This window comes from Pseudomonas trutticola BRTCR10 (genome assembly GCF_056155105.1).
Map to the genome: position 1 here is coordinate 4,793,748 of NZ_CM149552.1, position 227,875 is coordinate 5,021,622.

Consider the following 227,875-nt stretch of genomic DNA (forward strand, 5'->3'; position numbering starts at 1 on the left):
CCAGCGTGCCATCCCAATCGAAAATCAGCAGTTTGTAATCAGATGGGCGCACTCAATCGCTCCACTGTCTTGGCCCACATTTCATCGACCGGCGCCTGCAAGGTCAGCTTGCCGCCATCGGGCAGCGGCACGGTCAGCATGTAGGCGTGCAGGAACAGGCGCTTGCCACCCAGATCACGGATTTCCTTGGTGAAATCGTCGTCGCCGTACTTGCTGTCACCGGCGATGCAATGTCCGGCGTGCAGGGTGTGCACACGAATCTGGTGGGTCCGGCCGGTGACAGGCTTGGCCTCGACCATAGTCGCGAAGTCGCCGAAGCGGCGCAGCACCTTGAACACGGTCAGGGCTTCTTTGCCTTCATCGTTGACTTCGACCATGCGTTCGCCGGAACGCAGATTGCTCTTGAGCAACGGCGCACTGACCTGCTTGATCGAGGTCGCCCAGTTACCGCGAACCAGCGCCATGTAGCGCTTGTCGACGCCGTCGCCACGCAGCTTTTCGTGCAAGTGACGCAGCATGCTGCGTTTCTTGGCGATCATCAGCAGGCCGGAGGTGTCGCGGTCGAGGCGATGAACGAGTTCCAGTTCCTTGGCATCGGGACGCAACTGACGAAAGGCTTCGATCACACCGAAATTCAGGCCACTGCCACCGTGAACAGCAATGCCGGCGGGCTTGTTGATCACGATCAGGGCTTTGTCTTCGTAGACAATCGAGGCTTCCAGGCGTTGCAACAGACCTTGCGCCAAAGGCACCGGCTCGTCGCGCTCAGGCACGCGGACCGGCGGCACGCGCACGATATCGCCGGCCTGCAGCTTGTATTCGGGCTTGATCCGACCTTTGTTCACACGCACTTCGCCTTTACGCAAAATGCGGTAAATCAAGGTCTTGGGCACGCCTTTGAGCCGGGCGAGGAGGAAATTGTCGATTCGTTGGCCGGCATACTCCGGCGAGACTTCAAGCAATTGAACGCCTGGAGTCGAAGGGGCAGTAGTTGTCATGCCGCGGATGATAACAATTTTTATGGAATTGAAGCACTTAATCATTGCTGCTATAGTCGCGAACGCCGCCAAAAGCGGCCTGGACAGCGGCACCACGGTCAAAAACCGGCCCTGACCAACGCAATTCACCAGGACGCGAGGCCGTCCTACGGGGCTTTCGCTACGTAACGGTGGAGTTTGCGGTTGTAACAAGCGCAGGTGACATGAGGCCTGAATCACACCGCCGAGCAGAGTTTCTACTCGCCCGGCAGGCAAATATTCGAGGCCAGTTCACAAAGTGCAGTCAGCTGCAGATGACCCCGAGCGAACGCTTCGGAAACACCGCCTGAATTAGCCATGATGCGTGACCTCCCCTTTCGGAGCTCACGGTAAATGCCAACCCGCTGCGGATTCTGCGCGCGGCAGCACCCGAATTATCAGGGATACGTGTAGGGTGGAGATGCACAACCGCTGGACTGTGTAGCAATAGGCTTTATCAAGACGCTTCATCTCGTCCACAGCCACGGTTGATTCCTCCTCCTGACTGAGTGCTTAAGTAGCCACAGCAAGCAGGACGCGTACGTCGCGGTATCGGCCCAATTGGTCGTACATCGCTGGACACGGGAATGGCCAACCACTCCCGACGCACCTGACACCGACCGTGAGAAGTCGTGTGTGCCGAACGCCGTTTCCGGCAGCCCGGAAACCGACGGTACTACATGAAAAGAATGCTGATTAACGCAACTCAACCCGAAGAGTTGCGTGTTGCACTGGTAGATGGCCAACGCCTCTACGACCTGGACATCGAATCCGGTGCACGCGAGCAGAAAAAGGCCAACATCTATAAAGGCCGTATCACTCGCATCGAACCAAGCCTTGAGGCTGCCTTTGTCGATTTCGGCTCCGAGCGCCACGGCTTCCTGCCCCTCAAAGAAATCTCGCGCGAATACTTCAAGAAAGCCCCTGAAGGCCGCGTCAACATCAAGGACGTCCTGAGCGAAGGCCAGGAAGTTATCGTTCAGGTCGAAAAAGAAGAACGTGGCAACAAGGGCGCCGCCCTGACCACCTTCATCAGCCTGGCCGGTCGTTACCTCGTGCTGATGCCGAACAACCCGCGAGCCGGCGGCATTTCCCGCCGCATCGAAGGCGAAGAGCGCAATGAACTGCGTGAAGCGCTGAACGGCCTGGTTGCACCGGCCGACATGGGTCTGATCGTGCGCACTGCCGGCCTGGGCCGCAGCAGCGAAGAAATGCAGTGGGACCTCGACTACCTGCTGCAACTGTGGACCGCCATCAAAGAAGCCTCGCTGGATCGCTCCGCGCCATTCCTGATCTACCAGGAAAGCAACGTGATCATCCGCGCCATTCGCGATTACCTGCGCCAGGACATCGGCGAAGTGCTGATCGACAGCGTTGAAGCTCAGGACGAAGCCCTGACCTTCATCCGCCAGGTGATGCCGCAGTACGCCAGCAAGATCAAGCTGTACGAAGACAGCGTTCCGCTGTTCAACCGTTTCCAGATCGAAAGCCAGATCGAGACCGCTTTCCAGCGCGTCGTTGAACTGCCTTCCGGCGGCTCCATCGTCATCGACCCGACCGAAGCCCTGGTGTCCATCGACATCAACTCGGCGCGCGCCACCAAAGGCAGCGACATCGAAGAAACCGCCCTGCAGACCAACCTTGAAGCGGCTGAAGAAATCGCTCGCCAGTTGCGCCTGCGCGACATCGGCGGCCTGATCGTCATCGACTTCATCGACATGACCCCTGCCAAGAACCAGCGCGCCGTGGAAGAGAAAGTCCGCGAATGCCTGGAAGCCGACCGCGCTCGCGTGCAGATCGGCCGCATCTCGCGCTTCGGCCTGCTGGAAATGTCCCGTCAGCGCCTGCGTCCATCGCTGGGCGAAAGCAGTGGCATCGTCTGCCCGCGTTGCAACGGCACCGGCATCATCCGTGACGTTGAATCGCTGTCGCTGGCGATCCTGCGTCTGATCGAAGAAGAAGCCCTGAAAGACCGCACTGCCGAAGTTCGCGCTCAAGTGCCGATCCCGGTGGCGGCGTTCCTGCTCAACGAAAAACGTAACTCGATCACCAAGATCGAACTGCGCACCCGTGCTCGCATCGTCATTCTGCCGAACGATCACCTGGAAACCCCGCACTTCGAAGTTCAGCGTCTGCGTGACGACAGCCCGGAAGCCGCGACGAACCAGTCCAGCTACGAAATCGCAGCCGCCGCTGCCGAAGTCGAAGAAGTCCAGCCAGCCGCTGCGACCCGTACCCTGGTTCGTCAGGAAGCCGCGGTCAAGACCGCTCCGGCCCGTGCCAACGCTCCGGTTCCGACCGAAGCTGCCGCACCTGTTGCCCCAGCGCCTGCTCCGGTTGCCGCGCCAGAACCAAGCCTGTTCAAAGGTCTGGTGAAATCGCTGGTCAGCCTGTTCGCGACCAAAGAAGAACCAGCCGCTCCGGTTGTGGTTGAAAAACCAGCCGCCGAACGTCCGGCCCGCAACGAAGAGCGTCGCAACGGTCGTCAACAGAGCCGCAACCGTAACGGTCGTCGCGATGAAGAACGCAAGCCGCGCGAAGAGCGCGCTCCACGTGAAGAACGCGCCCCACGCGAGCCGCGTGAAGAGCGTGCGCCACGCGAAGCCCGTGAAGTCCGCGAGCCTCGTGAAGCCCGCACCGAAGCGCCAGTAGCCCGCGAAGAACGCGCGCCACGTGCTCCGCGTGAAGAACGTGCACCGCGCGCTCCGCGCGAAGATCGCAAGCCTCGTGGCGAGCGTGAAGAACGTGTACGTGAACTGCGCGAACCTCTGGACGCTGCTCCAGTTGCTGCCACCGCTGCAGCCGTGACCGCTGAAGAGCGTCCGGCCCGTCAGCCACGTGAAGAACGCGCACCGCGTCCGCCGCGTGAAGAGCGTCAACCGCGTCCTGAGCAAGCCGCTGCTGTCGTTGCTGAAGAAGAAGTCATCAGCAATGAAGAGCAACTGCCGGAAGACGGTTCGGAGAACGCCGAAGGCGATCGTCCACGTCGTCGCTCCCGCGGCCAGCGTCGTCGCAGCAACCGTCGTGAGCGTCAGCGTGATGCCAACGGCAACGTGATCGAAGGTTCGGAAGAGTCCGAATCCGAAACCGGCGAAAACGCTGAAGCGCCAAGCACTGCCGATCTGGCTGCTGGCCTCGCTGTTACCGCTGCTGTTGCCAGCACCGTGATCAGCGCTCCGGCAGAAGCCCAAGCTCACGAGCAAGCTGAACGCGCTACTGCTGCGACGCTGGAAACCGCTCCAGTTGAAGCACCGGTTGTTGAAGCTCCCGCTGTTGAAGCAACCACTCCAGTAGAAGTGACTGCTGCTCCAGAGGTTGAAGTGGCTCCGGTTCGCGAAGCCCAGTCGCAGTTTGAAGCGTTCGCTCAACCTGCTGCTGAAGTCGCCGGGGCACCAGTCGTTGTTGCAGAGCCGGTTGTCGAAACCGTCGCTGAAACCGTGACCGAAACCGTGCGTGAAGTTCGCGAAGAGCAAACCGCATTCAACTGGGTTGCCGAGCCTGCCGTCGCTGAAACACCAGCGCCTGCATTCGAAGCGCCAGTGGTTGAAGAAGCCAAGGTTGCCGAACCTGCTCCAGCGCCAGTCGTTGAAGCACCGGTGGTCGAAGCGCCAGTGGCTGCCGAAGCTCCAGCCCCGGTGGCTGAGCCAGCTCCAGCCAGCGCCCTGACGCCAAATGGTCGCGCGCCAAACGATCCACGTGAAGTGCGTCGTCGCAAGCGTGAAGAAGAGCGTCTGGCGAAAGAAGCCGAACTGGCGGCCGCTGCTGCTCCGGTTGCTGCCGAGCCAGCCGTTGTTGCTGAAGTGGTCGAGGCAGCGCCTGCCCCGGTTGCTGAAGAAGCCGTTGTTGAATCGGTCATCGCTGAAGCTCCACGCTCCGTTCAGGACGCGGTAGAGCAACACGAAGAGGCCCAGGAAAAAGAACACGAGCCTAAACCTCTCGTCTGATTCCAAAAGCCAATAAAAAGCCCCGCCTGATAATTCAGGCGGGGCTTTTTTATACCTCAGCTTTTGGAGCGTATTGCAGATCTATCCCCCTCACCCCAACCCTCTCCCAGAGGGAGAGGGGGAAAGGGAGCCGATTTTCGTGCTGTTCAAAACCTGAGTTCGACTTGATGTTTAGTCGGTATCTCTCCAAAGAACACCTCGGTCAGTCCCCTTACCCTCCGGGAGAGGGTTAGGGTGAGGGCTATCGAGCGAACACCAGCGCTTCAGGCACATCGATATCCCACAACACTCCGGGATCATCCACTGCAACCTCAACCACCCGCCCCTGCTTGAACAACGGCCTGGCCCCGCGATCACCGTTCAACGCAAGCAAGCCCGGACCAAACGAACGCCCAAACCCCACCGGATGCCCAAACTCGCCAGCCTGCACCGGCACGCTCACCGCATCGTCAGCCATTGCCGCCGCCACCCGCTCGATACTCGACGGCAGGATAAACGGCATATCCCCCAGCACGATCAACCAGCCATCCACTTCCGGGCACGCCGCCACACCGGCTGCAATGCTGTCGCCCATCCCGGTAGACTCGATCGAAACCACCTCACACCCATACGCCTGAGCCATGCGCATTGCCTGCGGCCGCGCTTCAGTGGTCACCAGCACGCGCTTGTCGAGACTGGCCGGCAGATTCACCAACACCTGCTCGATCACCGAACGCACGGCGCCATCGCGGCCGGTGCAATCGGCCAGCAACTTGTCCTTGTCTGCACCGGCAACCTGGCGGAAGCGGCTGCCCTCGCCCGCTGCCAGCACCACCACGCCGATCGATCGACTCATGCGCCCTCCACTGTTTTCTTCTGTTTCAACTCGACCCCGTTCTTGATCGCGACGATTTCCGCCAGCAAGGACAAAGCGATTTCTGCCGGCGAGTGACTGCCGATGTGCAAGCCGATCGGCCCGTGCAAACGAGCGATGGCTTGTTCCGACAAGCCTAGCTGAGCCAGATTCTCCCGGCGTTTTTGACTGTTGACCCGCGAGCCCAGCGCTCCAACATAAAAGGCCGGCGAATCCAGCGCTGTGAGTAACGCCATGTCATCCAGCCGTGGGTCGTGAGTCAGCGCGACAATCGCCGTGCGCTCATCGGTCTGGATACTCAGCACCGCATCATCCGGCATGCCGGGGACGAAACGACCGTGGTGCGCTTCCCAACCGTAGACGAATTCGGTGCGTGGATCGCAGATCAGCACCTCGAAATCCAGCAACCGCGCCATGTCCGCCACGTACCGCGACAACTGACCGGCACCGATCAACAGCAGCCGCCAGCGCGGGCCATAAATCGCGCGCAGGGTCTTGCCGTCGAATTCCAGCGAGTCGGATTTGCTCGCGGCAGTCAGAACCACTTCACCGGTTTCGATATTCAGCTCACGGGCGACGATCTCATGGGCTTCGCAACGCGCCAACAGCTCGGCGACCCAGGCCGGATCACCGACCCGCTCCTCAGTCAGACGCAACGTACCGCCGCACGGCAAGCCGAAGCGCGCCGCCTCTTCCCGCGTGACGCCATAGGTGATCAATTGCACCGGCGGCCCGTCAGCGGCAATCCGTCCGTCGTGCAGGCGGGCAATCAAGTCATCCTCGACACACCCGCCCGACACCGAGCCGATCACCACGCCGTCCTCGCGCAACGCCAGCATGGCGCCGGGAGCCCGGGGCGCGGTGCCCCAGGTCTGCACCACACTGAACAACACCACCCGCTGACCGGCGCGGCGCCATTCGAGCACGCTGCGCAGAACATTGAGATCAGCGCTGTCCATCAGGCTTTGGCCTTCTGCCAGCCCTGCAACTGATAACGCACCGGCAGATTGCGAATACGCTGACCGGTGGCCGCGAAGATCGCATTGCACAGCGCCGGCGCAATCGGCGGCACACCCGGCTCACCGACACCGCCCAACGGCACATCGCCCGGCGGCGTCACCAGATGCACCGCAACCTCTTTCGGCGCGAGCGACATGCGCGCGACTTCGTACATATGGAAGTTATCCTGCTGCACCTTGCCGTCCTTGAAGCTGATCTCACCCAGCACCGCATTCCCGAGCCCCATGACACAGGCCCCCTCGAACTGCGAACGGATGCGCTCAGGGTTGATCTGCGGCCCGCAATCCACGGCGATGTCCGCCTTGTGCACGATCAGCGTGCCATCGTCTTTGACCTCGACTTCAATGACCGCCGCCACATAGGTGACGAAACTGTAATGCACCGCCAGACCGAGGCCGCGCCCCTTGGGCAATTGACGTCCCCAACCGGCTGCCTTGGCCGCGGTTTCCAGCACGGTGCGCATACGCCCGGTGTCGATCGGATAACGCTCGGGGGATTCGCCGTAGTTCCACTCTTCGCTCAGGGTGCGCGGATCGATCTGTCGATCCGGGCCGAGCAGTTTGATCTGGTACTTCAACGGATCAACACCGGCCTTGTGCGCCAGTTCATCGACAAAACTCTGGATCGCAAAACCGTGGGGGATGTTCGACACCGAGCGATACCAGCCGACCCGCGTGTGTACAGTGGCTTCGGGATTTTCCAGACGCACGTTGGGGATGGCATAAGCCATGTTGGTGAAACCCATGCCCAGCTCGAACGCTGCCTCATGGTTCATGCCCGGGGCAAACAGTGCGGTAATGCTTGGCGCGACGGTGCGATGCAGCCAACCGGACGGCATGCCGTCCTTGCCGATCCCGGCCTTCAGGTATTCGGCGGACACGGTGTGGAAATACGAATTGTGGATGTCATCTTCGCGCGTCCACTGCACCCGCAGCGCTTTGCCGGGAAATTCCTTGGCGAGGATCGCGGCTTCAACGACGAAGTCAGGCTTCGACTTGCGCCCGAAACCGCCACCCAGCAGCGTGACATTGAAGGTGACGTTATCGAACGGCAGACCGAGACGTTCGGCGATGCGCTCACGGGTCACCTGTGGCGCCTGACTCGGCGCCCAGGCTTCGCAAACCCCGTTGTTATAACGGGCAATGGCAACCATCGGCTCCATCGGTGCCTGCGCCAGATGCGGCAGGTAATAAGAAGCCTCAAGGCTGCTGGCAGCACCGCTCAAGGCCTTGTCGATATCGCCGGTGTTGCGTACCACTTTGCCGGGCTTCAGCGATGCGGCTTCCAACTCCTTGCGGTAGGCAATCGAGTCGTAACTGGCGTTCGGGCCATCGTCCCACTCGATCTTCAGCGCCTCGCGGCCCTTGATCGCCGCCCAGGTGTTGCTCGCAACGACCGCCACGCCGCCCAATGGCTGGAACTCCGAAGGCAACGGACGGTTTTCGATCTGGATCACTTTAAGCACACCGGGCACTTTCAGCGCGGCGCTGTCGTCCAGCGATTTGACCTTGCCGCCGTACACCGCCGGACGAGCGATGGTCGCGTAGAGCATGCCGTCGAAATGCACATCGGCACCGTACACCGCACGGCCGTTGACGATGTCGTCACCGTCGATGGCTTTGTTGCCTTCTTTGCCGATGTAGCGAAATTCCGACGGCTGCTTGAGCCGCAGGCTGTCACGCGCCGGCACCGTCAACGCACTGGCCGCGGCGGCGAGTTCGCCATAACCCAGCTCGCGACCGGACGGTTTATGAACGACTTTGTGCAACTGCGCGTGACACTCGCCGACTGGCACTTTCCATTGGTCGGCGGCGGCTTGCTCAAGCATGGTCCGGGCAGCGGCGCCGCAGCGACGCATCGGCTCGTACCAGTGGCGCATGCTGCGTGAACCGTCGGTGTCCTGGTTGCCGAAACGTACTTCATCGCCCGGGGCCTGCTGCACTTTGACGTGAGCCCAGTCAGCCTCAAGTTCGTCGGCAACCACCATGGTCAGACTGGTGCGCACGCCCTGGCCCATTTCCGAACGGTTGCACACCACCGTCACCGTACCGTCGGCCGCAATGCTGACGTAGACCTTCGGATCATCGATCCAGCCGTTGGGCATGCCATCGGCGCCGAATTTCTTTTCCTTCTCGTCGGCCAGCGCATCCTGCCAGCCCCAACTGGCGGCCAGCACCAGCGCACCGGTTGCGCCGACACCTTTGAGAAAGCCTCGGCGACTGAGATTGCTCAGGGCGAAATCGTTCGGAAGACGGCTCATGCCTTGACCTCCTTCAGATGAGTGGAGGCCTGACGGATCGCGGTTTTGATCCGGTTGTAGGTGCCGCAACGGCAAATATTGCCGACCATCGCTTCTTCGATCTGCTCGTCGCTCGGGTTGGGGTTGGTCTTGAGCAGCGCCGTGGCGGACATGATCTGCCCGCCCTGACAGAAACCGCATTGCGCGACAGCCGTGTCGAGCCAGGCTTGCTGAACGATTTGCCCGACCGGGTCAGCGTGAAGATTGTCGATGGTGGTGACGTTTTGCCCGACCACTGAGCCAATCGGCGTGATGCAACTGCGTGCAGGCAACCCATCGATATGAATGGTGCAGGCGCCGCACAGGCCCATGCCGCAGCCGAATTTGGTGCCGTTGTAACCGGCGACATCACGAATCGCCCACAACAGTGGCATGTCTTCGGTGACATCGAGGGGATGGTCTTGACCGTTGAGTTTCAGGGTAATCATGGGCACGCCCGCATATTTCTAGTGGTTATGGGGTCGAGCAATCTGCCGCCGGAAATCAGCGGTGTGGTTCGCGCAGATCGACTCAGGCTAATCGGCCGATACACATCAGTGAAGCTGAACACTGATCCTGTGGCGAGGGAGCTTGCTCCCTCGCCACAGGGGTCATCGCTGACTGATATGTGGTTGGCACAGGCTCTCTCGTGCTGACGGCGACGTCTGCACCGGGCCTTTGATGGAGCAAATGACGGTTATCGTTAGCTGGCTACGTTAACCCGCGATTAACAAAAAAGCCCTGCACTTTTTTATCAGTGCAGGGCTTTGGATACCGACCTGAAGCGTAGTCTCAATAACGATTGGGCTCCATCTCCAGCTCGACATTGAAACGTTCGGCAATATCTTTCTGGATGCGTTGCGCCAGATCCAGCAGTTGCAGGCCGGTGGCTGCGCCGTAGTTGACCAGCACCAGCGCCTGCAATTTATGCACGCCGGCATCGGCCTCACGGAAACCTTTCCAGCCAGCACGCTCGATCAGCCAACCCGCCGCCAGTTTCATCTGCCCATCCGGTTGCGCGTAGGCGACCAGATCCGGATGCTGCTCCTTGATCTGCGCGACCAGTGCCGCCGACACCAACGGATTCTTGAAGAAGCTGCCGGCATTGCCGAGCACCGCCGGGTCCGGCAGTTTTTCACTGCGGATGCTGCAGATGGCGCGGCTGACGTCGGTGGGTGTTGGCTGTTCAATGCCTTGCTCGGTCAGGCGCTGACGCACCGGGCCATATTCCAGATGCAAATGAGCGACGCGGTCGAGCGCAAACCGCACCCGCAGAATCAACCAGCGTCCCGGCTGCTGCTTGAACAGGCTGTCGCGGTAGGCGAAGTTGCATTCTTCCAGGCTGAAATCACGCAGCTCGCCAGTCTGGCGATCCAGCGCGGTAAGCCCGGCGAACACATCCTTGATCTCGACCCCGTAGGCACCGATGTTCTGCATCGGCGCGGCGCCGACGGTGCCGGGAATCAAACTGAGGTTTTCCAGACCGGAAAAACCCGACGCCAAGGTGTGCTGCACAAAGGCATGCCAAGGTTCACCGGCCTCGGCTTCGATCACCACGCGACTGCCGTCATCACTGATCACGCGGATTCCGCGAGTGGCCATGCGCAGCACCAGCGCGGGAATATCTGCGGTCAGCAGCAAGTTGCTGCCACCGCCGATCACCAGCAATGGCACGTCGTGCGCTGTGGCATAAGCCAGCGCTTCACGTACATCTGCGTCGCTGTGGGCCTCGGCGAACAGTTGTGCGTTAACGTCGACGCCAAAACTGTTGAACGGTTTCAGCGAAACCTGCGCTTGTACCTGCAAACTCATAACCGGCCCTTCACTTCGATCAGCAATTGGTCACACGCTGCTTCAATCAGGTCCAGCACCTGCTCAAAGCCCTGATCACCGTCGTAGTACGGATCCGGCACTTCATCGACCAGCCCGGCATAGCGTCGCAGGAACAGGTCCAGCTCGGCTTTGCCGGTGGACGGTTGCAACGCCTTGAGATTGCGCAGGTTGCTGTTGTCCATGGCCAGAATCAGGTCGTAGCTGGCGAAGTCGGCGCGGCTGACCTGCTGGGCGCGCTGCGCCGACAAATCATAACCGCGCAGTTTGGCCGCAGCCTGACTGCGTTTGTCCGGTGGATTGCCGACGTGCCAGTCGCCGGTGCCAGCAGAGGCCACTTCGACCTGATCCGCCAGCCCTGCTTCCCGCAGTTTGTGGCGCAATACGCCTTCGGCGGTGGGCGAACGGCAAATGTTGCCCAGGCACACGAACAGAACGCGCATCAGGCCTCCAGCAGGCGTCGAACGCGCTCAAGGTCTTCGACGGTGTCGACGCCGGTTGGCGGCGCGATCAAGGCATCAGCCACATGAATGCGCACGCCATGCCACAGGGCACGCAGCTGCTCGAGGGATTCGGTGTTTTCCAGCCAGCACGGACCCCAGTTGACGAAGTCCTGAAGGAAACCGGCGCGGTAGGCATAAATGCCGATGTGACGACGGTACGGCACGCCTTCGGGCAATTGCTCTTGGCTCTTGGCGAACGCGTCGCGAGCCCACGGCAAGGTGGCTCGGCTGAAAGTCAGCGCCAGCCCATTGATGTCGCTGACGACCTTGACCACGTTCGGGTTGAACAGGGTTTCCACATCTTCGATCGGCTCGGCCAGGGTGGCCATGCGCGCTTCGATGTGGACAGCCAGGTTGGCGGCGACCTGATCGATCACGCTTGGCGGAATCAGCGGCTCGTCGCCCTGCACGTTGACCACGATTGCGTCGGGTTCAAGGCCCAGTTTCGCCGCAACTTCAGCCAGACGATCGGTGCCGGAGTTGTGATCTTCACGGGTCAGCACCACTTCGGCGCCAAAGGCCTTGCAGGCCTCGACAATGCGCGCATCGTCAGTCGCAACCACCACGCGGGCGGCGCTGCTTTTGCTCGCCTGTTCCCAGACGTGCTGGATCATCGGTTTGCCGGCGATGTCCAGCAGCGGCTTGCCCGGCAGGCGGGTCGAGGCGAAACGCGACGGAATGACAACGGTGAAGGCAGTGGTCATTTATCCAGACGCTCGTCAGTGGTCAGGGTACGGGCCTCGCTTTCGAGCATCACCGGGATGCCGTCACGGATCGGATAGGCCAGGCCGGCGCCTTTGCTGATCAGCTCGGTCTTGTCGGCGCTGAGCTTGAGCGGGCCTTTGCAGATCGGGCACGCGAGGATGTCGAGCAATTTGGTGTCCATGAACATTCCCTGGATAGAAGAGTTAAGGCAAAAGACGATCCGGCAACAGGCGCATCAGCTGCGTGTCGAACCAGACCACGAAGGCCGGCGACGGCACGGCATCGACCGCCAGATACCACCAGTCGGCAGCAGCAAAGGCACGGCACTTCACCGCGTCCTTTTCGGTCATCACCACTGGCAATGACGGTGTGAAATTCAAGGCCTGAACGCTGTATTCGGCGTGGTCGGCAAACGCATGCGGGATTGCTCGCCAGTCTAGCGCTTCGAGGGTATTGAAGAAACGTTGCGGATTGCCGATCCCGGCCACCGCGTGCACGCTCTGCCCCGGCGCAAAATGCTTGAGCGACTGGCGCTCGCCGCTGCGCAGATTGACCAGCGCCGTGGGTTGCAGACGAAAGGCGAAACCGTCTTCACGATCAGCCGTCGCGCCATTGAACAGCACGCCGTCGACACTTTGCAGGCGCTCGATCGGCTCGCGCAACGGCCCAGCCGGCAGGCAACGTTTATTACCGAGGCCACGGGCGGCATCGATCAGCACCAGCTCCAGATCCCGTGCGAGGCGGTAATGCTGCATGCCGTCGTCGGAAAGAATCAGATCCAGCGGTTCGCTGGCGAGCAAGGCTTTGACCGCTGCGCTGCGATCGGGGTCGATCATCAGCGGCACGCCGGTGCGCTGGACGATCAACAGGGGTTCGTCGCCGGCAATATCAGCGCTCTGCTCGGCCTCCACTCGCCAAGGCAACTGCGGCGGTTTGGCACCGTAGCCACGACTGACCACGCCGACACGCAAACCGCTGCGGCGGCAATGCTCGATCAGCCAGAGGATCATCGGCGTCTTGCCAGTACCGCCGACAGTGATGTTACCGACCACAATGAGCGGCACTGGCGGCTGATAGATCTCGCCCTGGCCATCAAGAAAGCGCTGGCGTTTGCCCACCACGACGCGGCGATAGAGCATTTCCAGCGGCCGCAGCAGCGTCAGGGCCGGGTGCCCCTGATACCACGCGGCGAGCAAACGATCGGACAGGCTCATCAGGACTTGGGCGCCGCCTCGACCGTGGTCATGCGCAAATGGCTGAAACCGAGCTTGCCGGCCGCGTCCATGGCGGTGATCACCGATTGATGCTGAGTCTTGCCGTCGGCACTGATCGACAACGGCATGTTGGTATCACCGTTGGATTCTTTCTGCATGGCGTCCATCAGAGTCGCCAGATCGTTTTTCGGCAGAACCTTGTTGTTCACCGAAAACACCCCTTCGGCGCTGATGGCCACGTCGATCTGCTTGAGCTGCTGATCTTCGGCCGGCGAGCCGCTGACGGCTTCCGGCAGATCAACGCGCAACTGGGTTTCGCGGGTAAACGTAGTGGTCACGACGAAAAACAGCAGCAGGATGAACACCACATCGATCAGCGACGCGAGGTTGATGTCGATCGTTTCCCGAGGCTTGCGACGGAATTTCACGCGCGGCCCTCAGCCAGATCGACGTCACGGTCGCCCTGCACCACTTCAACCAGTTTGATCGCTTCCTGCTCCATGCCCACCACCAACTCGTCGATGCGGCGTTGCAGGAAACGGTGGAAGAACACCGCCGGAATACCGACCATCAGGCCTGCGGCTGTGGTGATCAACGCCTTGGAGATACCACCGGCCAGGACCGAAGCATTGGTGGTCATGCCGGAACCGGTGAAGGCGCTGAAAATATCGATCATGCCCAGCACCGTACCCAGCAGACCGAGCAACGGTGACATCGCGGCGATGGTGCCCAGAGCATTGACGTAGCGCTCGAGCTCGTGAATGACCCGAGCGGCGGCCTCTTCGATGCACTCTTTCATGATCTCGCGACCATGCTTGGAGTTGGCCAGACCGGCAGCGAGGATTTCCCCCAGCGGCGAATTGGCGCGCAATTCCTTGAGCTTCTCTTTATTGAGCTGTTTGTCCTTGATCCAGACCCAGACCTGGCCCAGCAGATGCTCGGGGGTGACGCGACTGGCGCGCAGGGTCCACAGACGCTCGGCGACAATCGCCATGGCAGCGATGGAACTCAGAATGATCGGCAACATCATCCAGCCGCCGGATTTGACCAATTCCCACACAGTGACAGTCCCCTCGAAAAAGTGCGCCACTTTACCATACCGGTTCGCGATCAGGACCCGCCGCCCCGACGACCGTGATGTCGCAGTCGCGTGCGCCCGATCAACGGGCCAGTGCGGGCGGATCGCGCCAGAAACGCGGCTGCTGGCGCATCGCCCATGGCGCTTTGAAGGTACCCAATTGCAGATGAATGGCACCCTGCTCGGCACTGTCGTAAATGCGCAGGCCTTGTTTGCGATACCGCGCCAGAACCGTCGGGTGCGGATGGCCGAACGAGTTGCCGTGACCGCGAGAAATCAGCACTGCCTGAGGTTTCAATGTCTTGAGCAGGGCCATGGATGAGGAACTGCGGCTGCCATGGTGCGGTGCTTGCAGCCATTGCGTTTCAACAGCCAGAGGGCTTTGCAGAAAAACACGTTCGGCGCGAGTGTCGATATCGCCCGTCAGCAACAGGCGCTCGCCATTGGCTTCGATCTGCAACACGCAGGAACGCTGGTTGCTGTCATGGGCATCTGTCCATTGCCAGAGTTGAAAACTGACACCGTCCCACTGCCATTGCTGGCCACTTTCACACGTTTCGGCGTTCAGTTCAGCAGACAGTCCCGGTGGATCGCCGCTGATGACTCTATTCACTTTCAAACCACGCGCCACGGCCAATGCGCCGCCGGCGTGATCGGCATCCGCGTGACTGAGCAGCATAAGGTCAAGTTTCTCGACATTCAGCTTGCGCAAGGCTGGCAGCACCATGCGCTCACCGAGATCGAAATCCCCGAAACGCGGCCCGGCGTCATAGAGCAAAACGTGATGCCGGGTACGGACCACAATCGCCAGGCCCTGGCCGACATCGAGTTGCCAGATGTCGGCCAATCCTTCGCCCGGTTTCTCGCGTGGCGGCGCTACCAGCACCAGCAGCAGGGGCCAGCCCAACGGACGCATCGGCACACCACGCGGCAATAGCAACAGCACGGCGCCGAGGCTGCCCATCAGCAACGCCCACTCGGGAATTGACGGTGCAATCCACGCGGGCCATTGCCCGGCGATCACGGCCAAACCCTGAAACAGCCAATCGATCAAACCACCCGCCAGCCACAGCAGCCATTCGCCGACATACGGCACCGGTAACAGCAAAGTCCCGAGCAATGCCGGCGGCAGCACCAGCAGACTGATCCAGGGCACCGCCAACAAATTCGCCAACGGCCCGCTCAGGCTGATTGGCAAGTGAAGCGCCAACAACACAGGACAGAGACCGATCGCAATCAGCCACTGCGCTCGTGTCCATGTCTGCCACCAGCGCCATGCCCCGAGGCGCCCGCCAAAGGTGAAAATCAGCACCGCCACCGCGGCGAAGGACAACCAGAAACCAGGACGTAGACTGGCCAGCGGCTCAAGCAACAGCACGCCGTCGAATGCCAATAACAGCGGCCACCACGCACCGAGATGGCGAAAGCGCAGGCGCCACAACAGTACCAGGCCGACCATCACGCAGGCGCGTCGCACCGGCACATCGAACCCGGCGAGCAGTCCGTAACCGAGAGCCGCCGCGAATGCCAGACCACAAGCCCACGGCAGCCACGGCCAGCGCAGCGGCCACAGCCCATAACGGGCAAGACCTGCGACCAGCAAGTACATCACCGCCGCGAGCATCCCGATGTGCTGACCGGAAATGACCAGCAAATGCACGGTGCCGGTGTCTTGCAGAATCTGCCAGTCCTCGCGACTGAGTCCTGAGCCATCACCCAGCACTAACGCGGCCAGCGCCCCGGCCCGGCCTTGCGCGTCCGCCGTCAACAAGCGCTGGCGAATGCCATCGCGCCAGGCCCCGCGCGCGGCTGTCAGACGTTCGCCATCCTTGATCGTGCCGGTTGCGCCGATGCGTTGCGCGAGCAGCCAGGCTTCGTAGTCGAACGCATCAGGATTGAGCAAACCCACCGGGCGTTTGAGTTTGACGGCCAGACGCCAGCGCTCGCCGCTGTTGACCGGCGGCCCGGCGTACCAGGCCAGGCGCATCAATGTCGGCAGTTTTTCGTGACGCGAGCGTGCATCTGCCAATTCGAATCGCACCACGCCATCGCTGTGCTGCGGCAGACCGATCACCCGCCCTTCGACCCAGCGGGTTTCTCCATCCAGCTCAACGGACAACCGGTCATTCAAGGCCCATTGCGCGCTGATACAGGCCCAAGTAAAGCCGAACAGCAAAAACGCCAGTGGGTAGCTGCGAAACGGCAACAACATCAAACCCACGATCGGCAGCAACACCATCAACCAGACCGGCGGTAACGCCGACATAAAAACCGGAGCCAGCAGACCGACCGCCAGCGCCATCATCCCTGTGCGCATAAGCCCGTCCTTGAGAGTCCCTGCATTAGGCATAGCGGGTGTCGGGCACGAGCGTCGTCAACAATTGTCACAAAGTCTGAATGGGCGGTTCATAGAATCCAGACATACTTGCCGCCTTAACCGACCGAGAAGCCTTATGCCCCGGCGCTTATTCAAACGTTACATGCCCGACCCGACGAGCATCAGGGAACACAAATCCTTACGCTTTCTCGGCAAGTTGCTGCATGACCCGAACCTCTGGCACCTCAATCGCCACTCGGTTGCCCGTGCGATGGCGGTCGGTTTGTTTGCGGCATTCCTGCCGATTCCGGCGCAGATGCTGGTGGCGGCCGCATTGGCCATCATCGTTCGGGGCAATATGCCGATCGCTGTCAGCCTGGTGTGGCTGACCAATCCGATCACCATGCCGGCGGTATTTTTCTGTACGTATCAGGCCGGAGCGTGGTTGATGGATGTGCCAGCGCGACATCTGCCGGATGAACTGACGTGGGAATGGATCAGCGGCGAACTGTCGACGTTGTGGCAACCGTTCTTGTTGGGTTCCGTAGTCGTCGGGCTGGTGCTTGGCGCCCTCGCCTACTTCGTGGTGATGATGTACTGGCGCTGGTGGGTGGCGCGGCAGTGGGCGCGGCGCAAGAAGAAACGAATGTCTTGAATGCAAAACGGCCTCCGCAATGGGAGGCCGTTTTACTGTGTGGCGTCTGGTAAGACGCCATCGCGGGCAAGCCCGCTCCCACATGATCCGGGTTGCTCGATTTTTTGTGACCGACACTAAACCCTGTGGGAGCGGACTTGCCCGCGATAGCAGCGCCGCGGTTTGGGTATCAGGTACGCATCCCGCGCCCGCTCACCAGCAAGCGCGCGCAGCCGAAATACAACACCACCGTCGCCACCAGCATGAAGGTGATCGCAATACCGATGCGAATATCCGACACGCCCAGAATGCCGTAACGGAAGGCATTGACCATATGCAGCACCGGGTTGGCCAGCGACACGGTCTGCCAGAACGGTGGCAGCAACGTGATCGAATAGAACACGCCACCCAGATAGGTCAGCGGCGTCAGCACGAAGGTCGGGATGATCGAGATGTCATCGAAGTTGCGTGCAAACACAGCATTGATGAAGCCCAGCAGCGAGAAGATCGTCGCTGTCAGCACCACCACCAGAATGGTCACGCCAAGGTGATGCACCTGCAAATGGGTGAAGAACAGCGACAGAATCGTCACGATCACGCCGACCATCAAACCACGCAGCACGCCACCACAGACGTAGCCGATCAATATCGTATGCGGCGACACCGGTGAAACCATCAACTCTTCAATCGAGCGCTGGAACTTGCTGCCGAAGAAACTCGACACCACGTTGCCATAGGAGTTGGTGATCACCGACATCATGATCAGCCCCGGCACGATGTACTCCATGTAAGTGAAGCCACCCATGTCGCCGATCTGTCGGCCAATCAGGTTGCCGAAGATCACGAAGTACAGAACCATGGTGATCGCAGGTGGCAGCAGGGTCTGCGGCCAGATCCGCGTGAAGCGTTTGACCTCGCGGTAAACGATGGTCTGGAGCGCGACGAGATTGGGACGGAATTCGGAACTCATACCGCCACCTTCGACAGATTTTTCTCCACCAGGGACACGAATAGCTCCTCGAGGCGATTGGTTTTGTTGCGCAGGCTCAGCACTTCGATGTTCTGCAACGCCAACTGACCGAACAGTGCGGTGATGCCCATCGACTTGTCGACCTGCACTTCCAGCGTGTGCGCATCCACCAGGCGCGACGGATAGCCGACCAGTTGCGGCGCGGTAGCCAGATCACCTTTCAGGTCGAGCAGGAAAGTTTCCACATGCAACTGACCAAGCAGCTGACGCATGCTGGTGTTTTCGACAATCGTGCCGTGGTCGATGATGCCGATGTTGCGGCACAGCTGCTCAGCCTCTTCCAGATAGTGCGTGGTGAGAATGATGGTGATGCCTTTCTGGTTCAGCTCGGTGAGGAATGTCCACATCGAACGGCGCAATTCGATGTCCACCCCGGCAGTCGGTTCGTCGAGGATCAGCAGGCGCGGTTCATGCACCAGTGCACGGGCGATCATCAGCCGCCGCTTCATGCCGCCGGACAGCGACCGTGACGGCACATCACGCTTGTCCCACAGGCCCAACTGAGTCAGGTACTGCTCGGCGCGTTCCTTGGCGATCTTCGCCGGAATGCCGTAGTAACCGGCCTGGGTCACGACGATGTCGAAGGTCTTTTCGAACTGATTGAAGTTGAATTCCTGGGGCACCACGCCGATCGAGCGCTTGAGCGCTGCCGGACTCTTGTCCAGGTCGTTGCCGAAGATATTCACCGTGCCGCTGGTCTTGTTGACCAGGGTGGAGAGAATGCCGATGGTCGTGGATTTGCCGGCACCGTTGGGGCCGAGCAAGGCGAAAAAGTCACCTTCGGCGACGTCCAGATCGATACCACTCAAGGCCTGGAACCCGTTGCCGTAGGTTTTGGTTAGCTGCCGGATGGACAGAGCGGAACTCATATCTGATTTACGCACCATGAAGGAAAGGAAGGGATAAACAAGGGCGGGCGGCGAGGGATGCAACCGCGGCGCATGAACGCAATGGTGCTTGGCCTCGCCACACAAGTACAGTCAAGTGTGTCGATAGTTATTATCAAGTCAACGCGGTCATGACCGCTTTTTGATACGCCGCACGCCGCTTCAGCCGCTCGTACCAGGCGTGTAAGTGCGGTTGCGGGGCGCGCTCGATGGGCATCTCGAACCAGGCATAAATGAAACTGCCGAGGGGAATGTCGCCCATGCCGATTTCGCTGCCGGACAAGTATGGCTGACTGGCCAGAGCCTGATCGGCCATGTTCAGCAACTCATTGCATTCTTTGATGGCGGCGTTGATTGCCGGCCAGTCCTGCTTGTCGGCCGGGGTGCGCAGAACGCCCCAGAACACGGTGCGAAAAGGCCCTGCAAAACTTGAGGTGGTCCAGTCCATCCACTTGTCAGCGATGGCCCGCGCTTGCGGATCGGCGGGATACCACGCCGTGTTCGGCGCATGCCTGGCCAGCAGATAGCGGACGATGGCGTTGGATTCCCAGAGCACGAAACCGTCATCTTCGATGACCGGCACCCGCCCGTTCGGGTTCATCGCCCGATACTCGGGCGTGTCGACCACACCGAACGCACCACCGGCATCGATCGCCTCGTAGGCCAGGCCAAGCTCCTCGGCAGCCCACAGTGGTTTCCTGACATTCGATGAGTTTTTACGTCCCCAGATTTTCAGCATGACCGCCTCTTTTCAAATCAAGTGGCCAAGCAGCATACGCCGGATCAGCGACCGCCGAAATCACTGCGCATTTCACCCGACAGCGGCGTCTGCTGGTCGTTGAACAGGTGCGGATAGCATTTTTGCAGATGCTCGAAGAACAAGGTTTCCGGTACATCGGCGAACTGGCCGTGATCGACCAGGTACTCCATCAGCAACGCGCCATCGCTGTTGTACGGGTGGAAAACGCTGTCGTGGATGCCGTCGAATTCCAGCGGCGCAACGTTGAACATTTCGCAGAGTTTCTGGTTGAACGCGGGTGTGGCTTTTACCCAGCGATCATTCAGAAACAGCTCGGTGTAACCGTGCATGGCGAACACTTCGCTTCTCAGCAGCTCCAGCAGGCGCGGCGTCGACAGATGGTTTTTCACGTCCGCCAGACCGATGCGCGCCGGGATCCCGCAATGCCGCGCACAACCGGCCAGCAGCGTGGCTTTGGGCACGCAATAACTCTCACCGGCTGCCAGCGCGTAGCTGCCGCGCAAGGTCTGCGGGTCGCGGCTGAAGGTGTACATGTTGTATCGCACCGCCTCGCGCACGGCGTAATACAGATTGATCGCCTGCTCGAGCGGATCGCGGCTGGCACCACGATGTTGTTCGGCGAACTCCACCACCGCCGGGTGGTCACTATCGATGAAGCGGCCGGGACTCAGATACTCGCGCATGACGACAGATCTCCTGGGTGAGTCCCGAGTCTAGCGACAGCTCAAGCACAGAGATAACGACGTTTCGGCCAAACTTGGACGCAAAGACGCGGGATCGGCGAACGATTTCCCACACGTGTTGCCCACTGAACCTACGAAAACCATCCGGGGTTTCCCACGATTTCAATCACCTTGCTCTGACCACCCGGTTTTGCAGATGCCGTCTAAGCTCTGGAGGGTCGATTTGCCTTGGTTCACGGAGGACTGAATATGCTGTTGTTGTGGATACTGGTTTTGATCATTGGTGTGGCGTACCTCGCCCACCGGCGTATCGCCCCGCTGCCCGCGCTGGGCATCGTTGCCGTTTACCTGCTGGCGATGGGTATATTCAGTCACGCACCGGGCTGGCTGCTGCTGATTTTCTGGATTGTGCTGGCGGTGGTCGCAGCACCGTTGCTGCTGCCTGACCTGCGCCGCAAACATTTCACCGCCCCGCTGTTCAACTGGTTCCAGAAAACCCTGCCGCCGATGTCGCAGACCGAACGCGACGCGATCGATGCCGGCACGGTGTGGTGGGACGGAGAACTGTTCAGCGGCCGGCCGGACTGGGACAAGCTGCTCGCCTATCCCAAGGTGCAATTGAGCGAAGAGGAGCAGGCGTTCATTGATGGCCCGACCGAAGAACTCTGCGCGATGGTCACTGACTGGCAGATTGGCCAGTCGATGGATTTGCCGCCCGAAGCGTGGACCCATATCAAGGAACACGGCTTCTTCGCCCTGATCATTCCCAAGGAGTTCGGCGGCAAAGGTTTCTCGGCCTACGCTCACTCGCAAGTAGCGATGAAACTCGCGACCCGCAGTGGCGATCTCGCCTCCACTGTCATGGTGCCCAACTCTCTGGGCCCGGCTGAGTTGCTGCTGCACTACGGCACCGACGAACAACGCAATCACTACCTGCCGCGTCTGGCCCGCGGCGATGATATTCCCTGCTTCGCCCTCACCGGCCCGCTCGCCGGTTCCGATGCCGGCGCGATGCCCGACACCGGGATCATCTGCAAAGGCCAGTGGGAGGGACAGGAAGTCATTGGTCTGCGTCTGAACTGGGAAAAGCGTTACATCACCCTTGGCCCGGTAGCCACCCTTCTCGGCTTGGCCTTCAAGGCCTATGACCCGGATCACCTGTTGGGCGACAAGGAAGACCTCGGCATCAGCCTCGCGCTGATCCCGACCGATACCGCAGGCGTGGAAATCGGCCGTCGGCATTTGCCATTGGGCGCAGCCTTCATGAACGGCCCGAACTCCGGCAAGGATGTGTTCATCCCGCTGGACTTCCTCATCGGCGGTCAGGAAATGCTCGGCAAAGGCTGGATGATGCTGATGAACTGCCTGTCGGTCGGGCGTTCGATTTCGCTCCCGGCCGTTGGCACGGGTGCCGCCAAGTTCACCAGCCTGGTCACCGGACAGTACGCGCAGATTCGTGAGCAGTTCAACGTACCGTTGTCGGCCTTCGAAGGGATTCAGGAAGCGATGGCGCGCATCGGCGGCAACGCCTGGATGATGGACGCCGCGCGCATGCTGACCGCCAATGCGGTGGATCTGGGCGAGAAACCGTCGGTGTTGTCGGCGATCCTCAAGTACCACCTCACCGAACGCGGTCGCGAGTGCATCAGCCACGCCATGGATGTACACGGTGGCAAGGCGATCATCATGGGTCCGAATAACTACCTGGGACGCAGCTGGAACGGTGCGCCGATCTTCATCACCGTGGAAGGCGCGAACATTCTCTCGCGCAACCTGATGATCTTCGGTCAGGGCGCGATTCGTTGCCATCCGTTCGTGCTCAAGGAAATGGCCTTGGCCGGTCGGGAAGACAAGGATCAGGCGCTGAAAGAATTCGATGGCCTGCTACTCAAACACATTGGTTTTGCCGTCAGTAACGCGGCCAGCACGCTGGTGCTGAACCTTGGTTTCGGCCACTTCGAACATGCGCCGGGGGACAAGATCAGCCAGGGCTACTTCCGCGCACTCAATCGCCAGGCTGCGGCTTTCGCGATGCTGGCCGACTTCAGCATGATGCTGCTGGGTGGCGAACTGAAACGTCGCGAACGTCTGTCAGCCCGCCTGGGCGATGTGTTGAGCAACCTGTATCTGGCCTCTGCCGCGCTCAAGCGCTACCACGACCTGGATTCGCCGGCGTACATGGAGCCGTTGTTCCGCTGGGCCATGGAGGAAAGCCTCGGCCAGTCGGAGCGCGCGCTGGATGAACTGCTGAGCAACTTCCCGAACAAGGTGTTCGGCTGTCTGCTACGGGTGATCGTGTTCCCGTTCGGCCGTCGTCACAAAGGACCATCGGACAAACTCGGTGCCGAAGTGGCCGGCGTTATCGGCCGGGCCAAAGGTGATCCGGCGCTGGAAGAACTGCTCGCTGGCTGCTATCGCCCGCAATCGCCAGACGATGCGGTGGGTGCGCTGCAACACGCCAGCGATCTGCTGAACGCTGCGCAACCGCTGCATAAAAAGCTGCACACCTCGCTGAAAAGCGGTCAGGTCAAACCGGTCGCAGGCGAGCATGCCATCGACGCGGCGCTGGAAGCCGGGGTGTTGCAACCCGGAGAAGCGCAGAACCTGCGCGAAGCCGAAGCGGCGCGACGCAAGGTGATCGATGTCGATGACTTCGACAAGGAAGAGCTGAAACAGGCGGAGGGTAAAGTCCGCTGATCCCGACAGCCACGTAGCTGTTATTTGTGAAAAATGGGCGCGGGAGCTTTATACTCCTGCGCCCGTTTTGCTCTTGAGGACTTATCTCGTGTCCAACGTCGTTGCCGATCATCTGGTTTTGCTCGACCATCTGCGCAGTATCCTGGTCGCCGTAGGTGAGGCCGAACAGGTTCCCGAAGAAAGCCATGCCTTGTTCCTCGAGCGCTTCGATGAACTGCTGGCGTCCCTGCCGATCGACCCGATCGAAAGCCAATACCTGGGCCAGGACATCCTGACTCAAGTGATTACCCGTTACCCGCAAATTGCTCACCTGATCCCGCGGGATCTGCTGTGGTTCTTCGCTGGCGACTGCCTGCACTACCTGTCCGATGAAGAGATCGACATGTATCAGGCACTGGAAGAACGCCGCTACGAAGCCGAACAGAACGATGAGCCGTTCGACTGGAATCAGGAAAAACAGTTGATGGCCATGTCCGCTCAGGACAGCAAGCACTGATTTTCAACTGCTCATGAAAAGGCCCGCATAGTTGTCCATGCGGGCCTTTTTTATCTGCGCGGTTAAAGCAGCCCCTCACTCTCCGGCAACTCATAAGCCATCGCGGCGTTGATCACGCCACCCGACTTGCCTGGCTTGCTCAGGGTCGGTTCTTTCTCCAGGCACTCCACCAGATAATCGATAAATACCCGCAGCTTCGGCGGCAGGTAACGCGTCGGCGAATGCAGCAACCAGAGCCCTCCGTGGTAGGACGCCAGAAACGTCCAGTCCGGCAGCACCTGCACCACCAACTTCTGCTCCAGCGCATAGCGCGCGGTGAAATACGGCAGACTGCCAATACCGATGTGCTGCAGCACCGCGCCCAGACGCACGCCCGTGTGGTTGGCCGCATACCGCCCGCGCACCCCAACCGTCACCACTTTGCTGCCCTTTTTGAATTTCCAGCGCGCATCGCTCGGGGTTTCGCCCAGATAGATGCAGCTGTGATTGAGCAAATCATGTGGATGCGTCGGCGTGCCGTGTTCGGCGAGGTATTGCGGGGTGGCGCAGAGCAAATGATCGATGGTCAGCAGTTGCCGCCCGACCAGCCCGGCCGGAGGGCGATCAGTAATACGGATCGCCAGATCGACATGATCGTCGATCAGATCGACCTGCCGATCTTCCAGCAGCAGCTCGACATCGACCTTTGGATAACGGCGCAAAAATTCAGGCATATGCGGATGAATGACAAATCGTCCCACCGCCTTCGGCACACTGACCCGCACCAGTCCTTCGGCTTCATGGGTGAATTGGCCACTGATCTCCATCACTGACTTGGCCGCACTGACCATCTCCTGACAGCGCTTGAACACCTCTTCACCGCCATCACTCAGGCGCAGCTTGCGCGTGGTGCGCTGCAGCAAGCGCGTGGCCAAGGCCTTTTCCAATCGCGAAATGCTGCGACTCACCGCCGACGGTGAAGATCCGAGCTGCCGTGCCGCTTCAGAGAAGCTGCCGGTCTCCACGACCTTGACGAATATCGCCATCTCGCCGAGCAGGGGTAACGGGAGATTTATGCTCACAGCGCACAAGTCCTTTGATGTTTGAACGGATTATCACGTTATTACACGATTCATATAATAAAAATAGAAACTTTAATAAGGGCATGGAATATGACGCTTCGCCTCTTTTTCCATAGTGATGACCTCAAGGCCAATGTGGAAGTCCTCGACTGCACGCCCCAGGAGAACGAATTTGCCGTAGTGCTGCGCGCCACGCTGTTTCATCCGCAAGGTGGCGGCCAACCCTGCGATACCGGCTGGATCGGCGAAAGCCAGGTACTGCGCGTCGTCCAGGAACCCGATCGGATCATTCATTACGTTGATCGTCCGGTGAAACTCGGCATGACCATGATCCGCATCGATGAACAGCGTCGCTGCTTCAACACGCGCATGCACTCGGCCGGGCACCTGATCGGGCATTTCGTGCAAGCGCTGGGCTGGACGCCGATCAAGGCACACCACTGGCCGGACGAGGGCCGGGTGCAATTCAAACCGGGTGACGCCGCTCAGGAAGTTGACGCAGACAGCGTTCAACACGGCATCGGCCAGTGGATTGAGCACGATCTGCCGCGCCTGACTTCGCTGCGCGAAGGCGCGCGGGAAATCGGCTTTGGTGATCTGCCTGCATACGGCTGCGGTGGCACCCATGTACGTAGCCTGAAGGATCTGGGCACAGTCACGATCGCGTCCCTTTCGCAGAAGAAAGGCACGTTGTCCGTCCACTACAGCGTGGATTGAGCATTTCGGACGCTGCCCGCGCAGCGTCCGGCGCCGGGGAACCGCGCTCGCCGGTTCCGTTGACTATCGATAGATGGACCTAAATAACATGATGCTAGACGTCGAGCGTCTCGATGAGACGTGCATAAAAAAACTGGCCAACGAAGAAGTCCTCGCCATCCGCGTCAAAGGCTTTTTGCCCGAACCGCTGGCGATCCAGATTGGCGACAAGATTCTCGCTCCAGGCTTTGAGGGCTACATCAACGCACCGAGTATCGGCCGTATCGGCATGGCGTTTTATGAGGCGGAAAACCAGCCGCTGTTGATCGAGGATTACTTCGAACGCGCTACCAGCAACATCGCCGAACTGCGCAATCGCTGTGCGCCCTACTCCTCGCCGGTCGACACGCTGCGCTGCATGCTCGACGAATCCTGGCCGGCCGGTGCGCATCTGGAAAACCTCTACGGGCGCAAAATGTATGTCGGCCTGTCTCGCGTGGTGAAACCCGGCGTGTGCTTCCTCGCCCATCACGACATTTTCGCCAAGGACGCGCCGGAGAGCTTTCAGGCGCGCAGCCTCGAAGCGCAGTTCGCCTGCAACGTCTATCTGAACATGCCGACCGAGGGCGGTGCGTTGCAAATGTGGGACGACGACATTACCCCGGATCAGTTTGACGAAATGCGTGGCGACAGTTACGGCATCGACCCGGCGCTGCTCGGCCCGCCCACCCTTGAGGTGCGCCCCGAACCCGGCGATTTCATCATGTTCAATTCGCGCTGCATGCACTCGGTGACGCCGGGTGTGGCGGATCCGCGCCTGAGCCTGTCCTTCTTTGTCGGCTATCGCGGCAATGCTTCACCCCTGACTTTCTGGAGCTGAGATGTTATCGAATTACCTGGGCGAGTTTCTGGCGCTGGCCACCATTCATTTCCTCGCTGTGGTCGCTCCCGGCCCGGACTTCGCCGTGACCATTCGCCAGAGCGTGCGCTTTGGCCGACTGGTGGGAATCTGCACGGCGCTGGGCATCGGTGCGGGAATTTCCGTACACGTTCTCTATACGTTGCTCGGCGTTGGCGCATTGATGCATACCACCCCGTGGTTGCTGACGGTCGCCAAAGTGATTGGCGGTGCCTACATCCTGTATCTGGGTGTCAGCCTGTTGCGCAGCAAACCGAAATCGACACTTGAAGGTGACAAAGGCACCGATGAGCCGGTCGCTGAACAAACCTTGTTCAAAGCCTTCAGCACCGGTTTTCTGACCAATGCCACCAACCCCAAAGCCACGCTGTTTTTTCTGGCGATCTTCACCACGATCATCAGCGCCAGTACGCCGCTGCAGATCCAGGCGTTTTATGGCTTGTGGATGTGCTTTGTGAACGCGTTGTGGTTCGTGATCGTCGCGCTGTTTTTCTCCAGCAACAAAGTGCGCTTGCTGTTCATGCGCATGGGCCACTGGTTCGAACGCACGATGGGCGTGGTGCTGATTCTGTTTGCCGGTCGACTGATGCTGTCCTGGTAATTTGCCCTGCAACGCAAAAGGCCCGCCGACTTTCATCGGCGGGCCTTTTTCATTTCAACTGCCGGGCGCTAACCTGACTCGACTGCTATGAATAAACCGCGAGCCCATCAACACTGTTGCCAGCGTCAACGCGGTAATCAGACCTGACCAGATGCCTTGCGGACCCCACTCCAGGCCAAAGGCCAATCCGACACCCAGCGGTACGCCCACTCCCCAATAGCAAAAGATCGCGATCCACATGGGTATGCGAGTGTCCTGCAAACCGCGCAACGCGCCGGCGGACAACATCTGCAAACCGTCGGGAAATTGCAGTGCTGCGGCGTATAACAACAGCGTCGAGGCCAACGCGGTCACGGCGATGTCCGAACTGTACAAACTGGCGATCGCTTCATTGCCCAACAGCAGTATCAGCACCGACACACTTTGGGCCGCGAGGACGATGACACACCCCGCCCATGCGGCCTGCCTGACACCCTTGAAATCACCGCGCCCCAATGCATGCCCGACGCGTACTGTCGTCGCCTCGGCCACGGCGACCGGGATCATGAAACACAACTGAGCCAGGTTCACCGCAATCTGATGAGCTGCAAGAAAAGTCGATCCCAGCCGCCCGATCAACAACGACGTGACAATAAACAGACTGCCCTGCATCAGGATGGCAATGCCAATCGGCATGCCCGTCCTCAACAAATCGGCGATTGCCGCACGGCATGGCGGATCGAAACGGGCGAACAGCTGCAAATGCGCAAGACGTTTGCCGTACCAAAGATACCCGGCAAACAGCAGTGCCTGAAGCCACATCATGATCGCCGACGCGATGCCCAGACCTTGCGCGCCCAACTCGGGAAACCCGAGCTTGCCGTTGGTCAGCACATACCCCAGAGGTGCCAGGACCAACAGCCCGCCGAAGCTGAAAATCATCGTCGGGCGCATCCAGTGCATCCCTTCGCATAAATAGCGCATGCAGAAAAACAACGTCAGCGCCGGACTCCCCCAACGCACCGCGTGCAAAAAGGCCTGCGCCCCGGGAATCATCTCCTCGGCGATGCCGGCAGGCTCCAGCAGCACCGGCGCGATACTCAGGAAGACAAACATCAGCAGGCCCATCGACAACGCCAGCCACAAAGCCTGGCGAAAAATCGGGCCAATCTCGGACAGGCGATCAGCGCCAGACAAGCGCGCCACCGACGCCGTCAGCGCGATCAACGTGCCAATCGGCACCAGCATCGGCAGCCACAGCAGCGCGGTGCCAAGCGTCACGGCGGCCAAGGTGTCTGTGCCGTGATTGCCGGCAATGAGATTGTCAACGAAGGCAATCAATCCGGCACACACGTGCCCCACGACCAACGGCAGCGCCAGAAGCGCCGTTGCACGAACCTCGGGCAGAGCGCCACGAGATGCAGATATCAATGACATTAAGAGAAGATCCTGAGAGGCGATAAACGGGATCGGCCACGGGAGCCGACGACGGGATCGTTATCCCAGAATCAACCTTGCGCTGGCTGTCGGACGCTTCCGGATTTTTCGTTTTCGCTGTAGGAGATTTGTAACAGAGGGCAGAAATACAAAAAACGCACAAACAAAAACGCCGCTCATCACTAAGCGGCGTTTTTGTGAATTTGGAGCGGGAAACGAGACTCGAACTCGCGACCCCGACCTTGGCAAGGTCGTGCTCTACCAACTGAGCTATTCCCGCAATGGCGTCCCCTAGGGGACTCGAACCCCTGTTACCGCCGTGAAAGGGCGGTGTCCTAGGCCACTAGACGAAGGGGACACGCTACCCGGAACACATGGTGTGTGTTTCGGTGTCCAGATCCGTATCCGAAGACTTGGTTCTGGTTTCACTCAGCACCGCCCGAAAGCACTGCTGTTTAAAATTGGAGCGGGAAACGAGACTCGAACTCGCGACCCCGACCTTGGCAAGGTCGTGCTCTACCAACTGAGCTATTCCCGCATTGGCGTCCCCTAGGGGACTCGAACCCCTGTTACCGCCGTGAAAGGGCGGTGTCCTAGGCCACTAGACGAAGGGGACACACTACAACATTCACTCCCTGCTGCGCTTCGCTGTGTGCTTTACGCTGCAAGTGGCGCGCATTCTATGGATGGATTGGGAGGTCGTCAACCCCCAGATATAAATTTATTTAAATCAATGACTTCGACCTGCTTTACGGGGCCAGGCAGGCTTTTCCGTCGACCGACGATTGACGCCTATATTCCGGCAGTCGCCAAGACGTTATAGTCCGCGCACAGTGATGGCAATCTGCATATCAAGCGCCAGCATTCATATAAGCAGCACGCGGCCGATACAGATTGACCAGCCGATCCAACTCGTCGAGCGGTGCTAGGCGCCTAAATGCCCAGCCACTACACTCGCATGCGAACCCTATAAAGAGGTCTTACCGGTGACACCACTCATGATCACCCTGCTAGTCATAGCCGGGATCGCAATTCTGATCGCCATTGGCTACATGAACCATGTGGTGGAAAACAACAAACTGGAGAAGGCCCGCACCAAAGTCGAACTCAACGACCGCTTGCGCCGCTGCGGCGAACTGACCGAAACCTTTCCCGGCCAGTTCATGACCCCGGCACTCAAGCTGCTGCTGACCCGCCTGGAACTCAACGTCTGCCAGCGCCTGCTGAACCTTGAGAAAACCAGCGCAACCACCAAGGCACGCATCGGCGAACTCAGCGCACTGGTCGCCCAGGGTGAATCGATCCCCGTGAACAACCCGCCCGCGCCGATCCTGACCGAAGCCAAAGCCAAAGACGTACGCTTCCTCCTCGAAGCCCTGCACGGCCAGATCACCCGCGCCGCCCATGACGGCTTCCTGCCACCGAACGAAGCCAAACACTGGGTGCGCGAAGTCCGCCACATTCTGGTCCTGCTGCACATCGAGTTCTTCAACAACCTCGGCCAACAGTCCCTGCAACAAAACCAGCCCGGCCAGGCCCGCCTCGCCTTCGAACGCGGCGTGCAGTACCTGCGCAAACAGCAGAACCCGCAGATCTACTCCGAACAACTGCAATACCTGGAAAAACTCCTCGCCCGCGCCAACGCCCAAGTGATGGACAAAATTGCACCGGTAGAAGGTGAAGAGAACCAACTGACAGCCGGCCTCAAAGATGTTGAGGCGGATGCAGACTGGAAAAAGAAAGTGATCTACGACTGATTACAGATGCTGAAGAGAAGCCACCGAAAGGTGGCTTTTTTGTGCACTGAAAGTTCCGACCGCCAGACCCTCGCTGACCAAACCGCCGTCTTCGGAAGCAAGCCCCCTCCCACAATTTGAAGCCAGCTCACCCGCCAGAGCTTGGTCGGCTATCAGGCCGCCATCGCTGGCAAGCCAGCTCCCACAATGAAATGAGTACACCCCAAACGCGGCGCATGCCACCCCACCCAACACAATGAGCGTTAGCTCGAGTACCGCTTTTGACCTTCACCACCCAACACAATGAGCGTTAGCTCGAGTACCGCTTTTGACCTTCACCACTCAACACAATGAGCGTTAGCTCGAGTACCGCTCTTGATCTCAACGCCCGTCGGCAGGCTGAGTGGAGGGATTGATCCGGGGGTGGGAGCGCAGCGACCGTTCGACGAAGTCGAACACATCGAGAGGAGGTGCAGCGAAGCAAACCGGAGGCGATGCGCCCGGAACAATCCCGGAGCGAAGGAACCCGAGCCACAGCGAGGGCCGAACGTCAGGGCAAAGCCTTTTGGGTTACCTTTTCGGCGTTTGGAAAAGGTGACCCGCCGTAAGGGCGGAACCCTAAGCCGCCATCACCCAAAAAACGGATATCCCCCCCAAACCCCAAGAACATGGTCGGCCCAAAGGCCGCCAAGTCAAAGCCGAAAATGCCCAACCATCCCGCGCAACTCACTCCCCAACTGCGCCAGCTCAATACTCGAAGCCGCATTCCCGCGCATCGCCAACGAAGACTGATCAGCACTCGCGCGAATACTCGTCACACTGCGATTGATCTCCTCAGCCACCGAACTCTGCTCCTCGGCCGCCGCCGCAATCTGCTGATTCATCTGCTGAATCAACGACACCGCCGCCGCAATACTCCCCAAAGCGCTTTCCGTCTGCAGCGCATCACTCACCGCCAGCTTCACCAACTCACCACTGCTCTGAATCTGCTGCACCGACGAATGCGCCGCCGCACGCAAGGCACTGACCAACCGCTCGATCTCCTCGGTCGATTGCTGCGTACGCCGCGCCAACGCACGCACCTCATCGGCCACCACCGCAAACCCCCTGCCCTGCTCCCCGGCCCGCGCAGCCTCGATCGCCGCATTCAACGCCAGCAAGTTGGTCTGCTCGGCCACGCTTTTGATCACCTCCAGCACCGTACCGATATTCTGGATTTCGGCACTGAGGCTTTCGATGCTGGAACTGGCCGACGTCGCCGAATCCGCCAATTGCTCGATCCGCGCCATGCTCTGGCGCACCACCTGCTGACCACTCTCGACCTTGCCGTCCGCCGTCTGCGCCGCCAACGCCGCTTCTTCAGCATTGCGCGCAACATCGTGGACGGTAGCGGTCATCTGGTTCATGGCCGTGGCCACCTGCTCGGTTTCTTCCTTCTGACTGCTGACCTCAAGATTGGTCTGCTCGGTCACCGCCGATAACGATTGCGCGGAACTGGCCAGTTGTTCAATGCCGGCCTGCAACCCGCTGACAATCGTGCTCAACCCCGCCCCCATCTGCTGCATCGCCAACATCAACTGGCCAATTTCGTCACGTCGGCTGACGTCTACTGTGGCACTCAAATCACCCGCAGCAATCCGTTGCGCGACTTCGATCACGCTGCGCAACGGCGCGACGATCAAACGCGTGATCACCCACGCGGCCAGCAGCCCGACCAGCAGCGCCAGCGCCGAAGAACCGAGAATCAGCACCGAGTTCTTTTTCAGCTCTGCCTGCATGGCCCCGTCTTCGGCGACGTAAGCCTGATCCACCCGGTCCATCACTTGTGCAGCGCGCTGATGCAGCTGTTCGTAAACAGTCTTTTCCTGAGCCAGCAGTCCGGTGTACTCGGCCAGTTTGTCGTTGAACCCGGCGATGTGCCCGGAGACTTCATTGAGCACCGTTAGATAACCCTCGTCCTTGACCGTGGATTTCAGCGCCTCGGCCTGGGCCTGGGCCTGCGCGGCCTGTTCGATATTGCCCTTACCGGCACTGTCGGCATCGCCCTTGCGGCTTTGATCGAGACGGATCCGCGCTTCATTCATCGCTTGCAGCATCAGCCTCGACACCTGACTGACCTGACTGGCCTGTTCGATGAACTGCGCGCCGTCCTTGCCCTCAGTGTCCTTCAAGGTATACGCACCGTCATCGGCCAGCCCGGCCTGCAACACGTCGAGGTTGTTGGCTACGCTGGATACCGACCAACTGGCCATTTCCAGCGCCAGATCCTTGGCCTGGGTCAAGGAGACGAACTCATCGAACGCCTTGCGATAGGCACCCAGGGACTGTTCGACATCGGTCATGACCGGCACATTGGCCGGCGACTGCGCTTTGAGTTCGTTGGCCTTGGCGATGAGCCCATCGACCCCTTCGCGCAAGGCATCCGCGGTTTTCGGGTTACCGCGCAAGGCGTATTCCTGTTCGAGCAGGCGCACCTTGAGCAGACCGCTATTGAGCGATGACATCTGCTTGAGCCCGTCGAAGCGCTGACTGATGGTCTGCAGGGACCAGACGCCAATGGCGGCGACCAGCGCGGTCAACAGCAGCACCAGTACAAACCCGATACCCAGTTTTTTCGCCATACCGAGGTTGGCAAAACGTCCTTGCACGGCCGAAATCATTGCGCGTAGTCCCCTGCCATAGTCAGTTGACGAAGAGTCGCAATGGCCATGAACCAGCACAAGTCTCTGGCGTCGGAATAATGGCAAAAAGCTACGCCCGCGTCGTTTTCAGAACACTTGAGGTCGATCCACACCGGTATTGCGAAAAAACAGTCGAGCCCGCGGATCACAGGCGTAAGCCACGTTGATACGGCACCACTCGCCGGCCTCGCCACTGGGACTGAACGCATCCGGGGCCGATAGCTGTACGCCGCAGCGTTGAGCCTGTCTGCGCACCCCGGCCTGATCGGCCATCCGCGAACGCGCCCAGATAAACAAGCCACCGCAGGGTTTGCCGAATATCTCCCAATCGGCATCCTCCAGTGCCTGCAACGCCGCAGCGCGATCGGCATTCAGGCGCTGGCGCTGGCGCTGCACCAGTTTGCGGTAGGCACCCGTCGCCATCAGGCTGGCCAGCACGGCCTCGGCAAACCTTGAGCCACCCAGACCACTGACCATCTTGACCTGAGCCAGTCGCGCAACCAACTCGCTGTCGGCGTACACGAACCCGACTCGCAACGAGCTGCTCAACGTCTTGGAAAAGCTGCCCACGTAAATCACCCGCCCCTCATCATCCAGCGCGGCCAGACGCGTGCCATTGCCCGTGTGCAAGTCCGCGTAGACGTCGTCTTCAATCAGGCGCAAATCGTAGGTCTTGCTCAATTGCACGATGCGCTGGGCCACCGCCGGTGTCAGGCAACTGCCAGTGGGATTGTGATGGTGGCTGTTGATGAACAACGCGACGGGCCGAAATTGCCGCAGCAGCGCTTCAAGCGCCTCGATATCCGGCCCGCTCGGTGTGCGACGCACTTCAAGCATGCGGATGCCATGCAGGCGCAACAGGTCGAACAGTGGCGCATAACCCGGGGATTCAACGACCACACAGTCGCCGGCCTTGAACAGGGTGCGAACGATCAGATCCAGCGCGTGACTGGCGCCGCCGGTGCTGAGCAACTGCGTGCTGCGCGCTTCGATGCCGAATAGCTTCAAGCGTTTGACAATCTGCTCGCGCAAGGCCGGCAGGCCCAGGGGCGTGCTGTAGTTGAACAGACTGGCCATGTCGGTGCGCGCCACTTCACGCAACGCGTAACTGAGATCGTCGGGCTCGCGCCAGCTCTCCGGTAAGCCGCCAGCACCCAGTTTCAAGCCGCCGGCAGCGCCGCACACCACATCGCACCAGGCATGGCGTCCCTCGAACGGCAACGATTCTTCCTCTTCGCTCTGCTTCGATGGCGATGCTGCGACGATAAAACCTGCGCCTTGGCGCGTGGTCAGAACGCCCTGCGATACCAACCGCTCGCAGGCCTCGACGACACATGACTGACTGAGCAGATTACCCTTGGCAATTTGCCGAACGGAGGGCAAGCGAGTGGCCGGCGGTACCCCGCTTTGCAAGATCCATTCAGTCAATCCGTCAACAATCTGCTGCACGACCGGCACCATTGCCTGTCGATCAATTCTCAATTCCATGAGCAAGCAAACTCCTGTCCGTTTTGCTGGCGGCAGTTAATCACAGCCGCGCCGCACAGGCTGTGCGACAACGCCGCCAAAAGCGACCGATCTAATCATTTGATTCACATTGTTTAGGCGTTTAAGGGAACTGAACGCGGCCCATAAAAAAGCCCGCACGAATGCGGGCTTCTTCCAGCGACAGGGTTCAGAACGCGGTAACGCCGCCGTCCACCGCCAGCGAATGACCGGTGGTGAATGCCGCACCGTCGCTGCACAGGTACAGCACGGCGCTGGCGATCTCCTCGACCTTGCCGATACGCCCGACCGGGTGCATGGCGTTGGCGAACTCGCCCTTCTTCGGATCGGCCTCGTAGGCCCTGCGGAACATGTCCGTGTCGATCACCGCCGGACACACTGCGTTGACACGGATTTTCTTCTTCGCGTATTCAATGGCCGCCGATTTGGTCAGGCCGATCACCGCGTGCTTCGATGCCGCGTAAATACTCATTTTCGGCGCCGCACCGAGCCCGGCCACCGAGGCGGTGTTGACGATCGCCCCGCCGCCCTGCGCCAGCAACAGTGGCAGCTGGTATTTCATGCACAGCCAGACGCCTTTGACATTGACGCCCATGATCGCGTCGAACTCGTCCATCGAGCCTTCGGCCAATTTGCCTTTCTCGATTTCGATCCCGGCATTGTTGAAGGCATAGTCGAGACGGCCGTAGGTATTGATTACCTCGTCCATCAGATTTTTCACCTCGCTTTCGACGGTGACGTTGCAACGCACGAAGGTCGCTTCGCCACCGGCTGTACGAATCAGCGCCACCGTACCTTCGCCCCCGGCAGCGTCCAGATCCGCCACCACGACTTTCAAGCCTTCGGCGGCAAATGCCTGGGCGGTCGCCCGGCCAATGCCGTTGGCGGCGCCGGTGACTACGGCAACCTGACCGGAAAACGTCATGCTCATTGTTATGTCCTCGAACGGATAGATGCAGGGGAGCTTTTATGCAACACAGCATAGCCACAGGGGTCCGTAGGGCGTCAGCACTATCAGAGGGCTGTCTAGGCGCCCATGCGCCGCAGTGATAAACCCATGCCGGTGACTATCACTGCACTGGATCGACGTGCATTCGCCGCATCAGCCAACCTTGCGGCATCGTCAATGAAGGTCTATCAACAAGGCTTCATTCAATTCGAGTGCCTGCCATGACCAACCAGACCAATCGCCAGTTCCTGCTCGCCAAGCGCCCGGTGGGCGCTGCGACCCGCGAGACCTTCACTTATCAGGAAGTACCGGTGGGCGAGCCAACGGCGGGACAGATTCTGGTCAAGAACGAATATCTGTCCCTCGATCCGGCCATGCGCGGCTGGATGAACGAGGGAAAATCCTACATCCCGCCGGTCGGCATCGGCGAAGTCATGCGCGCCCTGGGCGTAGGCAAAGTCGTCGCGTCGAACAATCCGGGGTTTGCGGTCGGGGACTACGTCAACGGTGCCATTGGCGTGCAGGATTATTTCCTCGGTGAGCCCAGAGGTTTCTACAAAGTCGATCCGAAACTGGCGCCGCTGCCGGTCTATTTGTCCGCGCTGGGCATGACCGGCATGACCGCCTACTTCGCTTTGCTCGATGTCGGCGCACCGAAGGCGGGTGACACCGTGGTGCTCTCCGGTGCAGCCGGTGCGGTGGGCAGCATTGCCGGGCAGATCGCCAAGATCAAAGGCTGCCGCGTGGTCGGCATCGCCGGCGGCGCTGACAAGTGCAAATACCTGATTGATGAACTGGGCTTCGACGGCGCCATCGATTACAAAAACGAAGACCTGTTGGCCGGGCTCAAGCGTGAATGCCCGAAAGGCGTGGACGTGTATTTCGATAACGTGGGCGGTGAGATTCTCGACGCCGTGCTGAGTCGCCTGGCGCCGAAAGCGCGGGTGGTGATCTGCGGTGCCATCAGCCAGTACAACAACAAGGAAGCGGTCAAAGGCCCGGCCAACTATCTGTCGCTACTGGTCAATCGCGCGCGAATGGAAGGTTTTGTGGTGATGGACTATGCGGCGCAGTACGCAAGTGCCGCGCAGGAGATGGCCGGGTGGATGGCCAAGGGGCAACTCAAGAGCAAGGAAGACATCGTCGAAGGACTGGAGACCTTCCCGGAGACGCTGATGAAATTGTTCAGCGGCGAGAACTTTGGCAAGTTGGTGCTCAAAGTTTAAGGCCACCACAAAACAAATGTAGGAGTGAGCCTGCTCGCGATAGCGATCTGTCAAACAACGGTAATGTTGACCGACAGACCGCTATCGCGAGCAGGCTCACTCCTACAGGGTGTTGCGGTGTTTGCTTAGGCGATTTCGGCGACTACCGAAGCCAATGCCTTGGCCGGGTCAGCGGCCTGGCTGATCGGACGGCCGATCACCAGATAGTCGGAACCTGCATCCAGCGCCTGACGCGGGGTCAGGATGCGGCGTTGATCGTCCTGCGCGCTGCCCGCCGGACGAATCCCCGGGGTCACCAATTGCAACGACGGGTGGGCGGTTTTCAGGGCCTGGGCTTCCAGCGCGGAGCACACCAGACCGTCCATCCCGGCTTTCTCGGCCAGTGCCGCCAGACGCAGCACCTGCTCTTGCGGCTCGATATCCAGGCCGATACCCGCCAGATCCTCACGCTCCATGCTGGTCAGCACGGTCACGCCGATCAGCAGCGGTTGCGGGCCGGTGCGCTTGTCCAGCTCTTCACGGCAGGCCGCCATCATGCGCATGCCGCCGGAGCAGTGCACGTTGACCATCCACACGCCCATTTCAGCGGCAGCTTTCACAGCCATCGCGGTGGTGTTGGGAATGTCGTGGAATTTCAGGTCGAGGAACACTTCAAAACCCTTGTCACGCAGGGTGCCGACAATTTCGGCGGCGCAACTGGTGAACAATTCCTTGCCCACTTTGACCCGGCACAGTTTCGGGTCCAACTGGTCGGCCAGCTTCAGTGCGGCGTCACGGGTGGGAAAATCCAGGGCGACGATGATAGGAGTCTGGCAGGCGGACATGGATGGGCTCTCAGGCAAGTCGAAATCGGCGCGCATTGTAGCGGAACCGGCGGCGGCGCGGCACCCGATGATCGGTAAATCGTCGCCCCGGCCGTGATCAGCATAGCGCTCGCTGCTATTGTGTCGAACCCGATACACAACCGACACGCCGCCAACAAGCGCCCACGCTAGCCTCGCCAGCCGCAACACGTCCTTACATCAGCACTTCCCGCCCCTCGGCTGGACGCCTATGCTGAAACCACCACCTCGCAGCCCATCTTTGTGGTTGGCGGCCAACTGGCAGATGAACAACCCCATGCACAACACCCAAACGACCGCAACTGATGAGCCCAAAGATGACAAGCGCTGGAGCATCCGTGCCCTGATCGTCGACGATGACGTGCCGATCCGTGAGCTGATGATCGATTACCTCGCGCGTTTCAACATCCACGCCAGCGGCGTCACTGACGGCGCGGCGATGCGTCAGGCGATGCAGGCCGAGCACTTCGACGTCGTCGTGCTCGATCTGATGCTGCCCGGCGAAGACGGCTTGTCGCTGTGCCGCTGGCTGCGCGCCGAATCGGACATCCCGATCCTGATGCTGACTGCCCGTTGCGAACCCACCGACCGCATCATCGGTCTGGAACTGGGCGCCGATGATTACATGGCCAAACCGTTCGAACCCCGTGAACTGGTCGCTCGCATCCAGACCATCCTGCGTCGGGTACGCGACGATCGCACCGAGCAACGGGCCAACATTCGCTTCGATAACTGGCGCTTGAACAGCGTCCTTCGCCAGTTGATCGCTGACGATGGCCTCGTCGTGCCACTGTCCAACGCCGAATTCCGCCTGCTCTGGGTATTCATCGAACGCCCGCGCCGGGTGCTCAGCCGCGAACAGTTGCTCGACGCCGCCCGTGGCCGCTCGATCGAAGCCTTCGACCGCAGCATCGACCTGCTCGTCTCGCGACTGCGGCAAAAACTTGGCGACGATCCGAAGGCTCCGCAACTGATCAAAACCGTACGCGGTGAGGGTTACCTGTTCGACGCGCGGGACATCGGCTGATGCGGGCGCGCTTCGACACGCTGTTCGGCCGCCTGTTTGGCGTGCTGTTCGTGGCGATCGTCCTCGCGCACCTGCTGGCCTTCGCCTGGTTCCACCACTACGGCCCGCCTCCGCCACCACCTCCGCCGGAGTTTTCGCAAACCGCCGAGGGGCAGCGGCCGCCCCCGGATCCACGTTATCCACCACGCCCGCCGCGCCCCTGGTTTGGCGGGCCGATCGTGCCGCTGACCTTTCAATTTGTCTCGTTGATGATCGCTGCCTGGTACGGCGCCAAACTGCTCAGCCGACCGATCCAGCGCCTCAGCGACGCCGCCGAGCGCCTCAGCGAAGACCTCGACAGCCCCCCTCTCGACGAGTCCGGCCCAAGGGAAGCAAGGCGAGCCGCGCATACCTTCAACCTGATGCAACAACGCATTCAAGAACAGGTGCAGCAACGCGCGCGCATGCTCGGCGCGGTGTCCCACGATCTGCGCACACCGCTGTCGCGGCTGAAACTGCGTCTGGAAAATATCAGCGACGACAAGCTGCAAAGTCAGATGCGTCAGGACCTCAACGACATGATCGGCATGCTCGACGCCACCCTCACCTACCTGCACGAACAACGTACCAGCGAAGCGCTGCAACTGATGGACGTGCAGGCGCTGGTCGAATCGCTGTGCGAAAACGCCCAGGATCAAGGCGCAGACGTGCAAGTCAGCGGCCATTGCGCGCCACTGCCAGTGCAACCGATGGCACTGCGCTCGTGTATCAACAACCTGATGGACAACGCCCTGCGCTATGCCGGCCAGGCACGCATCGAACTGCAGGATCAGCGCGAGCAACTGCTGATCCGTGTGATCGATCATGGGCCAGGGATTGCCGAGGACAAACGTGAGGCGGTGTTTGAGCCGTTCTATCGCCTGGAAGGTTCGCGCAACCGCAATTCCGGCGGTGTGGGATTGGGCATGACCATCGCCCGGGAAGCGGCTCAGCGTCTGGGTGGGCAATTGAATCTGGAAGAAACCCCGGGCGGCGGCCTGACCGCCATCATCCGCCTGCCAAGAATCTAAAGATCTGTGTACCCACCGGTACAAACCCCACATACCCACGACAACTTGCCCCTTGAGGCTGCATAAGCCGGTACGCCCACCGGTTTACCGTCCAAGGAGTGAGCCCGATGATCGGTAGCGTCAGCAACTACACGAGCTATACCAGCACCAGCAGCACCACCACGCAAAACGCCCGCAGCCAGCAACTGCAAAAACAACTGTTCGCCAAGCTCGACAGCAACGGCGACGGCGCGGTGGATCAAGACGAACTCAACAGCGCCTTGTCGCAAAAGTCCGACGATGGTCTGCTGGTCAACCTGAGCAAACAATTCGGCGATCTGGACAGCGACGGCAGCGGCAACCTCAGCGCCGAAGAAATGACCGCCATGGCGCCGCCACCGCCACGAGATCAGGCCCCGAACACCGACCTCGCCGACGCCCTGATCAGCGCCCTCGACACCGATGGCGACGGCGCCATCAGCGGCGACGAACTGAGCAGCGGCCTCACCAGCGCCGGCAGCACCGCCGACAGCAACGAAATCTTCTCGGCGCTGGACAAAAACAAGGACGGCACCGTCAGTCAGGACGAACTCACCGCCAGCCTGACGCCACCGCCGCCTCCACCACAAGTCAACAGCGACGAACTGTTCAGCCAGCTTGATGCCGATGGTGATGGCAGCGTCACCGCCAGCGAATTGAGTAGCGCGTTGCAGGTTAGTGACAGCACCTCGACAACCAGCACTGATACCAGTGCGGCGCTGCTCAAGGTTTTGGATAGCGACAGTAGTGGTGGTGTGAGCAGTGATGAATTGAAGGCCGCGTTACAGGCGGGGCGTGAGCGTCCGTCGGATGAAGAGACGGCCAGTGCGCAGACCACGGCTGAAGCGCTGAACCGCATGATTGCTAATCTGAGTAGGCAGTATTCGCTTACCAGCGCCGCGCCGGTGGGCAAATATCTCAATGTTGCTACGTAAATGAACCTCGTGTAGGAGCCGCTGGAGGCTGCTCCTCATGGGAATTGGTATGCATCTGGGTTTGGGGAGCATATCCGTTGCTGCGGTGATGGCTGATTAGGGTTCCGCCCTTACGGCGGGTCACTTTTTGCAGACGACGAAAAATTTGGGTTTAGGGGGCATATCCGTTGCTGCGGTGATGGCTGCTTAGGGTTCCGCCCTTACGGCGGGTCACTTTTTTGCAGACACCGAAAACTTCAGGTTTGGGGGCATATCCGTTGCTGCGGTGATGGCTGCTTGGGGTTCCGCCCTTACGGCGGGTCACTTTTTCCAGACGCCGAAAAAGTAACCAAAAAGGCTGCTCCCGGACGTACGGCACTTCGCTGTGGCTCAGTGTTCCCTCGCTACGGTGTCCATCCGGGGGCATCGCCTCCGGTTTGCTTCGCTGCACCTCCTCTCGATGAATGCGGCTTCGCCGCACGGCGCTGCGCGCCTACCCCGGATGAACACCTCCGCTCGGCCTGCCGATGGGCCTGAAGATCAAGATCAAGATCAAGATCAAGATCAAGATCAAGATCAAGATCAAAAGCCAAAGCCAAAGCCAAAGCCAAAGCCAAAGCCAAAGCCAAAGCCAAAGCCAAAGCCAAAGCCAAAGCCAAAGCCAAAGCCAAAGCCAATCAAAAGATTGCAGCCTTCGGCAGTGCCTACAAGGCATAAGTACAACCGCCAGAGCTTGGTCGACTGTCAGGTCGCCATCGCTGGCAAGCCAGCTCCCACAGGGGTGGAGTACAACCGACAGAAACAGGTCGGCTGTCAGGCCGCCATCACTGGCAAGCCAGCTCCCACAAAAAAATGAGTACACCCCCGCACGCGGCGCATGCCGCCCCACTCAACACAATGAGCGTTAGCTCGAGTACCGCTCTTGATCTCAAGCGCCCGTCGGCAGGCTGAGCGGAGGGATTGATCCGGGGGTGGGAGCGCAGCGACCGTTTGGCGAAGCCAAACACATCGAGAGGAGGTGCAGCGAAGCAAACCGGAGGCGATGCCCCCCGGATCGATCCCGCAGCGAAGGAACCCGAGCCACAGCGAGGGCCGTACGTCAGGGTAAAGCCTTTTTGGTTACTTTTTCGGCGTCTGGAAAAAGTGACCCGCCGTAAGGGCGGAACCCTAATCAGCAACACCCGCAGCAACGGATATGCTCACAACCCCCCAAAAAAACCCCACCTAAACCCGAGCCTGACTCTTACTCCAATCCGTCAACAAACTATAAGCAACAGCCAAAAGCGTAGGCCCGATAAACAACCCGATAAACCCAAACGCAATCAACCCGCCAAACACCCCAAGCAACACAATCACCAACGGCAGATTCCCGCCCCGGCTGATCAGATACGGCTTCAGAACGTTATCCACGCCACTGATGATAAACGTCCCCCAAATCCCCAAAAACACCGCCATCCCATACTCACCCTTCCAGGCCAGCCAAGCCGTAGCCGGCACCCACACCAACGGTGGCCCCATCGGAATCAGACTCAGCAGAAACGTGACGATCCCCAACACCAGCGCCCCCGGCACCCCGGCAATCAAAAACCCGATCAACGCCAGAACCGCCTGCGCCGCCGCCGTACCGATCACCCCGTTCACCACCCGCTGCACCGTGCCAGCCACCAACTCGATGTAATACCCGGCGCGCTCGCCAATCAAACGCTCCAGCAACCGATGAGCAAACGCCGCCAGACGCGGCCCGTCGCGATAGAAAAAGAACACAAAGACAATGCTCAGCGTCAGCTCGAGAATCCCGCCGCCGATCTGCGCACTGCGCGCCAGCAACCAGTTACCGACCTGCCCCAGATAAGGCTTGATCGACACCATCAGTGCCGCGCCCTGCTGATCGATGCTGTTCCAGATCCCGACCAATCGCTCGCCCACCAACGGCAAGGTACCGAGCCAGGCCGGCGCTTCCGGCAATCCATCGACCTGCACGTCTTTGATGAAGGCGGTGGCATCGCGCACATGATCGGCGAGGTTGAACCCCAGCCAGACCAATGGCGCCGCCACCAACAACATCCAGCCCAGGGTCAGGATCGCCGCGGCCAGCGACTCTCGGCCATTGAGCAGCCGGGTCAGAAGCCGCATCAGCGGCCAACTGGCAAACGCCAGCACCGCGCCCCAGAACAGCGCCGACCAGAACGGCGCCATCACCCAAAGGCTGGCACCAAACAACACCAGCAGCAGGATCTGCACCAGCAGTCGATCGTTATTGAGCATGTAGAGTCTCGAAAAAATCAGTCAGGCCAAGAATAGGCGAACACAGCGCGCGTGTTCGCCCGATAGAGCTTATCGCAACAGATCGATGCGTAAGCCAGAGCCGTCGACACTGCCGGTTTCCATCCGCGCCGCGCGCACGCCCTGATTGATCAGGGCCTGTCGCCAGGCCTCGGCTTTCGGCCCGGACACCGTCACGCGCAACGTCGTATCGAGATTAAGGCCACGGGAAATCAGGCGTAGCCAGGTGTCATCCGGATCATTCACGCGATCAGGGAAATCCAGTTCACCGGTGCTTTTCAGTTGGCGCAACAAAGTCGCCGACGTCGGCAGCAACTCACCCAGCGGCGCAACGGCCTCGAACTGTTCGACATGCAGATAGGCTTTGCGATTGCCGCGGGTAATGCTGTAAAGCGCCACCAGCGTGTTGTCCTTCGGTGCCGCCAGCCTCAGCAACAGATAGGCCTGTTGCTCGTCAGCCCCGTACAACTTGGAATTACCGAACACCTCGTTGGCCCACAGGCTGCTTTCGCCGCAGTCCCGAGCCTGACACCAGAACAGCAACTCGGCGTCCTGCTTTTGCAGGGCTTCGCGGGCGGCGGTGAAGGCTTCGGTGGCGGAATGTTCGGGCGGCAACTCGTAGGTCACCGAAGTGGTCTGGCCACGGGCAGTCACCTGACCGTCGAAACGCAATTGGCCACTGATCTTGCGGATCGCGCCCAACGGGTAGATCCGCTCCAGTTCCACCGGCGGGCGATAGTCGACGATTTGCGCATCGGCCAGGCGCGGCACGATCTGCAGATCCTGACTGCCCGGCACATCGGCGGCGAACGAAACGGAACTGAAACAGCACAGTGCCAGCAGACTGAGTGATCGCTTGGTCAGGCTCATCGGATCGGCATGGCTTGGCGGTTCGGGGTCGTAGCGGTATAGAAATCCATCGTGGTTGTCTCCCATTTCAACCCGCCCAGCCTCGACAGTTGCCCGCGGCAAGTCAAGGAATGGCGAAGAAGCGATTGAAACAGTCTGCGACAAGATCCGCGCCGGCCTCATCGTTCAGGTGCAAATGGTGCCCACCTGCCAGCTGTTCCCGGCTAAAGGGTAGACGCTCCAGCAGTTCAGAGTGTTTGGCCAGCATGCCGTCGGCGGCGACGATCAATTGCGCCGGGCAAGTGATGCGCTGAACGAAGGCCATGGCCTGCTCCTGGGTCAGGCGCAGCGGTGATGGCAGGGTCAGGCGGTTGTCGGTCCGCCAGGTGTAACCCCCGGGCACCGGCATCAAGCCGCGCTGAGCCAACAACTCGGCGGCTTCACGACTGACCGCCACCAGGCCTTTCATCCGCGCTTCGATGGCGCGGTCGAGGGTGTTGTAGACCGGTTTGCGCTTCTCGCGCAGATCCAGCTGTGCCTGCAGAGCCATGCCCATGCGCTCGGCAGCGTTTTCGCCTTTATCTGTAGGAGGAATCACCCCATCGATCAACGCCAGATGCGTGATCCGCTCGGGCAACGATCCCGCCAGCACCAGCGAGACAATCGCACCCATCGAGTGCCCGAGCAGGCCGAAACGCGTCCAGCCCAGTTGCTCGGCGACTTGCAGCACATCATGCGCGTAGTCCCACAGCGCATAGCCAGCGCCATTGGGCCGATGCCCGGAGTGCCCGTGCCCGGCCATGTCCAGCGCAATGATGCGCAAGCCTTTGAGCTTCGGTGCCAGCCGCGCAAAGCTGTTGGCGTTGTCGAGCCAGCCATGCAGGGCGATCACCGGCAAGCCGTCCTCGGGTCCGAACAAATGCGCCGCCAGTTCGATATGCGGCAGGCTCAAGCGCACTTCTTCGAAAACAGGGCTCATGCGCAATCCTTGTGACGGTTTTCCCAGCGGGTGAACAGGTTTTTCAGCAACCGTGCGGTGTCTTGCGGGCGCTCAAGGGGAAACATGTGCCCGCCGGGCATGCTCAGCGCCTCACCTTGCGGCATGCGCGAAACGAAACGGGTGTGATGGCGCATGACCACGTTGCTTTTGTGCCCGCGCACCACCGCCAGCGGCACTTTCAATTGCCGGGTACGGCCGGGGCTGGTGTGCGGCACGCCGCGATAGATGCTGATCTCGGTGGCTGGGTCGAAACGCAGGCGCAGCTTGTCGCCCACCGGATGCAAACCATGTTGCAGGTAAGCGTCGAAGCATTCCGGATCGAAACCGCGAAAAAGCGACTTGCCGGCGAAGTAACTGCGCGCACTGTCGAGGTCGGCAAACTCCTCACGGCGCCCCAGCGTGCGCCCGGCCGGGGTCAGCCTGTCGATGAAACCAAAGCGTTTGGCGGCGCGAATGACCCACTGATCACTGCGGGTCAGTACAGGGGAATCGAGCATCACCACACCGCGATACAACTCAGGGCAACGCAGCGCCGCGTGCAGGTGCAGAACGCCGCCAAATGAATGACCGACACCCCACACCGGTTGATCCTGCTGCTGCAAATGGTGGATCAACTCGTCGACCAGGTTGTACCAGTTGTCATCCGCCGGGAAACGCGGGTCATGCGCATGCTGTTGCAGATGCGCAACCCGATACTCGGGCGCCAGCGCCGCGAACAACTTGCCATAGGTGCCCGAAGGGAACCCGTTGGCGTGGGCGAAAAAGATAGGTTGCGACATACAGGCAAATCCATGAACGGGAAACGTGGCGTTGATTGTCCGCAAGACCACGTTCTGCGGCAATGACCGTAACTGCCAGGAATGATGACAGTCAGGTCAACGCCATGGGCAAATCGACAATTACCGTGCCGGCGGCTGCTCACCCAGCGGTACCACCGCCATGGTCAGGCGTGACACACAGCTGGCCTTGCCTTCATCACTGGTCAAACGGATATCCCAGACGTGCGTCGTACGGCCGATATGAATCGGCTTGGCCACCGCTGTCACCCGGCCACTGCGCAAACCACGCAGATGGTTGGCGTTGATTTCCAGCCCCACGCAGTAAAACTTGCTGGCATCGATGCACAGATAACTGGCCATCGAACCGACGGTTTCCGCCAGCACCACCGACGCGCCGCCATGCAGCAAGCCGTAAGGCTGATGAGTGCGATGGTCGATGACCATGCTCGCGGTCAGCGACTCTTCGTCGAACGCTTCAAAGCGAATATCCAGCACTTCGCCGATGGTGTTTTTCTGGATTGCGTTCAACTGCTCGATGTCGGGAGTGGTACGCCACAGGCTCATCGCAGACTTCCTTTGTTGTTTTGGTCGACGCTCAATCCTGCCACAGCACCGCCTCGCTGCGCTCGCTCCATTCTTCGAAGCGCGCGCCGTAGGTGTCTTCGATAACGTTGCGCTTGATTTTCAGGGTCGGCGTGAGAAAGCCGTTTTCCACCGCCCAACTGTCCTTGACCACCACCAGTCGGCGCAGACGCTCGTGCTTGTCGAGCACGGCGTTGACCTCCTCCAGCAGTTTCTCCAGGCTCGAATGCAGACTCGCCCGGCCCTCCTCCTGATTGACCGTCGACAGCACACACAAACCCAACGGCGCACTCAAGCCATCACCGACCACACATACCTGCTCGATCCGCGAATGCACCGCCAGACGGTTTTCAATGGGTGCCGGAGCGACGTATTTGCCTTTGCTGGTCTTGAAGATTTCCTTGAGCCGACCGGTCAGGCGCAAACGTCCTTCGGCATCCTGTTCGCCCTTGTCGCCGGTACGCAGAAAGCCTTCCTCGGTCAGCGTCTCAGCGGTCTTCTGTGGTTCTTTGAAGTAGCCCAGCATGTTCGCCTGACTGCGCACCTGCACCTCGCCCGACGCGTCGATACGCACCTCGACATCCGGGCACGGTTTACCGATCCAGCCCTGTTTGTATTGGCCCGGCAGGCAGATATGCGAATAACCGCAACTCTCGGTCATACCGTAGACCTCCAGCACATCGAGGCCGAGTTTCTGATACCAGGTAAGCAAGGTCTGTGGCACCGGCGCCGCGCCGGACAAAGCGACGCGCAAGGCATCCAGACCCAACCCCGCCAGCACTTTGTGCCCTATCCGCTTGCCAATGAACGGCAGGCCAAGGAGAAAATCCAGACGCTTCGCCGGGATCTTGCTGTAGACGCCCATCTGAAATTTGGTCCAGATCCGTGGCACACCAAACATCGCGGTTGGCCGCGCGCGCTTGAGATCGGTGATGAAGGTGTCGAGGCTTTCGGCAAAGAACACTGTCTGCCCGGTGTAGATCGATGCCAGTTCAACGAACATGCGCTCGGCAACGTGGCACAGCGGCAGGTACGACAGCAGCCGGTCGTTCTCATTGAGCCCGAACAGTTGAGTGCCACGGGTCGTGGCGAAACCGAGATTGGCAAAGCTGTGCATTACGCCTTTGGGCAGGCCGGTGGTGCCGGAGGTATAGATGATCGTCGCCAGTTGTTCAGCGGCAGGACGCGGATCGTCCTGAATCGGCGAGCAACGCTGCAAGTCCGCCCAGTTGAAATCGAACTCGCTTGGTGGATGCAGCGGCAAGCTGATGGTCGGCAAATCGGCGGGCACGCCTTTCGCCATTCCGGGCCAGTCATCGAGTTTGCCGATAAACGCCAGCACGCTTTCCGAATGCTTGAGCACTTGGGCCACCGAGTCGGCGGTGAGATTGGGATACAGCGGCACCGAAACATGCCCGGCCATCCAGATGGCGAGGTCGGCGATGATCCAGTGTGCGCAGTTTTTCGAGATCAGAGCGATGTGGCTGCCGGGCGGCAACTCCCGCGCGCGCAGCCAGTGCGCGGCGCACCGGGCCTGATGGCCGACGTCGGCCCAGGTCAGGGTCTCGACCTGCCCGCCACCGATGGGCTGTACGAGAAAGCGTTGGCGCGGATGCCGGGCCTCGCGTTCGTAAAACACGTCCAGCGGCAAACGGAATGCGGCAGACATGCGACTCGCTCCTGTTTTTTGGGTCTGGAGCAAGCGTAGTCAACCAAGCAAGTGCTTGGTTGGAAAATTCAAACAAATAATTTCAACGGATTTGCAGGCCTCATCGCTGGCGAGCCAGCTCCCCCAGATTCAGTGTGATCTTTCAATTCAAGTTCACAAAAGATCCTGTGGAAGCTGGCTTGCCAGCGATGAAGGCGACTCGATCTCAGGGGTGCTTGAGGCTGTTGAGCTTCATCGAACCGATCAGCAACTCGCTGTGTTCCAGCTCAGCCAGGCCAGCGGTGCTGACCTTCTCCGGCGGATACCCGGCGCCATGCTGCAGATAGCTGAGCAGATTGCCCACCAAAGGGTTGTGGCTGACCAGTAGCACATTGCTCACCGACACCAGTTGTTCGGCCACCCGGTCCGGATCGACCTCCGGCGTCAGCCACTCGACCGTGCGGATCTCCGGGTCAAAACCCAGCGCCTCGCGAACAATCTGCGCGGTCTGTTGCGCGCGCAGATAGGGGCTGGCGTAGATCGCCGTCAGCGGCTGGCCGATCAGGTGAGCGGCGCTGCTCAAGGCTTCTTTGCGACCGTGATCAGTCAGTTCCCGCTCGGAGTCAGGACACGAGCCGTAAGGCACGGCCTCACCGTGACGCAACACCCAGAGTTTCATAGCTTGGGCTCCTCATCGCGGGCCGGATGCGGTGCTGGCGGCACGGCGTGTGGCGCCTCACCTTCGGGCGTACGCGGCGTTGGCCAGTCGGCGAACGGCCAGGGTTTCTGGTCGCTGTGGAAGCTGCCGAAGCGGCCGATCTGCGCCAGAAACTGGCTCAGGCTGTCGCCGAAATTCATCAGGCTGGCGCTCGGGGCGCCGTAGATCAGTCTATATACAAGCTGCACCAGCACCACCGCGCCGAGGATGAACTGCGCCACCTGCCAGACCAATATGTAGACGATCATCCACAACACCCGCAGCAGGATGGATTCGTACTTGGCTTCGGTTTTCGGATCGTTCATGGCTCACTCCCTGCTGAATCAGTTGAAACCACTGGTGGAAATAAAGTCGACGTCGGTTTTCGGCTCGGCCCGCATCAGCAGACCGATGACCTGTTCCAGCGTGCGCCCCTCAAACAGGATCGCGTGCAGCCCGGCGACCAGCGGCATGTACACGCCCACCTCCTGGGATTTGGCCTTGAGCACTTTCAGGGTGTTGACCCCTTCGGCGACTTCACCGAGGCGCGACACCGCGTCCTCAAGACTCAGGCCCTGGCCCAAGGCGAAGCCGACCTGATAGTTGCGGCTCTTCGGCGACGAGCACGTCACGATCAAGTCGCCAACACCGGCCAGACCGAGGAAGGTCATCGGGTTGGCGCCCTGATTCACCGCAAACCGGGTCATTTCGGCCAAGGCGCGAGTGATCAGCATGCTCTTGGTGTTTTCGCCCATCTCCAGCGCCACCGCCATGCCGGCAATGATCGCGTAAACGTTTTTCAGCGCCCCGCCCAGCTCGACACCGAAACGATCAGCACTGGCGTACACGCGGAAGGTGCGGCCATGCAATGCGGCCTGCACCTGTTTGCACAGTTCTTCGTCTTCACTGGCGACCACCGTGGCGGTCAGCGCATGCTCGGCGATTTCCCGCGCAAGATTCGGTCCGGACAACACGCCGATGCGCGCTTGCGGGGCAATCTCCTCGAGGATCTGGCTCATCAGTTTGAAGGTGTGGGCTTCAATGCCTTTGGTCAGGCTGACCAGCATCTTGCCGCGCAAGCGCTCGGCGTGAGCCGCCAGCACCGTGCGCAAGGCACTGGACGGCAGCGCGACAAAGCACAAGTCGCAGGCGTCGAGGGTTTCCTGCAGGTCAGTGACGGCGGTCACCCCCGGCAGAATCTTGATGCCTTTGAGGTAACGCGGGTTTTCGCGATTGACCCGGATGGCCTCGGCCTGCTCGGGGTCACGCATCCACTGCCGGACTTGATGGCCGTTCTCGGCCAAAAGATTGGCCACGGCGGTTCCAAAACTTCCGCCTCCCAGGACCGCAATCGGGCGCTGTTCAGTCATATGCAATCCGTTAATCCATACCAGTGGCGATGCCGGCATTATACGGGGCGACCCGGTCGCGGCCAGCCCCCGCGTCAATTACCGACACTTGTAGGAAGAAGACCAATAAAACCTAGGAAAATGCCTCTAACGTGACTGGAAAAGTCGCTGCCCTCGGTTAACATGCGCGCCAATTCTTCGCTCTATAGGCTGTGTCGTGTTTTTTGCCGCTCTCCCACCGCGTTCCTCCCTGCTGCTCGCGCTGTTGTTCAGCCCGGTGTTGCAGGCGGACGACCTGTTCATGGACAGCGAAGCGCTGCCGCAGGTGTTGACCGCCACGCGTCTGAAGCAGACGCCCGCAGAAGTGCCGGGGAGCATGACCGTACTCGACAGCGAATTGATCAACGCCAGCGGTGCCCGCGACATCAGTGAACTGCTGCGGCTGGTGCCGGGGATGATGGTCGGCAACATCAGCGGCAATCAGGCGGCGGTCAATTACCACGGCACCAACGCCACCGAAGCGCGGCGCATGCAGGTGTTGATCGATGGCCGCTCGGTTTATCGCGCAGGCCTGGCGACGGTGGACTGGAGCGACATTCCGGTGGCCATCGAGGATATCGAGCGCATCGAAGTCTTTCGCGGCCCGAACACCGTCAGCTACGGCGCCAACGCACTGATGGCGGTGGTCAACATCATCACCCGCAACCCGGCGGACAGCCACGGCACGCGCCTGAAGTACACCCGTGGCCAACGCGGCATCAATGACTTCTATGCCAGCCAGAGCAGCGGATGGAATGGCGGCGACCTGCGCCTGTCGCTGTCCGGCCAGGAAGACGATGGATTCGACCGCGACCGCAGCGGTGCCGATTACCGTGACAGCCGCCGCTTGAACCGCTTCAGCCTCGCCGTCAGCCAGACCCTCAGCGACAACCAAAGCCTCGACTGGCAGGTCAATGCCAAGGATGGCAGCAACCAGCGGCCCTACACCTACCGCCCTGTGTTCTCGGGGATTACCGCCGCCGGGAACAATTCCGACGTGGTGGCCAAGGACTACGCCGGCTCGGTGCGCTGGAATCTCGACATCAACCCGGAGCACAGCCTTTATATCCAAGGCTCGGCGCAACATTGGGATCGTCAGCAAACCTGGCGTGCCTGCGACGCCGAGGTGTCGTTCAGCCCTGAGTTGACGCAACTGTGGCAGCTCAACCCGAATTACACCGAACGTCTGGCACGCAACATCACCCGCTTCACCGGCCCGGGCGCCGCGCCCGGTACGCCACAGGAAATGGCGTTGGCCAACCGCGTACTCGATCAATGGCGCAACGGCGCCAGCCAGACTCTGTGCGGCGAGATCGACCAGAGCGCCCGCGAATCGCGCTACGACCTCGAACTGCAAGACACCCTCAGCCTGTCCGACAGCGTGCGTCTGGTCAGCGGCATGAACTATCGTTACGACCGGGCTGATTCCGAGACTTACTTCAACGGCACGCTGGACGACACCACCTGGCGCGCGTTCGGCCAACTGGAATGGCGCGCCAGTGAACACTGGCTGTTGCAGGGCGGTGCGATGTTCGAAGACACGCAACTGATCGGCAGTTCGCTGACGCCACGCTTCGCGGTCAATTACCTGATCAATCCGCGCCACGGCCTGCGCGCGGTGTATTCGGAGGCGATTCGCTCGCCCGACATGTTCGAGAACAACGTCAACTGGAGCTACCAGGTCAGCAAGCTGCGGCCCTCGGCCTACGGCCAGTCTTCGGCGCGTTACTTCGTCAAGACTCGCGGCCCGGGCGATCTCGATCAGGAACACATGCGCTCGCGGGAGCTGGGCTACAACGGCTATTTCGCCAATCTAGGTCTGGCGCTCGACGTGAAGCTGTTCTACGACGAGATCACCGGGATGATCAGCGAACCGCTGCGCAACAACCAATACATCGCCAGCAACGCCAACAGCTCACGCTTTCGCGGCACCGAAACCCAACTCGACTGGCGCCTGAGCACCGTCGACCGCCTGCGTTTGACCTACGCCTACGTCGATGCCGAGGCGAGCAATCCGCTGGATCAGCAATTCACCGCCAGCAACAGCGGTTCCGCCGGCTGGCTGCGCGACTGGGGCCATGGCTGGAACAGTGCCCTCTTCTATTACGGCGACAATGCGCTCAACGGCTACCGCTTCGAGCGGGTCGACACGCGGATCGCCAAGCGCATTGCGCTGGGCAAGGCTCAAGTGCAATTGGCCGGCGTGCTGCAACAACGTCTCGACCATGAGCCGACCACTTTCGTCGACAACAATTACGACGAGCGCCGCGTGCTGTACTTCAGCGCCGAGCTGGAATTCTAAGGTGCGCTACGGCATGCCGCGCAAGACGCCAACTCTGGCTCAATGGCTGGCCGGGTTGTGTCTGTTTCTGACTGCGTGGCTGCACGGTGTGGCGGTGCAGGCCGCCGACATTCTGTTGACCGGCGCCGAAGAAAGCCCCGGTGTGCAAGCTTTCGTGCAGGCGCTGAGTGAGCTGCGCCCGACCGACACCGTCCGCTTCCAGCCACTGGCCAGCCTGCCGGCGCCGGGTAAATTGCCGGCCAGCCTGCGCCTGATCCTGCTCGATCTGCCGAGCCTCGACTGGCGCCTGCAAGAATCCCAGGGCCCGGCGACGCTGGTGTTGCGCATCAGTCGCCTGCAAGCCCGTCAACGTTTCGGCTCGGCTCAGCCATCCCGCTTGAGCCTGTTGTGGAGCGATCCACCGCTGGGCCGACAACTGCAATTGATCCGGCGAATCCTGCCGCAGGCGCGTCGAGTTGGCGTTTTGTTCGACCAGCACAGCGAGTTTCTCCTTAAAGAGCTGCTTCTGGCGGCGCAGCCACTGAATCTGGAAATCGTCAGCCAGCGCTGGGACAACACCCACGACAGTCGCCCCTTGCAAACGGTGCTGAAAAACAGCGACGTGCTGCTGGGCCTTGACGATCCCGATCTGTACAACCCGAAAACCGCGAAAAACCTGCTGCTCAGCAGCTACTCGCGACAATTGGCGCTGATCGGCCCGAACGCCGCGTTTGTCCGAGCCGGCAGCCTGGCCAGCACTTACAGCGACCAGAACGATTGGCTGAGTGTGCTCGACCATTTGCTCGACCAGCCACCCGCCAACTGGCCGCGCACGCTTTATCCCGCATCTTTCAAAGTCTCAAGTAATGCCCAGGTGGCTCGTTCTCTTGGAATCGAACCACTGAATGAAGCGTCTGTTGCCAGCGCGTTGGCTGAAGGAGAAAGCCGCCCATGAGTTTCCGTCGTCGTTGGGACATCAACACCCGCACCCAGCTGATAAGCCTGGGCCCGGCGCTGTTGCTGACCTTGTTGTTGATCAGTTTCTTTACCTTTGTGCGCATTCAGGATTTGCGCCAGGAGCTGAATCACACCGGCCAACTGATCGCCAACCAACTGGCGCCCGCCACCGAGTACGGGGTGATTTCCGGTAACAACGAAGTCCTGGAAAGTCTGCTCAAGGCTACGTTGGCGACGCCCAATGTGCGTTTTCTGGAAGTGCAGGACAGCGCCAACCGCATTCTGGTGTATGTCGAACAACCCGCGAACGCCCACAGCCGACCGCATCAGGTTGAAGTGTTTCAAGCGCCGGTGCGCTTGCAACGGATTGCCTTGCAGAATGACTTCTTCCAGGACGCCAAAGTCAGCAATGGCGGGGCCAGCGAGGACTATCTGGGGCGGGTGATCGTCGGTCTGTCCAACGATGCGTTCAGTCAGCGTCAGCAGGAAATCCTGCTCAAGGCAGGGATTCTGGCGTTGTTCGCCCTGCTCTTCACCTTTGTGCTGGCGCGACGTCTGGCCGGCAGTCTCTCGCAGCCGATTCGCGATATCGGCAACGCGGTCAAGGCGATTCAGGACGGCGACTATAAAACCCCGCTGCCGATCGTCGATGACACCGAACTCGGTGCGCTGTCGCAGCACATCAACAACCTCGCCCAGGCGCTGGAACAGGCCAGCCGTGAACAGCAGCAGGCCATGGCGCAATTGATCCAGACCCGCGAAGAAGCAGAAAAGGCCAACAACGCCAAATCCGACTTTCTGGCGATGATGAGCCATGAATTGCGCACGCCCATGAACGGTGTGCTGGGCATGCTGCAATTACTCGAAACCACGGAGATGACCGAGGAGCAGATCGAATACGCCGCCCTCGCCTCCGAGTCCACCGAGCATCTGCTCAAGGTGATCAACGATATTCTCGACTTCTCGCGCATCGAGCGTTCGGAGCTGGAGCTTGAGCACATTCCGTTCAACCTCGCCGAACTGATCGGCGCCTGCGCGCAGTCGTTCCAGCACAGCGCAGTGCAACGTGGCCTGGCCCTCAATCTGCGGATTCCCGAGGACATGCGCGGTTTGCAGGTACAGGGCGATCCGACGCGGATCCGGCAGATTCTGGTCAACCTGGTCGGCAATGCTCTGAAGTTCACCGAACAGGGCCGGGTCAGCATCGAGGCGCAGTGGCAGTCACTGGATCACGAACTGCTGTGGTTCACCTGCTCGGTGCGCGACAGCGGCATCGGTATTTCGCCCGAGAGCCTGGAATCGATGTTCAACGCATTCCAGCAGGCCGACAGCTCGATTTCGCGGCGCTACGGCGGCACCGGGCTCGGCCTGCCGATCGCCCGCACCCTCGCCGAACGCATGGGCGGCACCTTGCGCGCCCAGAGCGAGGAAGGTCGCGGCTCGGTGTTCACCCTGGAAATTCCGTTGGCTCTTTATAAGCAGGCGTTGCCACAACTGGCCGCCCCCCGTGCGCTGAACGGCAATGGCCACGGCGAGGGGCGCAATGTGTTGCTGGTGGAAGACAACCCGGTCAACCAGACCGTGATTGAAGCAATGCTGCGCAGCCTGGGCTTTACTGTCAGTGTCGCCACCGACGGCGCGCAGGCAGTGCGCAGTGCCGAGGGCAATGATTTCGAAGTGATTTTGATGGACTGTCGTTTGCCGATCATCGATGGCTATGAGGCCACCCGGCAGATTCGCCAGCTGGCCGGGCGCAACGACGTGCCGATCATCGCGCTGACTGCCAATGCTTTGCAGGGAGACCGCGAAACCTGTCTGTCGGCAGGGATGAACGATTATCTGGCGAAGCCGTTCAAACGTAATGATCTGCAGCAGATTCTGCAGCGGTGGGTGTCGTAGTGATGGTCTTTCCACCATCTGCGACTGGCGTGAAAAGCGAAAGTGCGGCAGTCTTAGGCACCCGAATGAGCCTCAAAAGGGGCTTGAATAAAAATTTCAGTGCACAAGTGTACATTCATGTCCTTGGTGCTGTGACTTTCACCACAACGCAATAGTCTATGAGTAGGCTGCCGGTTCGAGGCATGAACGCTTCGAACGGTCGGGAAGATTTGCCCCACCTGCCGCATGGGATTATTGAGGAGCTCGCATGACCAAACAAAACGCCTTTACTCGGGAAGATCTGCTGCGCTGCAGTCGCGGTGAGCTGTTCGGCCCAGGTAACGCGCAACTGCCCGCCCCGAACATGCTGATGGTCGATCGCATCACTCTGATCAGCGAAGAAGGCGGCAAGTACGGCAAAGGTGAATTGGTCGCCGAGCTGGATATCAACCCTGATCTGTGGTTCTTCGCGTGCCACTTCGAGGGCGATCCGGTGATGCCGGGCTGCCTGGGCCTGGACGCCATGTGGCAACTGGTTGGCTTCTTCCTCGGCTGGCAAGGCTTGCCGGGCCGTGGCCGTGCGCTGGGTTCGGGCGAAGTGAAATTCTTCGGCCAGGTCCTGCCGACCGCCAAGAAAGTCACCTACAACATTCATATCAAACGCGTCCTCAAGGGCAAGCTGAACCTGGCCATCGCCGATGGTTCGGTGACTGTCGACGGTCGCGAAATCTACACCGCCGAAGGCCTTCGCGTCGGCGTGTTCACCTCCACTGACAACTTCTAAGGGTTATTCGCATGCGCCGCGTCGTTATCACTGGTCTGGGCATCGTTTCGTGCCTGGGCAATGACAAAGAGACCGTCTCCGCTAACCTGCGTGCAAGCCGCCCTGGCATCCGGTTCAACCCGGAATATGCTGAAATGGGTCTGCGTAGCCAGGTTTCCGGCTCCATCGACCTCAACCTTGAAGAACTGATCGATCGCAAGATCTATCGTTTCGTCGGCCACGCAGCGGCTTACGCCTACCTGGCCATGAAAGACGCCATCACTGACTCCGGCCTGACCGAAGAGCAAGTGTCCAACCCGCGTACCGGTCTGATTGCCGGCTCGGGTGGTGCGTCCACCTTGAACCAGATGGAAGCGCTGGACATCCTGCGCGAGAAAGGCGTGAAACGCGTCGGCCCATACCGCGTCACGCGGACCATGAGCAGCACCGTTTCCGCTTGCCTGGCCACGCCGTTCAAGATCAAGGGCCTGAACTACTCCATCGCTTCTGCCTGCGCCACCAGTGCTCACTGCATCGGTACCGCCATGGAACAGATCCAGATGGGCAAACAGGACATCGTCTTCGCCGGTGGCGGTGAAGAAGAGCACTGGAGCCAGTCGTTCCTGTTCGACGCGATGGGCGCCCTGTCCAGCAAGCGTAACGACACCCCGGAACAGGCTTCCCGCGCCTACGACGCTGACCGTGACGGTTTCGTCATTGCTGGCGGTGGCGGCATGGTCGTGGTTGAAGAGCTGGAACACGCTCTGGCCCGTGGTGCGAAGATCTATGCGGAAATCGTTGGCTACGGCGCGACCTCCGACGGCTACGACATGGTTGCCCCGAGTGGCGAAGGCGCGATCCGCTGCATGCAGATGGCGATGTCCACCGTTGATACCCCGATCGACTACCTGAACACCCACGGCACTTCGACTCCGGTCGGCGACGTTGCGGAAATGAAAGGTGTGCGTGAAGTGTTCGGCGACAAGGCTCCAGCGATCAGCTCGACCAAGAGCCTGTCCGGTCACTCCCTGGGCGCCGCCGGCGTTCACGAAGCGATCTACTGCATGCTGATGATGGAAGGCAACTTCATTGCCGGTTCCGCCAACATCGACGAGCTGGACCCTGAAGTGGCCGATCTGCCGGTGCTGACCAAGACCCGCGAGAACGCCACCATCAACACCGTGATGAGCAACAGCTTCGGCTTCGGCGGCACCAACGCCACGCTGGTACTGAAGCGCTGGGAAGGCAAGTAATTCCCCAGGCTTGAGCCACACATGAAAACGCCCCGACTGGTTCGGGGCGTTTTTTTTCGCCTGCAGAAAGTAGCGGGAACACCACCGATCCCTGTGGGAGCTGGCTTGCCAGCGATGGCGTCAGCACGGGCAATATCTATGTTGTCTGACACTCCGCTATCGCTGGCAAGCCAGCTCCCACAGGGTTCTCGGGGTGTTCTGAAAATGAAACTTCTGTCATGAAACTTACCGCCCTGCGACCGAATGTCGCGGATTACGCGGCCTGCAGCACTGTTGCGTTTTACGCAAGAATACGTTGCACGAATCAAGCGTTTACTTAGCAAGCTAACAAATCATATAAAAGAGTCCTGCACACGCCTTGCTGCAGATAACTTGAGATTTGGAGCTAGCAGATGACTGTAAAAGTAACTGAACGCGACGATTCACACATGTCCCACGAAGGCGTAGCCGCCGGTATCCGTATCTGGGATGTGCATCAACAAGACTTGCTGGTCGGGATGTTCCACAACGAAATCGACGCCCACAACTACAAGGCCGAACTGGAAGTGCAAGAGCAGCAACGGGATCTGAAATCCGCCTGATTCAACCACAGCATTGAAAACGAAAAACCCCGCCATGAGCGGGGTTTTTCGTTGTTACAGCTTTATCGATTTACCACATCAGATCGTCAGGGATCTGATAGGCCGCGTACGGATCGTCCTCGGTGCTGACCTCTTCGGTCTGCACATTGAGTTGCACGATGCGCTGTGGATCGCGTTCCTGAATCTTCAGGGCCGCTTCACGCGGGATCACTTCGTAACCACCGGCATGGTGGACGATCGCCAGCGAACCGCTGCTGAGCTTGTTGCGCATCAGCGTGTTGACCGAGATGCGCTTGACCTTCTTGTCGTCGACGAAGTTGTAGTAGTCCTCGGTGGTCAGCTTCGGCAGACGCGAGACTTCGATCAACTGCTTGACCTGCGCAGTCCGGGCCTTGGCCTCGGCTTTTTCTTTCTGCTGACGGTTCAGCTCCTGGTCGCGCTTGACCTTCTCGGCCATGGCTTCCTGCGCGGCGCGCTGCTGCGAGTCATCCAGTTCGATCTGGCCTTTGTGGGCCAGACGCTGCTGCTTCTGCTTGTCCTTGCTGACCTGCTTGGCCTGCTTTTGGTTGACCAGACCTGCTTTGAGCAACTGATCGCGAAGGGAAATACTCATGTGCTTACTCACTTGGGCAGTTGCTCAGCCGCAGCTAGGCAAATTCTTTTCCTGACGTTTGGCTTCACCCCACAGGGCGTCCAACTCTTCGAGGGTGCAATCTTCTATGGGACGGTGGGTGTCGCGCAATGCCTGTTCGATAAAACGGAAACGTCTTTCGAATTTGCCATTGGCGCCACGCAGGGCAGTTTCCGGATCGACCTTCAGATGCCGAGCCAGATTGACCACGGAAAACAGCAGGTCGCCGATCTCCTCCGCCACCGCTTGGGGATCGTTTTCGGACATGGCTTCGAGCACTTCATCGAGCTCTTCGCGGACTTTGTCGAGCACGGGCAAGGCATCCGGCCAGTCGAAACCGACCTGCCCGGCGCGCTTCTGCAATTTGGCTGAACGGGACAATGCCGGCAGCGTTGCGGGCACATCATCGAGCAACGACAGTTGCTCGGGCGCGGCGGATTTCTCGGCGCGTTCTTCGGCCTTGATCTCCTCCCAGCGCTGCTTGACCTGCTCCTCAGTCAATCGCGGCACATCCAGCGGCGCGTAGAGATCGCCGGTCGGGAACACATGCGGATGCCGACGAATCAGCTTGCGGGTGATGCTGTCGATCACCCCGGCAAATTCGAAACGCCCTTCTTCCCGGGCCAACTGACTGTAATAGACGACCTGAAACAGCAGGTCACCAAGCTCGCCCTGCAAGTGATCGAAATCACCACGCTCGATGGCATCGGCCACTTCGTAGGCTTCTTCGAGAGTGTGCGGGACGATGGTTGCGTAGGTTTGCTTGATGTCCCACGGGCAACCGTACTGCGGATCGCGCAGGCGGCTCATCAAGTGCAGCAGGTCTTCAAGGCTGTACATCATTTTTCTTTCTCACCACAAAACCCTGTGGGAGCTGGCTTGCCAGCGATAGCGTCAGCTCGGTTCTGCTGAAAGACCGAGTTGCCTGCATCGCTGGCAAGCCAGCTCCCACATTGGGTCGAAGCCATGTTCACGGGGTGCGGTTACGCCGCGTTTCGATGATGTTCGGCAACTGCGAAATCCGCCCCAGCAAGCGTCCCAGCGCGTCCAGCCCCGGGATCTCGATGGTCAGCGACATCAGCGCGGTGTTGTCTTCCTTGTTCGAGCGGGTGTTGACCGCCAGCACGTTGATCCGCTCGTTGAGCAGCACCTGCGAGACGTCGCGCAGCAGACCGGAACGGTCGTAGGCGCGGATGACGATGTCCACCGGATAGGTGAGCACCGGCACCGGGCCCCAGCTGACCTGAATGATCCGCTCCGGCTCACGCCCGCCCAGTTGCAGCACCGAGGCGCAGTCCTGACGGTGAATGCTCACGCCACGGCCCTGGGTGATGTAACCGACAATCGCGTCGCCCGGCAGCGGCTGGCAGCAACCCGCCATCTGGGTCATCAGGTTGCCGACGCCCTGGATCTGAATGTCGCCACGCTTGCCCGGTTTGTACCCGGTGGCTTTGCGCGGAATCAGTTCCAGCTGTTCGTTGCCGCGTTCCGGCTCGACCAGTTGCTGCGCCAGGTTGACCAGTTGCGCAAGACGCAGGTCGCCGGCACCGAGGGCGGCGAACATGTCCTCGGCGGTTTTCATGTTGGCCTTGTCGGCCAGCTTGTCGAAATCCACCGCAGGCAGACCGAGACGCGTCAGTTCGCGCTCGATCAGGGTTTTACCGGCGGCGACGTTCTGGTCGCGGGCCTGCAATTTGAACCAGTGAACGATCTTCGCCCGTGCCCGCGAGGTGGTGACGTAACCCAGGTTGGAGTTCAGCCAGTCACGGCTCGGTGTGCCGTGTTTGCTGGTGATGATCTCGACCTGCTCACCGGTCTGCAGGCTGTAGTTGAGCGGCACGATGCGCCCGTTGATCTTCGCGCCACGGCAGTTGTGGCCGATCTCGGTGTGCACGCGGTAGGCAAAGTCCAGCGGCGTCGCGCCTTTCGGCAAGTCGATGGCATGACCGTCGGGGGTAAAGATGTACACCCGATCCGGCTCGATATCGACCCGCAGCTGTTCAGCCAGACCGCCGATGTCGCCCAGCTCTTCGTGCCACTCGAGGACCTGACGCAGCCAGGAGATTTTCTCTTCGTAGTGGTTGGAACCGGATTTGACGTCGGTGCCCTTGTAGCGCCAGTGCGCGCAAACGCCAAGTTCGGCTTCTTCGTGCATGGAGTGGGTGCGGATCTGCACCTCCAGCACTTTGCCTTCCGGGCCGATCACCGCGGTGTGCAGCGAGCGGTAGCCGTTCTCTTTCGGGTTGGCGATGTAGTCGTCGAATTCTTTCGGGATGTGCCGCCACAACGTGTGGACGATGCCAAGCGCGGTGTAGCAGTCGCGCATTTCCGGCACCAGCACTCGCACGGCGCGAACGTCGTAGATCTGGCTGAATTCCAGACCCTTGCGCTGCATTTTGCGCCAGATCGAATAAATGTGTTTGGCCCGCCCGCTGATGTCGGCGTCGACACCGGTGGCCTGCAGTTCGTCCTTGAGCTGGGTCATCACGTCGGCGATGAAACGCTCACGATCCAGCCGTCGCTCGTGGAGCAACTTGGCGATCTGTTTGTATTGATCAGGCTCGAGATAACGGAAGGACAAGTCCTCCAGTTCCCATTTGATATGGCCGATGCCGAGGCGGTGCGCGAGCGGCGCATAGATGTCGAAGACTTCGCGGGCGACGCGGTTACGCTTTTCGTCGTCGGCAGTTTTCACCGCACGAATGGCGCAGGTACGTTCGGCCAGTTTGATCAGCGCGACACGCACGTCGTCGACCATCGCCACGAGCATCTTGCGCAGGTTTTCCACCTGCCCTTGCGTACCCATGACCATCGACTGGCGCGGGCTGAGGCTGGCACTGATCGCGGCCATGCGCTGCACGCCGTCGATCAGTTTGGCCACCACCGGGCCGAAGCGCTGGCCGACGGCCGCGAGTTCGATCTGGCCTTCACGGACACCGCGATAAAGAACGGCGGCGACCAGCGAATCCTGATCGAGCTTGAGGTCGGCGAGAATCTCGGCGATCTCGAGTCCCGTGCTGAAACTGCCGGAGCCTTCGGCCCACAGATTCTTCTTGGCATTGGACTGTTGTTCGGCCTCGCGAGCGAACTCGCAGGCTTCTTTCAAGGCTTCGCGATCCAGTGCCAGATCGACACTGACCGCGTGATCGAGCCAAGCCTCGAGATTGATACTGCCGTCAGTGTTGATCGGCTGGTGTGCTCTCACCTGTACCATCTTGCTTTACCTTCCCTACGACGCAGATTCAATGCGTCAAATCGCTGACCTTCGTTGCCCGTTTGCGCTCGCGGGGCTAAAGCGAGCGCTGCGCGGACAGATCAGACGGATTCAGACGAGCCATCCTGGCTCGCTTCAAATAACGCCATGGCCTCGACATGTGCCGTCTGAGGAAACATATCGAGAATCCCGGCACGTTTTAACCGGTAGCCCTGCTTGATCAATTCGACCGTATCGCGCGCCAGAGTTGCAGGGTTGCACGACACATACACCAACCGCTTGGCACCCAAGGTCGCAAGCTTGCGCACCACCTCGAAAGCACCGTCACGCGGTGGGTCCAAGAGTACCGCAGAAAAGCCGTTTCCGATCCACTGGGCATCGGTCAAAGGCTGGGATAAATCGGCTTGAAAAAACTTTGTGTTATGCAAATTGTTGCTAGCGGCGTTCGCGGCGGCGCGATCGACCATGGTCTGCACGCCCTCCACCGCCACCACTTCGCGCACGCTTTGGGCCAGCGGCAAGGCGAAGTTGCCCAAGCCGCAGAACAGGTCGAGTACACGCTCATCGCGGGTCGGCTTCAGCCAGTCCAGCGCTTGCGCGACCATCGCTTCGTTGACCCCGGCGTTGACCTGAATGAAATCTCCCGGCCGCCAGGCCAGATCCAGCCCCCACTGCTCCAGGCGATAGCCCAGCGACTGGGTGATGTCGACCGGTTGCGGTTCGCCTTCGCCATGCAGCCACAGTTGCGCTTCATGGAACTGGCAGAAGTCCTTGAGAATCGTCAGATCCGCTTCGGACAACGGCGCCATGTGCCGCAACAGCACCGCCAGCGATGAACCGCTGAACAACTCGACATGGCCCAGAGCCTGCGGTTTGCTCAGGCGACGAAGCATCTCCGGCAGACGGGTCATGATCGGTTGCAAGGGCTGTACCAGCACCGGGCATTCGCTGATGGCGACGATGTCCTGACTGCCGGCAGCGCGGAAACCGACATCGAGCTTTTTCGCCTTGATGTCCCAGCGCACCGCAATGCGGGCACGACGGCGATAGCCGAACTCAGGGCCGGTCAACGGCGCTGCCCACTCTTGCGGTTCGACACCGGCAACCTTCGCCAATTGCTCGGCGAGCATGCGCTGTTTCAGGGCAAGCTGTTCGCTGTGGGGCAAATGCTGAACACTGCAACCGCCACAGCGGCCGGCGTGCTGACACGGTGCCGGGCGGCGCAGCTCACTGGCCTTGAACACCCGTTCGGTGCGCGCCTCGACCACTTTGCCGTGGGCGCCGAGCACCCGCGCTTCGACCTCTTCACCGGCGAGGGCGCCGAGGACGAACCAGGTTTTCCCTTCGAAAAACGCGATACCGCGACCGTCATTGGCCAGACGCTCGATGGTCAAGCGCTGTTTTTTGCCGGTCGGGATTTGCGGGGCCTTGCTGCCGCCGGTGGGCTGGAAGCGCAGGCCTCTCTCGTGCTTGGCCATCAGTTGGGCGCGTCGAAAATGCCGGTCGACAGATAACGGTCGCCACGGTCGCAGATGATCGCAACGATCACCGCGTTTTCAACTTCTTTGGACAGGCGCAGCATCGCTGCCACCGCACCGCCCGAGGACACGCCACAGAAAATGCCTTCTTCGCGGGCCAGACGACGGGTGACGTCCTCGGCTTCGCTTTGCGCCATGTCGACGATGCGGTCGACGCGGTCGGCCTGGTAGATCTTCGGCAGGTATTCCTGCGGCCAGCGACGGATGCCGGGAATGGCCGAGCCTTCCATCGGTTGCAGACCGACGATCTGCACGTTGTCGCTCTGCTCTTTCAGGTAGCGCGACACGCCCATGATGGTGCCGGTAGTACCCATCGAGCTGACGAAATGAGTGATGGTGCCCTGGGTCTGACGCCAGATTTCCGGGCCGGTGGTGGTGTAGTGCGCTTCAGGGTTATCGCCATTGGCGAACTGATCGAGCACCTTGCCACGGCCTTCGGCTTCCATGCGCTGCGCGAGATCGCGCGCGCCTTCCATGCCCTCTTCCTGGCTGACCAGAATCAACTCGGCACCGTACGCGGTCATCGCCGCTTTACGCTCGGCGCTGGAGTTGTCCGGCATGATCAGGATCATCTTGTAACCCTTGATCGCGGCGGCCATGGCCAGGGCGATGCCGGTGTTGCCCGAGGTCGCTTCGATCAGCGTATCGCCCACGTGGATCTGCCCGCGCAGTTCGGCACGGGTGATCATCGACAGCGCCGGACGATCCTTGACCGAACCCGCCGGGTTGTTCCCTTCGAGCTTGAGCAATAGGGTGTTGCTGGTGGCACCGGGCAGGCGCTGCAAACGCACCAGCGGAGTGTTGCCGACGCAATCGGCGATGGTTGGGTACTGCAGGGTCATGGCGTATTCGCAATCCAGACGTGCGGGGGCGCCTATCATACCGGCAAACCCGCGCAGGCCATATCACGCAAAGTGCGGTGCTTATGGTTTATGGGAATAAGGAGAGGCTAGCCAACGTTTTCCGGGTGCGCGGTATCCAACGCGTAAAACTCATGTAGTTTGGCTTGAAGCAGTTGTTTATCCGGCAAGCAGGTTTGATATTGCGCGATCAATGCCGGGGAAAGACTGCGATTGAGAGAGTACTCGACGACCTCGTCCTCCTTGCTGGCGCACAGCAGTAAACCGATGGCCCGGTTTTCGTGGGGCTTGCGGACATTGCGATCCAGTGCCTCAAGATAGAAATCCATCTTGCCGAGGTACTCCGGTTCAAAGCGCCCGACCTTGAGTTCAATGGCCACCAGACAGTTAAGCCCCCGGTGGAAAAACAGAAGATCGAGAGAGAAATCCCGGCCACCGACTTGCAATGGATATTCGGAACCGACAAAGCAGAAGTCGCGACCAAGTTCGATCAAGAAGATCCTGAGGCGTGATAGCAGGCCTTGGTGCAAATTGGTTTCGGAATGAGCAGAGGGCAGATCGAGGAACTCGACCATGTAGGTATCACGGAAAATCTCGAGTGCTGCGGGATGGGCTTGTTTCAGTGCCGCGGAAGCTTTCGCCGGGTTGGTGACGCTTCGTTCGAACAGAGCCGTTTTGAATTGGCGCTCCAACTCTCTTGTAGACCACTTCTCCTGAATGGCCATCCGCAGATAAAACTCGCGCTCTTCAGAGAGCTTACTCTGAGTAAAAATGAGTAAATTATGAGTCCAAGGCAATTGTGTCAGCAGTGCTGACACTTTCTGATCGCCTCGATAAATCTCATAGAACTGGCGCATCCGAAACAAATTGCGCCGAGTGAACCCTCGCAACCCCGGTTGTGTCAGAGCCAGATGATCGGCCAATTGCCCCACCACCGAATCCCCCCACTCCGCCTGCTCAATCTTGCGACTGATGTGCGCCCCCACCTGCCAATAAAGCTCAATCAGCTGTGTATTGACCGCTTGCATGGCCTTATGCCTGGAACTGTGAATCAGCGCGAGCACTTCGTTGAAGCGTTCGCCATCCGGGCTGCCAGTAAGGCTGGATACAGTCATGCGCAATTCCTTGGAGATCAGCTGAGGCACGAGCCTAAACCGTTCAGGACGCTAAAAATGACCGCTGATACAGCTTGGGAAATGTCGTACAAAAGAAGGCGAGCGCTCCTGCATACTCGCAGGATTGGCCTCCGCCAACGGACTACATCGCGAGCAAGCTCGCTCTTACAGGGTGATAGGCATTCATGTAGGAACTGCGGACCGCTGCGATCTTTTGATCTTGCCCCTTAACAACATCAAAAGATCGCAAACTCGTTTCACTCGACAGCTCCTACAGAGTTTGGTGTTGGGCGAAGATTGGTGGCACGCTGCTGGAACCTGTGGGAGCTGGCTTGCCAGCGATGGCGTCGGGACTGACAGCGCCATCATCAGCCACCAACCGCAGATTCAGCCGCAACCCCGAACCGCTGTTCTGCGCCCAAAGACGCCCACCCTGGCGCTGCACCGCATTCCGCGCAATGCTCAAACCCAAGCCAAACCCGCCATCCCCCGGCCGCGAACCGTCGAGCCGGGTAAACGGCGAAAAGATCCGTTCAAGATCTGCTTCGGCCACGCCGCCGCCCTGATCCTCCAGCCACAGGTGCCAGTACTCGCCATCCCGTCGCCCATCGAGCCGTACGATCCCGCCTGCCGGCGAATGTCGAATGGCGTTGCGCAAAATGTTCTCCAACGCCTGCGCCAGCGTATTCAAGTTGCCCCGCACCCAGCACGACGCTTCCACCGCGCACTGCAATTGCAGACTCGGCCAGCCGCTTTCATAACAGGCGTTGTCGGTGAGCATCTCCCACAAGGCCTGGATCTGAATCGCTTCGTCTGGCAGTGGCGAACGGTCGGTATCGAGCCAGGCCAGTTGCAACGTGTCTTCGACCAACCGTTGCATGCCGTCGACTTCGCGGCCGATGCGTTCGCGCAATTGCGGCAAAGCCTGTTCACTTTCGCTGGCCACGCGCAGCCGGCTCAGCGGGGTTCGCAGTTCATGGGACAGGTCGCGCAGCAATTGCTGCTGCACGGCGACGGTGGTTTGCAGGCGTTCGGACATCGAGTCGAACGCCCGGGCCAGTTCGCCGAGTTCGTCCGGCCTCTGGGTGATGCCGCTCGACAGCCGTACATTCAATTGATCGGCGCGCCAGGCATTGGCCTGCTCCCGCAGGTTGTTCAGCGGCACCACCAGCAAGCGGTACAGCCCGACGCACAACAATAAAGTGAACAGCCCGGGAATCACGCCATTGGTGATGACCCGCCAGAACACCCGGTATTTACCCGGCACAAAGCGTTCGGGTAATTCGATCACCAGACTGCCGACGGACGGATCCTTGGGAAACGGGATACGCAACCACGGCCGGCCTTGCTTGTGGATCGGCCAGTCGAGGCCGCGCAAGAAGGTCAGGTGCTGTATTTCCTGTTCATTCAATGGGTCACTGCTAAGCGACTGCAAATTGCCGCCGATGACGCCGACCCAACTGGCCTCGCGCAACTCCATGCTCTGCAACCAGTCATCGACGCCGCTGCGCCCGCCTCGCTGCCACGCCTGCTCGGCTTGCGCGGCATAACGGGCCAGCGTGCCGCGCGCCTCGTCCGAGAGGAACTGGTTGCGCTGCTCCATGTACCGGCCCCACGACCAACTGAGCCAGATCATCAACAGGCAGAACGCGACCAGCAGACAGGCCAGTTTCCAGAACAACGAGTGCCGTCCCGGCAGCTCAGACATTTTCATCAGCAGCACTCAACACGTAACCCTTGCCCCACACCGTGCGCACTTCCCGCTCGGTGTAGCCGATGGCTTTGAGTTTGCGGCGGATCTGGCTGATGTGCATGTCGAGACTGCGGTCGTGCGCGGCGTAGCCGCGTTGCAGGACGTGCTGGTAAAGGAAAGCCTTGCTCAGCACTTCTTCATCATTACGGTTGAGGGTTTCCAACAGGCGGAATTCGCTGCGGGTCAGACCGGCCGCTTGCTCGCGGAAGAACACATCGCATTGCTCATCGTCAAAGTGCAGCGTGCCCGTAGCCACCGGCACAGCCAGCGCCGCGGGACGACGATCAAGGGCCACCCGCCGCAGGATCGCTTCGATGCGCACATGCAGTTCGGCCATGCTGAACGGCTTGGGCAGGTAATCGTCGGCGCCCAGACGGAAACCACTGATGCGATCGGCCTCGGCACCGAGGGCCGACATCAGCAGCACCGGCGTCGAGTGGCTCTGGCGCAGTTGAGTCAGCAGGTTCAGGCCATCCAGCCCCGGTAACAGAATGTCCATCAACACCACGTCGAATACCTGGCGCCTGGCGATGTTCAAGCCTTCCTGACCGTTCTGACACCAGGTCACCTGAAAGCCGCTGCGGCCCAGATGTTCGTGAACATAGGCACCCAGAACCGGATCGTCCTCGATGGAAAGTATGCGTGGTTGGCCAACGGAAACAGGAGTCATGAGTATCTGCAAGTAATTCTCAGTTGAGCGCGATTATTCAAGATTGCCGGGCAGCGGGCAACTCAAGGTTGCGCCGTCGGACGAACGCGCCTGCGCTGGCGGACAGCAGACGAGAGTATTTTTCCGGAGATTGCCCGCGAGCAAATCGCTACACTGCGCCAATGTCGCGTGCCGGATGCACGCATGAGTCAACGGATCAGCGGGATGCAGGAGATAGGCGTGCTCAAGAAACTGGGAATCAAAGGTCGCGTGTTGTTGCTGACCTTGTTGCCGACCAGCCTGATGGCGCTGGTGTTGGGTGGTTATTTCACCTGGACGCAGCAGTCCGACCTGCAGACCCAATTAATGCAGCGCGGCGAAATGATCGCCGAGCAACTCGCACCGTTAGTGGCACCCGCCATGGGTCATGGCAACAGCGACTTGCTGGAGCGCATCGCCACTCAGTCCCTCGAACAACCCGATGTGCGCGCAGTGACCTTCCTCGCACCGGACCGCTCGCCGCTGGCCCACGCCGGCCCGACCATGCTCAATCAGGCACCGAGCGGTGACAGCGCGCACTTGCAACGGCGCAGCGGCAATGACGCGACCCGCTACCTGATGCCGGTGTTCGGCAAGCACCGCAACCTCGCTGGCGAGTTGATCCCCGAAGAATCCGACCGTCTGCTCGGCTGGGTCGAACTGGAACTGTCACACAACGGCATGCTGCTGCGCGGTTATCGCAGCCTGTTCGCCAGCCTGTTGCTGATTGCCGCCGGGCTTGCCGGTGCTGCGCTGCTCGCCTTGCGCATGGGCCGCACCATCAATCGTCCGCTGAGCCAGATCAAACAGGCTGTCGCGCAACTCAAGGATGGCCACCTGGAAACCCGCCTGCCACCGCTCGGCAGTCAGGAGCTGGATGAACTGGCGTCGGGCATCAATCGCATGGCCGGCACCTTGCAGAACGCCCGCGAAGAACTGCAGCACAGCGTCGATCAGGCCACCGAAGACGTCCGGCAGAACCTGGAAACCATCGAGATCCAGAACATCGAACTGGATCTGGCCCGTAAAGAAGCGCTGGAAGCGAGCCGGATCAAATCCGAATTCCTGGCCAACATGAGTCACGAGATCCGCACGCCGCTCAATGGCATTCTCGGCTTCACGCATCTGCTGCAAAAAAGCGAGCTGACCCCGCGCCAGCTCGACTACCTGGGCACCATCGAAAAATCCGCCGACAGCCTGCTCGGGATCATCAACGAGATCCTCGACTTCTCGAAAATCGAGGCGGGCAAACTGGTACTCGACCACATTCCGTTCAACTTGCGCGATCTGTTGCAGGACACCCTGACCATCCTCGCCCCCGCCGCTCACGCCAAGCAGTTGGAGCTGGTCAGCCTGGTTTATCGCGATACGCCGCTGTCGCTGGTCGGTGATCCGTTACGCCTGAAGCAGATCCTCACCAACCTGGTGAGCAACGCGATCAAGTTCACCCGCGAAGGCACCATCGTCGCCCGGGCGATGCTCGAAGAAGAACACGAAGACAGCGTGCAACTGCGCATCAGTATTCAGGACACCGGCATCGGCCTGTCGAATCAGGACGTGCGCGCGTTGTTCCAGGCGTTCAGTCAGGCCGACAACTCGCTGTCGCGTCAGCCCGGCGGTACAGGGCTGGGGCTGGTGATTTCCAAGCGCCTGATCGAACAGATGGGCGGCGAGATCGGCGTCGACAGCACACCGGGCGAAGGCTCGGAATTCTGGATCAGCCTGAGCCTGCCGAAAACCCGTGACGACGCCGAAGACCTGCCCTCGGCGCCGTTGCTCGGACGCCGTGTAGCGGTGCTGGAAAACCACGAACTGGCGCGTCAGGCCTTGCAGCATCAACTGGAAGACTGCGGCCTCAATGTCACGCCGTTCAACACCCTGGAAAGCCTGACCAATGGCGTCACCGGCGCGCATCAGACCGATCAGGCTATTGATCTGGCGGTAATCGGCATCACCAGCAACGACATACTGCCGGAGCGCCTGAACCAGCACATCTGGGACCTCGAACACCTCGGCTGCAAAGTGCTGGTGCTGTGCCCGACCACCGAACAGACACTGTTCCATCTATCGGTGCCCAACCCGCACAGCCAGCTGCAAGCCAAACCGGCCTGTACGCGCAAATTGCGCCGCGCCCTGTCGGATCTGGCCAACCCGCGCCAACCACGCAACGAGCCGAACGAACCATTGTCGAGTCGCGCACCAAAGGTGCTGTGTGTCGATGACAACCCGGCCAATCTGTTGCTGGTGCAAACGCTGCTCGAAGACATGGGCGCCAAGGTTCTCGCGGTGGAAAGCGGTTATGCAGCGGTCAAAGCGGTGCAGACCGAATCCTTCGACCTGGTGTTGATGGACGTCCAGATGCCCGGCATGGACGGGCGTCAAAGCACCGAAACCATTCGCCAGTGGGAAAGCGAACGGCATTGCACACCCCTGCCGATCGTCGCGCTCACCGCGCATGCTATGGCCAACGAAAAACGTGCGTTGCTGCAAAGCGGCATGGACGACTACCTGACCAAACCGATCAGCGAGCGGCAACTGGCGCAGGTGGTGCTGAAATGGACCGGTCTGGCCCTGCGCAATCAGGCGCCGGAGCGGGTCAGTGACAGCGCGGCGGGCAATCACGAATTGCCGGTGCTCGATCACGAGGAAGGCTTGCGTCTGGCCGCTGGCAAGGCGGACCTCGCGGCGGACATGCTGGCGATGCTGCTGGCCTCGCTGGAAGCCGACCGCGAAGCCATTCGCACGGCACGCGACAGCCACGACCAGAATGCCCTGATTGAACGTGTACATCGCCTGCACGGCGCCACGCGTTATTGCGGCGTCCCGCAATTGCGCGCCGCCTGTCAGCGCAGCGAAACCCTGCTCAAACAGGACGACCCGAAAGCGTCGACGGCGCTGGATGAGCTGGAACGGGCGATCAACCGCCTCGCCGCGCAAGCGAAGATCAGCGCCTGACCCAGCGCAATACCGGCCAGCGCGAACACCGATAAAGTTGACTTGGTTTATGCCACCCGAGTCGATGCTCCAGGAGGATTTCATGCGCACGATCGTTTTCAGCAGCCAGACCTACGACCGCGACAGTTTCCTTGATGCCGATTGCCCGGCGGGCATCGAACTGCATTTTCAACCGGCGCGGCTGAGTCTCGACACTGCCGCACTGGCCGAACAGCACGAAGTGGTTTGCGCCTTTATCAACGACGACCTCAGCGCCGCCGTGCTGGAGCGTCTGGCGGCCGGCGGCACACGCCTGATCGCCCTGCGCTCGGCCGGTTACAACCATGTCGATCTGGCCGCGGCGAAACGCCTGGGCCTTGACGTCGTGCGTGTCCCGGCCTACTCGCCGCATGCGGTGGCCGAGCATGCCGTGGCCCTGATCCTCGCCCTCAACCGGCGCTTGCACCGCGCCTACAACCGCACCCGTGAAGGCGATTTCAGTCTGCATGGCCTGACCGGTTTCGATCTGGTCGGCAAGACGGTCGGCATCGTCGGCACCGGGCAGATCGGCGCCACCTTCGCGAAAATCATGCACGGTTTCGGTTGTGAATTGCTCGCGTACGACCCGTACCCGAATCCTCAGGTGCTGGCCTTGGGTGCCCGTTATCTGAGCCTGCCGGAGTTACTCGCGCAGTCGCGAATCATCAGCCTGCACTGCCCGCTCAACGAGCAGAGCAAACACCTGATCAACCGCGACTCACTGGCGCACATGCAGGCGGGGGCGATGCTCATCAACACCGGTCGCGGCGGTCTGGTGGACACCCCGGCGCTGATCGATGCCTTGAAGGACGGGCAACTGGGTTATCTGGGTCTGGATGTGTATGAGGAAGAGGCGCAGCTGTTTTTCGAGGACCGCTCCGACCTGCCGTTGCAGGACGACGTGCTGGCGCGCTTGCTGACCTTTCCGAATGTGATCATCACCGCGCATCAGGCGTTTCTGACACGCGAGGCGCTGGGCGCGATTGCCGCGACGACCCTGGACAATATCGCGACCTGGGTTGCGGGGTCACCGCAGAACCAGGTCGAGGGCTAGGCGCTTTAGCGCTTACTTAAGGGAGGACGCCAGAATCAGCAGCGCCAGCCAGCCAAAACCAAACAGGCGTTGTTTTGCCGAGTGGCCATTGCGCAGCAGGAACCAGACAAACACCATCGGCAACAGGAACACCATGATCTTCAGCCAGCCTTCCACCGGGCGGCTGCCATCCTCATTGATATGCGTCACCGCCGCTTGCGCGGCCGGTTGCTGACGCCGTTGCCCCGCCGCTGCCGGCATGATGTTCGGTAACGGCTCTGGACTTTCAGGCGCGATGACAGCAGCCTCGGCCACAGTCCTGTTGCGCGGCAGACTGCCGAAAGAAATCGTCGCAGGCTTAGCCGGTGCCCCGGCGCTCTGCGCGTCGGCCTGTTGTTGCGCCATCGGCGCCCCGCAATGAATGCACGCCGAGGCTTGCGAGCTGATGCTGCGCTTACATTCATAACATTCGATCAGCGCCATGTTCCGTTCCTTCAGAGTCGAGGGCGGCAGTTTGCCATGGGCCAAGGTCGATTTGAACCTGATCGAAGGTCGCAAGCGCACGTCAATTTGCAACGTGGCCCGTGCTAGCATGTCGCGCATATTTGGAGGACCCATGGTCGAACACGATTTCCGCTACAACCTGATGAACCCGCAACACACCCTCACCGAATGCCGCGCCCTTGTACCGGGCCGCTATCAGGTCACCGGCAACGGTGGCTCGATCCGTATCGGTGATGCCCTGTTGGTCACCCTCAAAGGCAGCAAGGACTTGTCCATGCGCCTGACCGTCGAAACCGTCCGCCACCTGATCAACCCGCCAGGCCAATGGACTGCGATGACCACGGGCCCGGTGTTCGGCGAACTGGCGATTCACACCTGGCAGGTCAACTGCGACAGCTGCGCCAAAGAGCTGAGCTTCGAGTTCGCAGTAGACGCCAAGCTGGGCAAAGCCGCAGAAAAACCGGCCGCCACGGCGCGCATTGCCGAGTTGGGCTGGAAAGCCGTTGGCGAGAAACATCTGTGCCCGAACTGCCAGGAGCCTGCGTGATGAAACGCCTTGCCCTGACCGCTCTGGTCGGTGTTGGTCTGGCGGGCTGCGCCGCGGAGCCTGTGCAACTGCAACAGAACCGCAGCTACATTCTGGAGTGGATCGGCGAACGGCCATTGATGGATTACAGCCATCTGACCGTGACCCTCGGCGATGATGGCCGCGCCTACGGCAACGGCGGCTGCAACCATTGGTTTGCGCCGTACACCCTCGATGGCGACAAGCTGAGCTTCGGCAAGATCGGCAAGACCCGCAAACTGTGCGCGCCGGCACTGATGGAGCAGGAACAACGCTTCCTTCAGGCACTGGAGCAGGTCGAGCGCTGGGATATTTCGCCGATCGAACAGATGCGCTTCTGGCCGGCGCAAGGCAAGCCGCTGCGCTGGTGGCTGGAAGAGGGTTGACCCTCAGACAGCCGAAGCCCTCATCGGAACGCCGCCCGCCTAGCCCTCTCCCAGAGGGAGAGGGGACTGATTGGGGAATATTGGAGAGGTACGCCGACCTGATCCTGTGTCGGTGAATCCATAATCGACTTGATGCAGCCTCACCGATGACCTGATCGACTGGGTCTTTCAGGTCGATGTAGGTCGCAAGACACCTCGGTCGGCCCCCTCTCCCTCCGGGTGTATGTACCGGAGACATGGTGGACACATGTTCGGAGACATGGTGGACGGTTTTAGATCTTCTTACCTGCCGTAACGATCTGCAAGTTCAAGTCGATTCGGGCAATACGATGTCTACTCCAGTAGACATCGTGGATGCCATCTTCCGTCGTTTCCCGGATAGCTACTGACCTCCCATAAAAAGCTTTTCCGACTGTGTATTCACGGTTCCGCCAGTAGATCTCGCCCTTCACCTGAACCTTCCTGACCACATCCCCATCGTCGTACTCCGGCGCCGCGGGCTGCTCCTGATATTCCCGTGGGCTGCTGCTGTAGCGAGTAGCAGGCACCTGCATGTCCAACGCTTGATGTGGACGCTTCTGGTTGTAGATATCACGCCAGATATCAAACGCCCGTTGTGCACCGTTGAGATCAATAAAATGTCGGTCTCGCAGGACTTCATTTTTCAGGCTGCGGTGGAAGCGTTCCAGCTTTCCTTGGGTTTGCGGATGATAAGGTCGAGAGTGCCCGACCTTGATGCCCTGACTCATCAGCCAGACCTCCAGCGCGGTATAAACGCCAGTCTGGTCACCCCAGGGTGAACCGTTGTCCATCGTCATGCGCAAAGGCAGACCATGACGCCGAAAGACCCGGATTAGATGCTCCTGAACGGTTTCACGTCGCTCATCGAGGCAGGCCGCGATACACAGCGAAAACCGCGAATGATCGTCCAGTATCGTCAACGGATGGCAACGTCCCTGAGCCAGGCTGATATGGCCCTTGAAGTCCATCTGCCAAAGATCGTTGGGCGCTTCATGCTCGAAGCGGATAAACGGTTTAATCTCAGCGGCCTTTGAATCAACGCGTGAATGACGCTGTAAAACCGCATGCACGGTACTGACCGAAGGCATTACTGCGCCGCTGTCTTCCAGCACACGTTTGAGCTTGCGAGCGCCCCAAGCCGCGTATTCCTCACTCACGGTCAGAATCTGCTGCTCAACCTCTTCAGCGCAGCGTTTGGGTGACGTCTTCGGTCGTCGAGACTGATCGATCAAGCCCTCTGCACCTGAAGTTTCAAACCTGTTGAGCCATTTGTAGGCAGTGCTTGGGCTGATATTGAATCGGCGGCAAAGCTGCCGGACATTGGCTCCTTCTTGCCGAGCCAAATGCACAAACTCTGAACGAAGCTGCACGGTGGACACCTCTTCCCAGGACACAGGTCATCTCCTTGGTGATGAGCAATGTGTCTATTAAAAAGTGTCCACCATGTCTCCGAACACCTGTCCACCATGTCTCCGGTACATACACCGGGAGAGGGCTGGGGTGAGGGGCTTTTGAAGGCTATTTGTTCGCCTGCAACGCCTCAAGCCTGGCCATCACCCCCGCCGCTGTCTGCTCCCCCAGCAACTGCTCCCGTACCTTGCCCTTGTTGTCGATGATGTACGTCACCGGCAAGGCCTCACTGCGCGGCAAGTCGAACAACTCCGCCGGATCCTGCGCCAGTACAGTGAACTTGATGCCGAGTTTTTCACTGGCGTCTTTCAGTTCTACACCCTGCACGTTGTCGAAGTTGACCCCGAATACACCGACATTCTTGCTCTTGAGTTCATCCGCCAAATGGTTGAGTTCAGGGATTTCCGTGCGGCACGGGCCACACCATTCAGCCCAGTAGTTGATCACCACCCATTGTTTGTCGAGGCGCTCGGACGCCACTTTCTGACCGTTCTGGTCGATACCATAGTCATTACCGCAGCCCCCCAGCATCAACGCCCCGATTATCGTCAATGCCGCTGCCAATCGCCGTGTCATGTCCTGTTCCTTGTGAAAATTTGAATACGCCTGCGACCCATCGCCTCCCGAGGTTCTGGATTGCGCGTTGCACAGTTAGAATAGCCGCCACTTTACGCCAGAAGCGACCCGCCATGACCGATCTGACGCTTTATCACAATCCGCGCTGCTCGAAATCCCGCGGCGCGCTGGAACTGCTTGAAGCCCGCGGCCTGACTCCAAACGTCGTGCGCTATCTCGAAACGCCGCTGGACGCCGCACAGATCAAGGCCCTGCTCGGCAAGCTCGGGATCAGCGCACGGCAACTGCTGCGCACCGGGGAAGATGAATACAAAACCCTGAACCTGGCCGACGCCAGTCTCACCGAGAAACAATTGATCGAAGCGATCGCGGCCCGTCCCAAGCTGATGGAACGACCGATTCTGGAAGTCGGCGACAAAGCCGTCATCGGCCGTCCACCGGAGCAGGTCCTGGAGTTGCTGCCGTGAGCGCGCCGTACATTCTGGTTCTGTATTACAGCCGCAGCGGCTCGACCAACGAGATGGCCCGGCAGATTGCCCGTGGTGTCGAGCAGGCCGGCCTCGAAGCGCGTTTGCGCACTGTGCCGGCGATCTCCACCGAGTGCGAAGCCGTGGCCCCGGACATCCCGGACGAAGGCGCGCTCTACGCGACCCTCGATGACCTGAAGAACTGCGCCGGTCTGGCCCTCGGCAGTCCGACCCGGTTCGGCAACATGGCTGCACCGCTCAAATACTTCCTCGACGGCACCAGCAACCTCTGGCTGACCGGCGCCCTCGTCGGCAAACCGGCCGGCGTGTTCACCTCCACCGCCAGCCTGCATGGCGGCCAGGAAACCACGCTGCTGTCGATGATGCTGCCGTTGCTGCACCACGGCATGCTGATCACCGGCCTGCCCTACAGCGAATCGGCGCTCCTGGAAACCCAGGGCGGCGGCACACCGTACGGCGCCAGCCATCACGCCGGGGCGGATGGTAAAAGTGGTCTTGATCAGCACGAAGTCGCACTGTGCCGGGCGCTGGGCCTGCGTCTGGCCAAGACCGCGCAGAAACTGGAGGACTGACGGTGGCGAAGAAGCCGAAAATCCTGCCCTCCGTCGAGTGGCTTGAGCCGCGAGTGAAGGCGATGCGGGTGATCAGCCTGCTGACCTTTTTTGCGTTGGCCGGGCTGCTCGCCGCCTACTATCTGGTATTCGCCGACCTGCATGGCGCCCGACCGTGGGTGATTCTGCTGGTCGAGCTGATCCCGTGGCTGGTCCTCGCACCGGCGATGATCATGGGCAGCGCCCGTGGGCATTCGTGGATGTGTTTTGTGGTGAATCTGTATTTCATCAAAGGCGCACTGGCGGCGTATGACCCGAACCGGCAGGTGTTTGGTGTGCTGGAGATGGTCGCGAGCCTGGCGGTGTTCTGCTCAGCGCTGCTGTATGTGCGGTGGCGGTATCAGTTGAATCGCAAACTGGCTGGCGAGGGAGAGATCAGCGTCGCCTAAGCCGACGCCATCGCTGGCAAGTCGAATCGTCGCACCGCAGCTCCCACAGGATCTGTGTTGAAACACAATAATGTGATCAATACAAAAACTGTGGGAGCTGGCTTGCCAGCGATTAGAGCGACGCGGTCTTAATGATTCACGGTGTACGCGAGCATCATCGAAATCTGGCTCATCGCCCGCCCGCCGCTCTGTTCATGCCACTGGTTGAATGCATCCTGCACAATCGCCAGATCGCGCAGACTGGTCGGCACCTTGTCGACGATCTTCTGCGCATTCAGCGCCGCGACCACGTCATAGCTCGGCACAAAGGTATCCTTGCCGACCATGCGCAAAAACCGTGGGGCCGATAGTCCGCCCAGTTGATGGCCGTGTTTTTTCAGGTAGGTCCACAGGCCGACAATGTCGGTCACCGGCCAGTCGGCGATCAGCGCGCCGAAGCTGCCCTTGTCTTTCTCGACATCCAGAATGAACTGCGCATTGCGCGGCACGCTCTTGAGCTTGCCCAGGTGACGGATGATCCGTGCGTCCTGCATCAGCCGTTCAAGATGTTCGGCACTCATCAGCACGACTTTTTCCGGATCGAACTTGAAGAACACTTCTTCGAAGGCCGGCCATTTGGCATCCACCAGACTGTGCTTGAGCCCGGCACGAAACACGCGCAGGGCCATGGTCGAGAGGTAACGATCGTCGCTGATTTTGCGCAATTGCGCCGGGGTCTTGGGAACGGGCAGATGGGCTTCCAGTTCAGCCGCCGAACCAAAGCGGTTCAGACAGTATTCGTGCAGCCACTTGTAATCGCGCATGCCCTCTCCTGGGAAATGAAACGAAAATCCAATGTAGGAGTGAGCCCTGTGGTGAGGGGATTTATCCCCGATGGGGCGCGAAGCGCCCCCAGAAGAGCTTGGGTCTGCTGCGCAGTCCATCGGGGCGGTGCGACGTTTCGCTAAATCCCCTCACCACAGGGCTCACTCCTACAGTTTGTGTTTAAAGGTTTACGACATTGACGAAGCGCGAAGCCGCCGTCTCATCGATCTTCAGGCTGGTGAAGTCGAACAGGTTGCGGTCGGCCAGTTGCGACGGCACCACATTCTGCAGACTGCGGAAGATGCTTTCAGTTCGCCCCGGGGTCTTGCGGTCCCAGTCCTGAAGCATTTCCTTGACCACCTGACGCTGCAGGTTTTCCTGCGAACCGCAGAGGTTGCACGGGATGATCGGGAATTCCTTGAGGTCCGAGTAGGCCTGGATGTCCTTCTCGTTGCAGTACGCCAGCGGACGGATCACCACGTTGCGGCCGTCATCGGCGCGCAACTTCGGCGGCATCGCCTTGAGGGTGCCGTTGAAGAACATGTTGAGGAAGAACGTCTCGACGATGTCGTCGCGATGATGACCGAGGGCCATTTTGGTCGCGCCGATTTCGTCGGCAAAGGTATACAGCGTGCCACGACGCAGGCGCGAGCACAGCGAACAGGTGGTCTTGCCTTCCGGGATCAGCTCTTTGACCACCGAGTAAGTGTCTTTCTCGACGATGTGGTACTCGATGCCCAGCTCTTTGAGGTAGGCCGGCAGCACGTGCTCGGGGAAGCCCGGCTGCTTCTGGTCCATGTTCACCGCGACGATCTCGAACTTGATCGGTGCAACCTTCTGCAGGTGCATCAGCACGTCGAGCATGGTGTAGCTGTCCTTGCCCCCGGACAGGCAGACCATGACCTTGTCGCCGTCTTCAATCATGTTGAAGTCGGCGACCGCTTCCCCGGCCAGGCGGCGCAGGCGCTTTTGCAGTTTGTTCTGGTTGACCGTAAGAGTGCCCATGACGCGAAATCCGTGAGGTGTGACGAAGGGCCGGCATTTTACGCAAAAACGTCGTGGGGGCGAAGGGCCGTGGGTCTGTCCCATTCTTCCGAGGTCTGCATTGCCCTCTGTGGCGAGGGGATTCATCCCCGATCGGCTGCGCAGCAGTCGTCAAGCCATCCACCGCGAAGTATCGGGAAAATAGAGTTCTGAGGTTTTGGGGCTGCTTCGCACCCCATCGGGGATGAATCCCCTCACAACAAATGTATTTCCAGGATAACCAAGAGTTGATACCAAGAGCCTGCGGCGATTAAGCCCCCTGTTTACAGCGCGATTTGCTCTAAGCCCCTAGTCCCTGTGCGGTTAAGTCCTTTCTATACTGCGACATAAGGTCGCACACATCTGAAGACCTGAATTTGCTCGGCCTCATTGGCCCGTAGGCGCTCCGTTGGGGGGCGATGGCAATAACAAGAGGAGTGACTGGCATGATCCATCACGTAGTGGGACTTTTTACCCACCCCGATCAGGAATGGAAGGAAATCCGTGGCGACCAAGAGGAAAGCATCAGCCACATGTACCTGACACACACGCTGATTCTGGCGGCGATCCCCGCTGTCTCGGCGTTCATCGGCACCACGCAGGTCGGTTGGGTGATCGGCAATCGCGCGCCGGTCATGCTCACGGTCGAAAGCGCCATCTGGATGACGGTCATGTCGTATCTGGCGATGCTCGGCGGGGTCGCGGTGATGGGCGCGTTTGTGCACTGGATGGCCCGCACCTACGACGCCAACCCGAGTCTGGCCCGTTGCGTGGCGTTTGCCACCTACACCGCGACACCGTTGTTTGTCGGCGGGCTGGCGGCGCTGTATCCGCATATGTGGCTGGGGATGATCGTCGGCACGGCGGCCATCTGCTACACGGTGTATCTGCTGTATGTGGGGCTGCCGACCTTCATGAATATTCCGTCGGACGAAGGTTTTCTGTTTTCCAGCTCGGTGCTGGCGGTGGGTCTGGTGGTGCTGGTGGCCATCATGGCGTTCACCGTGATCGTCTGGGGCCTGGGCGTGGGGCCCGTGTACACCAACTGACGCAATGACTCTCCGAGAAAAACAAGATCTGCCAATACAGGCCGCCGCAAGGCGGCCTTCTCGTATCGCTGATGACCATTCGGCAGTTCGGCGATTCGCAAGTCCACAGGGTTGCGGCATACTCGACGCCTCTGGAGATCCATCAAGCATGCCCGAGCAACTCAATACCCGCGTCGAAGACTGTTACCAACTCGCTGAATCCTTTTTCAAACGTCATTTCCAACGCCCCGTGGTGAGCCTCAAGCTGCGCGGGCAAAAAGCCGGGGTCGCGCATCTGCACGAGAACCTGCTGCGCTTCAACCCGCAGTTGTACCGGGAAAACACCGAACACTTCCTCAAACAGACCGTGGCCCACGAAGTCGCGCACCTGATCGCCCATCAACTGTTCGGCGACCGCATCCAGCCCCATGGTGAGGAGTGGCAACTGATCATGCGTGGCGTCTACGAACTGCCGCCGGATCGCTGCCACACGTATGCAATCAAACGCCGCAGCGTGACCCGCTATATCTATAAGTGCCCGTGTGCCGACAGTGATTTTCCGTTTTCGGCGCAGCGCCATAGCCTGGTGCGGCAGGGGCGGCGGTATTTGTGCCGGCGGTGTCGGAGCACTTTGGTGTTCAGTGGTGAGATGCGCGTGGAATAGTCAGTTTTGCAGTGACCTGACTGGCCCCATCGCTGACAGCCAGCTCCCACAGTGTCCGAGGTGGCCACATAAACCATGTCCGACACAAAACCTGTGGGAGCTGGCTTGCCAGCGATAGGGCCAACACAGACGCTAAAGAATCACCTTGGATGCACGCAGCTCGGCAATCCGCTCGGGACTGAACCCCAACTCCCCCAACACTTGATCCGTATGCTGCCCCAACCCCGCGCCAACATGCCGTGGCGCCGGCAACGCCTCGGAAAATTTCAACGGACACGCCATTTGCGCCTGGGTCGTGCCATCCCCGCGCGGCACCTGGGTCACCAGTTCCCGAGCCTGTAACTGTGGATGGCGCACCGCCTCCCCCAGACTCAACACTGGCTCGACACACGCATCGATCCCGGCAAACATCTCGCACAGTTCGGCAAAGTCATGCTTTTCGAATTCGACCGTCAGCGCGTATTTCAACGCCCGCTGCTGCTCAGGCTTGGGCGACAAGCCTTGCGCCGCCAACTCCGGGCGACCCAGCGCCGTGCACAATTGCTGCATGAACCCAGGCTCGAGACTGCCTACCGACATCCAGCGCCCGTCGCGAGAGCGGTAGTAGTCGTAAAAGCTGCCCCCGTTGAGCATCTGATCTTCCCGACCCGGCGACTCGCCGCAAGCCAGATACCCGGCACCGGCCATGGCGTTCAGGCTGAACGCGCAGTCGGTCATGCTCACGTCCAGGTGCGTGCCCTGCCCGGTGTGCTGGCGGGCAATCACCGCCGCCAGCAAACCGATCACCCCGTGCAGCGAACCACCGGCAATATCCGCCACCTGCATGCCCAGCGGCAACGGCCCGCTGTCGGCGCGGCCGGTGTAACTCGATAACCCCGCCAGCGCCAGATAATTGATGTCGTGCCCGGCGCGATCCTTGTACGGCCCGGTCTGGCCGTAGCCGGTGATCGACACGTAGATCAGCTTCGGGTTGATCGCCTTCAGCGCTTCATAACCCAGGCCCAGGCGCTCCATCACGCCGGGGCGAAACTGCTCGAGGACGATGTCGTAGTCGGCCAGCAGTTGCTTGACCACCTCCAGTGCCTCGGGCTGTTTCAGATCCAGTGCGAGGCTGCGTTTGTTGCGATTGAGATAGGCGTGGCTAGCCGACATACCCTGATCGTGAGGCGGCAACACCCGCAGCAGATCCAGACGGGTCGGCGACTCGATCCGCAACACTTCGGCGCCCATGTCGGCCAGCAACAGCGAGGCGAACGGCCCCGGTAGCAGCGTCGAGAAGTCGAGGATTTTCAGTGAGGCCAGCGGTGCAGACATGGGCGAACTCCTTGGGCGATGCACTCAGCCTAGGCAGCGATACCGCGTACGGCAATCACCGGAAATGTCAGCGAGTGTGACCGTTACGCTCAAACAGCAGGCAAGAAAAAACCCCTGTGCCGAGGGGATTCATCCCCGATGGACTGCGCAGTATTCCCTTCTTTTCAGTCAAAGAAGGGGCCGCTGCGCAATTCATCGGGGATAAATCCCCTCACCACAAGGGCTCTTCACAATCCGGCATCGCAGTGATGCCGGTTTTTTACTTACTTGACGTTGCTCGGCGTCGGGCCTTCAGCCACACCCAGGTCGTCTTCAGGACGGGTATCAGCGATACCGCGACCACCCGAAGCCAGCTCGGCTTGCAGGGTATCGGTGTCCAGCTCTTTCACCCACTTGGCAACCACGATGGTCGCAACAGCGTTACCCACCAGGTTGGTCAGTGCGCGCGCTTCGGACATGAAACGGTCGATACCGAGGATCAGCGCCAGACCGGCCACCGGCAGGTGACCCACCGCCGACAGCGTGGCCGCCAGCACGATGAAGCCCGAACCGGTCACACCGGCAGCGCCTTTGGAAGACAGCAGCAACACCACCAGCAGCGTGATCTGATGGGTGATGTCCATGTGCGTGTCAGTTGCCTGAGCAATGAACACCGCCGCCATGGTCAGGTAGATCGCAGTACCGTCGAGGTTGAACGAGTAGCCCGTCGGGATCACCAGACCCACGACCGATTTCTTCGCGCCCAGACGCTCCATCTTGATCAGCATGCGTGGCAGTACCGATTCCGACGACGAGGTGCCGAGTACGATCAGCAGCTCTTCACGGATGTAGCGGATCATCTTCAGCACGCTGAAACCGTGCATGCGCGCGATACCGCCGAGCACGATCAGAATGAACGCCAGGCAAGTGATGTAGAAGCAGATCATCAACTGACCCAACTGCACCAGCGAGCCGACACCGTAGGCACCGATGGTGAATGCCATCGCACCGAAGGCACCGATTGGCGCGAGCTTCATGATCATGTTGATGATGTTGAACATCACGTGAGCGAAGCGATCGATGAAGTCGAGGATCGGACGGCCATAGTCGCCCAGGCGATGCAGGGCGAAACCGAAGATCACCGAGAACATCAGCACTTGCAGGATGTCACCGGTAGCGAACGCGCCGACGATGGTGGTCGGGATCACGTTGAGCAGGAAGCCGACAACGCTTTGATCAGCGCCTTGTGCCACATAAGTCGCGACTTTCGAGGCGTCCAGGGTGCTCACGTCGATGTGCATGCCGGCGCCCGGCTGCACGATGTTGACCACGACCAGACCGACCAGCAGAGCGATGGTCGAAACAATTTCAAAGTACAGAAGTGCGTAACCACCGGTCTTGCCGACCGACTTCATGTTCTGCATGCCGGCGATGCCGCTGACCACGGTGCAGAAAATGATGGGGGCGATGATCATTTTGATCAGCTTGATGAACCCGTCACCCAGCGGCTTCACCGCCACGCCGAATTGCGGGTAGTAGTGGCCGAGCGCGATACCGATACAAATTGCGACGATCACCTGGAAATACAGGGATTTGTACAGTGGCTGACGAGTCGTCATTGCAAGATTCCTCAAGCGTCCCGCGTGGCAGCATCCATCTGCTGACCGCGAAACCTGAATTGCGAACCCTCCTGCACTGGAGGGATTTGTTGTGTCGAGCGACGCTTTTTCCTGCCGGATCAACGCACGCTTCTGTCGCTCTTATCGCAAACGTCGTGCCACTTTGGTGCGTTTCGTAGCAAGCCTTTTGATATCAGGGATTACAGGGTCGTTTTTGTCACCGTCTGGTTACTCCAGTGTGGCGGATTTCCGCCAACTCGCCCGATCTCGTCCTACAATTTGGCGGAAATCCGCCTTGTTGCCAGATTCACCCCCAGCTACCATCCGGCGCCAGAGGAAGGATTTGTCGCTTATGCGCGAACGCACCATCGCCAGTCATTTCGCCCGTGCCGCCCTCGGTGGTGCGCGCCGCCTCGGATTCGATTATTCGGGCCTGCTGCTGGAACTGGGGATCAGCCCTGAATTGCTCGACGAGCCCCGTGCGCGCATCGCCCCGGAGCAGTTCACCCAGTTGATCCAGAGCCTGTGGCTGGCACTGGACGACGAATACCTGGGCTTCGGCAAGGCACCGAGCAAACCCGGCAGCTTCGCCATGATGTGCCACGCCTCGATTCATTGCCGCAATCTGGAAAAAGCCCTGCAACGCGGCTTATTGTTTTATAGCCTATTCCCCGACGCCCCGCGTCTGACCCTGAGCCGCGAAGACGAATGGGTGCGCCTGAGCCTCGACGATTCACAGTTGTGGGACCCGGATCACTTCCTCACCGAAAGCCTGCTGGTGATCTGGCATCGCCTCGGCAGTTGGCTGATCGGCCAGCGCATCCGCCTGGAGCAGGCGACGTTCAGCTACGCGAAACCTGCGCACGGCGCTGAATACGACCTGCTGTTTCCCTGCCCGTTGGTGTTTTCAGCGGATCAAAGCAGTCTGCTGTTTCACAGCCGTTACCTGCACATGCCACTTTTGCAGGATGAACGCACCCTCAAACACTTCCTCGAACGCTCCCCCGCTGACTTGCTGTCTCGTCCGGATGATGGCGACAGTCTCAGCAGTCGCCTGCGCCGCTTGCTCAGCCGCGACAGTGCGCACTGGCCGGATCTGGAAGCGGTGGCGGCGCACTTGCACATCAGCCCGCAAACGCTGCGCCGGCATTTGCGTGAGGAAGGCACGAGTTTTCAGGAGTTGAAGGATCAGTTGCGGCGGGATATCGCCATTTATCATTTGGGGCGGGCGGATCTGTCGTTGCAACAGATTGCCGAGCAGCTGGGGTTTTCCGAGCCGTCGGCGTTTCATCGGGCTTTCAAGAAGTGGACGGGGGTGACGCCGGGGGCTTATCGGGCGCAGGAGCAGTGAGGTGTCTTCGAGATCTCGCCTTCTGAAATACCGTGGATTTCGGAGGTGGGTTTGTTTGTCTGGGATTTCTGGGGGTTTGGGGTTTGGGGTTTGGGGTTTGGGGTTTGGGATTTGGGAGCATATCCGTTGCTGCGGTAACGGCTGCTTAGGGTTCCGCCCTTACGGCGGGTCACTTTTGGCAAACGCCCCAAAAGTAACCAAAAGGGCTGCTCCCTGACGTACGGCACTTCGCTTAGGCTCAGTGTTCCCTCGCTACGGCGTCCATCCGGGGGCATCGCCTCCGGTTTGCTGCGCTGCACCTCCTCTCGATGTGTTTGGCTTCGCCAAACGGCGCTGCGCGCCTGCCCCGGATGAACACCTCCGCTCGGCCTGCCGATGGGGCTGAAGATCAAGAGCAGGATCAACAGCCAGATCAAAAGCCAGATCAACAGCCAAATCAAGAGCCCCTCACCCTAGCCCTCTCCCGGAGGGAGAGGGGACTGACCGAGGTGTTTGGGAGAGCTACGCCGACATGAAATACCGAGTCGAACTCGGATTCGAAAGGCTCACAAATCGGCGCCCTCTCCTTGGGGAGAGGGCTGGGGTGAGGGGCAAACCCAACACAAAACCAAAGCCGACCACACGCTTTTCACCACTCAACACAATGAGCGTCAGCTCAAGTACCGCTCTTGACCTTCACCAATCAACACAATGAGCGTCAGCTCAAGTACCGCTCTTGACCTTCACCAATCAACACAATGAGCGTCAGCTCAAGTACCGCTCTTGACCTTCACCAATCAACACAATGAGCGCTAGCTCAAGTACCGCTCTTGATCTTCACCAATCAACACAATGAGCGTTAGCTCGAGTACCGCTCTTGATCTTCACCAATCAACACAATGAGCGTTAGCTCGAGTACCGCTCTTGATCTCAACGCCCGTCGGAAGGCTGAGCGGAGGGATTGATCCGGGGTGGGAGCGCAGCGACCGTTTGGCGAAGCCAAACACATCGAGAGGAGGTGCAGCGCAGCAAACCGGAGGCGATGACCCCCGGATCGATCCCGCAGCGAAGGAACCCGAGCCACAGCGAGGGCCGTACGTCAGGGTAAAGCCTTTTTGGTTACTTTTTCGGCGTCTGGAAAAAGTGACCCGCCGTAAGGGCGGAACCATAGGAAGCCGTTACCGCAGCAACGGATATGCCCCCCAAAACCCAGCCCCCCCCCCCCTCAAACCGCAGGAAAATGAATCCGAAACGCCGCCCCCCCCATCGGCGAATTTCCCAACATCAACTTCGCGTTATAACTCTCGATAATATCCTTGACCACAGCCAACCCGATCCCCTGCCCCGGATGCTGCCGATCCAACCGCTCCCCACGCTCCAGAATCCGCGCCCGCTGATCCGGCGGCACCCCCGGCCCATCATCCTCGACACACAAATCAATCCCGGCCAGGCTCTCACGCACACTGATACGCACCTCACCCAGACACAGCCGATACGCGTTCTCCAGCAAATTCCCCATCATTTCCAACAAAGCGCCCTGCTCGATCGGCACATAACAATGCTCCGGCAAATCAAACGCCACCCGCACCTGCTTGTCGCGATACACCTTGTCCAACGTATCGCACAGACTTTTAAGCACCGGTTGCAAGCGCACCTGATGCCGCACCAGACCGCTTTTACGCAAACTCGCCCGCTGCAACTGATAACTGATCTGCTGACTCATACGCTCGATCTGGCTCTGCAGCACCCAGGCCTGATCCAGATCCTTGGGCCGTTGCGCCATGTCCTCACTGACCCCCTGCAACACCGCCAACGGCGTTTTCAGACTGTGCGCCAAATCATCCAGAGAATCGCGATAACGACTACGCTGCTGCCGCTCGCTCAGCAGCAATCGGTTCAGCGAGCCCGTCAGACGCAACAGCTCGCGCGGGTGTTGCTCAGTGAGACTTTCACGCGTGCCGCCCTCGATCTCATCCAGCTCCTGACTGAGTTGACGCAAGGCCTTGAGGCCCCAGGTCAAGCCGATCCACAACAGCGCCAGCAAAACGAGCAACGCTGCGCCGAAGCCCAGATAAAGATTTTCGCGCAAGCCTTCAAGGGTAGTTTCGTACTCACGCACTGGTTGCAGGGCGACGATGCTGAACGCCGCACTTTTACCGCCAAGCAGTTTCACTTCAACGTCGTAGACGAAGAACTCCTGACCGCTGGCCTCGCGAATTCGCGCGAATTCGTTACCGAGGCCGTCGTAACGCGGCTTGTAGTTGATCTGTTCCTCTTGAGTGGCTTTCGAGCGCCAGACCAGATGCCCCTCACGGTCGTAGATATAGCCGAGCAGCCGGAAGTCGGTGAGGTTGAAACGCTCATCCGGCAACTGCGAAGGCATGACCAGTTTGCCGTTTTCAATGCGCGCAGCCGAGATCAGCGTGGTGACGTCCGAAGCCAGGCGCTGCTCGATCGAGTCCTGCAACGCGAGGCTGAATGCGCCCTGCATGGCCGGCAGCAAGGCGAGCATGAACAACACCGCCAACGTGGTGGCGGCGAGCATCAACCGGACGCGAAGAGAACGAATCAAGTGCAGCGCTCATTGAACAGGTAGCCGAGGCCGCGCACGGTGTCGATCGGCTTGAACCCGGCCGGGCCTTCGAGTTTGCGGCGCAAGCGGCCGACCAGCACTTCGATGACGTTCGGATCGCGCTCGTCGTCGTCCGGATAGAGTTGCTCCATCAGGCGATCCTTGGGCACCACTTGCTGGTGATGGCGCATGAGGTATTCGAGGATGCGGTACTCGTACGCGGTCAGCGCCAGCGGTTGCTCGTCGAGGGTCGCCTGCTTGCGATTGAGGTCGAGCAACAGCGGGCCGGCGACGATGGTCGACTGGGTAAAACCGCTGGAGCGGCGCAGCAAGGCATTCAGGCGCGCGTCGAGTTCTTCGAACTGGAAGGGTTTGACCACGTAGTCGTCGGCGCCGGCAGCGAGGCCTTCGACCTTGTCCTGCCAGTTGCCACGTGCGGTGAGGATCAGGATCGGGAAGGTCTTGCCGCCCGAGCGCAACTGCCGGATCAGGTCGAGACCGCCCATGCCCGGCAGACCGAGATCGATCACCGCCAGGTCAAAGTTGAACTGTCCGGTCTGGTACAACGCCTCCTCGGCATTGGCCACGGACTCAACCACGTGGCCGCTCTCCGTCAGACGGGTTTGCAGGTGATGGCGCAACAGCGCTTCATCTTCGACGACCAACAGTTTCATATCGCTCTCCCGGGCAAATCAGAATCTCCAAAAACACACCTGTGGGAGCGAGCCTGCTCGCGAAATCGGTGGATCAGTCAATGAAGATGTCGACTGACACATCGCCTTCGCGAGCAGGCTCGCTCCCACATTTAGCCTGGCGGCAACACTTTAGAAAAAGTAGTTGGCTGACAGGTAAGTCTGCGCGCTACTGGTCAGGTCCAGCGAGCCTTGCTTGCTGCCACCGCGTTCGCTCATCTCGGTGCTGGCATTGCTGCGCAGGTAACGGTAACCGAGTTCCACCGAAGTGTTTTGCGAAACTTGCTGCATCACACCGAACTGGCCGCCGACCGCGTAACCGATGTCACTGTCGCGGCTATAGCCTGGCGACTCCTGGGTCAACTTGGTCAAACCCGCCGTCGCGCCGCCGAACAATTTGGTGGTGCTGCCCACCGGGTAGAACAGATCGTAGCTGCCCAGCAGGTTTTCCTGGCGCAGTTTAATGCCATTGTGCGAACCGGACACGTTGTCGTAAGTCGCGTAGTAGCGGCCCTGCGAGTTTTGCTGGCCGAGGCGTACGCCGTAAGTGTTGTTGCCGTCGATCGCGCCGGTGGCGTTAGGGTGATCGAGGTTGTTGTTCAGAGCATGGGATTTGTCGATCTTGTCACTGGTCTGGCCGAAGGTCAGACCGGCGAAGTTCGAAGTGGTGTCGGCCTGGGCCGCGACGCTGGCGCTCATTACGGTCAATGCCAGCAGCAGTTTATTAAAACGAGTCATGGGATTTCCTCTTTCACAGTGCTGTTTGGGTATGGCGCAAGGTTACTGACCCTCCCCTGTACCGCCCCTGAACACTCTCTGAACCTGACCTGAACCAAATCGACTAGGCTGTTCTGAGCACTTTTCGCCAAGGAGACCGATATGCGCCTGTTCCTCGCCCTCACGTTCCTCGCTGTCAGCAGCCTCACTCAGGCTGCGATCAAGACCGCAGAAATCCCCTATCAAAGTGCCGACGGCACACAGCTGATTGGCTACTACGCCTACGACGACGCCATCAAAGGCAAACGCCCGGGAATTGTCGTGGTACATGAGTGGTGGGGCTTGAACGAGTACGCCAAGCGCCGCGCACGGGACCTGGCTGAGCTGGGATATAGCGCGCTGGCGATTGATATGTACGGCGAGGGCAAGAACACCGAGCACCCGAAAGACGCCATGGCGTTCATGCAGGCGGCAACTCAGGATGCGGCGGCCTCCAGCAAACGTTTTGAGGCCGGGCTGAACCTGCTGAAGAAACAACCGCAGACCGACGCGAACAAACTCGCGGCCATTGGTTACTGCTTCGGCGGTGGCGTGGTGCTGAATGCGGCGCGCCAGGGTGAACCGCTAGCCGGTGTGGTGAGTTTCCACGGTGCACTGGCGACCAAGACCCCGGCCACACCCGGCAGTGTGAAGGCGAAGATTCTGGTGGAACATGGCGCCTTGGACAGCATGGTCACGCCGGACAACGTCAGCGCCTTCAAAGCGGAAATGGACAAGGCCGGTGCTGACTATAAATTCGTCAGTCTTGACGGTGCCAAGCATGGCTTTACCAATCCGGATGCCGATCGCTTGAGCCACGGCGAGCACGGTGGCCCGGATATCGGCTACAACAAGGCTGCCGATGAAAAATCCTGGGCGGACATGAAAGCGTTCTTCCAGAAAATCTTCAGCTGACCCGCCCGCACCTGATCGTTCCCACGCTCCGCGTGGGGATGCAGCCCGGGACGCTCTGGGTCCCAAAGCGGACGCAGAGCGTCCATTGAGGTGTTCCCACACAGAGCATCGGAACGATCAGTGCCTCTACCCAGTTTGACTGCCAAACGGCAAAATGCCTGCCATGAATCCTACCCCCGCCCTGCCCGCTTGCTGCACCCCGCTCGATACCCACTGGCCAATGCCGACGGTGTTGCCTGACACCGTGCTGCTCAGCACTCACTTCGATCCGTCACAACTGCTCGGCGATGATTTCCGGCGCAGCGCTATCGAGCCACCGCCAAGCATTCAACGCTCGGTGGCCAAGCGCCAGGCGGAGTTTCTCGCCGGGCGCATCTGTGCCCGCGCGGCGTTACAGCAATTGGAAGGCACTGCAGTGGTCCCGGCGATCGGCGAAGATCGCGCGCCGGTGTGGCCGGCACATATCTGCGGTTCGATCACCCACAGCACCGGTCGTGCGGCAGCGATTGTCGCCAACAAGCAGCATTGGCGCGGTCTGGGCATGGATCTGGAAAACCTGCTCAACACCGAACGCGCCGAGCGTCTCGCCGGGGAAATCCTCATACCGGCAGAAATGCGGCGCATGGCCGCCGGTGAGAGGGAGCAACTGGCACTGTGGGTGACGCTGACGTTTTCGGTGAAAGAAAGCCTGTTCAAGGCGCTTTACCCGATCGTGCAGAAGCGCTTTTACTTCGAGCACGCGGAAGTGCTGGAGTGGACGGAACAAGGCCACGTGCGCTTGCGCTTGTTGACGGACTTGTCGAACGAATGGCGCAACGGCACCGAGCTGGATGCGCAGTTCGGTGTGCAGGATGGGCAGTTGTTGAGTCTGGTCAGCATTGCGGCCTGAAATCTTTATCGTCTGTCGGGGCCTCATCGCTGGCAAGCCAACTCCCACAGTGCCGGTGATGGACACAGACTTGATGTACGCCCTGAAACCTGTGGGAGCTGGCTTGCCAGCGATGGGGCCAGCACTACTATCCACGATTCAGCGGCGCTCCTGATTCCTCGGCCAGCTCAGGCTGAAGCAAGCCCCACCCAGACTCTTGCTCTTGCCAATGATTGCGCGGCCGTCATGCCAGTGGATGATCCGCCGCACAATCGACAAGCCCAAGCCATGTCCGCCTGACGCCCGGGTACGGCTGTCATCCAGACGCAGGAACGGCGTGAAGATTCGCTCCCACGCCACCTCCGGCACACCCGGCCCGTCGTCCTCGACGTCCACCCGACAACGCAGCTGCCCGACCTGGTAACTCACCGTAACGTTGGAGCGCGCATGGCGCATGGCGTTGCTCACCAGATTCTGCAATGCCCGGTGCAGATAACGCGGCTCGGCCTCGACCCAGGCGTCGTCGTTATCGGCTGCAGACAGGCACAAGCCGCGCTGCACCGTGACCTCGGCGCGCAGCGGCGCCAGTTCTTCAATGACCTGATTGACCAGCGCGTCGAGATCAATGCGCTGGAACGTCAGCGCCGGCGAGCCCTGCTCCAGCCGGGCATAGGTGAGCATTTCATCGACCAGCTTATCGAGGTCTTCGATGTCGTGATCCATGCCCTCACGGTACTTTTCCAGCGCTTGCGGGGTGGTCGCCGAACCGATCATCTCCAGACCGAAACGCAAGCGCGCCACCGGCGTGCGCAACTCGTGGGATACCGCGCGCACCAGTTCGCGCTGGATCGCCAGCAACTGCTGCAAGTGCTCAGCCATTTTGTTGAACGCCGAGGCGAGGCGTCCGACCGAGTCGGCACCGCGCGCCGGCACACGGGTTTCCAGGCTGCCCTTGGCGATACGTGTGGCCGCCGCTTCAAGGCCGCGCAAACGCCGTTCGAGCTGGCGCACCAACAGATAAACGATAAGGCCGATCAAACTCAGGCCGAGCGCGGCGATCAACACCAGCCACTCCGGCGGATACGGATTCATCTGATACAGCGGGCCGATTTCCAGTACCCACGGCGTGCCGACCATGCCGGCAAACACGCGGATCGAATCGCCACCCTTGCCCAACGCCATCACCGTGTCGCCCTCAGCCACGCGACGACTCTGATCCTCATCCATGTCGGCGTCGTTCACCGTGACCAGGCGCAGATCGAATCCGAAGCCCTTCTCTTCCTTTATTTGCGCCAACCGCTTGGGCTGCTCGCCCACGGGCACGCGCACCAGCTCATCGGCCAACAGGTAAATCGTCGCGCGGGCCAGTTGCTCGCTGATCTGCTGCACCTCTCCTACCAGCACAAGTTGCTCCTTGTCGCTGACCAGCCGGTAAACCTTTGCCGCATGCGGGCCGGTCTGCTCTACCAGCGCCTGACCGCGCTGGACCCGGGTGCGCTGGGTCAGGTCGAGATCGGTCTCGGCAAACTTTTTCAGCGCCAGTGGAATCCCGAGCAAACGCTCCCACACCAGCAGCGCGCGATGGCGCTCGGTTTCGTTCATCGGTTGCAGATTGTCGGCCATCAGCGAGAACGTGCCATGGGCCAGGCGCTCGCGGTATTGCTCGCTGCGCACCTGGTTAAGCAGGTTCAGCGCGAGCACGCCGAGCACCGCCACCAGAATCAGCGCGGCGCACATGCCGCCGTAAATGCGCAGGAAGATCGAGTTCACAGCGGCAGGTCTACGCAGGCTTCGGGGACAAACAGATAGCCCTTGCTGCGGATGGTCTTGATCAGGCGCGGGTGATCGGGGTCATCGCCGATTTTCGGGCGGATGCGCGAGATGCGTACATCGATCGAGCGATCCTGGCCGTCATAGCCGATGCCACGCAGCGCGGTGAAGATTTCCTCCCGGGACAGAATTCGCCCGGCATTGGACACCAACAGCCAGAGCAGATCGAATTCGGCGCTGGTCAACTCGATGCCGTTGTCGCTCAACCAGGCTTCGCGCAAAGCGTCGTCCACCACCAGTGGGCCGAATTGCAGTCGACGGCTTTTTTCCGCGACGGGCTCCGGTGTGTCACTGCGTCGCAGCAGCGCCTGAATCCGCGCCAGCAACAGGCGTGGGCGCACCGGTTTGCAGACGTAATCGTCGGCACCAAGATCAAGCCCCTGAATCTGATCGGCATCGTCGGTACGCGCCGTGAGCATCAGGATCGGCCCGTCATAACGGTCGCGCACCTTGCGGCAGATACTCAGGCCATCTTCACCGGGCAGCATCAGATCGAGGATGACCAGATCCGGTTGCTCCTTGATGATCCGCGCCGCCGCCAGTGCACCGTTGCCTTCGATTTCGACGCGCAGTCCATTGGCTTGCAGGTAGTCGCGAGTGAGTTCGGCCAGACGCTGATCATCCTCGACTATCAATACCTGAAAGGCTTGTTGCTCCACCGGTGACCTCTGCTTGCTGTTTTTATTAATAGAAGGGATCGCTTGGATCAGCTCCTGCAAAAGCATGCGTGGTGCCAGATCATCCTGATCATTTGTCATGTTTCTGGAGGAAAAATATGCCTGCGCATGGCCCGATTGTATAAACGGCGTACAGCCAGAACACAAGTCGGTAAATGCGTTCGGACAAGGCGGTTTTTTGTGATAGGGTTCGCGCCCTTAAAAATCCGCTGAAGCGTTTTTCCCGGCGAAAAAACAGTGACAAACGGTCTAGCTCAGCAGGTTCGCGGCCTACACGCGACTTCGCCGTTTCGCACACAATTTACGCACAGGTTTATCCACAGGCTATACATTGCAATAGCCCCCCAAAACGCATTATCTTGTAGCCCGCGCTCAAAAAAACCCTACATGTAGGGGTTGAGACAAAAAACCAAACACAAACCGGACAGTGAATTCAAGGCTTTTTATTGCCATTGTCGGGTTGAACCAAACGTATTTTCACAAGCCCAAACCGCGCCTGCGGATGGCTACCGTTTTTCAGTCGGCAACGACGATAACGGTACGGGTGTTGCAGTCTGAAACTGCGCCCCGAAAGGAATGCGGTTTGACGCGGATCGCGCGAACCGAAGACTTCGGCATGGAAGCGGCGCCCACAAGGCCCCCTTCCTGAACTGTCCCGAAGTCGTTATGCCCGGCGCGTGCCGGTTGTAGTGCTTCAGGACGGAACGGTGGGCACCGTGATGGTGCCCAAACAAACATAGAGAACGTGGAGACACCCATGCAAACCGACACAACTCGCGAGAACCCGCAGGGCACCTTGCCGCAGGCCGCCGATTCGACTTCGGATCTGGCAGCCACCGCGCCTGGTCAACTGCGCGTGATCAAGCGTAATGGCACTGTCGTTCCTTACACCGATGACAAGATCACCGTCGCTATCACCAAAGCGTTTCTCGCAGTTGAGGGCGGCACCGCTGCCGCTTCGTCGCGAATCCACGACACCGTTGCCCGCCTGACCGAACAGGTCACCGCGACCTTCAAGCGTCGCATGCCATCGGGCGGCACCATCCACATCGAAGAAATCCAGGACCAGGTCGAACTGGCCCTGATGCGTGCCGGCGAGCAGAAAGTTGCTCGCGACTACGTGATCTATCGTGACGGTCGTTCGAAAGAACGCGCCGCCCACGCCCCGGCCGAAGAAGCGGTCAACGCGCATCCGTCGATCCGCATCACCCGCGCCGACGGCAGCCTGGCACCGCTCGACATGGGCCGCCTGAACACCATCGTCACCGAGGCCTGCGAAGGTCTGGAAGAAGTCGACGGCGACCTGATCCAGCGCGAAACCCTGAAAAACCTGTACGACGGCGTGGCCCTGACCGACGTCAACACCGCCCTGGTGATGACTGCCCGTACTTTGGTTGAGCGCGAGCCGAACTACTCGTTCGTGACCGCCCGCCTGCTGATGGACACCCTGCGTGCCGAAGGCCTGAACTTCCTCGAAGTCGCCGAAAGCGCCACCCATCACGAAATGGCCGACCTGTACGCCAAGGCGCTGCCGGCTTACATCGCCAAAGGTATCGAGTTCGAACTGCTGAACCCTGTGCTGGCCACCTTCGACCTGGAAAAACTGGGCAAGGCGATCAACCACGAGCGCGATCAGCAATTCACCTACCTGGGCCTGCAAACCCTGTACGACCGCTACTTCATCCACAAGGATGGCGTGCGTTTCGAGCTGCCACAGATCTTCTTCATGCGTGTGGCCATGGGCCTGGCGATCGAAGAGAAGCAGAAAGAAGATCGTGCGATCGAGTTCTATAACTTGTTGTCGTCGTTCGACTACATGGCTTCGACCCCGACACTGTTCAACGCCGGTACCCTGCGTCCACAGCTGTCGAGCTGCTACCTGACCACCGTTCCGGACGACCTGTCGGGCATCTACCACGCGATCCACGACAACGCCATGCTGTCGAAATTCGCTGGCGGCCTGGGCAACGACTGGACGCCGGTACGTGCACTGGGCTCGTACATCAAAGGCACCAACGGCAAGTCGCAAGGTGTGGTTCCGTTCCTCAAAGTCGTGAACGACACGGCCGTCGCCGTTAACCAGGGTGGCAAGCGCAAAGGCGCTGTCTGTGCCTACCTGGAAACCTGGCACATGGACATCGAAGAGTTCATCGAGCTGCGCAAGAACACCGGTGATGATCGTCGTCGTACCCACGACATGAACACTGCCAACTGGATCCCTGACCTGTTCATGAAGCGTGTCTTCGATGACGGCAAGTGGACCCTGTTCTCGCCATCCGAAGTTCCGGACCTGCACGACCTGACCGGTAAAGCCTTCGAAGAGCGCTACGAGTACTACGAAGCCCTGACCGAGTACCCGGGCAAGGTCAAGCTGTTCAAGACCATCCAGGCCAAAGACCTGTGGCGCAAAATGCTCTCCATGCTGTTCGAAACCGGCCACCCATGGCTGACTTTCAAAGACCCGTGCAACCTGCGTAGCCCGCAGCAGCACGTCGGCGTGGTTCACAGCTCGAACCTGTGCACCGAGATCACCTTGAACACCAACAAGGACGAGATCGCCGTTTGCAACCTGGGCTCGATCAACCTGCCAAACCACATCGTGGATGGCAAGCTGGACACCGCCAAGCTGCAACGCACCGTGAACACTGCCGTGCGCATGCTCGACAACGTGATCGACATCAACTACTACTCGGTGCCGCAAGCGAAGAACTCCAACTTCCGCCACCGTCCGGTGGGTCTGGGCATCATGGGCTTCCAGGACGCCTTGTACCTGCAACACATCGCCTACGGTTCCGACGCTGCCGTCGAGTTCGCCGACAAGTCGATGGAAGCGGTCAGCTACTTCGCGATCCAGGCGTCCTGCGACCTGGCTGACGAGCGTGGCGCGTACGAGACGTTCAACGGCTCGCTGTGGTCCAAAGGCATCCTGCCACTGGACTCGCAACAGATCCTGATCGAACAACGCGGCCAGAAGTACATCGACGTTGACCTGAACGAAACCCTCGACTGGGCACCGGTTCGCGCCCGTGTACAGAAAGGCATTCGTAACTCCAACATCATGGCCATCGCACCGACCGCGACCATCGCCAACATCACTGGCGTATCGCAGTCGATCGAACCGACCTACCAGAACCTGTATGTGAAATCGAACCTGTCGGGCGAATTCACCGTGATCAACCCGTACCTGGTTCGCGACCTCAAGGCTCGCGGTCTGTGGGACTCGGTCATGATCAACGACCTGAAGTACTACGACGGTTCGGTTCAGCAGATCGAGCGCATCCCGCAAGAACTCAAAGAGCTCTACGCGACTGCCTTCGAAGTGGACACCAAGTGGATCGTTGACGCCGCCAGCCGTCGTCAGAAGTGGATCGACCAGGCTCAATCGCTGAACCTGTACATCGCTGGCGCCTCGGGCAAGAAACTCGACGTGACCTACCGCATGGCTTGGTACCGTGGTCTGAAAACCACTTACTACCTCCGTGCCCTGGCCGCGACCAGCACCGAGAAGTCGACCATCAACACCGGCAAGCTGAACGCTGTTTCCAGCGGCGGCAACCACGGTGACGATTCGGTTCTGGCCGCTCCAGCCGGTCCGGCGCCAGTGCCAAAGGCTTGTGCGATTGACGAGCCGGATTGCGAAGCTTGCCAATAAGCTGAGCACGTTCAGGTGCCGAAAGACACCTGAATGAAAAAAGCCCCTGACAGACCTCTGGTTTGTCGGGGGCTTTTTTTTGCATCAGTGTTGAGCCAGATAGATCTGGGTTGGCTGACTGGCCGCCGTTGCTGGCAAGAGCAAAGCCCCCCCTTCTGCTGTCCACCACTCGACGGGATGAGCGTCGGCTCGACAGCAGCTCTTGATATTAGAGGCCGTTTAGGGGATTGGGGTTTGGGGGTTGTGAGCATATCCGTTGCTGCGGGTGTTGCTGATTAGGGTTCCGCCCTTACGGCGGGTCACTTTTGGCAAACGCCCCAAAAGTAACCAAAAGGGCTGCTCCCTGACGTACGGCACTTCGCCTAGGCTCAGTGTTCCCTCGCTACGGCGTCCATCCGGGGGCATCGCCTCCGGTTTGCTTCGCTGCACCTCCTCTCGATGAATGCGGCTTCGCCGCACGGCGCTGCGCGCCTACCCCGGATGAACACCTCCGCTCGGCCTGCCGATGGGCCTGAAGATCAAGATCAAGATCAAGATCAAGATCAAGATCAAGATCAAGATCAAAAGCCAAAGCCAAAGCCAAAGCCAAAGCCAAAGCCAAAGCCAAAGCCAAAGCCAAAGCCAAAGCCAAAGCCAAAGCCAAAGCCAAAGCCAATCAAAAGATTGCAGCCTTCGGCAGTGCCTACAAGGCATAAGTACAACCGCCAGAGCTTGGTCGACTGTCAGGTCGCCATCGCTGGCAAGCCAGCTCCCACAGGGGTGGAGTACAACCGACAGAAACAGGTCGGCTGTCAGGCCGCCATCACTGGCAAGCCAGCTCCCACAAAAAAATGAGTACACCCCCGCACGCGGCGCATGCCGCCCCACTCAACACAATGAGCGTTAGCTCGAGTACCGCTCTTGATCTCAAGCGCCCGTCGGCAGGCTGAGCGGAGGGATTGATCCGGGGGTGGGAGCGCAGCGACCGTTTGGCGAAGCCAAACACATCGAGAGGAGGTGCAGCGAAGCAAACCGGAGGCGATGCCCCCCGGATCGATCCCGCAGCGAAGGAACCCGAGCCACAGCGAGGGCCGTACGTCAGGGTAAAGCCTTTTTGGTTACTTTTTCGGCGTCTGGAAAAAGTGACCCGCCGTAAGGGCGGAACCCTAATCAGCAACACCCGCAGCAACGGATATACCCCCAAAACCCAAAACCCACCCCAAAAAAAAGCCCCTCAAAAAGAGGGGCTCCTTGAACAACCAAAAACCCGACTCAGGTCATCTGAATGATGGTCTGCATGATGGTGCTCTGAGTCGAAATAGTCTTCGCGTTCGCCTGATAGTTGCTCTGACCCTTGATCAGATCAACCAGCTCATTGGTCAGGTTAACGTTCGACTCTTCCAGCGAGTTAGACGCGATCGAACCCAAAGTACCGGTTTCCGGCGCATCGTAACCCGGGATACCCGAAGCGAAAGTCTCCTTCCAACTGGTACCGCCAATCGCCTGCAAGCCCTGTTCGTTGGTGAAGCTCGCCAACGCAACCTGGCCGATGGCCTTGCTCTGGTTGTTGCTGAAGTTGGCGAACAACGTACCGGTGCCGTCGATGGTCAGGTTGGTGATCTGGCCAGTGGCGTAACCATCCTGAGTCGGGATCGAACGCGCGGTGTCAGCGTTGTACTGAGTGGTCTTGGCCATCGAAATGGTCACGCCCTTCGTGTTCGCCGCTGCGCCGTTAGGCACAAAGGCGCCGTTGATCACGTTGCCCGGTACCCAGCCTTTGAGCGTCAGGTCGCTGCTGATGATCGGCTTCGTGGCATCCGCCGGATTTGGCGTGCTGACCTGAAGCAAGTTGCCGGACGAATCGAATGTCAGTGTCGAAGCAACCGGATCGACCTTGGTTGGATCGCTACCGGCTGCATCCGGGTTACGACCATCTACCAACGTGTAAACCTTCCAGGTGTTCTCGCCAGTCTTGACCATGTACTGATCCATGACGTGCGAGTTGCCCTGCGTGTCATAGATCGGGGTGCTGAAGCTCTTGGTGTATGTCTCAAGCTTGCTCGGATCAAACTTGACGGCGGTGGCGCCCGTATCAACGATCACCGGTGCCTTCGAGTTCAGGTTGATGCTCGAAGTCACCAGGGAAGTCGACTTCGGCGCCAGGTTCGAGGTATCGATCTTCAGGTCGGTCAATACGCCGTTGATGATCTTGCCGTTGGCATCCACACCGTAACCCTGCAGACGCGAGGTGTAGTCGGTGTTGGTGATGTAACCGGCGTTGTCGACCTTGAACGTACCGGCACGGGTATAGGAAATCGAACCGTTGTTGCTCATGGTGAAGAAGCCGGAACCGTTGATGCCCATGTCCAGCACGTTACCGGTGTTGTTGATGTCACCCTGGGTGAACTGCTGAGAAACGTTGGCCAGGCGCACGCCGTTACCGATCACTTTGCTGCCGCTACCCAGGCGAGTGGCCGAGTAAACGTCTTCGAATTCTGCACGGGACGATTTGAAACCGGCGGTCGCGACGTTGGCGATGTTGTTGCCGGTCACGTCCAGTTGCTTGTTGGCTGCATAGAGACCGCTAAGGCCGATATTGAAAGACATATTCCACTCCTTTGTGCCGGTTAATCGGCTCTATATACCAATGGTTTGTACTTTGGACAGGGCAACGGTGCCCTTGCCAGCGAGGTTGAGCATCAGCTCGCCACCGGTCTGGCTGATGGTCACGCTGCTGACCGTGGCTGGCAGATAGGTCGCCAGGTCCGTCGCGGTGCCATTGATCGGCGCACTGGCCTTGAAGGTGTAAGTTCCGGCAGGCACCAGCGCGCCGTCCTTGTCCTTGCCATCCCAGGTGAAGCTGGCGTTGCCGGCCGCGCGACTGCCCAGATCGATGACGCGTACGGCTTTGCCATCCTTGTCGGTAACGGTCACGGTGCCGCCAGCGATGGACGTCGACAGGTTCAACGAACCGGTAAGGCCTTTGCTCGGATCATCGAGTTGCGCGCTATTGGTCTGCACGATCACGTTGCGACCCACCAGCGAAGATGCCTGCAACGCTTGCGAAGAGTTGTAGTTGCCGGCCAGGCCACTCACGGTGGAGTTCAGCGTGGTGATGCCTTCCAGGCTGCTGAACTGCGCCAACTGCGCAACGAACGCGCTGTTGTCTTGCGGATCGAGCGGGTTCTGGTTTTTCAGCTGGGTAACCAGCAGTTGCAGGAACGCATCCTTGCCCAGCGCCTTGCCGCCAGTGGCGCTGTTGGTGGCCGAGGCGATGCCACCCGTGGTCGTACTGCTCGTTTTTTTCGAGGAGTTCGCCAGGATGTCCTTCAGGCTCAGGGAGCCGGTGGAATCGGTAACACTCATGACAGTCGCCCCTTATTACTGACCGAGGGTCAGCACCTTCTGCATCATGGTTTTGGCGGTGTTCATCATTTCGGCGTTGGTCTGGAACGACCGGCTCGCGGAAATCATGTCAGCCATTTCTTCCACCACGTTGACGTTCGGGTAGTAGACGTAGCCCTTGGCGTCGGCGGCCGGATGGTTCGGCTCGTAACGCGCTTCGAGATTGCTCTGGTCTTCGACCACGCCGAGCACCTGCACGCCTTGACCGGCGGCATCCTGGCTCTGGAACAGCGAGTTGCTGCCGCTGTTCTGGCCACCCTGGAACATGGTGGCGAACACCGGGTGACGGGCGCGATAGGTCTGGTCGATGCTCGACGAGACGGTCTCGGCGTTGGCGATGTTCGAGGCCACGGTGTTCAGACGCGTGGTCTGTGCGCTCATGCCGCTGCCGGCAATGTTGAAAACGCTGGACAGGGACATGGATTACTCTCCGCGCAGGGCTGACACCAGCCCTTTGAATTTGCTGTTGAGCAGGGTGAAGCTGGCCTGGAAGCCAACGGCGTTTTCCGCGTAGTTCGACTGTTCCAGTTGAGCGTCCACGGTGTTCTGGTCGATCGACGGTTGCATCGGCGTGCGATACAGCAGCGATTCGTCGCCATTGCCCAGACCTTCAGCCTCGATGTGACGGCTGTTGGTCATGTTCAGGGCGATGGTGCCGTTGGCGTTCTTCTGGGTCTGTGCTTCAAGCACTTTGGAGAAGTCCAGATCCCGAGCCTTGTAGTTCGGGGTATCGGCGTTGGCGATGTTGTTCGCCAGGACTTCGGCACGCTGGGCGCGGAAGCCAAGAGCCTTTTCGTGAATGCCGAGCGCTTTATCGAAGCTGATGCTCATGTCGGGAACCTTCGGGTGACCGGTTTTTCGTAACTGAGCTTTAGCAAGCGCCGTGCCAATGCGAGAAACGCCCGAAAACCGGGGGCTTGCGCCGTGCCGGCAAAGCGGCAATGCCAGAAAAGCGGCAACCGGTTTCCGCCGCATGCCGCTTTTCTGCCGCTTGCCTGCGTTCTATCAGCCAACACTGAACCCTGTGGGAGCGGGCTTGCCCGCGATGGCGGTATGTCTGGTTAATTTAAATCGACTGACATGGCGCTATCGCGGGCAAGCCCGCTCCCACAGGGTTTTGCGGTGATTCCAGCTTGAACGCCAGGCATAAAAAAAGGGAAGCCTTTAGAGCTTCCCGTTTTTTTGTGTTGCCGATGCAATCACTTCGCCTGGTAAATGATCCCCGGGCTGCACTGGACCATCTGGTAATGATCCGGCAAACCGTTCAGCGCTTCGGAAGCGCCAAGGAACAGATAACCGCCCGGCTTCAACGTACTGTGAATGCGCAACAGGATGTCTTTCTTCACCTCGGCGGAGAAGTAGATCAGCACGTTGCGGCAGAACACGATGTCGAACTTGCCCAGGCTTGCGTAGCTGTCGAGCAGGTTGAACGAGCGGAATTCCACCCGATTCTTGATCGGCGCCTTGATCACCCAGCGCCCCGGCCCTTTCGGGTCGAAGTAACGCTGCAGGCGTTCCGGCGACAAACCGCGACCGATCGCCAGGCTGTCGTACTCGCCAGTCTTGCAGTTGGTCAGCATGAGGCCGGACAGGTCAGTCGCAACAATCTGCACGCCCATCTTCAACTGACCGAGGTTGCTGCGCTCGAACTCGTCGATCGACATCGACAGCGAATACGGTTCCTGACCCGACGAGCACGCCGCCGACCAGATCCGCAGACGCTGGTTGGGACTGGCCTTGATCGCCTCGGGCAGCACCTTGTTCTTCAAGACTTCAAACGGATAGGTGTCACGAAACCACAGGGTTTCGTTGGTCGTCATGGCATCGACCACCTGCTCGCGCAAACCGCTGCGCGGCTGGGTCTGGATGCGCTGTACCAGCTCACCCAGGGATTTGATGCCTTGCTGCTCCATCAGTTTGTTGAGACGGCTCGAGACCAGGTACTGCTTGTTTTCACCGAGCAAAATGCCACAGGCTTTTTCCAGGAATACCCGGAACTGTTCGAAATCCAAATTACCCGTAGACAATGATGCCGCCTCTTAAATCGTGTTGACCGCCAGGGGCAAAAGGCCCCTAGCTGATATCTGCTGCTTTGATCCGGTCGACTACCCGGGATGCCAGGTCATCAGGACGGAATTTGGCCAGGAAGTCATCAGCACCGACTTTCTTGACCATCGCCTGATTGAATACCCCGGACAACGAAGTATGCAGGATGATATGAAGCTTTTGCATGCGCGCGTCGCCGCGGATCTCCGCCGTCAGGGTGTACCCGTCCATCTCCGGCATCTCGATGTCGGAGATCATCATCAGGAACTCTTCTTCCGGCTTCTTGCCCTCGTCGACCAGCTTGCGCAGGTAATCCAGCGCCTGCTTGCCGTCGTTCAACGCCACCACTTCGACGCCGATCGTCTGCAGGCAACGCGTGACCTGCTTGCGCGCCACCGACGAGTCATCGACCGTCAGCACCCGCAGCGACAACGCCTTGGTCTGGGTCTCGACATCGACCACGCCGACCGAAATCGCTTCCGGCGTCGGTGCGACTTCCGCCAGCACTTTCTCGACGTCGATGATTTCGACTAACTGATTGTCCACCCGAGTCACAGCGGTCAGGTAATGATCGCGACCGGTACCCTTGGGTGGTGGATGAATCTCTTCCCAGTTCATGTTGACGATGCGCTCCACCGAGCGGACCAGGAAACCCTGGGTCTTGGTGTTGTACTCCGTGATGATCACGAACGGGTTTTTCTTGTCTTTCAACGCACCCGAGCCGGTGGCCATTGCCAGATCAAGGATCGGAATGGTCGCCCCCCGGATATTCGCCACCCCGCACACGACAGGACTGGACTTGGGCATCAACGTCAGTGACGGGCATTGCAGCACTTCCCGCACCTTGAACACGTTGATGCCGTAGAGCTGCTGACCGTCGAGACGGAACAACAACAGCTCCAGGCGATTCTGCCCTACCAGTTGCGTGCGCTGGTTCACCGAATCCATTACACCAGCCATGCCCAGACTCCTACACCAACGCCAAGTGTTGTTGCGACGCACATTCATTGCTAAACGGCACGGCGCTTGCTTTTTAACTCGTATGAACGCTCAAACGACATTTTTTCGACGCCTGACATCTCCCCTTCGCAGAGGGCTTTGCGCGGTGTCCGCCGTTTGCTTCTTTTTCGCTGGCAGCCCTGCCATTGCTGATGCGGTTACCTTGCCTGACATGCTTATCGGCGTCACTCAGGGCTTTCTTGAGTTCACCGTAGAAGACTATCTGGCTACCAGTCAAACGGAAGGCCGTTACGAAATCGAAGTCAACCAGCTCGACCCCCGTATGCGCATGCCTATGTGCGACAAGGAATTGACAGCGTCGCTGGAGAGTCCGGCACGTCCGCTGGGCCGGGTAACCGTCAAGGTTCGCTGTGAAGGCAGCTCGCCCTGGACCGTGTTCGTGCCCGCTCAAGTCCGCCTGTTTCGCGAGATTGTGACCACCACCCGACCACTCAAACGCGCCGGGATTATCGAGCCGCAGGATGTGACCTTGCGTGAACGCGACATCAGCGTGATCAATCAAGGTTTTCTGACCTCGGTAGACGAAGCGATCGGGCAAAAATTAACCCGACCAACGGTCGCCGATCAGGTCATTACCCTGGTCCACCTCGAACAGGCAGAAGTCGTGCGCAAGGGCGATCAAGTGGTCATCACCGCCCGCAGCGGCACGCTTGCCGTGCGCATGCCCGGCGAAGCACTGGCCAATGGCGGTTTGAAAGAACAGATACGGGTGAAAAACCTCAACTCCCAACGCGTCATCAAGGCGCAAGTCACCGCGCCGGGCCAGGTGGAAGTCGCCATGTAAAACACTCATGAGAAAACTGGCGCGGACCCCGTCGCTTCCCTAAACTGTGCCGCAGCAGGACACGCGACGGCGCATGCAGACTCATTGGCAAATGAGCCTAAAGTTTTCCAGGGGATGGCCGAAAACATGGCAAGCGTCCAAATTCCCAGAGGTTTTTTATCATGGTCATCGATTTCAGCCGTTTGAACAGCTCCTCGTCCCTTACGGGCAGTACACGTACCAGCAACGCCAAGGAAACCGCCGAAACCGGCACTTCGGCGCCGCTGAATACCCCGGCCGAAACGGCCAGCACCGTAAAAAGCGGGGAATCGGTACACCTCAGTAATGAGGCTCAACAGTTGCAGAAGGTCACTGACAAGCTGCGCGATCAGCCTGCTGTCGACAAAGCCCGTGTGGCTGAGTTGAAAGCCGCGATTGCCGATGGCAGCTATAAAGTCGACAGCAACCGTGTAGCCAGCAAACTGCTCAACTTCGAAGCCCAGCGCTAGGCTTTCGCCGGCGCCAGGCTTTTGGACGCTTAAAACCCAAGGCCAGCCATGCACGACACTAACTTACTGCAACTGATCAACGACGACTTTGCTCCAGCTCAAGATTTGCTGGAGTTACTGCAAACCGAGTCCCTCGCCTTGCACGGTCGTGACATGCCACTGCTGGAAGAAATTCTGGCGCGCAAACAGGCGTTGATCATTCTGCTTGAACAGCATGGCCGCAAACGCAGCGAAATTCTCGCCAGCCTTGGCCTGTCGACGGATCGCCAAGGTCTCGAGCAACTGGCCAGCCAGTCGAGCATCGGCGCGCAGTTGCTGACGCAAGGTGACGCATTGACCGATCTTATCGCTCAGTGCCAGGCCGCCAACGTCAAGAATGGCCAATCGATCCAGATCCAGCAGGCCACCACGGCCAATCAGCTGAAAATCCTCACCGGCGGCGAACCGCCAGCGCTGTATGACGCCAGCGGCACTTTCGCCAAACCTGCCAAGCCACGTACGCTCAGCCAGGCGTGAGCCATTCGACGGGCCCGCACTACCAACCCGTGAAACATGCTGGCAAAATGCTGGCTAGCCATCGTCAAATTTTGTCTGGAGATTGAGAAAACGTGCCAAACGCCCTAAGCGCGGATGATGCTCCGCAGCCACCAAAGGTGCTCACCACGCCACTGGAAATCTCCAGCAACCTGCGCCAACTGCAAGATAGCCACGACCCGCTGATCATCACGTTCCACGAACGCAGCCAGCGCTTCCAGAGCTACCTGATCAAAGTCGACCGCGACAGCGCCTCGATTGCCCTCGACGAAATGATCCCGCGCGATGGCGAACGCTTCCTGCTCGCCGGCGAACCGTTCAGGGTCGAAGGTTTCCATGAAGGCGTACGCATTGCCTGGGAATGCACCGGCACGCTGAACATCGAAGAGTCCGACGGTGACCGCTTTTATACCGGCGAGCTACCGACCGAGGTGGTTTACCACCAGCGCCGTAACGCTTTCCGCGCCGCACTGAAACTGACCGATCTGGTCAGCGTCGAACTGGGCGGCGAGAAGCTCAAGGCGCCGATCAACGGCAAGTTGCTGGATATTTCCGCCACTGGCTGCAAGTTGCGTTTCGAAGGCGACATCACTGACCGCCTGCAACTGGGCCAGGTCTACGACCGCATGATCGCCCCGCCGCTGTTCGGCAACCAGCCGGCTTCGGTTGAACTGCGGTATCTGCACTTCGAAGAAAAACTCAACATCACCTTCGCCGGCCTGCGCTTCCACAACATCAGCGGCCAGGCTGCACGCAACGTTGAGCGTTTCGTTTATCAGTTGCAGCGTGAAGCCCGGCGCTTCGATAAAGACGATCTCTGAATCGAACGCATCGGCATAAATAGAAAGGGCAGTCCTTGGCGGGACAGCCCTTTTTATTTCCAACAAAATACCCGATTCCGAATGATTACTTGTGGCGAGGGGATTTATCCCCGATAGGGTGCGAAGCGCCCTCAAAACCATTCAATGCGCTGTATCAGTGAAATCCGGTAGCCCGGGTCGGGGCCACTTCGTGTCCCATCGGGGATAAATCCCCTCACCACAGGGGAATTCCGTCGGCGCTCGTTAAGGCCTGGCACCACTGATATCCGGCGCGGTTTTTTCGCTATCGTCATCCGGGCCTGCTACCACCTCAGACTCAGGTTCTTTCTCAGGTTCTGGCTCGGGCTCAGGTTCCGGCGTCACCGTATTCTGCATCTGCTCCTGCACCACCTGCTCATCAACACGCGGATCCAGCGCAGCCACCAGCGGCGAACTCGACATGCTGTCCGGCATCGCGACGTGATGCAGCGGTGCATCGTCGACCTGATGCAGGTTGGTAACGGCTTTCGGACGGATCCGCCACACCAGCACCAGCGCGAAGAAGCTGAAGAACGCGTACAGGCTCTGGCTGCCGAGAAACTTCATCAGCACACCCGCCAGTAGCGGACCGATACTGGCACCGACTCCGTACGTCACCAGCAGCATCGCCGTCAGCGACACTCGGCGATCCCCTTCGACGTGGTCGTTGGAAAATGCCACGGCCAGCGGATACAAACAGAACTGCACCAGCGAACAGAGGAAGCCGACCACAAACAGCACTTCCAGCGGCACCTGCGGCAGGATCGCCAATGGCAACGCCGCCACTGCGAGGAACCCGGCAAAGCAGCGGATCAGCAGCGCGCGGTCGTAACGGTCTGACAACCAGCCCAGAGGCCACTGCACCAGCAGTCCGGCAAAAATGCAGCTACCCATGAACAGACCGACCTGCTCGGTCGACAAACCTTGCTGCGAGGCATACAACGGTGCCAGACCATAAAACGAGCCAATGATCAGCCCCGCACCGAGCACCGTGCTCAACGATTGCGGCACGCGCTTGATAAAGAAGCGCGGCTCCATTGGCGCCGGATGCAACGGTGCCGGGTGAATACGCCGGGTCAGCGTCACCGGCACCAGACACAGCGCAAAGCACAGCGCGACCAGCATCAGCAGTTCCAGCCCTAGGCCGGGATGCATGACCAGAATCAACTGACCCAACACCAGCCCCAGATACGAAGCGATCATGTAGCCACTGAACACCAGGCCGCGCTGGTTGGCGTCAGCCTGCTCATTGAGCCAGCTCTCGATCACCATGTATTGGCACATCATGCCCAGACCGACAATGGTCCGCAGCACCAGCCACGCTGGCAACCAATCCACCAGACCATGGCCAAGCACCGCCGCGCCGACAATCCCGGCACACGCCGAATACGCGCGGATATGCCCGACCCGGGCGATCAACCGGTGGCCGATCTTGCCGCCCAGCACCAGACCGAAATAGTTGGCCGCCATCAGCGCACCGACCCACAGTCCGTCAACATGGTCAGCGGCCAGGCGCAACGCCAGGTAAGTAGATAGAAGGCCCGAGCCGATCAACATCATCAGCGAGGCGAAATACAGCGCTCGAAAGGATTTCCAGATTTGGCGCATCGGCGTTCCGAGCGGCTCCTTGCAGTAAATATCGGGCTACCAGAACGATAGCCCGATGGCGACGTTACGTCAGGCCTGGGCTGCTAGAACACGTCGTTCCCAGGGAGTGATTTCATCAAAGAAGCTGGTCAACTCCATGGTCTTCGAAGCGATGTAGCCTTCGATGAACTCCTGCCCGAACAGTTCCCTCGCCAATTGGCTACGTTTCAGACGCTCGAGCGCGGCATGCAAGGTACACGGCAGTGCAAGATTGTCCGGCACCTCGAATTCACCCTGAATCGCTTCGCTCGGCTCAAGCTCATGTTCGATGCCATGCAAACCGGCGGCCAGACTGGCGGCGATGGCCAGATACGGATTGGCATCGGCGCCCGGCAAACGGTTTTCGACCCGACGGGCAACCGGCGAACTCGCAGGAATCCGCAATCCCGCCGCACGGTTATCGTGGGACCAGCAAGCATTGTTCGGCGACGCATACGGATGGCACAGGCGCTGGTAGGAGTTCACATTCGGGGCGAACAGCGCGGTGAAATCCGCCATGCCGGCCTGCTGTCCGCCGATGAAGTGGCGGAACATTGCGGTCGGTTCGCCACGCTCATCGCTGAAGACATTCTTGCCGGTCGCGATGTCGACCAGGCTCTGGTGAATGTGCATCGAACTGCCCGGCGTGTGCGCCAGTGGCTTGGCCATGCACACCACGGTCAGGCCATGTTTGAGCGCAACTTCTTTGAGTAGGTGCTTGAACAAAAAAGTCTGGTCGGCCAGCAACAGGGGATCACCGTGCAACAGGTTGATCTCGAACTGGCTGACGCCCATTTCGTGCATGAAGGTATCGCGCGGCAGGCCGAGGGCCGCCATGCATTTATAGACTTCGTTGAAGAACGGCCGCAGTCCGTTGTTGGAACTGACACTGAAGGCCGACTGGCCATCCTCGCGACGACCATCGAGGCCCACTGGTGGACGGAACGGTTGAGTCGGATCGGTATTCGGCGCGAAGACAAAGAATTCCAGCTCGGTCGCCACCACCGGTGCCAGGCCTCGCTCGGCATAACGGGCGATGACTTTCTTGAGTTGACCACGGGTCGACAGATTGGAGCTTTCGCCAGTCAATTCATCGGCGTCGCAAATGGCCAGGGCACGCGGGTCATCACTCCACGGCAAACGATGGATCTGGGTCGGTTCGGCAATCAGAGCGAGATCGCCGTCATCGCTGCCGTAAAACCGCGCTGCCGGATAACCGCCCATGATGCATTGCAGCAGCACACCCCGCGCCAACTGCAAACGCCGCCCTTCGAGGAAACCCTCGGCGGTCATCACCTTGCCCCGTGGTACGCCGTTCAAATCCGGCGTAACACATTCAATCTCATCAATGCCGGTCAGTCGCTGTGCGAGTGAACGCTGGCCATCGGTTGTCATGACGCAATCCTTGTTATTGTGCGAGCCGCGAACGGCGACCCGTACAAAATAGGCTCCGGCTGTTCGGAATATCAAGCAGCGTCAAACAAAATCCCGCGTCACGGTAAATAAAGGCTAAACACCCCGCCGCCCAACGGGCCGCCATTGCTGATTTCGGTACGCCCTTCGACGCCATTGCGTTGATGCAGTGCGGCGATGCGGTGGGCGAAATACAAGCCCAGACCCGTGCTGCCACTGCTGTGATTGATGCCTTGCACGTAATCGGCCTGACGTTCGAGCATCTCGGGCGGATAACCGTCGCCATCATCATTGATGCTCAGCACAAGTTGCCCGGCTTCGTCGCTGACGGTAATCAGCAACGATTCGCGAGCATAACGAATCGCGTTGTTGATGCAGTTACCGAGCACCGAGGCGATCAGTTCGCGATCAAAGAATCCCAGCGGACTCAGCGGATCAACTTCATAAGTGGCAATGATCCCGCGACTGGCGAACACCTCTTGATGCGCCGCCAGTTGCGCTTCGATGAAATCATCCAGTTCGTGATACGCCGGCTGCAACGGCATCTGGTTGACGCCGAGCTTATACAGCCCGAGCAACTGCACCAGCATGCCGTTGAGGTGGGCAAATTCGAAGTCGATCACGCCCTGCTCCGCGCCATTGCGCTGCCCCTCGGGCAAACGCGCCAGCCATTGACTGTGGGCCTGCATCAGCATGGCCAGGGAGTTCTTCATGTCGTGGACGGTGGAGGCGATCACCGTGGAAAAATCCAGAGATTGCTCGTCTTGGTTCATTCGCCAAACGCCTTGCTTTTCAGCTTCTGATAACGCGCAAAACGCGCGTCGGTGTCGGGCATCAGGCCGACCATTTTCAGGCAGGCCCGACATTCTTCCAGCTCCGCCGACGGCACACTGGTGTCGGTGCCGTGCAGCAGCGACTGGGCCATGTTCAGCGCGATACTGATGTTCTTCGGTTGCATCTTCAGCGCCTTGCGGAACACCTCGCGGGCCTCCACCAGGTTGCCGGTCTTGTACACGCGCACGCCCTGACGGTTGAGGTCGGCGGCAGCGTTGCTGGAACTGAGGATAGTCGGGTCATCGGTGAGCTTGGCGATGTCTTTCATCACCGCCGGATCGTCGCCGTAAATTTCCGCGCAGCTCTTGAGCATCGAAGTGCCCGCCTCGGCCTGACCGAGCATCTGCAATTGCTTGGCGACCAACAGCGCCGCTTCCGGGCTCATGAACTGCTCCATGCCGTCGAGACGCATCAGCGCCTGCTCGGTGAGCTTGTCGGCGGTTTCGGCGTCGTTGAGCAACAGGCTGGTGGCCTTCATCAAACGCGCGCGAATCTGCAAACCAGGGTCGCTCGGGTTCTCTTTGGCCACCGCACTGAGGGTGGTGTTGATCTCCAGCCGCGTGCGCGTATCGAGACCGCGCTCGCTGCCCTTGCTGATCAGCGCATGGGCCAGGCCCAAGTTGCTTTCCGGGTCCTTGAAACGCGACTGAGCGCCCTGCGATACAGCCTGGCGGTAAGCCCGCGAAGCGGTGTCGAAATCTTCGTTGGCCATCGCCAGCTTACCGAGCAACGCCTGCCGGCGCACCGCCAGCGGCGACAACCGAATCGCCTCTTCCAGCACCCGTTGCGCGCCTTTGGTATCGCCCTCGGAAACCAGCACATCGGCCATGCCGTCGTACAGCGCCGGCATCATCGGGAACACCTTCAGCGCCTTCTCATAAACGCCCTTGGCCTGCGCCACTTGTCCGCGCTTGAACAGCAACTTGCCCAACCCGGCAAACGCCCACGGCAATGGCCGATCAGCAATGATGCTGTCGTAGAGGCGTTCCAGCGCTTCGTTCTGATTCAAATCGCGCAAGGCATCGGCGCGATAGCGCAGGCACAGCGGCGAATAGCGAATGTCCTGTTTGCACAGGGCGATGCAGGCGTTGAGCACCTCGACCGGTTTGCCACGGTCGAGGGCTTGCAGAATCGGTTTGAGCAACGTCTTGCGCTGCTCCAGACGCTCCAGCCGCTGAGCCAGGCCTGAGCGGTTGAACGGTTTGGTCAGGTAGGCATCCGGCTCGTGTTCCAGGGCACTGAGCACCATCGCCTGACTGGTTTCGGCGGTGACCATGACAAACACCGCTTCATGGCTGATGAGCTTTTCCAGCATCAGGTCTTCCAGCACCTGCTGACCGTTCTTCTTGCCGTCGCCGAGGTGGAAATCCTGCAGGATGAAATCGTAGGACTTCTGCGCGCACATCTTCAGCGCCTGCTCGCCGGTGTCGGCGGTGTCCACGTCCTTGACCCCAAGCTCACGCAGCATCGAGCGCACGGAACTGCGGAAATCCGAGAAATCATCGACGATCAGAAAACTCTTTTGGTGATACGACAGCATCGAGGATTTCCAGGCAATTGAAGTAGATGAACCGAGGCAACTTTCAGGCGCGCAGATGATAGCTGGAGGCCAAATGCTATCAAGCGATTTCACACGCGGCCGATGAGATTGCAAGAGCCGTTCGGGTTATCGGCCAGAAGTGCCGATCCCTGAAGCGCACGCTTCAAGATTCCTTGCGCAGCGATTACCCTGCGCGCCTGGCAACTTCCCACTACAAGGCTGACCTCGTGTACCTCAAAGGACGCTACATCGTGTCCGCTTGTGCGCTGCTGTTTATCCAGCACGCCATGGCGACCGGAATGGACTGCACAAAAGCGGCGAACGCCGTCGAAAAGACTATTTGTGCCAATACCGCTTTGTATGAACTGGATACGCAGATGGGCGAGGTTTATCGGGATCTGATGAAGGCTTCCGTCGAGACTCGAGCGCAACTGAAGAGCACGCAACGGCTTTGGTTGAAAACGCGAAATGAGTGCGCTGAGGATGTTTCGTGCCTGGATCAGCGTTATCGCGAACAGCTGAAAAGTTTGCAGGCGCAGTGGGCTGAAGTTGTCGCCCAGCAGCCGACCGGCGTCGACAAAGAGGTACTGGATGATCTGCAAAAGCGTATTCAGGCGGCCAGTCAAAATGATCCGGAGTTTGCTCTGGAACGGACGCTCGCTTCACTGACGATAAAAAGCCCTGAGACGCTGTTTTCCTCAGAGCCTGACGACGATCAGTTCTCTGATAAAACCCACATCCCTAAGCGCATCCCCAAGGGTGTTTCCCCCGACGAGTGGAAAGCTTTGAGCGCCACGGACTTCGAGGCTGAAACTGCTCAGGGCCCAACGTCGTTCACCCTGCTGGATCTGGACAATGACGGGCAACGCGACCTTATCGTTCAGACCTACACCGGTGGCACCGGCCTGTTCACGTTCGTGGAAATCTTTCACCGTGATGGCGACCGGTTCACCCGCAGAACCCAGGCGTCCGACGGCGAATCCATTGGCGGCTCCCTCTACTCCCTCAACGAGCGTGGCTCCAACCAGTCTGTGAACTGGATCAGCCTTCGCGGCAAGGTCTACGCCGCCTATCGTGACAGCTGGTACGGCGTCGATAACATCTACCTGCTCAGTCCGTGGCAACCGAATCACTTGGTGCCCAAGCTGACGGTTCGTTATCGCTATCAACTCAGCATCCCTCGCACTCAGCCTGATGATCAGCACAAAAGCACTTATAAACTGAAACCAGACCTACACCGGGCACTCACCCAAGGCTTGGCTACAGTCGAGGAAGAAACCTCCGACACCGGGCAAGAGCGAAAGCCCATGTGCCCGATTCCTCCGTCCGCCACCGACAGCGAGGAATATTACGGTTACGGCGCAGGCTATTACGCCATCGAGCAAGTCGCCGACTTCCCGGTGATCATCGGTAGCGAATGCTTTATTGCGCGACTGAATAACTGGTTCGGCACCTACAGCGCAAAGGATGGCCTGTATGCGCAAGTGACTCTGCGCAAGCCAGGCGCGATAGACCAGGAGCGCGATTACAAGGTCAATGGACGTCGGCGCATGACCACGATCAGCACGTCCATCAGCAAACCCGGAGGTGGTGCTGAGGAATAGCCCTGACGCCTGCCCCATGAAAAAGCCCCGACAGATGAATCCGTGCGGGGCTCTTTTCATCTGAACGTCATCGACTTTTTGCAATCACAGCCGTCATGTATTGATTCAGATCGCGAAAATCCTCAACCGTCCAAACGTGCGGCGGCACCTTCACAGCGTTCTCGCGCAATGTTCTGGGGATCAAGTCCCCGTTTGGGCGAAGAATGACGGATGACACGATAACGCCCGGATAACCCTTCAGGCGTTGTTTGAAAGCCGAGGTTGTCAGATCGGGCGTCGGTGGATTGCTTTTTTTCGCCAAGGGGCCTGATGCCTTGAGATCGCCGCCGTGGCACATGGCGCATCGCTGCGAATAAAGATTCTTTCCGTTGACGTTATCCGCGAAGGATAGCGGCGTCTGGCTCAGCGATAAAAACCCTAGCGACGCAACGAAGAATATTTTCAGGCCATCCATTGGCATCATCCTTAAGCCGCGAATACGAAAAAGCCCCTTCCGGATCATCCTGAAAGAGGCTTTATTTGTTCCTTCTGCAGCCACGCTGCTGTTGCAGATCAGTAGCCGTCAGAAGAATGGCCAGACAAGGCCGGAATAATATGGTGTCCCAGGGCAGGTTCGAACTGCCAACCTTCCCCTTAGGAGGGGGATGCTCTATCCAATTGAGCTACTGAGACACGGGGTTGTCGCGGCTGAACGCCACGCGACGGACGGCGTGCATGTTAACGGCAGGGCCCCGATTTGTCATGTCGTCCGTAGGGCTTTTTAAGTGTAGGCAGGCGCCCTGCAATGCTGCGGGAAGTTTTACCGTGCATTTTGCACTACCGCAAAACGCCATCATTGCAGAGTGCAACCTCGTCAATCCGAAAAACCCTGCCAAATGCTTGTTTTTAAAGGACTTAACAGCGGTTAGACTGTTGGCACGACGGCTGCTTTGTCTGTTCCATAGAAGAACAATCGGAGCACCGCGCCATGAACAGCACTCTCTTGCTTGCAAACGCAATCGCATTGACGGTTTTGGTCGGTACTCACTTTGTTCCAGAGCGCGCCGAGCCGGTCGCCCAACGCATGCCGCATTACTTGCAGGTACAACGAGCGCCGCAGTTGGCGGTGTTGAACGAGCGGAGCTTCGCGCCTCAAGCGGTCAGCGAGCCGCAGCAGGCAATGTCAGCACACGTTTCCGAACGTCTGGTTTTTTGAAATATTTTCAGGAGTACAGCATGTCCAAATCAGCAGCAGGATTTCTGATCCTCGCCTTATTGAGTGGCGTTGTGCATTTTTCGCTGTTCGAGGAAACCGAAATCACCCTGCCCCTGGTTGGTTGTGGCGTGTTTGCGGTGTTGTTCGTGCTGGCGCTGGTCGCCGGGCGCAAGATCAAATTTGATCCGGTGTTGCGTTGATTTTTATCCATTCCAGCAGTTGATTGACGGCGTCTGCCAGGGCGCCCGAGTTATCGATCAGGTGGACGGGCTCATCACTTGATCGTCTGTCCTTGAACAGCGTATTGCGGGCCAGTCTCGCGTCGATTTGCTCCAGCGTCTCGCGGCCCCGTCTGAGCAGTCGCTCACGCAAGACCTCATCCTTCACCGTCAATAAAACCGGCAGCAGTGTCGGATAGCGCTCAAGTGCCTGCCGCAGGTTGGCGCGAGAACCATTCACCAACACATGTCGCCCGGATTTCAACCACTCGTCCATTTGTGCGGGAATGCCATAGGCGAGGCCATTGGCCTGCCAGGCGAGGGAAAAATCGCCTGCCCGCTGGCACTGTTCGAACTCTTCTGGCGTCACGCCAATTGCGTCCTCGCCCACCGATTCCGCTGAGCGCGTGATCACTCGACGCATCACTTCGCAGTTCAACGCACGAAGTGGCTCACGGGCGGCCTCAATCAGGCTGTCCTTGCCTGAGCCGGACGGTCCCATCAGATAAATAAGCCTGCCATCCATCTTGAAAACGCCCTCCGGCATGCTTCAGCGCTAGTAAATCGGCAAATTGCCACTATCCTGTACAGGTAAGGAACAAGGATCGAAAGCCGCATAGCATGCACGTTCTGAGGTCTTCGGACATCAACTGATGTGCACTTGGAAGCGGTCAGTCATGCGGGTGAAGGCAAAGTTTTCAAACCAGTCCGCATTTCTGATAATTGGTGCTGGCATTACGCCTTTACCCGGCTCAATATTTGTCACAGAATTGACGCCAATGATCTGGCAATTTTGAGGCATGATGCCGGCCTCTTAACAATTCAGGTTGAACCATTTGGCGCGGATGCTTGTCCTACCACACATCCTGCGGCCAATTCCGAGAACCGCTCCCCTGAACTAACCGGTTAAATATATGCGCCCATTGAAACAGGCAATTTATTCCAGCCGTACGGCTGACAAGTTTGTCGTACGTCTGCCAGACGGAATGCGTGAACGCATTGCCGAGGTGGCTCGCAATCATCATCGCAGCATGAACTCCGAGATCATTGCGCGCCTTGAGCAGAGTCTTATTCAGGAAGGCGCACTGGGCGAAGAGCTGAGCATGCGTCTGGACAGCCCGGAGCTGTCGTTGCACGAGCGCGAGCTGCTGCAACGCTTCCGTCAACTGTCTCACCGTCAGCAGAACGCGTTGGTGTCCTTGATCGCCCACGACGCTGAAATGGCCGCAGACGCGTCCTGAGCCACACCGAACAGCTCAAGCCAGCATAAGTGCTGGCTTTTTTTTGCCTGCGATTTGACACGTTAGCCGCCAGGCACACATTCGTGGTGAGGGGATTTATCCCCCGATGGACTGCGAAGCGGCCCAAAAAAAGGGACTGCTGCGCAGTCCATCGGGGATAAACCCCCTCGCCACAGGTTACCAATCACCCATCAGACAGGCACAAAAAAGCCCGCCATTCGGCGGGCTTTTGCATTGCAGCGAATCAGAGCAGGAAGATCGTCGCCAACCCCAGGAAGATGAAGAAACCACCGCTGTCGGTCATTGCAGTGATCATGACGCTGGCCCCCATTGCCGGGTCGCGCCCCATCTTCGCCAGCGTCATCGGGATCAATACCCCCATCAACGCCGCCAGCAACAGGTTGAGGGTCATTGCCGCAGTCATCACGACGCCCAGCGACCAGCTGCCGTAAAGCAGGTAGGCGACCACACCGATGACCCCGCCCCAGACCAGACCATTGATCAGCCCGACCGCCAACTCTTTGCGCATCAGACGCGACGTGTTGCCGGTGCTGACCTGGTCGAGCGCCATGGCACGCACGATCATGGTGATCGTCTGGTTACCGGAGTTGCCACCGATACCCGCCACGATCGGCATGAGCGCCGCGAGCGCTACCAGCTTCTCGATCGAACCTTCAAACAGGCCGATCACCCGGGACGCAACGAACGCGGTAATCAGGTTGACCGCCAGCCACGCCCAACGGTTACGCAGCGATTTCCACACCGACGCGAAGATGTCTTCCTCTTCACGCAGACCCGCCATGTTGAGGACTTCGCTTTCGCTCTCCTCACGAATCAGGTCGACCATTTCGTCGATGGTCAGACGGCCGATAAGCTTGCCGTTCTTGTCGACCACCGGGGCGGAGATCAAGTCGTAACGCTCGAACGCCTGAGCGGCGTCGTAGGCATCTTCGTCCGGGTGGAAACTCACCGGATCGCTGGCCATGACTTCAGCAACCTGTTTGTCCGGGTCGTTGACCAGCAAACGCTTGATCGGCAGTACGCCCTTGAGCACGCCGTCGTAGTCGACCACAAACAGTTTGTCGGTATGGCCGGGAAGCTCTTTGAGACGACGCAGATAGCGCAGAACCACTTCGAGGCTGACATCCTCACGAATGGTCACCATCTCGAAGTCCATCAGCGCACCGACCTGCTCCTCGTCATAGGACAAGGCCGATCGCACGCGCTCACGCTGTTGGTTATCCAGACTCTCCATCAGCTCATGGACGACGTCTCGCGGCAGCTCGGAGGCCAGGTCAGCAAGTTCGTCGGCGTCCATGTCCCTGGCGGCCGCCAGGAGCTCGTGATCGTCCATGTCGGCGATCAGCGTTTCACGGACCGAATCGGATACTTCGAGAAGAATGTCGCCGTCGCGGTCAGCCTTGACCAGTTGCCAGAGCGTCAGACGATCGTCCAGCGGCAAGGCTTCGAGAATGTAGGCGACGTCGGCGGAGTGCAGATCATCGAGCTTGCGTTGCAGCTCGACGAGATTTTGCCGGTGAACCAGGTTTTCAACCCGGTCGTGATGCGCGCCTTCCTGGCGATGAGTCAGGTCTTCGACGACCCGTTGGCGCTGCAGCAGCTCAACGACTTGAGCCAGGCGATCCTGCAGGCTTTCCTGTGTTTTCTTTACTTCGATTTCAGACATAGGCGAACTCCACTCCCAGCAGCGGGGCACGCCGGAAGGATCAATCAGTCAATTCATGATTGGTGAAACGAGGTACTGAGTAACTACTGGGTAAGTCCATGGAGGTTTTCCATAAGCCCCGGCGGGGCTGACGGGCGCAATGATACACCGCCTGACGGTTTTAAACGTTAAAAAATCGTGGCCGAAACAAGCGCTTGCGAAACAAACCTGAGCGCTCTCCTGATCCATGCAAATGCGACGACTCATCCTGAAAAGAAAACACACGGGCAGTGAAAAATGTAGCGACTACCCTTGAGCATAGATCGTCATGGAGGACGTCGAATGCCATCGAAAACATCCCGTTTTGTATTGAGTAGCCTGCTCTGCCTGCCACCCGCCGGGGCCGCCACCACCCTTCACCGCTGCGAGGCCGCTGACGGCAGCATCACGTTCACATCAATGAGTTGCGCGAGCGGCGAACGGCGCTCCGTGCAGGAAGTTCACCCTTACCTGCCCGGATCGGTCGTGGCGATCATGCCGGAGCACAACCACGAAGAAATATCCGCTATGAAAACCAATGGCCGAGAACCAGGCGTTGTTGGTCGCACAGAAGATCAATGCGGAAATCTGATCGACGCCAGGCAACGCCGGGAAGCGATCATCAATCGCCGCATCATTGCCGGCATGAGTCAGCAGGATGTCGAGAGCGCGCTGGGCAAACCGGACAAGGTCAACATTCGGACATCGACCACGAGCTACCGGTATGACCTCAAGCGAGGCCGAAGTGCTCAAGTCGATTTTGATGAGAGAGGATGCGTGAAAGGAAAAGCCAAATCCCGGACAGCAAAAAGCCCGCGTTAAACGCGGGCTTTTCGGTATATGGTGCACTCGACAGGATTCGAACCTGTGACCGCTCGGTTCGTAGCCGAGTACTCTATCCAGCTGAGCTACGAGTGCATTTTGTGTTTTTAGACCAGACCACAACTGGCTGAAGCCAAGTTACTTGCATTACTGCAACCAACTCTTAAATGGTGCACTCGACAGGATTCGAACCTGTGACCGCTCGGTTCGTAGCCGAGTACTCTATCCAGCTGAGCTACGAGTGCATTTTGTTGCGCCGCATTATAGCCCGTCTAATCTCTATTCCAACCACTTTTTCTATAAATTTCAACAACTTACCGAAAAAGCCAGATTACAACGTACTAAGCAAATAATGGCGGAGAACGGGGGATTCGAACCCCCGACACCCTTTTGAGGTGTACTCCCTTAGCAGGGGAGCGCCTTCGGCCACTCGGCCAGCTCTCCGCAACACGGGGCGTATCTTAACCAACCTTTTCCCCGTTTGCAAACATAAAAATCGATAAAAATTAATGGCTTGGTTCTTCGTCCTTCTCTTTCTTTATACGCAGGTAAATTTCCTCACGGTGCACAGCAACCTCTTTCGGAGCGTTCACACCGATGCGCACTTGATTTCCTTTAACGCCGAGCACGGTCACGGTGATTTCGCCATCACCGATAATCAGGCTTTCTGCGCACCGACGAGTCAGAATCAGCATACCTTTCTCCTCACGCAATTCAGTTCAGGGACAACAGTCTGCAAAAAAAAGGCACCCGACCTACAACCGGAGCGATCGTAGCCCTACATGCCTGAGTATTGACCAGCGCGAGCAAAAGAACAGTTCAGGGCTCGCGCCATTCAAAAAATAAAGGGCGCGGTCAAACCGCGCCCTTCAGTGAAGCGGAATCACTCACCCTGACGGGCAGGCGCATCCAGTTCGAAAGCCGTGTGCAGCGCGCGCACAGCCAATTCCAGGTACTTCTCTTCGATCACCACGGAAACCTTGATTTCCGAAGTCGAGATCATCTGGATGTTGATGCTTTCCTTTGCCAGGGATTCGAACATGCGGCTGGCCACGCCTGCGTGGGAACGCATGCCGACGCCGACGATCGAGACCTTGGCAATCTTGGTGTCGCCTACCACTTCCCGGGCACCGATCTCGCGAGCGGTGTTTTCCAGCACGGTCTGTGCGGCCTGGTAGTCGTTGCGGTGCACGGTGAAGGTGAAGTCGGTGGTGTTATCGTGCGCAACGTTCTGCACGATCATGTCGACTTCGATGTTCGCGGCACTGATCGGGCCGAGAATCTTGAACGCCACACCGGGGGTGTCTGGCACGCCACGGATGGTCAGCTTGGCTTCATCGCGGTTGAAAGCGATGCCGGAAATGATCGGCTGTTCCATGGTTTCCTCTTCATCAATAGTAATGAGGGTGCCCGGACCCTCCTTGAAGCTGTGCAGTACGCGCAGCGGTACGTTGTACTTGCCGGCGAATTCCACCGCACGGATCTGCAACACCTTGGAACCGAGGCTGGCCATTTCCAGCATCTCTTCGAAAGTGATCTTGTCCAGACGCTGAGCGACCGGCACCACACGCGGGTCGGTGGTGTAGACACCATCGACGTCGGTGTAGATCTGGCATTCATCGGCTTTCAGCGCTGCCGCCAGTGCCACACCCGTGGTGTCGGAACCGCCGCGACCGAGGGTGGTAATGTTGCCGTGCTCGTCGACGCCCTGGAAACCGGCGACAACCACCACGCGACCTGCTTTCAGATCACCGCGAATCTTCTGGTCATCAATCTGCAAGATACGCGCTTTATTGTGCGCACTGTCCGTCAGGATCCGCACCTGATTACCGGTGTACGACACCGCCGGCACACCGCGCTTGATCAGCGCCATGGCCAACAGGGCAATCGTCACCTGCTCACCGGTGGAAACGATCACGTCCAGTTCACGCGGAACCGGTTGAGCCTCGCCACTGATTTGCTTGGCCAGATCGATCAGACGGTTGGTTTCGCCGCTCATTGCAGACAGCACAACCACCAGGTCATCGCCGGCATCGCGGAATTTCTTAACCTTGTCGGCGACCTGCTCGATTCTCTCGACAGTGCCGACCGAGGTGCCTCCAAATTTCTGTACGATCAAAGCCATTTCAAAGCCGCCTCTGCCCATGAAGGGCGCCCAATAATCACTCGAACAGCCGCCGGGCCCGCCACTAGACTGCGGGCTCGACGGGCCGTCTTATAAAGCCTGCTCGACGAATGGAACGGTCAGCGCCAGTGCGCCATCCAGCGCGCCGGCATCGATACCGCCGCCCTGCGCCATGTCCGGACGACCACCGCCCTTCCCGCCCACTGCCGCAGCAGCCTGTTTCATCAAATCACCGGCTTTGAGTTGGCCAGTCAGGTCTTTGGTTACGCCTGCAACCAGTACGACCTTTTCCTCATGGACACTGCCGAGCAGGATCACTGCGCGGCCGAGTTTGTTTTTCAGCTGATCGACCAGCGCCAGCAGCGCCTTGCCGTCCTGACCATCCAGACGCGCGGCCAGAACCTTCACGCCTTTGACGTCGACTGCCGAGTTCGACAGATCGTCGCCAGCGGCGCTGGCAGCCTTGGCCTGCAATTGCTCCAGTTGCTTTTCCAGCGCGCGGTTGCGCTCCAGCACGGCAGACAGCTTGTCGATCAGGTTGTCGCGGCTACCCTTGACCAGGTTGGCCGCTTCCTTGAGTTGTTCTTCAGCAGCGTTCAAGTAGGCCAGTGCCGCAGCACCGGTGACTGCCTCGATACGACGCACGCCCGAAGCCACACCGCCTTCGCTGATGATTTTCAGCAGGCCGATGTCGCCGGTACGGTTGGCGTGGATACCGCCGCACAGCTCGACGGAGAAATCACCGCCCATGCTCAGCACGCGCACGTTGTCGCCGTACTTCTCGCCAAACAGCGCCATGGCGCCTTTGTTCTTGGCGGTTTCGATGTCGGTCTCTTCGGTTTCAACCGCGGAGTTCTTGCGAATCTCGGCGTTGACGATGTCTTCCAGCGCTTTGATTTGCTCAGGCTTGATCGCTTCAAAGTGGCTGAAGTCGAAACGCAGGCGCTGGCTGTCCACCAACGAGCCTTTCTGCTGAACGTGCTCACCCAGAACCTGACGCAGTGCAGCGTGCAGCAAGTGGGTGGCCGAGTGGTTCAGCGAAGTGGCATGACGCACCTCGGCATCGACGTGGGTTTCCACTGGCGCGCCAATGGTCAGGCTGCCCGAGTCCAGCACACCGTGGTGCAGGAAGGCGCCGCCGGTCTTGGTGGTGTCGCGCACGTCGAAGCGCGCGTTGCCCGCCTGAAGGAAACCGCAGTCGCCGATCTGGCCGCCGGATTCAGCGTAGAACGGCGTCTGGTTCAGCACGATCACCGCCTCTTCGCCTTCATTCAAGACGTCGACCGACTTGCCTTCTTTATAGATAGCGACAATTTTTGCCGAACCGCTGGTGTCCTTGTAGCCGGTGAACTCAGTGGCCACATCAACCTTGACCAGCGTGTTGTAGTCCAGACCGAACGAGCTGGCCGAACGCGCACGAACACGCTGGGCTTCCATTTCACGCTCGAAGCCGACTTCGTCAACGGTCAGGCCGCGCTCGCGGGCGATGTCCGCGGTCAGGTCCATCGGGAAACCGTAGGTGTCGTAGAGTTTGAACACCACGTCGCCTGGCACCACGGTGCCTTTGAGTTCTGCCAGATCCTGCTCGAGGATCTTCAGGCCGTGCTCCAGGGTCTTGGAGAACTGTTCTTCTTCGGCCTTGAGCACGCGCTCGATGTTGCTCTGCTGCTTCTTCAGTTCCGGGAAGGCTTCGCCCATCTCGGCAACCAGTGCCGCAACGATCTTGTAGAAGAAGCTGCCAGTGGCGCCCAGTTTGTTGCCGTGACGGCAGGCGCGACGAATGATCCGGCGCAGCACATAACCGCGGCCTTCGTTGGACGGCAGCACGCCGTCGGCAATCAGGAAACCGCACGAACGAATGTGGTCGGAAACGACTTTCAGCGAAGACTGGTCGCCATTCTCGCAACCGATGGCTTCAGCCGAGGCCTTCAGCAGGTTCTTGAACAGGTCAATGTCGTAGTTGGAATTGACGTGCTGCATCACCGCACTGATCCGCTCCAGGCCCATGCCGGTGTCGACCGACGGCGCTGGCAACGGATGCAACACGCCATCGGCGGTGCGGTTGAACTGCATGAACACGTTGTTCCAGATCTCGATGTAACGGTCGCCATCTTCTTCCGGCGAGCCCGGTGGGCCACCCCAGATGTGGTCGCCGTGATCGTAGAAAATCTCGGTGCATGGGCCGCACGGGCCGGTATCGCCCATGGTCCAGAAGTTGTCGGAAGCGTACGGCGCGCCTTTGTTGTCGCCGATGCGAATCATGCGCTCGACCGGCACACCGATCTGTTTGGTCCAGATGTCATACGCTTCGTCATCGGAGGCGTAGACGGTAACCCAGAGCTTTTCCTTCGGCAGTTTCAGCACGCCGGTGAGGAAGGTCCAGGCGAAGGTGATCGCGTCGTGCTTGAAATAGTCACCGAAGCTGAAGTTACCGAGCATTTCGAAGAACGTGTGGTGACGAGCGGTATAACCGACGTTTTCCAGGTCGCTGTTCTTGCCACCGGCGCGCACGCATTTCTGGCTGCTGGTCGCACGGGTGTACGCACGTTTTTCCTGGCCCAGGAAGCAGTCCTTGAACTGGTTCATCCCCGCGTTAGTGAACAGCAGGGTTGGGTCGTTGCCCGGAATCAAAGAGCTGGAGGCTACACGGGTGTGGCCTTGCTCTTCGAAGAAGCGAAGGAAGGCTTCACGGATTTCTGCGCTTTTCATTAGGTTCTTCCACGGAGGCTGCGGCCAAAGGCCTGTTCGAAACGTCAACAGACGAAGCGACGGCAAAGGGCCGCATTATATCGGCCCTGCGCGCGGGGTACAGCGTGTTTATACGATAGAAACGGTCAATTGGACGGCTAACGCTGTCACTTGCGCGAAAACTCGACGAATGTCGCGATCACTTGCTCGATTTGCGAGCGATTGACGTCCATGTGCGTGACCATGCGCAGACGGGCGGCAGCGCTCAATTTGATCCCGCGCTCGGCGGCAAACGCCTTGAGCGCCTCGGCCTTGTCGCCCATCTGCACGTAAACCATGTTGGTCTGTACGGGCTCAACACTGAAGCCTGCACCACGCAAGCCTTCAGCCAGAAACTGCGCGTTGGCGTGGTCATCGGCCAGACGCTCGATATTGTGATCCAGCGCGTACAGCCCTGCTGCTGCCAGCAAACCGGCCTGACGCATACCACCGCCGACCATTTTGCGCAGGCGGCGAGCCTTGCCGATCAACTCGACCGAGCCGCACAGCACCGAACCAACCGGCGCGCCAAGGCCTTTGGACAGGCACACCGACACCGAATCGAAATACTGGGTGATTTCCCGCGCATCGACCCCGAGCTTGACCGCCGCGTTGTACAAACGAGCGCCGTCCAAGTGCAGTTGCAGGCCGTGGTCCTGAGTGAATTGGCGCGCTCGCGCCAAGTATTCGAGCGGCAGCACTTTGCCTTGCATGGTGTTTTCCAGCGCCAGCAGGCGAGTCCGGGCGAAGTGGAAGTCATCCGGTTTGATTGCAGCAGCAACCTGATCCAGGTCCAGCGAACCGTCGGCCTGCACCTCCAGCGGCTGCGGCTGAATCGAACCGAGCACCGCTGCGCCGCCGCCCTCGTACTTATAGGTGTGCGCCTGTTGGCCAACGATGTACTCGTCACCGCGCTCGCAGTGCGCCATCAAACCGAGCAGGTTGCTCATGGTGCCGGTCGGCACGAACAGCGCAGCGGCGAAACCCAGTCGTTTTGCCAGTTCGGCTTCCAGACGATTGACCGTCGGATCTTCGCCATACACATCATCGCCGGTGGCCGCCGCGGTCATCGCGTCGAGCATGGCGGGAGTCGGTTGAGTGACGGTGTCGCTGCGAAGATCGATAACGCTCATGAACCTGGCCTCAAAGTCAGCAGGGAAAATCCCTTTACGAAGGTGAATTACTGCGGTCATTGCGCCGATTAATCAACCCTTGGCGCAGGAAAACACCATACCAGCGTTCAGAAAACTCGATAGCAATCATCAGAAAGGCGCAATGCACAGACACACAATCTGTGTTAAAAACGCTGCGCCGCCGAAAAAAGGGCGGCGTAAACGTTCTCAGGGCGGGGTGTAATTCCCCACCGGCGGTAATTGCGTGCAATGCGCATAGCCCGCGAGCGCTTGGTGACGAACACGGCTTAGGCGGTGGACGGCGACAAGGTCAGCAGACCCGGTGTGATTCCGGGGCCGACGGTCATAGTCCGGATGAAGAGAGAACGGGATTAACGCCAAAGGGCCGTCCGCGCGCTTCTGCTCGTGCGTACCCTTGAATCCCTTTCGATTCATAACGCCCTGTTTTTCACACAAACAGGAGTCAGAACATGCAACCCACCGCTATCGACAGCAAAAGCAAACACCCACACGGCGAGCGCGTTGCGTTCATCCAGGCCTGCTGGCACAAGGAAATCGTCGACCAGAGCCGCAAAGGCTTCCTCGCCGAAATGCTTGTTCAGGGTTATCAGGAATCGGACATCGATTTCTTTGAAGTCGGCGGCGCCTTTGAAATGCCCCTGCACGCCAAACTGCTGGCCAAGACCGGTCGTTATGCAGGTATCGTCGCGGCAGCCCTCGTCGTGGACGGCGGCATCTACCGTCACGAGTTCGTCGCCCAATCGGTGGTCAGTGGCCTGATGCAGGTACAGCTGGAAACCGAAGTGCCGGTGTTCTCGGTGTCCCTGACCCCGCATCACTTCCATGCCGGCGAAGAACATCAGAAGTTCTTCTTCGAACACTTTGTACACAAGGGTCAGGAAGCGGCGAAGACGTGCGCGGATACGCTGCAGAAGGTTCGTGCGTTGCGCCGCACTGAGCCGCGTGCTGTAGCGGTGTAAACAGAATGAGTGAGATCTCTGGTCTCACTCATCCCCTGTGGGAGCGGGCTTGCCCGCGATAGCGGTGTATCAGTCGCGATAGATGTCGACTGACCGTACGCCATCGCGGGCAAGCCCGCTCCCACAGGGTTTTATGGCGATCAGCTCAGGCGAGATTTTCGTCGCTGGTCGGCACGATCAGGATGCCCGCGCGCAGGCCGTTCTTGACCTTGGGATTAGGGAAGATGATGCGTGCGCCCTCCTCCTCAATGACCCAACGGGTATTGGCCAGATCTTCGGCCAGCACGTACCCCACGTCCAACTCGGAAAAGTTCTCGATATCCTGCGGCAGGTTCAGGCGGAAGGCATCGCTGTGCTTGATGATTTCCCGCGCCACACTGAATAGCTGTAAACCATCCAACTGCGCTTCAGCCATTTCGGGCTCATTGCCTTCAATGATCTGCTTCAAACGGGTTTCCAGCAGCGATACATTGACCCCGTCGTTCTGCCCGAACGGCCGTGCCTTGCCTAACTCCAGCGTGAAGGACTCGGCATCGAGCTTGTCGTAGGTGTACGAGCTGAACACGATCGATGGCTTGTTCTGCAACAGCACCGCTTCCATGCCCGCCGCACGCAGACGCGCCAGTTCCCGGCGGGAATGCTGACGACCTTCTTTCCACGGATACAAGGCGAACTGTTCGATCTTCGAGCCGCGAATCGCCGTGTGCAAGTCATAGTGCAGACGCTGGCGATTTGGCAGGCTGAAGAAACTCGCCGCTAACCGCTCCAGCTCACAGGCGCGTATGGCTTCAGAACCGCTTGTTTGTTCATGACGGCCATTGAACAGCCGATTGACGTCCTGCTCGATGAAACGCTCGCCTTTGCGAATCGCCTCGGGGTTGCCGAACAGGAACAGAATGCGGGCGCGTGGCTTCAGATCGCCACGAGCGATGTCGTGCAGCAACCGGTCAAGCAACTCGATCGGCGCTGTTTCGTTGCCATGAATGCCTGCCGACAGCAGCAGATCCAGGCCATTGTCGCGAGCTTCCGGGGGCCGGACTTCCAGCGCCCCTTCGCTCAACCAGCGCATGCGCACGCCTTCGACAGTCAGTTGAGTCTTCTCCGCCGGTTCGCGGCCGGCGAGGGTCAGTTCAAGCAGTTTGCCGAGGGCGAGCATAGAGCGGTTTCCTTAGTGATCGTGGTTGCAATCCGGGCCGTGCACGTGGTCTTCGTCGTCGCCGACGTCAGCCGGTTCCATTTCCAGTTGCAGACTTACCAGATTAGTCGCCAATGGGCGCAGCAGCAGGTTGGCGTATTCCGCGTCACCTTCTTCAACGTCCACGCCGATCAGCAGTTGGCCACGGCCGTCCTGCTGGATCCACAGCTCTTTGCCTTGCCACATGACCGCGACGCGGGTGCACGAGGTTTGCAGTTGCGTGCCGTCGGTGTCTTCAAGGATCAGCTGCAGGGAATCGCTCATGTTTTTACTCTCTTGGGGAGACAAGCCGTGCGCCGCGTTCAGGCAGCGCGCCGGCCATCAATTGATCTGGAATGGATAAACCGCGCCCAGTTTAAGGATTTGCGTCAGTTCATCCAGTGCCGTCCGGCATTCAAGCAGCAACTGCGGGTCCGCCAGATCGGTTTCGCTCAGGCGGTCGCGGTAGTGCTTTTCAACCCATGCGGTCAACGAACCGTATAACGGGGCCGTCATGATAACGCCTGGGTTGACCGCCGCCAGTTCCGTTTCATTCAGCGCGACGCGCAGTCGCAGGCACGCCGGGCCGCCGCCGTTCTGCATGCTTTGCTTGAGGTCGAACACCTTCACTTCGCGGATCAGACCGCCGGAGCTGGTCAGGCTTTGCAGGTAAGCCCACACGCGCTCGTTGGCCTGGCACTCTTGCGGCACGATCAGCAGCATCGAACCGTCAGGGCGCGACAGCAACTGACTGTTGAACAGGTACGAACGCACGGCGTCATCCACGGTGACCGCCGAACGCGGCACGCAGATCGACTGGAAATTCCCGCCGACCTTGGCCAGCTTGCCTTGCAGTTCGGCGAGCATCTGTTCGGTGTCGAGGAACGCGTCCTCGTGATAGAACAGCGCCTCGCCATTCCCCACCGCGATCACGTCGTTGTGGAACACGCCCTGATCGATCACGGCCGGGTTCTGCTGGGCGTAAACCACGCCGTCCTCACGCAGACCGTGCAGACGGGCAACCGCTTGCGAGGCTTCGAGGGTCTGACGCGCAGGATATTTCTGCGGCGCCGGATAACGGTTGTCGAACGCACTGCGACCGAACACGAAGAACTCGACGCCGGCCTCGCCGTACTCACGGCAAAAACGCGTGTGGTTGGCCGCGCCTTCGTCGCCGAACTGCGCCACCGCTGGCAATGCCGCGTGGTGGGCGAAGTGCTGCTGATTGGCGAACATCGCGCCGAGCACGCGGCTGGTGGTCGGGTGCTCGATGCTGCGGTGGTATTTGCAGTTGAGGTTGGCGGCGGTGAAATGCACGCGACCGTCAGCGGTGTCGGCACTCGGGCTGACCGTGGCGGCGTTGGCCACCCACATGCTCGACGCCGAGCAACTGGCGACCAGCAGCGGCATGGCTTCTTTGGCGGCGCGTTCGATCACTTGCGCGTCGGTGCCACTGAAACCCAGACGGCGCAGAGCGGCCACGTCCGGACGTTCTTGCGGCGCCAGTACGCCTTGCTGAAAGCCCATTTCCATCAGCGCTTTCATTTTCGCCAGACCTTGCAGCGCCGCTTCCTTCGGATTCGAAGACTGCTGGCTGTTGCTCTGGGATGCAACGTTGCCGTAGGACAGACCACCGTAGTTATGGGTCGGCCCCACTAGACCGTCAAAATTGACTTCATAGGATTTCATCAGCGAGGCTCCACGAAAATCTGTTGTTATAGGCTTCAGTAACTAACTGTTCAGTGCGACCGCGTTGCGGCCATCGCTGGCAAGCCAGCTCCCACAAGTTCGGTGGTGTTCACAGATTCTGTGTACACCTCAATCCCTGTGGGAGCTGGCTTGCCAGCGATTGGCATCACGCCATTTTCACGCCTGGGGTCAGAGCCGCAGGCAACACCAGGCTCGGCGTTTCCAGCGACGCCACCGGGTACGCACAGTAATCCGCCGCGTAGTAAGCGCTGGCGCGATGGTTGCCCGAAGCACCGACACCGCCGAACGGCGCGCTGCTCGCAGCACCGGTCAGTTGTTTGTTCCAGTTGACGATGCCGGCGCGGCTTTCCAGCCAGAACTGCTGGTAACGTGCTTCGGAATCCGACAACAAACCTGCGGCCAGACCAAAAGCGGTGTTGTTGGCTTCAACAATCGCCGCTTCAAAATCGGCGTAGCGGAACACTTGCAACAACGGCCCGAACAGCTCTTCGTCGGAGCGCTCGGCCACCGCCGTCACATCGACAATGCCCGGCGTCAGCAGAGCGGCTTGCGCCTGCGGCTGAGTCATCGCTAGCAGCGACACGGCGCCGTTGGCCAGCAAATGCGCCTGGGCATCCATCAGCGCTTTCGCCGCGCCGAGGGAAATCACCGAGCCCATGAATGGCGCCGGTTGCTGATCGAACGCACCCACTTCAATAGTCGCGCAGACCTCAACCAGACGCTTGAGCAAGCTGTCGCCCCACGCGCCTTGCGGCACCAGCAGACGTCGCGCGCAGGTGCAGCGTTGACCCGCCGAGATGAATGCCGACTGAATAATCGTGTAGACCGCCGCATCCAGATCAGCGACCTGATCGACCACCAGCGGATTGTTGCCGCCCATTTCCAACGCCAGAATCTTGTCCGGACGCCCGGCGAATTGCTGGTGCAGATGATTGCCGGTACGGCTGGAGCCGGTGAAGAACAGACCGTCGATGCCCGGGTTCGCCGCCAGGGCGATACCGGTTTCACGCGCGCCTTGCAGCAGGTTCAACACGCCCGCCGGCAGACCGGCCTCGATCCAGCACTTGACCGTCAGCTCGGCGACTTTCGGGGTCAGCTCGCTTGGTTTGAACAACACGCTGTTACCGGCCAGCAGCGCCGGCACGATGTGACCGTTCGGCAAGTGGCCAGGGAAGTTATAAGGCCCGAATACCGCCACCACGCCGTGCGGCTTGTGGCGCAACACGGCGGTGGCGTCGCCCAATGGGCCGCTCTTCTCGCCGGTACGCTCGCGGTAGCTCTGCACCGAAATCGCGATTTTGTTGACCATGCTGGTCACTTCGGTCGCGGCTTCCCACAGCGGCTTGCCGGTCTCTTCGCCAATGGTGCGGGCCAGTTCGTCGGCGTGGTTTTTCAGGGCGGCAGCGAACGCTTCGAGGACGCTGATGCGTTCTTCCAGGGTACGACGTGCCCAACCCGGAAATGCCTGACGTGCTGCTTGCACGGCGGATTCGACCTGAGCGGCAGTGGCGCCCTCCCCCGACCACAGCACTTGCTGGGTCACCGGGTTCAGCGATTGAAAAGCCTCGCCCTGACCGGCCAACCACTCACCTGCGATGTATAGCGAATTCATTATTTCGACTCCCGTGCAGCGGACAACGCTACGGCACGCACTTGATCGCCCGCGTTGAGTTGAAGACGTTTGGCGGTCAGTGGATCAACGACCAAAGTACCGGCGGCCAGACGGGCCGGCGCAGCAGTGATGCGGCAGTCTTCGCGCTTGCGGTTATGGATGATGAACGGCGTGGCGTCGTCGCCCGGCGTCCCCACGGCCAGCACCAGCGCTTCACTGTCACGCACTGCGCGGATCTTGCTGGTTTCGCATTCGATGGCCGGGCCGGCGTCAAAGATGTCGACGTAACCCTGATAGCTGAAACCTTCGCTCTTGAGCATCGCCAGCGCGGGCTCGGTGTCCGGGTGCACCTGGCCGATCACGCCTCGCGCATCCTCGGACAGGAAGCAGGTGTACAGCGGAAACTTCGGCATCAGTTCAGCGATGAAAGCCTTGTTGCCGACACCGGTCAGGTAATCGGCCTGGCTGAATTCCATCTTGAAGAAATGCCGGCCCAGGCTTTCCCAGAACGGCGAGCGCCCGGCTTCATCGGACACACCACGCATCTCGGCGATGATCTTGTTGCCGAACAGCTCAGGGAACTCGGCGATGAACAGCATCCGCGCCTTCGACAACATGCGGCCGTTGAGGCCGTTGCGGTAATCGGCGTGGAGGAACAGCGAGCACAGTTCGGAGTTGCCGGTCAGGTCGTTGGCGAGGAACAGCGTCGGAATCTCGCGATAGATGTTCAACTCCTGCGAGGCGCTGACGGTCAGGCCGACACGGAAGTTGTACCAAGGCTCACGCAGACCGACTGCGCCGGCAATGGCGGAAATCCCCACCACGCGACCGTCGTCGTCTTCGAGCACGAACAGGTAGTCGGTATCGCCACGGCCGGCCTCACCGCGAAAGGTCTTCTCGGCCCAGCCGACCCGATGCGCCAGGCGTTCTTCGTTGGCCGGCAAGGTGGTCAGGCCGGTGCCGGTGCTGCGGGCCAGCTCGATCAGCGCGGATAAATCGCTGCTGCGTACGGGACGAACAATCATGCTATCTCCTCAAACGGGCCGCTCTCGCCACCCGTGAAACTCGCTAAGGCGTTAAACCGCCACCAGGCGCACGCTGGCACCTTCACCGACGCCCAGGGCTTCGGCCGCTTCCAGATCCAGAGTCACCGGTTTGCCCGGCGCGTAATCCAGTTCAAGCAGCACGGCGCGGTAATCCTGCAACTGCGCATTGGCCACCAGATACTGGCGCCCGGCACCTTTGACATGCTCGCCGATCTTCACCGGCACCACCCGGCTCTGGGCGATCGAACGGATCCCCGAAACACGTGCATGCAGGGTCGGACCGCCGTCGAAAATGTCGATGTAGTGATCGGTCTCGAAGCCTTCGCGCATCAGGATGTCGAAGGTGATCTGCGCACGCGGGTGCACCTGGCCCATCGCTTCTTGAGCGGAATCCGGCAGCAGCGGCACATAGATCGGGTAATGCGGCATCAGTTCGGCGAGGAACGTACGGCTCTTGAGACCGCACAGACGCTCGGCCGCGGCGTAGTTGAGGTCGAAGAAGTTGCGCCCGATGGCGTCCCAGAACGGCGAGTCGCCATTCTCGTCGCTGTAACCGACGATCTCGGTCACCACCGAATCGGCGAAACGCTCGGGGTGGCTGGCAACGAACAACAGACGGCCACGGGAGTTGAGCTCGGACCACGGCGACCCCACCAGTTCGCGCTGCACGTAGAAACTGGTCAGCAAGCTGTTGCCGGTCAGGTCGTGGCACTGCGAAAGCACGTGGATCTTGTTGTGGATCTTCAGCTCGCGGGAGGCGTGGACGAAGGTCTCGTTGCGGAAGCTGTAGAACGGCTCGGAATAACCGGCCGAAGCGACAATGGCCGAGCAACCGACCAGTTTGCCGGTGGCGGTGTCTTCGAGGACAAAGAAATAGCTCTCCTCACCATTGAAGCTCACTTCGGCGGCAAACGAGGCTTCGCTCGCAGCGATCTTGTCGCTCAGACGTTCCACGTCATCCGGCAAGGAAGTGACACCAATCGGGCTGTCCGCAGCCAGACGCTGTACCTCGCCCAGATCAGCCATTTGCGCAGGGCGCATCACCAGCATGGTGTCACTCCTTTTCTCTTATAAATTTGCAGAAGAAAAAACACCGGACCTTGTAGGAGTGAGCCTGCTCGCGATTGCGGTCTGTCAGAAACCAATGAGTCGACTGACACACCGTAATCGCGAGCAGGCTCACTCCTACAGTTGAGCGGGTCCGGCATAAAATTTTGATCGACGCCTGAAAAACTCCAGGCGTCGAAAGGTCTATCAGGCTTGCGTCAGTTTTGCGGCAGCGCGTTCGAAGCGGTCCAGACCGGCATCGATATCGGCGTCTTCCACCACCAGGCTCGGCGCGAAACGGATCACGTCCGGGCCGGCCTGCAGAATCATCAGGCCTTCTTTTTCAGCGGCGTTGAAGATGTCCTTGGCCTTGCCTTTCCAGGCTTCGCTAAGCACGCAACCGATCAGCAGACCGAGACCACGCACCTGAGTGAACAGGCCGTACTTCTCGCCGATCTGCTGCAGACGGGTCTTGAATTTGTCGTGCTTGGCATTGACGCCGCTCAGCACTTCAGGGGTGTTGATCACGTCGATCACCGCTTCGGCGACGGCACACGCCAGCGGGTTACCGCCGTAAGTGGTGCCGTGGGTGCCGACGACCAGATGCTTGGCCAGCGCTTCGGTGGTCAGCATGGCCGCGATCGGGAAACCGCCGCCCAGGCTCTTGGCGCTGGTGAGGATGTCCGGGATCACGCCGTAATGCTGGTAGGCGAACAGGTGGCCGGTACGCCCCATGCCGGTCTGCACTTCGTCGAACACCAGCAACGCGTTGTTCGCGTCGCACAGTTCACGGGCACCTTGCAGGTAAGCCAGTTCGGCCGGCAGGACGCCGCCCTCGCCCTGGATCGGCTCCAGAACCACTGCGCAAGTCTTATCGGAAACGGCGGCTTTCAGTGCTGCCAGATCGTTGTACGGAACGTGGGTGATGCCGGTGATTTTCGGACCGAAACCGTCGGAATACTTCGACTGGCCACCGACGTTAACGGTGAACAGAGTGCGTCCGTGGAAGCTGTTCAGTGCGGCGATGATTTCGTACTTCTCGCTGCCGAAACGATCGAACGCCACGCGACGGGCCAGCTTGAACGCGGCCTCGTTGGCTTCGGCGCCGGAGTTGCAGAAGAACACGCGCTCGGCGAACGTGGCGTCGATCAGCTTGTGCGCCAGACGCAGGGCCGGCTCGTTGGTGAACACGTTGGAAACGTGCCACAACTTGTTCGCTTGCTCGGTCAAGGCACCGACCAGCGCCGGATGCGCGTGGCCCAATACGTTGACGGCGATGCCGCCGGCGAAGTCGATCAGCTCGCGGCCGCTCTGGTCCCAGACACGGGAACCGGCGCCACGCACCGGTATGAAAGCGGCAGGCGCGTAGTTGGGAACCATAACCTGGTCGAAATCGGCGCGTTCTACCGCAGCGTGCTCAACGGACATCGGAGTCTCCTGATGAGGGCCACCCGCCTGAAACTGGCGAGCGATGGGGGGATTGTAAGGACAGTTTTCAGCCCGGCCTTGTCGCCAAGCGACAACTTCTTATAGCGCAAACCCCGGATTTTCCCGGGTTTACGGCAATGCGACATATAGCGTCGCAAAGGCGCAGTTTAAACCGGCATCGGCGATTTGCGGCAGGCCGCGCAGGATATCAATTCAGCCGGTTGTCACCGGCATAAATATGTACCGCACGTTGATCGCCACTGGCTGGTTTGCTGTCAGCTCTTCCAACGCTAAAGGAATGGCACATGCAATTGCCCGAAGGACAGCAACCGGCAGCCCCGATCGACACGAGCGACGCGCAACATCCCGACGAACACTACTTGCACCTGGTCAATACCATTCCCGACTGGCTCGGCACAGCCTCGCCCCGCGTACGCCTGGCCCTGCGCAGCAGTCAGCCCGCACTGCCGGCCTCGCTGCAGGCTGCGCCAGTCGGGCAACACCAGCAACTGCAGGCGCTTGGAGCCGCACACTGGCGCGCTCAGAGTGAGGTTGATCAACAACTCAAACACCTGCAAGACGTCAACGCCTTCGCCGAACCGCTGCTCAAAGCAGCCCTGAAAACCGCATGCGGTCTGGATCTGGATGTCAGCAAGACCTTTCTGCGCCTCTACGTTCCCGCCACGACGCCATGGTTTGCGATCAAAACCGGCGCAGCTCGCGCCTGGACGGTCTCGTTACTCGACGCGGCACTGCACAACTTCGAAGACGCCGAAACCAAAGATGACGCCTATGAGCGCGAATCCACCTTCATCACCCAACCGTCCGCCAGCGGGCAGTTCGAAACGCTGCCTGCGATCAACAGCAAGCTGAGCATCAGCGCCTTCATCAAGCTGTGCAGAGCGCTGGACATTGGCGCTCAATACCAGACTTATCTGAAAAAACATCTCGGCTTCAACGATCCGGCCACTGCTGCGGCACTGCAACGGAGAGTGACCACGAGCCAGCAAGCGGCACTCAAAGCCGCCCTGCAATGGGCCCGCATGAGTGGCGACCTCAGCGAGAACTGCTTTCGCCTGATCAACGGCTTGCTCGATGGCGTGCAGGGCATGCGGCTCGACGGCCAGACTCTGCTGTGTCACGACGTGTCGATGATGGCGGCACCGCTGACCGGGATTCTGGTCTTCGCTCCGGATGCCTACACGCCCCGGCACATCAGCCGGGTTGTTGCCTACGTCCCGGATGACCCGGAGCACCCGATCAAGGAGTACGCTTCCTCGGCCGCCATGGAAGCCGAACTCACCCGCCAGTTGCGTACGAAAGACTATCAGCGCTTCTTCAGCCGGTTTATCGATCAGGAACGCAGCGGTTTCTTCTTTGCCGACCTGCAGCAACGCCTGGTGCGCATCAAATGGCACAAACCCGAACCTGGCAGCTCCCTACCCGCGTGGCGAGAGGAGCCCATCGCCCAACCCGACTTGCAACTGGTCAGCGCAGCGATCCCTGCTGAACTGTGGCGACATTCGTATCAGGCAAAACTGAACAAGATTCTCAACGACGCGAAAGTGATCGCCATCCCCACCGCAACGGTCGACAGCAGAGCCCGTTGGGCACGCTGGGATTCTCTGGTCAATATCGCGACCTCCATCATCGAAACAGCCGCTTTCGTGATTGCGCCATTCGTGCCCGGGCTGGGCGAGTTGATGATGAGTTACATGGCCTATCAACTGCTCAACGAGGCGTTCGAAGGCATCATCGACTGGACGCAGGCGAAAACCAGTGAGGCGCTCGAACACCTGATGGGCACGGTCGAATCCCTGGTTCAACTGGGTGCCTTTGCCGCAGGCGGCATGATCGGCATGGGCGAATACCGCAAGGTTCTGCCCAAGGAAATCGTCACGTTCATCGACCGCTTCAAACCCGTGGAACGGCCCGGCGGCCCTCCCCGTTACTGGGAGCCGGACCTGACCCGCTACGAGCACAACGCCCCTCCCGCGCCAGACTCACGGCCAGACGCGCGCGGCCTGCGTCCGCATCAGGGCAAACACCTGTTGGCGCTGGAAGACGCACACTTCGCGGTCAGTGAAGACTCGATTCCCGGTCAGTTCCGCATTGAGCACCCTACGCGCCCCGAGGCTTACAAACCGTTGTTGCGACACAACGGCGAAGGCGCCTGGCACAGCGAACTCGAACAGCCGCTAGCCTGGGACCAACCCACGGCCTTGCGCCGGATCGGCCATTCGGTCGAATCTTTCGAACCGGCTCAGCAAGAACGCATTTTGCACGTCAGCGGCTATAACGAAGACGCCCTGCGCAAAATGCACATTGATCAGGAGTCCGTACCGCCCCTGCTGGCCGATACCATCAAACGCTTCAAGATCGATCAGGATCTACAAGTCTTCATCGAGCAACTGGACAGCGCCGAGCATTACCGCGATGCCGATCCCCTGACGCAACTGCAACTGCTGACAGAACACGGCGCATGGCCGAGCGGCAAACGCCTGTGTTACTTAAACAGCCAGGGCGAGCTGATCTGGCAATCATCCAGTGACGAAGCGCTGCCGGCGATCACCGTTCGCCAGAACAGCGCGCAAGACGCTGACTTGCTGAAGAACTTGCTTGAGTCCCTTGATGAGCAAGACGTCAAAGGTCTGCTGGGAGAATCGTTCGGTGGCCCGACGCTTGCGCTCGATGTGCGCACGCAGGCACTTCGCAGACAACTGAGTCAATTCGCGCGGCAACACCGCTGCGCCATGTTCGAATCCCGCTACCAGCAACTGGAGACCACCGCCGATCCGCTGGCCGCACCGATCCGCCACTATGAGCCGCTGCTACCGGCCAGCGTCACCCGCGAATTGCTCGACACCGCCAACACCGCAGAGCTGCTGAGCATCAGCGAAGGGCAACTGCCCGAGCGTCAGCAGCAACTGGTGCAGCAGGCCAGTCAGCAAGTACGCATCAGCCGCGCCTATGAAGGCCTGGAACTGGACTCCGTGAGCAATGCGGATACCGACACCCTCGCGCTGCACAGCCTGCAACGTTTGCCCGGCTGGAGCGGACAAGTGCGCATCGAGATACGTGACGGTTTTTATGAAGGCCCGATGCTCGACAGCACCGGGCCCGCCCAGGCCCGCGAGCAAAAAGTACTGGTGCGAAAGCCGATGGCCGCTATCAGCCCTTTGACGATCGCGGCCAGGAACTGAGTGCCGACGGCGACTTCTTTTCCAGCGTCCTCCGCGCCTTGCCGGATGCCGAGCGCCAGGCGCTGGACCTGCACATCGGCGACGCCGGCAGACTGAAACAGGCGATTCGGGCAAATCCGCTGGAGCGCGGCGAACTGCGGGTGGCGATGGCCCAGCCGCCACTGCCGGAACCGCTGATCGATACATTGCGCCTGCTCGGTGTCGAGGGTTATCGCCCCTTGTTCCGAGAGGCGCCGCGCACGCTGGAAGAGAGAGTACGCGAGATTTACCCCAGCGATTCGCTCGCCGAAATACAGGCATTCATTGACGAGCACCAAGGGCTCCCCGGCGGAGTGCGCGGCGAACTCTCACGCCTTGATCGCGAGTACCGAAAACTCTGTGACGACCTGCGCCTCTGGGCGCTCGACGTGCCGCTCACCGACCCGCAGACCGGTCTGCCGTTGACGCCGACTCAGCGCCGCGCCGCCCTGCAAAGTCGCTCGATGCTCAGATCCCTCATCCAGCGTTGCTGGCGCAAACAGACCCGCGGACCCGCCGGGTACATGCTGCAGATCACCGATCCGATTCTTGGCCATCTGCCCTCACTCGACGCCGACTTCAGCCATGTCACCACGCTGACAATCAATGGCAGTAAAGCCACCCGAGGCCTGGAACCGTTTTTACAACGCTTCCCCAAACTGATGTATCTCGACGTACAAAGCGCCAACTTGCCACAGCTGCCACCCGCGATCACCGCCATGCCGATTCTGCGGCACCTGATTCTGCGCGATTGCAGCCTGGGCCTTGGCGCTGCCGACCAGACTCTCCTGGCGTCACTGCCGGAGCTGACTTTTCTCGATCTGCAGGACAACCCGCTGGGCACATCGCCCGATATCCAGCCGATGACATCGCTGCGTTTCATCAACCTGACCAATACCGGTATCACCGCCCCCCCCGCCAATCTGTTACACCACCCGCGCCTGGTCACCGGCAAATTTGCCGGCAACCGCATCACCGAAATACCGGACGCGCTGTTTACCCTCAATAGTCTGCTCAGTGACGGGTTCAATTTCGCCGATAACCCGCTGAGCGCAGCGTCACGTGAGCGCGTGAAAGCCCACTATCAGCGCACCACAAAACACTTTGGCGTGCTGCCTGAAGAAGCCGACGTCACACGCACGGTTGCCCTGTTTCCGACACTGGAGCCTGCCGAGGCTACCGACGTGCTCTATCAACTGCCGGGAACGCTGGATCAAGGGCGCACGCAATTGACCCAATGGGAGGCCGAACTCAGTCAGATGAAAGCTGATCTCGCGCAATGGAGCCGCGACACCCCCAAACGCAATCCCTCGAACGGTCAATTGCTGAACCTCAACGAACAGGCCAGCGAAGTCATGCACCGCGAGCGATTCGCTCAGACGCTGGAACAATTCTGGGGCACGAGAGACGCGCATCGGCCCAGCGTCCGCAGCAGTCATCTGGAAGCACAGGTCCAGTTCGCCGGCGACATGCCAACGCTGGCCGCCGATTTCAGCCACGTCTCCAAACTGAGCCTGACCGGCAATAAAAGCGCTTCATCCGTGACGGCATTTCTGCAGCGTTTTCAAAACCTGGAGGCGTTGCATTTGCGTCATTTCGATCTGGAGCCGGTGTCCACCTCGATCATCCACCTGCCGCGCCTGAACACATTGGAACTGAAAGATTGCGCCGTCGTGCTGACACCGGAAAATCAGGACGCACTCTGCGCCATGCCCCATCTGGAAACACTCGAACTGAGCAACAACCCGCTAGGCACGCTGCCCGACCTCAACCTGCTTCCCCAACTGACTTATCTCGATGTGGCCAACACGGGTCTGTCGACATTGCCCGGCGGTGTCACCGATCACCCGCACTTGCGCACAATGATCTTCAGTGGCAACGCCTTCACCGAGCTGCCCGCAGCCCTGTTCGAGCTACCCTCCAATCGCAGCGACGGCTTCGACTTTGCCGACAACCCGTTAACGCCAGAAACCCGCGAACAGATAAAAACCTACTACCGCAAGCACGGCAACGACTTCGAAGTGCTGGCCGACGCGGCGGACATTGCCCTGGCCCGAAAACTGTTCCCCTCGCTGGATGCGCAAGAGGCCAGCGACATGATCTATGACTTGCCCGGCACCCTGAACGATGGCCATCTCCATCTCGATCGCTGGCAAGCCGAATTCGACACAATGAAAGCCCAACTCGCCACATGGGCGTCTCAGGTTCCCATCCATAATCCCGTCACTGGCGAAGTCCTCACAGCCGTTGAAGTGTTCGACCAGTACGCGATCCGCTTGAACTTCAAACAAAAGCTGGAGGAGTTCTGGGCTCATCGTTCGGCTATTTCCGGGGCACGCGATACGGATTTATCCACGGCTTTGCCGTTCATGGGCGAGATGCCCGTGCTCACAGTGGATTTCAGCCACGTCTCGGATCTGGCCCTCAGGGGCAATCCTGCGCTACAAGGCGTCGAGTCGTTTCTCGATCTGTTTCCAAACGCGCAAACACTCGAGATGCGCGATTTCGAGCTGTCCGAACTGCCCACATCCATTGGCCGCATGACGGAACTCAAAGATCTGAACCTGCACAATTGTCAGATCACCCTGACCGCCGAAGGCCAGAATACGCTGACATCGCTGACCGAGCTTGAACGCCTGGATCTGAGTCAAAACCCGCTGGGCCTGGCGCCCGATCTGGCGACCATGCCGAGACTCAATGACGTACGTCTGTCCAACTGCAGCATCGCCGACCTGCCCAACGGTCTGGCTGATCATCCCAATCTCAGAACCGCCCTGCTCGACAGCAACCGCATCACTGAATTGCCTGCAGCATTTTTTCAGATTGACCTCGATCTGGCCGACGGCGTCGATCTGTATGGCAACCCGCTGTCGGCAGCCAGTCGTGAGCGGATCAAGGCGTTTTACCTTGAGCACGCCTGCGATCTTGGTGTTTCGGCCGATCCCGCCGACCTCGCCCGGGCACGCGCACTTTTTCCGGCACTGCAAGATGGCGACGCCAGCCACATGCTCTACTCCCTGCCGGGCACACTGGATGCCGGTCGTGCCCAACTGCTGCAATGGGAAGGTGAAATCGCCCGGATGAACCGCGAGCTCGATGCCTGGACGCGAGCTATTACCGAGCATGACCCACAAACCGGCCAGGCGATCAGCGCAGACGACATGGCCAGCGAACGCAGCGCCAGAAACGAGTTCAGCAGCAAACTGCAGCAGTTCTGGCGTCAGCGGCGAGCTGACAATCTGGAGTTGCGCTCCAATACGTTTATCGCAGATCTGACGTTCAACGGTGATCTGCCGGCGTTGTCGGCGGACTTCAGCCATGTCACGCAATTGTCGCTGCAGGGCAAATCGACGCAGAACGTCCCCGACGCCTTCTTGAACTGTTTCCCGGGTTTGACTGGCCTGGAAATGCGCGACTTTGCCTTGGGCCGCTTGCCGCAGGCGCTGACCCGCATGCCCCAGCTCCAGACTCTGGTGCTGAGCAAATGCGGCGTGGTCTTCGACGCTCAGGCGCAAGTCGCACTGGCGGGTTTGCCACGCCTGGTGGGGCTTGACCTGTACCACAATCCACTTGCCGTGGCGCCCGACCTCTCCCCACTCAAGGCGCTGAGTTACCTCGACCTTGCCGGAACCGGGATCGATAGTGTCCCAACCGGCCTGATGCAGCTTGCTGACCTCCAGACCGCGTTATTGAACGACAACCGGATAACCGAGCTGCCTGACACGCTCTTCAACCTTCCCGACTCCATCAGCAAAGGCATTGATCTTGACAATAACCCGCTGTCGCCAGCGACCCGCGAGCAGATCAAGGCCTATTACCAACGTACCGGCAGCGATCTTTGCGTACTGGCCGAACAACCAGATATTGAGCTCGCACAAGCGCTGTACCCGCATCTGTCCGAAACCCAGGCCAGCGATCTGGTCTACGGTCTGCCCAGCACATTGGCCGACGGACGCCTTGAGCTGGCGCGTCGAAAAACCGAACTGAACAGCCTCATCAGCGAACTTGAAAGCTGGATGAATGCCGCCGTGTCTGATCCCGTCACACAGCTCCCCCTGGAGACAGAGCCACTGCTGCAGGAGCAGTACAAAAGAATGCAGGTGAAGAGCCGCCTGGAAGACGCCTGGCGGCGCAAGTCATCAGCAACACAGTCGGAATTCGTCTTGAATCTGGAGATGTCGTTCATCGGTGACCTGCCAGCCTTGCAAGCAGACTTCGGGCATATCCTCGAGCTGGATCTGACCAGCACCGCAGCGATTGCACCAAAAGCCGATGGCTGGCTCGGCCACTTCCCCAATCTGCAGAGCCTGAAAATGCGCGGCTTTGAACTGGGCAGTATTCCCGCCGAGGTTTTTGGCCTGAAGCAACTCACGCTGCTGAATCTGCCCGAATGCAACATCAGCCTGACGGAAGAAGCCGCGACCGCACTCGGCGCCCTTGAAGAGCTGGGCAATTTGAACTTGCGCAACAATCCGTTGGGACGGGCGCCGGACATCAGTCGCATGCAGCAACTGACTCACCTTGATCTGAGCAATACCGGACTCACCGAGACATGGCCGGCGCTGTTCGAAAGGATCACGCTCACTCACGCCGATCTATCCAACAACGCGATCATTGAGTTGCCGATCGAGTTTTTGCGCGGTGACCACCGACTGACTGCCGACTTCGACTTCAGCGGCAACCCGTTATCGGAGGTGGCGCGCAAACGACTTGCAGACTACGCACAAGTACGTGGAGCCAGGCTGGATGCACCGCGACTCTGGCGCCAGCAAATCGCCGAGACGGAAGACGAGTTCGAGGCCTTATGGCCTACAACGGGTTGGCGTTCGTTAAGGGTTCCGCGGCCTGGGGATTAATGGCCGCACCCAACCCGACGCGGCTCAGCCGCGCTCGGGTGGCACCGACGACAATTCGAACGGGCTGCTGCTGCGCCGCTGGTTGCGATCTTCCCGCGGCGTGGCACCGAAGAAATTGCGGTAGGCGCTGGAGAAATGCGGCCCCGAGGAGAAGCCACAGGACAAGCCGATCTGAATGATCGACTTGCTGGTTTGCATCAACATCTGCCGGGCCTTGTTCAGGCGCAGTTCCAGGTAGTACTGGCTCGGCACACGGTTGAGGTATTGCTTGAAGATCCGCTCCAACTGCCGGCGGGACACGCACACGTGCTGGGCGATTTCGTCGGTGGTCAGCGGCTCTTCGATGTTGGCTTCCATCAGCAACACGGCTTGCGTCAGTTTCGGGTGACTGGAGCCGAGGCGGTTCTGCAATGGAATGCGCTGACGCTCGCCGCCTTCACGGATGCGTTCGACCACCAGTTCCTCCGAGACGGCACCGGCCAATTCTGCGCCGTGATCACGGGCCAGCACCGCCAGCAACAGATCAAGCACCGACATGCCGCCGCACGCGGTCAGGCGATCACGGTCCCAATCGAACAGATGACTGGTGGCGATGACCTTCGGGAAACGCTCGGCGAAATCGTCCTGCCAGCGCCAGTGCACCGCAGCGCGATAACCGTCGAGCAAGCCCAGTTGCGCCAACGGATACACGCCGGCAGACAGACCACCGATCACGCAACCGGCACGCACCAGTTGCTTGAGCGCGCTGCTCAGTGGCGAGGCCAGTGCAGTCGGCGGCTCATCGGCCAGCAGGAACAGTTTCTGGAAGTTTTCGAGCTTGCCGGCCCACGGTTCGCCGGGCAATTGCCAGGCGCCTTCGACCGGCGACTCGGCCTGCAGAAAAGACAATTCGTAAACAACGTCCGGGTGCACCCGCTGCGCAACACGCAAGGCCTCCTCCGCCAGCGCCAAAGTCAGAGCTTTAGTGCTGGGCCAAATCAGGAAACCAATTCGATGGGCAGTCATGGGCGGGCGATCCGAAACGAAAAACAATGATGAAGGCATGGGCCAATGCTAGCCCGGAAATGAACACAAATCTCAAAGCCGACGCAGACCCATTGTGGGAGCTGGCTTGCCAGCGATGGCGGTGTATCTGTACCAGAAATGTCATCTGGCCCACCGCTATCGCTGGCAAGCCAGCTCCCACAGGGATTGTAGCCAGCCTTCAGGCTGCGAAGCATGCACTATTCCGGTGCATATCGGCAGTTCTGTTTACTTGAGGCTGCCCGACAGGAACTGCTGCAGGCGCTCCGATTGCGGATTCACCAGCACTTCGCGCGGGTTGCCGCTTTCTTCAACAACACCTTTGTGCAGGAACACCAACTGGTTCGACACTTCGCGGGCAAAGCCCATTTCGTGGGTCACCACAACCATGGTCCGGCCTTCCTGAGCCAGCGCCTGCATCACCTTCAGCACGTCGCCAACCAGTTCCGGATCAAGCGCCGAAGTCGGTTCGTCGAACAGCATCACCTCAGGTTCCATCGCCAGCGCACGGGCAATCGCCACACGCTGCTGCTCGCCACCGGACATGTGCCCAGGGAACGCGTCTTTGCGATGAGCCACGCCAACCTTGTTCAGGTAGTGCTCGGCTTTCTCGCGGGCTTCAGCCTTGGACACGCCCAGTACATGCACCGGCGCTTCCATGATGTTTTCCAGCGCGGTCATGTGCGACCACAGGTTGAAATGCTGGAACACCATCGACAGGCGCGAACGCATGCGTTGCAGCTGTTTCGGATCAGCGGCTTTCAGCGCGCCGTCCTTGTTCGCCACCAGTTTCAGCTCTTCGTTGTTGAGCAGGATCTTGCCCGCGTGCGGCTGCTCAAGCAGGTTGATGCAGCGCAGGAAAGTACTTTTGCCGGAGCCACTGGAGCCGATGATGCTGATCACATCGCCGGCTGCCGCTTTCAGGGAAACACCCTTGAGCACTTCGTGACTGCCATAGCGTTTATGCAGGTCTTGGACTTCAAGTTTGTACATGCGGTCGGTTCTCACAAAAACAGTCAGTCAGTCGTTGAGCAAGCGCCCGTGACGCAGCGCTTCGCGCCCCGCCACCTTGGCCAGCCAGAAACCGGGTTGGGCATAGCGCAGCCGTTCAATGGCAAACAGCACCCCGGACGTACCAGCACATACCGTGCTGACCCGATCGGACACAGGGTCGATCACTTCAAAAATCTCGTCACCGGCCTCGACCCATTCGCCGGGTTTACGCAGAAAACTCACCACGCCCGGGTGCGGCGCGAACAGCAATTCGGTGCCTTCGAACGGCATGCCTTCGCACGGTTCGTGAGCCGCATTCGGCCACTCGCCGGTGATCAGGCCTTGCTCGGCAAGGAACGCGAGAATGCCTTCAGCATACGCCTCGGCATCAGCGCGGCCAGTGTCGGCCTGACCGCCCAGCTCAATGGTCGTCGCCAGGCACGCCAGCGGAATCTGTGCGTCCGGGAACTGCCGCGACAGACGCAGCCACGGCAGCGAGCAAGCCTCGTCGAAGGAGCTGCCGCCGGAATCTTCCGCCAGCAGACCGACCTTCACATTCAGGTGCGCAGATAACGAACGCCACTGCGGCCAGTGCTGCGGCAGCGCATACATGTGCAGCGCGGCTTCGGCATCGCAGTGCAAGTCGAGCACCACGTCGGCGGTGCAGGCGTGGCTCAGCAGCACACGCTGCATGCCTTGCAACTGGCTGCTCGCCTCGGGCAATGCCGCGAGGTGATCGGCCATCGCCTGACGGATCAGGCGAATGTTTGCGTGCGGGTCGTCACCGAGACTGTTGGCCAAAGCCGCCGCTACCGGCGCGCTCAGCTCAACGAAATCACGGTTGAAATTCTTGCCGCTGCCCGCCTCGAAACGGCCCTGGAAATTGCCTTGCAGCAACTGCCCAAGCCCCAACGGATTGGCCACCGGCACCAGCTCGATCACACCGTTGAGCAAGCCTTTGGCTTCGAGCTCGCCAAGGCGCTTTTTCAGCTCCCAAGCGGTGCGCATGCCCGGCAATTCGTCAGCGTGCAGGCTGGCCTGAATGTAGGCCTTGCGCTCGCCACTGCCGAAGCGGAACACCGAAATCTTGCGCTCGCTGCCTAGGTGGCTCCACGGCAAAACGTGGTCGATGCGTTCCATATCAGTGCTTCCGCGGCGCGAGGTAGCTCAACCAGCGACGCTCGGCCAGCTTGAACAGCTTGACCAGAATGAAGGTCAGGCACAGGTAGAACACGCCAGCGGTGATGTACGCCTCGAACGGCAGATAGAACTGCGCGTTGACGGTACGTGCCGCGCCAGTGATGTCGATCAGGGTCACGATGGACGCCAGACTGGTGGTCTGCAGCATCATGATCACTTCGTTGCTGTACTGCGGCAGCGCCCGACGCAGGGCCGATGGCAGCAGGATGCGCTTGTACAGTTTGAAGCGCGACATGCCCATGGCCTTGGCCGCTTCGATCTCACCGTTCGGCGTAGCCTTGAGGCTGCCGGCGATGATTTCAGCGGTGTAGGCGCTGGTGTTGATCGCGAAGGCCAGGCACGCACAGAACGTTGCGCTGGACAGCCACGGCCAGAGGAAGCATTCGCGTACCGCTTCGAACTGCGCCAGACCGTAGTAGATCAGGAACAGTTGCACCAGCATCGGCGTGCCGCGAATCACGTAGGTGTACAGCCACGCGGCGCCATTGACGATCGGGTTCTTCGAGACGCGCATCAGGCCCAGAGGCAGCGCCCCCAGCAAACCGAAAAACAGCGACAGCGCGAGCAATTTGAGGGTGGTCACCAGGCCGCCGAGGTACAGCGGCAGAGCCTCCCAAATGACGTTGTAGTCGAAGATCATAGATCAGCCGCCCTTACGCCTACCGAGTAGCGCTTCTCAAGTTGACGCAGGATCAGCAACGACACGCTGGTGATCACCAGGTACATCGCCGCCACTGCGAGGAAGAAGGTAAAAGGCTCGCGAGTGGCATCTGCCGCCTGCTTGGCCTTGAACATCATGTCTTGCAGACCGACCACGGAAATCAGCGCGGTGGCCTTGGTCAGTACCAGCCAGTTGTTGGTGAAGCCGGGAATCGCCAGGCGAATCATCTGCGGCACCATCACCCGGAAGAACACCTGAAAACTGCTCATGCCGTACGCCATGCCGGCTTCGGCCTGGCCTTTGGGGATCGCCATGAACGCGCCCCGGAAGGTTTCCGACAGGTACGCACCGAAGATGAAACCGAGGGTGCCGATACCGGCGGCCAGCGGGTTCAGGTCGATGTAGTCGTCATAGCCGAGCAGCGGCGCCACACGGTTGAGCAAGTCCTGACCGCCGTAGAAGATCAGCAGGATCAGCACCAGATCGGGAATCCCGCGGATCACCGTGGAATACAGATCGCCCAGCCAAGCCAGCCAGCGCACCGGCGACAGGCGCAGTGCAACACCGATCAGCCCGAGAACGATGGCCAGAGCCATGGACGACAAGGCGAGCTGAAGCGTCAGCCATGCGCCATCGAGGATGACAGCCCCGTAGCCTTTCAACATGATTCAGGTCCTCGAAAGTTGGGATGAAAAAATGGCGCAAACCGCAGAGATCCTGTTGCTTGCGCCATTTCGGACTTGTCGCAGAGACGTGTTACTTGCCGTAGATATCGAAGGCGAAGTACTTGTCCTGGATTGCTTTGTATTTGCCGTTTTCGCGAATGGCCGCGATGGCTGCGTTGATCTTGTCTTTCAGAGCGTCGCCCTTGCGCACCGCGATGCCTACGCCGTCGCCGAAGTATTTGACGTCGGTGAACTGCGGGCCAACGAAGGCAAAGCCTTTGCCGGAATCGGTGTTCAGGAAGCCGTCTTGCAGCAGGGTGGCGTCAGCCACGGTACCGTCGAGGCGACCGGCGGCCACGTCGAGGTAGATTTCGTTCTGCGAACCGTATGGCTTGATCTCGGCACCCAGCGGGGCCAGGACTTCGCGGGCGAAACGTTCGTGGATCGAACCACGTTGTACGCCGATGTTCTTGCCCTTCAGCTCGCTCAGGTTTTCGCTGACCTGAGTGCCGGCCTTCATGACCAGACGTGCCGGGGTGTTGTAGTACTTGTTGGTGAAGTCCACAGACTTCTTGCGATCTTCAGTGATCGACATGGACGACAGGATCGCGTCGATCTTGCGCACCTTCAGTGCCGGGATCAGACCGTCGAACTCTTGCTCGACCCACACACACTTGACCTGCATCTGCTCGCACAGAGCGTTGCCGATGTCGTAGTCGAAACCGACGATGCTGCCATCCGGCGCTTTCGAGGCGAACGGAGGGTAAGCCGCTTCGATACCGATCTTCAGAGGTTTTTCGTCAGCGAAGGAATTCAGCGACAGCACGGAGGACAGTGCCAGGGCGCCAAGCAGCACAAGTTTCTTCATCTTGGGACTCCATCGGTAAAGGGCAAAAACGGCAGAGTGAGCGACAGCCCAATATGCGAATGGGTGAATCGGGAAATCGGTTGCTGCATCGGTGGGAAATTTCTCATTGAAACCGTCGGAGGTTTCAACGTCAGCCACGATGAGCGAGTGATCGGCATTCTAACGACAGGCCCGAAGCCGATATTTCTTCAATGCGACAACTAATTACAGATGCACAGAGAAAGCGACTTGGGCGCATTGACAGCCTTGCAAATTCATGCAAGAGCGAACGATTGTGAACCGATCTATGCTGCAAATTGCGGGCCTATTATTCGCAAACCCTTCTAATCCGGCAAGCGCAGCGTTGTGTCTTATTTTTCACCGGGGGTTTTGAGGCTCTAAAACGGGGCGATGCGTTTCCCTTTGCCCCGGTTTGATGCGGGCGGTTACACATTCGGTTACGTGGATGGCGGCGGGTAACAGCGGGAAAGGTCTTACGGGGGAGATCGATAATTATTGGTTGGGTGAGTCCGCGTTCCGACAGCTGACTACACCGGCGCCTGACAAATTGCTATCGCTGGCAAGCCAGCTCCCACAGGGATTTGCGCTGGAACTGAAATTTCCCACACATCCCAAACCTGTGGGAGCTAGCCTGCTAGCGATGAGGCCAGACCAGCCAACCCACATTTGCGCCGAAACTGAAATCTCCGAAACACCACAACCCCTGTGGGAGCTGGCTTGCTGGCGATGAGGCCAACCCAGCCAACCCACATTTGCGCCGAAACTGAAATCTCCGAAACACCACACCCCCTGTGGGAGCTGGCTTGCCAGCGATGAGGCCAGCCCAGCCACCACAAAACCTGCAGACACAAAAAAGCCCCGCCCGGCATCACCGGACAGGGCTTCTATGGCTCTAACGCTTAAGCAACATTCATCGTCTTATGCGTATCAATCAAATGCTGCACCACACCCGGATCCGCCAGGGTCGAGATATCCCCCAACCCATCGTATTCCGCCGTAGCAATCTTGCGCAGAATCCGCCGCATGATCTTGCCCGAACGGGTCTTCGGCAGCCCCGGTGCCCACTGGATCACATCCGGCGAAGCAATCGGCCCGATCTCTTTACGCACCCAGTTTTTCAACTCCAGACGCAGCTGTTCGCTCGGCTCCTCGCCATTCTTCAACGTGACATAGACATAAATGCCCTGCCCCTTGATGTCATGCGGCACCCCAACCACCGCCGCTTCGGCAACCTTCGGATGCGCAACCATCGCACTCTCGATCTCGGCCGTACCCATGCGGTGCCCGGACACGTTAAGCACGTCATCGACACGCCCGGTGATCCAGTAGTAACCATCGGCATCACGACGCGCGCCGTCACCGGTGAAATACATGCCCCGGAACGTCTTGAAGTAGGTATCAACGAAACGATCGTGATCGCCATACAGCGTACGCGCCTGACCCGGCCAGGAATCGAGAATCACCAGATTGCCTTCAGCCTCGCCCTCAATAATGTTACCGAGGTTGTCGACCAGCGCCGGCACCACACCGAAGAACGGCCGCGCCGCCGAACCCGGCTTCAGCGCATGCGCACCCGGCAGCGGGCTCATCATGTTGCCGCCGGTTTCGGTCTGCCACCAGGTATCAACGATCGGGCAACGCGACTTGCCGACATTCTTGTAGTACCAGTCCCACGCTTCCGGGTTGATCGGCTCACCCACCGAACCGAGCAGACGCAGGCTGCTGCCATCCGCGCCTTCAACCGCAGCCTGACCCGAGGCCATCATCGCCCGGATCGCGGTCGGTGCGGTGTAGAGGATATTGACCTTGTGCTTGTCGACGATCTTCGCCACCCGAGTGATATCCGGGTAGTTCGGCACGCCTTCGAACAGCAGCGTGGTCGCGCCATTAGCCAGCGGGCCGTAGACGATATAACTGTGGCCAGTGACCCAGCCGACGTCGGCGGTGCACCAGTAGACTTCGCCCGGACGGTAATCAAACACGCGCTCGTGAGTCATCGCCGCGTACAACAGATAACCGCCGGTGGTGTGCTGCACGCCCTTCGGCTTGCCGGTCGAGCCGGAGGTATAAAGGATGAACAGCGCTTCTTCCGCGCCCATCTCTTTTGGCGCGCAGACGGTGCCCGCCACTTTCATCAGGTCTTCGTACCAGATGTCGCGATGCTGGTTCCACTTGATGTCGCCACCGGTGCGCTTGCACACAATGACTTTCTGAATGCTGCTGGTTTCCGGGTTGGTCAGTGCATCGTCGACGTTGGCCTTGAGGGAAATCTTCTTGCCGGCACGAATGCCTTCGTCAGCAGTGATCACCACTTTCGAACGGCAGTCGATGATGCGACCGGCCAGCGCTTCCGGCGAGAAACCGCCGAACACCACCGAGTGAATCGCGCCGATCCGGGTGCAGGCCAGCATGGCGACCACGGCTTCGGGAATCATCGGCATATAAATGGTCACCACGTCGCCGCGGTGAACGTCCTGACCACGCAGGGCGTTGGCCAGCTTGCACACTTGTTCGTGCAGTTCGCGGTAGGTGATGTTGCGGCTTTCGGAAGGATCGTCGCCTTCCCAGATGATCGCGACTTGGTCGCCGCGCTCGGCCAGATGACGGTCGAGGCAGTTGTAGGAAACGTTCAGGGTGCCGTCGGCAAACCACTTGATGTCGACATGGTGATCGTCGAACGACGTCTGTTTCACCGTGGTGAAAGGCTTGATCCAGTCGAGACGCTTGGCTTGCTCGCGCCAGAAACCGTCAGGGTTGACGACCGACTGTTGGTACATGGCTTTGTAGGTCGCCTCGTCAGTCAGCGTGTTAGCCAGAACCTCGGGACGAACGGGATACAGAGAAGCCGCACTCATCTTTCCTACCTCGGTGTAATAGTTGTTTTTGTATGACCCTGTTGTAACGGGGCCGGGCCCATAGAACCATTCGACGATGGTAGTAACAAGCCCCTACAAAACATCCAGATACCCCTTTTGCAAGCCAGACTCCAACCTCCAAAACACCCCCGAACCCTGTGGGAGCTGGCTTGCCAGCGATTCAGACAACTCGGTTCCCCAGACAAATCGCATCGCCAGCAAACCGATTCCCACGCCCTATCGACCGATTGTTACCAAATCTGCCAAAGGTGTTTATCAAAACCCGCTCTGTTTACCCCCACCCCATCTCCCTAAAATTCACCTCGCCGACAAGGCAAACGCGATTAACAACGTTACAGCCCCCACGAAGGCCGTTAATCCAGCTCTCAAGTAATAACTGCAAACGATGAAGTTCCACACGCAACCCTAAAAAGGTTGCGTGACCCCACTCGACCTCAAAAAGGTAAATCTGAAATGAAAGCTTTATTGGTTCTGGCCCTCAGCAGTCTGTGCGCAACCGCCATGGCAGACGAGGTCCCGACTGATGTCGCACAGCAACAACCAGCTATCGAGGAATACACTTACTCGACTCACCTGGACATCGCCAACGTTGTATCAATGAGCGAAGTGCCAAATGTCTGCGAAGTTGTTCCGATGAAAATGGAATACGACGACTCCAAGGGTCAGCGGCACATCCTGCGTTACAGCGTCATGGGCAACGGCTGCACCAATTGATGAGTTGAGACTGCACCGAATTGGATCTCTCAGCGCAACATTGAGGGTCGATTCCAGCCCGACTTCGGTCGGGCTCAGTTGTGTCTGGAGTCGTGCAAAAGGGTTGCAAAACACAAGATATAGTGAAAAACGTAGTTTTTTGCTCAAATCTTGAGCAACCAAAGCCCGGCGAAAAAATTAATCAAAAAAAATTCTCAGAGACCAACATCGGCGAAAGCCCTGTAAACCCTCGCTCCGACTCAAATCCCCCCCTCGCTCGACCGCCCTGCGCGCTTTCGCCCTCCCCCACGAGCACAATTTTTTCCCTATAATGCCGCCCTAATCGGGTCAGCAATATTCCCTTACAGGGATCAAAAGCCATTCTGAAGCCCCGCAGTCGCGTTCAACGTGATCTGCGCCCGTCAGAGGCTCTCGGAAACCCGTACAAAATTCTGTTTGATGCCTGCGTTTAGCTGCTGCAAAGAACGATTCCTTTAGATCCAACGCGGTCTGTACGACCGTGTGAAAAACCAACCAATCAGGTTTCACACGGGCGACAGGCCCTCACGCAGGAGACGACACGTCATGCTGAGCTGGGACGAATTCGACAAAGAAGACAGTGAAGTAGCAACCGTGAAAGGCGCCAACGCCGGCCACGCTACTGAAGCCAACATGGACCGCCTCGACAACGCCGGCGGTGCCGCGGCACTCGAAGCCCGCGCCGTCACCGCCGCCGACTCGGCCGCCGTGGCCCGCGCCAAGGCTGCACTGAACTCCCTCGACGTCGCCGAAGGCCTCGCCGAACTCGAAGGCGCCTCCGCCCGTGTAGCCGTTGACGAAAAGCGCATGATCAACTGCCGCGCCGACCTCAACCAACTCGTGCCATTCAAGTACGACTGGGCCTGGCAGAAATACCTGGACGGTTGCGCAAACCACTGGATGCCGCAAGAAGTCAACATGACCGCCGACATCGCCCTCTGGAAAGACCCGGAAGGCCTGACCGACGACGAGCGCCGCATCGTCATGCGCAACCTCGGCTTCTTCTCCACCGCCGACTCCCTGGTTGCCAACAACCTGGTACTGGCCGTGTACCGCCTGATCACCAACCCGGAATGCCGCCAGTACATCCTGCGCCAGGCTTTCGAAGAGGCGATCCACACCCACGCCTACCAGTACTGCATCGAATCGCTGGCCATGGATGAAGGCGAAATCTTCAACATGTACCACGAGATCCCATCGGTCGCGAAAAAGGCAGCCTGGGGCCTGAAATACACCCGTTCGATCTCCGATCCGAAGTTCGAAACCGGCACCCCGGACACCGACAAAGAGCTGCTGCGCAACCTGATCGCCTACTACTGCGTTCTGGAAGGCATCTTCTTCTACTGCGGCTTCACCCAGATCCTCTCCATGGGCCGCCGCAACAAAATGACCGGCGTCGCCGAGCAGTTCCAATACATCCTGCGCGACGAATCCATGCACCTGAACTTCGGCATCGACGTGATCAACCAGATCAAAATCGAAAACCCACACCTGTGGGATGCCGAAATGAAGGAAGAAGCGACCCAGATGATTCTGCAGGGTACGCAGCTGGAGATCGAATACGCCCGCGACACCATGCCTCGCGGCGTACTGGGCATGAACGCGGCGATGATGGAGGACTACCTGAAGTTCATCGCTAACCGTCGTTTGTCGCAGATCGGTTTGAAGGAAGAGTATCCAGGGACGACTAACCCGTTCCCTTGGATGAGCGAGATTATGGACTTGAAGAAAGAGAAGAATTTCTTTGAGACTCGCGTAATTGAGTACCAAACTGGAGGTGCGTTGAGCTGGGATTAATAATCTCGCTCGGTAAGATTTGACGATTGCGGTTTGAGTCGGCAAGTCGAGAAAGCAAAAAGCCCCGATCTGATCGGGGCTTTTTTATTGGGCTTGCGAAATAAGAACCAGGTGTATGGCTTAGGGCGTCTTGCTACAGCGGAATAATCATCGAAGGGCGCTTCGACTTCACCTCATCATCGAAAAACTGCCTGAATGTAATGACGTTATCGTAGCCCGCATAAGCAGACTCCTTCGCTTTCTTCAAGGACTCCGGAACGATCAGGGTGATTGAGTTTTTATCCATCTCAGTAATGGCCTCACCTGACACACGATCATCAACAGTAGCAAGAAAGATTGCTCCAAACGGTTTCTCTAACGCCAACTGCTTCCATCTTTCACGCAGGGTTGTTTTCAAGGAAACAATTACAGCGTCCCCCTTGATGTTGAGTTCCTTAACGTCCGGTAAAACAAAGTCCGGGCGCCGCCCACCAAAGACAGCCTGCGCTTCGTGGCGAATTCGGCCGTCCTTGAAAAGCCTCCCTACATGATGCTCAAACGATAGCCCTGCCCTGCTCTTTCGGGTTTGCGCCGCACTGAGAAATATTGAGTCGAGCTCAGAAAATGCCCGAACTAGATTACCAATAGGATCACCTCCTCCATGAAGTAGGAGTCGGGCAACCTGAGCTGCACGAAAACGGAGTTCCGCCTGCTTATAGATAGAGTATTCAATGTCCCTGCTAATGCGCATTACCGCGTCACCCGGCGCGGAGACACAGTACGGATTCATATCACTCAGATCGTTTTCAACGAGCCATTTTTCCTGCGCTGTTCCCGCCAGTGTCTCTGGAGATGGCAGAGCCTGCTTCTTGATGAATTGCTCTAACGTTCCATCCTTGATCGCCTGCGACAATTCAGCAATGAGCTGGTCGGTTTCGGAAGCTGGCTTGGCAAGAGCAGTCGGATCGAATAATCCATAGTGAAAATCGGCACCCAGCTCGAATGAAGTCTCAATAATTTCTGCTTCTTCGCTCACCGAATCGACGACGATGAACCAATAGTTTGAACCAGAATTCGCTTGTTTGAGCTTTCCAATAACGAGCAGCGATGCTGGAGAAAGCTGCTGGAATTGCTCCTTAGGTATACCCGTATGCTGCCACTCGTACCTTGGCCTTGCTTTCTCTTTATCAGCTGGATTACGCATCGAAAAATATTTAATTGTCGATATTTTTATCTCGCCAGAGGCTGGCCAGAACGTTGGATACTCGACATCGTAAATATGCGGTTTTTCCGGATTTGAATTACTCAAATTGGGAAAGAAGTCAGACTCAGCCACAGGACGAGGGATAAAAAATCCGTTCTGATGCCCATTCTTGGAACTATCTGCCCATGATGTGTCATTGCGGGACAGCTTCTTAATGAAGATGCTCTCGCTTTGATTGACCAGAGCAGAAATATCATTCCATTCAGGATGGAAACCCATCGTAATTCCTTATTTATGATATTCAGGTGAACCTTAACAGGCTCAAACAGCTCGACTGGGATCACTGCAATTGCAACGCAAACCCAATTTTAGCTAACTGCCAATGAGCTCCAGCTCACGCTAATGTGAGTAGCTATATCCCGGACTCAACATGTGTTCGTCGATCTGAAAATACCTCGATCCATTTTTTAGCCAGCTAGCAATCAGGTCAACAAGCAATGAGGACTTCTCTTTTCTCATAGACCGTACAGCACACTCCCAAACGACAAGAACTCTCCAGCCCATCGCTTTGAGCGCTTCTTCCTGCAGGCTGTCGCGTCTTTGATTTTTCCCGATCTTCTCCAGCCAGAACTCGGGGCGAGTCTGAGGAACCTTGAAGTACCTACACTCATGCCCGTGCCAAAAACAACCATGTACAAAGATGAGCGCGCGATATTTCGGCAACACCAGATCTGGTTTACCGGGAAGATCTTTGACGTGCAGACGAAAGCGAAAGCCCCGCGCATGCAGGGCTTTGCGGATTAGGATTTCAGGCTTGGTATTTTTACCCTGAATTCCAGCCATCATTCTTGAACGAGTAGCTACATCCACGACATCAGTCATTTCGCATTCATATTCTCGTCAGATCGGCCGAAGCGTCTCCAGCATCAAGTGGGAAGGGCGAACTCCAATTGAGGCTGCCCAGTATCGGCCATTTTCTCCTTCGCTTTCAGGATGCGCTCTTTCATCAACCGGGCCACCGCTTCGAAAACCGGAACGGCAACCGAGTTTCCAAACTGACGATATGCCTGGGTATCGGACACTGGAATCACAAACCTGCTTTCCCCCGGCTTGTCGAAACCCATCAGGCGCGAGCACTCATGCGGAGTCAGACGACGCGGACGATTTAGCTGATTCAACTCACTGTTGAAGTCCAGCGTTTCCACAAATCCACGGTCAACCAGAATTTCCGACCCGTCTTTGTGATATCTCGCGGAGAGGGTGCGAGCAACGTCGTTAGGACGGGTCAAACCAAAACCAAAGCCGTTGCCCTTCTCACGATGCTTGGCAGCGTAGCGGTAGAGGTAATCCCAAAGCTTCGGTGTAAGGATGTATTTTTCGTCCACTTCCTTATCAAGCAGATCACCGAAGCTAGGTCGCTGCTTCGGTATGTGCTTGCTGATGTCGCTCAGAGTGAATCCCTGGTGAACATTGAGATCACGGCGGAAACCGACCAGCACGATTCGCTCACGATGCTGTGGCACGAAATGCCTGGCATCAATGACCTTCGGATCTGATCCCTTTGGCGCATTTACATCTGCAACCTCGTAGCCCAGCTCATCCAACGCTTCGCAGATGATGCGGAAAGTATTGCCCTTGTCATGGCTTTTCAGGTTTTTCACGTTTTCGAGCAAAAATGCGGCCGGACGTTTCGCGGCAATAATGCGCGCCACGTCGAAAAACAGAGTGCCTTGGGTCTCGCATTCAAAACCGTGCTTACGCCCCAGGGAATTCTTTTTGGATACACCTGCAAGAGAAAACGGCTGGCATGGGAAACCTGCCAGCAGAACATCGTGGTCAGGAATTTCGCGATCAATGTTCTTGTAGGCTTCCTCGTCACTGATTTCTGGCTTGTCTGAAAGCGTGACCGAGCGGATATCGAGATTGAAGCGATGACGGGCAGGATCGCAATAGTGGTTCGCTTTGTACGTTTTAACGGCGTATTTGTTCCATTCGGATGTGAACAAGCACTCGCCACCGATGGCTTCAAACCCTTTCCTGATACCACCAATGCCGGCAAAGAGATCGATAAAGGTGAATGAAGGTTTGTGGTTCAAACGCTTGGGCAAAAGATCCTTGAGACGGGTGAACTCAATATGGGAGAGCTTCGGCGAGGCCTTGCCCTTGATCCAGCGATTGATGGTTTCTCGGCACCAGTGGCTCGGGCTAACGTCGTTGAGAATTTCGGCCAGCTGCCCTTGGTCGTAAATCTCCAGGAGCTTGTTCAGCAGCGCCAAGTCGGTCACAGGATGGGTATCAGGCTCGTACGAACCCGAGGTTGTTTCGCTCAAGGATTCAAAAGACGGTGTTTCAAAAAGATTCATGAGCCCGAAATTCCTCTGGGTCAAAGCTGTGACGAATGGTCACCATTCTAGCCCGCTAAACTTCAAAGTAAATGAAATTTCCTGGATTCCGTGACATGAGTCGTGGCGAAACGGATATAGGAGCTGCTGGATTTGATGGCGCACAAATACTGGATATAAACACAGCATAATTTACTCTGCGTCTTTGTCCAGGTTTCCTTTCGCCTCAGGACCAGTAGGAAAAGTCGCTGGTTGACGACCATCCCTGATGCCCCTACCCTCAGCTCCGAGCCTAAGAAACTCTACAAACCAGAGCGGTCCTCCGCACCCGACAGTCATGCGGCTTTTTTTCGTCTGCGGTTTCCTTACGCCTGCGAAAAATCCCGTTATGTCGGGAGTGGGCGAATACAAGACCCGAAAGGGGAATATGTCCGGCCCGTCTCTGGTGGGTTTCTTAGCTCCCGACACCCTAACGAATGCCCTAAGAAAGCAGCCAGAGGTAAATGGAAATGCCTGCATATCAAACCTTCATGATGAGGGTGAATCGCTGTACCCGTAGAACGCCCTCGTCGCTTCCGACTCCGGAGGCCTGCCATGTCTGAGCCACTTTTACCGACTCGGTTTACCCGCAACAAAACACACCTGCATGCCGTTCTGGTGGAGAACCAAGCGTGGTTCTGCGTCCAGGAGCTGGGCCGATTGATGGGTAAACATCTTGATGAGCGCCAGCTACGCAAGCTCGATGCCGATCAGCGTCAGTTAATGTGCGTGGAGCTTTTCGGCGAAACCGAAGAACAGTGGATGGTGAGTGAGTCCGGCGTGTACGCATTGCTGATCTATCACTACTGCCCTGAGTACCGACAACTTCGTGAATGGGTGACACTTCAGGTTGTGCCTGCGCTGCGTGACGCTCGTCCCTTGCGTTTTGTGGAGCGGCCCGTGTTGAGCATTTTGAATTGGCCACACATGTCGCTGAGAATGCTGCACTGGCAGGATGAGCCATGGATTCGGCTGCGGGACATGCCGTGTGTACTCTCCCACGATCCATTTATTGGTCGAAGGCCTTATTGGAAAAAAGCATTGCAAATACTAGACAGATTATTTTAATCAAATCTGAAAAACCGCCCCGATGTAGGGGGCGGTTCGTAGGCAACTACCAATGCAAGACTAAAAATTGCCATCTTTAGCCGTAGCAATCAAAGACTAGATAATAGACCAGCCAATGGCATGAAAGCGGCTTTAGGAATCTTATAAGTAGAGGAGGATCCCCCCATCATTCCTTTACCACCACTTTGCCCAACCCAAGAACACGACTTGACTAGATCCGAGAATCTAATCCCCAACCACTGAACATGATCTTTCTGGGCTGTAACTTCTTCCACCACATACAGTGCATCATTATTTCTTTTATTTGCAGTAAAAAATGTCAGCTTGGCAAATGGCCCCATATCAATACCGAACCATTCACCCAGTGCGGTATCTTTTGCCGCGGCTTTGCTCTTTATCTCTACAGGATAGGACGCCCCTGACGGGCCGATCACAAAAAGATCCAAGTCATTATTAGAAAATAGGTAATCGATTTGAAAAAAATACCGGGCATATTCAAACCAGAAAAGATCCGAAACCATTGAAGCAGAAGTCCATGGCACTGCGCCTTGATCAATTCTATTAATCTTATGGCACCGGATTCCTATATTTCCTTTTCTTCTTGGAAATAGGCGGAACACCTCCATCGGATCGACTGAAGTAATCGCACCATTGGGAGACACCTCCTGCAACTGCACTTCATAAGGTCTAGGATACAGAGCACGAGCCTTCTTATCTGAAGGGGTGGGATACATAAAATCCCCTTCGACTACTTCAATAGGGCTAGCGAACAAAGTTCTTACACGAACTTCGCGAAAATAATTATATGCCGACATCTCCGCCGGCGTTAAAAGATTATTCTGGAAGCCATCTTTCTGCCAAGTAAACCGATGTTGTCTAGGCAATATACAAATCTTCTCGAGAGCAGGCACATCGCAACTTCCAGAAGTGGGCCGTCCCGGAGTAACAATCCATCCCCCCGAAACAAAATGATAATCACGAGCGCTCAAGAATTCTTTGAAGCGCAGCTCAGCTAAAATCCCGAGAACTTTATTCTCAGTAATTGAAGACCATTGAGTCTCTAAAAATCTTATCGCATCTGACAATGTAGCCGGCATCGAGCCTCCCCAACAGGAAAATAAAATATTAAGCTTAAATTTACGAGATCAACTCGGCCACCAAAAAAACTCAAGTAAATTAAGAATCTATATGCTGCTGGCAGTGCCTGAGCCATAGCACGCAGTGGCACATTGCGATTATGCCGTAAAATAGTATAAAAGCATTGTCTGTTTGAAATGAGTTCGAACCATTAGCGTAACAACCTTCCAGTCTTCACCCCCTAGCCCAATGAGTCCCCACCATGAAATTCGATCTCGCCTATTGCCTCGGCCTCGACGACAAGTTGTCGATCTATGACGTTCGCGATCTCAATTTCGATGAGACGGTTGCCTTCGACTCCGCGAAGGAACACTTCCAGTGCCCCAACGATGCCTGTCGTTCGGCGTTCGAGGCTTCCAATGAGTTGGGTACGTTCAACGCCAAGAATGTGAATTACGTGCGCACGCCGCACTTCAAGAATCTGCCCACTACGCAGCATGTGGCGGGTTGTCCGTATGTGAGTTTGAAGGCATCGACATCTGGCGTTGAGACGGCGGATGGCGAGGTGGATGACGGGCGTGAGGAGCATTTCCCTTCAGAGTTGTTGCTCACCCGGCGTGAGTATGTGCGCAAGCCTGTCGCGCCAGCGGGGGTGGTGGATGTGTTGCGCGATGATCCGGTGCGGGTGGCGGCGGTGAGTGGTAAAGAGTCAGCGAGTCGTGAGTCGGCGCCGGACAAGACCAGTGTGTTTGCGCATCCGGTGGAGTGTTTTGTTTCGAACTTCGCCGACAAGGAGTTGCTCAAGCGGATGCCGTTGAAGGTTGGCGAGCATACGGCGCCGTACAGTTCGTTCTTCAAGAAGATTGAGTATCTGACGGACAACAAGGGGCTGATTTACTGGGGGCGGATCAAGAAGATTGAGGACTTCCACAGCGGCGCCAGTTTCCGCATCGATTTCGTGGACAAGGTCTGGTTCAAGAAGCCAGAGGACGGCAAAAAGAAGCCTTATCCAGTCAGTGTTTATCTGAACAAGAAGCTGATCGACAACTACCGCAAGCGCAAGGCGTTTCTGGAGGAGATCAAGCACGCGGTGGATAGCGACAAGGCGTTGTTCTGTTTCTTCTATGGGGTGACGCCGGAGTTGAAGCAGGTGCCTGGCAAGAAGAACCCCGAAAAGCCTTTCGAGGTCTTCAATGCCGATATCGAGAACCTGGATCACTTCATTATTCGTGAAGCGCCGGGTCTGGAGTGAGGGTTAGCCCTGGGGCAGTTGCAGTTTGACGGCGCCGGGGTGTTGTTTGACGAGTGAGTACGGCAGGATCGACCAGTCGGGTCTGTCGCAAGAGCGTTGTACGCGGGCGAAGTAGGCGCCGAGGTACAAACCCTTCGGGGTGAAGTACCAAGGTGAAGATCCCCAAATACTTTCCTCCTGGAAGTTGCAGTCGTCTTCTTGCGTCGGTTTCTTCATCTCCTCGGGGTACAGGGCGATGAACTGCTTGATGATCCATGGCACCAGCTCTTTGCTTTCATACTGATAACGCTCGTCACTTTCCGCTTCACTCAAAGGCTTGTCGCCCAGGCTGTCGCGCTCGGCATGCAGAATAGGCGTGCCCTTACCTACCCACAGCACATCTTCCAGCGACAGTGGATGGCCGGTTTTCACGTCGATGTTAAGCGGCGCATCGCCGAAGTCCGGATGTGCGCCGCCACAGTAATAACTGGTGGAGATGTTCAGGCTGACGACAGCTGGCGAAATCATCTTGGGTTCTGCCTGCTGCATGAACTCGACGTTTTCTCCACCCTGAAGTTGGCAGCTGTGATAGCTGATCACTTCAAGCCACAGTTTGCCCAGTAATTGCTGGTTAACCCGTTGCTGATCATCTTTCGACAGACCGGATTCCACGCTGAACAGGGAGATCTTCGAATCAGGCTCGGTCCACCATTGCAGGTCGTAGCCCATGAAATTTTCTTTCTTGGTGGGTTTGAGCTTGAGTCCTTGCAGGCGCAAGTATTCATAAGCTTCGCCCTTGGGCAGCGCGGCAATAACCGGCAAAGCGTTGGCGGGCGGTGCAGGGAGTTTGGCCTCGGTCAGTTTCACCGAAAGCTTTTTACCCTGCGGACTTTGCCATTCGCCTTGCCAGCCATTACCGGTTTCTTCCAGTTTCAGGGTGGGCAGTGGTTTATCGTCGCCGTAGCGATTATTGCCTTCGGTCAGGGTCAGCGTATTGCCCTGTAGCGCGCCACTCAGGGGCAAGTCGCGATGATATTTCTCGTAGAAGTAACGACCGGTCACTTCATCCTGTTGAGTGGTGTTGAGTTCCACCACGATGGGTGTCTTGCCCAGAGTGCCGGTGAATACCTGCCGGCCATCTTCGGCCTGGGCAGTGGAAATCAGTGTGAACAGCGCAGCGGCGTATGGCGCCAGGCGCAGCAGTCCCTTGAGCATTGATCGTTCCTTGAAAGAGGCGGAGGCAGCGCCGGGGTTTGAACGCCGGGGCGAATTATGGCGGGGATGGACTCAGGAATCGAGGTTCTGTTTAAACATCGATTCAGGGCAATTGCAGTGCGACGCCGCCGGGGTGCTGTTTGACTTGATCATAAGGCAGGAGCCCCCACTCGACGTATCCGCAAACCGCTGAGACATGCGGGTACGACGGTGTAAACGTGATGCCTTTTTCCGAGAAGTACCACGAAGGAAATTGCCAGGGTTCTGGCTCGTTGTAACCGCAGTCGTTTTCACCTTCAGCCGTCACCGTCATTTCTTCGGGGTAGCGTTTTAATAACTGCGTGACGAGCCAAGGGGCGAATTCTTTGGAGCGGTAATTGTAATAGTCCTCAGAAGAAGCCCCTACAAATCCTTCGTAAGACTCGTAATGCAATGGCTTGCCCTGACCCACCCAAAAAACGTCTTCAAGTGTCAGTAATTTCCCTGTTTTGATATCAAGGTTGAGCGATTCATTGATCTGATTCGGGTACGCGCCGCCGCAATAATATTCAGTCGAAATGCGCACACTCATCACAGAGGGCGCAATCCACAGTGGCTGACTGGATTGCGAGTAGCTCCCCGAGCAACTGAAATACGCTACGACTTCGCCCCATAAACGCCCCATCAACTGTTGATTGATGCGCTGACGCTCTTCAGGGGAGTAGCCCGAGACCACTTCAAACAGCGATGTCTCCGATGTCGGCTCGCTCCACCATTGCAGCGTGTACCCCATGAAGGTCTGGGTGCTGCCCTTTTTAAGTTGAAGACCTTGCAGGCGCAGGTATTCGTACGGGAAGTTGTCGTGCAGTTCGGCGAAGTATGGCAATGCACCGTCGGGGACGTCGGGGATCGTGGCGGGGTGCAATTCGACCTTGAGGGATTTACCGCTCGGGCTATTCCATTCACCGGTCCAGCCGTTGAGCCTGGGCTGCAATCGCAGGGTCGGGCGCGAATCGCTGTCCATTGGAGAGCCTTCAACCATCTCCAGTACGTCGCCCTCTCGGCTACCGTCGAGCGCAAGGTCTCTGCGGTACTTTTTGTAGAAGTAACGACCCTCTCCATTGCGCGTGTCCAGTTCCAGGACAATCGCTGCTTTACCCAATGTGCCGGTGTAAACCTGCTTGCTGTTGTCAGCCCATATCCGGGTTGAGAGCAATAAACCGGCGAGCACACAAACGCCGGAAAAACGTAACAATCCGCGATGCATCAATTCATCCTTGAGTGAGCGAGCAGGCGCCCGAAAGAAACGCCGCGGATTATGGCGAGGCTAAAGCGGAGAATCGAGTGCAACCGCACATTTCGGCTGCACCCTGGCGCTTAATGAAAAGCTTCGATCTCTCGCCACGCCGCCAGACGCCGCTCCAGGGCTCTTTCGATACCCGCCTCATCAACAGCGCAATATTCCCGTAACAAATGAGCGACCATTTCAACATTCGGCCAGTAAGTATCTTTCTGACCTTTGCTGCTTCTGGGCGTGTCATTCATCGCGGCATCGAAACCAATGGCTGCACGTTCACCCTGTGGTAAACAGCCCCATTCAGCTGCACTGCCCTGGAAATACCAGGCGATTTCATCAATGTGTTTTTGTGCGCTGCGATGGCTGCGCCGATAAAAGCTGTACTCGCGACAACCTTGGTCCATGCGCTCCGGCATGATGCCGGCATCGACCCAATCCATAAGGCCATGATTGATCGCATCGTGGATCAACCCTTCACGCCAACGATCAGCAAACCAGGCAACGAAACCTTCTGCGTCAGCCTTTTTCGCATCGGCGAAGACCATGCAGTAACGGGTTTTCACATGCATAACAAACAAAACGTGCTTACGTTGCACAGTGATCGCATGGACTAGCCACTGCTCTACGGAACGGCTGACCTCGTCATCTTCGATGGCTGGCGACGGCGGTTTGTTGCCCACCGGTGTAATCTTTTTGCCTTTATGGATGCGGCTGAAGAACTTGCTGGCAGCTTCGGTGCAATTGAAGATCAACATCCCGGTTCTCTAGTAAGTGTGGGTCGCATCAATCAGTCGTGATGAGCAGTTTCGTCAATCCAGTCAATTTCGTAGGGTCGGCGCTCAATATCGGAAAACTTCCTGCGGGCATCATCGCTCAATATCGACAACTCCGCGTCAGTCAGCAGGTCATGCGAGACCATCATGGTCAATTTCCATGACGCGGAGGATCGAGCGAGACCATCGAACATTCGAGCCATATCGCGATTCCGATCATTGATCAGTCCGTAAATCATGCCGTAGCGGGAATGCGCCGAAAGAGCACCGTGCTGAGTAATGGTTTTGGTGTCGGCGAGAACGCCTTGGCAAAATCGATCAAGTGCAATCTTGCGCAGTTCCTTGAACTTCTACCAGTCACTCTCAATCATCGAACTGGTTCCCCTCTGCACTTTTTCTTGAAACGTTCGAATGTGTTGTCTGATGCCTCAACGATACAAAGCATCAACTCATTACGTCCACATACTCAGCATCACCACAACCAGCAACCCAATATAGACCCGCGCATGCACCCGATCCGGTATCCGTCCGATCCACGGCGTCGCCAGTCGAATCCCCAACAACGAGCCGAGCGTCAGCACCGCAAACGCCAGCAAGTCCACATACCCGACGAACCATGTTCCGAGGTCTGTCTCGCTGAAACCGGCCATTGCCATGTACGTCAACGTTCCGGCCACTGCCACCGGTACGCTGAGCGGATTGGCCATGGACGTTGCCTGGGACATGCTCAGCCCGCAACGACGCAACAGCGGCACGGTCATGACGCTTCCTCCTACACCAAGAAACGTCGCGATGGCGCCGATGCCTACACCGCCGCCGGACGTTTCTGTATTGCCAAGTCGGCGTGGGATGACGCCTTCCGTGTGTGTGAGGAATCCGCGTCTGAGCAGGCAGTCGATGATGGTCACGCCGAGGTAGGCGATGAAGGCATAGCGGATGACTTCACCGCTGACCCACACGGCTGCTATCGCGCCGATAACCGCGCCCAGTCCGATGAAGCCGCCGAGCGGCCACAGGTAATGACCGATCAGGTTACCGGCGCGGCGGTGTTTGTCGGTGGCGAAGAGCGCATTGACGATCATCACGCAGGTCGAGGTGGCGACAGCGATGTGCATTGCCGATTGGCCGATGGAATCGTTGGCGCCATGGCTGGCGGTGAGCATGCGGTAGAGCAGCGGTACGACGACGAAGCCGCCGCCGAAGCCGAAGAGCACGGCGGTGATGCCGGTCAGGCAGCCGAAGAGTGTCAGCAGAAGATAGAACATGGCGCGTCGTCCGTGGGTGGGGAGCGGTCGACGATAGAGCGGCAGCGCTTGGCCTGCTTCAGCAAGTCAGCCAATAATGTTTGCGTTTACGCCAACCGCCGGATGCCACTCGATGCGCAATGTTTCGATCAATCTGCTGGATGACACACCACGCCCGGTGGTGGCGATTGGTACGGATTATTCCCACGGTCACTTGCTGCCCTTTCATACGCATCGACGGGCGCAATTGCTGTACGGCGCGACCGGGGTGATGCAGGTCAGCACCCATGATGGCAACTGGATCGTGCCGCCACAGCGGGCGGTGTGGATTCCGTCGGGGGTGGCGCATGAGGTGTTGATGCTGGGAGTGAGCACTCGCAGTGTGTATATCGAACCGGGTGCCGTGGATCTGGGGGAGCGCTGCCAGGTGATCAATGTCTCGCCGTTACTGCGGCACTTGCTGATGGAGGCGGTGGAGGTGCCGCTGACGTATGACCCGAGCGGTCGCGATGGTGTGTTGATGAATTTGTTACTGCATGAACTGCAACGCAGCGCACCTTTACCGCTGCATATTCCGCTGCCATCTGACGGAAAACTGCTCACGCTGTGTCAGAACTTTCTTCATCAGCCGAACGCCCATCAGTCGCCACAGCAATGGGCCGAGCAGTTACACATAAGCTTGCGCACATTCAACAGACTGTTTCGCCAGCAGACCGGGTTGAGTTTCAGCCAATGGCGGCAACAGGCCTGTGTGGTGCAGGCGCTGGCGCGACTGGCCGCGGGTGAAGCGGTGACGCGTATTGCGCTGGACTTCGGCTATGAAAGCCCGGCGGCGTTCTCGACGATGTTCCGGCGCATTCTCGGCCAGCCACCGTCCGTCTGGTTGGAGGCGGCAAATTAGCGCAAATCAAAAAATGCGTTTGATCCCGGCCGAAAACAACTGTACAAAAACACAGTACATTTTCAGTCAGCACTCTTGAGCCCGGAGCACACCATGGCCTCTCTTGCGATGAACCACATCCTCGAACGCATTGCCCTTTTCCAGTTCACCCCGACTCACTGCGTGCAGGCCCGAGCGATGCTGGGCTGGAGCGTGGATCAGCTATCGCGGGAAGCTGAGGTTTCGGTGGACGACATTCTGCGGTTTGAAGCGCAGCAAGAGGTGGCGGATGCGGCGCGTCTGGCGCTGGCGTATCGGTTTGAATCGCGCGGATTGGTGTTCTTTCCCGGATTTGCGCCGGGACGCAGTGCGAGTTTGAACGCGATGGCTTCGGAAACGGCGGGGCGTGGGGATTATGCAATGGCGGAGTAAGGACAGGACATGAGTGAAATAGAAGAAAGCGTCGGTAACGTTTACCAAGATCTAGGTCTTGAGAATGCTAACGATATGCTGACCAAATCCAGCTACGTAGCAAAAATGGCTTTGCTGATCGAGACCTCTGACGTCAGTGAACCTGAGGTAGCTGAAAAACTGGAGTTATCGCTGGAAAAGCTTCAGGAAATTCTTCGTGGACAGTTCCGGGATGAACCCGTTCATGCAATGGCTGATTACCTGGAGAAGATCTCCGAGATAACCGGTTCACCCCCTTAGGAGCGAACCGGCTGCAATAAATCAGGCGTTCTGCACCACCGCCCCACTCTCCCCTTCAACCCCCAACCACCACGCATCCCCGCGTTGTGGTTGAGCGATGTTGAACGCTTCACCCATTTGCGGCGTGGTGATCGAAACGCTGCGCTCCCAGGCCAGCGCCAGGATCCGGTCAAACGGTTCATGCCAGGCATGCATCGCCAGATCGAACGTGCCGTTGTGAATCGGAAACAGCCAGCGGCCCTTGAGGTCGAGGTGGGCTTGCAGGGTTTGTTCGGGTTGCATGTGCACGTGCGGCCATTCGACGTTGTAGGCGCCAGTTTCCATCAGGGTCAGGTCGAATGGGCCGTACTGTTCGCCGATGCGCTTGAAGCCGTCGAAGTAGCCGCTGTCGCCGCTGAAGAAGATCCGGGTGTCGCCGTCGATCATCACCCAAGAGGCCCACAGAGTGCTGTTGCCGTCGAACAGACCACGACCGGAGAAGTGCTGCGACGGCGTAGCGATAAAGCGAATGCCGGCGACTTCGGTGCCCTGCCACCAGTCGAACTGGCGGACCTTGTTGGCATCGATACCCCACTTGATCAAGGTGTCGCCGACGCCCAGCGGCGTCAGGAACAGGTTGGTTTTGACCGCCAGCCTGAGCACGGCTTCGTAATCGAGGTGGTCGTAGTGGTTATGGGACAGGATCACCGCTTCGATCGGCGGCAACTGGTCGAGACTGATCGGTGGTTGGTGAAAGCGTTTCGGGCCGGCCCATTGCACCGGCGAGGCGCGCTCGGCGAAGACCGGGTCGGTGATCCAGAATTTATCCTGCATCTTCAGCAGCAAGGTCGAGTGACCGAGGCGATAGACGCTGTGGTTTGGCGCCGCGAGCAGGTCTTCGCGGGTCAGCGGTTGTACCGGAATCGGCGCGGCAGGCCGGGTGTTGCGCGGTTTGTGGAAGATCATGTTCCACATGATGCGTAGCATCTTGCGCAAACCTTCGCGTTGCACCGGCGCATGATTGCGGAACAGCCCTTGATCCTGTCGAGAGGCTTCAGGCGTGGAAATTTTATCCGGGAGGGAAACTGGATTGGCCATGACTGAATGACTCCAGAAAAACCGCGCAATTCGCGGTATTTCACGGTGGGACGATAAATGGCCAAGGCACGCACGCATCAGCCGGACTTTCTGTTTTTTAGGTTGCGAGGATTAACGCAACATTACACTGGTCGGTGTAGTTTCTAGGTTGCATCAAAGCTGCCGACAAGTAAACTGCCAAGTGTAATTTCATTATTGACCTGCCGAAGCGTACTTATGACAGCTCCACAGCGACTCACCGACCGTAAACGCGAAGCGATCATTCAGGCGGCGATTGCCGAATTTCGTGCCAACGGTTTCGAGATCACCAGCATGGACAAGATCGCGGCCACCGCCGGGGTGTCGAAGCGCACGGTGTACAACCATTTCCCCAGCAAGGAAGAGCTGTTCGCCGAAATTCTCAATCAATTGTGGACGCGGATCAGCGCGGAACAGTCGGTCACCTATGAACCTGAACAGCCACTGTGCGATCAGTTGCGGCAGATGCTGCTGGCCAAGGTGCAGATGATGGCGGATGAAAACTTTCTGACCCTGGCGCGGGTGGCAATCGCGGCGACGATTCATTCTCCGGAACGTGCGCAAAACATGGTCGAGCGTATGGGCGAACGCGAGGAAGCACTGACCGTGTGGATTCGCGCCGCGCAGGCCGATGGCCGGTTGAAACCGGTCGATCCGCAATTTGCCGCGCATCAGGTGCAGGGGTTGCTCAAGACCTTTGGCTTCTGGCCGCAGATGTCGCTGGGTCAGCCACCGCTGGATGCCGAGATGCAGAACACGGTGGCCGAATCGGCACTGGAGATGTTTCTGGCGCGCTATCAGCTCTAAAACGGCCCTGTCTTGCGCGTTTCATCGATTAAATGGCTCGGAAGGACACTGATTATTCCCGCTGGAATAAATGACAATGTCCGACAATCGACCGACGGACGGTCGACCTGAAAAAGATACTGCAAAGTATTTCAGGATGAATTGCGCGCAGGACATCATGGAAAACCAACGCGGCAAAGGCTTGTCATTCGCCAGACGCATCTATCTGCCACGGGCCATCGGTCTCGGTGTTGGTTTTTTCAGCGTCGGCGCGGCACTGTATCCGCTGAACATGCCGACCTGGCTGTGGCTACTGTTGGTGTTCAACGGTTTTATCTGGCCGCATCTGGCCTTTCAAGTATCGACCCGCTCGGCATTCCCCTATCAGGCCGAACGCCGCAACCTCTTGTATGACTCGCTGTGCGGCGGTTTCTGGGCCGCGTGTTGTCAGTTCAATCCGCTGACCGCCGTGACCATCCTGTCAATGATGACCATGAACAACGTCGCTGCCGGTGGTCGACGTCTGTTTGTCTTGGGTGCCATCACTCAAGTCGCGGGCATGCTGCTCGGTGGATTGATCTTCGGCTTCAAGTTCAACCCGATGATGACGCAAACCCAGGTCTGGGCCTGCTTGCCGATGCTCACGCTGTATCCGCTGGCCGTGGGCATGGTCTGTTACCAATTGGCAATCAAACTGGCCCAGCACAAACGCACGTTGAGCGCCCTGAGCCGCACCGACAGCCTGACCGGATTGCTCAATCACGGTGCCTGGAAAGACCTGCTGCACCTGAAGTTTCAGCAATGCCGTCAGCACAATACTCAGGCGATTCTGGCGCTGATCGATATCGACCATTTCAAGCTGATCAATGACAGCTACGGCCATATCGTCGGTGATGCGGTGCTGCAGCAATTGAGCCGCGAACTTAAACGTCTGCTCGATGCCGGTGAACTGGCCGGGCGCTACGGCGGTGATGAGTTTTGCGTGATTCTGCCGGATATGCCGTTGAACAAGGCCGAGGCGTTGATGGAGCAACTGCGTCACGCACTGGATCAATACCGCGATCCGGATGTGCCGGAAATGCGCGTCAGCCTGAGTATCGGTCTGGCTCGGTTTCAGCCGAACTACAGTGATGCGATTGCCTGGCTGGATGACGCCGACAAGGCGCTGTACACGGCCAAACATACCGGCCGCAACACCATCAGCGTGGCGTTGAGTCACTCGGCGACGCGCGCAGGGCTATAGTGACGCGACGTCCCAATGCCCTGCCGAGAGCGCCATGAATTCCGAGAAAACCGAAACACCCGCCCCTGTCGATCACCTGCGCTTCCATCGCCCGCACGCCCATTTGGCCACCACCTTCGGCAACGACAACTTCGCCCTGCGTGCCGAGGCGTTCGCGCGGTTCTTCGGCACGCCGATGTTTCTCGGTGCGCAAACCCTGATCGTGGTGTTGTGGGTCAGCCTCAACGTATTTGGCGTGACCACATTCGACGTTTATCCCTTCATTCTGTTGAATCTGGCGTTCAGCCTGCAATCGGCCTACGCCGCGCCGCTGATTTTGCTGGCACAAACCCGTCAGGCTGCACGCGACAAGGCGCAATCGGACGCCGATGCGCAACACCGCGAAGCACTGGCGCAAGCCAACACCGAACGCCAGGCGGAGGCTGCGAAAAACTCCGCGCAATTGCTCGAGTTGTTGGAGCAGAACACGCGCCTCACCGAGATGACCAAGAGCCTGACCGAACGCATCGAAGGCCTGACGCGCGAGCTGCACGCGCATGTGTGTCAGAACCCGCAACGCTGATCAGGGCAGACGCAGCGCCCGCCCGAGTTCATCGAACAGCGTGACCACCGAACGCAATGCCCGGCAATCCGGGCGTGTCAATAGCCACAGCGCGGTGTCGTAACCATGCAAGGGTTCGCTCAAGGCCCGCAAACCGTCGGTGATCAGAAAATCCGGCAACGCCGCAACTCCGAGGCCGGCACGCACCAGTTCCGTGACGGAAAGCATGCTGTTGCAGCGATAACCCGGCGTCACACCGGGCAACTGCTGGCGACGCCAGGCGATGGTCGGGTGATCGGGCAGAAAGTCGTCCGGGGCGATCCAGGTCAGCGCGGCCAGATCTGACGCGTCGACGTGCTGTAAATAGCGTTCGCTGGCGCAGACCCGGTAGGAAATCTTCGCCAATTGCCGTCCGACCAAATGCTCCGGCGGTGTGCGTGTCAGGCGCAGGGCGATGTCGGCGTCACGACGGCTAAGGTTGGCGAAATCGTTGGAGGTACTCAACTCGATGGTCAGCGCCGGGTAGTTGGGCATGAACTGCGCCAGCGCCGGCAGCAGCAAACCCTGCAACACCGAGTCGGTGCAGGTCAGGCGCACCGTGCCGCTGACCACTTCACCGCCCTGCTCCACACCGATCCGCGCAGCTTCGAGGGCTTGTTCGGCGCGTTCGGCCTGCTCGGCGAGCGCCTGCGCCAGCGTCGTCGGCAAGTAACCGGCACGGCTTTTTTCGAATAGTTGCTGACCGAGGGCGGCTTCGAGACGGCGCACGGCGCGGAACACGGTCGAGACGTCTACTTTTAAAAGTTGCGAAGCGCGGGCCAGCGAGCCACCGCGCACCAGGGCAAGGATCAGCGCCAGATCCGGGTAGTCGAGCCGATAGTGCGTCGCTGCATTGATCACTTGGGGAAACGCCAATGTTGAGTGCGTGAGCGCCAATCTATAGTGGTCACCAACAACCGACAATCATGTTCTCTCTGAGCCAAACCCAAAATCTGTGGCGAGGGGATTTATCCCCGATGGGCTGCGAAGCGGCCCCATAATTTCAAGAGCGACGACAGCTTCGCAGCCGATCGGGGGCGGTGCGACGTTTCGCTAAATCCCCTCACCACAGATAAGTTTCAACTCACCGAGTTTAGAAAAGGAAATCCCATGGACGCCATTTCCATCGCCCTGATCGGCGATTACGACCCGCAAGTCACCGCCCACCAAGCCATTCCAGTGGCCCTCGGGCAGGTGGCCGAATACCTCGACCGTCCACTGACTTTCCGCTGGCTGGCCACCGATCAAATCGACGCCAACACCGCGCTGCAAGGCTTCGACGGTTTCTGGTGCGTCCCCGCCAGCCCCTATAAAAGCGAAGACGGCGCGCTGCGGGCGATCCGTTTTGCCCGCGAACAACAGCGTCCTTTCCTCGGCACCTGCGGTGGTTTTCAGCATGCCGTTCTGGAATTTTCCCGCAATGTGCTGGGCTGGGCCGATGCCGAACACGGCGAAACCGCGCCCGATTCCGCAAGAGCCGTGCTCACGCCACTGACCTGTTCGCTGGAGGAAGCCGTGGACAGCATTCATCTGCTGCGCGGTTCGTTGATCGCCAAGGCGTACGAAACGTCCGAGATTCGTGAAGGCTATCGCTGCCGCTTCGGTGTGAATCCGCAGTTCGAGCGTGATCTGTTAAACAATCAGCTACAAGCCGTGGGGCACGATTCGGCGGGCGACTTGCGGGCGATCGAACTCGCAAACCACCCGTTTTTCGTCGCCACGCTGTTCCAGCCGGAACGCGCAGCGCTCAAGGGCCAGATGCCGCCACTGGTGCGAGCGTTTATCGAAGCCTGCACGGAGCAAAGTCGATGAAACCAGAATGTTTTGCGGTGATCTTCACCTCGACCCGCACCGAGGGCGACAACGGTTACGCCGAGGCGTCCGAGCGCATGATGGAACTGGTCAGCGAACAGCCGGGATTTCTCGGCATCGACTCGATTCGCGGGGCGGATGGGGTCGGGATCACGATTTCGTACTGGGACAGTGAGTCGGCGATTCTGGCGTGGCGCAACCATCCCGAGCATCGGGTGATTCAGGAACGTGGGCGGGCGGTCTGGTACTCGGCGTTTCAGACGCGGGTGTGTCGGGTTGAGCGGGAGTATCGCTTCGGCCAGTGAGCATGCTGTGCAGTCACTGCCCTCATCGCTGGCAAGCCAGCTCCCACAAGGTATTGCGTGGCTCTGAAGGTCGCGCTGTAACTGTGGGAGCTGGCTTGCCAGCGAAGGGGCCAGAAGCTTCACCGCAAAAACCTTCAGCCCCGCACCAGACTGCGCACCGCGACAATCTCCGGCACTTCAACCTTGCTCATGTAAACCCGCAACGGCTCGGTGATGTTGATACGGTCATCGATATTCTGATCCAGCAGCAACTGAATAAGCTCACGTTTAAGGGTCATGGTCGTTTCCGATACCCGCGCCCAGACAAATTCACTGGTCGCAATGATGCCGTCATCCGCCACGTCCATGCCGAACGAATCTTCGCTGAAGCGCACGATGTATTGACCGGTCTTGCGGTTGAGGCCGACAAAGCCCTTGAGGTCGTCGGCTGCCTGGCAGATGAGTTGGGAGGTGATGCGCATGGTAAACCTCACGAAATGTTGATCGATGGTTTACACGCAGGGCGAAACGGTAGGCGCGCCCTCTGCCGGGACGTCTGCCGTGGGCAAGCGTACTGCAAACGGCGCCACAAAAGTGCAGGAAAAATCGCTTTTAATACGTTTATGTCGGTCTGGCGATAGCACGCAATCGATTCAGTTGTTAAAAGGTACGTCTTTGAAAATGCCCTGCGAAAGGAACTCGAACATGCCCGCCACTTTCACCAAAAGCGCCCTCATGCTGAGCCTGCTGCTCGGTCTCGGTAAGGCGCACGCCGCCGATGTCGATGCGCTGGCCGCCGCCCACGGCATTCCGCACCCGGCGGTCATCGCCCACCGTGGCGCGTCGTTCGATGCTCCGGAATCCACCGCCGCTTCCTACAAACTGGCGCGCGACCTGGGTGCCGATTATCTGGAAATGGACCTGCAACGCAGCAAGGATGGCGTGTTGTTCGCCCTGCACGACAACAACCTGCAGCGCACCACCGACGTCGCGACCAAGTTCCCCGAGCGCAAGGACAGCCCGGCCACAGCCTTCACCATGGCCGAACTGAAAACCCTCGACGCCGGTAGCTGGTACAACAAGTCCTACCCGGATCGCGCACGCCCGTCCTACGCCGGGCTGAAAATTCTGACCCTCGATGAAATCATCGACATCGCCCAGGCCAATCCGCAGCACAAGCCGGGCCTGTACATCGAGACCAAAGAGCCGCAACTGTTCCCAGGCATCGAGAAAGACCTGAAAGAGAAACTTCAGGACCGCGGCTGGCTGAGCCCGGCCGGTTCGAAACTGGCGAAAAGTGCGCTGGGTGTCGGTCAGGGCAAAGGCAAGGTGATCCTGCAAACCTTCGAGAAAAACAGCCTCGAACTGCTGCAAAAGGAAATGCCGCAAGTGCCGAAGATTCTACTGCTATGGGTCGGCGAAGGCAGCATCGAGCCGAAATCCAAGGTGACCTTTGCCGAGTCCGGCGAGAAGGACAAGAACGTTTTCTACGGTAAACAGGAACCGAAGTCCGAAGCTGAATTCAAGCAATGGGTGGATTACGCCAAGGCTCAAGGTGCAATCGGTACCGGTCCTTCGGCGAAGCTGACCAAGGGCGGCGATCAGAGCTATTCGGATCTGGTGCAACCGTGGATGAATAAATACACCCACGATCAGGGCCTGCTGGTGCACGTCTACACCGTCGACGAGCCAGTGGACTTCGAGAAAGTCATGGCTGCAGGCGTGGACGGCATTTTCACCAACCGCGCCAGCGAACTGTTGAAGTTCTATAAACGCCCGGCCGCTGCCAGTGTCGATCAGGTGTTGAAGAACAACGGTTTCTGAGTGACCACACACACCGAGTGGACAGGCCGCCTCTGGCTGGGGCACGACTATGGCCTGATCCACGGAGTGTCGGGGCGCACGGCGCCCCATTCCCACTATGCCCACCAGATTATTCTTGCCCCTGAGCGACCGGCGACGGTATGGCTCGATGGCGAAACCCTCAGCGCCTCGCGGCTGTTGATTGCCTCAAACGTGCGCCATGCGATTGTTGAAGCGCCGGACCCGCTGTTTACCGTTTATGCCGAACCGTTGCTGTTTGCTGCGCCCACGTTGCGTGAGGCGTTGTTTAACGCCGAACTGACGTTGCCTGCGCTTGATCTGGCGATACGCCAATGCCCGCGTCGTTCGCTGAGTGACCCGCGCATCGAACGTGCGCTAGCGGCGCTGGACGCTTCACTGACCGATAAAGTCGCCGCCCGCGCCGTGGCCGATACGGCGAATTTATCCCTGAGCCAGTTGCAGCGACTGTTGGTCAGTCAGGTCGGTTTGCCGGTGCGCAGGCTGGTGTTGTGGCGGCGTCTGCGCAGGGCGATGGCCTCGATTCTGGCGGGCGAGTCGGTGACATCCGCTGCACACAACGCAGGTTTCGCCGATTCGGCGCACTTCTCGCGCAGCCTGAAAAAACTCTTCGGCGTCACCGCGCGCCAGGCCTTGCAACACATCGACCTGACACTGCTCGACTGAGTCAGCGGCGCAGCGCATCGGGCACTTGCGGTTCGCGACTCGACGTCACTGTTTCAAACGGATCGAGCAATTGCGCCACATAGTCGCGAGGGAAATCCGGGCGGCTGCCAATCCCCAGATCGCCTTGGCCGATGCGGTAATCCTCGGTGTAGAAACCGGTGCCCAGCAGCCAGTCCCACACGGTGAAGAACAGCCCGAAATTAACGTCGCCGGCTCGCCCGTACTTCATGTGATGGAAACGATGCAGTGGTGCCCAGGCGAAGATCCAGCGCAGAAAGCCGAGGCGCATATCGACATTCGAATGTTGCAACAACAGTTGGATCGCGATGGCGAATGCCAAGAGCGTCGCGACCTGCAACGGAATGCCCAGCACCAGCAACGGCAACAGCCCCGCCGAGGCTTCGAGCAGTTGATGCAACGGATGCTTCATCAAACCGTTGAAGCCGTATAAACGTTCAACACTGTGATGCACGGCATGTAATCGCCACAGCCACGACACGCGATGACTGGCGTAATGCATCAGGCTGATACCGGCATCGGCAATGACAATCGCCAGCCCCAGTTGCAACCACAACGGCCAGCCCCTTGGCCACACACCGTCAATCGCCAGCACGACGACCAGTCCCGGTAGTGCAAGCAACCCCAAGGCACTCAACGCTTCGTTGACCAGCGCATGGAGGATGTCGCGCCGGCGATCACCGGCCGCACGATTCCAGCACACCTCATAAGGCAGCGCCCACTCGGCCATGAACGACACCGCCAGCGCGGCAACAAACAGCGACAACAGCCACAGCGTCGAGACCTCTGCCAGCCACACACCCAGTCCGATAAAGCCGCCCCAGAACAGCGGCGCGTACAACCCGGCCATCAAACGTTTCATGTGCACCTCCATTGATCGAAGGCACAGCATGAAATCTCCCGGCGTGGGGTAATTGAACAAACGACGCAATCGAACGGGCGGTTTTAAGGGTGAGTTAAGTTGCGCTGGTTAATCTGAACTCACTGAAACAGCACACCCGCTCAGACAAACACTAAAGGATTGAACCGATGAAAACTTTGACTGCCCTGTTTACCGCCGCTGCCCTGACCCTCACCGCTGGCCTGGCCCAGGCTGACGTCCGCGTCGATCAGATCCCTGAGTTGGTCAAGTCCGGCAAGATCAAGTCGCTGGAGTCGATGAACGCCGAAGCGCTGAAACTGCATCCGGGTGCGACCATCACCGACACCGATCTGGATAACCACTTCAATGGTTACGAGTACGAAGTTGAATTGAAAACCGCTGACGGCAAAGAGTTCGACGTCGACTTCGACGCCACCACCGGCAAGGTGCTGAGCAATAAGCAAGACACCTGATTCAACGCCCATCCAAAGCCGCACGATCCATCGATCGTGCGGCTTTTTCATGCCCGCACAAATCCCTTGTAGGAGTGAGCCTGCTCGCGATGGCGGTGGATCAGTCGACATCACCGTTGCTGACCCACCGTCATCGCGAGCAGGCTCACTCCTACAGGTTTTTCTGCCTGCCGGAGGATTTATGGCCGATCCAGATTCTGTAGGAGCTGTCGACTGAAACGAGCGTGCCGCAGCTCCTGCAGGGTTTACGCCGAAGTGCTGACCAGCGAACCCGAGGTGCTTGAATCGGAATCCTGCAACGCCTGCAACAATGAGGCTGTTGCGGTGGACAGGGAGGCGGAAGTGGCAGTGATTTGCGCCTGAGCCGCCGCCACTTCAGTCGCCTTGGCATCCGCGCTTTCCTGTTTCGCCTGCGCCGCTTGCAACGCTTGCTGCTGTTCCTGCAATTGCTTCTGCAGTTCGGCAATCTGCTTGCGCAGTTCTTTCACCGTGTCCGATTCATCGCTGCTGCTGGAACTGCTATCGCCAGAAGGCGCTGCGCCGCCCGCCGCTTTCGGTGCATCGCTGGCGGCGCCAGTGCTGGCGACTGCGCTGGTGGAGTTTTCTTCACTGGTGTCGCTGACTGCGGCTTTGCTGGCCGAGGTAGCGACGGGTTGAGTGATCGAAACGGATGTGATGCTGACCATGGGAAGGCTCCAATGCCGGTTATGAATAACCGGTCATCGTCGGTGGTCAGCTCAACTTGAGATCGACTGTGTACCGACTCGGTATCCGAACCGGTACACGCTCAGTCGCGTCAGGCGCTCAAGCGCGCGGTGACTTCGTTCAGTTGCCCGGACAGACCATGCAGGTTCTGGCTGGCGCTTTCGGTGCGCTGGACGTTGTCGAGGTTGGTGCTGGCGATCGAGGTGATTTCGGTCAGGTTGCGAGAAATATCTTCGGCCACCGACGTCTGTTCTTCTGCCGCCGTCGCGATCTGGCGGTTCATGTCGCGAATCGCCTCCACGGCATGGGTGATGCGCTCAAGCATCGCGCCCGCCTGAGTCACTTGCTCGACGCTTTCGTCGCTGCGGGTCTGGCCGCTGTCGATGGCTTGGGCCGCGTCCACCGCGCCGGTCTGCACGCTCTGGATGATCTGATTGATCTCGATGATCGACTCCGCGGTACGCTGCGCCAGATTGCGCACTTCGTCAGCGACCACGGCAAAACCACGCCCGGCCTCACCCGCCCGCGCCGCTTCAATCGCCGCGTTGAGCGCCAGCAGATTAGTCTGCTCGGCAATGCCGCGAATCACTTCCAGGACCTTGCCGATGCGCCCGCTGTCGGCTTCCAGACGACGGATCACCGTGGCGGTGTTGGCGATTTCGCCGCGCATCTGGGTGATGCTGTGGATGGTGCTCTGCATGACCTTTTCACCCTGTTGGGCGGACTGGTCGGCATCGTCGGCGGCCCGCGCTGCGTCGGCGGCGTGACGTGCGACTTCCTGGGCGGTGGCGGACATTTCGTTCATCGCCGTGGCCACTTGATCGGTGCGGTTGAACTGCTCGTTGGTGCCGCCGGCCATGGTCGTGGCGATCGCATTCAACTCGCCGCTGGCGCTGTCCAGATCACTGGCACTGCGCTGCAAACGGGCGAAGGTGTCGGCGAGGAAATCGCGCAGGGTGTTGGCGGCTGCGGCGAGGTTGCCGAGTTCATCCTGACGGTCGCTGACCACGCGTTCGGCGAGTTTGCCGCGGCTCAGTTGAGTGACGTAGTCAATCAGTTTGCGGATCGGCTCAACCAGATTACGGTTGACCAGCCACAGGCTCAGCAGGCCAATCAGCAGGCCCGAAGCAAGCATTACCAACAACCCGAGCCATACGGTGCGATCGGCCTCGGCACTGATCTGCGCCGACTGTTCGGTGCCCTGTTTGCGCAGTTCGCTGACCAGTTCGCTCATCTGATCGCTGGCCGCACGGTCGACGCCTTTGACGGCGGTGTCGCCCGCCGTTGGATCGCCACCGGCAGCGACATAGGCATCGCGACCCTTCTGGTAGGCGCTGCCTAGCTGACGATGCTCTTCGCGCAAACGCTCGATGCGGTTTTTCAGGCTCGGCTCGATGCCCTTCTGGCTGGCCAGTTCACCAAGGATGTTCTGCACATCGCGCTGACGGTCTTCGAACTGGCCCCAATACTTGGCCAGGTCTGCCGGTTGCTTGCCGCGCAGCAGCACGTTTTTCCATTCCTGTACCTGCACCTTGAATTGCAGGTTGGCCTCGTCGATAAGTTGCGAGGTGTGCAACGGGCCAGCGATCAACTGACTGTAGCTCTGCACGCCGTTGGACAGGAAATGGAAACAGGCCAGCGCGATCAACAGCATCGCCAGCAAGCTGCCGCTCAGCAGGGCGAGAATTTGCGCTCTCAGGGATTTTTGCAGCATCGCAAGATACTCAGGACAGGGATGAGGCACGCCCGGTGAGGCGTGGGATTTTGCCGGACATCCATGTCGGCGAGCCTTGGCTGATGGCCAAGCGCGCGCAACGTAACCTAAGCGTGATCGGCGTGCCAGAGCGCTTCTTGAAGAAAATCCGACCGCCGGTAAGACATTGATCTGACGTCATTTTTCAGTCACACAAGTGTCATGTGCGCTTGCGATGATCCGGCTCAGTGAACCTGCCATTCCCGCGATCGACGCGCCCTCTTCGCAGCGAGCCTTCATGAACCACAGCCTCGATACCAGCCATCGCGATCCTGACCTGTTTGGCTTGCTCTACGGTTTCCGTTTCCTGCCCGGTGAGCGTGGCCGCGAAGTCGATTCGGCGACGGCTCTGCGTTGTTTGCAGGACGACAGCGACAGCGGTGAATTCCTCTGGCTGCACCTGAACCTGGCGCACGCTGCCTGTGAGCGCTGGATGAAAAGTCATCTGCAACTGCCCGAAGAATTTTTCGAGGCACTGCACGAAGGCTCGCGTTCGACGCGCATCGAGCATGTCGATTCGGCATTGCTGGCGGTGGTCAACGACGTGGTGTTCAACCTCAGCAGCATGGTTTCCTCGGACGTGTCGACGCTGTGGGTCTGCGTGCGCAGCAAGTTGATTGTCAGTGCGCGCCTGCAACCGTTGCACTCGGTGGATAAACTGCGCTCGTCGGTGAAGGCCGGCGAGCGCTTTCGTTCGCCGTCGGAACTGCTTGTGCACTTGCTGCGCGATCAGGGCGAAGTGCTGACACAGATCGTGCGCAAGACCAGCATGAGCGTCGATCAGGTCGAGGATGAATTGCTCTCCTCGCGGCTGTCGACCAACCGCGCCGAACTCGGTGCCAACCGCCGGGTGCTGGTGCGCTTGCAGCGGTTGCTGGCGCTGGAGCCGGGTTCCTTACTGCGCCTGCTCAATCGTCCGCCGCCGTGGTTGCAGAAGGAGGACGTCAAGGAGCTGCGCAAATCCACCGAGGAGTTCGCACTGATCATCAACGACCTCACCGCCCTCGGCGAACGAATCAAACTGCTTCAGGAAGAGATCGCCGCCAACCTCAACGAACAGAGCAACCGCACGCTGTTTACCCTGACCGTGGTAACGGTGCTGGCGCTGCCGATCAACATCATTGCCGGTTTTTTCGGGATGAATGTGGGAGGGGTGCCGCTGTCGCAGGATCCGGAGGGGTTCTGGATATTGGTGGCGTTGGTGGCGACGTTTACGGTGATTGCCGGGCGCTGGGCGTTTCGTAAACGCGGCGATTACTGACGTCTCCACACGCTCGTTCCCACGCTCTGCGTGGGAATGCATCAAGTGACGCTCTGCGTCACAGGGACGCGGAGCGTCCCGGGCGGCATTCCCACGCAGAGCGTGGGAACGAGCAGTAGACCGACGGCAGGGCTATTCATCCAAACACTGATCTGTCGCAGTCTCTCTGTAATATTTAGCAACGATCATGGGCGACACTCCTTCCCTCGCTCAGGATTGTCCGCTCATGGCTACTCCCTCCCTGACCACCCGCCAGGCGTCTGCCCCCAGCGGCAGGCCGGCTCTGGACAAGAAAACCGGCCCGTTTACCTACGTGATCTTTTTCGCGGTACTGGCGATGGGGATGCTGTTCACCGCCTACAGCCTGATGCACGACATGCACGAACTGGGCACGGTGGTCACCACCTGGACGCCATTCCTGCTGCTCGGCGTGGCGCTGTTGATTGCGCTGGGCTTCGAGTTCGTCAACGGTTTCCACGACACCGCCAACGCCGTCGCCACGGTGATTTACACCCACTCGTTGCCGCCGAATGTGGCCGTGGTCTGGTCGGGGTTCTTCAACTTTCTCGGCGTGCTGCTCTCAAGCGGCGCGGTGGCGTTCGGCATTATCGCTTTGCTGCCGGTGGAGTTGATTCTGCAGGTGGGTTCGTCGGCCGGTTTCGCAATGATTTTCGCCCTGCTGATCGCCGCGATTCTGTGGAACCTCGGCACCTGGTGGCTGGGCTTGCCGGCCTCGTCTTCGCACACCTTGATCGGCTCGATCATCGGCGTCGGCGTGGCCAATGCCTTGATGCACGGACGCGACGGCACCAGCGGCGTCGATTGGGCGCAGGCAACCAAGATCGGTTACGCGTTGCTGCTGTCGCCACTGGTGGGTTTCGGTTGCGCGGCGCTGTTGCTGCTGGCGCTGCGCGCCTTCGTGAAGAACCGTTCGCTGTACAAGGCTCCGGAAGGCAACACCCCACCGCCGTGGTGGATTCGCGGTTTGCTGATCCTCACTTGCACCGGTGTGTCTTTCGCCCACGGCTCCAATGACGGCCAAAAAGGCATGGGCCTGATCATGCTGATTCTGGTCGGCACTTTGCCGATGGCTTATGCGTTGAACCGCACCATGCCAGAAGAGCAATCGTTGCAGTTCGCCGCCGTCGCGCAAGTCACCCAGCAAGCGCTGGTGAACAGTGCGCCGCTGCCGACACCGGCCGATCCCCGCGCAGTGCTCTCCGATTACGTGCGCAGCAAGGAAGCCACGCCGCAGCTGATCCCCGCCCTCGCCGCCCTCACCGGGCACATCGGCGAAGAAGTCAAAGGCTACGGCTCGCTGGCGAAAGTTCCGGCTGAGGCCATGGGCAACGTGCGCAACGACATGTACCTGGCCAGCGAAAGCATTCGCCTGATGGACAAGAACAAGGTCGGTAACTTCGACGCTGACACCAGCAGCAAGCTGCAGCTGTTCAAGCAGCAGATCGACAACGCCACGCGGTTTATTCCGCTGTGGGTGAAGATCGCCGTGGCCATCGCTCTCGGGTTGGGCACCATGGTCGGCTGGAAGCGGATTGTGGTGACGGTGGGTGAAAAAATCGGCAAGACCCACCTGACTTACGCTCAGGGCGCGTCGGCGGAAACCGTGGCGATGCTGACCATTGGCGCCGCCGATATGTTCGGCTTGCCGGTATCGACCACCCATGTGTTGTCCTCGGGCGTGGCCGGGACCATGGTCGCCAATGGCGGCGGCTTGCAGATGAAGACCATCCGCAATTTGCTGATGGCCTGGGTGCTGACCTTGCCGGCGGCGATCCTGCTGTCGGGCAGCCTCTACTGGCTGTTCACCCAGATTTTCTGAACAAGGAAAATCCCTGTGGGAGCGGGCTTGCCCGCGATTGCGGTGTATCAGCTACATCAATGCTGAATGAGCCGGCGCCATCGCGGGCAAGCCCGCTCCCACAGTGTTCCGGGTGCCGATCAGAGAGCGGAGCGAATCACATCGCCCAGCCAATCCATGAACACCCGCACCCGCAGCGGCAAATGCCGTTGCCGCGCATACAACAATGAAACCCCCATCGCCGGCGCATTGAACTGCGGCAGCACCGCCACCAACTCGCCGGTTTGCAGATATGAGTGCAGGCCGGTATTGGGCACCTGCACAATCCCGAAGCCGCCCAGACACGCCGACTCATAAGCATCGGTGCTGTTGACCGTCACACTGCCGGCCATCGGTACGCGGCGGGTCTGCCCCGCCTCCTCATAGACAAACCCTTCCGAACGCGAGCCCAACACACCGACGTAATGCACCAGCCGATGCTGCGCCAGATCCTCAAGCGTCTGCGGCACGCCATAACGTTCAAGGTAAGCTGGGCTGGCGCAGTTGATCATGCTGACGTCGCACAGATGCCGCGCCACCACTGACTGGTCCGGCTGCGCGCCGACGCGCAGCACGCAATCGAAACCTTCGCTGAGCAGGTCGACGCGGCGGTCGGTGCTGCTGATTTCCATCTCCAGATTGGGATGGCGATCGATGAATTGCGGCAGCCGTGGCATCACCACGCGCCGGGCGAGAATGTTCGGCATGTCGACACGAATGCGGCCGGTCAGTGAGGCCTCGTCCTGACGAAACAAGCCTTCGATTTCGTCCATGTGCGAGAGCAAATCCTTGCTGCGCTCGTACAACACCAGCCCGTCCTGCGTCGCTTGCACCTTGCGCGTGGTGCGTTGTAACAGCCGTGTGCCGAGCAAGGCTTCCAGTGCCTGCACATGTTCGGACACCGTGGAGCGCGGCAGGCCAAGGTTTTCTCCGGCGAGGGTGAAACTCGATAACTCGCTGACCCGAACGAAGGTGCGCAGCAGTTCCAGTTTGTTCATGGGCCACCTGTTGATTGTTCGGATTAACCGACCAGTGATTCCGCTTTCAGTCTGTTTATCACCTAGGGGCGGATAAATAAACTTTGATCCTTCTACTCCACTGCACCCGAGGAAGTCCCATGAACCGCAAAATCGCATTGATCACCGGCGCCAGTCGTGGCCTGGGCAAAAACGCCGCACTGCACCTCGCCGCGCAAGGCATCGACATCATCGGCACCTACAACAGCCGCGCCGATGAAGCCCAGGCGCTGGAGAGCGAAATCGCTGCACTCGGCGGCAAAGCCGTGATGCTGCAACTGGATGTCGGCCGCAGCGAAGGCTTCGCCGATTTCGCCGCGCGAGTCGAACAGGCGCTGCAGCAGTTTGATCGTCAGCGCTTCGATTTCCTGATCAACAATGCCGGGATTGGCGTACATGCACTGTTTGCCGAGACCACGCCAGAGCAGTTCGACCTACTGATGAACATTCAGTTGAAAGGACCGTTTTTCCTGACCCAGCAACTGCTGCCGCTGATCAACGACGGCGGGCGGATCATCAACATCTCCAGCGGCCTGACCCGCTTCAGCCTGCCGGGTTACGGCGCCTACGCAGCGATGAAGGGTGCGATGGAAGTGCTGACCCGATACCAGGCCAAGGAGCTGGGCGCGCGGCAGATCGGCGTGAACATTCTGGCGCCGGGTGCGATCGAGACGGACTTTGGTGGCGGCGCGGTGCGCGACAATTCGGCATTGAACGCGATGGTTGCCAGCAACACAGCACTGGGCCGGGCCGGTCAGCCGGATGACATTGGCGGGGCGTTGGCGCTGCTGTTGTCGGACGGTGGGCAGTGGATCAACGGCCAGCGGGTTGAGGCATCCGGCGGGATGTTCCTCTAACTTATCCAGCGCGGTGATACCTCTGTGGCGAGGGGATTTACCCCCGATGGACTGCGCAGCAGGCCCCTCCTTTCTGGATCAAAAGAAGGGCCGCTACGCGCCCCATCGGGGATAAATCCCCTCACCACAGGTTTTACATTCACCAAAGGTTTTAGTTAACCCTCACAGACGTGGCGGCTCATCAAGCGCTCACGCAGCACGTCATAGCCCCAGTGATACACGTAGGTGTACGGCAGGAAGAACAACAGCACACCAACGTCGAGCAAAAACGCCTGCCACAGACTGACCGACAGCCACCACGCAATCAACGGCACGCCCATCACGATCAAACCACCCTCGAACAGCAACGCGTGCACCACCCGCACCCAAGCGTTGTGCGCGATGTTCATGCGCTCAAGCATGCGGTCGAAGAAGCGGTTGAACACCACGTTCCAAGCCAGCGCCAGCAACGCGATCAACACCGTCACCGCGCCCATGTCGAGCAGCGGTTTTTGCATGATCCACGCCAGCAGCGGCGTACAGATAATGATCGCCAGCAGCTCGAAACCGATGGCCTGGAAGATACGTTCAGTGAGGGACTTGTTGGCAGTCATGGCCTGACTCCTTGAGTGAAGATGGTTGCCATGATCTGCCCTCACACCGATACTTCATAACCAATAACCATCGATCAAGGCGATAGTTCATGGCGTCGCAAGAAGTGCTGTTGGCGTTTGTCCAAGCGGCAACCCAAGGTTCGTTTTCCGCAGCGGCACGCAAACTGGGGCGCAGTCAGTCGACCATCAGTGCGGCAGTGGCGAGTCTGGAAATTGATCTGGACCTGGTGCTGTTCGACCGCAGCAGCCGCAAACCGACCCTGACCCCGGCCGGCCACGTCATGCTGCAGCGGGCCGAGGCGATTCTCGCGGCCAACAGCCGTCTGGAAATGACTGCGCGGCAATTGTCCCAGGGCGTCGAGCCGAAACTGACGGTGGCGCTGTCCGACACCTACCAATCGGCGCGTTTCGAAGCGGCGCTGATGGAGTTCGAGCAGCGTTATCCGGATCTGGAGCTGGAATGCCTGATTGCCGAGTGCGATGACTTGATCGAGCTGGTCCAGCGCGGCCGGGCGCATCTGGCCTTTGCCGAAATGCAGGATATTTATCCGCCAGACCTGGTGACATCGACCGTCGCCGAGCGCACCGATATCGCCTTGTTTGTCAGCCCTGAGCATCCGCTGACGACACTGGAAAACATCGATCAAACCATCCTGGAACAACATCGCGAACTGCGCCTGGCGACGATCATCAATCCGTACGACAGTCGCGCTAAGGGCCGTGTGTGGTCGGCGCCGAGCTACCTGATGCTGATGGAAATGGCCGAAATGGGTTTCGGCTGGGCACCGCTGCCGCGTTGGCTGGTGGAGCGTTTCGGCAATGACACGCTGGTGGAATTGAACGTGCGCGGCTGGCCGAAACCGGTGTTTGTCGATGCGCTGTGGTCGCGGCTGTACCCACCGGGGCCGGCGGGGAGCTGGTTGCTGAGCAAGATGCTGGAATAAGGGTGCCACCATTCGCGAGCAGGCTCGCTCCCACAGGAGAATGCATTCCAAATGTGGGAGCGAGCCTGCTCGCGAAAGGGTCGGCACTGCCATTGAAGTTTTCGGATCAATCCAATTGCGACAGGCGCGCCTCGATAAACCGTCGCTCGGGCTCTTGTCGGGTTAATTCCAAAGCGCGGAGGTATGCCGCCCGCGCCTCCTCCACCCTGCCCAACTGCCGACAAAACTCCGCCCGCGCCGAATGCGCCAAGTGGTAATCCTGCAGTTCACCGCGATCCAGAATCCCTTCGATCAATCGCAACCCGGCCAGCGCCCCATCACGCTTGGCCACTGCCACCGCCCTGTTCAACTCGATCACCGGCGACGGCACCGCCCGCAGCAGCACGTCATACAGCCCGACGATCTCTTGCCAATCCGTCTCTGCGGCCGTCGGCGCTTCGGCATGCACCGCCGCAATCGCCGCTTGCAAACAATACGGCCCGAACCGCCGCGTAGTCAGCGCCCGTTCCACCAGCGCACAACCTTCGGCGATCAGCTCGGCATCCCACTGCGCGCGATCCTGATCATCCAGCAGCACCAGTTCACCACTGGGCGAAGTGCGCGCCGGCCGTCTCGACTCATGCAACAGCATCAGCGCCAGGAGCCCCATCACCTCCGGTTCCGGCAACAACTCCATCAATAACCGCCCCAGCCGGATCGCTTCACGGGTCAGCTCCTCACGCGTTACTTCCGCGCCCATCGACGCCGAATAGCCCTCGTTGAACACCAGATAAATCACCCGCAACACACTGTCGAGGCGTTCGGGCAATTCGCTCAGGCTCGGAACCTGGTAGGGGATTTTCGCGTCACGAATCTTCGCTTTCGCCCGCACGATGCGCTGGGCGATCGCCGCCGGTGCCGAGAGAAACGCCCGGGCGATTTCTTCGGTGGTCAGGTCGCAGACTTCACGCAAGGTCAGCGGCACTTGCGCATCCGCCGCCAGCGCCGGGTGACAGCAAGTGAAGATCAGCCGCAGACGATCGTCTTCCACGTCTTCGCCACTCCAGTCGGCCTGCTCCAACGCTTCAAGTTGCGCCAGCAACAACGGTTGCGAAGCCTTGAAGCGCGCCCGTCGGCGCAACACATCAATCGCCTTGAAGCGCCCGGTGGACACCAGCCAGGTGCGCGGGTTGTCGGGTACGCCGTCGCGCTGCCAGCGCTCGACCGCGACGAAGAACGCCTCATGCAAGGCTTCTTCGGCGAGGTCGAAATCGCCGAGCAGGCGAATCAGCGTCGCCAGGATCCGCCGTGAATCTTCGCGGTAGACCTGCTCGACCCGCGCCCGGACCTCAGACATTCAACTGCCGCACGGGGCGCACTTCGACGCTGCCGACTCGCGCTGCCGGGATATTGCCGGCCACCTGAATCGCTTCGTTGAGATCCTTGGCATCGATCAGGTAAAACCCCGCCAACTGCTCCTTGGTTTCAGCGAACGGACCGTCGGTGATCGACAGTTTGCCGTTACGCATGCGCACCGTGGTGGCGGTCTGCACCGACTCCAGCGCTTCGGCCGCGACCATCCGCCCGCTGCCCTGAATCGACTCGGCGTAGGCCCAGCATTCGGCGTCTTCCGGGCTGTCGGGCGACGAATGCAACAGGCGCTCATCGCTGTAGACCAGGCATAGATATTTCATGGCGTTCTCCTGATTCGAACGGATCAACTATGGCTGAAGATCAGGGTTGCACATCAAACAGTGTCGCGCCGCTCATCGGATCGAACGGCGCCGACCAGTGCTCGTGGACGATCCGCCACTGCCCACTGACTTGCCGATAGCAGGCGGTTACGCGCATCCAGCAGCTCTGGGTTTCGCCTTTGTCATTGGTGCCGCCGCAATTGGCTACCCAGTGGGCGAAAGCGATGTTGTCGGCGCTCTCGATGGCGATTTCGTGGAATTCGAAAATGTGCGGGCCGGGGCACATTTCCATGCAGGCCACCCAGTGCGCGCGGTAGGCCGGTTTGCCCTTGAATTGCAGGGCCTTGATCGCGTCGAAAGAGACGATGTCGTCGGCGTACAGCGCCATGACCTTTTCCACATCCTTGGTCATGACCGCTTCGCGGTAGGTATTGATCAGGGTCTGGATTTCGCTTTGTGCGCTCATGGTGTTCTCCGTGTTTTTGTTGTGAAGACACCTTTAGTCGTTCGGCCATTGGACAGATCGACAGACGAAACAAAAAATTTCCGCCGAAGACAAAATCGCTAGAATCCGAGACTCATCTTTGTAGGAAAAAGGAAATTCCCGTGTCAGCCCAACTCGTGCCGTACGACAGCCTGAACGCTTTACAGCGACAGCAGGTCGAGGCGATTGAGATCCACCCCGAGCAGATCAAGTTCTCCGGCGACATTCATGGCGCCCTGCATACCTTGCTGTCGAAACCCGGCCCTGGCGTGAAAGGCTTTGCGCTGTTGGCTGAGGAAGTGCCGGTGGCATTCCTGTTGCTCAAGCGCCCGCCGGTGTTGCCCGCCTGGGCCGACGAACACAGCGCCACACTGCATGCGTTGCAGGTCGATCATCGCGCCCAGGGCAAAGGCTACGGCAAGGCCTGTCTGCAAGCCCTACCGCAAGTGGCGCGCGAGGCATGGCCAGAGATCAAGGGGCTGGAATTGTCGGTGGACGCCGACAACGAGGCGGCGATCGCGCTGTACGCCAAATACGGTTTCGTCGACAGCGGCGAAGCGTACAAAGGTCGAATCGGTTACGAGCGGCGCATGGGAATGTTCTTTTAAGTCATCAAGGGGATGCACGATGATCGATTCAATCGAAGCACTGGAAGCTATTTACGGATTGCCGCACGAACGTGCGGTGCGCAAGCAGATCACCTTTCTCAACGACGACTATCAGGCGATGGTGCGCGTCTCGCCCTTGGTGGTGGTCAGCTCGGTCGGCGCCGATGGCCTCGACAATTCACCGCGTGGCGATGCGCCGGGGTTTGTGCGCATCATCGACGAACGCACCCTGGCCCTGCCGGACCGCCCGGGCAATAACCGCATCGATACCTTGCGCAATGTGCTGCACGATCCACGGGTGTCGCTGCTGTTCATCATTCCGGGGATTGGCGAGACCTTGCGGGTCAATGGCACGGCGCAGATCAGTGCTGATCCTGAGCTGCTGGAAAGCTTTGCGGTGAACGGCAAACCGGCGAAAACCGTGTTGCTGGTGACAGTGGAAGCGGCGTTTTTCCATTGTTCGAAAGCGTTTGTGCGCTCGGATGCGTGGAACCCCGAGACCCACCTGCCGCGATCGGCGTTGCCGACGGCTGGCGCCTTTCACAAACGTCTGAACGATGGCCAGTTCGACGCCGACACGTACGACCGTGAAGCGCCAAAAAGGGTACTCGACACGCTCTACTAAACGCTGAACTACAAACAACGCAGAACCCTGTGGGAGCTGGCTTGCCAGCGATGGCGTCGGCACATCAAAACATTGGTGTCGACTGACCAACCGCTATCGCTGGCAAGCCAGCTCCCACAGGTTATGTGTTGCCACAGGCTATGTGTGATGTCTTACAGAGTCAGGATCATCTCGTGCCACGCCATGCCGCCGTGGTCGGACTCGGACGGTTTGATGTAGGCGAAGCCAAACCCGGCATACAGCGGAATGTGCTTTTCCTTGCACATCAGGTGAATCGTCGCTTTATCCATCCCGCGCATGCGGTCGATGAATTCGGCCATCAAGCGCTTGGCCAGGCCCTGGCCCTGATAATCCGGGTGCACCACCACCGACATGATCACCACGTTCGGCCCCGCCGGATCGTGGCCGATCAGTTCCTTGAACGCCTCGTCCGACATCTGCACATCAAACGCCGCGCCCGAGTTGACGAAACCGGCGACCACGCCATCCACGTCGGCCACGATAAAGCCCTCGGGCCAGGTGGCAATGCGCGTGGCGATCTTTTCGCGGGTGGCGGCTTCGTCGCCTTCATAGGCAACGGTTTCGATGGCGTAGCAGCGGTCCAGGTCGGCAGCGGTGACGTTGCGAATGACGGTGTTCATGGCAGCTCGGAAATCAGCGGAAAAAGTGCGCCCAGCTTAAAGGAATAAGGTGTTCATATCGATCCGTGCGGGCAGCGTAAAGCCTGCGTATAAGTGCTTTTCTTCGGGTGCAGGGGCGGCTATTGCTGTGGCGTGTCTCTGACTACCCTTGGGGGAAACCGTTTATGAGCAGCGTTGAAATCGGTCTGTTGATGGTGTTGGGCATCAGTACGTTCGGCTTTATCACCTTGGGCATCGACCTGTTGCGGGCGCGCCGTAAACAGCGGTGAACGCATGAGGCGGATCATTGATCCGCCTCATTGTTGTGTGCTCAGGCTCTTTTGCTGTCGACCGGCACGCAGATTTCCAGCTTGCCGGTGTGCAGCTTCGGATTGAAATCGGCGCTGTAGCGTTCCAGCTCCGGGGCGTTGAGTTCCACGTAGTGAGAGCTTGGCAGCCAGGTTTTGTAGATGTATTGCAGGGTCTGCGGCAACTGATCGAGCGGCCCTTTATGTTCAAACACCGCGTACTGCCGGGGCAGCACTTCGACCCACTGGTAGACCTTCTGGTCGAGGTCATCGAGTTTGCTGATTTCCACCCCGGCGATGTAATCGAAGCCACCCTTGCCGTCGAAGTTGCTGCAAACCCCGTAGGTCACTTCGTTTTTTTGTCCCTGAATCTTTCCCAGGTGCGGCAAGAACTTTTCCCACAGCGCGGGAATGTCCTTTGCGGTGTCTTGGGTAAATCGACCGCGAAAACCTGCAATCAGCAGAAAGTGTCCATGTTCGAAGCGAGGTTCAGCCACTTCGACGCGTTTTTGCTCATCCATGACTCGACTCCTGGAACAAAAAAGGGGTTCGGCTGGGAGTATAGAAAGCCAAAACCAATTCGCACGGTTACAGCGAATGCAACTGCTCGACGGCACCGGACCCGACAAACTCGTTATAACCCGATACGATCACGTACACCGCGAAATAGCAGAAGATCGCCGCAGATGCCATGTAGGAATAGCGCAACAGCTTGTCACCCAACAGCTTGCCGCCGTGGCTCGCGGCGAAGCACAAACCGGCCGACCACAGCAGCCCCGCGCAGAGAAAACCACCAAGGAACAACGCCGAACTCAATGGCCCGCCGCCACCGGAACGGGCGATCAGCGTGCCACCGACGGCGGCGAACCAGAGGATTGCGCTCGGTGAGGACATCGCGAGGAAGATCCCGCGAAAGAACTCCTTGCGATGGGAGTTCTGCCCCACTTCGGCCGTCGCCGCCAACTGCGCCTCGTGATGGATCGCCGAATAAATCATCTTCGCGGCAAAGTAGATCAGCAGCGCCGAACCGCCGATCCACAGGACCCAGCGCACGCTTTCGTATTGCAGCAAAACGGTCATCCCGGCCAGCGCCAGCACCGCATAAATCAGATCACCAACGCAGGTGCCGAGGCCGAGCGCGAAGCCCTGAAAGTAACCACGCTGCATCGCCAGGGTGATCATCGCGATGTTGGCCACGCCGATGTCCAGGCACAGCGAAAGGCTCAGCAAGAAGCCGCTGGTGAATTCCATCTACCGATTTCCTTGGGAAAATTTGTTTACGCACAGGCTGGACAGTCTGCCATCACAGCCCTTATCTTCGCCAACAGGTCACCGCAGTGACCAGCGTCGCTCGGACGGTTCCGGGCGCTTACGTTATCCGAGGCAACAATGGCCGAACAAGGTTCGCCGCGCCGCTTTGCGCGCATAGATCGACTCCCCCCTTACGTTTTCAACATCACCGCCGAGCTGAAGATGGCCGCCAGGCGTCGTGGTGAAGACATCATCGACTTGAGCATGGGCAACCCCGATGGGGCCACGCCGCCGCACATTGTCGAAAAACTCGTACAGGTTGCACAGCGTGAAGACACCCACGGTTACTCCACGTCCAAGGGCATTCCGCGCCTGCGCCGGGCGATTTCCAACTGGTACAAGGAACGCTACGCGGTCGATATCGACCCGGAAAGCGAAGCCATTGTCACCATCGGTTCCAAGGAAGGCCTGGCGCATTTGATGCTGGCGACCCTGGATCAGGGCGATACGGTGCTGGTGCCAAACCCGAGTTATCCGATTCACATCTACGGTGCGGTGATTGCCGGCGCGCAGGTGCGCTCGGTGCCGCTGGTGCCCGGTGTAGACTTCTTCGCCGAGCTGGAACGAGCGATTCGCGGCTCCATCCCGAAGCCGAAAATGATGATCCTCGGCTTCCCGTCCAACCCGACTGCGCAATGCGTGGAGCTGGATTTCTTCGAGCGAGTGATCGCCCTCGCCAAGCAGTACGACGTGTTGGTGATTCACGACCTGGCTTACGCCGACATCGTCTACGACGGCTGGAAAGCCCCGTCGATCATGCAGGTGCCGGGCGCCAAGGACATCGCGGTGGAATTTTTCACCCTGTCCAAGAGCTACAACATGGCCGGCTGGCGCATCGGCTTCATGGTCGGCAATCCGGAACTGGTCAACGCTCTGGCGCGGATCAAGAGCTATCACGACTACGGCACCTTCACCCCGCTGCAAGTCGCGGCGATTGCTGCGTTGGAAGGCGATCAACAGTGCGTGCGCGATATTGCCGAGCAGTATCGGCAGCGCCGCAACGTGCTGGTGAAAGGCCTGCATGAGCTGGGTTGGATGGTCGAGAATCCGAAGGCGTCGATGTATGTCTGGGCGAAGATTCCCGAGGCGTATGCGCATCTGGGTTCGCTGGAGTTCGCCAAGAAGCTGCTGGCCGAGGCCAAGGTCTGCGTCTCGCCGGGGGTGGGTTTTGGTGAGTATGGCGACGATCACGTGCGTTTTGCGCTGATCGAAAACCAGGATCGGATTCGTCAGGCCGTGCGCGGGATTCGCGGGATGTTCCGGGCGGATGGCCTGGCCCCGAAAACCACTGGTTAACGCATGATCGTTCCCACGCTCCGCGTGGTAATGCAGCCCGGGACGCTCTGCGTCCCAAAGCGGACGCAGAGCGTCCATTGAGGCATTCCCACGCAGAGCGTGGGAACGATCACCCACAAAAAAACCGCATCGCTGCGGTTTTTTTGTGTCTGCAAGAAGCTGCTTAAACGAACAGCGACAACAACAGGATAAAGCCCAACGCAACCACCGACAGGATGGTTTCCATCGCCGTCCAGGTCTTGAACGTCTCGGCCACGGTCATGTTGAAGTACTGCTTCACCAGCCAGAAACCGGCGTCGTTGACGTGGGACAGAATTAGCGAACCGGCGCCGGTAGCCAGCACCAGCAGCTCACGGTTGACGCCCGGAATCATCCCCACCACCGGCACCACAATGCCTGCACCGGTAATGGTCGCAACGGTCGCCGAACCGGTTGCAATGCGGATCACCGCAGCTACCAGCCAAGCCAACAGAATCGGCGAGATCTGCGCGCTGACCGCCATGTGGCCGATCACGTCGCCCACGCCGCTGGTCACCAGCATCTGCTTGAAGCCGCCGCCGGCACCGATGATCAGAATGATCGCGGCGGTCGGCGCCAGGCTCGCGTCGAGCCACTTGAGCATCTGCTGAGAACCGATGCCCTGCTTGTGGCCAAAGGTGTACAGCGACAGCAGCAACGCCAGCAGCAGTGCGGAGATCGGGTGACCGATCATGTCCATCCAGGTGCGGAAGAAATGACCGTCCGGCAGCGCCACGTCAGCAAAGGTTTTCAGCAGCATCAGGAACACCGGCAGCAGCACGGTGATCAGGGTGATGCTGAAGCTCGGCAGTTTCGCCGAGTCATCGTTTTCACGGGCCAGTTGATCGACCAGTTCCTGGTTCGGGTGACCGGGAATGTGCTTGGCGATGAACGTACCGAAGATCGGACCGGCGATAATTGCAGTCGGCAGCGCGACGATCAGACCGTACAGAATGGTCTTGCCGATGTCGGCGCCGAACACGCCGATGGCCAGCAGCGGGCCCGGGTGCGGTGGCACCAGACCGTGTACGGCAGACAGACCGGCGAGCAGCGGGATACCGATCTTGATGATCGACACACCGGTGCGGCGCGCGACGATGAACACCAGCGGAATCAGCAGGACAAAGCCGATCTCGAAGAACAACGGAATGCCCACCAGAAACGCGGCGAACATCATCGCCCACTGGACTTTGTCTTTACCGAACGCGCGAATCAGGGTCTGCGCGATCTGATCGGCACCGCCAGACTCGGCCATCATTTTGCCGAGCATGGTGCCCAGCGCGAGGATGATGCCGACGAAGCCGAGCACGCCGCCGAAGCCGTCCTGGAACGCCTTGATGATCGTGCCGATCGGCATGCCGGACGTCAGGCCGAGGAACGCGGCCGCGATGGTCAGGGAGATAAATGGATGAATCTTGAACTTGGTGATCAGGATGATAAGTCCGATCACCGTCACTACTGCATCGAGCAGCAGGTAGGCGTCGTGGGACATGCCAAACATTGGGGGTGTCTCCTGGCTTGTTGTTGTTATTAAAGCGGGTTAAACAGAATTCGTGAGGACAGCGCTAGCTCTTTCAACACACTCATACCGCCTGCTTCAAACCGTGGGCCTGCCACCAGACATGAGCCTGGGACGCCAGTTCTTCAACGCTGTGGATCGAGGCATTCAACGCCAGGGTCAACGGCTCGCCCTTAGGCGATTCGAGGGTGGCGAACTGGCTTTCGATCAACGTGGCCGGCATGAAGTGGCCCGGACGATGGGACACGCGGTCGGCCGCGACTTCAGGGGTCAGCTCAAGAAACACGAAGCCCAGGCCCGGCAAGGCGCTGCGCAACACTTCGCGATAACTGTGTTTAAGGGCCGAGCAGGTCAGCACCGGGCGTTCGCCCAGCGCATCGACGCGACGCAGTTCATCGCACAGGCTGTCGAGCCAGCCGGCACGGTCGTCGTCGTTCAGGGGGATCCCCGCGCTCATCTTTTCGATGTTCGCGGCCGGATGGAAAGTATCGCCTTCAATGGCAGTGGCGCCGCTCAATTGGCACAGGGCCTCGCTGACGCACGTCTTGCCGCAACCGGCAACGCCCATGATGACCAGGGCGGTGATGGGATGACTCATATAACACCTCAGCGCGCAGACAGCGCTACCTTTGCTAGCTATGACTCTAGTGCACAGGCAGAAGTTGCCGACGCCTTCTTGTCGTTTTTTTGGGTTGCAGCAGGTTTTGTTCCCAGCGCCAAAAAGCGAAGATCAGGCAGGACCTCGCTTACGCATTTACAGCTGCATCAGGACAGCGCTACCTTAGTGCCTTGATTTTTGTTTGGCAAGCCGCCCGATGACCACCCCTAAAAACGATAAAAATACCCGCACCACCGGCCGTCCCACCCTGAATGAAGTTGCCCGTTTGGCCGGCGTCAGCCCGATTACCGCCTCGCGCGCCTTGCGCGGGGTCAGCACCGTGGCCACTGAACTTGTGGAGAAAGTGCAAAAAGCCGCCAGTGAACTCAACTACGTGGTCAACCCCGCCGCCCGCGCTTTGGCCTCGGCGCAGAGCCATTCGGTCGTGGTTCTGGTGCCCTCGTTATCCAACCTCTTGTTCATCGATACGCTGGAAGCCATTCATCGGGTGTTGACGCCCAAGGGCTTCGAAGTGCTGATCGGCAACTTCCACTACTCGCGCGATGAAGAAGAAAACCTGTTGCGCAACTACATGGCTTATCAGCCACGCGGATTTCTGCTGACTGGGTTTGATCGCACCGAAAGTTCGCGACGAATGCTCGAGGCCAGCAATATTCCCTGCGTCTACATGATGGAACTGGACAGTGCGGCAGGGGTGAATTGCGTGGGATTCTCGCAACTCAGTGCCGGTGAAACCGCGGCCGAGCATTTGCTTTCTCGCGGGCGCAAGCGTCTGGCTTATATAGGCGCACAACTCGATCAGCGTACGTTGCTGCGCGGCGAAGGTTTCCGCAAAGCCCTGCAGAAGGCCGGCAAGTACGACCCGGATCTGGAAGTGCTGACACCGCGCTCCTCTTCAGTTGGTTTAGGCGGTGAGTTGTTCCTGCAATTGCTCGCGGCGCATCCGGATGTCGATGCGATCTTCTTTGGTAACGACGACCTGGCGCAGGGCGCACTGCTCGAAGCGCTGCGTATCGGGATCAAGATTCCCGAGCAGGTGGCGATTCTCGGCTTCAACGATCTGCCGATGTCCGAGCACATGGTGCCGCGCCTGAGCAGCATCAACACCCCGCGCGAGGCGATCGGCCGGCGCGCAGCCGAGCAGATGCTGACATTGATGGCCGGCAACAGCGTGGCGCGGCCGGTGGAAGACATGGGCTTCGAACTGAAAATCCGCGAAAGCACCTGATCCCACATTTTTTGTGGCACTCACAAATCCAAGGGGCAATCGCAATCCCTGTGGGAGCTGGCTTGCCAGCGATGGCGTCAGGTCAGTCGATAAATGGTTGACTGACCCACTGCTATCGCTGGCAAGCCAGCTCCCACATTGGATATTCACTGTTTCTAATGGCCGAGTAATTCAACCAGTGCCAATGCGCCCTTCTGGAGCGGCTGGCTCTTGAGCCATACGGCATGCACCGGCAGCACCAGGCCGTTTTCGATGTTGCGAAAATTCAGCCGCTTCAAGCGGCCGCTGTCCAGCCACGGCTGCACCACCGACAGTGGGAAGTTGCCCCAGCCCAATCCCGCTTCGACCATTTCCATCGCCGTCTCAAGGCTGTCGGTGCGCCAGTGCGATTGCGCCACCAGCGGCCGTGTATCGCTGATCGGCAAATCACGGCTGGCGACGAAGATCTGCCGGACGTGCACCAGATCCTCCAAAAACAAACCCTTCCCCTGCAACAACGGACTGTCCGCCGCCAGTGTGGCGATCATTCGCTCGCTGCCGACAAACTGAAACTGCTCCAGCACGTTCACGCTCAACCCGGCAAACGCCAGGCACACGCTGACACGGCCACTGTGCAGCATCGCCAGCACGTCATCCTGCGGTGCAGTCAGCACTTCGATGTCGAGCAGCGGATGGCGCTCGGTCATCACCTTGATCGCCGCCAGCAAGCGCCGACGGTCGATGTCCGCCACCACACCGATCGACAGCTTGCTCTCCAGCCCCAACGACAACTCCACCGCGTGCACCCGCAATTGCTTGAGTTGCTCGGCGATCAGCCGCGCATGCGGCACCAATGACAATGCCATCGCCGTCGGCTGCGGTTCGCGGTGGCTACGGTCGAACAACGGATAACCGAGTTCCGCCTCAAGATTGCCGATGCCCATACTCACTGCTGACGGGACTTTGCCCAGCGCACGGGCGGCGGCGGAAAACGAGCCGCGCTCTATCACCGCGAGGAACAGTTCGATGCTGTCGCTGTTGAAATTCACGCCCACCACCTATCAATAAAACTGAAAGCTACTGACTTTTTCTGTCAGTGCTATTGAAGCTATCTTTCGTCGCCTGCGCCAGCCCCGCTGGCCAATGAATTTGAAGAAAGAGGCAAACCCCCATGCAAGGCGTCAAACGCAAACTGGTCTACGTGTCGCTCTACGAAGTGATCGGCATGACCTTCTCCGCCCTCGGCCTGGCGTTGTTGTCCGGGACGTCACCGGGCAGCACCGGGCCCTTGGCGGTGATCATCACCACCATCGCCGTGACCTGGAATTTCATTTACACCTCGCTGTTCGAGCACTGGGAAAGCCGCCAACCGTCGCGCACCCGCACAGTGAAAAGGCGGATTGCCCACGCCATCGGGTTTCAACTGACGCTGATCGTGTTCCTCATTCCGTTGATCGCCTGGTGGATGAACATCAGCCTGGTCCAGGCGTTTCTGTTGGATCTGGCGTTGATCATCTTCATCCCTTGCTACACGTTTGCCTTCAACTGGCTGTTTGATCGAGTGTTCGGTTTGCCAGCCTCAGCGCTACCGGATTCGACGGCTGCGGCATAAATCGTTAATTCGTAAACAGATATTGCAAAAAATCAGCGGTTTAACGGAGTAAACCGCCAATATTCACAATCCGTTAACTCCGATAGCAGGCTAAGCTTTTCCATCAATAAAAAATGGATCAGCCCATGACTGCTCACGCCCCCGCCGCCGCGCAAAGCGACGGCATCGACCCGATTCGCGCCGCCCAGGTGTCCGCCCGCATCGACCGCCTCCCGGCCGTCGCGACGATCTGGCGACTGGTGGCGCTGCTGTCGATCGGTGGATTTTTCGAACTCTACGACCTGTTCCAGACCGCTTACATCAGCCCCGGACTGATACGCGACGGCATCTTCGCCACCGGCAATCAGGGTGTGTTCGGTTTCTCCGATCAGGCAGCTTTTGCCTCGGCGACCTTCCTCGGCCTGTTCCTCGGCGCCAGTCTGCTCAGCCCGTTGGCGGATCGCTTTGGTCGCCGCGCAATCTTCACCTTCGCGCTGGTCTGGTACACGGTCGCGACGGTGCTGATGGGCATTCAGAGTTCGGCGCTGGGGATCATCTGCATGCGTTTTCTGGTGGGCATTGGCTTGGGCATCGAACTGGTGACCATCGACGCCTACCTCTCGGAACTGGTGCCCAAGCGCATGCGCAGCTCGGCGTTTGCCTTCGCGTTTTTCGTGCAGTTCCTGTCGGTACCGGCGGTGGCGTTGATGTCGTGGTGGCTGGTACCGCAGGCGCCGTTCGGCGTCAGTGGCTGGCGCTGGGTAGTGTTGGCCAGCGCGGTGTTTGCGCTGTTCATCTGGTGGTTGCGCAAGCGTCTGCCGGAGTCGCCGCGCTGGCTCGCTCAGCATGGCCGTTTCGATGAGGCCAATCGGATTCTCGACGGCATTGAAGCTCGTTGCGAGAAAGATCACGGTAAACCGCTGGATGCCCCCGAGGCCGTCCCCGTGGACGTTGAAGGCAAAGGCCGTTTCGCCGACATCTGGCAGCCGCCCTATCGCCGTCGCGCGCTGATGCTGATCGTCTTCCACATCTTCCAGGCCATCGGTTTCTTCGGCTTCGGCAACTGGCTGCCGGCGCTGCTTTCCGGCCAGGGCGTCAGCGTTACTCACAGCCTGATGTACGCCTTCATCATCACCCTCGCCTACCCGCTCGGGCCGTTGCTGTTCGTGAAGTTCGCCAACCGTTTCGAGAACAAATGGCAGATTGTCGGCTCGGCCCTTGGCGCCATGACCTTCGGTACTTTGTTTGCCCTGCAGACCAGTGCGTTCGGACTGATCTTCTGTGGGGTGATGATCACCTTCTGCAACGCCTGGCTGAGCTTCAGTTATCACTCGTACCAGAGCGAATTGTTCCCGACCAATATCCGCGCCCGGGCGGTGGGTTTCTGCTATTCGTTCAGTCGCTTGTCGACGGTATTCAGCAGTCTGTTGATCGGCCTGTTTCTCGACAACTTCGGTACGCCCGGCGTGTTGGCGTTCATTGTCAGCAGCATGTTGATCGTGATGCTGACCATCGGCTACTTCGGCCCGCGCACGCGCAATCTGGCGCTGGAGAACATTGCCCATCGCTGAGGACCGGCGGTCATCTTCTGCCGTCTATCGGCAACGGCTGACCGCTTTTCATCGCCGGTTTGTTGACCAACCTGTTGAAATACAAGCACTTGCGGGACGGGCACGTTAATTGCTGCTGTACGGCAGTCAGCAATTACCTACAGGTCAATTCATCATGTTGGTCAGCGCCAAACATCAGCAAATCATCCACCTGCCCAAGCAGTTGAATGACGACGCCACCTCCACCGCCGCAGCCGGTTTGCAAGGTGGCCTGCACGGTGCCATGCTGCAGACCCTGCAAAACCAGACGCAGGCGCAAGCCACCGACGCGACCGCCAAGGTCCAGGATTCGGCTACGCAGATCGCTACTCAGCAAGTTGCCGAAGCGACGCGCATCAGCGACAACGTCGACGAAGCGTTCGCCAAGACCCGCGTCAACCTGCAAGCCACCGATATCTCCGACGCGACCAAAGCCACTCCTTCGGCTACTGACGAGTTCAAGGACTACATGAGCAAGTCGCCGGAACAGCGTCTGCGCGACAACATCCTCCGGGATCTGGGCATTACCGAAGAAGACATCCAGAACATGCCGCCAGAGAAACAACTGGCAATCGGCAAGGAGATCGCCGAGCGCATGCAAGACAAGATGAAGTTGGCGCAGTCCGAGAAAGAAAACGTCAATGACGTGAAGGACAGCGACAAGTTGGCGGACAAGTTTCTCGCCGCGCTTTGATCGCTACGTGTTTGATAAAAAAGTCCTGAAAGGGACTTTTTTTGTTTTCAGCAGGTAGACCACTCGTCGCATAAAACCCGCCACCTGTAATTTCTGACAGTAGACGCTCTGGGTGAACCGAGTAAACATCGACCTGCCATCCGGCTGGGGGCAATGCCCTCGATTAACAGACAAGGAAGACAGGTCATGAGCGAAAAAACCAAAGCCAGTGGGCGCTTCAATTTGAGAGCGCGAGAAAACGGTGGCGAAGAGATTGTGGTGCCAACCAAGATACATAGCGTGGAATTATCTTCGAACTCTCTGACACTTCGAGGATGGAATTACGATGATCCCAACGAGTTGCCTTGGGGATGCCGGATTGACATACGCGGTCCAATCAAGGTTGGCAAATATGATTTGGCACAGGGCTACGCATTTTATAACCCAAGAAAATCAGATGAATCCTGGATGGCTACGGAAGGCGAATTTACGTTAGACGAAGTGGATTTCGAAAAATACTTCATTAAAGGCAGCTTCCGATTCACCGCCGTACCCATTGAAAGCCCTGGGTTGCGTGGAGATATCCACGGGACTTTTTCACTGCAGGAATACACTAAGCCTGTTGTTTAAATTGTCAGCCCACAGCCCCGCGCATTGGCGGGGCTGTGCTTATACCTTCATCAGTTCAGTTGCAGCGTCTCATTGAACTGGCTGATCGCATCGACCACATGCCGCGACCCCTGCTGAATCTCCAGAATCACCTCCCCCGCCTCGTTCGCCAGTTCCACCCCGAGCCCGGTGCGACTCAGGCTCGATTGCATGCTCGACACCGCGCTCAGTGACAGATCATGGTTCTTGCGCACCACTTCGACAATTTCCAGCGTCGCCTGGCTGGTACGGGCTGCGAGGCTGCGCACCTCATCCGCCACTACCGCGAATCCACGCCCATGCTCGCCGGCTCGAGCCGCTTCGATGGCGGCATTCAGCGCCAGCAGGTTGGTTTGATCGGCGATGCCGCGAATGGTCTGGACGATGGTGCCGATGATGTCCGACTGTTTGCTGACCGCATCGATGCTGACCGCGGCTTCGTTGAGGTCGCGGGAAATGTCCTGAATGATCTGCACGGTTTGCTGCACGACCTGTGAGCCTTTTTGCGCGCAGGCGTCGTTTTGTACCGAAGTGCTGTGGGCCGATTCCGCGGCGTTTTGCAGCGTGGTCATTTGATGGGTGATGTCGCTGGCGAACTTCACCACTTTGTACAGCCGCCCTTTCGCATCGAACAGCGGGTTATACGACGCTTCCAGGTAAACCATCTGCCCGGACTTGTTCTTGCGCTCGAAACGGTGCGAGTGATATTCGCCGCGATTGAGCGAGGCCCAGAAGGCCTTGTATTGCGCTGACTCGGCCTCGGCGCGATGGCAAAACAGGCTGTGGTGATGGCCGACGACTTCGTTGAGCGAATACTGCATGGTTTTCAGAAAGTTTTCGTTGGCGCTGATCACATTGCCTTCCGGGGTGAACTCGATCACCGCCATCGAGCGACCGATGGCCGCCAGCATGCTTTCTTCTTCATGTTCCTTGTTGATCCGCGCGGTAATGTCCGACGCCACTTTGATCACACTTCTGACTTGCTTGTCCTGGCCATACACCGGCATGTAGCTGGCTTCGAGCCAGACTTCCTTGCCGCTTTTGTTCAAGCGCAGGAAAGTCCCACTGATCGGCTCGCCCCGAGCGAGATCGCGCCACAACTTGGCGTACTCCTCGCTGCGATAGAAGACTTCCTCGCAAAAGATCCGGTGATGCTTGCCGCGCACTTCTTCAGCGCTGTAGCCCATGGTCTTGCAGAAGTTTTCGTTGGCATCCAGAACGATGCCTTCGGGGGTGAACTCGATCATTGCCATCGAACGGCTGATCGCGGCCAACTTGGCGTTGGCCTCAGTCAGCGCACAACTGAATCGCTCGATTTCCTGCAGGTCAGCCTTGTGATGTAGGTTGAACATGGTTGTATCACCTTCAGCGCGGTCTTTTGATTTGATGAAAGTTCAGGTCTTTCAGAATCCACCACTACGTTCCACAGAACAGGCACACGCATTCCTCCACGGGAGGAAGTTGTCAGGTGATAAATGATGATCAATCGGAGAGTCCATGCAGCGACGCTCTAATCAAGACATCCTTCTCTTGATAGCCCGCTCGCGGGCCAGCCCTAACGTGTTGAAGAACTTCCATTTAAATGATGCTCCTTGTTGGTTCAGTGTCGGTGCCTCGGATTGCGCACTCTGGCAGCATGAATCACGGGCTAACGCTGTACGCGCGGCATGTTTGGCATGACGGTCGACATAGTTAGTTATGTGTGAGCATAGACAGCGCAAAGCCTTGCGCAAGGCCACTAGTCGGCCAGTATCTGGCACTTTTTGCACAAGAATCGGTTCAGCGCGGGGAGGTTTTGGCGAGGCGGACACAATCGCTGGCAAGCCAGCTCCCACAGGGTTCTGCGCTATTTCAAATGAGTGCAATTTCTGTGGGAGCTGGCTTGCCAGCGAAGAGGCCATTACAAACACTACAAAAACAACAGAAATGACTTACAGACTTCCACTCACCTTGTCAGCTACGTCACCCGGCACCCATGGCTTCCAGACTTGCGGCTGATCACGCAAAAACGCCTCTGCCACCACGCGTGGTTGCTGGCGTTTTTCACTCATCCCGGCCAGCGTCTGGTTGAGCAGATCAATCGGCAAATCGACTTTTTCAAAAAACTTCACCAGTTCCGGATACTGCGCCTTGAACGGTGCTGATACGCCAATCGCCAGGCTCGCCGGCATCGAGCGCGTGCCTTTCGGATTCGGGTTGTTCGCGTCGGCCAGAGTCTTCCAGGCTTCGGCATCGAACGGCGGCTCTTCAAGCTTCACCAGTTTGAAACGACCCAACAGTGGCGTCGGCGACCAGTAGTAAAACAGCACCGGTTTGCCGCGCTTGATCGACGACGCCACTTCGGCATCCAGCGCCGCGCCGGAGCCGGTGCGGAAATTGACGAAGCTGTCGTTCAGGGCATAGGCCTTGAGCTTCTGGCTGTTGACGATCTCCGAAGTCCAACCGGTCGGGCTGTTGAGGAAGCGCCCACGGCTCGGGTCTTCCGGGTCGCGGAACACGTCTTTATAGCGCGGCAGGTCCGCCACTGATTTCAGCTCCGGCGCCAATGGCTTGATCCCGCGCTCGGGGTCGCCCTTGATCACGTACTCCGGCACCCACCAGCCTTCAGTGGCGCCTTTGACTGTGTCGCCGAGACCAAAGACTTTGCCCTCATTGGCCGCTTTTACCCACGCCGGACTGCGCCCGGCCCATTCCTCGCCGATCACCTGAATATCGTTTTTCGCCAGCGCCGCTTCCAGACTGACGGTGCTGCCCGGCAGCGTATCCGTTGAGTAGCCGTAGCCTTTTTCGACAATCAGGCGCAGCACTTCGGTGATGAAGCTGCCGCTCTCCCAAGTGATGTCACCGAAGTGAATCGGTGCGGTTTGCTCCGCCGCAGAAACGGCGCCGACGCTCAGGCTCAGTGCCAGCAGCGAACCGCCGAGCAGGGTTTTGATCGATCTCATGCAGACCTCTTGTCTTGTAGGAATTGATTGGCACTGTGGCGCTCGCAAAGTGCCTGGGAACGGCTCATGTAGACGCTGACCGAACGCTGCGAGATGCCCAGTTCGGCGGCGATTTGCGGGTAGGTCAGGCCATCGATGCGTGCGAGCAGAAAGGTCGAGCGGACTTTGCCCGGCAACCGTTGCAGGCTGTGATCGAGGCGGCTGAGGGTTTGGGTCAATTGCGCGATGTCTTCCGGCGAGGCGGCGTAATCCACATCGATCTGCTGCTGGTGACGGCGCTCCAGGTCGGCGCGGCGCCAGCGTTGATATAGCAAGCGTTGGGCGACGGTGGTGAGCAACGCGCGAGGTTCACGGATCGCGGTCAGGCTGGGGGCTTCGAGCAGTTGCGCAAAGGTTTCGGCGGCGATGTCCTCAACGCTGGCTGCGTCATGCAGATGCCGGCGCAGGTAGCTGCAGAGCCAGTGATAGTGGGCACGGAACAGTTTGTCGAGTTGCTGGCGGTGAGACAGATCGGCGCCGGACATAAGGGCTCCTTGGTGAAGGGTCGCTGAATGTCCGGTGTTCCGGTGGCGCGATCGTAGCAAGGCGCCTTATGCATTAATAATATTTAAATCTTATTTTTATATTCATTTTTGATCTTTCAGCGTAAGCGGCCGTAACCCAAATCTTCAGCCTCACGCTGATAATCGAGAATCACCCGATAGTCGCTTTCAGTGGCCGACAGCACTTCAACCAGCCCCAATGTCTGTGCGACGTCGGGAAGCTCACGCAGTGATTGATTCATTACTCGGCGCAACTGCTCGGCTTGCTCATCCGTGGCATTGGCAACGGTAATGAACGGCAGCGTCGGGCTGAAGGCACTGCGCGCCACCAACCGTAATCCGCTGACCTCCTCGGGTGCGTACTGTGCAAGACAGGCGTAGGTCACGCTGTCGATGGCGGCCAGATCGGCGAGATTTTCGCGCAACCAGCGAAGACTCTCGCGGTGTCCGCCGCTGACGCCGACCGAGGCGAAAAACTGGCCGTTCTGCTGCAACGGCGCCAGGCGTTGGCGCAACAGGTTCATGCCGCTGTTGGAATCCTCGCTGTTGATCACTCCGCGACTGTTGCGAAAGTCCGCGAGGATTTTGCGCGGGTCATCGGCGCGGCAGAGGATCAGGCTGCAATGGTTGCCGGCGCTGGCGTCGGGGAGTTCGTAACGAGGACGGCCGACGATTCGGACCTTGCCGCGTAGCGCCGTCATCAAGGGATAACCGCAGGTTTGGGTCAGCAGCAAATCCGGCGAAAGCCATAGTTCCGGCAGCGACAGGTTTTCCGCGTTCAGACGAATCACGCCCAGGTGTTCGAGGATGCGTGAAATCCAGCGCTCGTTCGCTGCACGGATGGGCTCAGGCGCGACATACATCAGGAACTCGATGTGGTGTTGGGTCATACACATCTTCCCTACCCATAAATAACCCTGTGGGAGCGGGCTTGCCCGCGAAGAGGCCAGCACCTCCAACATCATTGTTTTCAGACAGATCGCCTTCGCGGGCACGCCCGCTCCCACAGGGTTTAGCGGTGGCAGTGCGGTCAGTGAAACGGATGCTGCGGACTGTCGATCGGCTTGAAACCATGCCGCCGCCACAACTGCCCATACCCTCGCACCAGAAACCCGCCACTGCGCGCCAGCCATTGCTCACGGCGCATCCGGTATGCCTGCGGCAAGTCGTACCACGCCAGCCCCGGCAAGTCGTGATGCACCAGATGAAAATTCAGATTCAGAAACAGCCAGCGCCACGGCCATGCGGCTTCGTTGAGCACCGTGCGTTGCTCAGGTTGCGCGTGCGGACGATGTTCATAGTAGGAGCGGATCATTGCAATCGACAGCGCCGGCACACTGATCAGCAGCAGGTAATGCCACACCGGCAAGGCGCTGTAGCGGGCGATGAACCACAGCATCAACAACGTAAACGCGCCGTGAGTCAGCCACATCAGCCACGCTTGGCGGTCGCCGTTCTTCAGCCGTTGCAGTTCCTCACTCGCCAGCGCCAAGAGCCCCAGCGGCGCACCAATCACGAATCGACCGAGGACGGTTTTGTTCAGCCAATGCAGGCCGCGCGCAAACAACGAACTGCCCTGCCAGCCCGCCGCCGTCAGGTAACGACTTTCCGGATCGACACCGGGAACGGTCAGGTCTTCATCGCGGTGATGCAACAAATGACTGTCGCGATACAGTGTGTACGGATACCACACCGCAAACGGCGCATAACCGAGGACTTTGTTGACGAAGGTCGAGCGGGTCGGATGCCCGTGGAGCAGTTCATGTTGAACCGACAACCACAGCACCAGCAGCGGAACCAGCAGCACGGTGCTCCAGCCACGACCGAGCCAATCGCTGTTGAGGACGATGGCGAACCAGGCGCCATACACGCCGATCAGCAACAGCCAGGTCGGCCACTCGGTGCGCGCAGTGAAGCGTTGGCGCAGGGTGTCGATTTGCTCGCGATGGGCGGCGTCGAAGTAATGGGGCATGGCGTTGCTCGAAACGGGATCTTGCCCTTCTGTGCAACGACGTCGATGAATCCTGCAGATTATTTTTCGGATTCAGGCAGGAGCCCGAGAACCGGGCTCCTGATGGGTGCGATCAATGGCCGAAAATGTCGACTTTCTTGGCTTTTTTCTCCGCACGTTTTTCAATGGCGGTCTTGGCCGGTTTTTTCTTGTCGGCTTTCTTGGAATTCAAACCTTTGGACATGATGGGTACTCCACTCACAGGGCTGTAGGCTCAGGTATACACCTATCCCGAGGCGCGCGTTCTTTTATAATCGGCGCTTTGCCCACCGACAGTCCGATCCCATGCCCGATACCCAATTCAGCCTGCTCGACGAGTCTCTCTGGCCGTTGATGAACAAGTTTTACCGCAGCCATCAATCCTCGATGAAAGCCGTGCGCGATGCACACTTGTGGGTGGCCCGGCGTGGCGACATTGTCGCGGCGTTGTGTTTGCGGCCGGTGGCGGGCGGGCAATGGTTGACGGGGTTGTTTGTTGATCCGGCGTGTCGTGAACAGGGGCTTGCCGCACAGTTGATCGCTGCGGCGGTGCAGGATGTAACGGAGCCGGTGTGGCTGTTCTGTCATCCGGATTTGCGCGGGTTTTATGAGCGGCGCGGGTTCACGGTCGACCCGGCCCTGCCGCAGGCGATGGCGGAGCGATTGAGCCGGTATGCGCGGAGCAAGCCGATGATCGCGTTGGAGCGCAAACCTTCAATCTGATGCAAAACCCTGTAGGAGTGAGCTTGCTCGCGACAGCAGTGTGTCAGTGACATTTTCGGTGACTGACAGACCGGTATCGCGAGCAGGCTCACTCCTACAAAGGGAATGTGTTGGCCTGGGTTAATCGTCGGCGGTTGGATCGAGGTCGGGGAACATCACTTCGGTGAAGCCGAACTTGCTGAAGTCGGTGATGCGCGACGGGTATAACCGGCCGATCAAATGATCGCATTCGTGCTGCACAACGCGCGCGTGGAAACCCGAAGCCACCCGCACAATCGGCTGGCCCTTCGGATCAAAACCCTCGTAGCGAATCTGTTGATAACGCTCCACCGCACCACGCAACCCCGGCACCGACAGGCACCCCTCAAAGCCCTCTTCCATCAACGGATTCAACGGTGTGATCAATGGGTTGATCAGGATCGTCTGCGGCACAGCCTCGGCGTCCGGGTAACGTTCGCTGTGCTCGAAACCGAAGATCACCAGTTGCAGGTCGACACCGATCTGCGGTGCGGCCAGGCCGACGCCGCCGACGCTTTCCATGGCCTGGAACATATCGTCGATCAGTTGCCACAACTCGGGGCTGTCGAACATTTCCGGCGGGACGGGCGGAGCGATACGCAGCAGGCGTTCATCGCCCATTTTGAGGATTTCACGGATCATGATCAGACTTCGTCAGTGTCCGGCTTGAGCGAGTGATCGCGGCCCAGGCCCGAGACGTGTTGTTTGGGATGTTCGTCCAGTTCGCCGGGGACTTTCTCGCCCTCGTCCTTGCCTTCGCTGGACATGTGCTCGATCACCGCATTCATCTCCGCACCGAGCAACAACACCGCCGCGGAAATGTAGAAATACAGCAACAGCACGATGATCGCGCCGATGCTGCCATACATCGCGTTGTAGTTGGCGAAGGTTTTCACGTAGAACGCGAAACCCAACGAAGCGATGATCCACACCACCACGGCCAATACCGAACCCGGCGTGATGAAACGGAATTCCTGTTTGACGTCGGGCATCACGTAATAGATCAGGGCCACGGCGACCATCATCAGAATCACGATCACCGGCCAGCGCGCGATGGTCCAGACGGTGACGATGACTTCTTCCAGGCCAACCTGCGCGGCAATCCAGCCCATCACCTGCGGCCCGAGCACCATCAGTGCGGCCGCCACCAGCAGCATGCCGGCGATGCCGACGGTATAGAAAATCGACAGCGGAAAACGCTTCCAGACCGGCCGGCCTTCGACCACGTCATAAGCGGCGTTCATTGCGCTCATCATCAGGCGTACGCCCGCTGAAGCGGTGTACAAGGCGATAACGATACCGACCGAGAGCAAGCCGCCCTTGGACTGTTGCAACTGGTCGATCACCGGGTTGACCTGCTCCAGCGCTTGCGGCGGCAACACCAGTTCCGATTGCAGGCGCAGCCAGGAGAAGAAATCCGGCAGGTGCAGGAAACCGATCAGGGCAATCAGAAACAGGATGAACGGGAACAGCGAGAACAGCATCTGGTAGGCCAGTGCCGAGGCATAAGTCGACATCTCGTCGTCGACGAATTCAGTGACCGTGCGCACCATCACCCGGTGCAGGGGCAGACCTTTCATGTCCGGAAATATCATTCGCGTCTCCTTTCGCCGCAATACAGGTTGAAGTCGTGGCGACTCAGGGGCCGTTTTTTACCTCACGGTAGCCTACTTGGCGATCCTTGGTGGGGTCAGCGCAGGCTTTTGACACAAAAACGGCCATCCTTGGATGGCCGCTTCGCTGTTTCGTTCAAGACGCGATTACGCCTTGTCGACGGTTTTCTTCACAGCGTCTTTGGCTTTGCCGACAGCTTGCTGGGCTTCGCCTTTTTTCTCTTGAATCTTGCCTTCGGTTTGCAGCTTGGTGTTGTCGGTGGCTTTACCGACGCCTTGCTTGACGTTGCCGACTGCTTCGTTGGCCATGCCTTTTACTTTATCGCCTGTGCTACTCATGGTGTTTCTCCTTGGTGCAATTAGGGGAAAAGTCAGTACGTAATGATTGACCGGCCGGGTTTGCGCGGAGTTTCATTTATTTTTCGGTGGTTCTTTTCGTCGCTCTGCGCAGGTTGGGCTTTATGTTTACCCGCCCAGCCCCGAGAATGCGCACCTATGGGCGCCGTGCGCCAAAGATCAGATCCCGCAGGAATGTTATGAAACTCGATAAAAAGCAGGCCATTGCCCGTAGAAACCAGGAACTGGGCGGTGCTGTGCTCGGCACCAACAACTGCCACTTCGCCGAACTGAACCGTAACCGCAACATCTGGTGGTTCGACCTGCCGGTGTCGCGCCTGGCCGTTGGTCAGTACGAGTGGATTCACCTGCTGATGCACACGCCGGCGACCGACGAACTGCTGCACCTGAAGGTGCCGACGGTGTTTCTGCGTGAAAAGCTTGAAGGTCTGGTGATTCGCAACGAGGGCAAGCGCAAGGCGGCGTTGAGCCTAGAGTTGAGTGCGGACAAGGATTCTTACTTGCAGGACATGCGTCCGGCGGGCACCAACGTGAATTTCGCGCCGTTCCGTCAGTAGGATTTGCACGATGATCGTTCCCACGCTGTGCGTGGGAATGCCGCCCCGGACGCTCCGCGTCCAGTACTGCAGGGACGCAGAGCGTCCCGGGATGCGTTACCACGCAGAGCGTGGGAACGATCAAATCCAAGCCCTGCTCTGCACCAACAAAAAGCCCCGCATCAGCGGGGCTTTTTGTTTTATGCGGCGTTCTTCGCCTTGATCTTCTTCAGCTCTTCGTCGCGCAATTCGCGACGCAGGATCTTGCCGACGTTGGTGGTCGGCAGCGCGTCGCGGAACTCCACCGAACGCGGCACCTTATAGCCAGTGACGTTGGCGCGCATGTGCTCCATCACCGTTTCCTTGGTCAGCGTCACGCCCGGCTTGGCGACGATGAAGATCTTGATCGCCTCGCCCGACTTCTCGTCCGGCACACCAATCGCGGCACACTGCAACACGCCCGGCAGAGTTGCCAGCACGTCTTCCAGTTCGTTCGGGTAGACGTTGAAACCGGAGACCAGAATCATGTCTTTCTTGCGATCGACAATGCGCATGTAGCCGTCCGGCTGGATCAGCGCGATGTCGCCGGTTTTCAGCCAGCCTTCGCTGTCGAGCATTTCATCAGTGGCTTCCTGACGCTGCCAGTAGCCCTTCATCACTTGCGGGCCCTTGACGCACAGCTCACCGATTTCGCCCAGCGGCTGCTCGACACCGTTATCGTCGATGACTTTGCACAGGGTTGATGGCACCGGAATGCCGATGGTGCCGATCTGGATGTTCTGGATCGGGTTGACCGTGGCCACCGGGCTGGTTTCGGTCATGCCGTAACCTTCGCAGATCGGGCAACCGGTCACGGCTTTCCAGCGTTCGGCGGCAGCCAGTTGCAGGGCCATGCCGCCGGACAGGGTGACTTTCAGCGCGGAAAAATCCAGCTTGCGGAAACTTTCGTTATTGCACAGCGCCACGAACAGCGTGTTGAGGCCGACGAAACCGCTGAACTTCCACTTCGACAGTTCCTTGACCATCGCCGGCAGGTCGCGCGGGTTGCTGATCAGGATGTTGTGGTTGCCGATCAACATCATCGCCATGCAATGAAAGGTGAACGCATAGATGTGGTACAGCGGCAGCGGCGTGATCAGGATCTCGCAACCTTCATTGAGGTTGGAGCCCATCAGCGCCTTGCACTGCAGCATGTTGGCGACGAGGTTGCGGTGGGTCAGCATCGCACCTTTGGCCACGCCGGTGGTGCCGCCGGTGTATTGCAGCACGGCAACATCACCGCTGTCCGGGTTGGCTTCGGCCACTGGCTGGCCCTGGCCCTTGCTCAGCACGTCGTTGAACTTGACGGCTTTGGGCAGATGATAGGCCGGGACCATTTTCTTCACGTACTTGATGACGCTGTTGATCAGCAGGCGCTTGATCGGCGGCAGCAGGTCGGCGACTTCGGTGACGATAACGTGCTTGACGCCGGTTTTCGGCACCACGGTTTCGGCCAGGTGCGCCATGTTCGCCAGGCACACCAGCGCTTTTGCACCGGAGTCGTTGAATTGGTGTTCCATTTCCCGCGCGGTATACAGCGGGTTGGTGTTGACCACGATCAGCCCGGCGCGGATCGCACCGAAGACGGCTACCGGGTACTGCAGAACGTTGGGCAATTGCACGGCGATTCGATCACCGGGCTGCAAATCGGTATGCTGTTGCAGATACGCGGCAAACGCACCGGACAATTCATACAATTCACCGTAGGTGATTGTCTTGCCCAGGTTGCTGAAAGCCGGTTTGTTGGCGAAGCGTTGGCAGGATTGCTTCAACACTGCCTGAATGTTCGGATACTCGTCTGGATTGATGTCGGCAGCAATTCCAGCCGGGTATTTATCCTTCCAAAAGTCTTCGATCATGGAAGCCCACTCCTCAGCAACGCGAATTCTTCACCGCATTTGATGCGATTATTATTGGTGTGTGTTTTGTATTGGTGAATCTGGCTTTTACATAGGCCGAGAAGTCACAAAGCGCGCCGAGAGTAGCAGCTTTGCCGAGGGTCGACTAGAGCCAAAAGCGGCCCCTACAGTCACATTGATGACTCAAGACTTTCTGGCAGTCATTTTAGAGCAAAAATCCTATATCACCTTGAAAGTCCCGGATTTCGGGGGTTTTCCTGTCAAAAGCATCGCGGGCAAGCCCGTTCCCACAAGGTCTGCATAGATCCCCGTGGGAGCGTGGCTTGCCCGCGATCCGCGCTAAGCGCGGCCATTCACCGATCAGGCGATATCGCGCAACTCACGCCGCAGAATTTTCCCTACAGGCGTCATCGGCAACGACTCACGCAACACAATGTGCTTGGGTACTTTGTACGCGGTGAAGTTCTCTTTGCAGTAAGCCTTCAACTCTTCAAGGCTGACTCCGGTTTCCCGCGCCACCACAAACAGCTTCACCGCCTCCCCCGAACGTTCGTCCGGCACACCGATCACCGCGCAGTTGGCGACTTTCGGGTGGGCCATCACCACGTCTTCGATTTCGTTGGGGTACACGTTGAAACCGGAGACGATGATCATGTCCTTCTTGCGATCGACGATGCGCACGAAGCCGTCCGGATCGATCACCGCAATGTCGCCGGACTTGAACCAGCCCTCGGCATCCAGCACTTCGGCCGTGGCTTCAGGCTTTTGCCAGTAGCCTTTCATGATCTGCGGGCCTTTGATGCACAACTCGCCACGCTCGCCTAGCGCTTGTTCGACGCCGTCATCGTTGATCACTTTCAATAGCGTGCCCGGCACGGGTAAACCGACGGTGCCCAGACGTGACTGGTCGCCGTACGGGTTGGTGCAGGCCACCGGCGAGGTTTCGGTCAGGCCGTAGCCTTCAGTGATGCGGCAACCGGTGAGCTGTTCCCAGCGCTCGGCCGTGGCTTTGACCAACGCGGTTCCGCCGGAGTTGGTGAGCTTCAGGCTGGAGAAATCCAGGGTCTTGAAATCCGGATGTTCCATCAGCGCGACGAACAGAGTGTTGAGCCCCAGCAGCGCCGAAAACTTCCAGTTCTTCAGCTCCTTGATGAACCCGGCGATGTCCCGCGGGTTGGTGATCAGCACGTTGTGATTGCCGGACACCATCATGCACATGCAATTCGCGGTGAACGCATAGATGTGATAGAGCGGCAGCGGCGCGATCATCACTTCCTGGCCTTCACGCAGCAGCGGTTGGCCATCCGGCCCGAGTTGCGCTAGACAGGCGCGCACTTGCTGCATGTTCGCCACCAGGTTGCCGTGGGTCAGCATCGCGCCTTTAGCCAGGCCCGTGGTGCCGCCGGTGTATTGCAGCACGGCAATGTCGTCGAGGCTGACCTTCAGCGGCTTGATCCCCAAGCCGCGGCCCATGCGCAATGCGCTTTTGAAGGAGATCGCCTGCGGCAGCGAATACGCCGGGACCATTTTTTTCACTTTGCTGACCACGGTGTTGACCAGCCAGCCTTTGGCGGTTGGCATCAGGTCGCCCATCTTCGCTTCGATCAGGTATTGAATGTCGGTGTCGGCCAGCACTTCCTGGACTTTCTGGCCGAACATGTTCAGGTACACCAACGCCCGCGCGCCGGAATCCTTGAACTGGTGGCGCATCTCCCGCGCGGTATACAGCGGGTTGGTGTTGACCACGATCAGCCCGGCGCGCAAGGCGCCGAACACGGCAATCGGGTAATGCAGAACGTTGGGCATCTGCACCGCGATGCGATCCCCCGGCACCAGATCGGTATGTGTTTGCAGGTAACCGGCGAAAGCGGCGCTCTGGCGTTCGAGTTCGGCATAAGTCAGGGTCACGCCCATGTTGCTGAAGGCCGGGCGGTCCGCGAACTTCTTGCAGGAACGCTCAAACACCTCGATCACCGACTTGAACTCACCCATGTCGATGTCCAGCGGTACGCCGGCCGGGCGTTTGTCATTCCAGAAATCAGGTTGCATTGTTCTTGTCCTCTTTACCTGAGCCGATCCGGGGCCGCGTTTCTGTCATTTCTCTTTCGTCCATTGAAAACAGAAAGCAAAAAGCGGAGCTTCACGGACACTAGCAGTTATGGCCAATCAGGCAAATAAGGGCACAGCCGTCATTGATCGTGTGAATCTTCCTGCCGTGGCGTGGGCTGATCGGACGGCGATCAACAGATGCGCTATACAATGCTTCGACTCTGAGCAAAGGAATCGCCATGATCCACGACACCCTATGGCTGGACGCGAGTGACCGCAGCCGCCTCTTCGTCAATCAGTGGCTGCCGGCCGCGCCATTGAAAGCGGTGATTTTGCTGGCCCATGGCATGGCGGAACACAGCGGTCGTTACGCACGGCTCGCCGACACGTTTTGCGACAAAGGCTATGGCGTATACGCGCCGGATCTGCGTGGACATGGCAAAACTGCCGATCACGGCACGCTCGGGCATTTCGCCGATGACGACGGCTGGTGCAAAGTGCTGGGTGACCTGGCCAGCCTCAACCAATACATCGGCCAGCAACATCCCGGCGTCCCGATCATCCTGCTCGGCCACAGCATGGGCAGCTACCTTGCCCAGGGTTATCTACTGCACCACAGCGCCAGCCTGCACGGAGCGATTCTCAGTGGTTCGAACTTTCAACCGGTGGCGCTCTATGGCGCCGCACGGCAGATCGCTCGCGTGGAAAAGCTGCGTCAGGGTGGCAAGGGTCGCAGCGCGTTGATCGAGTGGTTGTCGTTCGGCTCGTTCAACAACAAATTCAAACCGGTGCGCACGCCGTTCGACTGGCTCAGCCGCGATCCGGGCGAAGTCGACAAGTACGCCAGCGATCCGCTGTGCGGCTTTCGCTGCACCAATCAGCTGTGGATCGATTTGCTCGGCGGCTTGCAGCAAATCAGCAAAGCGTCCAATCTCGCCCAGATCGACCCGGGCCTGCCGCTGCTGGTAATCGGCGGCGAATGTGATCCGGTGAGTGAAGGCAAGCGTCTGACTGATCTGGCCAATGCCTTGCGCACGGCCGGCAGCCAAAACCTGCAACTGCAGATCTACCCGCAGGCGCGGCACGAATTGTTCAACGAAACCAACCGCGACGAAGTGATCGCCGATGTGCTGACCTGGATCGACCAGGCCCTGAGCCATCCCCGCCCTCACCGCAGCGAATAACTTTTTGTGGATTCATTTAATCCGTCACAGGAATCAAGACCGATGACCCAGGTTACCAACATCCCTTACGAAGCCCTCGAAGTCGGCCAGACCGCCAGCTACAGCAAGACCGTCGAAGAGCGCGATATCCAGTTGTTCGCCGCAATGTCCGGCGACCACAACCCGGTGCACCTGGACGCCGAATTCGCCGCCGCCAGCATGTTCAAGGAGCGTATCGCTCACGGCATGTTCAGCGGTGCGCTGATCAGTGCGGCGGTGGCGTGCGAGTTGCCTGGGCCGGGCACTATTTATATCGGTCAGCAGATGAGCTTTCAGAAGCCAGTGAAGATCGGTGACACGCTGACAGTGCGCCTGGAAATTCTCGAGAAGCTGCCGAAGTTTCGTGTGCGCATCGCCACCCGTGTGTTCAACCAGCGTGATGAATTGGTGGTGGATGGCGAGGCCGAGATTCTGGCGCCGCGCAAGCAGCAGACCGTGACATTGCCGACGTTGCCGGCGATCAGCATTGGCTGATTGATTTGTGGGGTGAGGGGGAAAGGGAGCCGATCTTCGTGCTTTTCAAAACCTGAGTTCACCTCAGATCGCTCAAGTCTGTGTATCTCCAACATCCACCTCGGTCAGTCCCCTCTCCCTCCGGGAGAGGGCCAGGATGAGGGGCTTCTGCTTCTGCTTTCCCGGACACATAAAAAAACGCCAGACTAGCTGGCGTTTTTTGTGTGCTACGAACGCTTACGAGCGGGCGCGAGCCTGGTTACGCAGGGCTTTCACCTGATCGTGGTTGCGTTGTACGCCGTGGTACTGACGCTCAACCAGATCACGAATACCCACCAGGTTGTGCTTGGAAATTTTCTCAAGCGCTTCTTTGTAAGCCTTCAGCGCATGGTCTTCACCGCGCTCGGCTTCGTTGAGCACCGCTTCTTCGTCTTTGCCGGTGAACATGGCTTTGACGTCGACCCAGCGACGGTGCAGGTCACCGCTGACGCTGGTGGAAGTTTCCGGATCGCCGCCCAGTTTGCGAACTTCCGCTTGCAGTTCAGCAGCGGCAGTGGCGCAGTCGGCAGAGCGAGTCACGAACAGGGTTTTCAGTTCAGGATGCTTGATGTCTTCAGCGCAAGTCTTGAACCCTTCCTGACCGTCCTTGCTGGTTTCAATCAGGTCATTGAGTACAGAGATGGCTTCTTTGTTTACGTCGGTCATTTTTCAATTCCTTGCGATCGGTTGAAGATGCAAGGGATATTGCAGAGTGCGTGCCAGTTTTTTTGCTAATGTTAAATCCTTATTTATCAATGACTTATAGATAATTGAACTATCTGTATCACGGTTATTTGCATGATCTGTCATTTGGCCTGCATGCAGAATGCCTGTATTTTCCAGTTTGATTTTGAATCCAGACGAAACCCGATGAATCCCGAAAAACTCGAACTGCTGATCACCCGTGAAATGCCCTTCGGCAAATACAAGGGCCGGATCATTGCCGACCTGCCGGGTCCATACCTGAACTGGTTTGCCCGTGAAGGTTTTCCCCACGGCGAACTTGGTGGCTTGTTGGCATTGATGCAGGAGATCGACCACAACGGCCTGTCCGACTTGCTCGAACCGCTACGCGCCAAACACGGCAAACCTGCCCCGCGCCACTGAAGCGCCCTCCTCTATTTGAGCCCTGTCGATCATGCCCGATAACACCCGCCGCGCCCGAGACGAAGCCTTCTGGCGAACGTTCGCTGATCGTTATGACGCTCACCCCGGCCCCGTGAACCTGGAAAACGGTTACTTCGGGCGCATGTCGCGCACGGTGATCGAGGAGTACCAACGCAACATCGAGCTGATCAACAACAGCAACTCGGTGTATGTGCGCCAACGCTTCGAGCAGCACGATAACCTCGACATCCGCGCGCAACTGGCCGAGTTGATTGGCGTGCGTGCGCAGAGCGTTGCCTTCACCCGCAATGCCACTGAAGGCCTGCAATCGTTGATCCGTAACTACAACCGCCTGCAACCGGGCGATCAGGTGCTGATCAGCGACCTCGAATACGACACGGTCAAAGGCGCCATGCGCTGGCTGGCCAGACATCGCGGTGTCGAGGTGATCGAGATCGCTCACACGCATCCGGCCACTTTCGACAGTCTGCTGGAGACGTATCGCGAGACTTTTGTCCGTCATCCGCAGCTCAAGCTGATGGCGCTGACCCATGTGACCCACCGCACCGGTCTGGTGATGCCGGTGCAGGCAATTGCGGCAATGGCCAAGGAACATGGCGTCGATATCATCCTCGACGGCGCACACGCCCTCGGTCAGTTGGAATTCGACCTCGAAGCCATGGGCATCGCGTTCGCCGGCTATAACCTGCACAAATGGATCGGCGCACCGCTGACCCTGGGCTTTCTTTATATCGCCCCGCAACGCCTGGCCGACATTGATCCGGACATGGGCGAGATGCACTACCCGAGCAATGACATCCGGGCTCGCACGTCCTACAGCACCCCCAATATTCCGGCGCTGATGAGCCTGCCGCTGGTGTTCGAGGAGCACCGATCACTGGGTGGGGCGGCGGCCAAAGGTGCGCGGCTCAACTACCTGCGCAATCTGTGGGTCAGCGCCGTACGGCACTTGCCGGGCATCGAGGTGATGACTCCGGACGACGCGCGTCTGTACTGCGGCATCACCGCGATGCGCTTCACTCGCCACGACGACCAACAGGTGATGGCCGAGCGGCTACTGAAAGACCATAACCTGTTCACCGTGGTGCGCACCGGTGCAGCGTGCGGGCCGTGTATCCGTATTACCCCGGGACTGACCACCACCGCGACCGATATGCAGTTACTGACCCGCGCGCTGAACGAGCTGCGCTGAGACGGTTAGACAGTGTACTTGTCGAAGTCCTCGGGTTTGATCTGCGACGACGCCGCAAAGGTGTCGATGCCGATGGTCAGATGGCCGAAGTAGCCGTCCTCGTGCGAGTCACGGCCGATCGGCCAGACCGTCAGGATTGATGCTTCACCGTTCTGCCCGGCATAGAGGCTGTCTTCGATGTTTTGCAGCGGAGATGAAGCGCGCCCGCGATAGGCTTGTGCGTTGAGCACGGAACGTGAAACCACCTCGGGAAAGAACAATTGGCCGACCCAGGCGACGTTGCGTTCTTCCAGGTATTCGTTGCCGGCAACGATGCGCACCGCCACATGGATGTGCAGCGCGCGGCCGGCGTAGAAGCCGGGATAGATGGTGGTAAACCGCGCTCGCCCCTTGTGATCGCAGAACTGGCTGCCACGCAGGTAAGTGTCATCGTCCGTGCGCGGGATCGAACCGATGGCCTCGACATCGACCTCGGTGTCCGGGTCGAGCCGGCTCCAGCCGGAGTAGGCGCCTCGTGCATTGCAATGCCAGATGTCCACCAGAGCGCCGTTGACGGGCTCGCCGGTCATCGCATCGACAATGGTCAGGCGCAGGATCAGCGGCAAGCCTTCAGCGCCTTCGCTGATGTTGCGACGCAAGAGTTTGGGATTGCGAAAATACGGCCCGGCAATTTGTTCGGGGGCCAATTGATAAACCGGTTGTGGCGATGAGGCGGAGAAGTCTCGATCCATGACACGTGCTCTCTTCCATAAGAAGCACGCAGATTAGCGCCGGAAAAAACCGCTTGTGCGGTAACTATGTATCGCGGGATGTATTCGCCACTTTTTTCGGGGCAAAAAAAAACGGTGCACCGACCAAGCGCACCGTAAAGCCGTAGAACACACAACGAAGTGTAAGGTTGCTATCAGTCCAGCAGCGCCAATGCCTCGGCGGTGCATTCCTGAATACGGGCCCAGTCGCCGTTCTTGATCCAATCCGGATCAAGCATCCAGCTACCGCCCACGCACATGACGTTTTTCAGCGCCATGTAGCTCTTGATGTTGGCCGGGCCGACGCCGCCGGTCGGGCAGAATTTCACTTCACCGAACGGGCCGCCAAGGGCTTTGATTGCCGCCACGCCACCGCTGACTTCAGCCGGGAACAGTTTGAAACGACGATAGCCCAGACCATAGCCTTCCATGATGCCGGAGGCGTTGCTGATACCCGGCAACAGCGGAATCGGGCTGTCGACACTGGCTTCGAGCAAGTCGCGGGTGATGCCCGGGGTGACGATGAATTGCGAACCCGCCGCCTCAGCCGCTGCGAGCATGTTGCGATCGAGCACGGTGCCGGCACCGGTGACCAGTTCAGGACGCTGCTCGCGCAGGATCTGGATCGCCTTGAGGCCGAACTGCGAACGCAGGGTCACTTCCAGCGCGGTCAGGCCACCGGCAGCGAGGGCGTCGGCCAGTGGCAGCACGTCCTGTTCGCGAGCGATGGTGATCACCGGCAGGATCCGCGCCTTGGCGCAGAGGCTGTCGATCAGGGCAACTTTGTCCGCCATGGAAACGGTCGGGGATGGGGTTGTCATAGCGGCTGTTCCTTGGCTCATGGGCACCAGTAAATCTCTAACGTAGGTTGCAGAAACGCGCGAACCGGCATGGCCGCGACGTCGTCGGATGCCAGTGCGGCATTCAGGGTGGTCAGTTTTGATTGACCGGAAATCGACAGAATCTTGTGCTTCGCCGACGCCAACAACGCACGGCTCATGGTCAGGCGCTGACGCGGCACGCTCGGCGCGAGCATCGGCCAGCAGCGACGGGTGCCGTCCGCCTGCAATGCTTCAGTCAGGTTCGGGCTGTCGGGAAACAGCGACGCGGTGTGACCGTCATCGCCCATGCCCAGCACCAGCACATCAATCGGCGGCAATTCGGCGAGCAAACGGTCGGCCTGTTCAGCAGCCTGCTCGACGTTGGCCGCCGCGCTATAAAGGCTGAGAAACTGCGCCTTGGCTGCCGGACCTTTGAGCAGATATTGCTTGAGCAAGCCGGCATTGCTGTCGGCGTGTTCAACCGGTACCCAGCGTTCGTCGGCGAGGGTGACGACGACCTTCGACCATTCCAGTTCCTGCTTGGCCAGGTGCTGGAAAAACGCCACCGGACTGCGACCGCCGGACACCACCAGCACGGCGTTGCCGCGTGCAGTAATGGCCTCGCTCAATTGCTTGGCCACATTCAGCGCCAGACCTTCGGCCAATAGCACCGGGCTCTTGAATTCGTGGGCATTCACGCCCGCAGGCAGTTTCACATCAGATATCGCCATACCACGACCTCCCGTCCCGCGTGATCAATGCAATGGAGCTCATCGGCCCCCACGACCCGGCCGCATACGGCTTGGGCGCGTCACCGGATTTTTTCCACCCGGCGATCAGCTGGTCACACCACTTCCACGCGGCTTCGATTTCATCTTTACGGACAAACAGGTTCTGATTGCCGTTCATCACTTCCAGCAACAACCGCTCGTAGGCATCGGGGATCCGCGCGCTACGCCAGGTGTCGGAGAAATTCAGTTGCAGCGGCCCGCTGCGCAGTTGCATGCCTTTGTCCAGGCCCTGCTCTTTGGTCATCACACGCAGCGAAATACCTTCGTCCGGTTGCAGGCGGATGATCAGTTTGTTGCTGATCTGCAGGCGCTGCTCAGGGGCGAAGATGTAGTGCGACGGTTCTTTGAAGTGGATGACGATCTGCGACAGTTTCTGCGGCATGCGCTTGCCAGTGCGCAGATAGAACGGCACGCCGGCCCAGCGCCAGTTGCGGATGTCGGCACGCAAGGCGACGAAGGTTTCGGTGTCGCTCTGGGTGTTGGAATTCGGTTCTTCAAGGTAACCCGGTACGGATTTGCCTTCGCTGTGGCCGGCGATGTACTGGCCGCGCACAACCTGAGTGGTCAGGCCTTCCGGGCTGATCGGTGCCAGCGCCTTGAGCACTTTTACTTTCTCGTCACGGATGCTGTCGGCGGACAGGTCGGCCGGCGGGTCCATGGCGATCAGGCAGAGCAACTGCAACAGGTGATTCTGGATCATGTCGCGCAGTTGGCCAGCCTTGTCGAAGTAACCCCAACGGCCCTCGATGCCAACCTTCTCGGCCACGGTGATTTCCACGTGGGAGATGTAATTCTGGTTCCACTGGGTTTCGAACAGGCTGTTGGCGAAACGCAGGGCAATCAGGTTCTGAACGGTTTCTTTGCCCAGGTAGTGGTCGATGCGGTAGGTACGGTTCTCCGGGAAGAACTGCGCCACGGCGTCATTCACTTTGCGCGAGGATTCCAGATCGGAACCGATCGGTTTTTCCAGGACCACGCGGGTGTTTTCTGCCAGACCGACTTTCGCCAGGTTTTCGCAGATCGCGCCGTACACCGCTGCCGGCGTAGCGAAGTAAGCAATCATGCGTTGCGCGCTGCCGGCCAGTTCGGCCAGCGCGACGTAATCTTCAGCCTTGAGGAAGTCGACGTGCAGGTAAGTCAGGCGTGCGAGAAAACGCTCGGCGACGGCTTCGTCCAGTTCCTTGCCGACATAACGGCGCAGTTCGGCGGCGATGAACGCCATGTGCTGCTGCTCGCTGCCTTCTTCACGGGCCAACGCGATGATGCGCGTGTCCTCGTGCAACAGGTCGGCGCCATCGAGGTGATAAAGGGCAGGAAACAGCTTGCGCAGGGCCAGATCGCCAAGCGCGCCGAACAAGGCAAAGGTGCACGGTTCAACCGTAATCGAAGGCATGATGTTTGTTCTTTTATCAAGTTAAGCTACAAATACCTTTTTTCAAGGCATCACTCAAGGGAAAATGTAGTAATAACCACAACATTTTCGCAAAATACAGATTCCGAGTGGTGGTCGGTCGGAGCCATCAGTAGGATAGGCCACCGTCACGGGCCATATCAAAGGCCCAATTTGCATAGCCCGGCGCACCTTTGCGCAGGTGAATTAGGAATTCCATATGGACCGCGTGCGAAATTTACTGGAACAGATCCAGAGTCGCCTTGAAGACCTGAACAAGGCCGAACGCAAAGTCGCCCAGGTGATCCTGCTCAACCCGCAGCAGGCCACCCGTTTCAGCATCGCCGCCCTCGCCCAAGCGGCGTCGGTGAGCGAACCGACGGTCAATCGCTTCTGCCGTTCGTTCGGTGTCAGCGGCTATCCCGAACTGAAACTGCAACTGGCGCAGAGCCTGGCCAGCGGCGCGGCGTATGTCAGCCGTGCGGTGGAAGCCGATGACAATCCCGAGGCCTACACGCAGAAGATTTTCGGCAGCGCCATCGCGTCCCTGGACAGTGCTTGCCAGGCGCTGGACCCGAACCTGATCAGCCGCGCCGTCGACCTGTTGATTCAGGCGCGGCAGATCCACTTTTTCGGCCTCGGTGCTTCGGCACCGGTGGCGCTGGATGCGCAGCACAAGTTTTTCCGCTTCAACCTGGCGGTCACTGCGCATGCCGATGTGCTGATGCAGCGGATGATTGCTTCGGTGGCGCACACCGGTGAGTTGTTCGTGATCATTTCCTACACCGGGCGCACTCGTGAGCTGGTGGAAGTGGCGCGTATCGCTCGCGAGAATGGCGCTTCGGTGCTGGGTCTGACGGCGGAGAATTCGCCGCTGGCCAAGGCCAGTACGCTGAGCCTGAACATTCCGCTGCCGGAAGACACCGACATTTATATGCCGATGACTTCGCGGATCATTCAGTTGACCGTGCTGGATGTGCTGGCGACCGGGATGACGTTGCGTCGTGGGGTGGATTTCCAGCCGCATCTGCGCAAGATCAAAGAGAGTTTGAATGCGAGCCGGTATCCCGTGGGTGACGAGTTCAACTGAGGCCTGATGAATCTGTATTGAATGGTCCGGCCTCATCGCTGGCAAGCCAGCTCCCACAGTGTCCGCGCCGAACATTAAATTTGCGAACACCCATAAAACCTGTGGGAGCTGGCTTGCCAGCGATGGGGCCAGCAGTAACTACATAATCTAAGCCCCAGCCCAAGCCTGCAAACTCAAATGCGCCTTCTCCCCCGGCGCCAAGTGCAGGCTATCAGTGCCCCCCGCCGCCGCTTCCACACACACAAACTCCGAGATCTCATCCCAGCTCACGCCCAACAATGGCCGTGAGCCCGGATGCCACACCACCGTGTCCGCGCTGTCACCAGTATCAATGCACAACTCGCGTTGCCAGGCGTGATCCTTGAGCTGTAATTCACCGTCATGCTGGAACACCCGCTGGCAACCACCATCGACCCGTAACTCGCCTTCCTGCTGGCAAACTTCACGATTCAACTGGTCGTAACCCTGCGCGCCTTCGAGCCCAGACAGCGCTATCTCGCTGACATCACCAATACGCCAGTAAGCGTGCAAAGCCTGGCTCAACTGGCACGGCATATCGTCCTGATGCTCGGTGCTCAGGCTTAATTCCATGCGTTCACCCAAATGTGCGTGCAGGTCGACCTGCCAATCGCACAGCTGCAATTGCCAATGCAGACGCACGCCATCTTCGGCGCTGCTGCTGTCGAGCAATTTCCAGTCGAGCAGGCGCGCCCACCCATGGGACGGCCAGGCGTTTTCGCTCGGATGGCGGCCATACCACGGCCAGCACACCGGCACGCCGCCACGAATGGCGCCGACATGCGGCCACTTCGCCGCACACCACAACCACGGCTTTTGCCCACGCGGTTGAAAGTGCAGCAACTGCGCGCCCTGACGACTGAACACCGCCTGACACAGCGGATGATCGATCACCAACACGTCACGCATCTGATAGCGCTCCCAGGCGAACACCGGTCGTTCACGCAGGGATTTGAAGAAGCGTTGTAGCGGATGCTCATGCATTTGCCACGATCCTGAACTCGACTTTCACAGGGCGGCGCTTGCCCCAAAAAAAAGCGGACAGCCTTGGCTGTCCGCAAATATGCGCACATAGAGAGGAGCTTATCGCAGACGCGTTAGAACGTAGACTGAATTTTCAGGCCAGCGACCAAAGCGTTGTCCACTGCATCCACACCGCCCGGATGCGTGATGTATTGCAGGTTAGGACGCACGGTCAGCCAATTGGTAACGTGGATGCCGTAGTTGAGCTCGTAGTTGTATTCGGTTTCACGAATCGGCGAGAACACCGGGTTGTCGTAATCCGAAACACCGTTGGAGGCGTTCAGCAGTTCGGCGTTTTTCTTCACGTCATCGTTGACGTGGATACGCGCCGCGCCGATACCGATGTCATCTTTCGGACGTGCGTCGAACGGGCCTTTGTAGACGAACATCACCGACTGATAGTTGTCGATGAAGTTGGTGTCCTTGTCGTGGAACGTGGCGTTGGCGGCGATGTTCAGACCGCGAGTCGCATCACCGTTGTGGCTGGTGAGTTGCTGTTGCGCGACGAACCAGTAGCCATGTTTGCTGCTGTGGGTCTTGTAGGCGTCGCCAGTCTCTGCCGCGTTGAGACCGTTGACGTCTTCACGGACGTCGCTGGCATCAGCGGTGCTCTTGTAGTAACCGACACGGTATTCGCCCGGCAGGCTGTTGACCTTCGGCGACCAGACCAATTCGACTGGCAGAACAGTACCGGCGGTGCCGCTGCCACTGAGTTTGAAGCCGTTGCCGTGTTCCAGCTGCGACGGGTTCTGGTTGTACGCACCGATCTGCGCGTAGAGCTCGTCGTTGATGTTGTACTTGACGCGGATCGCGGCCTGGCTGACTGGCCAGTTGTACCAGATGTTGGTCGCCCAGTTACCCACTTGCGAGCCGCAGAACGCCAGGTTCTGGAAGTCGCACGGGAAGGTGTTGAAGTCTTCGCCTTCGCCGAAGTAACCGGCCTTGACGTCGAGTTTGTTGTCGAAGAACTGGTGCTGAATCCACAACTGGGTCAGACGCACCATGTGGCCACGGCCGTAGACTTCCTGAGACGAACTCAAGGTGCCGGCACGCGGATCGCCAACGCGGTCGTTGGAGATGTTGTAGCCGTTACGGTTGGTCAGCTGGATCTTGGCCTGAGTGTTATCCCAGCCCCACAGCTTTTGCAGATCGAGTGCCACGCCCAGACCGAACTGGTCGGCGTAACGCGCAGTCTTGTCGTTGTCGTAACCACCGTGCAGGTTGCCGCCGACTTCCCCAACGTAGTCGGCCTTGATGTCGATACCCTGCTCGATCAGCTTGGTCCGCTCACCACCCCAGTCGCCGGTCATCCATTTGGAATCGGAGCTGAAGGCATCCGCGGCCATCGCGTTACCAGCCAGCACCAATGCTGCCGCGGCGGAGATTTGGCAGATCAACCGGGCATTGACGTGTTTCTTTTTCATCCCTACATCCTCGTCTTTATTGTTATTAACTGTTTTTTTCCAACGTGGTTTACATAATTTGCGATGGATTACAGGCAATCCACCGCGTGCTCCCCTATGGAATCCGATCCCTGTGGGAGCTGGCTTGCCAGCGATGGCAGCGACTCGGCTCGACGACAAACCGAGTGGCCTGCATCGCTGGCAAGCCAGCTCCCACATAACCGTATTCCTGCATTGATTTCTTAGCGGCCCTTGAATTGCGCCACGTTCGCAGACCGCGCATCGGTCTGTGGTTGGGCCGCAACACCCAAACGCTCGCCAGTCTTGGCATCGAACAACAGCACTTTCGACGGATCGAATTGCAGCGTCAGGCTCTCACCCACCTGCGGCGCCACGTCCGGCGCCAGACGGCAGCAGACCTTGGTGTCGTTCAGGTTGACGAATACCAGCGTGTCCGGCCCGGTCGGCTCGGTGACTTGCACTTCAGCCTTGATGCTCGGCAGGCCGTTGCCCTCGCCGTTCGCCAGAACAATCTGCTCCGGGCGCAGGCCGAGGATCACTTCGCGATCTTCGAGACCGGCGTCCTGCATGCCCATCGGCAATTCGCAACGCGCCTGGCCACTGTCGAGCAGCGCCAGCAGACGACCATCCTTGCGTTGCAGACGCAGCGGAATGAAGTTCATTGGCGGCGAGCCGATGAAGCTCGCCACGAACAGGTTGGCCGGATCGTTGTAGATGTCTTTCGGCGTGCCGAACTGCTGAATGATGCCGTCCTTCATCACCGCCACTTTGTCACCCAGAGTCATCGCTTCGATCTGGTCGTGGGTCACGTAGACCGTGGTGGTTTTCAGGCGCTGGTGCATCAGTTTCATTTCGGTACGCATCTCGACGCGCAGCTTGGCGTCGAGGTTGGACAGCGGTTCATCGAACAGATAAATCTTCGGCCGCCGCGCCAGTGCCCGGCCCATCGCCACGCGCTGTTGTTGACCACCGGAGAGCTGTCCCGGCTTGCGGTTGAGCAGGTGTTCGATCTGCAGCAGCTTGGCCACGCGTGCGACTTCTTCGTCGATCGCCGACTGCGGCATCTTGCGAATTTTCAGACCGAACTCGATGTTCTCGCGCACGCTCATGGTCGGATACAGCGCATAGGACTGGAACACCATGGCGATGTCGCGATCCTTCGGACTCATGCCACTGACGTCCTGGTCGCCGATCATGATCGCGCCACCGGTGATGGTTTCCAGGCCGGCAATGCAGTTCATCAGGGTCGACTTGCCGCAGCCCGACGGGCCGACAAGGATCAGGAACTCACCGTCCTTGATCGACAATTCGATGTTCTTCAGGGTGTCCGGCAGGCCGGCACCGTAGGTCTTGTTGACGTTGCGAAGTTCGAGCGTAGCCATGATTACCCCTTGACTGCGCCGGCCGTCAGCCCGCGCACGAAATACTTGCCTGCGACCACATAGACCAGCAGGGTCGGCAGACCGGCGATCATCGCCGCTGCCATATCCACGTTGTATTCCTTGGCGCCGGTGCTGGTGTTGACCAGGTTGTTCAGCGCCACGGTGATCGGTTGCGAATCGCCGCTGGAGAACACCACACCGAAGAGGAAGTCGTTCCAGATCTGAGTGAACTGCCAGATCAGGCAGACCATGATGATCGGTGTCGACATCGGCAGAATGATCAGGCGGAAAATGGTGAAAAACCCGGCACCGTCCAGGCGTGCCGCTTTGATCAGCGCATCCGGAATGCTCACGTAGTAGTTACGGAAAAACAGCGTGGTGAACGCCAGACCGTAGACCACATGGATGAACACCAGGCCAGTGGTGGTGCTCGCCAGGCCCATCTTGCCGAGGGTGAACGAGGCTGGCAGCAGCACGGTCTGGAACGGCAGGAAGCAGCCGAACAACAGCAGACCGAAGAACAACTGCGAACCGCGGAAGCGCCAGAACGACAACACATAACCGTTCAACGCGCCGATGGCGGTGGAGATGATCACGGCCGGCACGGTGATTTTGATCGAGTTCCAGAAGTAGCCATCAACCGTGGCCCAGGCCTTGACCCAGCCGATGCCGCTGACCACGGTCGGCCAGCTCAGCAGGTTGCCGGTGCTGATGTCTTCGGGGGTCTTGAAGCTGGTCAGCAACATCACCACCAGCGGCACCAGATAGAGGAACACGGCGAAAATCAGTACCGCGTAGATCGCGATGCGACTGAGGCTGATGGCGGGTTTGGCAGCGAGACTAGTCATGACGCTTGGTCCTCAGCTCGGAGTACAGGTAAGGCACGATGATCGCGAGAATCGCACCGAGCATCAGAATCGCACTGGCCGAGCCCATGCCCATCTGGCCGCGACTGAAGGTGAAGGAATACATGAACATCGCCGGCAGGTCGGAGGAATAACCCGGGCCACCGGCGGTCATCGCTGCGACCAGGTCGAAGCTCTTGATCGCGATGTGCGCCAGAATCATCACCGCACTGAAGAACACCGGACGCAGGCTTGGCAGCACCACTTTCCAGTAGATGGTCGGCATGCTCGCGCCATCGATCTGCGCGGCACGGATGATCGATTGATCAACACCACGCAGGCCGGCGAGGAACATCGCCATGATGAAGCCCGAGGCTTGCCACACCGCCGCGATCACCAGGCAGTAGACCACGCGATCCGGGTCAATCAGCCAGTCAAGACGGAAGCCTTCCCAGCCCCAGTCACGCAATAATTTGTCCAGGCCCATGCCCGGGTTGAGCAACCATTTCCATGCGGTACCGGTGACGATCATCGAGAGCGCCATCGGGTACAGGTAAATGGTGCGGATAAAGCCTTCGCGACGGATGCGCTGGTCGAGGAACACCGCCAGCAGCACGCCGATCACCAGCGTGATGCCGATGAACATGCCACCGAACACCGCGAGGTTCTTGCTCGCGACCCACCAGCGGTCGTTGTCGAACAACCGCGCGTATTGCGCAAGGCCGGCCCACTTGTAGTTGGGCAGGAAGGTCGAGGTGGTGAACGACAGCACGAACGTCCACAGGATGTAGCCATAGAAGCCCACCAGCACGATGAACATGCTCGGCGCCAGCACCAGTTTCGGTAGCCAGCGCTGCAGTGCATCGAACGGCGAGGCTTTGCTGAACACAGCAACAGAACTCATGGGGAAATCCAGTACAGGGAATAAAAACTACAGTGAGATCCCTTGTGGGAGCGGCCCCTGTGGCGAGGGGATTTATCCCCGATCGGCTGCGTAGCAGTCGCAAAACCATTGCATGCGGTTTGTCTGATATTGCGCCGCTGCAACTTTCCGGGGTCGCTTCGCAACCCATCGGGGATAAATCCCCTCACCACAAAGGCCCGCTCCCACAGGAGGGGCCTGTGCTACCGACGCTTATTTAGCCGACTTGATCGCTGCACCCAGTTTCTTGGCAGTGTCGGCCGGGTCGGCTTTCGGGTCGTTGATGTAGTTGGTCACGACATCAAAGAACGCGCCTTGCACGGCCAGCGTGGTCGCCATGTTGTGCGCCATGCTTGGCTGCAGACCGCCGGACTTGGCGTCGGCCAGGAAGTCCTTGGCAGCGGTTTGTGCGCAGGAGTCGAAACCGAGTTTCTCCATGTTGTTCAACATGTCGTTGCGAACCGGGATCGAGCCTTTGTTGATGCTGAAGACTTTCTGGAAGTTTTCACCCAGCACGACTTTGGCGATGTCTTGCTGACCGGCCGCAGTGCCTGCGTCTTTCTGCTTGAACACCGCGAGGGAGTCGATGTTGTAGGTGAACGCCTTGTCGGTACCCGGGAAGGCTACGCACTCGTAATCCTTGCCGGCGATTTTCTTGGCGGCGGTCCATTCGGATTTGGCCCAGTCACCCATGATCTGCATGCCGGCCTTGCCGTTGATGACTTTGGCCGCTTCCAGGTTCCAGTCCTGGCCTTTGCCGTCAGCGTCCATGTAGGTCGCGACTTTCTTCAGCTCGGTCAGGGCCTTGACCATTTCCGGACCGGTCAGCGCACCGTTGTCCAGATCGACCAAAGCTTTCTTGTAACCATCGACACCCATGACCGAAAGCACCACGGCTTCGAACACGGTGCTGTCCTGCCAAGGCTGACCGCCGTGAGCCAGCGCAATGAAGCCTGCAGCCTTGAGCTTGTCACCAGCGGCGTAGAATTCTTCGAGGGTGGTCGGGTTCTTGGTGATGCCGGCTTTCTTGAAGACTTCCGGGTTGATCCACAGCCAGTTCACGCGGTGAATGTTCACCGGCACGGCCACGTAATCACCGTCGAACTTCACGGTATCGGAGACTTTCTTGTCGAGCAGGCTGTCCCACTTCTCTTCTTTGGCAACGTCTTTCAAGACGTCGGTGTCGAGCAGACCGGTCGACGCCCATTCCTGAATGTCCGGGCCTTTGATCTGGGCAACGCCCGGTGGGTTACCGGCCACGGCACGGCTTTTCAGTACGGTCATTGCAGTCGCACCGCCACCGCCGGCAACGGCGCCGTCCTTCCAGGTGAAACCGTCTTTTTCGACTTGGGCCTTGAGCACATCAACGGCAGCTTTTTCGCCACCGGACGTCCACCAGTGCACGACTTCCACCGAACCTTTGGATTCGGCAGCGGACACACTGAGAGGCAGAATTGCGAGCGGGAACAGGGAGGCGACAGAAATGACAGTAGCGAGGCGAGAAATCGCATTCATCTGAGATGTACCTTTCTTGTTGTTATGCATTGCAAGTCTGGTGCTTGCGCTGCACAGGAGTTTAAACAGGGCGATTCCCTTCGCAGGTAACGAAGGGACGCGCGAATGTCACCACATGGTTACACAGGAACGCTCTGGGACGGCTGCGCCAGCGCAGTGGCCATACTCGGTGACAAGGGTAGACGAGGGATCAGCACGGCTTGCCAGGCGTGATACAGATCGGGTTTGCCCGGCCAGATATCGGCACTTGGCAGGTTTTGCGGATTGAGTTCGTGGTGCCAGCTGCCGTCGCAGCGGTCGATGAAATTCACCTCGCAGAATTCCCAGAACAGTCGGTACCAGGTTTCGTATTGCGCATCACCCGTGCGTTTGAGCAAGGCGCTGGCGGCAGCACTGGCTTCGGCGTGCGTCCAGTGCAAGCGGTGGCGGACGACGGCTTTGTTGTTCCAGTCGAGGGTGTAGACGATGCCCGGCAAACCATCGACGTTCCAGCCATTGCGGCAGTTGTTCTCGAAGAGTTTCTGCGCGTCGGTGGCAAGCCAGCCCGGCGTGAGCATGCCCGCCTGGACCCGCGCCGCTTCGAGGTGCAGCAACAGCCGCGCCCACTCGAAGCCGTGGCCCGGCGTGGTGCCGTAGGGGCGAAATCCATCGGCAGGATTGTCGTGGTTGTACTCGCGCAGCGGTTGCCAGTCGCGGTCGAAGTGCTCGATGACCATGTAATCGTTGGCGGCAGCGTGACCGTGAATCACCCGCTCGACGATACGTTGTGCGCGCACCAGCCAGCGTGGATCTTCAGTGACATCGGCCAGGGCGAGGAACGCTTCGGTGGCGTGCATGTTGCTGTTGGCGCCGCGATAGGCTTCCTCTTCGCTCCAGTCACGATTGAAGAATTCGCGCATGGCGCCCTCTTCTTCGCTCCAGAAATACGTGTCGATGATGTCGATGGCGTCATCCAGCAAAGCCTGGGCGCCGGGACGCTGCGCGACCACTGCGGAACTCGCGGCCAGCGCAACGAAGGCGTGCAGATAGGCGTTCTTGCCGGTGTTGCCGTCGCGGTGTTCGGCGACCGCAAACCAGCCGCCGTGCAACGCATCACGCAACGGCCCGCGCAGGGCGGCGATGCCGTGATCGATCAGTTCGGCAAACCCCGGCAGGCCTTGAATATGAGCCATGGCGAAGCTGTGGGTCATGCGCGCGGTGTTCATGGTTTCGGCTCGCGCGTTGGTTGGCAGACGGCCGCGTTCGTCGAGGTTGCCGAAGCCTTCAGGCAGTTTTGATGCCTTGGCGAAATCCAGCAGACGCAGGCCTTCGGCAGCGAGCCATTGCTGGTGGGCAGGGGCGTTCAGCCAACTGCTGAAGCCGGGTTGGAAGAGATCCATGAGTGGCCTTTTTTGTTGTTATGACTGCGGGGAGTCTAAACAACGGGCCGGGATGGGCTTGTAACGAAGGGGGCGGGGTTTGTCACCAGCCTGTGACATTTATGTAGATGCATCTGACGCCTTCGCGAGCAGGCTCGCTCCCACAAGTGCCCGCACTCCATCAGGAAAAACACG

Annotated in this window: 211 protein-coding genes, 8 tRNA genes, 2 pseudogenes and 1 riboswitch (1 of these 222 running past the window's edge); of the genes and pseudogenes, 77 read left to right on the forward strand and 144 right to left on the reverse strand. The window is 59.1% G+C overall.

The annotated features are described in order from the left end of the window. On the reverse strand, positions 1–52 hold the start of the coding sequence (locus ACVVH8_RS21760) for an HAD-IA family hydrolase (RefSeq protein ID WP_213026282.1). Its footprint begins 611 nt before the window's first position; only the first 52 of its 663 coding nucleotides appear in the window; it begins with the start codon at positions 50–52; its stop codon lies off the left edge, out of view. Further along, complete coding sequence (gene rluC, locus ACVVH8_RS21765) at positions 39–998, reverse strand: 23S rRNA pseudouridine(955/2504/2580) synthase RluC (RefSeq protein ID WP_103306709.1); 960 nt, start codon at positions 996–998, stop codon at positions 39–41. Before rluC ends, ACVVH8_RS21760 begins: the two co-directional genes overlap by 14 nt. A gap of 698 nt (positions 999–1,696) precedes the next feature. Here rluC and rne point away from each other — a divergent pair. After that, complete coding sequence (gene rne, locus ACVVH8_RS21770) at positions 1,697–4,960, forward strand: ribonuclease E (RefSeq protein ID WP_475226292.1); 3,264 nt, start codon at positions 1,697–1,699, stop codon at positions 4,958–4,960. 241 nt (positions 4,961–5,201) lie between these two features. On the opposite strand, the gene ACVVH8_RS21775 is transcribed toward rne, so the two are convergent. The 12 genes from ACVVH8_RS21775 to ACVVH8_RS21830 all read right to left on the reverse strand — a co-directional run bounded on the left by ACVVH8_RS21775 (position 5,202) and on the right by ACVVH8_RS21830 (position 16,758). Beyond that, positions 5,202–5,795 carry a nucleotidyltransferase family protein gene (locus tag ACVVH8_RS21775; RefSeq protein ID WP_475226294.1) on the reverse strand — a complete coding sequence of 198 codons (594 nt, stop codon included), beginning with the start codon at positions 5,793–5,795 and terminating at the stop codon, positions 5,202–5,204. Next, positions 5,792–6,772, reverse strand: coding sequence for an XdhC family protein (locus tag ACVVH8_RS21780; RefSeq protein ID WP_213026285.1), 981 nt, complete (start codon positions 6,770–6,772; stop codon positions 5,792–5,794). The genes ACVVH8_RS21775 and ACVVH8_RS21780 overlap by 4 nt, the downstream gene beginning before the upstream one ends. After that, positions 6,772–9,093 carry a xanthine dehydrogenase family protein molybdopterin-binding subunit gene (locus ACVVH8_RS21785; protein ID WP_103307258.1) on the reverse strand — a complete coding sequence of 774 codons (2,322 nt, stop codon included), beginning with the start codon at positions 9,091–9,093 and terminating at the stop codon, positions 6,772–6,774. The genes ACVVH8_RS21780 and ACVVH8_RS21785 overlap by 1 nt, the downstream gene beginning before the upstream one ends. Continuing rightward, the gene (locus tag ACVVH8_RS21790; RefSeq protein ID WP_213026287.1) at positions 9,090–9,560 is read right to left on the reverse strand and encodes a (2Fe-2S)-binding protein; all 471 of its coding nucleotides are present in this window, start codon (positions 9,558–9,560) and stop codon (positions 9,090–9,092) included. The genes ACVVH8_RS21785 and ACVVH8_RS21790 overlap by 4 nt, the downstream gene beginning before the upstream one ends. 343 nt (positions 9,561–9,903) lie before the next feature. Then, positions 9,904–10,923: a UDP-N-acetylmuramate dehydrogenase gene (gene murB, locus ACVVH8_RS21795; protein ID WP_475226296.1), complete on the reverse strand. Its 1,020-nt coding sequence runs from the start codon at positions 10,921–10,923 to the stop codon at positions 9,904–9,906. Then, the gene (locus tag ACVVH8_RS21800) at positions 10,920–11,384 is read right to left on the reverse strand and encodes a low molecular weight protein-tyrosine-phosphatase (protein ID WP_103307261.1); all 465 of its coding nucleotides are present in this window, start codon (positions 11,382–11,384) and stop codon (positions 10,920–10,922) included. The genes murB and ACVVH8_RS21800 overlap by 4 nt, the downstream gene beginning before the upstream one ends. Next, complete coding sequence (gene kdsB, locus ACVVH8_RS21805; RefSeq protein ID WP_475226299.1) at positions 11,384–12,148, reverse strand: 3-deoxy-manno-octulosonate cytidylyltransferase; 765 nt, start codon at positions 12,146–12,148, stop codon at positions 11,384–11,386. Before kdsB ends, ACVVH8_RS21800 begins: the two co-directional genes overlap by 1 nt. Beyond that, the gene (locus ACVVH8_RS21810; RefSeq protein WP_003174668.1) at positions 12,145–12,330 is read right to left on the reverse strand and encodes a Trm112 family protein; all 186 of its coding nucleotides are present in this window, start codon (positions 12,328–12,330) and stop codon (positions 12,145–12,147) included. The genes kdsB and ACVVH8_RS21810 overlap by 4 nt, the downstream gene beginning before the upstream one ends. A 22-nt stretch (positions 12,331–12,352) precedes the next feature. After that, complete coding sequence (lpxK, locus tag ACVVH8_RS21815) at positions 12,353–13,363, reverse strand: tetraacyldisaccharide 4'-kinase (RefSeq protein ID WP_475226301.1); 1,011 nt, start codon at positions 13,361–13,363, stop codon at positions 12,353–12,355. Further along, positions 13,363–13,791 (reverse strand): ExbD/TolR family protein, encoded by a 429-nt coding sequence (locus ACVVH8_RS21820; protein WP_103307264.1) that lies wholly within the window; start codon positions 13,789–13,791, stop codon positions 13,363–13,365. Before ACVVH8_RS21820 ends, lpxK begins: the two co-directional genes overlap by 1 nt. Further along, positions 13,788–14,423, reverse strand: a complete 636-nt coding sequence (locus ACVVH8_RS21825; protein WP_007908216.1) for a MotA/TolQ/ExbB proton channel family protein — start codon at positions 14,421–14,423, stop codon at positions 13,788–13,790. The genes ACVVH8_RS21820 and ACVVH8_RS21825 overlap by 4 nt, the downstream gene beginning before the upstream one ends. Positions 14,424–14,523: 100 nt before the next feature. Beyond that, on the reverse strand, positions 14,524–16,758 hold the full coding sequence (locus ACVVH8_RS21830; RefSeq protein ID WP_475226303.1) for a DNA internalization-related competence protein ComEC/Rec2: 2,235 nt from the start codon (positions 16,756–16,758) through the stop codon (positions 14,524–14,526). A 136-nt stretch (positions 16,759–16,894) separates the two neighbouring features. Here ACVVH8_RS21830 and ACVVH8_RS21835 point away from each other — a divergent pair, with 136 nt between their 5' ends. Next, positions 16,895–17,413, forward strand: a complete 519-nt coding sequence (locus ACVVH8_RS21835; protein WP_103307266.1) for a DUF2062 domain-containing protein — start codon at positions 16,895–16,897, stop codon at positions 17,411–17,413. A gap of 169 nt (positions 17,414–17,582) precedes the next feature. Here the strand turns inward: ACVVH8_RS21835 and ACVVH8_RS21840 are convergent, their stop codons facing one another. From ACVVH8_RS21840 to ACVVH8_RS21855, 4 genes are all read right to left on the reverse strand, one after another. Further along, positions 17,583–18,362, reverse strand: a complete 780-nt coding sequence (locus ACVVH8_RS21840; RefSeq protein ID WP_103307267.1) for an ABC transporter permease — start codon at positions 18,360–18,362, stop codon at positions 17,583–17,585. After that, on the reverse strand, positions 18,359–19,291 hold the full coding sequence (locus ACVVH8_RS21845) for an ABC transporter ATP-binding protein (RefSeq protein WP_475226307.1): 933 nt from the start codon (positions 19,289–19,291) through the stop codon (positions 18,359–18,361). The genes ACVVH8_RS21840 and ACVVH8_RS21845 overlap by 4 nt, the downstream gene beginning before the upstream one ends. Positions 19,292–19,424: 133 nt before the next feature. Beyond that, on the reverse strand, positions 19,425–20,048 hold the full coding sequence (locus ACVVH8_RS21850) for a glutathione S-transferase family protein (RefSeq protein WP_475226309.1): 624 nt from the start codon (positions 20,046–20,048) through the stop codon (positions 19,425–19,427). 44 nt (positions 20,049–20,092) lie between these two features. Beyond that, the gene (locus ACVVH8_RS21855; RefSeq protein ID WP_475226311.1) at positions 20,093–20,752 is read right to left on the reverse strand and encodes a transglutaminase-like domain-containing protein; all 660 of its coding nucleotides are present in this window, start codon (positions 20,750–20,752) and stop codon (positions 20,093–20,095) included. A gap of 249 nt (positions 20,753–21,001) precedes the next feature. Here ACVVH8_RS21855 and ACVVH8_RS21860 point away from each other — a divergent pair, with 249 nt between their 5' ends. Then, on the forward strand, positions 21,002–23,449 hold the full coding sequence (locus ACVVH8_RS21860; RefSeq protein ID WP_103307271.1) for an acyl-CoA dehydrogenase: 2,448 nt from the start codon (positions 21,002–21,004) through the stop codon (positions 23,447–23,449). 88 nt (positions 23,450–23,537) lie between these two features. Next, entirely contained in the window at positions 23,538–23,945 is a 408-nt protein-coding gene (locus tag ACVVH8_RS21865; RefSeq protein ID WP_103307272.1) for a PA2817 family protein, read from the forward strand. Positions 23,946–24,007: 62 nt separating this feature from the next. On the opposite strand, the gene ACVVH8_RS21870 is transcribed toward ACVVH8_RS21865, so the two are convergent. After that, positions 24,008–25,006, reverse strand: a complete 999-nt coding sequence (locus tag ACVVH8_RS21870; RefSeq protein WP_103307273.1) for a LysR family transcriptional regulator — start codon at positions 25,004–25,006, stop codon at positions 24,008–24,010. Positions 25,007–25,096: 90 nt separating this feature from the next. Between ACVVH8_RS21870 and ACVVH8_RS21875 the strand changes: the two genes are divergently transcribed. The 3 genes from ACVVH8_RS21875 to ACVVH8_RS21885 all read left to right on the forward strand — a co-directional run bounded on the left by ACVVH8_RS21875 (position 25,097) and on the right by ACVVH8_RS21885 (position 27,222). After that, the gene (locus ACVVH8_RS21875) at positions 25,097–25,723 is read left to right on the forward strand and encodes an alanyl-tRNA editing protein (RefSeq protein WP_475226314.1); all 627 of its coding nucleotides are present in this window, start codon (positions 25,097–25,099) and stop codon (positions 25,721–25,723) included. Positions 25,724–25,811: 88 nt separating this feature from the next. Continuing rightward, the gene (locus ACVVH8_RS21880) at positions 25,812–26,582 is read left to right on the forward strand and encodes a 2OG-Fe(II) oxygenase (RefSeq protein ID WP_201237217.1); all 771 of its coding nucleotides are present in this window, start codon (positions 25,812–25,814) and stop codon (positions 26,580–26,582) included. A 1-nt stretch (position 26,583) separates the two neighbouring features. Then, the gene (locus ACVVH8_RS21885) at positions 26,584–27,222 is read left to right on the forward strand and encodes a LysE family translocator (protein WP_213026298.1); all 639 of its coding nucleotides are present in this window, start codon (positions 26,584–26,586) and stop codon (positions 27,220–27,222) included. Positions 27,223–27,276: 54 nt separating this feature from the next. On the opposite strand, the gene ACVVH8_RS21890 is transcribed toward ACVVH8_RS21885, so the two are convergent. From ACVVH8_RS21890 to ACVVH8_RS21910, 5 genes are all read right to left on the reverse strand, one after another. Then, positions 27,277–28,638, reverse strand: coding sequence for an MATE family efflux transporter (locus tag ACVVH8_RS21890; RefSeq protein WP_103307427.1), 1,362 nt, complete (start codon positions 28,636–28,638; stop codon positions 27,277–27,279). A gap of 204 nt (positions 28,639–28,842) precedes the next feature. Beyond that, positions 28,843–28,918 (reverse strand) — tRNA-Gly (locus ACVVH8_RS21895). Positions 28,919–28,920: 2 nt separating this feature from the next. After that, positions 28,921–28,996 (reverse strand) — tRNA-Glu (locus tag ACVVH8_RS21900). Between the two features lie 104 nt (positions 28,997–29,100). After that, positions 29,101–29,176, reverse strand: a tRNA-Gly gene (locus ACVVH8_RS21905). 2 nt (positions 29,177–29,178) lie between these two features. Further along, positions 29,179–29,254, reverse strand: a tRNA-Glu gene (locus tag ACVVH8_RS21910). 382 nt (positions 29,255–29,636) lie between these two features. Between ACVVH8_RS21910 and ACVVH8_RS21915 the strand changes: the two genes are divergently transcribed. Further along, the gene (locus tag ACVVH8_RS21915; protein ID WP_177431482.1) at positions 29,637–30,395 is read left to right on the forward strand and encodes a hypothetical protein; all 759 of its coding nucleotides are present in this window, start codon (positions 29,637–29,639) and stop codon (positions 30,393–30,395) included. A 671-nt stretch (positions 30,396–31,066) separates the two neighbouring features. Here the strand turns inward: ACVVH8_RS21915 and ACVVH8_RS21920 are convergent. The 4 genes and pseudogenes from ACVVH8_RS21920 to ACVVH8_RS21935 form a co-directional block, all read right to left on the reverse strand. Next, on the reverse strand, positions 31,067–31,948 hold the full coding sequence (locus ACVVH8_RS21920; RefSeq protein ID WP_475231212.1) for a methyl-accepting chemotaxis protein: 882 nt from the start codon (positions 31,946–31,948) through the stop codon (positions 31,067–31,069). Positions 31,949–31,975: 27 nt separating this feature from the next. Continuing rightward, positions 31,976–33,034 (reverse strand): annotated as a pseudogene (locus tag ACVVH8_RS21925) (HAMP domain-containing protein); the annotation flags it as partial. 108 nt (positions 33,035–33,142) lie between these two features. Further along, entirely contained in the window at positions 33,143–34,543 is a 1,401-nt protein-coding gene (locus tag ACVVH8_RS21930; protein WP_103307381.1) for an aminotransferase-like domain-containing protein, read from the reverse strand. A 187-nt stretch (positions 34,544–34,730) separates the two neighbouring features. Continuing rightward, positions 34,731–35,492, reverse strand: coding sequence for an SDR family oxidoreductase (locus ACVVH8_RS21935; protein WP_007917441.1), 762 nt, complete (start codon positions 35,490–35,492; stop codon positions 34,731–34,733). A 239-nt stretch (positions 35,493–35,731) separates the two neighbouring features. Here ACVVH8_RS21935 and ACVVH8_RS21940 point away from each other — a divergent pair, with 239 nt between their 5' ends. Beyond that, positions 35,732–36,736, forward strand: coding sequence for an NADP-dependent oxidoreductase (locus tag ACVVH8_RS21940; RefSeq protein WP_475226317.1), 1,005 nt, complete (start codon positions 35,732–35,734; stop codon positions 36,734–36,736). Positions 36,737–36,861: 125 nt separating this feature from the next. Here ACVVH8_RS21940 and pyrF read toward each other — a convergent pair whose 3' ends face one another. After that, on the reverse strand, positions 36,862–37,560 hold the full coding sequence (pyrF, locus tag ACVVH8_RS21945; protein WP_177431481.1) for an orotidine-5'-phosphate decarboxylase: 699 nt from the start codon (positions 37,558–37,560) through the stop codon (positions 36,862–36,864). Between the two features lie 295 nt (positions 37,561–37,855). On the opposite strand from pyrF, the gene ACVVH8_RS21950 reads away from it, so the two are divergent. From ACVVH8_RS21950 to xopAW, 3 genes are all read left to right on the forward strand, one after another. Continuing rightward, entirely contained in the window at positions 37,856–38,605 is a 750-nt protein-coding gene (locus ACVVH8_RS21950) for a response regulator (RefSeq protein WP_064120678.1), read from the forward strand. Continuing rightward, positions 38,605–39,654: a sensor histidine kinase gene (locus tag ACVVH8_RS21955; RefSeq protein ID WP_475226319.1), complete on the forward strand. Its 1,050-nt coding sequence runs from the start codon at positions 38,605–38,607 to the stop codon at positions 39,652–39,654. The genes ACVVH8_RS21950 and ACVVH8_RS21955 overlap by 1 nt, the downstream gene beginning before the upstream one ends. Before the next feature lie 107 nt (positions 39,655–39,761). Continuing rightward, entirely contained in the window at positions 39,762–40,607 is an 846-nt protein-coding gene (gene xopAW, locus ACVVH8_RS21960) for a XopAW family type III secretion system calcium-binding effector (protein ID WP_475226322.1), read from the forward strand. Positions 40,608–40,990: 383 nt separating this feature from the next. Here the strand turns inward: xopAW and ACVVH8_RS21965 are convergent, their stop codons facing one another. The 10 genes from ACVVH8_RS21965 to ACVVH8_RS22010 all read right to left on the reverse strand — a co-directional run bounded on the left by ACVVH8_RS21965 (position 40,991) and on the right by ACVVH8_RS22010 (position 49,794). Continuing rightward, complete coding sequence (locus ACVVH8_RS21965) at positions 40,991–41,263, reverse strand: hypothetical protein (RefSeq protein WP_475226325.1); 273 nt, start codon at positions 41,261–41,263, stop codon at positions 40,991–40,993. 547 nt (positions 41,264–41,810) lie between these two features. Then, on the reverse strand, positions 41,811–42,851 hold the full coding sequence (locus tag ACVVH8_RS21970) for an AI-2E family transporter (RefSeq protein WP_103306858.1): 1,041 nt from the start codon (positions 42,849–42,851) through the stop codon (positions 41,811–41,813). Positions 42,852–42,920: 69 nt separating this feature from the next. Beyond that, positions 42,921–43,739: a DUF4892 domain-containing protein gene (locus ACVVH8_RS21975; protein WP_213028827.1), complete on the reverse strand. Its 819-nt coding sequence runs from the start codon at positions 43,737–43,739 to the stop codon at positions 42,921–42,923. A 103-nt stretch (positions 43,740–43,842) separates the two neighbouring features. Continuing rightward, complete coding sequence (locus ACVVH8_RS21980) at positions 43,843–44,697, reverse strand: alpha/beta hydrolase (RefSeq protein WP_103306860.1); 855 nt, start codon at positions 44,695–44,697, stop codon at positions 43,843–43,845. After that, on the reverse strand, positions 44,694–45,497 hold the full coding sequence (locus ACVVH8_RS21985) for an alpha/beta fold hydrolase (RefSeq protein ID WP_475226328.1): 804 nt from the start codon (positions 45,495–45,497) through the stop codon (positions 44,694–44,696). Before ACVVH8_RS21985 ends, ACVVH8_RS21980 begins: the two co-directional genes overlap by 4 nt. 120 nt (positions 45,498–45,617) lie before the next feature. Then, on the reverse strand, positions 45,618–46,061 hold the full coding sequence (locus tag ACVVH8_RS21990; protein ID WP_008087813.1) for a hotdog fold thioesterase: 444 nt from the start codon (positions 46,059–46,061) through the stop codon (positions 45,618–45,620). Between the two features lie 31 nt (positions 46,062–46,092). Further along, on the reverse strand, positions 46,093–47,748 hold the full coding sequence (locus ACVVH8_RS21995; RefSeq protein ID WP_475226330.1) for an AMP-binding protein: 1,656 nt from the start codon (positions 47,746–47,748) through the stop codon (positions 46,093–46,095). A gap of 205 nt (positions 47,749–47,953) precedes the next feature. Further along, complete coding sequence (gene sixA, locus ACVVH8_RS22000) at positions 47,954–48,406, reverse strand: phosphohistidine phosphatase SixA (RefSeq protein ID WP_475226333.1); 453 nt, start codon at positions 48,404–48,406, stop codon at positions 47,954–47,956. Continuing rightward, positions 48,403–48,750 (reverse strand): DUF4389 domain-containing protein, encoded by a 348-nt coding sequence (locus tag ACVVH8_RS22005; RefSeq protein WP_315449124.1) that lies wholly within the window; start codon positions 48,748–48,750, stop codon positions 48,403–48,405. The genes sixA and ACVVH8_RS22005 overlap by 4 nt, the downstream gene beginning before the upstream one ends. An 18-nt stretch (positions 48,751–48,768) precedes the next feature. After that, on the reverse strand, positions 48,769–49,794 hold the full coding sequence (locus ACVVH8_RS22010) for an NAD(P)H-dependent glycerol-3-phosphate dehydrogenase (RefSeq protein ID WP_213026308.1): 1,026 nt from the start codon (positions 49,792–49,794) through the stop codon (positions 48,769–48,771). Between the two features lie 196 nt (positions 49,795–49,990). On the opposite strand from ACVVH8_RS22010, the gene ACVVH8_RS22015 reads away from it, so the two are divergent. The 6 genes from ACVVH8_RS22015 to ACVVH8_RS22040 all read left to right on the forward strand — a co-directional run bounded on the left by ACVVH8_RS22015 (position 49,991) and on the right by ACVVH8_RS22040 (position 57,525). Beyond that, positions 49,991–52,114 carry a TonB-dependent receptor plug domain-containing protein gene (locus ACVVH8_RS22015; RefSeq protein WP_475226335.1) on the forward strand — a complete coding sequence of 708 codons (2,124 nt, stop codon included), beginning with the start codon at positions 49,991–49,993 and terminating at the stop codon, positions 52,112–52,114. Between the two features lies 1 nt (position 52,115). Continuing rightward, positions 52,116–53,048 carry an ABC transporter substrate-binding protein gene (locus ACVVH8_RS22020; protein WP_475226338.1) on the forward strand — a complete coding sequence of 311 codons (933 nt, stop codon included), beginning with the start codon at positions 52,116–52,118 and terminating at the stop codon, positions 53,046–53,048. Then, entirely contained in the window at positions 53,045–54,949 is a 1,905-nt protein-coding gene (locus ACVVH8_RS22025) for an ATP-binding protein (protein ID WP_475226340.1), read from the forward strand. The genes ACVVH8_RS22020 and ACVVH8_RS22025 overlap by 4 nt, the downstream gene beginning before the upstream one ends. Positions 54,950–55,196: 247 nt before the next feature. Beyond that, the gene (gene fabA / locus ACVVH8_RS22030; protein ID WP_003227150.1) at positions 55,197–55,712 is read left to right on the forward strand and encodes a 3-hydroxyacyl-[acyl-carrier-protein] dehydratase FabA; all 516 of its coding nucleotides are present in this window, start codon (positions 55,197–55,199) and stop codon (positions 55,710–55,712) included. A gap of 11 nt (positions 55,713–55,723) precedes the next feature. Beyond that, positions 55,724–56,944, forward strand: a complete 1,221-nt coding sequence (gene fabB, locus ACVVH8_RS22035; RefSeq protein WP_007968959.1) for a beta-ketoacyl-ACP synthase I — start codon at positions 55,724–55,726, stop codon at positions 56,942–56,944. 392 nt (positions 56,945–57,336) lie between these two features. Beyond that, on the forward strand, positions 57,337–57,525 hold the full coding sequence (locus ACVVH8_RS22040; protein WP_007917473.1) for a hypothetical protein: 189 nt from the start codon (positions 57,337–57,339) through the stop codon (positions 57,523–57,525). A gap of 70 nt (positions 57,526–57,595) precedes the next feature. On the opposite strand, the gene ACVVH8_RS22045 is transcribed toward ACVVH8_RS22040, so the two are convergent. From ACVVH8_RS22045 to ACVVH8_RS22080, 8 genes are all read right to left on the reverse strand, one after another. Next, the gene (locus tag ACVVH8_RS22045) at positions 57,596–58,138 is read right to left on the reverse strand and encodes a DUF2058 domain-containing protein (protein ID WP_475226343.1); all 543 of its coding nucleotides are present in this window, start codon (positions 58,136–58,138) and stop codon (positions 57,596–57,598) included. Positions 58,139–58,162: 24 nt separating this feature from the next. Beyond that, the gene (gene mazG / locus ACVVH8_RS22050) at positions 58,163–58,996 is read right to left on the reverse strand and encodes a nucleoside triphosphate pyrophosphohydrolase (protein ID WP_103306869.1); all 834 of its coding nucleotides are present in this window, start codon (positions 58,994–58,996) and stop codon (positions 58,163–58,165) included. 130 nt (positions 58,997–59,126) lie between these two features. After that, positions 59,127–61,370 (reverse strand): GTP diphosphokinase, encoded by a 2,244-nt coding sequence (gene relA / locus ACVVH8_RS22055; RefSeq protein WP_007917476.1) that lies wholly within the window; start codon positions 61,368–61,370, stop codon positions 59,127–59,129. A gap of 101 nt (positions 61,371–61,471) precedes the next feature. Continuing rightward, positions 61,472–62,848, reverse strand: coding sequence for a 23S rRNA (uracil(1939)-C(5))-methyltransferase RlmD (gene rlmD / locus ACVVH8_RS22060; protein ID WP_103306870.1), 1,377 nt, complete (start codon positions 62,846–62,848; stop codon positions 61,472–61,474). After that, positions 62,848–63,750, reverse strand: a complete 903-nt coding sequence (gene cysM / locus ACVVH8_RS22065) for a cysteine synthase CysM (protein ID WP_475231214.1) — start codon at positions 63,748–63,750, stop codon at positions 62,848–62,850. Before cysM ends, rlmD begins: the two co-directional genes overlap by 1 nt. 107 nt (positions 63,751–63,857) lie before the next feature. Further along, positions 63,858–64,883, reverse strand: coding sequence for a PDDEXK nuclease domain-containing protein (locus ACVVH8_RS22070; RefSeq protein ID WP_475226346.1), 1,026 nt, complete (start codon positions 64,881–64,883; stop codon positions 63,858–63,860). Between the two features lie 271 nt (positions 64,884–65,154). Then, positions 65,155–66,597 carry a histidine kinase sensor domain-containing protein gene (locus ACVVH8_RS22075; RefSeq protein WP_475226348.1) on the reverse strand — a complete coding sequence of 481 codons (1,443 nt, stop codon included), beginning with the start codon at positions 66,595–66,597 and terminating at the stop codon, positions 65,155–65,157. Then, on the reverse strand, positions 66,584–67,306 hold the full coding sequence (locus ACVVH8_RS22080) for a response regulator transcription factor (RefSeq protein ID WP_103306874.1): 723 nt from the start codon (positions 67,304–67,306) through the stop codon (positions 66,584–66,586). The genes ACVVH8_RS22075 and ACVVH8_RS22080 overlap by 14 nt, the downstream gene beginning before the upstream one ends. Positions 67,307–67,525: 219 nt before the next feature. Here ACVVH8_RS22080 and ACVVH8_RS22085 point away from each other — a divergent pair, with 219 nt between their 5' ends. Together ACVVH8_RS22085 and ACVVH8_RS22090 are read left to right on the forward strand one after the other, a co-directional pair. After that, positions 67,526–70,279: a response regulator gene (locus tag ACVVH8_RS22085; protein ID WP_103306887.1), complete on the forward strand. Its 2,754-nt coding sequence runs from the start codon at positions 67,526–67,528 to the stop codon at positions 70,277–70,279. Between the two features lie 82 nt (positions 70,280–70,361). Next, positions 70,362–71,351: a 2-hydroxyacid dehydrogenase gene (locus ACVVH8_RS22090; protein ID WP_475226351.1), complete on the forward strand. Its 990-nt coding sequence runs from the start codon at positions 70,362–70,364 to the stop codon at positions 71,349–71,351. A 12-nt stretch (positions 71,352–71,363) separates the two neighbouring features. Here ACVVH8_RS22090 and ACVVH8_RS22095 read toward each other — a convergent pair whose 3' ends face one another. Then, on the reverse strand, positions 71,364–71,813 hold the full coding sequence (locus ACVVH8_RS22095) for a hypothetical protein (protein WP_103306876.1): 450 nt from the start codon (positions 71,811–71,813) through the stop codon (positions 71,364–71,366). A 133-nt stretch (positions 71,814–71,946) separates the two neighbouring features. Between ACVVH8_RS22095 and ACVVH8_RS22100 the strand changes: the two genes are divergently transcribed. Together ACVVH8_RS22100 and ACVVH8_RS22105 are read left to right on the forward strand one after the other, a co-directional pair. Further along, entirely contained in the window at positions 71,947–72,381 is a 435-nt protein-coding gene (locus tag ACVVH8_RS22100; RefSeq protein ID WP_475226354.1) for a hypothetical protein, read from the forward strand. Further along, positions 72,381–72,785 carry an META domain-containing protein gene (locus ACVVH8_RS22105; protein ID WP_103306878.1) on the forward strand — a complete coding sequence of 135 codons (405 nt, stop codon included), beginning with the start codon at positions 72,381–72,383 and terminating at the stop codon, positions 72,783–72,785. The genes ACVVH8_RS22100 and ACVVH8_RS22105 overlap by 1 nt, the downstream gene beginning before the upstream one ends. A gap of 272 nt (positions 72,786–73,057) precedes the next feature. Here ACVVH8_RS22105 and ACVVH8_RS22110 read toward each other — a convergent pair whose 3' ends face one another. Beyond that, positions 73,058–74,200: an IS481 family transposase gene (locus tag ACVVH8_RS22110; RefSeq protein WP_213026430.1), complete on the reverse strand. Its 1,143-nt coding sequence runs from the start codon at positions 74,198–74,200 to the stop codon at positions 73,058–73,060. 124 nt (positions 74,201–74,324) lie between these two features. Further along, on the reverse strand, positions 74,325–74,792 hold the full coding sequence (locus ACVVH8_RS22115) for a redoxin domain-containing protein (protein WP_315449383.1): 468 nt from the start codon (positions 74,790–74,792) through the stop codon (positions 74,325–74,327). A gap of 113 nt (positions 74,793–74,905) precedes the next feature. On the opposite strand from ACVVH8_RS22115, the gene arsC reads away from it, so the two are divergent. The 3 genes from arsC to ACVVH8_RS22130 are packed head-to-tail and all read left to right on the forward strand — an operon-like array spanning position 74,906 to position 76,280. Continuing rightward, positions 74,906–75,259: an arsenate reductase (glutaredoxin) gene (arsC, locus tag ACVVH8_RS22120; protein WP_475226356.1), complete on the forward strand. Its 354-nt coding sequence runs from the start codon at positions 74,906–74,908 to the stop codon at positions 75,257–75,259. Next, on the forward strand, positions 75,256–75,852 hold the full coding sequence (gene wrbA / locus ACVVH8_RS22125; protein WP_475226359.1) for an NAD(P)H:quinone oxidoreductase: 597 nt from the start codon (positions 75,256–75,258) through the stop codon (positions 75,850–75,852). The genes arsC and wrbA overlap by 4 nt, the downstream gene beginning before the upstream one ends. 2 nt (positions 75,853–75,854) lie before the next feature. Next, positions 75,855–76,280 (forward strand): DUF2069 domain-containing protein, encoded by a 426-nt coding sequence (locus ACVVH8_RS22130; protein ID WP_475226361.1) that lies wholly within the window; start codon positions 75,855–75,857, stop codon positions 76,278–76,280. A 128-nt stretch (positions 76,281–76,408) separates the two neighbouring features. On the opposite strand, the gene ACVVH8_RS22135 is transcribed toward ACVVH8_RS22130, so the two are convergent. Both ACVVH8_RS22135 and ttcA read right to left on the reverse strand, forming a co-directional pair. Further along, positions 76,409–77,083 carry a DNA-3-methyladenine glycosylase I gene (locus ACVVH8_RS22135; RefSeq protein WP_007917512.1) on the reverse strand — a complete coding sequence of 225 codons (675 nt, stop codon included), beginning with the start codon at positions 77,081–77,083 and terminating at the stop codon, positions 76,409–76,411. A 181-nt stretch (positions 77,084–77,264) separates the two neighbouring features. Further along, positions 77,265–78,089, reverse strand: coding sequence for a tRNA 2-thiocytidine(32) synthetase TtcA (ttcA, locus tag ACVVH8_RS22140; RefSeq protein ID WP_103306883.1), 825 nt, complete (start codon positions 78,087–78,089; stop codon positions 77,265–77,267). A 464-nt stretch (positions 78,090–78,553) separates the two neighbouring features. Between ttcA and ACVVH8_RS22145 the strand changes: the two genes are divergently transcribed. Then, positions 78,554–79,156 (forward strand): Yip1 family protein, encoded by a 603-nt coding sequence (locus tag ACVVH8_RS22145; RefSeq protein ID WP_007917515.1) that lies wholly within the window; start codon positions 78,554–78,556, stop codon positions 79,154–79,156. A gap of 148 nt (positions 79,157–79,304) precedes the next feature. After that, entirely contained in the window at positions 79,305–79,799 is a 495-nt protein-coding gene (locus tag ACVVH8_RS22150) for a SprT family zinc-dependent metalloprotease (protein ID WP_213026320.1), read from the forward strand. Positions 79,800–79,931: 132 nt separating this feature from the next. On the opposite strand, the gene ACVVH8_RS22155 is transcribed toward ACVVH8_RS22150, so the two are convergent. After that, entirely contained in the window at positions 79,932–81,113 is a 1,182-nt protein-coding gene (locus ACVVH8_RS22155) for a CaiB/BaiF CoA transferase family protein (protein WP_475226364.1), read from the reverse strand. A 263-nt stretch (positions 81,114–81,376) separates the two neighbouring features. Continuing rightward, complete coding sequence (locus tag ACVVH8_RS22160) at positions 81,377–82,711, reverse strand: dicarboxylate/amino acid:cation symporter (RefSeq protein ID WP_475226367.1); 1,335 nt, start codon at positions 82,709–82,711, stop codon at positions 81,377–81,379. A 352-nt stretch (positions 82,712–83,063) separates the two neighbouring features. On the opposite strand from ACVVH8_RS22160, the gene ACVVH8_RS22165 reads away from it, so the two are divergent. Continuing rightward, positions 83,064–84,062 (forward strand): AraC family transcriptional regulator, encoded by a 999-nt coding sequence (locus ACVVH8_RS22165; protein ID WP_475226369.1) that lies wholly within the window; start codon positions 83,064–83,066, stop codon positions 84,060–84,062. A gap of 1,204 nt (positions 84,063–85,266) precedes the next feature. On the opposite strand, the gene ACVVH8_RS22170 is transcribed toward ACVVH8_RS22165, so the two are convergent. From ACVVH8_RS22170 to ACVVH8_RS22180, 3 genes are all read right to left on the reverse strand, one after another. Further along, complete coding sequence (locus ACVVH8_RS22170; RefSeq protein WP_475226372.1) at positions 85,267–86,613, reverse strand: ATP-binding protein; 1,347 nt, start codon at positions 86,611–86,613, stop codon at positions 85,267–85,269. Continuing rightward, on the reverse strand, positions 86,610–87,287 hold the full coding sequence (locus ACVVH8_RS22175) for a response regulator transcription factor (RefSeq protein WP_008079190.1): 678 nt from the start codon (positions 87,285–87,287) through the stop codon (positions 86,610–86,612). The genes ACVVH8_RS22170 and ACVVH8_RS22175 overlap by 4 nt, the downstream gene beginning before the upstream one ends. Before the next feature lie 150 nt (positions 87,288–87,437). Beyond that, positions 87,438–88,043, reverse strand: a complete 606-nt coding sequence (locus ACVVH8_RS22180; RefSeq protein WP_103307386.1) for an outer membrane beta-barrel protein — start codon at positions 88,041–88,043, stop codon at positions 87,438–87,440. A gap of 141 nt (positions 88,044–88,184) precedes the next feature. Here ACVVH8_RS22180 and ACVVH8_RS22185 point away from each other — a divergent pair, with 141 nt between their 5' ends. Beyond that, the gene (locus ACVVH8_RS22185; protein WP_103307387.1) at positions 88,185–88,976 is read left to right on the forward strand and encodes a dienelactone hydrolase family protein; all 792 of its coding nucleotides are present in this window, start codon (positions 88,185–88,187) and stop codon (positions 88,974–88,976) included. Between the two features lie 163 nt (positions 88,977–89,139). After that, positions 89,140–89,865 carry a 4'-phosphopantetheinyl transferase family protein gene (locus ACVVH8_RS22190; protein ID WP_475226374.1) on the forward strand — a complete coding sequence of 242 codons (726 nt, stop codon included), beginning with the start codon at positions 89,140–89,142 and terminating at the stop codon, positions 89,863–89,865. Between the two features lie 138 nt (positions 89,866–90,003). Here the strand turns inward: ACVVH8_RS22190 and ACVVH8_RS22195 are convergent, their stop codons facing one another. Continuing rightward, a complete protein-coding gene (locus ACVVH8_RS22195) occupies positions 90,004–91,614 on the reverse strand; it encodes an ATP-binding protein (RefSeq protein WP_103307389.1) in 1,611 nt (536 codons plus the stop codon). Continuing rightward, positions 91,611–92,333, reverse strand: coding sequence for a response regulator (locus ACVVH8_RS22200; protein WP_103307391.1), 723 nt, complete (start codon positions 92,331–92,333; stop codon positions 91,611–91,613). The genes ACVVH8_RS22195 and ACVVH8_RS22200 overlap by 4 nt, the downstream gene beginning before the upstream one ends. A gap of 775 nt (positions 92,334–93,108) precedes the next feature. Here ACVVH8_RS22200 and ACVVH8_RS22205 point away from each other — a divergent pair. Beyond that, complete coding sequence (locus ACVVH8_RS22205; RefSeq protein WP_213026327.1) at positions 93,109–96,003, forward strand: ribonucleoside-diphosphate reductase subunit alpha; 2,895 nt, start codon at positions 93,109–93,111, stop codon at positions 96,001–96,003. Positions 96,004–96,385: 382 nt separating this feature from the next. On the opposite strand, the gene ACVVH8_RS22210 is transcribed toward ACVVH8_RS22205, so the two are convergent. The 7 genes from ACVVH8_RS22210 to ACVVH8_RS22240 form a co-directional block, all read right to left on the reverse strand. Continuing rightward, on the reverse strand, positions 96,386–96,658 hold the full coding sequence (locus tag ACVVH8_RS22210; protein WP_475226325.1) for a hypothetical protein: 273 nt from the start codon (positions 96,656–96,658) through the stop codon (positions 96,386–96,388). A 596-nt stretch (positions 96,659–97,254) separates the two neighbouring features. Next, a complete protein-coding gene (flgE, locus tag ACVVH8_RS22215; protein WP_103304090.1) occupies positions 97,255–98,589 on the reverse strand; it encodes a flagellar hook protein FlgE in 1,335 nt (444 codons plus the stop codon). A 30-nt stretch (positions 98,590–98,619) separates the two neighbouring features. Next, positions 98,620–99,348: a flagellar hook assembly protein FlgD gene (flgD, locus tag ACVVH8_RS22220; protein WP_315448668.1), complete on the reverse strand. Its 729-nt coding sequence runs from the start codon at positions 99,346–99,348 to the stop codon at positions 98,620–98,622. Between the two features lie 15 nt (positions 99,349–99,363). Next, positions 99,364–99,807 carry a flagellar basal body rod protein FlgC gene (gene flgC / locus ACVVH8_RS22225; protein ID WP_003227217.1) on the reverse strand — a complete coding sequence of 148 codons (444 nt, stop codon included), beginning with the start codon at positions 99,805–99,807 and terminating at the stop codon, positions 99,364–99,366. Positions 99,808–99,810: 3 nt separating this feature from the next. Further along, positions 99,811–100,218 carry a flagellar basal body rod protein FlgB gene (gene flgB / locus ACVVH8_RS22230; RefSeq protein ID WP_053122819.1) on the reverse strand — a complete coding sequence of 136 codons (408 nt, stop codon included), beginning with the start codon at positions 100,216–100,218 and terminating at the stop codon, positions 99,811–99,813. 368 nt (positions 100,219–100,586) lie between these two features. Then, a complete protein-coding gene (gene cheR, locus ACVVH8_RS22235; protein ID WP_103304088.1) occupies positions 100,587–101,414 on the reverse strand; it encodes a protein-glutamate O-methyltransferase CheR in 828 nt (275 codons plus the stop codon). A gap of 46 nt (positions 101,415–101,460) precedes the next feature. Further along, on the reverse strand, positions 101,461–102,393 hold the full coding sequence (locus ACVVH8_RS22240) for a chemotaxis protein CheV (RefSeq protein ID WP_103304087.1): 933 nt from the start codon (positions 102,391–102,393) through the stop codon (positions 101,461–101,463). A gap of 82 nt (positions 102,394–102,475) precedes the next feature. On the opposite strand from ACVVH8_RS22240, the gene flgA reads away from it, so the two are divergent. From flgA to ACVVH8_RS22260, 4 genes are all read left to right on the forward strand, one after another. Further along, on the forward strand, positions 102,476–103,237 hold the full coding sequence (gene flgA / locus ACVVH8_RS22245) for a flagellar basal body P-ring formation chaperone FlgA (RefSeq protein ID WP_103304086.1): 762 nt from the start codon (positions 102,476–102,478) through the stop codon (positions 103,235–103,237). 161 nt (positions 103,238–103,398) lie between these two features. Further along, complete coding sequence (flgM, locus tag ACVVH8_RS22250) at positions 103,399–103,725, forward strand: flagellar biosynthesis anti-sigma factor FlgM (protein WP_103304085.1); 327 nt, start codon at positions 103,399–103,401, stop codon at positions 103,723–103,725. Positions 103,726–103,773: 48 nt separating this feature from the next. Continuing rightward, positions 103,774–104,241, forward strand: coding sequence for a flagella synthesis protein FlgN (locus ACVVH8_RS22255; RefSeq protein ID WP_103304084.1), 468 nt, complete (start codon positions 103,774–103,776; stop codon positions 104,239–104,241). Between the two features lie 92 nt (positions 104,242–104,333). Further along, positions 104,334–105,080 carry a flagellar brake protein gene (locus ACVVH8_RS22260; RefSeq protein ID WP_103304083.1) on the forward strand — a complete coding sequence of 249 codons (747 nt, stop codon included), beginning with the start codon at positions 104,334–104,336 and terminating at the stop codon, positions 105,078–105,080. Positions 105,081–105,323: 243 nt separating this feature from the next. Here the strand turns inward: ACVVH8_RS22260 and ACVVH8_RS22265 are convergent, their stop codons facing one another. The 4 genes from ACVVH8_RS22265 to ACVVH8_RS22280 all read right to left on the reverse strand — a co-directional run bounded on the left by ACVVH8_RS22265 (position 105,324) and on the right by ACVVH8_RS22280 (position 110,511). Next, positions 105,324–106,706, reverse strand: coding sequence for an MFS transporter (locus tag ACVVH8_RS22265; RefSeq protein ID WP_475226377.1), 1,383 nt, complete (start codon positions 106,704–106,706; stop codon positions 105,324–105,326). Positions 106,707–106,775: 69 nt separating this feature from the next. Continuing rightward, positions 106,776–108,017: a glutamine synthetase family protein gene (locus ACVVH8_RS22270; protein WP_475231216.1), complete on the reverse strand. Its 1,242-nt coding sequence runs from the start codon at positions 108,015–108,017 to the stop codon at positions 106,776–106,778. A 200-nt stretch (positions 108,018–108,217) separates the two neighbouring features. Then, the gene (locus tag ACVVH8_RS22275; protein ID WP_401303638.1) at positions 108,218–108,910 is read right to left on the reverse strand and encodes a sensor histidine kinase; all 693 of its coding nucleotides are present in this window, start codon (positions 108,908–108,910) and stop codon (positions 108,218–108,220) included. Then, positions 108,907–110,511 (reverse strand): tetratricopeptide repeat-containing response regulator, encoded by a 1,605-nt coding sequence (locus tag ACVVH8_RS22280; protein ID WP_103304079.1) that lies wholly within the window; start codon positions 110,509–110,511, stop codon positions 108,907–108,909. Before ACVVH8_RS22280 ends, ACVVH8_RS22275 begins: the two co-directional genes overlap by 4 nt. A gap of 227 nt (positions 110,512–110,738) precedes the next feature. On the opposite strand from ACVVH8_RS22280, the gene ACVVH8_RS22285 reads away from it, so the two are divergent. Further along, on the forward strand, positions 110,739–112,115 hold the full coding sequence (locus ACVVH8_RS22285) for a lysozyme inhibitor LprI family protein (RefSeq protein WP_475226379.1): 1,377 nt from the start codon (positions 110,739–110,741) through the stop codon (positions 112,113–112,115). A 67-nt stretch (positions 112,116–112,182) separates the two neighbouring features. Here ACVVH8_RS22285 and ACVVH8_RS22290 read toward each other — a convergent pair whose 3' ends face one another. Together ACVVH8_RS22290 and ACVVH8_RS22295 are read right to left on the reverse strand one after the other, a co-directional pair. After that, positions 112,183–112,569: a c-type cytochrome gene (locus tag ACVVH8_RS22290; RefSeq protein WP_475226382.1), complete on the reverse strand. Its 387-nt coding sequence runs from the start codon at positions 112,567–112,569 to the stop codon at positions 112,183–112,185. A gap of 141 nt (positions 112,570–112,710) precedes the next feature. After that, positions 112,711–112,787 (reverse strand) — tRNA-Arg (locus ACVVH8_RS22295). A 295-nt stretch (positions 112,788–113,082) separates the two neighbouring features. Between ACVVH8_RS22295 and ACVVH8_RS22300 the strand changes: the two genes are divergently transcribed. Together ACVVH8_RS22300 and ACVVH8_RS22305 are read left to right on the forward strand one after the other, a co-directional pair. Continuing rightward, entirely contained in the window at positions 113,083–113,310 is a 228-nt protein-coding gene (locus tag ACVVH8_RS22300; protein WP_475226384.1) for a hypothetical protein, read from the forward strand. 20 nt (positions 113,311–113,330) lie between these two features. Then, positions 113,331–113,510 (forward strand): PA3371 family protein, encoded by a 180-nt coding sequence (locus ACVVH8_RS22305; protein WP_103304098.1) that lies wholly within the window; start codon positions 113,331–113,333, stop codon positions 113,508–113,510. Here ACVVH8_RS22305 and phnN read toward each other — a convergent pair. Continuing rightward, positions 113,485–114,054 carry a phosphonate metabolism protein/1,5-bisphosphokinase (PRPP-forming) PhnN gene (phnN, locus tag ACVVH8_RS22310; RefSeq protein ID WP_475231218.1) on the reverse strand — a complete coding sequence of 190 codons (570 nt, stop codon included), beginning with the start codon at positions 114,052–114,054 and terminating at the stop codon, positions 113,485–113,487. The genes ACVVH8_RS22305 and phnN overlap by 26 nt on opposite strands. Positions 114,055–114,442: 388 nt before the next feature. On the opposite strand from phnN, the gene ACVVH8_RS22315 reads away from it, so the two are divergent. Continuing rightward, positions 114,443–114,769: an Arc family DNA-binding protein gene (locus ACVVH8_RS22315; RefSeq protein ID WP_003178899.1), complete on the forward strand. Its 327-nt coding sequence runs from the start codon at positions 114,443–114,445 to the stop codon at positions 114,767–114,769. 244 nt (positions 114,770–115,013) lie between these two features. On the opposite strand, the gene mgtE is transcribed toward ACVVH8_RS22315, so the two are convergent. After that, positions 115,014–116,456 carry a magnesium transporter gene (gene mgtE / locus ACVVH8_RS22320; RefSeq protein WP_103304077.1) on the reverse strand — a complete coding sequence of 481 codons (1,443 nt, stop codon included), beginning with the start codon at positions 116,454–116,456 and terminating at the stop codon, positions 115,014–115,016. A 321-nt stretch (positions 116,457–116,777) separates the two neighbouring features. On the opposite strand from mgtE, the gene ACVVH8_RS22325 reads away from it, so the two are divergent. Next, on the forward strand, positions 116,778–117,296 hold the full coding sequence (locus ACVVH8_RS22325; protein ID WP_475226387.1) for a cell envelope protein SmpA: 519 nt from the start codon (positions 116,778–116,780) through the stop codon (positions 117,294–117,296). A gap of 19 nt (positions 117,297–117,315) precedes the next feature. Here ACVVH8_RS22325 and ACVVH8_RS22330 read toward each other — a convergent pair. The 7 genes from ACVVH8_RS22330 to ltaE all read right to left on the reverse strand — a co-directional run bounded on the left by ACVVH8_RS22330 (position 117,316) and on the right by ltaE (position 123,281). After that, positions 117,316–117,392 (reverse strand) — tRNA-Arg (locus ACVVH8_RS22330). Positions 117,393–117,464: 72 nt separating this feature from the next. Further along, positions 117,465–117,541, reverse strand: a tRNA-Arg gene (locus tag ACVVH8_RS22335). A gap of 108 nt (positions 117,542–117,649) precedes the next feature. Beyond that, positions 117,650–117,740 (reverse strand) — tRNA-Ser (locus ACVVH8_RS22340). A 62-nt stretch (positions 117,741–117,802) separates the two neighbouring features. Further along, complete coding sequence (gene csrA / locus ACVVH8_RS22345; RefSeq protein ID WP_002554426.1) at positions 117,803–117,991, reverse strand: carbon storage regulator CsrA; 189 nt, start codon at positions 117,989–117,991, stop codon at positions 117,803–117,805. Positions 117,992–118,179: 188 nt separating this feature from the next. Next, a complete protein-coding gene (locus tag ACVVH8_RS22350) occupies positions 118,180–119,421 on the reverse strand; it encodes an aspartate kinase (RefSeq protein ID WP_016773595.1) in 1,242 nt (413 codons plus the stop codon). A 90-nt stretch (positions 119,422–119,511) separates the two neighbouring features. Next, positions 119,512–122,130, reverse strand: a complete 2,619-nt coding sequence (alaS, locus tag ACVVH8_RS22355; protein ID WP_475226390.1) for an alanine--tRNA ligase — start codon at positions 122,128–122,130, stop codon at positions 119,512–119,514. Between the two features lie 146 nt (positions 122,131–122,276). Beyond that, a complete protein-coding gene (gene ltaE, locus ACVVH8_RS22360; RefSeq protein ID WP_475226392.1) occupies positions 122,277–123,281 on the reverse strand; it encodes a low-specificity L-threonine aldolase in 1,005 nt (334 codons plus the stop codon). A gap of 199 nt (positions 123,282–123,480) precedes the next feature. Further along, a riboswitch (FMN riboswitch) is annotated at positions 123,481–123,652 on the forward strand. 99 nt (positions 123,653–123,751) lie between these two features. Here ltaE and ACVVH8_RS22365 point away from each other — a divergent pair. Next, positions 123,752–124,261, forward strand: a complete 510-nt coding sequence (locus tag ACVVH8_RS22365; protein ID WP_315448650.1) for a 6,7-dimethyl-8-ribityllumazine synthase — start codon at positions 123,752–123,754, stop codon at positions 124,259–124,261. Positions 124,262–124,406: 145 nt separating this feature from the next. Here ACVVH8_RS22365 and astE read toward each other — a convergent pair whose 3' ends face one another. The 7 genes from astE to ACVVH8_RS22400 form a co-directional block, all read right to left on the reverse strand. Further along, complete coding sequence (gene astE, locus ACVVH8_RS22370) at positions 124,407–125,417, reverse strand: succinylglutamate desuccinylase (RefSeq protein WP_475226396.1); 1,011 nt, start codon at positions 125,415–125,417, stop codon at positions 124,407–124,409. A gap of 12 nt (positions 125,418–125,429) precedes the next feature. Continuing rightward, complete coding sequence (locus tag ACVVH8_RS22375) at positions 125,430–125,720, reverse strand: hypothetical protein (protein WP_016983958.1); 291 nt, start codon at positions 125,718–125,720, stop codon at positions 125,430–125,432. Positions 125,721–125,777: 57 nt separating this feature from the next. Beyond that, positions 125,778–127,124, reverse strand: a complete 1,347-nt coding sequence (gene astB, locus ACVVH8_RS22380) for an N-succinylarginine dihydrolase (RefSeq protein WP_103304071.1) — start codon at positions 127,122–127,124, stop codon at positions 125,778–125,780. A gap of 166 nt (positions 127,125–127,290) precedes the next feature. Continuing rightward, a complete protein-coding gene (gene astD, locus ACVVH8_RS22385; RefSeq protein WP_475231220.1) occupies positions 127,291–128,760 on the reverse strand; it encodes a succinylglutamate-semialdehyde dehydrogenase in 1,470 nt (489 codons plus the stop codon). After that, positions 128,757–129,782: an arginine N-succinyltransferase gene (gene astA, locus ACVVH8_RS22390; RefSeq protein ID WP_315448645.1), complete on the reverse strand. Its 1,026-nt coding sequence runs from the start codon at positions 129,780–129,782 to the stop codon at positions 128,757–128,759. The genes astD and astA overlap by 4 nt, the downstream gene beginning before the upstream one ends. A 51-nt stretch (positions 129,783–129,833) precedes the next feature. After that, complete coding sequence (aruF, locus tag ACVVH8_RS22395; RefSeq protein ID WP_103304068.1) at positions 129,834–130,853, reverse strand: arginine/ornithine succinyltransferase subunit alpha; 1,020 nt, start codon at positions 130,851–130,853, stop codon at positions 129,834–129,836. 204 nt (positions 130,854–131,057) lie between these two features. Then, complete coding sequence (locus ACVVH8_RS22400) at positions 131,058–132,278, reverse strand: aspartate aminotransferase family protein (RefSeq protein ID WP_103304067.1); 1,221 nt, start codon at positions 132,276–132,278, stop codon at positions 131,058–131,060. Between the two features lie 305 nt (positions 132,279–132,583). Between ACVVH8_RS22400 and ACVVH8_RS22405 the strand changes: the two genes are divergently transcribed. Both ACVVH8_RS22405 and ACVVH8_RS22410 read left to right on the forward strand, forming a co-directional pair. Beyond that, the gene (locus ACVVH8_RS22405; RefSeq protein ID WP_475226398.1) at positions 132,584–135,481 is read left to right on the forward strand and encodes a dermonecrotic toxin domain-containing protein; all 2,898 of its coding nucleotides are present in this window, start codon (positions 132,584–132,586) and stop codon (positions 135,479–135,481) included. Positions 135,482–135,519: 38 nt separating this feature from the next. After that, positions 135,520–140,355 (forward strand): leucine-rich repeat domain-containing protein, encoded by a 4,836-nt coding sequence (locus ACVVH8_RS22410; protein WP_475226401.1) that lies wholly within the window; start codon positions 135,520–135,522, stop codon positions 140,353–140,355. Between the two features lie 24 nt (positions 140,356–140,379). On the opposite strand, the gene argR is transcribed toward ACVVH8_RS22410, so the two are convergent. From argR to acs, 7 genes are all read right to left on the reverse strand, one after another. Further along, positions 140,380–141,360, reverse strand: a complete 981-nt coding sequence (gene argR, locus ACVVH8_RS22415; RefSeq protein ID WP_213026347.1) for a transcriptional regulator ArgR — start codon at positions 141,358–141,360, stop codon at positions 140,380–140,382. A gap of 246 nt (positions 141,361–141,606) precedes the next feature. Further along, entirely contained in the window at positions 141,607–142,371 is a 765-nt protein-coding gene (locus ACVVH8_RS22420; RefSeq protein WP_003227281.1) for an ABC transporter ATP-binding protein, read from the reverse strand. A gap of 27 nt (positions 142,372–142,398) precedes the next feature. After that, on the reverse strand, positions 142,399–143,511 hold the full coding sequence (locus tag ACVVH8_RS22425) for a M14 family metallopeptidase (RefSeq protein ID WP_475226403.1): 1,113 nt from the start codon (positions 143,509–143,511) through the stop codon (positions 142,399–142,401). A 1-nt stretch (position 143,512) separates the two neighbouring features. After that, a complete protein-coding gene (locus ACVVH8_RS22430; protein ID WP_475226405.1) occupies positions 143,513–144,211 on the reverse strand; it encodes an ABC transporter permease in 699 nt (232 codons plus the stop codon). Then, complete coding sequence (locus ACVVH8_RS22435) at positions 144,208–144,897, reverse strand: ABC transporter permease (protein WP_103304062.1); 690 nt, start codon at positions 144,895–144,897, stop codon at positions 144,208–144,210. Before ACVVH8_RS22435 ends, ACVVH8_RS22430 begins: the two co-directional genes overlap by 4 nt. A 91-nt stretch (positions 144,898–144,988) precedes the next feature. After that, positions 144,989–145,765 (reverse strand): ABC transporter substrate-binding protein, encoded by a 777-nt coding sequence (locus ACVVH8_RS22440; protein ID WP_103304061.1) that lies wholly within the window; start codon positions 145,763–145,765, stop codon positions 144,989–144,991. Between the two features lie 899 nt (positions 145,766–146,664). Further along, on the reverse strand, positions 146,665–148,620 hold the full coding sequence (acs, locus tag ACVVH8_RS22445) for an acetate--CoA ligase (RefSeq protein WP_103304060.1): 1,956 nt from the start codon (positions 148,618–148,620) through the stop codon (positions 146,665–146,667). A gap of 474 nt (positions 148,621–149,094) precedes the next feature. Here acs and ACVVH8_RS22450 point away from each other — a divergent pair, with 474 nt between their 5' ends. Continuing rightward, positions 149,095–149,355: a DUF2790 domain-containing protein gene (locus tag ACVVH8_RS22450; protein WP_003227290.1), complete on the forward strand. Its 261-nt coding sequence runs from the start codon at positions 149,095–149,097 to the stop codon at positions 149,353–149,355. 564 nt (positions 149,356–149,919) lie between these two features. After that, the gene (locus ACVVH8_RS22455; RefSeq protein WP_103304059.1) at positions 149,920–151,170 is read left to right on the forward strand and encodes a ribonucleotide-diphosphate reductase subunit beta; all 1,251 of its coding nucleotides are present in this window, start codon (positions 149,920–149,922) and stop codon (positions 151,168–151,170) included. Positions 151,171–151,303: 133 nt separating this feature from the next. On the opposite strand, the gene ACVVH8_RS22460 is transcribed toward ACVVH8_RS22455, so the two are convergent. From ACVVH8_RS22460 to dcm, 3 genes are all read right to left on the reverse strand, one after another. After that, positions 151,304–152,632, reverse strand: a complete 1,329-nt coding sequence (locus ACVVH8_RS22460; RefSeq protein WP_475226407.1) for a type II restriction endonuclease — start codon at positions 152,630–152,632, stop codon at positions 151,304–151,306. Positions 152,633–152,752: 120 nt separating this feature from the next. Continuing rightward, the gene (locus ACVVH8_RS22465) at positions 152,753–153,235 is read right to left on the reverse strand and encodes a very short patch repair endonuclease (protein WP_475226410.1); all 483 of its coding nucleotides are present in this window, start codon (positions 153,233–153,235) and stop codon (positions 152,753–152,755) included. Positions 153,236–153,279: 44 nt separating this feature from the next. Continuing rightward, a complete protein-coding gene (gene dcm, locus ACVVH8_RS22470) occupies positions 153,280–154,716 on the reverse strand; it encodes a DNA (cytosine-5-)-methyltransferase (RefSeq protein WP_475226413.1) in 1,437 nt (478 codons plus the stop codon). A 573-nt stretch (positions 154,717–155,289) separates the two neighbouring features. On the opposite strand from dcm, the gene ACVVH8_RS22475 reads away from it, so the two are divergent. Then, on the forward strand, positions 155,290–155,802 hold the full coding sequence (locus ACVVH8_RS22475; protein WP_475226415.1) for a BRO-N domain-containing protein: 513 nt from the start codon (positions 155,290–155,292) through the stop codon (positions 155,800–155,802). Between the two features lie 89 nt (positions 155,803–155,891). Here the strand turns inward: ACVVH8_RS22475 and ACVVH8_RS22480 are convergent, their stop codons facing one another. Further along, positions 155,892–156,899, reverse strand: coding sequence for a hypothetical protein (locus tag ACVVH8_RS22480; RefSeq protein WP_475226417.1), 1,008 nt, complete (start codon positions 156,897–156,899; stop codon positions 155,892–155,894). Positions 156,900–157,141: 242 nt separating this feature from the next. Here ACVVH8_RS22480 and ACVVH8_RS22485 point away from each other — a divergent pair, with 242 nt between their 5' ends. Further along, a complete protein-coding gene (locus ACVVH8_RS22485) occupies positions 157,142–158,131 on the forward strand; it encodes a hypothetical protein (protein ID WP_475226419.1) in 990 nt (329 codons plus the stop codon). 3 nt (positions 158,132–158,134) lie between these two features. On the opposite strand, the gene ACVVH8_RS22490 is transcribed toward ACVVH8_RS22485, so the two are convergent. From ACVVH8_RS22490 to ACVVH8_RS22510, 5 genes are all read right to left on the reverse strand, one after another. Beyond that, complete coding sequence (locus ACVVH8_RS22490) at positions 158,135–159,325, reverse strand: hypothetical protein (protein ID WP_475226422.1); 1,191 nt, start codon at positions 159,323–159,325, stop codon at positions 158,135–158,137. A gap of 103 nt (positions 159,326–159,428) precedes the next feature. Next, a complete protein-coding gene (locus ACVVH8_RS22495) occupies positions 159,429–160,571 on the reverse strand; it encodes a hypothetical protein (protein WP_475226425.1) in 1,143 nt (380 codons plus the stop codon). 110 nt (positions 160,572–160,681) lie between these two features. Beyond that, the gene (locus ACVVH8_RS22500; protein ID WP_475226427.1) at positions 160,682–161,356 is read right to left on the reverse strand and encodes a DUF6933 domain-containing protein; all 675 of its coding nucleotides are present in this window, start codon (positions 161,354–161,356) and stop codon (positions 160,682–160,684) included. Between the two features lie 32 nt (positions 161,357–161,388). Beyond that, complete coding sequence (locus ACVVH8_RS22505; RefSeq protein ID WP_475226430.1) at positions 161,389–161,523, reverse strand: hypothetical protein; 135 nt, start codon at positions 161,521–161,523, stop codon at positions 161,389–161,391. A gap of 303 nt (positions 161,524–161,826) precedes the next feature. Next, positions 161,827–162,639, reverse strand: a complete 813-nt coding sequence (locus ACVVH8_RS22510; RefSeq protein ID WP_475226433.1) for a sulfite exporter TauE/SafE family protein — start codon at positions 162,637–162,639, stop codon at positions 161,827–161,829. A 112-nt stretch (positions 162,640–162,751) separates the two neighbouring features. Here ACVVH8_RS22510 and ACVVH8_RS22515 point away from each other — a divergent pair, with 112 nt between their 5' ends. From ACVVH8_RS22515 to ACVVH8_RS22525, 3 genes are all read left to right on the forward strand, one after another. Further along, a complete protein-coding gene (locus ACVVH8_RS22515) occupies positions 162,752–163,519 on the forward strand; it encodes an AraC family transcriptional regulator (protein WP_475226435.1) in 768 nt (255 codons plus the stop codon). Between the two features lie 93 nt (positions 163,520–163,612). After that, on the forward strand, positions 163,613–163,930 hold the full coding sequence (locus tag ACVVH8_RS22520) for a helix-turn-helix domain-containing protein (RefSeq protein ID WP_213026357.1): 318 nt from the start codon (positions 163,613–163,615) through the stop codon (positions 163,928–163,930). Positions 163,931–163,939: 9 nt separating this feature from the next. After that, complete coding sequence (locus ACVVH8_RS22525) at positions 163,940–164,209, forward strand: XRE family transcriptional regulator (protein ID WP_103304048.1); 270 nt, start codon at positions 163,940–163,942, stop codon at positions 164,207–164,209. A 21-nt stretch (positions 164,210–164,230) separates the two neighbouring features. Here the strand turns inward: ACVVH8_RS22525 and ACVVH8_RS22530 are convergent, their stop codons facing one another. Continuing rightward, a complete protein-coding gene (locus tag ACVVH8_RS22530) occupies positions 164,231–165,286 on the reverse strand; it encodes an MBL fold metallo-hydrolase (RefSeq protein ID WP_475226438.1) in 1,056 nt (351 codons plus the stop codon). 216 nt (positions 165,287–165,502) lie between these two features. Between ACVVH8_RS22530 and ACVVH8_RS22535 the strand changes: the two genes are divergently transcribed. The 3 genes from ACVVH8_RS22535 (at position 165,503) to ACVVH8_RS22545 (ending at position 167,895) form a co-directional block, all read left to right on the forward strand. Next, the gene (locus ACVVH8_RS22535; protein WP_475226441.1) at positions 165,503–166,111 is read left to right on the forward strand and encodes a TetR/AcrR family transcriptional regulator; all 609 of its coding nucleotides are present in this window, start codon (positions 165,503–165,505) and stop codon (positions 166,109–166,111) included. 157 nt (positions 166,112–166,268) lie between these two features. Continuing rightward, positions 166,269–167,333 carry a diguanylate cyclase gene (locus ACVVH8_RS22540; protein WP_475226443.1) on the forward strand — a complete coding sequence of 355 codons (1,065 nt, stop codon included), beginning with the start codon at positions 166,269–166,271 and terminating at the stop codon, positions 167,331–167,333. 34 nt (positions 167,334–167,367) lie between these two features. Beyond that, positions 167,368–167,895, forward strand: a complete 528-nt coding sequence (locus tag ACVVH8_RS22545) for a DUF1003 domain-containing protein (RefSeq protein WP_103304045.1) — start codon at positions 167,368–167,370, stop codon at positions 167,893–167,895. Here ACVVH8_RS22545 and ACVVH8_RS22550 read toward each other — a convergent pair whose 3' ends face one another. Further along, the gene (locus tag ACVVH8_RS22550; RefSeq protein WP_371919310.1) at positions 167,896–168,810 is read right to left on the reverse strand and encodes a LysR family transcriptional regulator; all 915 of its coding nucleotides are present in this window, start codon (positions 168,808–168,810) and stop codon (positions 167,896–167,898) included. It abuts the gene before it with no gap. 213 nt (positions 168,811–169,023) lie between these two features. Between ACVVH8_RS22550 and ACVVH8_RS22555 the strand changes: the two genes are divergently transcribed. Both ACVVH8_RS22555 and ACVVH8_RS22560 read left to right on the forward strand, forming a co-directional pair. Continuing rightward, positions 169,024–169,725 carry a CTP synthase C-terminal region-related (seleno)protein gene (locus ACVVH8_RS22555; protein ID WP_475226446.1) on the forward strand — a complete coding sequence of 234 codons (702 nt, stop codon included), beginning with the start codon at positions 169,024–169,026 and terminating at the stop codon, positions 169,723–169,725. After that, the gene (locus tag ACVVH8_RS22560; RefSeq protein ID WP_103304042.1) at positions 169,722–170,030 is read left to right on the forward strand and encodes an antibiotic biosynthesis monooxygenase family protein; all 309 of its coding nucleotides are present in this window, start codon (positions 169,722–169,724) and stop codon (positions 170,028–170,030) included. The genes ACVVH8_RS22555 and ACVVH8_RS22560 overlap by 4 nt, the downstream gene beginning before the upstream one ends. A gap of 134 nt (positions 170,031–170,164) precedes the next feature. On the opposite strand, the gene ACVVH8_RS22565 is transcribed toward ACVVH8_RS22560, so the two are convergent. Beyond that, complete coding sequence (locus ACVVH8_RS22565) at positions 170,165–170,491, reverse strand: DUF2025 family protein (protein WP_103304041.1); 327 nt, start codon at positions 170,489–170,491, stop codon at positions 170,165–170,167. A 223-nt stretch (positions 170,492–170,714) separates the two neighbouring features. On the opposite strand from ACVVH8_RS22565, the gene ACVVH8_RS22570 reads away from it, so the two are divergent. Then, positions 170,715–171,833, forward strand: a complete 1,119-nt coding sequence (locus ACVVH8_RS22570) for a glycerophosphodiester phosphodiesterase (protein ID WP_475226449.1) — start codon at positions 170,715–170,717, stop codon at positions 171,831–171,833. Next, complete coding sequence (locus ACVVH8_RS22575; protein WP_475226452.1) at positions 171,834–172,517, forward strand: helix-turn-helix domain-containing protein; 684 nt, start codon at positions 171,834–171,836, stop codon at positions 172,515–172,517. A 1-nt stretch (position 172,518) separates the two neighbouring features. Here ACVVH8_RS22575 and ACVVH8_RS22580 read toward each other — a convergent pair whose 3' ends face one another. Then, on the reverse strand, positions 172,519–173,397 hold the full coding sequence (locus tag ACVVH8_RS22580; RefSeq protein ID WP_475226455.1) for a sterol desaturase family protein: 879 nt from the start codon (positions 173,395–173,397) through the stop codon (positions 172,519–172,521). Between the two features lie 167 nt (positions 173,398–173,564). Here ACVVH8_RS22580 and ACVVH8_RS22585 point away from each other — a divergent pair, with 167 nt between their 5' ends. Next, positions 173,565–173,870: a PepSY domain-containing protein gene (locus tag ACVVH8_RS22585; RefSeq protein ID WP_007917758.1), complete on the forward strand. Its 306-nt coding sequence runs from the start codon at positions 173,565–173,567 to the stop codon at positions 173,868–173,870. Positions 173,871–174,115: 245 nt separating this feature from the next. Here the strand turns inward: ACVVH8_RS22585 and ACVVH8_RS22590 are convergent, their stop codons facing one another. Together ACVVH8_RS22590 and ACVVH8_RS22595 are read right to left on the reverse strand one after the other, a co-directional pair. Further along, positions 174,116–174,556: a hypothetical protein gene (locus tag ACVVH8_RS22590; RefSeq protein ID WP_475226457.1), complete on the reverse strand. Its 441-nt coding sequence runs from the start codon at positions 174,554–174,556 to the stop codon at positions 174,116–174,118. A 110-nt stretch (positions 174,557–174,666) separates the two neighbouring features. Next, positions 174,667–176,289, reverse strand: a complete 1,623-nt coding sequence (locus ACVVH8_RS22595; RefSeq protein WP_103304036.1) for a methyl-accepting chemotaxis protein — start codon at positions 176,287–176,289, stop codon at positions 174,667–174,669. A gap of 277 nt (positions 176,290–176,566) precedes the next feature. Here ACVVH8_RS22595 and ACVVH8_RS22600 point away from each other — a divergent pair, with 277 nt between their 5' ends. Beyond that, the gene (locus ACVVH8_RS22600) at positions 176,567–177,589 is read left to right on the forward strand and encodes a transporter (RefSeq protein ID WP_103304092.1); all 1,023 of its coding nucleotides are present in this window, start codon (positions 176,567–176,569) and stop codon (positions 177,587–177,589) included. 226 nt (positions 177,590–177,815) lie between these two features. Further along, positions 177,816–179,429, forward strand: a complete 1,614-nt coding sequence (locus ACVVH8_RS22605) for an inorganic phosphate transporter (protein WP_103304035.1) — start codon at positions 177,816–177,818, stop codon at positions 179,427–179,429. A 119-nt stretch (positions 179,430–179,548) separates the two neighbouring features. Here ACVVH8_RS22605 and ACVVH8_RS22610 read toward each other — a convergent pair whose 3' ends face one another. Further along, a complete protein-coding gene (locus ACVVH8_RS22610) occupies positions 179,549–180,445 on the reverse strand; it encodes a LysR family transcriptional regulator (RefSeq protein ID WP_475226460.1) in 897 nt (298 codons plus the stop codon). A gap of 119 nt (positions 180,446–180,564) precedes the next feature. Between ACVVH8_RS22610 and ACVVH8_RS22615 the strand changes: the two genes are divergently transcribed. Beyond that, positions 180,565–181,320 carry an SDR family NAD(P)-dependent oxidoreductase gene (locus tag ACVVH8_RS22615; RefSeq protein WP_103304033.1) on the forward strand — a complete coding sequence of 252 codons (756 nt, stop codon included), beginning with the start codon at positions 180,565–180,567 and terminating at the stop codon, positions 181,318–181,320. A gap of 155 nt (positions 181,321–181,475) precedes the next feature. On the opposite strand, the gene ACVVH8_RS22620 is transcribed toward ACVVH8_RS22615, so the two are convergent. Then, positions 181,476–181,913 carry a multidrug/biocide efflux PACE transporter gene (locus tag ACVVH8_RS22620; RefSeq protein WP_475226462.1) on the reverse strand — a complete coding sequence of 146 codons (438 nt, stop codon included), beginning with the start codon at positions 181,911–181,913 and terminating at the stop codon, positions 181,476–181,478. 89 nt (positions 181,914–182,002) lie between these two features. Between ACVVH8_RS22620 and ACVVH8_RS22625 the strand changes: the two genes are divergently transcribed. Further along, positions 182,003–182,857: a LysR family transcriptional regulator gene (locus ACVVH8_RS22625; protein WP_103304031.1), complete on the forward strand. Its 855-nt coding sequence runs from the start codon at positions 182,003–182,005 to the stop codon at positions 182,855–182,857. Positions 182,858–182,963: 106 nt separating this feature from the next. Here ACVVH8_RS22625 and ACVVH8_RS22630 read toward each other — a convergent pair whose 3' ends face one another. From ACVVH8_RS22630 to ACVVH8_RS22640, 3 genes are read right to left on the reverse strand one after another with little or no spacing between them, the layout of a single operon-like run. Further along, on the reverse strand, positions 182,964–184,193 hold the full coding sequence (locus tag ACVVH8_RS22630; protein WP_475226465.1) for an RNA polymerase sigma factor: 1,230 nt from the start codon (positions 184,191–184,193) through the stop codon (positions 182,964–182,966). After that, positions 184,186–184,530 carry a YciI family protein gene (locus ACVVH8_RS22635; protein WP_008081988.1) on the reverse strand — a complete coding sequence of 115 codons (345 nt, stop codon included), beginning with the start codon at positions 184,528–184,530 and terminating at the stop codon, positions 184,186–184,188. Before ACVVH8_RS22635 ends, ACVVH8_RS22630 begins: the two co-directional genes overlap by 8 nt. Before the next feature lie 40 nt (positions 184,531–184,570). Beyond that, positions 184,571–184,996: a YybH family protein gene (locus tag ACVVH8_RS22640; RefSeq protein WP_103304028.1), complete on the reverse strand. Its 426-nt coding sequence runs from the start codon at positions 184,994–184,996 to the stop codon at positions 184,571–184,573. A gap of 140 nt (positions 184,997–185,136) precedes the next feature. Here ACVVH8_RS22640 and ACVVH8_RS22645 point away from each other — a divergent pair, with 140 nt between their 5' ends. Next, positions 185,137–185,622, forward strand: a complete 486-nt coding sequence (locus ACVVH8_RS22645) for a GNAT family N-acetyltransferase (RefSeq protein WP_213026373.1) — start codon at positions 185,137–185,139, stop codon at positions 185,620–185,622. A gap of 19 nt (positions 185,623–185,641) precedes the next feature. Continuing rightward, positions 185,642–186,247: a pyridoxamine 5'-phosphate oxidase family protein gene (locus tag ACVVH8_RS22650; RefSeq protein ID WP_213026374.1), complete on the forward strand. Its 606-nt coding sequence runs from the start codon at positions 185,642–185,644 to the stop codon at positions 186,245–186,247. Between the two features lie 152 nt (positions 186,248–186,399). Here the strand turns inward: ACVVH8_RS22650 and ACVVH8_RS22655 are convergent, their stop codons facing one another. From ACVVH8_RS22655 to ACVVH8_RS22665, 3 genes are all read right to left on the reverse strand, one after another. Next, positions 186,400–186,888, reverse strand: a complete 489-nt coding sequence (locus ACVVH8_RS22655) for a GNAT family N-acetyltransferase (protein ID WP_475226468.1) — start codon at positions 186,886–186,888, stop codon at positions 186,400–186,402. Between the two features lie 310 nt (positions 186,889–187,198). Further along, positions 187,199–187,696, reverse strand: a complete 498-nt coding sequence (locus tag ACVVH8_RS22660; RefSeq protein WP_103304024.1) for a GyrI-like domain-containing protein — start codon at positions 187,694–187,696, stop codon at positions 187,199–187,201. Between the two features lie 67 nt (positions 187,697–187,763). Then, entirely contained in the window at positions 187,764–188,426 is a 663-nt protein-coding gene (locus tag ACVVH8_RS22665) for a LysE family translocator (protein ID WP_095121253.1), read from the reverse strand. Positions 188,427–188,564: 138 nt separating this feature from the next. On the opposite strand from ACVVH8_RS22665, the gene alaC reads away from it, so the two are divergent. Beyond that, complete coding sequence (gene alaC, locus ACVVH8_RS22670; RefSeq protein ID WP_064588850.1) at positions 188,565–189,782, forward strand: alanine transaminase; 1,218 nt, start codon at positions 188,565–188,567, stop codon at positions 189,780–189,782. Between the two features lie 163 nt (positions 189,783–189,945). Here alaC and ACVVH8_RS22675 read toward each other — a convergent pair whose 3' ends face one another. After that, the gene (locus tag ACVVH8_RS22675) at positions 189,946–191,301 is read right to left on the reverse strand and encodes a GntP family permease (protein ID WP_315445636.1); all 1,356 of its coding nucleotides are present in this window, start codon (positions 191,299–191,301) and stop codon (positions 189,946–189,948) included. An 82-nt stretch (positions 191,302–191,383) separates the two neighbouring features. Continuing rightward, positions 191,384–191,917: a gluconokinase, GntK/IdnK-type gene (locus ACVVH8_RS22680; protein WP_315445635.1), complete on the reverse strand. Its 534-nt coding sequence runs from the start codon at positions 191,915–191,917 to the stop codon at positions 191,384–191,386. A 217-nt stretch (positions 191,918–192,134) separates the two neighbouring features. On the opposite strand from ACVVH8_RS22680, the gene gntR reads away from it, so the two are divergent. After that, a complete protein-coding gene (gene gntR, locus ACVVH8_RS22685; RefSeq protein ID WP_213026375.1) occupies positions 192,135–193,166 on the forward strand; it encodes an HTH-type transcriptional regulator GntR in 1,032 nt (343 codons plus the stop codon). Between the two features lie 155 nt (positions 193,167–193,321). Here the strand turns inward: gntR and ACVVH8_RS22690 are convergent, their stop codons facing one another. After that, positions 193,322–194,194: a LysR substrate-binding domain-containing protein gene (locus ACVVH8_RS22690; RefSeq protein ID WP_315445634.1), complete on the reverse strand. Its 873-nt coding sequence runs from the start codon at positions 194,192–194,194 to the stop codon at positions 193,322–193,324. A gap of 122 nt (positions 194,195–194,316) precedes the next feature. Here ACVVH8_RS22690 and ACVVH8_RS22695 point away from each other — a divergent pair, with 122 nt between their 5' ends. From ACVVH8_RS22695 to ACVVH8_RS22710, 4 genes are all read left to right on the forward strand, one after another. Next, a complete protein-coding gene (locus ACVVH8_RS22695) occupies positions 194,317–194,757 on the forward strand; it encodes a PACE efflux transporter (protein WP_103304016.1) in 441 nt (146 codons plus the stop codon). Positions 194,758–194,882: 125 nt separating this feature from the next. Further along, on the forward strand, positions 194,883–196,307 hold the full coding sequence (locus ACVVH8_RS22700) for an MFS transporter (RefSeq protein WP_213026376.1): 1,425 nt from the start codon (positions 194,883–194,885) through the stop codon (positions 196,305–196,307). Between the two features lie 154 nt (positions 196,308–196,461). Further along, positions 196,462–197,019: a hypothetical protein gene (locus tag ACVVH8_RS22705; protein WP_315445631.1), complete on the forward strand. Its 558-nt coding sequence runs from the start codon at positions 196,462–196,464 to the stop codon at positions 197,017–197,019. Positions 197,020–197,205: 186 nt separating this feature from the next. After that, on the forward strand, positions 197,206–197,628 hold the full coding sequence (locus ACVVH8_RS22710) for a hypothetical protein (protein WP_401303472.1): 423 nt from the start codon (positions 197,206–197,208) through the stop codon (positions 197,626–197,628). 50 nt (positions 197,629–197,678) lie between these two features. Here the strand turns inward: ACVVH8_RS22710 and ACVVH8_RS22715 are convergent, their stop codons facing one another. From ACVVH8_RS22715 to ACVVH8_RS22740, 6 genes and pseudogenes are all read right to left on the reverse strand, one after another. Beyond that, positions 197,679–198,218: a methyl-accepting chemotaxis protein gene (locus ACVVH8_RS22715; RefSeq protein WP_224787096.1), complete on the reverse strand. Its 540-nt coding sequence runs from the start codon at positions 198,216–198,218 to the stop codon at positions 197,679–197,681. A gap of 3 nt (positions 198,219–198,221) precedes the next feature. Next, positions 198,222–198,998, reverse strand: a pseudogene (locus ACVVH8_RS22720) (PAS domain-containing protein); the annotation flags it as partial. A 579-nt stretch (positions 198,999–199,577) separates the two neighbouring features. After that, on the reverse strand, positions 199,578–200,591 hold the full coding sequence (locus ACVVH8_RS22725) for an ABC transporter substrate-binding protein (protein WP_103304010.1): 1,014 nt from the start codon (positions 200,589–200,591) through the stop codon (positions 199,578–199,580). After that, positions 200,588–201,115: a sigma-70 family RNA polymerase sigma factor gene (locus ACVVH8_RS22730; RefSeq protein ID WP_475226470.1), complete on the reverse strand. Its 528-nt coding sequence runs from the start codon at positions 201,113–201,115 to the stop codon at positions 200,588–200,590. The genes ACVVH8_RS22725 and ACVVH8_RS22730 overlap by 4 nt, the downstream gene beginning before the upstream one ends. Before the next feature lie 116 nt (positions 201,116–201,231). Further along, a complete protein-coding gene (locus ACVVH8_RS22735; RefSeq protein WP_475226473.1) occupies positions 201,232–202,023 on the reverse strand; it encodes a phosphate/phosphite/phosphonate ABC transporter substrate-binding protein in 792 nt (263 codons plus the stop codon). A 140-nt stretch (positions 202,024–202,163) separates the two neighbouring features. Further along, positions 202,164–203,105 (reverse strand): fatty acid desaturase, encoded by a 942-nt coding sequence (locus ACVVH8_RS22740; RefSeq protein WP_475226475.1) that lies wholly within the window; start codon positions 203,103–203,105, stop codon positions 202,164–202,166. Positions 203,106–203,429: 324 nt separating this feature from the next. Here ACVVH8_RS22740 and ACVVH8_RS22745 point away from each other — a divergent pair, with 324 nt between their 5' ends. Beyond that, on the forward strand, positions 203,430–203,846 hold the full coding sequence (locus ACVVH8_RS22745) for a GNAT family N-acetyltransferase (protein WP_475226478.1): 417 nt from the start codon (positions 203,430–203,432) through the stop codon (positions 203,844–203,846). Between the two features lie 120 nt (positions 203,847–203,966). Here the strand turns inward: ACVVH8_RS22745 and def are convergent, their stop codons facing one another. The 3 genes from def to ACVVH8_RS22760 all read right to left on the reverse strand — a co-directional run bounded on the left by def (position 203,967) and on the right by ACVVH8_RS22760 (position 205,816). Further along, positions 203,967–204,506, reverse strand: a complete 540-nt coding sequence (gene def, locus ACVVH8_RS22750; RefSeq protein WP_475226480.1) for a peptide deformylase — start codon at positions 204,504–204,506, stop codon at positions 203,967–203,969. A gap of 2 nt (positions 204,507–204,508) precedes the next feature. Then, positions 204,509–205,459 carry a YihY/virulence factor BrkB family protein gene (locus ACVVH8_RS22755; protein WP_103304004.1) on the reverse strand — a complete coding sequence of 317 codons (951 nt, stop codon included), beginning with the start codon at positions 205,457–205,459 and terminating at the stop codon, positions 204,509–204,511. Between the two features lie 165 nt (positions 205,460–205,624). Next, positions 205,625–205,816, reverse strand: a complete 192-nt coding sequence (locus ACVVH8_RS22760) for a CsbD family protein (protein ID WP_401303460.1) — start codon at positions 205,814–205,816, stop codon at positions 205,625–205,627. 197 nt (positions 205,817–206,013) lie between these two features. Here ACVVH8_RS22760 and ACVVH8_RS22765 point away from each other — a divergent pair, with 197 nt between their 5' ends. Beyond that, positions 206,014–206,391, forward strand: coding sequence for a hypothetical protein (locus tag ACVVH8_RS22765; RefSeq protein WP_041068691.1), 378 nt, complete (start codon positions 206,014–206,016; stop codon positions 206,389–206,391). A gap of 179 nt (positions 206,392–206,570) precedes the next feature. Here the strand turns inward: ACVVH8_RS22765 and fadD1 are convergent, their stop codons facing one another. Continuing rightward, positions 206,571–208,268: a long-chain-fatty-acid--CoA ligase FadD1 gene (gene fadD1, locus ACVVH8_RS22770; protein ID WP_475226483.1), complete on the reverse strand. Its 1,698-nt coding sequence runs from the start codon at positions 208,266–208,268 to the stop codon at positions 206,571–206,573. 360 nt (positions 208,269–208,628) lie between these two features. After that, entirely contained in the window at positions 208,629–210,317 is a 1,689-nt protein-coding gene (gene fadD2 / locus ACVVH8_RS22775) for a long-chain-fatty-acid--CoA ligase FadD2 (protein WP_103304000.1), read from the reverse strand. A gap of 239 nt (positions 210,318–210,556) precedes the next feature. Between fadD2 and ACVVH8_RS22780 the strand changes: the two genes are divergently transcribed. Together ACVVH8_RS22780 and ACVVH8_RS22785 are read left to right on the forward strand one after the other, a co-directional pair. Beyond that, on the forward strand, positions 210,557–211,501 hold the full coding sequence (locus ACVVH8_RS22780) for an alpha/beta hydrolase (RefSeq protein ID WP_103303999.1): 945 nt from the start codon (positions 210,557–210,559) through the stop codon (positions 211,499–211,501). Between the two features lie 42 nt (positions 211,502–211,543). After that, complete coding sequence (locus ACVVH8_RS22785) at positions 211,544–212,014, forward strand: MaoC family dehydratase (RefSeq protein WP_003227420.1); 471 nt, start codon at positions 211,544–211,546, stop codon at positions 212,012–212,014. A 216-nt stretch (positions 212,015–212,230) separates the two neighbouring features. On the opposite strand, the gene ACVVH8_RS22790 is transcribed toward ACVVH8_RS22785, so the two are convergent. Then, positions 212,231–212,698 carry a ferritin-like domain-containing protein gene (locus ACVVH8_RS22790; protein ID WP_103303998.1) on the reverse strand — a complete coding sequence of 156 codons (468 nt, stop codon included), beginning with the start codon at positions 212,696–212,698 and terminating at the stop codon, positions 212,231–212,233. A 204-nt stretch (positions 212,699–212,902) separates the two neighbouring features. On the opposite strand from ACVVH8_RS22790, the gene ACVVH8_RS22795 reads away from it, so the two are divergent. Both ACVVH8_RS22795 and ACVVH8_RS22800 read left to right on the forward strand, forming a co-directional pair. Next, a complete protein-coding gene (locus ACVVH8_RS22795) occupies positions 212,903–213,139 on the forward strand; it encodes a DUF3820 family protein (protein ID WP_003227425.1) in 237 nt (78 codons plus the stop codon). Positions 213,140–213,170: 31 nt separating this feature from the next. Further along, positions 213,171–214,352: an aminotransferase class V-fold PLP-dependent enzyme gene (locus ACVVH8_RS22800; protein ID WP_475226485.1), complete on the forward strand. Its 1,182-nt coding sequence runs from the start codon at positions 213,171–213,173 to the stop codon at positions 214,350–214,352. 5 nt (positions 214,353–214,357) lie between these two features. Here ACVVH8_RS22800 and ACVVH8_RS22805 read toward each other — a convergent pair whose 3' ends face one another. The 4 genes from ACVVH8_RS22805 to zwf form a co-directional block, all read right to left on the reverse strand. Then, positions 214,358–215,083, reverse strand: a complete 726-nt coding sequence (locus tag ACVVH8_RS22805; RefSeq protein ID WP_213026386.1) for an intradiol ring-cleavage dioxygenase — start codon at positions 215,081–215,083, stop codon at positions 214,358–214,360. Between the two features lie 173 nt (positions 215,084–215,256). Next, positions 215,257–215,922: a bifunctional 4-hydroxy-2-oxoglutarate aldolase/2-dehydro-3-deoxy-phosphogluconate aldolase gene (locus ACVVH8_RS22810; protein WP_475226488.1), complete on the reverse strand. Its 666-nt coding sequence runs from the start codon at positions 215,920–215,922 to the stop codon at positions 215,257–215,259. Positions 215,923–215,939: 17 nt separating this feature from the next. Next, positions 215,940–216,653: a 6-phosphogluconolactonase gene (pgl, locus tag ACVVH8_RS22815; RefSeq protein WP_475226492.1), complete on the reverse strand. Its 714-nt coding sequence runs from the start codon at positions 216,651–216,653 to the stop codon at positions 215,940–215,942. After that, positions 216,640–218,106 carry a glucose-6-phosphate dehydrogenase gene (gene zwf / locus ACVVH8_RS22820; RefSeq protein ID WP_103303994.1) on the reverse strand — a complete coding sequence of 489 codons (1,467 nt, stop codon included), beginning with the start codon at positions 218,104–218,106 and terminating at the stop codon, positions 216,640–216,642. The genes pgl and zwf overlap by 14 nt, the downstream gene beginning before the upstream one ends. A gap of 226 nt (positions 218,107–218,332) precedes the next feature. Here zwf and ACVVH8_RS22825 point away from each other — a divergent pair, with 226 nt between their 5' ends. Continuing rightward, a complete protein-coding gene (locus tag ACVVH8_RS22825; protein WP_177431396.1) occupies positions 218,333–219,193 on the forward strand; it encodes a MurR/RpiR family transcriptional regulator in 861 nt (286 codons plus the stop codon). Positions 219,194–219,340: 147 nt separating this feature from the next. On the opposite strand, the gene ACVVH8_RS22830 is transcribed toward ACVVH8_RS22825, so the two are convergent. From ACVVH8_RS22830 to ACVVH8_RS22860, 7 genes are all read right to left on the reverse strand, one after another. After that, the gene (locus tag ACVVH8_RS22830) at positions 219,341–220,195 is read right to left on the reverse strand and encodes a D-hexose-6-phosphate mutarotase (RefSeq protein ID WP_475226494.1); all 855 of its coding nucleotides are present in this window, start codon (positions 220,193–220,195) and stop codon (positions 219,341–219,343) included. A 113-nt stretch (positions 220,196–220,308) separates the two neighbouring features. Next, positions 220,309–221,658 carry a carbohydrate porin gene (locus ACVVH8_RS22835; RefSeq protein ID WP_213026388.1) on the reverse strand — a complete coding sequence of 450 codons (1,350 nt, stop codon included), beginning with the start codon at positions 221,656–221,658 and terminating at the stop codon, positions 220,309–220,311. 221 nt (positions 221,659–221,879) lie between these two features. Then, positions 221,880–223,040, reverse strand: coding sequence for an ABC transporter ATP-binding protein (locus ACVVH8_RS22840; protein ID WP_475226496.1), 1,161 nt, complete (start codon positions 223,038–223,040; stop codon positions 221,880–221,882). A gap of 2 nt (positions 223,041–223,042) precedes the next feature. Continuing rightward, the gene (locus tag ACVVH8_RS22845; protein WP_103303989.1) at positions 223,043–223,888 is read right to left on the reverse strand and encodes a carbohydrate ABC transporter permease; all 846 of its coding nucleotides are present in this window, start codon (positions 223,886–223,888) and stop codon (positions 223,043–223,045) included. Beyond that, positions 223,881–224,789 carry a carbohydrate ABC transporter permease gene (locus tag ACVVH8_RS22850; RefSeq protein WP_003227452.1) on the reverse strand — a complete coding sequence of 303 codons (909 nt, stop codon included), beginning with the start codon at positions 224,787–224,789 and terminating at the stop codon, positions 223,881–223,883. Before ACVVH8_RS22850 ends, ACVVH8_RS22845 begins: the two co-directional genes overlap by 8 nt. A gap of 231 nt (positions 224,790–225,020) precedes the next feature. Next, the gene (locus ACVVH8_RS22855) at positions 225,021–226,322 is read right to left on the reverse strand and encodes an ABC transporter substrate-binding protein (protein WP_475226500.1); all 1,302 of its coding nucleotides are present in this window, start codon (positions 226,320–226,322) and stop codon (positions 225,021–225,023) included. 119 nt (positions 226,323–226,441) lie between these two features. Then, a complete protein-coding gene (locus tag ACVVH8_RS22860; protein ID WP_475226502.1) occupies positions 226,442–227,701 on the reverse strand; it encodes a D-mannose isomerase in 1,260 nt (419 codons plus the stop codon). Between the last annotated feature and the right edge of the window lie 174 nt (positions 227,702–227,875).

Excerpts from the sequence above, each read along its gene's own strand:
- gntR (WP_213026375.1), top strand. The coding sequence starts at position 192,135 with ATGACCACCCCTAAAAACGATAAAAATACCCGCACCACCGGCCGTCCC.
- ACVVH8_RS22520 (WP_213026357.1), top strand. The coding sequence starts at position 163,613 with ATGGCCTCTCTTGCGATGAACCACATCCTCGAACGCATTGCCCTTTTC.
- ACVVH8_RS22595 (WP_103304036.1), bottom strand. The coding sequence starts at position 176,289 with ATGCTGCAAAAATCCCTGAGAGCGCAAATTCTCGCCCTGCTGAGCGGC.
- aruF (WP_103304068.1), bottom strand. The coding sequence starts at position 130,853 with ATGCTGGTGATGCGCCCTGCGCAAATGGCTGATCTGGGCGAGGTACAG.
- zwf (WP_103303994.1), bottom strand. The coding sequence starts at position 218,106 with ATGCCTTCGATTACGGTTGAACCGTGCACCTTTGCCTTGTTCGGCGCG.
- ACVVH8_RS22850 (WP_003227452.1), bottom strand. The coding sequence starts at position 224,789 with ATGAGTTCTGTTGCTGTGTTCAGCAAAGCCTCGCCGTTCGATGCACTG.
- ACVVH8_RS21830 (WP_475226303.1), bottom strand. The coding sequence starts at position 16,758 with ATGCGCACAGGGATGATGGCGCTGGCGGTCGGTCTGCTGGCTCCGGTT.
- ACVVH8_RS22500 (WP_475226427.1), bottom strand. The coding sequence starts at position 161,356 with ATGTTGATCTTCAATTGCACCGAAGCTGCCAGCAAGTTCTTCAGCCGC.
- ACVVH8_RS22805 (WP_213026386.1), bottom strand. The coding sequence starts at position 215,083 with ATGGATCGAGACTTCTCCGCCTCATCGCCACAACCGGTTTATCAATTG.
- ACVVH8_RS22540 (WP_475226443.1), top strand. The coding sequence starts at position 166,269 with ATGGAAAACCAACGCGGCAAAGGCTTGTCATTCGCCAGACGCATCTAT.
- csrA (WP_002554426.1), bottom strand. The coding sequence starts at position 117,991 with ATGCTGATTCTGACTCGTCGGTGCGCAGAAAGCCTGATTATCGGTGAT.
- ACVVH8_RS21975 (WP_213028827.1), bottom strand. The coding sequence starts at position 43,739 with ATGAGCCTGACCAAGCGATCACTCAGTCTGCTGGCACTGTGCTGTTTC.
- ACVVH8_RS22010 (WP_213026308.1), bottom strand. The coding sequence starts at position 49,794 with ATGACTGAACAGCGCCCGATTGCGGTCCTGGGAGGCGGAAGTTTTGGA.
- ACVVH8_RS22765 (WP_041068691.1), top strand. The coding sequence starts at position 206,014 with ATGAAACTCGATAAAAAGCAGGCCATTGCCCGTAGAAACCAGGAACTG.
- flgE (WP_103304090.1), bottom strand. The coding sequence starts at position 98,589 with ATGTCTTTCAATATCGGCCTTAGCGGTCTCTATGCAGCCAACAAGCAA.
- ACVVH8_RS22455 (WP_103304059.1), top strand. The coding sequence starts at position 149,920 with ATGCTGAGCTGGGACGAATTCGACAAAGAAGACAGTGAAGTAGCAACC.
- ACVVH8_RS22840 (WP_475226496.1), bottom strand. The coding sequence starts at position 223,040 with ATGGCTACGCTCGAACTTCGCAACGTCAACAAGACCTACGGTGCCGGC.
- ACVVH8_RS22845 (WP_103303989.1), bottom strand. The coding sequence starts at position 223,888 with ATGACTAGTCTCGCTGCCAAACCCGCCATCAGCCTCAGTCGCATCGCG.
- ACVVH8_RS22510 (WP_475226433.1), bottom strand. The coding sequence starts at position 162,639 with ATGTTCTATCTTCTGCTGACACTCTTCGGCTGCCTGACCGGCATCACC.
- ACVVH8_RS22565 (WP_103304041.1), bottom strand. The coding sequence starts at position 170,491 with ATGCGCATCACCTCCCAACTCATCTGCCAGGCAGCCGACGACCTCAAG.
- ACVVH8_RS22475 (WP_475226415.1), top strand. The coding sequence starts at position 155,290 with ATGTCTGAGCCACTTTTACCGACTCGGTTTACCCGCAACAAAACACAC.
- ACVVH8_RS22430 (WP_475226405.1), bottom strand. The coding sequence starts at position 144,211 with ATGATCTTCGACTACAACGTCATTTGGGAGGCTCTGCCGCTGTACCTC.
- ACVVH8_RS22115 (WP_315449383.1), bottom strand. The coding sequence starts at position 74,792 with ATGACACGGCGATTGGCAGCGGCATTGACGATAATCGGGGCGTTGATG.
- astE (WP_475226396.1), bottom strand. The coding sequence starts at position 125,417 with ATGCTCGCCCTCGGCAAACTGCTTGAACTGACCCTCGCCGGCCGCGAA.
- ACVVH8_RS22545 (WP_103304045.1), top strand. The coding sequence starts at position 167,368 with ATGAATTCCGAGAAAACCGAAACACCCGCCCCTGTCGATCACCTGCGC.
- ACVVH8_RS22680 (WP_315445635.1), bottom strand. The coding sequence starts at position 191,917 with ATGAGTCATCCCATCACCGCCCTGGTCATCATGGGCGTTGCCGGTTGC.
- ACVVH8_RS21790 (WP_213026287.1), bottom strand. The coding sequence starts at position 9,560 with ATGATTACCCTGAAACTCAACGGTCAAGACCATCCCCTCGATGTCACC.
- ACVVH8_RS22090 (WP_475226351.1), top strand. The coding sequence starts at position 70,362 with ATGCGCACGATCGTTTTCAGCAGCCAGACCTACGACCGCGACAGTTTC.
- ACVVH8_RS22730 (WP_475226470.1), bottom strand. The coding sequence starts at position 201,115 with ATGTCCGGCGCCGATCTGTCTCACCGCCAGCAACTCGACAAACTGTTC.
- ACVVH8_RS22280 (WP_103304079.1), bottom strand. The coding sequence starts at position 110,511 with ATGCTGTCGTATCACCAAAAGAGTTTTCTGATCGTCGATGATTTCTCG.
- ACVVH8_RS22045 (WP_475226343.1), bottom strand. The coding sequence starts at position 58,138 with ATGAGTATTTCCCTTCGCGATCAGTTGCTCAAAGCAGGTCTGGTCAAC.
- ACVVH8_RS22710 (WP_401303472.1), top strand. The coding sequence starts at position 197,206 with ATGAGCGAAAAAACCAAAGCCAGTGGGCGCTTCAATTTGAGAGCGCGA.
- ACVVH8_RS21845 (WP_475226307.1), bottom strand. The coding sequence starts at position 19,291 with ATGAGTTCCGCTCTGTCCATCCGGCAGCTAACCAAAACCTACGGCAAC.
- ttcA (WP_103306883.1), bottom strand. The coding sequence starts at position 78,089 with ATGGGCACTCTTACGGTCAACCAGAACAAACTGCAAAAGCGCCTGCGC.
- ACVVH8_RS22790 (WP_103303998.1), bottom strand. The coding sequence starts at position 212,698 with ATGACCGACGTAAACAAAGAAGCCATCTCTGTACTCAATGACCTGATT.
- ACVVH8_RS21990 (WP_008087813.1), bottom strand. The coding sequence starts at position 46,061 with ATGAGCCTGTGGCGTACCACTCCCGACATCGAGCAGTTGAACGCAATC.
- ACVVH8_RS22780 (WP_103303999.1), top strand. The coding sequence starts at position 210,557 with ATGATCCACGACACCCTATGGCTGGACGCGAGTGACCGCAGCCGCCTC.
- ACVVH8_RS22005 (WP_315449124.1), bottom strand. The coding sequence starts at position 48,750 with ATGAACGATCCGAAAACCGAAGCCAAGTACGAATCCATCCTGCTGCGG.
- ACVVH8_RS22095 (WP_103306876.1), bottom strand. The coding sequence starts at position 71,813 with ATGGCGCTGATCGAATGTTATGAATGTAAGCGCAGCATCAGCTCGCAA.
- ACVVH8_RS22655 (WP_475226468.1), bottom strand. The coding sequence starts at position 186,888 with ATGAACACCGTCATTCGCAACGTCACCGCTGCCGACCTGGACCGCTGC.
- ACVVH8_RS22555 (WP_475226446.1), top strand. The coding sequence starts at position 169,024 with ATGGACGCCATTTCCATCGCCCTGATCGGCGATTACGACCCGCAAGTC.
- ACVVH8_RS22100 (WP_475226354.1), top strand. The coding sequence starts at position 71,947 with ATGGTCGAACACGATTTCCGCTACAACCTGATGAACCCGCAACACACC.
- flgB (WP_053122819.1), bottom strand. The coding sequence starts at position 100,218 with ATGAGCATCAGCTTCGATAAAGCGCTCGGCATTCACGAAAAGGCTCTT.
- ACVVH8_RS22605 (WP_103304035.1), top strand. The coding sequence starts at position 177,816 with ATGGCTACTCCCTCCCTGACCACCCGCCAGGCGTCTGCCCCCAGCGGC.
- ACVVH8_RS21940 (WP_475226317.1), top strand. The coding sequence starts at position 35,732 with ATGACCAACCAGACCAATCGCCAGTTCCTGCTCGCCAAGCGCCCGGTG.
- ACVVH8_RS22155 (WP_475226364.1), bottom strand. The coding sequence starts at position 81,113 with ATGTCTGCACCGCTGGCCTCACTGAAAATCCTCGACTTCTCGACGCTG.
- ACVVH8_RS22435 (WP_103304062.1), bottom strand. The coding sequence starts at position 144,897 with ATGTTGAAAGGCTACGGGGCTGTCATCCTCGATGGCGCATGGCTGACG.
- ACVVH8_RS22740 (WP_475226475.1), bottom strand. The coding sequence starts at position 203,105 with ATGCCCCATTACTTCGACGCCGCCCATCGCGAGCAAATCGACACCCTG.
- ACVVH8_RS22440 (WP_103304061.1), bottom strand. The coding sequence starts at position 145,765 with ATGAAGAAACTTGTGCTGCTTGGCGCCCTGGCACTGTCCTCCGTGCTG.
- ACVVH8_RS21980 (WP_103306860.1), bottom strand. The coding sequence starts at position 44,697 with ATGAGCCCTGTTTTCGAAGAAGTGCGCTTGAGCCTGCCGCATATCGAA.
- ACVVH8_RS22530 (WP_475226438.1), bottom strand. The coding sequence starts at position 165,286 with ATGGCCAATCCAGTTTCCCTCCCGGATAAAATTTCCACGCCTGAAGCC.
- astB (WP_103304071.1), bottom strand. The coding sequence starts at position 127,124 with ATGAAATCCTATGAAGTCAATTTTGACGGTCTAGTGGGGCCGACCCAT.
- ACVVH8_RS22650 (WP_213026374.1), top strand. The coding sequence starts at position 185,642 with ATGATCGATTCAATCGAAGCACTGGAAGCTATTTACGGATTGCCGCAC.
- ACVVH8_RS22600 (WP_103304092.1), top strand. The coding sequence starts at position 176,567 with ATGAACCACAGCCTCGATACCAGCCATCGCGATCCTGACCTGTTTGGC.
- ACVVH8_RS22040 (WP_007917473.1), top strand. The coding sequence starts at position 57,337 with ATGACTGTAAAAGTAACTGAACGCGACGATTCACACATGTCCCACGAA.
- ACVVH8_RS22715 (WP_224787096.1), bottom strand. The coding sequence starts at position 198,218 with ATGACCACGCTGCAAAACGCCGCGGAATCGGCCCACAGCACTTCGGTA.
- ACVVH8_RS22305 (WP_103304098.1), top strand. The coding sequence starts at position 113,331 with ATGTCCAAATCAGCAGCAGGATTTCTGATCCTCGCCTTATTGAGTGGC.
- ACVVH8_RS22165 (WP_475226369.1), top strand. The coding sequence starts at position 83,064 with ATGCGCGAACGCACCATCGCCAGTCATTTCGCCCGTGCCGCCCTCGGT.
- ACVVH8_RS22150 (WP_213026320.1), top strand. The coding sequence starts at position 79,305 with ATGCCCGAGCAACTCAATACCCGCGTCGAAGACTGTTACCAACTCGCT.
- acs (WP_103304060.1), bottom strand. The coding sequence starts at position 148,620 with ATGAGTGCGGCTTCTCTGTATCCCGTTCGTCCCGAGGTTCTGGCTAAC.
- ACVVH8_RS21915 (WP_177431482.1), top strand. The coding sequence starts at position 29,637 with ATGATCACCCTGCTAGTCATAGCCGGGATCGCAATTCTGATCGCCATT.
- ACVVH8_RS22810 (WP_475226488.1), bottom strand. The coding sequence starts at position 215,922 with ATGACAACCCCATCCCCGACCGTTTCCATGGCGGACAAAGTTGCCCTG.
- murB (WP_475226296.1), bottom strand. The coding sequence starts at position 10,923 with ATGAGTTTGCAGGTACAAGCGCAGGTTTCGCTGAAACCGTTCAACAGT.
- ACVVH8_RS22610 (WP_475226460.1), bottom strand. The coding sequence starts at position 180,445 with ATGAACAAACTGGAACTGCTGCGCACCTTCGTTCGGGTCAGCGAGTTA.
- rne (WP_475226292.1), top strand. The coding sequence starts at position 1,697 with ATGAAAAGAATGCTGATTAACGCAACTCAACCCGAAGAGTTGCGTGTT.
- ACVVH8_RS22800 (WP_475226485.1), top strand. The coding sequence starts at position 213,171 with ATGCCCGATAACACCCGCCGCGCCCGAGACGAAGCCTTCTGGCGAACG.
- ACVVH8_RS22375 (WP_016983958.1), bottom strand. The coding sequence starts at position 125,720 with ATGAGCGATTCCCTGCAGCTGATCCTTGAAGACACCGACGGCACGCAA.
- ACVVH8_RS22760 (WP_401303460.1), bottom strand. The coding sequence starts at position 205,816 with ATGAGTAGCACAGGCGATAAAGTAAAAGGCATGGCCAACGAAGCAGTC.
- ACVVH8_RS22755 (WP_103304004.1), bottom strand. The coding sequence starts at position 205,459 with ATGATATTTCCGGACATGAAAGGTCTGCCCCTGCACCGGGTGATGGTG.
- ACVVH8_RS22365 (WP_315448650.1), top strand. The coding sequence starts at position 123,752 with ATGCAACCCACCGCTATCGACAGCAAAAGCAAACACCCACACGGCGAG.
- pyrF (WP_177431481.1), bottom strand. The coding sequence starts at position 37,560 with ATGTCCGCCTGCCAGACTCCTATCATCGTCGCCCTGGATTTTCCCACC.
- ACVVH8_RS21985 (WP_475226328.1), bottom strand. The coding sequence starts at position 45,497 with ATGTCGCAACCTATCTTTTTCGCCCACGCCAACGGGTTCCCTTCGGGC.
- ACVVH8_RS22630 (WP_475226465.1), bottom strand. The coding sequence starts at position 184,193 with ATGTCTGAGGTCCGGGCGCGGGTCGAGCAGGTCTACCGCGAAGATTCA.
- ACVVH8_RS22490 (WP_475226422.1), bottom strand. The coding sequence starts at position 159,325 with ATGCTCAAGGGACTGCTGCGCCTGGCGCCATACGCCGCTGCGCTGTTC.
- ACVVH8_RS21855 (WP_475226311.1), bottom strand. The coding sequence starts at position 20,752 with ATGCGCGAGTATCTGAGTCCCGGCCGCTTCATCGATAGTGACCACCCG.
- ACVVH8_RS21860 (WP_103307271.1), top strand. The coding sequence starts at position 21,002 with ATGCTGTTGTTGTGGATACTGGTTTTGATCATTGGTGTGGCGTACCTC.
- ACVVH8_RS21885 (WP_213026298.1), top strand. The coding sequence starts at position 26,584 with ATGTTATCGAATTACCTGGGCGAGTTTCTGGCGCTGGCCACCATTCAT.
- ACVVH8_RS22515 (WP_475226435.1), top strand. The coding sequence starts at position 162,752 with ATGCGCAATGTTTCGATCAATCTGCTGGATGACACACCACGCCCGGTG.
- ACVVH8_RS21950 (WP_064120678.1), top strand. The coding sequence starts at position 37,856 with ATGCACAACACCCAAACGACCGCAACTGATGAGCCCAAAGATGACAAG.
- ACVVH8_RS22270 (WP_475231216.1), bottom strand. The coding sequence starts at position 108,017 with ATGACCGCCGAGGGTTTCCTCGAAGGGCGGCGTTTGCAGTTGGCGCGG.
- mgtE (WP_103304077.1), bottom strand. The coding sequence starts at position 116,456 with ATGTCTGAAATCGAAGTAAAGAAAACACAGGAAAGCCTGCAGGATCGC.
- ACVVH8_RS22190 (WP_475226374.1), top strand. The coding sequence starts at position 89,140 with ATGAATCCTACCCCCGCCCTGCCCGCTTGCTGCACCCCGCTCGATACC.
- ACVVH8_RS21775 (WP_475226294.1), bottom strand. The coding sequence starts at position 5,795 with ATGAGTCGATCGATCGGCGTGGTGGTGCTGGCAGCGGGCGAGGGCAGC.
- ltaE (WP_475226392.1), bottom strand. The coding sequence starts at position 123,281 with ATGAGCGTTATCGATCTTCGCAGCGACACCGTCACTCAACCGACTCCC.
- kdsB (WP_475226299.1), bottom strand. The coding sequence starts at position 12,148 with ATGACCACTGCCTTCACCGTTGTCATTCCGTCGCGTTTCGCCTCGACC.
- ACVVH8_RS22745 (WP_475226478.1), top strand. The coding sequence starts at position 203,430 with ATGCCCGATACCCAATTCAGCCTGCTCGACGAGTCTCTCTGGCCGTTG.
- fabB (WP_007968959.1), top strand. The coding sequence starts at position 55,724 with ATGCGCCGCGTCGTTATCACTGGTCTGGGCATCGTTTCGTGCCTGGGC.
- ACVVH8_RS21835 (WP_103307266.1), top strand. The coding sequence starts at position 16,895 with ATGCCCCGGCGCTTATTCAAACGTTACATGCCCGACCCGACGAGCATC.
- ACVVH8_RS22560 (WP_103304042.1), top strand. The coding sequence starts at position 169,722 with ATGAAACCAGAATGTTTTGCGGTGATCTTCACCTCGACCCGCACCGAG.
- ACVVH8_RS22665 (WP_095121253.1), bottom strand. The coding sequence starts at position 188,426 with ATGGAATTCACCAGCGGCTTCTTGCTGAGCCTTTCGCTGTGCCTGGAC.
- ACVVH8_RS22795 (WP_003227425.1), top strand. The coding sequence starts at position 212,903 with ATGAATCCCGAAAAACTCGAACTGCTGATCACCCGTGAAATGCCCTTC.
- ACVVH8_RS21955 (WP_475226319.1), top strand. The coding sequence starts at position 38,605 with ATGCGGGCGCGCTTCGACACGCTGTTCGGCCGCCTGTTTGGCGTGCTG.
- ACVVH8_RS22725 (WP_103304010.1), bottom strand. The coding sequence starts at position 200,591 with ATGAGATCGATCAAAACCCTGCTCGGCGGTTCGCTGCTGGCACTGAGC.
- ACVVH8_RS22625 (WP_103304031.1), top strand. The coding sequence starts at position 182,003 with ATGGCGTCGCAAGAAGTGCTGTTGGCGTTTGTCCAAGCGGCAACCCAA.
- sixA (WP_475226333.1), bottom strand. The coding sequence starts at position 48,406 with ATGAAACTCTGGGTGTTGCGTCACGGTGAGGCCGTGCCTTACGGCTCG.
- ACVVH8_RS21880 (WP_201237217.1), top strand. The coding sequence starts at position 25,812 with ATGATGCTAGACGTCGAGCGTCTCGATGAGACGTGCATAAAAAAACTG.
- ACVVH8_RS22785 (WP_003227420.1), top strand. The coding sequence starts at position 211,544 with ATGACCCAGGTTACCAACATCCCTTACGAAGCCCTCGAAGTCGGCCAG.
- ACVVH8_RS22830 (WP_475226494.1), bottom strand. The coding sequence starts at position 220,195 with ATGCATGAGCATCCGCTACAACGCTTCTTCAAATCCCTGCGTGAACGA.
- ACVVH8_RS22350 (WP_016773595.1), bottom strand. The coding sequence starts at position 119,421 with ATGGCTTTGATCGTACAGAAATTTGGAGGCACCTCGGTCGGCACTGTC.
- ACVVH8_RS21995 (WP_475226330.1), bottom strand. The coding sequence starts at position 47,748 with ATGTCTGCCGCATTCCGTTTGCCGCTGGACGTGTTTTACGAACGCGAG.
- ACVVH8_RS22505 (WP_475226430.1), bottom strand. The coding sequence starts at position 161,523 with ATGATGGTCTCGCATGACCTGCTGACTGACGCGGAGTTGTCGATATTG.
- ACVVH8_RS22265 (WP_475226377.1), bottom strand. The coding sequence starts at position 106,706 with ATGCGCCAAATCTGGAAATCCTTTCGAGCGCTGTATTTCGCCTCGCTG.
- ACVVH8_RS22620 (WP_475226462.1), bottom strand. The coding sequence starts at position 181,913 with ATGACTGCCAACAAGTCCCTCACTGAACGTATCTTCCAGGCCATCGGT.
- ACVVH8_RS22145 (WP_007917515.1), top strand. The coding sequence starts at position 78,554 with ATGATCCATCACGTAGTGGGACTTTTTACCCACCCCGATCAGGAATGG.
- phnN (WP_475231218.1), bottom strand. The coding sequence starts at position 114,054 with ATGGATGGCAGGCTTATTTATCTGATGGGACCGTCCGGCTCAGGCAAG.
- ACVVH8_RS22180 (WP_103307386.1), bottom strand. The coding sequence starts at position 88,043 with ATGACTCGTTTTAATAAACTGCTGCTGGCATTGACCGTAATGAGCGCC.
- ACVVH8_RS22255 (WP_103304084.1), top strand. The coding sequence starts at position 103,774 with ATGCACGACACTAACTTACTGCAACTGATCAACGACGACTTTGCTCCA.
- ACVVH8_RS22580 (WP_475226455.1), bottom strand. The coding sequence starts at position 173,397 with ATGAAACGTTTGATGGCCGGGTTGTACGCGCCGCTGTTCTGGGGCGGC.
- flgC (WP_003227217.1), bottom strand. The coding sequence starts at position 99,807 with ATGTCCCTGTCCAGCGTTTTCAACATTGCCGGCAGCGGCATGAGCGCA.
- ACVVH8_RS21780 (WP_213026285.1), bottom strand. The coding sequence starts at position 6,772 with ATGGACAGCGCTGATCTCAATGTTCTGCGCAGCGTGCTCGAATGGCGC.
- ACVVH8_RS22290 (WP_475226382.1), bottom strand. The coding sequence starts at position 112,569 with ATGGATGGCCTGAAAATATTCTTCGTTGCGTCGCTAGGGTTTTTATCG.
- ACVVH8_RS22525 (WP_103304048.1), top strand. The coding sequence starts at position 163,940 with ATGAGTGAAATAGAAGAAAGCGTCGGTAACGTTTACCAAGATCTAGGT.
- ACVVH8_RS21785 (WP_103307258.1), bottom strand. The coding sequence starts at position 9,093 with ATGAGCCGTCTTCCGAACGATTTCGCCCTGAGCAATCTCAGTCGCCGA.
- ACVVH8_RS22420 (WP_003227281.1), bottom strand. The coding sequence starts at position 142,371 with ATGTACAAACTTGAAGTCCAAGACCTGCATAAACGCTATGGCAGTCAC.
- ACVVH8_RS22135 (WP_007917512.1), bottom strand. The coding sequence starts at position 77,083 with ATGCGCGATTACAAGTGGCTGCACGAATACTGTCTGAACCGCTTTGGT.
- flgM (WP_103304085.1), top strand. The coding sequence starts at position 103,399 with ATGGTCATCGATTTCAGCCGTTTGAACAGCTCCTCGTCCCTTACGGGC.
- ACVVH8_RS22735 (WP_475226473.1), bottom strand. The coding sequence starts at position 202,023 with ATGACCCAACACCACATCGAGTTCCTGATGTATGTCGCGCCTGAGCCC.
- ACVVH8_RS22325 (WP_475226387.1), top strand. The coding sequence starts at position 116,778 with ATGCCATCGAAAACATCCCGTTTTGTATTGAGTAGCCTGCTCTGCCTG.
- ACVVH8_RS21800 (WP_103307261.1), bottom strand. The coding sequence starts at position 11,384 with ATGCGCGTTCTGTTCGTGTGCCTGGGCAACATTTGCCGTTCGCCCACC.
- fadD1 (WP_475226483.1), bottom strand. The coding sequence starts at position 208,268 with ATGATCGAAGACTTTTGGAAGGATAAATACCCGGCTGGAATTGCTGCC.
- ACVVH8_RS22425 (WP_475226403.1), bottom strand. The coding sequence starts at position 143,511 with ATGGAACGCATCGACCACGTTTTGCCGTGGAGCCACCTAGGCAGCGAG.
- fabA (WP_003227150.1), top strand. The coding sequence starts at position 55,197 with ATGACCAAACAAAACGCCTTTACTCGGGAAGATCTGCTGCGCTGCAGT.
- ACVVH8_RS22635 (WP_008081988.1), bottom strand. The coding sequence starts at position 184,530 with ATGAAATATCTATGCCTGGTCTACAGCGATGAGCGCCTGTTGCATTCG.
- fadD2 (WP_103304000.1), bottom strand. The coding sequence starts at position 210,317 with ATGCAACCTGATTTCTGGAATGACAAACGCCCGGCCGGCGTACCGCTG.
- relA (WP_007917476.1), bottom strand. The coding sequence starts at position 61,370 with ATGGTACAGGTGAGAGCACACCAGCCGATCAACACTGACGGCAGTATC.
- ACVVH8_RS22105 (WP_103306878.1), top strand. The coding sequence starts at position 72,381 with ATGAAACGCCTTGCCCTGACCGCTCTGGTCGGTGTTGGTCTGGCGGGC.
- ACVVH8_RS21810 (WP_003174668.1), bottom strand. The coding sequence starts at position 12,330 with ATGGACACCAAATTGCTCGACATCCTCGCGTGCCCGATCTGCAAAGGC.
- ACVVH8_RS22615 (WP_103304033.1), top strand. The coding sequence starts at position 180,565 with ATGAACCGCAAAATCGCATTGATCACCGGCGCCAGTCGTGGCCTGGGC.
- ACVVH8_RS21875 (WP_475226314.1), top strand. The coding sequence starts at position 25,097 with ATGACGCTTCGCCTCTTTTTCCATAGTGATGACCTCAAGGCCAATGTG.
- def (WP_475226480.1), bottom strand. The coding sequence starts at position 204,506 with ATGATCCGTGAAATCCTCAAAATGGGCGATGAACGCCTGCTGCGTATC.
- cysM (WP_475231214.1), bottom strand. The coding sequence starts at position 63,750 with ATGACCCTGCAGTACCCAACCATCGCCGATTGCGTCGGCAACACTCCG.
- ACVVH8_RS22185 (WP_103307387.1), top strand. The coding sequence starts at position 88,185 with ATGCGCCTGTTCCTCGCCCTCACGTTCCTCGCTGTCAGCAGCCTCACT.
- flgA (WP_103304086.1), top strand. The coding sequence starts at position 102,476 with ATGAACGCTCAAACGACATTTTTTCGACGCCTGACATCTCCCCTTCGC.
- ACVVH8_RS22855 (WP_475226500.1), bottom strand. The coding sequence starts at position 226,322 with ATGAATGCGATTTCTCGCCTCGCTACTGTCATTTCTGTCGCCTCCCTG.
- ACVVH8_RS22480 (WP_475226417.1), bottom strand. The coding sequence starts at position 156,899 with ATGCCGGCTACATTGTCAGATGCGATAAGATTTTTAGAGACTCAATGG.
- ACVVH8_RS22160 (WP_475226367.1), bottom strand. The coding sequence starts at position 82,711 with ATGACGACTCGTCAGCCACTGTACAAATCCCTGTATTTCCAGGTGATC.
- pgl (WP_475226492.1), bottom strand. The coding sequence starts at position 216,653 with ATGGCGATATCTGATGTGAAACTGCCTGCGGGCGTGAATGCCCACGAA.
- ACVVH8_RS22485 (WP_475226419.1), top strand. The coding sequence starts at position 157,142 with ATGAAATTCGATCTCGCCTATTGCCTCGGCCTCGACGACAAGTTGTCG.
- ACVVH8_RS21935 (WP_007917441.1), bottom strand. The coding sequence starts at position 35,492 with ATGAGCATGACGTTTTCCGGTCAGGTTGCCGTAGTCACCGGCGCCGCC.
- ACVVH8_RS22465 (WP_475226410.1), bottom strand. The coding sequence starts at position 153,235 with ATGACTGATGTCGTGGATGTAGCTACTCGTTCAAGAATGATGGCTGGA.
- rlmD (WP_103306870.1), bottom strand. The coding sequence starts at position 62,848 with ATGGCCAAGCACGAGAGAGGCCTGCGCTTCCAGCCCACCGGCGGCAGC.
- ACVVH8_RS22570 (WP_475226449.1), top strand. The coding sequence starts at position 170,715 with ATGCCCGCCACTTTCACCAAAAGCGCCCTCATGCTGAGCCTGCTGCTC.
- rluC (WP_103306709.1), bottom strand. The coding sequence starts at position 998 with ATGACAACTACTGCCCCTTCGACTCCAGGCGTTCAATTGCTTGAAGTC.
- ACVVH8_RS22695 (WP_103304016.1), top strand. The coding sequence starts at position 194,317 with ATGCAAGGCGTCAAACGCAAACTGGTCTACGTGTCGCTCTACGAAGTG.
- mazG (WP_103306869.1), bottom strand. The coding sequence starts at position 58,996 with ATGTACAGCCTTGAAGACCTGCTGCACTTGATGAGCCGCCTGCGCGAT.
- arsC (WP_475226356.1), top strand. The coding sequence starts at position 74,906 with ATGACCGATCTGACGCTTTATCACAATCCGCGCTGCTCGAAATCCCGC.
- ACVVH8_RS22450 (WP_003227290.1), top strand. The coding sequence starts at position 149,095 with ATGAAAGCTTTATTGGTTCTGGCCCTCAGCAGTCTGTGCGCAACCGCC.
- ACVVH8_RS22860 (WP_475226502.1), bottom strand. The coding sequence starts at position 227,701 with ATGGATCTCTTCCAACCCGGCTTCAGCAGTTGGCTGAACGCCCCTGCC.
- xopAW (WP_475226322.1), top strand. The coding sequence starts at position 39,762 with ATGATCGGTAGCGTCAGCAACTACACGAGCTATACCAGCACCAGCAGC.
- ACVVH8_RS22315 (WP_003178899.1), top strand. The coding sequence starts at position 114,443 with ATGCGCCCATTGAAACAGGCAATTTATTCCAGCCGTACGGCTGACAAG.
- ACVVH8_RS22400 (WP_103304067.1), bottom strand. The coding sequence starts at position 132,278 with ATGTCCGTTGAGCACGCTGCGGTAGAACGCGCCGATTTCGACCAGGTT.
- alaC (WP_064588850.1), top strand. The coding sequence starts at position 188,565 with ATGGCCGAACAAGGTTCGCCGCGCCGCTTTGCGCGCATAGATCGACTC.
- ACVVH8_RS22660 (WP_103304024.1), bottom strand. The coding sequence starts at position 187,696 with ATGGATGAGCAAAAACGCGTCGAAGTGGCTGAACCTCGCTTCGAACAT.
- lpxK (WP_475226301.1), bottom strand. The coding sequence starts at position 13,363 with ATGAGCCTGTCCGATCGTTTGCTCGCCGCGTGGTATCAGGGGCACCCG.
- ACVVH8_RS22300 (WP_475226384.1), top strand. The coding sequence starts at position 113,083 with ATGAACAGCACTCTCTTGCTTGCAAACGCAATCGCATTGACGGTTTTG.
- ACVVH8_RS21970 (WP_103306858.1), bottom strand. The coding sequence starts at position 42,851 with ATGCTCAATAACGATCGACTGCTGGTGCAGATCCTGCTGCTGGTGTTG.
- ACVVH8_RS21920 (WP_475231212.1), bottom strand. The coding sequence starts at position 31,948 with ATGTTGGCGATGCAGCAGATGGGGGCGGGGTTGAGCACGATTGTCAGC.
- ACVVH8_RS21850 (WP_475226309.1), bottom strand. The coding sequence starts at position 20,048 with ATGCTGAAAATCTGGGGACGTAAAAACTCATCGAATGTCAGGAAACCA.
- astA (WP_315448645.1), bottom strand. The coding sequence starts at position 129,782 with ATGATTGTTCGTCCCGTACGCAGCAGCGATTTATCCGCGCTGATCGAG.
- ACVVH8_RS22705 (WP_315445631.1), top strand. The coding sequence starts at position 196,462 with ATGTTGGTCAGCGCCAAACATCAGCAAATCATCCACCTGCCCAAGCAG.
- dcm (WP_475226413.1), bottom strand. The coding sequence starts at position 154,716 with ATGAATCTTTTTGAAACACCGTCTTTTGAATCCTTGAGCGAAACAACC.
- ACVVH8_RS21930 (WP_103307381.1), bottom strand. The coding sequence starts at position 34,543 with ATGGAATTGAGAATTGATCGACAGGCAATGGTGCCGGTCGTGCAGCAG.
- ACVVH8_RS22535 (WP_475226441.1), top strand. The coding sequence starts at position 165,503 with ATGACAGCTCCACAGCGACTCACCGACCGTAAACGCGAAGCGATCATT.
- ACVVH8_RS22495 (WP_475226425.1), bottom strand. The coding sequence starts at position 160,571 with ATGCATCGCGGATTGTTACGTTTTTCCGGCGTTTGTGTGCTCGCCGGT.
- ACVVH8_RS22075 (WP_475226348.1), bottom strand. The coding sequence starts at position 66,597 with ATGAAAATGTCTGAGCTGCCGGGACGGCACTCGTTGTTCTGGAAACTG.
- ACVVH8_RS22205 (WP_213026327.1), top strand. The coding sequence starts at position 93,109 with ATGCAAACCGACACAACTCGCGAGAACCCGCAGGGCACCTTGCCGCAG.
- argR (WP_213026347.1), bottom strand. The coding sequence starts at position 141,360 with ATGACTGCCCATCGAATTGGTTTCCTGATTTGGCCCAGCACTAAAGCT.
- ACVVH8_RS22275 (WP_401303638.1), bottom strand. The coding sequence starts at position 108,910 with ATGAACCAAGACGAGCAATCTCTGGATTTTTCCACGGTGATCGCCTCC.
- ACVVH8_RS22080 (WP_103306874.1), bottom strand. The coding sequence starts at position 67,306 with ATGACTCCTGTTTCCGTTGGCCAACCACGCATACTTTCCATCGAGGAC.
- ACVVH8_RS22025 (WP_475226340.1), top strand. The coding sequence starts at position 53,045 with ATGAGTTTCCGTCGTCGTTGGGACATCAACACCCGCACCCAGCTGATA.
- ACVVH8_RS22070 (WP_475226346.1), bottom strand. The coding sequence starts at position 64,883 with ATGACTGTATCCAGCCTTACTGGCAGCCCGGATGGCGAACGCTTCAAC.
- ACVVH8_RS22700 (WP_213026376.1), top strand. The coding sequence starts at position 194,883 with ATGACTGCTCACGCCCCCGCCGCCGCGCAAAGCGACGGCATCGACCCG.
- ACVVH8_RS22585 (WP_007917758.1), top strand. The coding sequence starts at position 173,565 with ATGAAAACTTTGACTGCCCTGTTTACCGCCGCTGCCCTGACCCTCACC.
- ACVVH8_RS22405 (WP_475226398.1), top strand. The coding sequence starts at position 132,584 with ATGCAATTGCCCGAAGGACAGCAACCGGCAGCCCCGATCGACACGAGC.
- ACVVH8_RS21890 (WP_103307427.1), bottom strand. The coding sequence starts at position 28,638 with ATGTCATTGATATCTGCATCTCGTGGCGCTCTGCCCGAGGTTCGTGCA.
- alaS (WP_475226390.1), bottom strand. The coding sequence starts at position 122,130 with ATGAAAAGCGCAGAAATCCGTGAAGCCTTCCTTCGCTTCTTCGAAGAG.
- flgD (WP_315448668.1), bottom strand. The coding sequence starts at position 99,348 with ATGAGTGTTACCGATTCCACCGGCTCCCTGAGCCTGAAGGACATCCTG.
- ACVVH8_RS22175 (WP_008079190.1), bottom strand. The coding sequence starts at position 87,287 with ATGAAACTGTTGGTCGTCGAAGATGAAGCGCTGTTGCGCCATCACCTG.
- ACVVH8_RS21840 (WP_103307267.1), bottom strand. The coding sequence starts at position 18,362 with ATGAGTTCCGAATTCCGTCCCAATCTCGTCGCGCTCCAGACCATCGTT.
- ACVVH8_RS22675 (WP_315445636.1), bottom strand. The coding sequence starts at position 191,301 with ATGTTTGGCATGTCCCACGACGCCTACCTGCTGCTCGATGCAGTAGTG.
- ACVVH8_RS22240 (WP_103304087.1), bottom strand. The coding sequence starts at position 102,393 with ATGGCTGGTGTAATGGATTCGGTGAACCAGCGCACGCAACTGGTAGGG.
- ACVVH8_RS22590 (WP_475226457.1), bottom strand. The coding sequence starts at position 174,556 with ATGGTCAGCATCACATCCGTTTCGATCACTCAACCCGTCGCTACCTCG.
- ACVVH8_RS22640 (WP_103304028.1), bottom strand. The coding sequence starts at position 184,996 with ATGAGCGCACAAAGCGAAATCCAGACCCTGATCAATACCTACCGCGAA.
- ACVVH8_RS22835 (WP_213026388.1), bottom strand. The coding sequence starts at position 221,658 with ATGAAAAAGAAACACGTCAATGCCCGGTTGATCTGCCAAATCTCCGCC.
- ACVVH8_RS22460 (WP_475226407.1), bottom strand. The coding sequence starts at position 152,632 with ATGGGTTTCCATCCTGAATGGAATGATATTTCTGCTCTGGTCAATCAA.